Source organism: Streptomyces spongiicola, assembly GCF_003122365.1.
Classification (GTDB): domain Bacteria; phylum Actinomycetota; class Actinomycetes; order Streptomycetales; family Streptomycetaceae; genus Streptomyces; species Streptomyces spongiicola.
Window position 1 is genome coordinate 6,095,732 of record NZ_CP029254.1, and the last position, 230,686, is coordinate 6,326,417.

At 73.7% G+C, this 230,686-nt stretch carries 183 protein-coding genes and 9 pseudogenes (1 of these 192 only partly in view); 121 read left to right on the forward strand and 71 right to left on the reverse strand.

The features are described 5' to 3' along the window. From DDQ41_RS26570 to DDQ41_RS26590, 5 genes are all read left to right on the forward strand, one after another. Nucleotides 1-263: the end of an FAD binding domain-containing protein gene (locus DDQ41_RS26570; protein ID WP_109296730.1), read on the forward strand. The gene continues 628 nt to the left of window position 1, outside the view; only the last 263 of its 891 coding nucleotides appear in the window; its start codon lies off the left edge, out of view; it ends in the stop codon at nt 261-263. A gap of 2 nt (nt 264-265) precedes the next feature. Continuing rightward, nucleotides 266-856 carry a (2Fe-2S)-binding protein gene (locus DDQ41_RS26575; protein ID WP_109296731.1) on the forward strand — a complete coding sequence of 197 codons (591 nt, stop codon included), beginning with the start codon at nt 266-268 and terminating at the stop codon, nt 854-856. Nucleotides 857-860: 4 nt separating this feature from the next. Then, nucleotides 861-3,269 carry a xanthine dehydrogenase family protein molybdopterin-binding subunit gene (locus DDQ41_RS26580; RefSeq protein WP_109296732.1) on the forward strand — a complete coding sequence of 803 codons (2,409 nt, stop codon included), beginning with the start codon at nt 861-863 and terminating at the stop codon, nt 3,267-3,269. Nucleotides 3,270-3,559: 290 nt separating this feature from the next. Beyond that, nucleotides 3,560-5,023 carry an NCS2 family permease gene (locus DDQ41_RS26585; RefSeq protein ID WP_109296733.1) on the forward strand — a complete coding sequence of 488 codons (1,464 nt, stop codon included), beginning with the start codon at nt 3,560-3,562 and terminating at the stop codon, nt 5,021-5,023. A 45-nt stretch (nt 5,024-5,068) separates the two neighbouring features. Further along, nucleotides 5,069-6,220, forward strand: a complete 1,152-nt coding sequence (locus tag DDQ41_RS26590; RefSeq protein ID WP_109296734.1) for an XdhC family protein — start codon at nt 5,069-5,071, stop codon at nt 6,218-6,220. 551 nt (nt 6,221-6,771) lie between these two features. Here DDQ41_RS26590 and DDQ41_RS26600 read toward each other — a convergent pair. From DDQ41_RS26600 to DDQ41_RS26620, 4 genes are all read right to left on the reverse strand, one after another. Further along, nucleotides 6,772-8,037, reverse strand: a complete 1,266-nt coding sequence (locus tag DDQ41_RS26600) for a streptophobe family protein (RefSeq protein WP_109296736.1) — start codon at nt 8,035-8,037, stop codon at nt 6,772-6,774. A 631-nt stretch (nt 8,038-8,668) separates the two neighbouring features. Continuing rightward, complete coding sequence (locus DDQ41_RS26605) at nt 8,669-9,841, reverse strand: PP2C family protein-serine/threonine phosphatase (protein WP_262508579.1); 1,173 nt, start codon at nt 9,839-9,841, stop codon at nt 8,669-8,671. Nucleotides 9,842-9,848: 7 nt separating this feature from the next. Beyond that, nucleotides 9,849-12,170, reverse strand: a complete 2,322-nt coding sequence (locus tag DDQ41_RS32720) for an FUSC family protein (RefSeq protein WP_262508580.1) — start codon at nt 12,168-12,170, stop codon at nt 9,849-9,851. Continuing rightward, nucleotides 12,167-12,391, reverse strand: a complete 225-nt coding sequence (locus tag DDQ41_RS26620; protein ID WP_109296737.1) for a hypothetical protein — start codon at nt 12,389-12,391, stop codon at nt 12,167-12,169. The genes DDQ41_RS32720 and DDQ41_RS26620 overlap by 4 nt, the downstream gene beginning before the upstream one ends. 392 nt (nt 12,392-12,783) lie before the next feature. Here DDQ41_RS26620 and DDQ41_RS26625 point away from each other — a divergent pair, with 392 nt between their 5' ends. The 3 genes from DDQ41_RS26625 (at nt 12,784) to DDQ41_RS26635 (ending at nt 15,500) form a co-directional block, all read left to right on the forward strand. Then, entirely contained in the window at nt 12,784-13,701 is a 918-nt protein-coding gene (locus DDQ41_RS26625; protein ID WP_109296738.1) for a DMT family transporter, read from the forward strand. 269 nt (nt 13,702-13,970) lie between these two features. Then, nucleotides 13,971-14,450 (forward strand): SPW repeat protein, encoded by a 480-nt coding sequence (locus tag DDQ41_RS26630; protein WP_109296739.1) that lies wholly within the window; start codon nt 13,971-13,973, stop codon nt 14,448-14,450. A 129-nt stretch (nt 14,451-14,579) separates the two neighbouring features. Beyond that, complete coding sequence (locus DDQ41_RS26635) at nt 14,580-15,500, forward strand: MurR/RpiR family transcriptional regulator (RefSeq protein WP_109296740.1); 921 nt, start codon at nt 14,580-14,582, stop codon at nt 15,498-15,500. Between the two features lie 337 nt (nt 15,501-15,837). Here the strand turns inward: DDQ41_RS26635 and DDQ41_RS26640 are convergent, their stop codons facing one another. Both DDQ41_RS26640 and DDQ41_RS31950 read right to left on the reverse strand, forming a co-directional pair. Further along, a complete protein-coding gene (locus DDQ41_RS26640; protein WP_109296741.1) occupies nt 15,838-16,527 on the reverse strand; it encodes a class F sortase in 690 nt (229 codons plus the stop codon). A gap of 133 nt (nt 16,528-16,660) precedes the next feature. Continuing rightward, on the reverse strand, nt 16,661-17,710 hold the full coding sequence (locus DDQ41_RS31950; RefSeq protein WP_162602745.1) for a hypothetical protein: 1,050 nt from the start codon (nt 17,708-17,710) through the stop codon (nt 16,661-16,663). 434 nt (nt 17,711-18,144) lie between these two features. On the opposite strand from DDQ41_RS31950, the gene DDQ41_RS32725 reads away from it, so the two are divergent. From DDQ41_RS32725 to DDQ41_RS26665, 4 genes are all read left to right on the forward strand, one after another. Continuing rightward, nucleotides 18,145-18,426 (forward strand): hypothetical protein, encoded by a 282-nt coding sequence (locus tag DDQ41_RS32725; RefSeq protein ID WP_245990650.1) that lies wholly within the window; start codon nt 18,145-18,147, stop codon nt 18,424-18,426. A gap of 38 nt (nt 18,427-18,464) precedes the next feature. Beyond that, the gene (locus DDQ41_RS31480; RefSeq protein WP_162602746.1) at nt 18,465-18,638 is read left to right on the forward strand and encodes a hypothetical protein; all 174 of its coding nucleotides are present in this window, start codon (nt 18,465-18,467) and stop codon (nt 18,636-18,638) included. A gap of 151 nt (nt 18,639-18,789) precedes the next feature. Beyond that, nucleotides 18,790-19,389 carry a sigma-70 family RNA polymerase sigma factor gene (locus tag DDQ41_RS26660; RefSeq protein WP_109296744.1) on the forward strand — a complete coding sequence of 200 codons (600 nt, stop codon included), beginning with the start codon at nt 18,790-18,792 and terminating at the stop codon, nt 19,387-19,389. Further along, the gene (locus tag DDQ41_RS26665; protein ID WP_109296745.1) at nt 19,386-20,213 is read left to right on the forward strand and encodes an anti-sigma factor; all 828 of its coding nucleotides are present in this window, start codon (nt 19,386-19,388) and stop codon (nt 20,211-20,213) included. Before DDQ41_RS26660 ends, DDQ41_RS26665 begins: the two co-directional genes overlap by 4 nt. A gap of 358 nt (nt 20,214-20,571) precedes the next feature. Here the strand turns inward: DDQ41_RS26665 and DDQ41_RS26670 are convergent, their stop codons facing one another. Beyond that, the gene (locus tag DDQ41_RS26670) at nt 20,572-21,870 is read right to left on the reverse strand and encodes a cytochrome P450 family protein (protein WP_109296746.1); all 1,299 of its coding nucleotides are present in this window, start codon (nt 21,868-21,870) and stop codon (nt 20,572-20,574) included. Between the two features lie 247 nt (nt 21,871-22,117). Between DDQ41_RS26670 and DDQ41_RS26675 the strand changes: the two genes are divergently transcribed. Continuing rightward, complete coding sequence (locus DDQ41_RS26675) at nt 22,118-23,350, forward strand: FAD-dependent oxidoreductase (protein WP_109296747.1); 1,233 nt, start codon at nt 22,118-22,120, stop codon at nt 23,348-23,350. Nucleotides 23,351-23,753: 403 nt separating this feature from the next. On the opposite strand, the gene DDQ41_RS26680 is transcribed toward DDQ41_RS26675, so the two are convergent. Then, nucleotides 23,754-25,430: an acyl-CoA dehydrogenase family protein gene (locus DDQ41_RS26680; protein WP_109296748.1), complete on the reverse strand. Its 1,677-nt coding sequence runs from the start codon at nt 25,428-25,430 to the stop codon at nt 23,754-23,756. Continuing rightward, complete coding sequence (locus tag DDQ41_RS26685) at nt 25,427-26,116, reverse strand: TetR/AcrR family transcriptional regulator (RefSeq protein ID WP_262508581.1); 690 nt, start codon at nt 26,114-26,116, stop codon at nt 25,427-25,429. The genes DDQ41_RS26680 and DDQ41_RS26685 overlap by 4 nt, the downstream gene beginning before the upstream one ends. Nucleotides 26,117-27,015: 899 nt before the next feature. Between DDQ41_RS26685 and htpG the strand changes: the two genes are divergently transcribed. Beyond that, the gene (htpG, locus tag DDQ41_RS26690; protein ID WP_109296749.1) at nt 27,016-28,935 is read left to right on the forward strand and encodes a molecular chaperone HtpG; all 1,920 of its coding nucleotides are present in this window, start codon (nt 27,016-27,018) and stop codon (nt 28,933-28,935) included. Between the two features lie 300 nt (nt 28,936-29,235). Here htpG and DDQ41_RS26695 read toward each other — a convergent pair whose 3' ends face one another. The 3 genes from DDQ41_RS26695 to DDQ41_RS26705 are packed head-to-tail and all read right to left on the reverse strand — an operon-like array spanning nt 29,236 to nt 31,464. After that, nucleotides 29,236-30,291, reverse strand: a complete 1,056-nt coding sequence (locus tag DDQ41_RS26695) for an ArsO family NAD(P)H-dependent flavin-containing monooxygenase (RefSeq protein WP_109296750.1) — start codon at nt 30,289-30,291, stop codon at nt 29,236-29,238. Beyond that, entirely contained in the window at nt 30,288-31,109 is an 822-nt protein-coding gene (locus DDQ41_RS26700; RefSeq protein WP_109296751.1) for an aquaporin, read from the reverse strand. Before DDQ41_RS26700 ends, DDQ41_RS26695 begins: the two co-directional genes overlap by 4 nt. A 40-nt stretch (nt 31,110-31,149) precedes the next feature. Continuing rightward, nucleotides 31,150-31,464 carry an ArsR/SmtB family transcription factor gene (locus DDQ41_RS26705; RefSeq protein WP_109296752.1) on the reverse strand — a complete coding sequence of 105 codons (315 nt, stop codon included), beginning with the start codon at nt 31,462-31,464 and terminating at the stop codon, nt 31,150-31,152. 135 nt (nt 31,465-31,599) lie between these two features. Here DDQ41_RS26705 and DDQ41_RS26710 point away from each other — a divergent pair, with 135 nt between their 5' ends. Next, nucleotides 31,600-32,013 carry an arsenate reductase ArsC gene (locus DDQ41_RS26710; protein WP_109296753.1) on the forward strand — a complete coding sequence of 138 codons (414 nt, stop codon included), beginning with the start codon at nt 31,600-31,602 and terminating at the stop codon, nt 32,011-32,013. 332 nt (nt 32,014-32,345) lie between these two features. On the opposite strand, the gene DDQ41_RS26715 is transcribed toward DDQ41_RS26710, so the two are convergent. The 4 genes from DDQ41_RS26715 to DDQ41_RS26730 all read right to left on the reverse strand — a co-directional run bounded on the left by DDQ41_RS26715 (nt 32,346) and on the right by DDQ41_RS26730 (nt 36,612). Further along, a complete protein-coding gene (locus tag DDQ41_RS26715) occupies nt 32,346-34,067 on the reverse strand; it encodes a SulP family inorganic anion transporter (RefSeq protein ID WP_262508582.1) in 1,722 nt (573 codons plus the stop codon). Nucleotides 34,068-34,173: 106 nt separating this feature from the next. Next, entirely contained in the window at nt 34,174-34,782 is a 609-nt protein-coding gene (locus DDQ41_RS26720) for a carbonic anhydrase (RefSeq protein ID WP_109296754.1), read from the reverse strand. A 235-nt stretch (nt 34,783-35,017) separates the two neighbouring features. Further along, nucleotides 35,018-35,413, reverse strand: a complete 396-nt coding sequence (locus DDQ41_RS26725) for a hypothetical protein (protein WP_245990654.1) — start codon at nt 35,411-35,413, stop codon at nt 35,018-35,020. A gap of 743 nt (nt 35,414-36,156) precedes the next feature. Beyond that, nucleotides 36,157-36,612, reverse strand: coding sequence for an Lrp/AsnC family transcriptional regulator (locus DDQ41_RS26730; RefSeq protein WP_109296755.1), 456 nt, complete (start codon nt 36,610-36,612; stop codon nt 36,157-36,159). Nucleotides 36,613-36,826: 214 nt separating this feature from the next. On the opposite strand from DDQ41_RS26730, the gene DDQ41_RS26735 reads away from it, so the two are divergent. Together DDQ41_RS26735 and aspA are read left to right on the forward strand one after the other, a co-directional pair. Then, complete coding sequence (locus tag DDQ41_RS26735; RefSeq protein ID WP_109296756.1) at nt 36,827-37,849, forward strand: asparaginase; 1,023 nt, start codon at nt 36,827-36,829, stop codon at nt 37,847-37,849. 615 nt (nt 37,850-38,464) lie between these two features. Then, nucleotides 38,465-39,940: an aspartate ammonia-lyase gene (gene aspA / locus DDQ41_RS26740; protein ID WP_109296757.1), complete on the forward strand. Its 1,476-nt coding sequence runs from the start codon at nt 38,465-38,467 to the stop codon at nt 39,938-39,940. Nucleotides 39,941-40,262: 322 nt separating this feature from the next. Here aspA and DDQ41_RS33130 read toward each other — a convergent pair whose 3' ends face one another. From DDQ41_RS33130 to DDQ41_RS26760, 5 genes are all read right to left on the reverse strand, one after another. After that, nucleotides 40,263-41,150: a GOLPH3/VPS74 family protein gene (locus DDQ41_RS33130; RefSeq protein WP_109296758.1), complete on the reverse strand. Its 888-nt coding sequence runs from the start codon at nt 41,148-41,150 to the stop codon at nt 40,263-40,265. A gap of 119 nt (nt 41,151-41,269) precedes the next feature. Further along, the gene (locus DDQ41_RS26750; RefSeq protein ID WP_109296759.1) at nt 41,270-42,295 is read right to left on the reverse strand and encodes an alcohol dehydrogenase; all 1,026 of its coding nucleotides are present in this window, start codon (nt 42,293-42,295) and stop codon (nt 41,270-41,272) included. A 481-nt stretch (nt 42,296-42,776) separates the two neighbouring features. Next, entirely contained in the window at nt 42,777-43,238 is a 462-nt protein-coding gene (locus tag DDQ41_RS26755) for an ATP-binding protein (protein WP_245990709.1), read from the reverse strand. A gap of 452 nt (nt 43,239-43,690) precedes the next feature. Continuing rightward, nucleotides 43,691-43,816: a hypothetical protein gene (locus tag DDQ41_RS32740; RefSeq protein ID WP_262508583.1), complete on the reverse strand. Its 126-nt coding sequence runs from the start codon at nt 43,814-43,816 to the stop codon at nt 43,691-43,693. A gap of 33 nt (nt 43,817-43,849) precedes the next feature. Beyond that, nucleotides 43,850-44,389, reverse strand: coding sequence for a hypothetical protein (locus DDQ41_RS26760; protein WP_109296761.1), 540 nt, complete (start codon nt 44,387-44,389; stop codon nt 43,850-43,852). Nucleotides 44,390-44,923: 534 nt separating this feature from the next. Between DDQ41_RS26760 and DDQ41_RS26765 the strand changes: the two genes are divergently transcribed. The 8 genes from DDQ41_RS26765 (at nt 44,924) to DDQ41_RS26800 (ending at nt 57,428) form a co-directional block, all read left to right on the forward strand. Beyond that, nucleotides 44,924-46,489 carry an SDR family oxidoreductase gene (locus tag DDQ41_RS26765; RefSeq protein WP_109296762.1) on the forward strand — a complete coding sequence of 522 codons (1,566 nt, stop codon included), beginning with the start codon at nt 44,924-44,926 and terminating at the stop codon, nt 46,487-46,489. Nucleotides 46,490-46,982: 493 nt separating this feature from the next. Then, entirely contained in the window at nt 46,983-48,365 is a 1,383-nt protein-coding gene (locus tag DDQ41_RS26770) for a cryptochrome/photolyase family protein (RefSeq protein WP_109296763.1), read from the forward strand. A gap of 499 nt (nt 48,366-48,864) precedes the next feature. Continuing rightward, nucleotides 48,865-49,938 (forward strand): MerR family transcriptional regulator, encoded by a 1,074-nt coding sequence (locus DDQ41_RS26775; RefSeq protein WP_109296764.1) that lies wholly within the window; start codon nt 48,865-48,867, stop codon nt 49,936-49,938. An 11-nt stretch (nt 49,939-49,949) separates the two neighbouring features. Then, complete coding sequence (locus DDQ41_RS26780) at nt 49,950-51,464, forward strand: cryptochrome/photolyase family protein (RefSeq protein ID WP_109296765.1); 1,515 nt, start codon at nt 49,950-49,952, stop codon at nt 51,462-51,464. Nucleotides 51,465-51,986: 522 nt separating this feature from the next. Further along, nucleotides 51,987-53,582, forward strand: coding sequence for a polyprenyl synthetase family protein (locus tag DDQ41_RS26785; protein WP_109296766.1), 1,596 nt, complete (start codon nt 51,987-51,989; stop codon nt 53,580-53,582). Then, on the forward strand, nt 53,579-55,300 hold the full coding sequence (locus DDQ41_RS26790; RefSeq protein ID WP_109296767.1) for a phytoene desaturase: 1,722 nt from the start codon (nt 53,579-53,581) through the stop codon (nt 55,298-55,300). Before DDQ41_RS26785 ends, DDQ41_RS26790 begins: the two co-directional genes overlap by 4 nt. Next, the gene (locus DDQ41_RS26795) at nt 55,297-56,382 is read left to right on the forward strand and encodes a phytoene/squalene synthase family protein (protein ID WP_262508585.1); all 1,086 of its coding nucleotides are present in this window, start codon (nt 55,297-55,299) and stop codon (nt 56,380-56,382) included. The genes DDQ41_RS26790 and DDQ41_RS26795 overlap by 4 nt, the downstream gene beginning before the upstream one ends. Continuing rightward, nucleotides 56,379-57,428 (forward strand): DUF5914 domain-containing protein, encoded by a 1,050-nt coding sequence (locus tag DDQ41_RS26800; RefSeq protein ID WP_109296768.1) that lies wholly within the window; start codon nt 56,379-56,381, stop codon nt 57,426-57,428. Before DDQ41_RS26795 ends, DDQ41_RS26800 begins: the two co-directional genes overlap by 4 nt. Before the next feature lie 328 nt (nt 57,429-57,756). Here the strand turns inward: DDQ41_RS26800 and DDQ41_RS26805 are convergent, their stop codons facing one another. Next, nucleotides 57,757-58,629 carry a class I SAM-dependent methyltransferase gene (locus DDQ41_RS26805; protein WP_109296769.1) on the reverse strand — a complete coding sequence of 291 codons (873 nt, stop codon included), beginning with the start codon at nt 58,627-58,629 and terminating at the stop codon, nt 57,757-57,759. Between the two features lie 288 nt (nt 58,630-58,917). Continuing rightward, entirely contained in the window at nt 58,918-59,523 is a 606-nt protein-coding gene (locus DDQ41_RS26810; protein ID WP_109296770.1) for an XRE family transcriptional regulator, read from the reverse strand. Between the two features lie 160 nt (nt 59,524-59,683). Between DDQ41_RS26810 and DDQ41_RS26815 the strand changes: the two genes are divergently transcribed. Continuing rightward, a complete protein-coding gene (locus DDQ41_RS26815) occupies nt 59,684-61,393 on the forward strand; it encodes an MFS transporter (RefSeq protein WP_109296771.1) in 1,710 nt (569 codons plus the stop codon). A gap of 1 nt (nt 61,394) precedes the next feature. Further along, a pseudogene (locus DDQ41_RS26820) lies at nt 61,395-61,745 on the forward strand (transposase); the annotation flags it as partial. Between the two features lie 139 nt (nt 61,746-61,884). On the opposite strand, the gene DDQ41_RS26825 reads toward DDQ41_RS26820, so the two are convergent. From DDQ41_RS26825 to DDQ41_RS26845, 4 genes are all read right to left on the reverse strand, one after another. Further along, nucleotides 61,885-63,396: an FAD-dependent oxidoreductase gene (locus tag DDQ41_RS26825; protein WP_109297963.1), complete on the reverse strand. Its 1,512-nt coding sequence runs from the start codon at nt 63,394-63,396 to the stop codon at nt 61,885-61,887. Between the two features lie 143 nt (nt 63,397-63,539). Then, complete coding sequence (locus DDQ41_RS26830; RefSeq protein WP_262508586.1) at nt 63,540-64,484, reverse strand: class I SAM-dependent methyltransferase; 945 nt, start codon at nt 64,482-64,484, stop codon at nt 63,540-63,542. Between the two features lie 94 nt (nt 64,485-64,578). Next, on the reverse strand, nt 64,579-65,799 hold the full coding sequence (locus DDQ41_RS26840; protein ID WP_109296772.1) for a lycopene cyclase family protein: 1,221 nt from the start codon (nt 65,797-65,799) through the stop codon (nt 64,579-64,581). A 432-nt stretch (nt 65,800-66,231) separates the two neighbouring features. Then, nucleotides 66,232-66,873: an RNA polymerase sigma factor gene (locus DDQ41_RS26845; protein ID WP_109296773.1), complete on the reverse strand. Its 642-nt coding sequence runs from the start codon at nt 66,871-66,873 to the stop codon at nt 66,232-66,234. Nucleotides 66,874-68,503: 1,630 nt separating this feature from the next. Between DDQ41_RS26845 and DDQ41_RS26855 the strand changes: the two genes are divergently transcribed. The 4 genes from DDQ41_RS26855 to DDQ41_RS26870 all read left to right on the forward strand — a co-directional run bounded on the left by DDQ41_RS26855 (nt 68,504) and on the right by DDQ41_RS26870 (nt 72,668). Then, a complete protein-coding gene (locus tag DDQ41_RS26855) occupies nt 68,504-69,751 on the forward strand; it encodes a PP2C family protein-serine/threonine phosphatase (protein WP_109296775.1) in 1,248 nt (415 codons plus the stop codon). Continuing rightward, nucleotides 69,748-71,562, forward strand: coding sequence for a sensor histidine kinase (locus tag DDQ41_RS26860; protein ID WP_109296776.1), 1,815 nt, complete (start codon nt 69,748-69,750; stop codon nt 71,560-71,562). The genes DDQ41_RS26855 and DDQ41_RS26860 overlap by 4 nt, the downstream gene beginning before the upstream one ends. Further along, nucleotides 71,559-71,996 (forward strand): response regulator, encoded by a 438-nt coding sequence (locus tag DDQ41_RS26865; RefSeq protein ID WP_109296777.1) that lies wholly within the window; start codon nt 71,559-71,561, stop codon nt 71,994-71,996. The genes DDQ41_RS26860 and DDQ41_RS26865 overlap by 4 nt, the downstream gene beginning before the upstream one ends. A 234-nt stretch (nt 71,997-72,230) precedes the next feature. Further along, nucleotides 72,231-72,668, forward strand: a complete 438-nt coding sequence (locus DDQ41_RS26870) for an ATP-binding protein (protein WP_245990660.1) — start codon at nt 72,231-72,233, stop codon at nt 72,666-72,668. A 160-nt stretch (nt 72,669-72,828) separates the two neighbouring features. On the opposite strand, the gene DDQ41_RS26875 is transcribed toward DDQ41_RS26870, so the two are convergent. From DDQ41_RS26875 to DDQ41_RS26885, 3 genes are all read right to left on the reverse strand, one after another. Beyond that, nucleotides 72,829-73,203: an STAS domain-containing protein gene (locus DDQ41_RS26875; RefSeq protein WP_109296779.1), complete on the reverse strand. Its 375-nt coding sequence runs from the start codon at nt 73,201-73,203 to the stop codon at nt 72,829-72,831. A gap of 536 nt (nt 73,204-73,739) precedes the next feature. Beyond that, nucleotides 73,740-74,618, reverse strand: a complete 879-nt coding sequence (locus tag DDQ41_RS26880; RefSeq protein ID WP_109296780.1) for an RNA polymerase sigma factor SigF — start codon at nt 74,616-74,618, stop codon at nt 73,740-73,742. A gap of 224 nt (nt 74,619-74,842) precedes the next feature. Next, nucleotides 74,843-75,235, reverse strand: coding sequence for a DUF2267 domain-containing protein (locus DDQ41_RS26885; protein ID WP_109296781.1), 393 nt, complete (start codon nt 75,233-75,235; stop codon nt 74,843-74,845). A 324-nt stretch (nt 75,236-75,559) separates the two neighbouring features. On the opposite strand from DDQ41_RS26885, the gene DDQ41_RS26890 reads away from it, so the two are divergent. After that, nucleotides 75,560-76,336, forward strand: a complete 777-nt coding sequence (locus DDQ41_RS26890; RefSeq protein WP_109296782.1) for a GAF domain-containing protein — start codon at nt 75,560-75,562, stop codon at nt 76,334-76,336. A gap of 268 nt (nt 76,337-76,604) precedes the next feature. Here DDQ41_RS26890 and DDQ41_RS26895 read toward each other — a convergent pair whose 3' ends face one another. Beyond that, on the reverse strand, nt 76,605-78,731 hold the full coding sequence (locus tag DDQ41_RS26895; RefSeq protein WP_109296783.1) for an MMPL family transporter: 2,127 nt from the start codon (nt 78,729-78,731) through the stop codon (nt 76,605-76,607). 252 nt (nt 78,732-78,983) lie between these two features. Further along, nucleotides 78,984-79,484 carry a MarR family winged helix-turn-helix transcriptional regulator gene (locus DDQ41_RS26900; RefSeq protein WP_116426751.1) on the reverse strand — a complete coding sequence of 167 codons (501 nt, stop codon included), beginning with the start codon at nt 79,482-79,484 and terminating at the stop codon, nt 78,984-78,986. 542 nt (nt 79,485-80,026) lie between these two features. On the opposite strand from DDQ41_RS26900, the gene DDQ41_RS26905 reads away from it, so the two are divergent. Beyond that, nucleotides 80,027-80,602, forward strand: coding sequence for a DUF4383 domain-containing protein (locus DDQ41_RS26905; protein ID WP_109297965.1), 576 nt, complete (start codon nt 80,027-80,029; stop codon nt 80,600-80,602). 158 nt (nt 80,603-80,760) lie between these two features. On the opposite strand, the gene DDQ41_RS26910 is transcribed toward DDQ41_RS26905, so the two are convergent. Continuing rightward, nucleotides 80,761-81,129: an STAS domain-containing protein gene (locus tag DDQ41_RS26910; RefSeq protein ID WP_109296784.1), complete on the reverse strand. Its 369-nt coding sequence runs from the start codon at nt 81,127-81,129 to the stop codon at nt 80,761-80,763. 295 nt (nt 81,130-81,424) lie between these two features. Here DDQ41_RS26910 and DDQ41_RS26915 point away from each other — a divergent pair, with 295 nt between their 5' ends. Continuing rightward, nucleotides 81,425-82,681 carry a PP2C family protein-serine/threonine phosphatase gene (locus DDQ41_RS26915; RefSeq protein ID WP_262508588.1) on the forward strand — a complete coding sequence of 419 codons (1,257 nt, stop codon included), beginning with the start codon at nt 81,425-81,427 and terminating at the stop codon, nt 82,679-82,681. 130 nt (nt 82,682-82,811) lie between these two features. Here the strand turns inward: DDQ41_RS26915 and DDQ41_RS26920 are convergent, their stop codons facing one another. Then, entirely contained in the window at nt 82,812-83,309 is a 498-nt protein-coding gene (locus tag DDQ41_RS26920; protein WP_109296785.1) for a MarR family winged helix-turn-helix transcriptional regulator, read from the reverse strand. Nucleotides 83,310-83,677: 368 nt separating this feature from the next. Next, nucleotides 83,678-84,178, reverse strand: coding sequence for a MarR family transcriptional regulator (locus DDQ41_RS26925; protein ID WP_172607560.1), 501 nt, complete (start codon nt 84,176-84,178; stop codon nt 83,678-83,680). A 748-nt stretch (nt 84,179-84,926) separates the two neighbouring features. Here DDQ41_RS26925 and DDQ41_RS26930 point away from each other — a divergent pair. The 3 genes from DDQ41_RS26930 to DDQ41_RS26945 all read left to right on the forward strand — a co-directional run bounded on the left by DDQ41_RS26930 (nt 84,927) and on the right by DDQ41_RS26945 (nt 87,002). Then, nucleotides 84,927-85,232, forward strand: a complete 306-nt coding sequence (locus DDQ41_RS26930) for a DUF5133 domain-containing protein (RefSeq protein WP_262508589.1) — start codon at nt 84,927-84,929, stop codon at nt 85,230-85,232. Between the two features lie 416 nt (nt 85,233-85,648). Next, nucleotides 85,649-86,059: a BlaI/MecI/CopY family transcriptional regulator gene (locus DDQ41_RS26940; protein WP_109296788.1), complete on the forward strand. Its 411-nt coding sequence runs from the start codon at nt 85,649-85,651 to the stop codon at nt 86,057-86,059. 4 nt (nt 86,060-86,063) lie between these two features. Further along, nucleotides 86,064-87,002, forward strand: coding sequence for a M48 family metalloprotease (locus tag DDQ41_RS26945; protein WP_109296789.1), 939 nt, complete (start codon nt 86,064-86,066; stop codon nt 87,000-87,002). Nucleotides 87,003-87,120: 118 nt separating this feature from the next. On the opposite strand, the gene DDQ41_RS26950 is transcribed toward DDQ41_RS26945, so the two are convergent. Then, a complete protein-coding gene (locus DDQ41_RS26950; protein WP_109296790.1) occupies nt 87,121-88,146 on the reverse strand; it encodes a sporulation protein in 1,026 nt (341 codons plus the stop codon). A 416-nt stretch (nt 88,147-88,562) separates the two neighbouring features. On the opposite strand from DDQ41_RS26950, the gene DDQ41_RS26955 reads away from it, so the two are divergent. The 3 genes from DDQ41_RS26955 (at nt 88,563) to DDQ41_RS31485 (ending at nt 91,521) form a co-directional block, all read left to right on the forward strand. Next, the gene (locus DDQ41_RS26955; protein WP_109296791.1) at nt 88,563-89,894 is read left to right on the forward strand and encodes a hemolysin family protein; all 1,332 of its coding nucleotides are present in this window, start codon (nt 88,563-88,565) and stop codon (nt 89,892-89,894) included. Continuing rightward, nucleotides 89,891-90,916 (forward strand): hemolysin family protein, encoded by a 1,026-nt coding sequence (locus DDQ41_RS26960; protein WP_109296792.1) that lies wholly within the window; start codon nt 89,891-89,893, stop codon nt 90,914-90,916. Before DDQ41_RS26955 ends, DDQ41_RS26960 begins: the two co-directional genes overlap by 4 nt. A 431-nt stretch (nt 90,917-91,347) precedes the next feature. After that, nucleotides 91,348-91,521, forward strand: coding sequence for a hypothetical protein (locus DDQ41_RS31485; protein ID WP_162602597.1), 174 nt, complete (start codon nt 91,348-91,350; stop codon nt 91,519-91,521). A 62-nt stretch (nt 91,522-91,583) separates the two neighbouring features. On the opposite strand, the gene DDQ41_RS26965 is transcribed toward DDQ41_RS31485, so the two are convergent. Together DDQ41_RS26965 and DDQ41_RS26975 are read right to left on the reverse strand one after the other, a co-directional pair. Further along, nucleotides 91,584-93,038 carry a PepSY-associated TM helix domain-containing protein gene (locus tag DDQ41_RS26965; protein WP_109296793.1) on the reverse strand — a complete coding sequence of 485 codons (1,455 nt, stop codon included), beginning with the start codon at nt 93,036-93,038 and terminating at the stop codon, nt 91,584-91,586. 1,197 nt (nt 93,039-94,235) lie between these two features. Beyond that, nucleotides 94,236-94,451 carry a hypothetical protein gene (locus DDQ41_RS26975; RefSeq protein WP_109296794.1) on the reverse strand — a complete coding sequence of 72 codons (216 nt, stop codon included), beginning with the start codon at nt 94,449-94,451 and terminating at the stop codon, nt 94,236-94,238. Between the two features lie 425 nt (nt 94,452-94,876). Between DDQ41_RS26975 and DDQ41_RS26980 the strand changes: the two genes are divergently transcribed. From DDQ41_RS26980 to DDQ41_RS27015, 8 genes are all read left to right on the forward strand, one after another. Further along, entirely contained in the window at nt 94,877-95,113 is a 237-nt protein-coding gene (locus tag DDQ41_RS26980; protein WP_109296795.1) for a hypothetical protein, read from the forward strand. After that, nucleotides 95,113-97,377 carry a heavy metal translocating P-type ATPase gene (locus tag DDQ41_RS26985; RefSeq protein WP_109296796.1) on the forward strand — a complete coding sequence of 755 codons (2,265 nt, stop codon included), beginning with the start codon at nt 95,113-95,115 and terminating at the stop codon, nt 97,375-97,377. The genes DDQ41_RS26980 and DDQ41_RS26985 overlap by 1 nt, the downstream gene beginning before the upstream one ends. Then, on the forward strand, nt 97,374-98,030 hold the full coding sequence (locus DDQ41_RS26990; protein WP_109296797.1) for a copper chaperone PCu(A)C: 657 nt from the start codon (nt 97,374-97,376) through the stop codon (nt 98,028-98,030). Before DDQ41_RS26985 ends, DDQ41_RS26990 begins: the two co-directional genes overlap by 4 nt. 602 nt (nt 98,031-98,632) lie before the next feature. After that, on the forward strand, nt 98,633-99,403 hold the full coding sequence (locus DDQ41_RS26995) for a hypothetical protein (protein ID WP_174720327.1): 771 nt from the start codon (nt 98,633-98,635) through the stop codon (nt 99,401-99,403). Between the two features lie 171 nt (nt 99,404-99,574). Beyond that, nucleotides 99,575-100,195 (forward strand): sigma-70 family RNA polymerase sigma factor, encoded by a 621-nt coding sequence (locus tag DDQ41_RS27000; RefSeq protein ID WP_109296799.1) that lies wholly within the window; start codon nt 99,575-99,577, stop codon nt 100,193-100,195. 534 nt (nt 100,196-100,729) lie between these two features. Continuing rightward, complete coding sequence (locus DDQ41_RS27005; RefSeq protein ID WP_262508590.1) at nt 100,730-101,821, forward strand: ABC transporter substrate-binding protein; 1,092 nt, start codon at nt 100,730-100,732, stop codon at nt 101,819-101,821. 2 nt (nt 101,822-101,823) lie between these two features. Next, on the forward strand, nt 101,824-102,906 hold the full coding sequence (locus tag DDQ41_RS27010) for a FecCD family ABC transporter permease (protein WP_109296801.1): 1,083 nt from the start codon (nt 101,824-101,826) through the stop codon (nt 102,904-102,906). Then, nucleotides 102,903-103,718 carry an ABC transporter ATP-binding protein gene (locus tag DDQ41_RS27015; RefSeq protein WP_109296802.1) on the forward strand — a complete coding sequence of 272 codons (816 nt, stop codon included), beginning with the start codon at nt 102,903-102,905 and terminating at the stop codon, nt 103,716-103,718. Before DDQ41_RS27010 ends, DDQ41_RS27015 begins: the two co-directional genes overlap by 4 nt. Nucleotides 103,719-104,217: 499 nt before the next feature. Here the strand turns inward: DDQ41_RS27015 and DDQ41_RS27020 are convergent, their stop codons facing one another. Continuing rightward, nucleotides 104,218-104,433: a heavy-metal-associated domain-containing protein gene (locus DDQ41_RS27020; protein WP_109296803.1), complete on the reverse strand. Its 216-nt coding sequence runs from the start codon at nt 104,431-104,433 to the stop codon at nt 104,218-104,220. 381 nt (nt 104,434-104,814) lie between these two features. Here DDQ41_RS27020 and DDQ41_RS27025 point away from each other — a divergent pair, with 381 nt between their 5' ends. From DDQ41_RS27025 to cobF, 7 genes are all read left to right on the forward strand, one after another. Next, nucleotides 104,815-106,311, forward strand: a complete 1,497-nt coding sequence (locus tag DDQ41_RS27025; protein ID WP_262508591.1) for an MFS transporter — start codon at nt 104,815-104,817, stop codon at nt 106,309-106,311. A gap of 105 nt (nt 106,312-106,416) precedes the next feature. Next, the gene (gene asnB, locus DDQ41_RS27030) at nt 106,417-108,243 is read left to right on the forward strand and encodes an asparagine synthase (glutamine-hydrolyzing) (RefSeq protein WP_109296804.1); all 1,827 of its coding nucleotides are present in this window, start codon (nt 106,417-106,419) and stop codon (nt 108,241-108,243) included. A 10-nt stretch (nt 108,244-108,253) separates the two neighbouring features. Then, complete coding sequence (locus DDQ41_RS27035) at nt 108,254-109,519, forward strand: cytochrome P450 family protein (protein ID WP_109296805.1); 1,266 nt, start codon at nt 108,254-108,256, stop codon at nt 109,517-109,519. Nucleotides 109,520-109,754: 235 nt separating this feature from the next. Beyond that, complete coding sequence (locus tag DDQ41_RS27040; RefSeq protein WP_109296806.1) at nt 109,755-110,813, forward strand: L-tyrosine/L-tryptophan isonitrile synthase family protein; 1,059 nt, start codon at nt 109,755-109,757, stop codon at nt 110,811-110,813. A gap of 451 nt (nt 110,814-111,264) precedes the next feature. After that, the gene (locus DDQ41_RS27045) at nt 111,265-112,026 is read left to right on the forward strand and encodes a DUF1775 domain-containing protein (RefSeq protein WP_109296807.1); all 762 of its coding nucleotides are present in this window, start codon (nt 111,265-111,267) and stop codon (nt 112,024-112,026) included. Between the two features lie 219 nt (nt 112,027-112,245). Then, nucleotides 112,246-112,884, forward strand: coding sequence for a DUF5134 domain-containing protein (locus DDQ41_RS27050; RefSeq protein WP_109296808.1), 639 nt, complete (start codon nt 112,246-112,248; stop codon nt 112,882-112,884). Nucleotides 112,885-113,523: 639 nt separating this feature from the next. Continuing rightward, nucleotides 113,524-114,363: a precorrin-6A synthase (deacetylating) gene (gene cobF, locus DDQ41_RS27060; protein WP_109296810.1), complete on the forward strand. Its 840-nt coding sequence runs from the start codon at nt 113,524-113,526 to the stop codon at nt 114,361-114,363. Nucleotides 114,364-114,810: 447 nt separating this feature from the next. On the opposite strand, the gene DDQ41_RS27065 is transcribed toward cobF, so the two are convergent. Continuing rightward, entirely contained in the window at nt 114,811-115,608 is a 798-nt protein-coding gene (locus tag DDQ41_RS27065) for a hypothetical protein (protein WP_109296811.1), read from the reverse strand. Between the two features lie 489 nt (nt 115,609-116,097). On the opposite strand from DDQ41_RS27065, the gene DDQ41_RS27075 reads away from it, so the two are divergent. Next, nucleotides 116,098-117,111, forward strand: a complete 1,014-nt coding sequence (locus DDQ41_RS27075) for an NADP-dependent oxidoreductase (RefSeq protein WP_174720328.1) — start codon at nt 116,098-116,100, stop codon at nt 117,109-117,111. Nucleotides 117,112-117,319: 208 nt separating this feature from the next. Here the strand turns inward: DDQ41_RS27075 and DDQ41_RS27080 are convergent, their stop codons facing one another. Continuing rightward, nucleotides 117,320-118,564: a PucR family transcriptional regulator gene (locus tag DDQ41_RS27080; RefSeq protein WP_109296812.1), complete on the reverse strand. Its 1,245-nt coding sequence runs from the start codon at nt 118,562-118,564 to the stop codon at nt 117,320-117,322. Between the two features lie 359 nt (nt 118,565-118,923). Here DDQ41_RS27080 and DDQ41_RS27085 point away from each other — a divergent pair, with 359 nt between their 5' ends. The 4 genes from DDQ41_RS27085 to DDQ41_RS27100 all read left to right on the forward strand — a co-directional run bounded on the left by DDQ41_RS27085 (nt 118,924) and on the right by DDQ41_RS27100 (nt 123,251). Further along, on the forward strand, nt 118,924-119,808 hold the full coding sequence (locus tag DDQ41_RS27085; RefSeq protein ID WP_109296813.1) for a DUF4394 domain-containing protein: 885 nt from the start codon (nt 118,924-118,926) through the stop codon (nt 119,806-119,808). Between the two features lie 398 nt (nt 119,809-120,206). After that, nucleotides 120,207-121,298, forward strand: a complete 1,092-nt coding sequence (locus DDQ41_RS27090; protein WP_262508401.1) for an ISAs1 family transposase — start codon at nt 120,207-120,209, stop codon at nt 121,296-121,298. Between the two features lie 436 nt (nt 121,299-121,734). Next, complete coding sequence (locus DDQ41_RS27095) at nt 121,735-121,941, forward strand: hypothetical protein (protein ID WP_147317667.1); 207 nt, start codon at nt 121,735-121,737, stop codon at nt 121,939-121,941. A gap of 434 nt (nt 121,942-122,375) precedes the next feature. After that, nucleotides 122,376-123,251, forward strand: coding sequence for a DUF4394 domain-containing protein (locus DDQ41_RS27100; RefSeq protein WP_109296815.1), 876 nt, complete (start codon nt 122,376-122,378; stop codon nt 123,249-123,251). 287 nt (nt 123,252-123,538) lie between these two features. Here the strand turns inward: DDQ41_RS27100 and DDQ41_RS27105 are convergent, their stop codons facing one another. Further along, on the reverse strand, nt 123,539-124,192 hold the full coding sequence (locus DDQ41_RS27105) for a fasciclin domain-containing protein (protein ID WP_109296816.1): 654 nt from the start codon (nt 124,190-124,192) through the stop codon (nt 123,539-123,541). A 338-nt stretch (nt 124,193-124,530) separates the two neighbouring features. Next, nucleotides 124,531-126,189, reverse strand: a complete 1,659-nt coding sequence (locus DDQ41_RS27110; RefSeq protein ID WP_109296817.1) for a molybdopterin-dependent oxidoreductase — start codon at nt 126,187-126,189, stop codon at nt 124,531-124,533. A gap of 426 nt (nt 126,190-126,615) precedes the next feature. Here DDQ41_RS27110 and sigK point away from each other — a divergent pair, with 426 nt between their 5' ends. Both sigK and DDQ41_RS27120 read left to right on the forward strand, forming a co-directional pair. Continuing rightward, nucleotides 126,616-127,200: an ECF RNA polymerase sigma factor SigK gene (gene sigK, locus DDQ41_RS27115; protein WP_394342161.1), complete on the forward strand. Its 585-nt coding sequence runs from the start codon at nt 126,616-126,618 to the stop codon at nt 127,198-127,200. After that, the gene (locus DDQ41_RS27120; RefSeq protein WP_109296819.1) at nt 127,197-127,961 is read left to right on the forward strand and encodes an anti-sigma factor; all 765 of its coding nucleotides are present in this window, start codon (nt 127,197-127,199) and stop codon (nt 127,959-127,961) included. Before sigK ends, DDQ41_RS27120 begins: the two co-directional genes overlap by 4 nt. Before the next feature lie 322 nt (nt 127,962-128,283). Here DDQ41_RS27120 and DDQ41_RS27125 read toward each other — a convergent pair whose 3' ends face one another. Together DDQ41_RS27125 and DDQ41_RS32745 are read right to left on the reverse strand one after the other, a co-directional pair. Then, on the reverse strand, nt 128,284-129,156 hold the full coding sequence (locus tag DDQ41_RS27125) for a LacI family DNA-binding transcriptional regulator (RefSeq protein WP_262508690.1): 873 nt from the start codon (nt 129,154-129,156) through the stop codon (nt 128,284-128,286). Nucleotides 129,157-129,204: 48 nt separating this feature from the next. Then, nucleotides 129,205-129,300: pseudogene (locus tag DDQ41_RS32745) on the reverse strand (hypothetical protein); the annotation flags it as partial. 25 nt (nt 129,301-129,325) lie between these two features. Here DDQ41_RS32745 and DDQ41_RS27130 point away from each other — a divergent pair. Both DDQ41_RS27130 and DDQ41_RS27135 read left to right on the forward strand, forming a co-directional pair. After that, complete coding sequence (locus tag DDQ41_RS27130; RefSeq protein WP_245990671.1) at nt 129,326-129,652, forward strand: bifunctional 4-hydroxy-2-oxoglutarate aldolase/2-dehydro-3-deoxy-phosphogluconate aldolase; 327 nt, start codon at nt 129,326-129,328, stop codon at nt 129,650-129,652. Further along, nucleotides 129,649-130,629 carry a sugar kinase gene (locus DDQ41_RS27135; protein ID WP_109296821.1) on the forward strand — a complete coding sequence of 327 codons (981 nt, stop codon included), beginning with the start codon at nt 129,649-129,651 and terminating at the stop codon, nt 130,627-130,629. Before DDQ41_RS27130 ends, DDQ41_RS27135 begins: the two co-directional genes overlap by 4 nt. 128 nt (nt 130,630-130,757) lie before the next feature. On the opposite strand, the gene DDQ41_RS27140 is transcribed toward DDQ41_RS27135, so the two are convergent. Then, a complete protein-coding gene (locus DDQ41_RS27140; protein ID WP_109296822.1) occupies nt 130,758-131,918 on the reverse strand; it encodes a magnesium and cobalt transport protein CorA in 1,161 nt (386 codons plus the stop codon). 1,161 nt (nt 131,919-133,079) lie between these two features. On the opposite strand from DDQ41_RS27140, the gene DDQ41_RS27150 reads away from it, so the two are divergent. Further along, on the forward strand, nt 133,080-134,651 hold the full coding sequence (locus DDQ41_RS27150) for an AMP-binding protein (protein WP_109296824.1): 1,572 nt from the start codon (nt 133,080-133,082) through the stop codon (nt 134,649-134,651). Between the two features lie 265 nt (nt 134,652-134,916). Here the strand turns inward: DDQ41_RS27150 and DDQ41_RS27155 are convergent, their stop codons facing one another. Both DDQ41_RS27155 and DDQ41_RS27160 read right to left on the reverse strand, forming a co-directional pair. Further along, complete coding sequence (locus tag DDQ41_RS27155) at nt 134,917-135,423, reverse strand: GNAT family N-acetyltransferase (protein ID WP_109296825.1); 507 nt, start codon at nt 135,421-135,423, stop codon at nt 134,917-134,919. Between the two features lie 384 nt (nt 135,424-135,807). Beyond that, nucleotides 135,808-136,704: a hypothetical protein gene (locus DDQ41_RS27160; RefSeq protein ID WP_245990674.1), complete on the reverse strand. Its 897-nt coding sequence runs from the start codon at nt 136,702-136,704 to the stop codon at nt 135,808-135,810. Between the two features lie 270 nt (nt 136,705-136,974). Between DDQ41_RS27160 and gcl the strand changes: the two genes are divergently transcribed. From gcl to DDQ41_RS27175, 3 genes are all read left to right on the forward strand, one after another. Next, nucleotides 136,975-138,762, forward strand: coding sequence for a glyoxylate carboligase (gene gcl, locus DDQ41_RS27165; protein WP_109296827.1), 1,788 nt, complete (start codon nt 136,975-136,977; stop codon nt 138,760-138,762). 893 nt (nt 138,763-139,655) lie between these two features. After that, a complete protein-coding gene (locus DDQ41_RS27170) occupies nt 139,656-141,566 on the forward strand; it encodes an NAD-binding protein (RefSeq protein WP_172607572.1) in 1,911 nt (636 codons plus the stop codon). 226 nt (nt 141,567-141,792) lie between these two features. Next, the gene (locus DDQ41_RS27175; RefSeq protein ID WP_109296829.1) at nt 141,793-142,062 is read left to right on the forward strand and encodes a hypothetical protein; all 270 of its coding nucleotides are present in this window, start codon (nt 141,793-141,795) and stop codon (nt 142,060-142,062) included. Nucleotides 142,063-142,324: 262 nt separating this feature from the next. Here the strand turns inward: DDQ41_RS27175 and DDQ41_RS27185 are convergent, their stop codons facing one another. Beyond that, nucleotides 142,325-143,779 (reverse strand): flotillin family protein, encoded by a 1,455-nt coding sequence (locus DDQ41_RS27185; RefSeq protein ID WP_109296830.1) that lies wholly within the window; start codon nt 143,777-143,779, stop codon nt 142,325-142,327. 73 nt (nt 143,780-143,852) lie between these two features. After that, a complete protein-coding gene (locus DDQ41_RS27190) occupies nt 143,853-144,362 on the reverse strand; it encodes a hypothetical protein (RefSeq protein ID WP_109296831.1) in 510 nt (169 codons plus the stop codon). Between the two features lie 516 nt (nt 144,363-144,878). On the opposite strand from DDQ41_RS27190, the gene DDQ41_RS27195 reads away from it, so the two are divergent. Both DDQ41_RS27195 and DDQ41_RS27200 read left to right on the forward strand, forming a co-directional pair. Then, nucleotides 144,879-146,372, forward strand: coding sequence for an LCP family protein (locus DDQ41_RS27195; protein WP_394342196.1), 1,494 nt, complete (start codon nt 144,879-144,881; stop codon nt 146,370-146,372). Between the two features lie 575 nt (nt 146,373-146,947). Beyond that, on the forward strand, nt 146,948-149,227 hold the full coding sequence (locus tag DDQ41_RS27200) for a heavy metal translocating P-type ATPase (protein WP_109296833.1): 2,280 nt from the start codon (nt 146,948-146,950) through the stop codon (nt 149,225-149,227). A 760-nt stretch (nt 149,228-149,987) separates the two neighbouring features. Here the strand turns inward: DDQ41_RS27200 and DDQ41_RS27205 are convergent. The 3 genes from DDQ41_RS27205 to DDQ41_RS27215 all read right to left on the reverse strand — a co-directional run bounded on the left by DDQ41_RS27205 (nt 149,988) and on the right by DDQ41_RS27215 (nt 153,694). Continuing rightward, nucleotides 149,988-151,451, reverse strand: a complete 1,464-nt coding sequence (locus DDQ41_RS27205; protein WP_109296834.1) for a catalase — start codon at nt 151,449-151,451, stop codon at nt 149,988-149,990. A 427-nt stretch (nt 151,452-151,878) separates the two neighbouring features. After that, nucleotides 151,879-152,796: a 2-hydroxy-3-oxopropionate reductase gene (locus DDQ41_RS27210; RefSeq protein WP_109296835.1), complete on the reverse strand. Its 918-nt coding sequence runs from the start codon at nt 152,794-152,796 to the stop codon at nt 151,879-151,881. 58 nt (nt 152,797-152,854) lie between these two features. Continuing rightward, complete coding sequence (locus tag DDQ41_RS27215; protein WP_109296836.1) at nt 152,855-153,694, reverse strand: TIM barrel protein; 840 nt, start codon at nt 153,692-153,694, stop codon at nt 152,855-152,857. 746 nt (nt 153,695-154,440) lie between these two features. Here DDQ41_RS27215 and DDQ41_RS32950 point away from each other — a divergent pair. The 3 genes and pseudogenes from DDQ41_RS32950 to DDQ41_RS27230 form a co-directional block, all read left to right on the forward strand. Further along, nucleotides 154,441-154,680: pseudogene (locus DDQ41_RS32950) on the forward strand (hypothetical protein); the annotation flags it as partial. Nucleotides 154,681-154,880: 200 nt separating this feature from the next. After that, complete coding sequence (locus DDQ41_RS27225) at nt 154,881-155,225, forward strand: helix-turn-helix domain-containing protein (RefSeq protein ID WP_245990711.1); 345 nt, start codon at nt 154,881-154,883, stop codon at nt 155,223-155,225. A 10-nt stretch (nt 155,226-155,235) separates the two neighbouring features. Continuing rightward, nucleotides 155,236-155,367, forward strand: coding sequence for a DUF397 domain-containing protein (locus DDQ41_RS27230; RefSeq protein ID WP_262508593.1), 132 nt, complete (start codon nt 155,236-155,238; stop codon nt 155,365-155,367). 303 nt (nt 155,368-155,670) lie between these two features. Here DDQ41_RS27230 and DDQ41_RS27235 read toward each other — a convergent pair whose 3' ends face one another. Further along, entirely contained in the window at nt 155,671-155,961 is a 291-nt protein-coding gene (locus DDQ41_RS27235; RefSeq protein WP_109296839.1) for a hypothetical protein, read from the reverse strand. Nucleotides 155,962-156,249: 288 nt separating this feature from the next. On the opposite strand from DDQ41_RS27235, the gene uraD reads away from it, so the two are divergent. From uraD to DDQ41_RS27270, 6 genes and pseudogenes are all read left to right on the forward strand, one after another. Next, entirely contained in the window at nt 156,250-156,762 is a 513-nt protein-coding gene (uraD, locus tag DDQ41_RS27240; protein WP_109296840.1) for a 2-oxo-4-hydroxy-4-carboxy-5-ureidoimidazoline decarboxylase, read from the forward strand. Next, a complete protein-coding gene (gene uraH, locus DDQ41_RS27245) occupies nt 156,759-157,148 on the forward strand; it encodes a hydroxyisourate hydrolase (RefSeq protein WP_109296841.1) in 390 nt (129 codons plus the stop codon). Before uraD ends, uraH begins: the two co-directional genes overlap by 4 nt. Nucleotides 157,149-157,154: 6 nt before the next feature. Further along, a complete protein-coding gene (pucL, locus tag DDQ41_RS27250; RefSeq protein WP_109296842.1) occupies nt 157,155-158,102 on the forward strand; it encodes a factor-independent urate hydroxylase in 948 nt (315 codons plus the stop codon). 429 nt (nt 158,103-158,531) lie between these two features. After that, complete coding sequence (locus DDQ41_RS27255) at nt 158,532-159,950, forward strand: 8-oxoguanine deaminase (protein WP_109296843.1); 1,419 nt, start codon at nt 158,532-158,534, stop codon at nt 159,948-159,950. A gap of 316 nt (nt 159,951-160,266) precedes the next feature. Then, nucleotides 160,267-160,501, forward strand: a pseudogene (locus DDQ41_RS33135) (purine permease); the annotation flags it as partial. A gap of 530 nt (nt 160,502-161,031) precedes the next feature. Continuing rightward, entirely contained in the window at nt 161,032-163,188 is a 2,157-nt protein-coding gene (locus DDQ41_RS27270) for a hypothetical protein (RefSeq protein WP_109296846.1), read from the forward strand. Nucleotides 163,189-163,387: 199 nt separating this feature from the next. Here DDQ41_RS27270 and aceB read toward each other — a convergent pair whose 3' ends face one another. After that, complete coding sequence (gene aceB / locus DDQ41_RS27275) at nt 163,388-165,010, reverse strand: malate synthase A (protein WP_109296847.1); 1,623 nt, start codon at nt 165,008-165,010, stop codon at nt 163,388-163,390. 379 nt (nt 165,011-165,389) lie between these two features. Further along, nucleotides 165,390-166,001: a nucleotidyltransferase family protein gene (locus DDQ41_RS27280; protein ID WP_109296848.1), complete on the reverse strand. Its 612-nt coding sequence runs from the start codon at nt 165,999-166,001 to the stop codon at nt 165,390-165,392. Between the two features lie 808 nt (nt 166,002-166,809). Here DDQ41_RS27280 and DDQ41_RS27285 point away from each other — a divergent pair. Both DDQ41_RS27285 and DDQ41_RS27290 read left to right on the forward strand, forming a co-directional pair. After that, nucleotides 166,810-167,121 carry a DUF5955 family protein gene (locus DDQ41_RS27285; protein WP_172607565.1) on the forward strand — a complete coding sequence of 104 codons (312 nt, stop codon included), beginning with the start codon at nt 166,810-166,812 and terminating at the stop codon, nt 167,119-167,121. 106 nt (nt 167,122-167,227) lie between these two features. After that, complete coding sequence (locus DDQ41_RS27290; protein WP_109296850.1) at nt 167,228-167,941, forward strand: class I SAM-dependent DNA methyltransferase; 714 nt, start codon at nt 167,228-167,230, stop codon at nt 167,939-167,941. Between the two features lie 554 nt (nt 167,942-168,495). Here DDQ41_RS27290 and DDQ41_RS27295 read toward each other — a convergent pair. Next, a complete protein-coding gene (locus tag DDQ41_RS27295) occupies nt 168,496-169,302 on the reverse strand; it encodes an IclR family transcriptional regulator (RefSeq protein ID WP_109296851.1) in 807 nt (268 codons plus the stop codon). Nucleotides 169,303-169,638: 336 nt separating this feature from the next. On the opposite strand from DDQ41_RS27295, the gene allB reads away from it, so the two are divergent. The 3 genes and pseudogenes from allB to DDQ41_RS32755 all read left to right on the forward strand — a co-directional run. Then, complete coding sequence (allB, locus tag DDQ41_RS27300; RefSeq protein WP_109296852.1) at nt 169,639-170,991, forward strand: allantoinase AllB; 1,353 nt, start codon at nt 169,639-169,641, stop codon at nt 170,989-170,991. Between the two features lies 1 nt (nt 170,992). Further along, nucleotides 170,993-172,117: an allantoicase gene (gene alc, locus DDQ41_RS27305; RefSeq protein ID WP_109297967.1), complete on the forward strand. Its 1,125-nt coding sequence runs from the start codon at nt 170,993-170,995 to the stop codon at nt 172,115-172,117. A 193-nt stretch (nt 172,118-172,310) separates the two neighbouring features. Beyond that, nucleotides 172,311-172,493 (forward strand): annotated as a pseudogene (locus DDQ41_RS32755) (adenylyl cyclase); the annotation flags it as partial. A gap of 102 nt (nt 172,494-172,595) precedes the next feature. Here the strand turns inward: DDQ41_RS32755 and DDQ41_RS27320 are convergent. Then, the gene (locus tag DDQ41_RS27320; protein WP_109296853.1) at nt 172,596-173,867 is read right to left on the reverse strand and encodes a DUF418 domain-containing protein; all 1,272 of its coding nucleotides are present in this window, start codon (nt 173,865-173,867) and stop codon (nt 172,596-172,598) included. A 256-nt stretch (nt 173,868-174,123) separates the two neighbouring features. Between DDQ41_RS27320 and DDQ41_RS27325 the strand changes: the two genes are divergently transcribed. Next, nucleotides 174,124-174,663, forward strand: a complete 540-nt coding sequence (locus tag DDQ41_RS27325) for a DNA-binding protein (protein ID WP_262508594.1) — start codon at nt 174,124-174,126, stop codon at nt 174,661-174,663. Between the two features lie 92 nt (nt 174,664-174,755). Here the strand turns inward: DDQ41_RS27325 and DDQ41_RS27330 are convergent, their stop codons facing one another. The 3 genes from DDQ41_RS27330 to DDQ41_RS27340 form a co-directional block, all read right to left on the reverse strand. Continuing rightward, entirely contained in the window at nt 174,756-174,929 is a 174-nt protein-coding gene (locus tag DDQ41_RS27330; RefSeq protein WP_162602747.1) for a hypothetical protein, read from the reverse strand. A gap of 206 nt (nt 174,930-175,135) precedes the next feature. Further along, nucleotides 175,136-176,689: a glycerol-3-phosphate dehydrogenase/oxidase gene (locus tag DDQ41_RS27335; RefSeq protein ID WP_109296855.1), complete on the reverse strand. Its 1,554-nt coding sequence runs from the start codon at nt 176,687-176,689 to the stop codon at nt 175,136-175,138. Next, nucleotides 176,686-177,285, reverse strand: coding sequence for a TetR/AcrR family transcriptional regulator (locus tag DDQ41_RS27340; RefSeq protein WP_109296856.1), 600 nt, complete (start codon nt 177,283-177,285; stop codon nt 176,686-176,688). Before DDQ41_RS27340 ends, DDQ41_RS27335 begins: the two co-directional genes overlap by 4 nt. Before the next feature lie 70 nt (nt 177,286-177,355). On the opposite strand from DDQ41_RS27340, the gene DDQ41_RS27345 reads away from it, so the two are divergent. Then, nucleotides 177,356-178,948, forward strand: a complete 1,593-nt coding sequence (locus tag DDQ41_RS27345; RefSeq protein WP_109296857.1) for an FAD-binding oxidoreductase — start codon at nt 177,356-177,358, stop codon at nt 178,946-178,948. Between the two features lie 28 nt (nt 178,949-178,976). Beyond that, nucleotides 178,977-179,858 carry a diacylglycerol/lipid kinase family protein gene (locus DDQ41_RS27350; protein WP_109296858.1) on the forward strand — a complete coding sequence of 294 codons (882 nt, stop codon included), beginning with the start codon at nt 178,977-178,979 and terminating at the stop codon, nt 179,856-179,858. A gap of 204 nt (nt 179,859-180,062) precedes the next feature. Here the strand turns inward: DDQ41_RS27350 and DDQ41_RS27355 are convergent, their stop codons facing one another. After that, entirely contained in the window at nt 180,063-181,325 is a 1,263-nt protein-coding gene (locus tag DDQ41_RS27355; protein WP_109296859.1) for a saccharopine dehydrogenase family protein, read from the reverse strand. A gap of 139 nt (nt 181,326-181,464) precedes the next feature. On the opposite strand from DDQ41_RS27355, the gene DDQ41_RS27360 reads away from it, so the two are divergent. Then, nucleotides 181,465-182,169 (forward strand): TetR/AcrR family transcriptional regulator, encoded by a 705-nt coding sequence (locus DDQ41_RS27360; RefSeq protein ID WP_109296860.1) that lies wholly within the window; start codon nt 181,465-181,467, stop codon nt 182,167-182,169. Nucleotides 182,170-182,480: 311 nt separating this feature from the next. Here DDQ41_RS27360 and DDQ41_RS27365 read toward each other — a convergent pair whose 3' ends face one another. Next, nucleotides 182,481-183,485: a Gfo/Idh/MocA family protein gene (locus DDQ41_RS27365; RefSeq protein ID WP_109297968.1), complete on the reverse strand. Its 1,005-nt coding sequence runs from the start codon at nt 183,483-183,485 to the stop codon at nt 182,481-182,483. 155 nt (nt 183,486-183,640) lie between these two features. Here DDQ41_RS27365 and DDQ41_RS27370 point away from each other — a divergent pair, with 155 nt between their 5' ends. The 4 genes from DDQ41_RS27370 (at nt 183,641) to DDQ41_RS27385 (ending at nt 187,539) form a co-directional block, all read left to right on the forward strand. Continuing rightward, nucleotides 183,641-184,360, forward strand: a complete 720-nt coding sequence (locus DDQ41_RS27370) for a GntR family transcriptional regulator (protein WP_162602796.1) — start codon at nt 183,641-183,643, stop codon at nt 184,358-184,360. 304 nt (nt 184,361-184,664) lie between these two features. Then, on the forward strand, nt 184,665-185,678 hold the full coding sequence (locus tag DDQ41_RS27375; protein ID WP_172607567.1) for a sugar ABC transporter substrate-binding protein: 1,014 nt from the start codon (nt 184,665-184,667) through the stop codon (nt 185,676-185,678). Beyond that, nucleotides 185,675-186,730: an ABC transporter permease gene (locus DDQ41_RS27380; RefSeq protein WP_109296863.1), complete on the forward strand. Its 1,056-nt coding sequence runs from the start codon at nt 185,675-185,677 to the stop codon at nt 186,728-186,730. The genes DDQ41_RS27375 and DDQ41_RS27380 overlap by 4 nt, the downstream gene beginning before the upstream one ends. Further along, nucleotides 186,727-187,539 carry an ATP-binding cassette domain-containing protein gene (locus DDQ41_RS27385; protein WP_109297969.1) on the forward strand — a complete coding sequence of 271 codons (813 nt, stop codon included), beginning with the start codon at nt 186,727-186,729 and terminating at the stop codon, nt 187,537-187,539. Before DDQ41_RS27380 ends, DDQ41_RS27385 begins: the two co-directional genes overlap by 4 nt. A 258-nt stretch (nt 187,540-187,797) precedes the next feature. Here DDQ41_RS27385 and DDQ41_RS27390 read toward each other — a convergent pair whose 3' ends face one another. Continuing rightward, the gene (locus DDQ41_RS27390) at nt 187,798-188,736 is read right to left on the reverse strand and encodes a YhjD/YihY/BrkB family envelope integrity protein (RefSeq protein WP_109296864.1); all 939 of its coding nucleotides are present in this window, start codon (nt 188,734-188,736) and stop codon (nt 187,798-187,800) included. A 315-nt stretch (nt 188,737-189,051) separates the two neighbouring features. On the opposite strand from DDQ41_RS27390, the gene DDQ41_RS27395 reads away from it, so the two are divergent. The 10 genes from DDQ41_RS27395 (at nt 189,052) to DDQ41_RS27445 (ending at nt 200,352) form a co-directional block, all read left to right on the forward strand. After that, nucleotides 189,052-189,726 carry a GAP family protein gene (locus DDQ41_RS27395; RefSeq protein ID WP_109296865.1) on the forward strand — a complete coding sequence of 225 codons (675 nt, stop codon included), beginning with the start codon at nt 189,052-189,054 and terminating at the stop codon, nt 189,724-189,726. Nucleotides 189,727-189,907: 181 nt separating this feature from the next. Then, nucleotides 189,908-190,372, forward strand: coding sequence for a DUF6325 family protein (locus DDQ41_RS27400; protein WP_172607568.1), 465 nt, complete (start codon nt 189,908-189,910; stop codon nt 190,370-190,372). A 168-nt stretch (nt 190,373-190,540) separates the two neighbouring features. Further along, nucleotides 190,541-190,894 carry an SHOCT domain-containing protein gene (locus DDQ41_RS27405; RefSeq protein WP_109296867.1) on the forward strand — a complete coding sequence of 118 codons (354 nt, stop codon included), beginning with the start codon at nt 190,541-190,543 and terminating at the stop codon, nt 190,892-190,894. Between the two features lie 12 nt (nt 190,895-190,906). Next, the gene (locus DDQ41_RS27410) at nt 190,907-192,304 is read left to right on the forward strand and encodes a chloride channel protein (protein ID WP_109296868.1); all 1,398 of its coding nucleotides are present in this window, start codon (nt 190,907-190,909) and stop codon (nt 192,302-192,304) included. An 8-nt stretch (nt 192,305-192,312) separates the two neighbouring features. After that, entirely contained in the window at nt 192,313-193,227 is a 915-nt protein-coding gene (locus DDQ41_RS27415; protein ID WP_109297970.1) for a cyclase family protein, read from the forward strand. 184 nt (nt 193,228-193,411) lie between these two features. Further along, nucleotides 193,412-194,995: a GMC oxidoreductase gene (locus DDQ41_RS27425; protein ID WP_109296869.1), complete on the forward strand. Its 1,584-nt coding sequence runs from the start codon at nt 193,412-193,414 to the stop codon at nt 194,993-194,995. Nucleotides 194,996-195,187: 192 nt separating this feature from the next. Then, nucleotides 195,188-195,982, forward strand: coding sequence for an SDR family oxidoreductase (locus tag DDQ41_RS27430; protein ID WP_109296870.1), 795 nt, complete (start codon nt 195,188-195,190; stop codon nt 195,980-195,982). A gap of 42 nt (nt 195,983-196,024) precedes the next feature. Further along, nucleotides 196,025-197,536 (forward strand): cytochrome ubiquinol oxidase subunit I, encoded by a 1,512-nt coding sequence (locus DDQ41_RS27435; protein ID WP_109296871.1) that lies wholly within the window; start codon nt 196,025-196,027, stop codon nt 197,534-197,536. Beyond that, nucleotides 197,533-198,579: a cytochrome d ubiquinol oxidase subunit II gene (locus DDQ41_RS27440; protein WP_109296872.1), complete on the forward strand. Its 1,047-nt coding sequence runs from the start codon at nt 197,533-197,535 to the stop codon at nt 198,577-198,579. Before DDQ41_RS27435 ends, DDQ41_RS27440 begins: the two co-directional genes overlap by 4 nt. Nucleotides 198,580-198,588: 9 nt before the next feature. Beyond that, nucleotides 198,589-200,352 (forward strand): cation:proton antiporter, encoded by a 1,764-nt coding sequence (locus DDQ41_RS27445; RefSeq protein ID WP_109296873.1) that lies wholly within the window; start codon nt 198,589-198,591, stop codon nt 200,350-200,352. A 48-nt stretch (nt 200,353-200,400) separates the two neighbouring features. Here the strand turns inward: DDQ41_RS27445 and DDQ41_RS27450 are convergent, their stop codons facing one another. Then, nucleotides 200,401-202,278 (reverse strand): glycoside hydrolase family 15 protein, encoded by a 1,878-nt coding sequence (locus DDQ41_RS27450; RefSeq protein ID WP_109296874.1) that lies wholly within the window; start codon nt 202,276-202,278, stop codon nt 200,401-200,403. Nucleotides 202,279-202,438: 160 nt separating this feature from the next. Here DDQ41_RS27450 and DDQ41_RS27455 point away from each other — a divergent pair, with 160 nt between their 5' ends. Then, on the forward strand, nt 202,439-203,722 hold the full coding sequence (locus DDQ41_RS27455; protein WP_109296875.1) for a DUF2254 domain-containing protein: 1,284 nt from the start codon (nt 202,439-202,441) through the stop codon (nt 203,720-203,722). A gap of 753 nt (nt 203,723-204,475) precedes the next feature. Continuing rightward, nucleotides 204,476-205,171 (forward strand): hypothetical protein, encoded by a 696-nt coding sequence (locus DDQ41_RS27460; RefSeq protein ID WP_316683859.1) that lies wholly within the window; start codon nt 204,476-204,478, stop codon nt 205,169-205,171. Nucleotides 205,172-205,498: 327 nt separating this feature from the next. Here the strand turns inward: DDQ41_RS27460 and DDQ41_RS33260 are convergent. Continuing rightward, nucleotides 205,499-205,771: pseudogene (locus DDQ41_RS33260) on the reverse strand (helix-turn-helix domain-containing protein); the annotation flags it as partial. A gap of 161 nt (nt 205,772-205,932) precedes the next feature. On the opposite strand from DDQ41_RS33260, the gene DDQ41_RS27470 reads away from it, so the two are divergent. The 4 genes from DDQ41_RS27470 (at nt 205,933) to DDQ41_RS27485 (ending at nt 210,756) form a co-directional block, all read left to right on the forward strand. After that, entirely contained in the window at nt 205,933-206,775 is an 843-nt protein-coding gene (locus DDQ41_RS27470; RefSeq protein WP_109296876.1) for a nitrilase-related carbon-nitrogen hydrolase, read from the forward strand. Next, nucleotides 206,772-208,052 carry an aspartate aminotransferase family protein gene (locus DDQ41_RS27475; RefSeq protein ID WP_109296877.1) on the forward strand — a complete coding sequence of 427 codons (1,281 nt, stop codon included), beginning with the start codon at nt 206,772-206,774 and terminating at the stop codon, nt 208,050-208,052. Before DDQ41_RS27470 ends, DDQ41_RS27475 begins: the two co-directional genes overlap by 4 nt. 19 nt (nt 208,053-208,071) lie before the next feature. Then, nucleotides 208,072-209,475 carry a dihydropyrimidinase gene (gene hydA, locus DDQ41_RS27480; RefSeq protein WP_109297971.1) on the forward strand — a complete coding sequence of 468 codons (1,404 nt, stop codon included), beginning with the start codon at nt 208,072-208,074 and terminating at the stop codon, nt 209,473-209,475. A gap of 279 nt (nt 209,476-209,754) precedes the next feature. After that, the gene (locus DDQ41_RS27485) at nt 209,755-210,756 is read left to right on the forward strand and encodes a TIGR03842 family LLM class F420-dependent oxidoreductase (RefSeq protein ID WP_109296878.1); all 1,002 of its coding nucleotides are present in this window, start codon (nt 209,755-209,757) and stop codon (nt 210,754-210,756) included. Nucleotides 210,757-211,337: 581 nt separating this feature from the next. On the opposite strand, the gene DDQ41_RS27490 is transcribed toward DDQ41_RS27485, so the two are convergent. After that, a complete protein-coding gene (locus tag DDQ41_RS27490; protein WP_109296879.1) occupies nt 211,338-212,132 on the reverse strand; it encodes an SDR family NAD(P)-dependent oxidoreductase in 795 nt (264 codons plus the stop codon). A gap of 56 nt (nt 212,133-212,188) precedes the next feature. Between DDQ41_RS27490 and DDQ41_RS27495 the strand changes: the two genes are divergently transcribed. The 10 genes and pseudogenes from DDQ41_RS27495 to DDQ41_RS27540 all read left to right on the forward strand — a co-directional run bounded on the left by DDQ41_RS27495 (nt 212,189) and on the right by DDQ41_RS27540 (nt 224,098). After that, complete coding sequence (locus DDQ41_RS27495; protein WP_109296880.1) at nt 212,189-213,616, forward strand: amidase; 1,428 nt, start codon at nt 212,189-212,191, stop codon at nt 213,614-213,616. A 5-nt stretch (nt 213,617-213,621) separates the two neighbouring features. Then, nucleotides 213,622-214,242 (forward strand): TetR/AcrR family transcriptional regulator, encoded by a 621-nt coding sequence (locus DDQ41_RS27500; protein ID WP_109296881.1) that lies wholly within the window; start codon nt 213,622-213,624, stop codon nt 214,240-214,242. A 338-nt stretch (nt 214,243-214,580) separates the two neighbouring features. Further along, complete coding sequence (locus tag DDQ41_RS27505; protein WP_109296882.1) at nt 214,581-215,480, forward strand: inositol monophosphatase family protein; 900 nt, start codon at nt 214,581-214,583, stop codon at nt 215,478-215,480. Between the two features lie 60 nt (nt 215,481-215,540). Continuing rightward, nucleotides 215,541-216,257, forward strand: a pseudogene (locus DDQ41_RS27510) (Type 1 glutamine amidotransferase-like domain-containing protein). Nucleotides 216,258-216,346: 89 nt separating this feature from the next. Continuing rightward, nucleotides 216,347-217,765: a phytoene desaturase family protein gene (locus DDQ41_RS27515; protein ID WP_109296883.1), complete on the forward strand. Its 1,419-nt coding sequence runs from the start codon at nt 216,347-216,349 to the stop codon at nt 217,763-217,765. A gap of 120 nt (nt 217,766-217,885) precedes the next feature. Next, nucleotides 217,886-218,404, forward strand: a complete 519-nt coding sequence (locus DDQ41_RS27520) for an O-acetyl-ADP-ribose deacetylase (RefSeq protein WP_109296884.1) — start codon at nt 217,886-217,888, stop codon at nt 218,402-218,404. Between the two features lie 757 nt (nt 218,405-219,161). Beyond that, a complete protein-coding gene (locus DDQ41_RS27525) occupies nt 219,162-219,545 on the forward strand; it encodes a preprotein translocase subunit TatB (RefSeq protein WP_109296885.1) in 384 nt (127 codons plus the stop codon). A 737-nt stretch (nt 219,546-220,282) separates the two neighbouring features. Further along, nucleotides 220,283-221,614 carry an LCP family protein gene (locus DDQ41_RS27530; RefSeq protein WP_109296886.1) on the forward strand — a complete coding sequence of 444 codons (1,332 nt, stop codon included), beginning with the start codon at nt 220,283-220,285 and terminating at the stop codon, nt 221,612-221,614. A gap of 334 nt (nt 221,615-221,948) precedes the next feature. Continuing rightward, nucleotides 221,949-223,430: an AlkA N-terminal domain-containing protein gene (locus tag DDQ41_RS27535; protein WP_109297972.1), complete on the forward strand. Its 1,482-nt coding sequence runs from the start codon at nt 221,949-221,951 to the stop codon at nt 223,428-223,430. Between the two features lie 173 nt (nt 223,431-223,603). Further along, entirely contained in the window at nt 223,604-224,098 is a 495-nt protein-coding gene (locus DDQ41_RS27540) for a methylated-DNA--[protein]-cysteine S-methyltransferase (protein ID WP_109296887.1), read from the forward strand. 76 nt (nt 224,099-224,174) lie between these two features. On the opposite strand, the gene DDQ41_RS27545 is transcribed toward DDQ41_RS27540, so the two are convergent. Together DDQ41_RS27545 and DDQ41_RS27550 are read right to left on the reverse strand one after the other, a co-directional pair. Beyond that, a complete protein-coding gene (locus DDQ41_RS27545; RefSeq protein WP_109296888.1) occupies nt 224,175-224,891 on the reverse strand; it encodes an SIR2 family NAD-dependent protein deacylase in 717 nt (238 codons plus the stop codon). A 157-nt stretch (nt 224,892-225,048) separates the two neighbouring features. Continuing rightward, the gene (locus tag DDQ41_RS27550; RefSeq protein WP_109296889.1) at nt 225,049-225,540 is read right to left on the reverse strand and encodes an NUDIX domain-containing protein; all 492 of its coding nucleotides are present in this window, start codon (nt 225,538-225,540) and stop codon (nt 225,049-225,051) included. 146 nt (nt 225,541-225,686) lie between these two features. On the opposite strand from DDQ41_RS27550, the gene DDQ41_RS27555 reads away from it, so the two are divergent. Together DDQ41_RS27555 and DDQ41_RS27560 are read left to right on the forward strand one after the other, a co-directional pair. Then, the gene (locus tag DDQ41_RS27555; protein ID WP_174720330.1) at nt 225,687-226,820 is read left to right on the forward strand and encodes a glycerate kinase; all 1,134 of its coding nucleotides are present in this window, start codon (nt 225,687-225,689) and stop codon (nt 226,818-226,820) included. 391 nt (nt 226,821-227,211) lie between these two features. Next, the gene (locus tag DDQ41_RS27560; protein WP_109297973.1) at nt 227,212-228,024 is read left to right on the forward strand and encodes an SAM-dependent methyltransferase; all 813 of its coding nucleotides are present in this window, start codon (nt 227,212-227,214) and stop codon (nt 228,022-228,024) included. A 146-nt stretch (nt 228,025-228,170) separates the two neighbouring features. On the opposite strand, the pseudogene DDQ41_RS27565 reads toward DDQ41_RS27560, so the two are convergent. Continuing rightward, nucleotides 228,171-228,959: pseudogene (locus DDQ41_RS27565) on the reverse strand (helix-turn-helix domain-containing protein); the annotation flags it as partial. Between the two features lie 164 nt (nt 228,960-229,123). Here DDQ41_RS27565 and DDQ41_RS27570 point away from each other — a divergent pair. After that, nucleotides 229,124-230,449 carry an IS4 family transposase gene (locus tag DDQ41_RS27570; protein ID WP_109293153.1) on the forward strand — a complete coding sequence of 442 codons (1,326 nt, stop codon included), beginning with the start codon at nt 229,124-229,126 and terminating at the stop codon, nt 230,447-230,449. Between the two features lie 31 nt (nt 230,450-230,480). On the opposite strand, the pseudogene DDQ41_RS27575 reads toward DDQ41_RS27570, so the two are convergent. Further along, nucleotides 230,481-230,612: pseudogene (locus DDQ41_RS27575) on the reverse strand (XRE family transcriptional regulator); the annotation flags it as partial. Nucleotides 230,613-230,686: the final 74 nt, after the last annotated feature.

The window sequence follows — 230,686 nt, forward strand, 5'->3', positions numbered from 1 at the left end:
CCCCGGTGCGCGCCGAGGCCGCCGAGGAGTTCCTCAACGCCGCGCTCGAGGAGGGCGGCTTCTGGGACAGCGGCAGGATCATCACTCCCTCGGTCGCCAGGCAGTTCGCGGAGCTCGCCTCCGGCGCCTGCAACCCGATCGACGACGTCCGCGGCACCGCGCGATACCGCAGGCACGCGGTCGGCGTCATGGCCCGGCGCACGCTCGGCTGGACCTGGGAGCAGTACCGCGGAAGCGGCCGCACGCTTGAAGGAGCTGCATGACCATGCGGGTGAATTTCACGGTCAACGGCCGTCAGCAGGAAGCCGACGACGTGTGGGAGGGCGAGAGCCTCCTCTACGTGCTCCGCGAGCGCCTGGGGCTGCCCGGTTCCAAGAACGCCTGCGAGCAGGGCGAGTGCGGTTCCTGCACGGTCCGCCTCGACGGCGTCCCGGTGTGCGCCTGCCTGGTCGCGGCCGGGCAGGTCGAGGGCCGCGAGGTCGTCACCGTCGAGGGCCTGGCGGACTTCGCCCGGCAGCGCGCCGAGCACGGACACGGCGGATGCGCCACGGGCGCCTGCGGCACGCCGCTTCAGGAGGCCCGGCGGTGGAACGCCGGCGGAACGGACTCGCAGACCGGCGAGGGCGCCGAACTGTCCCCCGTCCAGCAGGCGTTCATCGACGCGGGCGCCGTGCAGTGCGGCTTCTGCACCCCGGGCCTGCTGGTCGCCGCCGACGAACTGCTGGAGCGCAACGGCTCCCCGTCCGACGCGGACATCCGCGAGGCGCTCTCCGGCAACCTGTGCCGCTGCACCGGCTACGAGAAGATCCTCGACGCGGTCCGCCTCGCGGCCGCCCGCCAGGGAGAGGCGGTCTGACACCATGGCACCCGACACACGGGCCGACGCCGCCCCGGCCGGCACCCCCACCAAGGTCACCCAGGGCTCGCAGACCAGGGGCGGCATCGGCGAGTCCACCCTGCGCCCCGACGGCACCCTCAAGGTCACCGGCGAGTTCGCCTACTCCTCGGACATGTGGCACGAGGACATGCTGTGGGGCCAGACACTGCGCTCCACCGTCGCGCACGCCGAGATCCGCTCCATCGACGTCTCCGAGGCGCTGGCCGTGCCCGGCGTCCACGCGGTCCTCACCTACGACGACCTGCCCACGGACACGAGGAACTACGGACTGGAGATCCAGGACACGCCCGTCCTCGCGCACCGGAAGGTACGCCACCACGGCGAGCCGGTGGCCCTGGTCGCCGCAGACCACCCCGAGACCGCCCGCCGCGCCGCCGCCAAGATCAGGATCGACTACGCCGAGCTGCCGCTGATCACCGACGAGGCGTCGGCGACGGCCCCCGGCGCCGTCCTCGTCCACGAGGGCCGCGACGACCACCACATCGGCCACGTCCCGCACCCGAACATCGTGCACCGCCAGCCCATCGTCCGCGGCGACGCGGCCCGGGCCCGCGAGCGCGCCGACGTCATCGTCGAGGGCGAGTACGTCTTCGGCATGCAGGACCAGGCCTTCCTCGGCCCGGAGTCCGGGCTCGCCGTGCCCGGCGAGGACGGCGGTGTCGACCTGTACGTCGCCACCCAGTGGCTGCACTCCGACCTCCGCCAGATCGCCCCGGTCCTCGGCCTGCCCGAGGAGAAGGTGCGGATGACGCTCTCCGGCGTCGGCGGGGCCTTCGGCGGCCGCGAGGACATCTCCATGCAGATCCACGCCTGCCTCCTCGCGCTGCGCACCGGCAGGCCCGTGAAGATGGTCTACAACCGCTTCGAGTCCTTCTTCGGCCATGTGCACCGGCACCCGGCGAAGCTGTACTACGAGCACGGCGCCACCAGGGACGGCAAGCTCACCCATCTGAAGTGCCGGATCGTCCTGGACGGCGGCGCCTACGCGTCGGCGTCCCCGGCGGTCGTCGGCAACGCCTCCTCGCTCTCGGTCGGCCCGTACGTCGTCGACGACGTCGACATCGAGGCCATCGCCCTCTACACCAACAACCCGCCCTGCGGCGCGATGCGCGGCTTCGGCGCGGTGCAGGCGTGCTTCGCCTACGAGGCCCAGATGGACCGGCTCGCGGCGGAGCTGGGCATGGATCCGGTGGAGTTCCGGCAGCTCAACGCCATGGAGCAGGGCACGATCATGCCCACCGGGCAGCCGGTGGACTCCCCGGCGCCGGTCGCGGAACTGCTGCGCCGCGTCAAGGCCCGCCCGCTGCCGCCGGAGCGCCAGTGGGAGATCGCGGGCGGCGAGGCCGATGTGCGCGCCCTGCCCGGCGGACTGTCCAACACCACCCACGGCGAGGGCGTCGTCCGCGGCGTCGGCTACGCCGTCGGCATCAAGAACGTCGGCTTCTCCGAGGGGTTCGACGACTACTCGACGGCCAGGGTCCGCATGGAGGTCGTCGGCGGCGAGCCGGTCGCCACCGTGCACACCGCGATGGCGGAGGTCGGCCAGGGCGGTGTCACCGTCCACGCCCAGATCGCCCGCACCGAGCTGGGCGTCACCCGGGTGACCATCCACCCGGCCGACACCCGGGTCGGCTCCGCCGGATCCACCTCCGCCTCCCGCCAGACGTACGTCACCGGCGGCGCGGTGAAGAACTCCTGCGAGCTGGTCCGCGACAAGGTCCTGGAGATCGGCCGCCGCAGGTTCGGCTCCCACCACCCGGCCTGGGCCACCGCCGAACTGCTGCTCGAAGACGGCAAGGTCGTCACCGACGCCGGCGAGGTCCTCTCCGACCTGGTGGACGTGCTTCAGGACGAGGCCGTCGAGGTGGAGGCCGAGTGGCGGCACCGCCCGACCGAGGCCTTCGACCTGCGCACCGGCCAGGGCAACGGCCACGTCCAGTACTCCTTCGCGGCGCACCGCGCCGTCGTGGAGGTGGACACCGAACTCGGCCTGGTGAAGGTGGTCGAGCTGGCCTGCGCCCAGGACGTCGGCAAGGCGCTCAACCCGCTGTCCGTCGTCGGGCAGATCCAGGGCGGCACCACCCAGGGACTGGGCGTGGCCGTCATGGAGGAGATCATCGTCGACCCGAAGACCGCGAAGGTGCGCAACCCCTCCTTCACGGACTACCTGATCCCGACCATCCTCGACACCCCGACCATCCCGGTCGACGTGCTCGAACTCGCCGACGAGCACGCCCCGTACGGGCTCCGCGGCATCGGCGAGGCGCCGACCCTGTCCTCCACCCCGGCCGTCCTCGCGGCGATCCGCGACGCGACGGGCCTGGAACTCAACCGGACGCCGGTACGCCCGGAGCACCTCACCGGCACCTGAGCCGCCGGGGTTCCGGGGCACCACCGTCCCCCGGAACCCCCGCCGCCGACGGGGGCACACAAGGACCTCCGGGGACCAGTCCCCGGGAAGCCGGGCGGCGCACAAGGCGCCCGGCACCAGCAGCACCCGAAGAACTGCGGACCGGACCCCGAGGGGTCCCGCTCCCGCAGACCGTTCGTCTCGGGCCGTCCCCCGGGTCGTGCAGCCAGCGCAAGATCCCAAATCCCGCGGCTCGAGCGAGGTCTCGACTGCCCCGCGGGTGCCCCTGTGAACCTTGGGAGTAGGCAACCATGACCCAGTCGTCAGTGGAGCCGAGAACCGCCGCTGAGGACGCCGGCTCCGGCTCGCGCGTCCCCGCCGGGCGGTCCTGGCTCGACCGGTACTTTCACATCTCCGAAAGAGGATCGACTCTCGCGCGCGAGGTGCGCGGCGGCATCACCACCTTCATGGCGATGGCGTACATCCTCCTGCTCAACCCCCTGATCCTCAACGGCGAGGACGTCGCGGGCAACGTCCTCAGCCAACCTGGGCTCATCACCGCGACCGCCTTCGCGGCCGCGGCGACCACCCTGCTGATGGGCTTCGTCGGCAAGGTCCCGCTCGCCCTCGCGGCCGGCCTGAGCGTCTCCGGCGTCCTCGCCTCGCAGGTCGTCCCCCAGATGACCTGGCCGCAGGCGATGGCCATGTGCGTGATGTACGGCCTGGTGATCTGCCTGCTGGCGGTCACCGGCATGCGCGAGCTGATCATGAACGCGATCCCGCTCGCACTCAAGCACGGCATCACCATGGGCATCGGCCTGTTCATCGCGCTGATCGGCCTGGTCAAGGCCGGATTCGTCGGCAAGGGCGCGGAGTTCGGCCCGCCCGTCACCCTCGGCGTCGGCGGCGAACTCGCCGGCTGGCCGGTACTGGTCTTCTGCTTCACCCTGCTGCTGATCTTCATGCTCCAGGCCCGTGCGATACCCGGCGCCATCCTCGTCGGCATCGCCGTCGGAACCGTCGTCGCGGTCGCCGTCCACAACATCGCCGGCCTCGACGCCAAGGCCTGGAACATGTCCCCGCCGGAACTCGCCGGCGGCGCCGTCTCCATGCCCGACTTCTCGCTCTTCGGGCACGTCGAGTTCGGCGGCTGGGGCGACATCGGCGTGATCACCGTCGGGTTCATCGTCTTCACCCTGGTGCTCGCCGGCTTCTTCGACGCGATGGCCACCATCATCGGCGTCGGCACGGAGGCCAGGCTGACCGACGAGCGCGGCCGGTTGCCGGGCCTGTCCAAGGCCCTCTTCATCGACGGCGCGGGCGGTGCGATCGGAGGTGTCTCCGGCGGCTCCGGGCAGACCGTGTTCGTCGAGTCCGCCACCGGCGTCGGCGAGGGCGCGCGGACCGGCCTCGCCTCGGTCGTCACCGGACTGTTCTTCGCCGCCTGCCTCTTCTTCACCCCGCTCACCGCGATCGTGCCGCCCCAGGTCGCCTCCGCGGCCCTGGTCGTCATCGGCGCGATGATGATGCAGAACGCCCGGCACGTGGACTGGGCAGACCGCGCCGTCGCCGTCCCGGTCTTCCTCACCGTCGTGCTGATGCCGTTCACGTACAGCATCACCCCCGGTGTCGCCGCGGGCGTCATCTCCTACGTCGCCATCAAGGTCGCCCAGGGCAGGTCCCGGGAGGTGGGCGGCTTCATGTGGGGCCTGACCGCGATCTTCGTCGTCTTCTTCGCCCTCAATCCGATCGAAGGCTGGCTGGGCGTCCACTGAGCCCGGCCGCGTCCTCCACGCATCCACCACCCCGAGGAGACCGACATGCTGGACATCGCCGACGAGCTGAGCCGGTGGGCCGGGCAGGGACGTGACTTCGCCGTCGCCACCGTCGTGGCCGTCGGCGGCAGCGCACCCCGCCAGCCCGGTGCCGCGCTCGCCGTCGACGGCGACGGCACGGCGATCGGCTCGGTCTCCGGAGGATGCGTGGAGGGCGCCGTCTACGACCTGTGCCGGCAGGCGCTCGCGGACGGCCGGTCCGTCCTGGAGCACTTCGGCTACAGCGACGACGACGCCTTCGCCGTCGGACTGACCTGCGGCGGCACCATCGACGTCCTCGTCACCCCGGTCCACGCGGACTCCCCCTCCCGCGACGTCCTCGCGGCGGCGCTGGCCGCCGCCGCACGAGGGGAGGCCGCGGCGGTCGCGCGGATCACCGACGGGCCCGGCGAACTGATGGGCCGCGCACTCCTGGTCCGCGCCGACGGCTCCTGCGAAGGCACCCTCGGCGGCCACCCCGAACTCGACCGCACCGCCGCCGCCGAGGCCCGCGCCCTGCTGGAGGCCGGGCGCACGGGCACCACCGGCATCGGCGCGGACGGCTCCCGCTGCGGCCGCCCGCTCACCCTGCTCGTCGAGTCCAGCGTCCCCGCCCCGCGGATGATCGTCTTCGGGGCCGTCGACTTCGCCTCCGCTCTCGTCCGCGTCGGCAAGTTCCTCGGCTACCACGTGACCGTGTGCGACGCCCGCCCCGTCTTCGCCACGCGGACCCGCTTCCCCGAGGCCGACGACATCGTCGTCGCATGGCCGCACCGCTACCTCGAGTCGACCGGGGTCGACGGCCGCACGGTGCTCTGCGTCCTCACCCACGACGCCAAGTTCGACGTACCCCTGCTGGAGCGGGCGCTGCGGCTGCCCGTCGCCTACGTCGGCGCGATGGGCTCGCGCCGCACCCACGAGGACCGCAACGCCCGGCTGCGCGAGGCGGGCGTCGGCGAACCCGAACTCGCCAGGCTGCGCTCGCCGATCGGGCTCGACCTCGGGGCCCGTACGCCCGAGGAGACCGCGGTGTCCATCGCGGCGGAGATCGTCGCGGGCCGCCGCGGCGGCAGCGGCGCCCCACTGGCGGGCGCACACACACCGATCCACCACGACGGCCCGCGCACACCCGCCCCGGCCGTCGGGTCCGTCGCCTGACACCGGGGCGCCGCCGCCGCCGGTGGGCCGGGCGTGGGTGACGGTTCATGGCCGTACGGCTTCCCGGGCCTTCGCCGGGACGCTCCGGCGCCAGCTTCGGCCCGCTCTGGCCGGCTCCGGCCCGACGTCGCACGAGCGCGAATCGGGTGAACGGGGCGGATTGGGTGATCCTGGTGGGGCGTGCGGGGCGTGCGCGGGGCGGACCGTCCCGCAGGTGCCCGCGGGTCGGCGGTGCCGGCCCGGCGGGAGGCGTCCGCAGGCTGGAGACGTCCGTAGTTTTGTGACGTCCGCAGGCTGGGGGCGTCCGTAGGTTTGTGACGTCCGTAGGTTGGAGATGCCCGTGGGTTGGGGGCGTCCGCCCGGCCGCCGCCCGGGCGGACGAGGGCGGCAAGAGATCAGTCGGTTCGGCCGTTTCCGTCTGTTCGTCTGTTCGGCCTGTTCGGCCTGTTCGGCCTGTTCGGCCTGTTCGGCCTGTTCGGCCTGTTCGGTCTGATCCCTCGGTTGGGCCGTTCCGGTCGGTTCCCTCGGTAGGGCCGGCACGGCTCAGCCCCTCACCTCGCCCGGCGCCGCCCCGATGTCGCCGTCAGGGCGCCCAGCAGTCCCGCGAGGATGCCCCAGCCGAGGCCGATGCCCACCGCCGCCCAGAGCCGGGGTTGCAGCGACACCTCTCCGTCGAGTCCCGCGAGGTCGCCGACGCCGAGGAGCGAGAGCCCGTAGTGCGCGGCGATGCGGCCGGTGAGGCACACGACGAGCATGGTGAGGGCCAGGGCCGCGCCCATGCGCAGGGCGTGTTCCCGGGGTCTCGTCCGGGCGGGCGAGCGAGCCGCCATGAGGAAGGCCGCCGCGGGCACCAGCACCGCCGCGACGACCACCAGCCACCATGCCCGCGCGTCCTGCTCGGCCAGGGTGGCCACGTTCAGCGTGGTGCGGTCCTCCCCGCGCAGCATCGTGTCGAGCACCTGCGGAACCGGCAGCCCGAACGGCCCTTCCACCCTGCCCTCCCAGGTCGCTCCCATGCCGAGGGTGAGCGCCGGCCAGGCGAGGTTGGGCAGGCCGAGCAGGACCACCGCGAAGGTCCGGCGCGGGTGCCCCTGGGTCGCCGCGTCCACGATGCCCGCGACCAGCCCGACCACGACATACGCCAGCAGCAGCCACACCATGGCGTATGCGGCGGGTCCCACCGTCTCCCGGACGCCCGCAAGCCGCGGGGGCAGTGCGGCCCTGCGGGACGCCAGCAGGGCCAGGGCTGCCACGCCGATCAGCCAGAGCAGTCCGTACAGCAGACTGGGCCCCGTCTCGGCACGGAAGCCGACCCGGGGAGCGATGTCCAGGAACTCGCCGATGCCGGTCAGCAGGGAGTCCCCGTCGAGCGGGATCCGGAACGTCGTGCGCGCCGCGGCGGTCAGCCCCGCCAGGGCCGCCAGCCACAGGACCGCCAGCCGGGCGAACCGGCCGAGCACCTCGCGGGTACCCGCCACGGCGCGGTGCCGCAGCGGCCGCAGGAACGCCGTCCCCGCCACCAGGGCTCCCACCAGGCTCACCGACAGCGGCATCACGGAGAGTTCGGCCTGCGACCGGGCCAGGAACCCCGCGTCCCCGGTGAGCGCCACCTCACCGCCGGCCGCCAGGACCACGACGGCCGCCACGACCCGGGGGAAGGCCCCGCCGGGAAGGTCCGCCGCACCCGCCGCCCACAGCCCGGCCGCGGCCACGGCGAGCATCGCGGCGAATCCCGCCACGACCGCCACCAGCGCGTCACGCCAGTCGCGCAGGCCGTTCGCGGCGCCGCGCCGGGGAGTGGTGGGCTGACGGCTCACGCTGCCACCGTAGGCAACGGGAAGCCCTGCCGCGCGCCCGGCTGGTCCGACCGGTTCGCCCCGCGGTCCCGGCGGCTCTCAGCCCTTCCGTCCTGCCGGTCCGGCGCGCGGGGCACACAGCGGCCCGGCACGCAACGGGTGGAAGAGCCCTCGGACTCCGGCATGGCCGGTGGGGCCCGGGACTTCCGGGACCTCCGGGGCTTCCGGATCTCGGGACCTCCGGGGCTTCCAGGGCTTCCGGATCTCGGGACCTCCGGGGCTTCCAGGGCTTCCCGGAGGGCATGTGCCGGGCCGGGAAGCAGGGCCCGTGAGTGTGCAACCGCCGTCGGGGGCCGGTACGTCCGCCGGCTCGGCGCGCCCGTCGGCGGTGCACACCGCGGGCGGTGGGTGCCCCGGCACTCGCGAAGGAGCCGAGCCCCCGCCTCGTGCCTTCCGGTTCCGCGCCGTGCTTTCCGTTCCGCGTCGCGCTCCCCGGTTTCGCGTCGCGCTCCCCGGTTTCGCGTCGCGCTCCCCGGTTTCGCGTCGCGCTCCCCGGTTTCGCGTCGCGCTCCCCGGTTTCGCGTCGCGCTCCCCGGTTTCGCGTCGCGCTCCCCGGTTTCGCGTCGCGCTCCCCGGTTCCGCGCCCGCGAGCCTACCCGCGCGGCCGTGTGCGGGCGGAGGCGCGCCCGGTGCGCCGGAGCCGCGGCTCCGCACCGGCCAGGGAGAGCGCGAGGGCCGCCCGGTCGTCGCCGTCGGACCGGGCCGACCAGCGTTCCGAGTCGGACCGTACGAACGACACGACCGCCTCGGGATCCGGTGCGGGGCCGCCGCCGAAGTGCTCACCGAGGCGCTCCAGTACGGGATAGAACACGCCGTCCTCGTTCCGGGCCTCGCTCACCCCGTCCGTGATGACGACGAGCACCTCGCCCGGCTCGAGCCGGTGCACGGTGGTGTCGTCGCCGTCCGGCGGCTGCGCCAGTCCGCCGAGGCCCAGGGGCAGTGCGGGCGTGGTGACCAGCCGCCGCGCGCCTCGCGGGCCGACCAGCAGCGGCGGCGGGTGGCCGCGGTCGACGATCCGCACCTCGCCGCCGCCCGGCGGGAACTCCAGCACCAGGGCCGTGACGAACAGCTCCGGGTCGCCCTCCCCGCCCGCCGGGCTGTTGCGGGCGATGCTGAGTTCCAGCCTCTCGGCCAGGCTGCTCGGGCTCTTCCACTCGTGGGCCGACACGCGGAAGCTGCCCAGCACGGCCGAGACCGTCTGGACCGCGTCCAGTCCCTTGCCCCGGACGTCACCGATGATCGCCCGTACCCCGAAGGGCGTCTCGCACACGTCGTACAGATCCCCGCCGACGAGCGTGCCGCCCTCACCGGCCTCGTAGAACCCGGCGGCGCGCACCGGGCCGAGCCGGGGCGGCACCGGCCGCAGCAGCGTCCGCTGCATCGCCTCGGCGACCGAGTGGGCCCGGATCAGATCGCGGCGGGTCCGCTCCCGCTGCCGGGCCAGCGCGATGCTGGCGACTCCGACGACGAGCGTGGTCGCGTAGAGGGCCACATGGTGGGACTCGCCGAAGTGCCCGGGGAGGCGGGCCGCCATCCACATCTGAAGTCCCAGGCACACCGCCGCCGAGAGCGCAGTGCCCCGCGGGCCGCGCGTCGCCGCGGCCAGCGGCGGTACGGCGACGAGCAGGAAGCTCACCGGCTCGCGTCTCCCGATGGTCAGGTTCGCGGCCACGTCGACGGCCACCGCGACCAGCGGCAGCCACCACACCCATCCGTGGCGTGGGGACGGGTGCCGCAGTGCGGTGCGTAGGCCCCGGCGGGACACGGGCGCCCTAGCCTTCGGGCCGCCGGCGGGGCCCGGACAGGCGGCCCGCGGTTCCGCCGGCGGCCGTACCGGGTGCCGCCCGGTCGGCCGTCCGGGGCAGCCCGGCCTCGATCCGCGCGAACTGGGCGTCGAGGCTGCGCAGCCACACATCGAGGTCGACCAGCGCGGGCAGCGGCGGCCCGACGGGAGGGGAGGGCGCCGAGCGGGTCGCCACGCCCGGCGGCGGCCGGTCCCCCGTGCACAGGCAGGCGAGCCGGACGGTGGTGTCGGCCACCGCGTGGGCACCGGTCAGCGCCCGGTCGGCGGCGTCCGGCGGAAGCGCGGTCGCGGGCATGTCGAACCTGGGCAGCCAGTGGGCGCCGAGCAGGACCTGGCCGGCCGCGATCAGCACGGCGTGCCAGTCGGCTTGGGCGGGTCTGCTGCCCGCCGGCTCGCTGCGGAACTGGTCGTAGGCCGCCTCGGCGAGGCGCAGCCGGTGCAGGGCGGGCTGCGTCGGCGGGGGAGAGGCCGAGCCCGGCGGCACGGCCGTAAGCACCGCGACGGTGCCCCTGATGAGGGGGGTGCACGCGTGCAGCAGCTCCGCCATGGTTCGCCGTACCTCGCGCCGGGCGCCGGCCGGCCAGGCGAGCATCGCGCACAGCAGACCGATGGCGCTTCCGGTCACCACGTCCACGATCCGCGCCTCGGCCAGCCGCCAGGTCGCCGGGGCGATCTGGGCGAACGCGATGGCCACCACGAGGGTGAACAGCCCCTGCGCCCAGGCGATGCCCAGCAGCGGTCCGAGTGCGAAGGCGAGCAGCATGCCCGGTGCGAGAAGCGCGGCGTACGCCTCGATGTGCTGTCCCAGGCCGATGAGCAGGGCACCCGCGGCGAGAGCGCCGACGAGATTGCCGGCGACGGCCGTGCGGATGACCGCCCAGGTCTGCCCGGCGGTGGTGCGGCTCAGCGTCAGCACCGCCAGCAGCACCCAGAACCCGTGCGTCAGGTCGAGTGAACCGGCGACGAGCCGCGCGGCGGCGAGGGCCAGCGCGATCCTCATGGCGTTCTGGAACTGCACCGAGCGGAGGGTGAGGTTGCCGGTGAACCGGTTGATCCACAGCTGTGCGGTGGGGGCGTGGGCGTACCAGAACAGCTCCCGCGGCTCGAACGGCGGGGTGCGCCGCCCGTCGAGTCCGACCCGTACCGCGATCTCCAGGATCCGCGCCGACTCGGCGACGGCCAGCACCGCCGCCTGCCGGTGCAGTACCGGCACCGGGGGCACGTCGGAGGAGGGCCCGGTCACCTGCCGTATGCGTGTCTGCTGGAAAGCGTGGATCGCCTCGTCCATCCGATCCGGGCCGGAAGGGGGGCGGCCCGCCCGCAGGGCGGCGCAGGTCTCCTCGCACAGGGAGGCCACCTGCGGCAGCAGCGACAGTGAGGCTGTGTCGGCACCTTCCGCGCTGCCGGCGCTGCTGTTCCCGTCGCCGGTTCCGGTTCCGGTTCCGGTGCCGCTGCCGGTGCTGTTCCCGCTGGTGTTCCCGGCGCTGCTGCCGTTGCCGTTCCCGGCGCTGTTCCCGCTGCTGCTGCCGGTGCTGCCCCCGACGCCGTCCCCCCGGACGAGCAGGCGGAGTTCGCCGGTCTCGGTCAGATGGGCCAGCTGTTCCAGCAGCCGGCGGGCCGCGGACCCGGCGTGGGAGAGCCCGCGGACGGCACGGCCGGGACCCGCCGGGCGCTCCGCCGGCGGGAACCGGGACAACCGCAGGTCCGCGCCCGCGGCCCTGAGGTCCTCGGGGGAGAGGTGGACGCGGTCCGCGAGGGTGTCGCCCGCCGTGGCCACGGCCTCCGCGAGGGCAGAGCGGTACGTCGGACCGGGTGCCTGCGGCAGCAGGAACAGCTCGCACAGCGCGAGCACCACCACCCCGAAGACGAGCCCGGCCAGCCGCAGCCACAGGCTCTCGGGCTGGTACGGCGGGAAGCAGGCCAGGATGTAGAAGAGCTGGAGCCCCGGCGCCGCCCCGGCCGGGCTCGGCCCCGCGACCGCGGCGAAGGCGAGCAGGAAACCCACGACGAGCATGCCGAGCACCGCGGCCCAGGTCTGCACCGCCAGCAGGGTCCCCAGGGCTACCAGCACCACGCCCACCGGCAGCGCCTTGAGCATCACCACGGCCCGCTGCCGTCCCGACCCGGGGATCGAGGACAGCAGACCGAGGGCGATCGGCGCGAACAGCGCGTACAGCGCCAGGACTGGCTCGTGAAGCCAGTACAGGAAGGGGTAGAAGCCCACGGACGCGGTGAGGGACACCCGCAGCGACCGGTGCAGGATCTCCGTGCGCTCCGGGCCGCTCCTCACGGCGCGTCCCCGCCGGGAGCCGTGCGGAGCGGCGCCCCGCGGAGCCCGTCGGGCAGCCGGGCGGTGCCGTACCGGGTGCTGTACCGGGTGCCGCAGAGCAGCGCTGCGGCACCCGTTACGGCACCGCCCGGTGTGGAGGGTCCGGGCCCGATGCACACGGGTGCGCCCGTGACCGCGATGACGGCCCCCGTCCGCGCGGCCGGCGAAGACTCAGCGCGCATGAGCACGTTCCTCTCGGGCCGACGCCGCCGCGGCGTCGTGGGCGGGCCGGACAGCGACCCGCTGCCCATTGTGGGACGACCCCGACGGAAGCGCAGCCCGGCTCGTCCCGTTCCGGCCGGGCCCGTGCCGGCATGGTCGGGCCCGTGCCGGCATGGTCGGGGCGGGCGGCGCCCACCCGGCCCGCGGTCGGGTGGTCCGCGCCCGGGCGCCGGTCCGGCCTTGCCCGCCCGGCCCGCGGCCCGGTACTCCCGATCGGCCCGCCGCCCGGGCGCCGGTCCGGTACTCCCCGATCGGCCCGCGGTCGGGCGTCCCCGATCGCGGTGGGCTCCACGCCGGTTCACGATGGCAGGAGCCACAGCGGCCACGGGGCGGGAGGCGGGAGGATCGTACGGTGCAGTCGCTCCTGCTGCCGGTGGTCTTCGCCCTCGCCTCGGCGCTCAGCAACGCCACCGCCACCGTGCTGCAGCGCCAGGAGGCCCTCAAGGTGCCCAGCTCCAGCGGTCTGCGCCCGGGGCTGATGCTCGATCTGCTGCGCCGTCCCCTCTGGCTGACCGGGATCGCCGCCGTCCTCGTGGCCGGGGTGTGCCAGGCCCTGGCGCTGAACACCGGGCCGCTGGCCATCGTCCAGCCGCTGTTCGTCCTCGAACTGCCGCTCGCCCTGATCATCGCCTCGATGGTGATGCGCCAGCGCCTGCCCCGGGCCGGCTGGGCGGCCGTCGGCCTCGTCGTGGTGGGCCTCGGCATCGCCCTGGCCGCACTGTCCCCGGTCGGAAACCGCACTCAGGTGCCCCTCGACCGCTGGGTGCCGGTGCTCGCCTTCTGCGGAGGGGCCGTCATCGTGCTCTCGGCCGTGGCCCTGCGGCGTCCCGTGGGGCGGACCCGCGCCGCCCTCCTCGGCACGGCCACCGCCATCAGCTACGCCCTCACGGCGGCGCTCATGAAGTCGGCTACCCACATCTTCGAGGACGAGGGAGCCGCGGCCTTCTTCACCTCCTGGGAGGTGTACGCCTTCGCGGTCACCGGCGGCACCGCGCTGTTCCTGCTGGAGAACGCCCTCCAGGCGGGCCCGCTGGTCGCCTCCCAGCCCGCGCTGACCCTCGGGGACGCCACCCTGAGCCTGCTGCTCGGCGTCACCCTCTACGAGGAGCATGTGCGCACCGGCTGGTGGCTGCTGCCGGAACTGCTGGGGCTCGCGCTGATCACCGTCGGCGTGTTCGCCCTCTCCCGCATCCCCCTCGCGGAGTCCCTCGTGGCGTCGGACAAGACCTCCGGGGCCGCACCTCCCCAGGCCGGGCAGACCCTGCCCTGAACCGGTCCGCCGGGAGAGGCGCCACCCGGCCGGAAAGCCGTGCGCCGGCCCCGGGGGGAACCGGACGGGCCCGCCGGAGCACCCCGGGGCGGGTCCGAGAAGAGGATTGCCGAGAGAGGGTTGCCGAAGAGGGGTTGCCGAACGGGGATGGCTCGAACGGGGATGGTTCGAAGGGGGATTACCCGAAGGGGGATTGAGAGATCCGGCCGAGAAGCGTTTCATTGCAGGTGAAAGGGCACGAACAGACGCTTCCGAAGGAGGCGGCCCGCATGACCACCCACCAACCCGGCATCGAGCAGCACCCCGACCTCGCCGAGATGCGTGCACGCTTCGAGCGCGCCACCACGTCGCCGCGCGGCCAGGTGACGGAAACGCTGGCCCTGCTCACGGGCCTCTACCTCGCGGCCTCGCCGTGGATCGTCGGTTTCAACGGCCTCACCACTCTTGCCGTCACCAACCTGATCTGCGGTGTCGCCTTCGCCCTGTGTCTGGGCGGGTTCGGTTCGGCCTACGAGCGGACCCACGCGATGGCCTGGTGCGCCATCGTGATCGGCACCTTCACGATCTTCTCCCCCTGGATCGTCGCCGGGAACGTCGCCGTCACCGGCAGTGTCGTCAGCAATGTCGTCACCGGCATCGTGGCGCTCTGTATCGGCGTGGCCATGGCCGGTATGACCGACCGCCCCGGAACCTCCCGTTCCGCCCGGTCCTCGGGAGGCCGGAGCGGTGACCTCGGCCCCCTGAGCTGACGGCACTCCGCACCGCGAGGGCCCCGGCCGCGTAGCGTGCCGGGGCCTTCCGGTCGCACGAAGAGCCCCCTGGGCGACCACGCATGGTGAGCTATGTTGAGCGGCAGTGGGACGAAAGGGAGGCACACGGTGCCATCAAGGCAGCGGGCGCGCGCACAGGCGTCTGCGATCACGCCGGGGAGGCAGGCCCCGGACGCGGAGCCGGCTCCCGTGGAGAGGGTCCGCGCGCTGTTCGGCGGACACCGGCTGTCGCCCGGCCAGCGGCGTATCGCGCAGTACATCACGGACAACCTCACCGAGGCCGCTTTTCTGTCGATCACCGATCTCGCGGACCGCGTGGGCGTCAGCCAGCCGTCGGTGACGCGCTTCGCCGCGTCGGTCGGCTTCAGCGGCTACCCCGCGCTGCGGGAGGCGCTTCAGCCCATCGCGCTCAGCGCGGTCGCCGGTTCACCGGAGACGGTCGAGAGCCGGCGCAACGAGCTGCAGACGGCGGTCGACGCCGAGATCGCGAACCTGGAGAGCCTCCGCCGCAGGTTCGCCGACACCGACCAGGTCCTCGGGGTCGGCCGTGAGCTGGCCCGGTCGGTGCCGCTGACGATCCTCGGGCTGCGGATCTCCACCTCGCTGGCGGAGTACTTCGCCTACGCGGCCCGCCGGATCCACCCCGACGTACGGCTGGTCTCACGCGGCGGGAGCGTGGCGTACGACGCGCTGCTGCAGTCGCGCGAGGCCGGCGGGACCTGGGTGCTGGCCTTCGCGATGCCCCGCCACGCCAAGGAGACGCTGGCGGCCATACGGGCCGCCCGCCGTACGGGCCTGCGGACCGCACTGATCACGGATCTCACCATGGGGCCGCTCGTCGACGAGGCCGACGTGGCCCTGACCGCGGGTACCGGCTCACGGCTCGTCTTCGACTCCTACTCCGCGCCCGGTGTGCTGTCGGCGGCGATCCTCCAGGCGATGGCGGACGCGGATCCCGAACGGACGCAGCAGCGGCTGGAGCAGTACGAGCACGCCGCCGAGCAGCACGACTTCTTCATCGAGGACTGAGGCCACCGTCGGCCACCCCCCTCCCCGGTGGGAGGAAAGGGGGACTTTCATGCCCAGAAGAGCATGAATTTTTTCATGCCCTTGCTTACTTGGCGGTAAATATATTTACTGCGAGTGGCACTGCGGACGACACTCCTCCTCGTCGGCCCCACGGTGTTCTGTTCGGGCAGTCCGCTCCCCTCGGACGCCCCCGGCGGCTCCGGTCAACCCCTGGGCCGGAGCCGCCGGTCGACAGCCTCACAGGAACAGCCGGCCGGCGGCCGTACCGTGGTCGTACCGCAGCCGTACCGTGCTCGTACCGCGGACCTGCGCGACCCGCCCCCGCCCACGGCCGGGCTCAGCCGTTCTTGACGGAGTCGAGGTGGGCGAACACCACCACGTTGTCCTTGTAGTCCTTGGTCGTCTTGTCGTACACACCACCGCAGGTGATCAGGCGCAGCTGGGCGTTCGGTGCGTCCTTGTAGACCCGCGCGCTGGGGAAGGCGGCCTTGCTGAAGGTCTCCACCGAGTCGACCTTGAACGTGGCCACCTTGCGGTCCTGCCGGGTGATGTCGATCTTGTTTCCGGGCTTGAGCGCACTGAGGGACTCGAACACCGCGGGTCCCGTCATGGTGTCCAGATGGCCCGCGAGGATCGAGGTGCCCTTCTCGCCCGGCGTGGCGCCCTTCCCGTACCAGCCCACCAGATTCTTGTCGTTGGGCGGCGGCGCGTTCAGCTGCCCGGTCTTGCTGAGCGCCAGCACCGTGAAGGGGGCGTTGACCGAGATGGCGGGGATGACGATGCGCGTCGGGTTGGAACGCGGCAGCGGAGGATGGACGGGAGCGGCCTTCGGCGGGCTCTTGGGAGCGGCGGCGGGCGACGCGGGGCGGGCCTGGGAGGAGTCCGCCGTCTGGCCGCCGAGCGAGTTGTAGCAGAGCAGCGTGCCCAACGCGGCCGCCAGGACCGGCCACAGCAGGGTCTGGCCGAGCGAGCGGGACGGTGCGGGCTCTGGGGGCGTCTGCGAGCCGAGCGGTTGCCTGGCGTTCATTCGAGAGGCCTTTCGTGTACCGGGACGCGGCCGGGGAGAAGCGGATCGGGGCTGGGAAACGCATCGCCGCGGCCGCCGTCCTGGAGGACGGCGGCCGCGACAGCGCAGCGAACTGCGGTTGATGCGGCCTCGATCAGGCCGAGGTGCCGGTCACACCACGACGGCGCAGCTTCCAGGCGCCGGCGCCGATGCCGCCGAGCATGAGAAGCGAACCGGCCGCCAGGCTGCCGTTGTTCATCGCGAGCCCGCCGCCGCCGGCGTCGACGCTGCCCTTGGGGTCGTCGTCATCGTCGTCGTCATCGTCGTAGTCGTCGTCATCGTCGTCGTGGTCGTAGTCGTCCTTGTCGTGGTGCTTGTGCTTCCACTTGTGGTCGTGGTCGTCCTTGCCGTAGTCCTTCTTGTCGTCGTCCTTCTTGCCGTAGTCGTCCTTCTTCGAGTCCTCCTCGTGCTTGGCGCCGTTCTCGTCCTTCTTCGAGCCCTCGTCCTGCTTGGCGCCGTTCTCGTCCTTCTTCGAGCCCTCGTCCTTCTTCGAGCCCTCGTCCTGCTTGGCGCCGTTCTCGTCCTTCGCCGAGCCCTCGTCCTGCTTGGCGCCCTGGCCCCACTCGTCGTTCATGACCGACGCGAGGAAGCCGCCGCCGGCGTCGACACTGCCCTTGGGCTCGTCGTCGTCATCGTCGTCATCGTCATCGTCATCGTCGTCGTGGTCGTCGTCGTCGTAGTCGTCGTGGTCGTCGTGGTCGTGGTGCTTGTGCTTCCACTTGTGGTCGCCGTGGTCGCCGTGGTCGTCCTTGCCGTGGTCGTCCTTGCCGTGGTCGCCGTGGTCGTCCTTCTTGTCGTCGTCCTCGGCCACGACGCGGCTCAGGAAGCCGCCGCCGGCGTCGACGCCGCCCTTGGGCTCGTCGTCGTCGTCATCGTCGTCGTCATCGTCATCGTCGTCGTGGTCGTCGTCGTCGTAGTCGTCGTGGTCGTCGTGGTCGTGGTGCTTGTGCTTCCACTTGTGGTCGCCGTGGTCGCCGTGGTCGTCCTTGCCGTGGTCGTCCTTCTTGTCGTCGTGGTTGCTCGACGAGGAGCCGTTGTCGCGGCCCCAGTCCTCGGCCAGGGTCATCGCGTAGGCGGTGGGTGCGGCAATCGTCAGAACCGCGGTAATGGCGGCTGAGGCGCACAGGGTGCGGGCAGAGCGCATGAGATCCCATTCCTTTCGCCGCGACTGCGAAGGCTGACACATCGTCGGCTCATCGGATCGCAGCAGCGACGAGTTCACCGTCAGGCGGATCGCGGCTTCGCACCAGCCGAGAACGTCGCATTCGAGGGACATCGTCCGCTCTTCGGGTGGCGACACGCCGACTATTCACTCTTTGGGCGGCGGCCCGGTCGATATGCGACCTCGCGGTGCTCTCCGCGGCCTCCGCGATCCCGCTCCCGGCATACCTCCGGAGGGTTCCCGGCAGCGCGAATCCCGTGCTCGCCGCCTTCGGCGCCCATCCGGACACGGGTCGGCTTCGAACAACTCGTGTCACGTGCGCACGGCGGCGACGACGTGCGAGTGCGGTGTCCGGCGGTCCGGACGGTCCCCGACGAGGAGATCCGGAAGGCCCCTCCAGGAGAAAGGCGGGTCAGATGGCCGTTTCCCTCCGGGCGCGGCGACTCGTGGCCGTCGCGGCCGCCGCGGGTCTGCTCGTCGGCTGGGCCTCCGCGGTGTCCGCGGGCTCTGCCGCGACCGCGTCCGCGCCTGCCTCCCCCGTGCGGGTCACCCACCTCGTGGGCGAATCCGGCGGCCCCGACTGGGACCGCTGCACATGGCGCAAGGGCCACTGGGAGCAGCAGCGCTCCAACGACCGCTGGGAGGACAAGTGGGTCCCGGGCCGCTGGGACTGCCGTGACGGCGGCGGGCACCGCTGACCGGCCGTGAGCGCGGGCCGGCGAAGGCGACGGCGGCCATGGTGGCGACGGCGATCACGGCGGCGACGGCGATCACGGCGGCGACGGCGATCACGGCGGCGACGGTGAGGACGGCGGCGACGGCGATCACGGCGGCGACGGTGAGGACGGCGAGGGAGGACGGCGAGAACGGGTGGCTGTGGGCAACTGCTGGAACAGGGCCCGGCTGCTGACGGACGAGAGACCACCGGCGGCCGGGAATCGCCACCGGACGCCCCTGGTCCCGGTGGCTCCAGGCGTGCGGGTCCTTCCGATCGGTGATGGCATGGTGACGAACGAGCCTGCACGGCACCCCTGGTGCCCAAGAGGAGCAAGGGGGCGCGAGTGTCGCCACCTGATGCGGATCCCGACGCCGCCGAACAACTGGCCAAGCTCGGACTGGACGAGCTCGTGGTCCTGGTGGGCCGCGGCGACCAGGACGCGTTCGAACCCGTCTACACGGCGGTCAGCGGCCCTGTGCTGGGCCTGGTCCGCAGGGTCCTGCGGGATCCGGCGCAGTCCGAGGAGGTGACCCAGGACGTGCTCGTGGAGGTGTGGCGTACGGCCGGCCGCTTCCGGCCCGAACAGGGCAGCGCCCTGACCTGGGTCCTGACCCTGGCCCATCGCCGTGCGGTGGACCGGGTCCGGTCGTCACAGGCCAGGACCGAACGGGAGCGGAGGGTCGCGCTGCTGGAGGTCGCCCCGCCGTTCGACGACGTGGTCGAGCAGGTCGAGACCGGACTCGAACAGCAGCAGGTCCGGCGCTGTCTGCAGTCGCTGACCGAGCTTCAGCGGGAGTCGGTCGTGCTGGCGTACTACCACGGCCTCACCTACCGGGAGGTCGCCGAGTTCCTGTCGCAGCCACTGGGCACGGTGAAGGCCAGGATGCGTGACGGACTGATGCGGTTGCGTGACTGTCTGTACGAGGGTGAGGTGCGGTCATGAGCGAGATCCGGGACGAGAACGGCGGCGAGCTGCACTCCGCCTGCGGCGCCTACGTGCTGCACGCGCTGCCCGAGGACGAGCGGCGGGCGTTCGAGGAGCACCTCGAGTCCTGCGCGGCCTGCGCCCACGAGGTCGCGGTGCTCACGGAATCGGCGGCACGACTCGCCCAGCCGGTCACGGCCGACCCCCCCGAGCACCTGCGGCGCCGGGTGCGGGACAGGATCGCCGTCACCCCCCAGACCCCCTACGCGACCCGCGTTCCGCGCGAGAGCCCCGAGCCGGAGCCCGCCCCACCCGCCCGGCCCGCTGCCGGGGAACCGGTCCCGTCCGGCGTCCGGCGCTCACCCGTCCCCCGGATCCTGCGGGTGGCGCTCGCCGCCTGCGCCGCGCTGGCCGTGGCCTTCGGCGGTGTCGCCGTGTCGCAGTACCAGGCCGCCGAGGAGGCGCGCTCCCAGCTGCACGCGGCCGAGGAGCAGTACGCGGGTGTGGCCGACGTGCTCGCCGCACCGGACGTGGAACTCCACACCCAGCGGCTCCCGGACGGCGGGACCGGCACCATCGCCGTGTCCCGGAGTCAGGACGCCGCGGTGTTCTGCGCGACGGGAGTACGACCGCTCCCGGTCGGCCAGACCTACGCCCTGTGGTTCAGCGAGGACGGCTCCTTCCGCCCGGCGGGCCTGGTCAGCGGGGGTGAGGCGCAGGACATGCAGATGCTCAACGGCCCGGTCTCGGGGGCGACGGCCGTCGGTATCACCATCGAACCCGCCGGTGGCTCGTCCGCGCCCACCGGCCGGCCGATGGGACTGATCGACATTCCGGCCTGAGCTGCCGCGCCGGACGTTCACCGTGACATGGCCCGCGGGTGGGTGGCCGAACCGTGGCGCCCCTGCGGGCGGTCGGCCGATCCGTGAGGCGCCCCTGCGGGCGGTCGGCCGATCCGTGAGGCGCCCCTGCGGGCGGGCGAGCCGTGGTGTGGCTGTGAGCGGTGTGCCGTCGGCCGGGGCCGCGAGGGGGCGCGCCGCCCACGGGCCTGTGACCGCCGCTGCCCCGGGTCAAGACCCGGGGCAGCGGCAGTCCAACGGGCTCTCACTGCCGTTGCCGTTGCCGTTGGCGTTGGCCGTTGCCGTTGCCGTTGCGGGCTGCGGGCTGCGGGCTGCGGGTTGCCGGGTGCGGGTCGGTGGGTCAGCCCGTGCCGAAGGGTGCGACCTCGCCAGGGGCGGAACGAGGGACCTCGCCTCCCTGGGTGGGGCCGCCGCCACGGCCGCCCGCGGGCGTGAACGTCACCGGCAGCCGGGTGGGGCCGCGCAGTCCGCCCGGCCGCCAGCCGAGTTCCTCCGGCGGCACGGTCAGCGCGAGATCCGGCAGGCGCCGCAGCACGGTGCCGATGGCGACCTGGCCTTCCAGCCTGGCCAGCGGGGCCCCCAGGCAGTAATGGATCCCGTGGCCGAAGGCGAGGTGGGCGTTGTCGCGCCGGGTGATGTCCAGCCGGTCCGGATCGGTGAACCGGTCCGGGTCGCGGTCGGCGACGGCGGAGGCGATCAGTACGGTCGCCCCACGCGGCACCGTCACACCGGCGATCTCGACGTCCTCTCGAGCGAACCTCGCGATTCCGGGACTGACGGGTCCGTCGTAGCGCAGGAACTCCTCGATCGCCCCGGGCAGCAGTTCCGGTTCGTCCCTCAGCAGCGCCAGCTGGCCGGGGTGGGCGAGCAGCGCCGCGACACCGCTGCCGATCAGGTTGACCGTCGTGATGTACCCGGCGACGAGCAGCAGGAAGGCCATGGCGATCAGCTCGTCCTCGTTCAGCCGCTGCTCCTCGTCACGGGCGGCGATGAGCGCGCTCAGCAGATCGTCCCCCGGCCGGGCCCGCTTGTCCGCGATGAGACCGGTCAGATAGCCGCGCATGCGCTGCCACGCCGCGTCCACCACGGCCGGGTCCGGCATCTCCGCCCGGCGCAGCAGAATGTCGTCGGCCCACCGCTGGAACTCGTGCCGGTCGTCCAGCGGGACGCCGAGGAGTTCGCTGATGACGGTGACCGGGAGCGGCAGCGCGAAGTCCGAGACGAGTTCCGCCCGGCCGGCGGGCAGCACACCGTCGATCAGCCGGTCGGCGATCTCCTGGATCCTCGGCCGCAGCTCCGCCACCCGGCGTGCGGTGAACGCCTTCGAGACCAGCCGGCGCAGCCGGGTGTGGTCGGGCGGGTCGGTGCGCAGCATGTTGCTCACCATCGACTCGCGCTCCGTCGAGGGCAGCTGCTGCATCAGCCGCGGGTCCGAGGCGTCGCGGACGTCGCTGCTCAGCCGGGAGTCCGACAAGGCCGCCAGGCCGTCCTCGTAGCGGGTCACCAGCCAGGCCTCCACCCCGCCGGCGATCACGGCCCGGCGCACCGGACCCTCCTCGCGCAGCCGGCGGTAGAGCGGGAACGGATCCGCGACGAAGGCGGGGTCGGTATAGGGCAGAAGGACCGGCTGCTCGCTCATGTTGCCTCCCGGGAAGCGGCACGGTTCTTTGTGCCGCAGACATCCTGCCTGAGGTTATATATCCAATTGTTACCGATATCGGGGCGCCGTCGGGCGCCGTCGGGCGCCGTCGGGTGTCATCGGGCGTGGTCGGGCGTGGTCGGGCGTGGTCGGGCGTGGTCGGGTGCCGTCGGGTGTCATCGGGTGTCATCGGGTGTCATCGGGTGTCATCGGGCGTGGTCGGGCGTGGTCGAAGGGAGCGGTTGCCATGGAGCGGACCACCTGCTGTGTGGTGGGCGGCGGACCTGCGGGGATGGTCCTCGGCCTGCTGCTGGCCAGGGCCGGGGTGGACGTCGTCGTGCTGGAGAAGCACGGCGACTTCCTGCGCGACTTCCGCGGCGACACCGTGCACCCCTCCACCCTGGCCCTGCTGGACGACCTGGGCCTGGCCGAGCGGTTCGCCCGGTTGCCGCAGCGCCGGGTGACCACGGTGCAGCTGCCCGTCGGACCGGACCGCTCCCTGATCACCGTGGGGGACATCGGCGCGCTCCGCGGCACGTACAACTACATCGCGATGGTGCCCCAATGGGACCTGCTCGATCTCCTCGCGGACGAGGCCGGCCGGGAACCGTCCTTCTCGCTCCGGATGAACACCGAGGCGACCTCCTTCCTGCTGGAGCGCGGACGGGTCAACGGCGTCCGCTACCGCACCTCCGACGGGCGCACCGGGGAACTGCGGGCCGCACTCACCGTCGCGTGCGACGGCAGGGGCTCGATCGCGCGGGCGCTGCCCGAACTCGGCCTGGAGCGCTTCGACTGCCCCATGGACGCCTGGTGGTTCAGGCTGCCCCGGCACGAGGGTGATCCGAGCGGGCTGGTGGGAGGGGTCGGCGACAGGTTCTTCAGCGCGCTGATCGACCGCGGCGACTACTGGCAGATCGCCGCACTTATCCCCAAGGGCACCGACGCCGTGCTGCGCGCGCAGGGTCTGGACCGGTTCATGGCGCGGTTCACCTCCGCGGTCCCGTGGCTCTCCGACCGCGCGCACACGCTCACCTCGTGGGACGAGGTGAAGCTGCTCGACGTAAGGCTCGACCGGTTGCGGCGCTGGCACCGCCCGGGGCTGCTGTGCATCGGCGACGCAGCCCACGCCATGTCGCCGGTCTTCGGCATCGGCATCAACCTCGCCGTCGAGGACGCGGTCGCCGCCGCCCGCCATCTCGTCCGTCCCCTGGGCGAGGGCCGGGTGGGCCTCCGCGACGTACGCCGCGTCCAGCGCCGCCGATGGCCCACCACCGCGGGGACCCAGGCGCTCCAGCGCCTCGCCCACGCCAGGGTGATCGGGCCCCTGCTGGCCGGGGAACCCGCCTTCGGCGGCCCCGAACCGGCCAGGCGCCTGGCCGAGTTCGTCACCACCTCCCGCCGGTTCCGGCGGCTCCCGGCCTACTTCCTCGCTTACGGCGCGCTGCGCGAGCGGCCGCCCGAGCAGTCGGTGCGGTGACCGACGCGGAACGGGCCATGGGGCGACGGCTGGTGGAGCCGGGCCGGTGGCGGCGGGGCGGAAGCCTTCCGGGCTGATCCGCCCGGAGCCGCCGCGGGGCGGGGCGGTTCGGTTCAGGCGCACTCCGCAACCCCGCACTCCGCAACCCCGCACTCCGCAACCCCGGACGTCGGGCCCCGCTCCGCCGGGCGGAGCCCCCGCACCCGGCGCCGGGGCAGCGGGGCGCGGACGCCCGCCGGGCGCCGCCCCGGGGCGCCGCCCGGTCATCCGGCCCCTCGTGCGCCCGGTCCGCTCCCGGCTCCTCGCGGTCCGCTCCTCGCTGTCCGCTGTCCGCGGCAGGGGTCCGCGGCAGGGGTCCGCGCTGCGCGTCCCGGTCCACGGACCAGGCGTACGGGCCCGGACGTCAGTGCGTCGAGCCACCCGGGACCCGGCCGAGGATCGCGTTCAGGTCGGCCGCCGGGGGGAGGGTGCCGAAGGCGAGCCCCGAGTCGCCGCCCAGGCGGGAGGCGCAGAAGGCGTCGGCCACGGCGGCTGGTGCGTAGCGGACGAGGAGGGAGCCCTGAAGCACCAGGGCGAGCCGCTCGACCAGCCGCCGGGCGCGCAGCTCGGCGTCGGCGGTGGACGCCAGCTCGCCGCGCAGCCTGCGCCATGCCCCGTCCAGCCGCCCGTCCGCGCCCGCGGCCGCCTCGACCTCCGACCGGAAGGCCTCCAGGCACTCCGGTTCGCGGGCGAGCGCACGGAGTACGTCGAGGGCGTTCACGTTGCCGGAGCCCTCCCAGATGCCGTTGAGCGGAGCCTCCCGGTAGAGCCGGGGCATGCCCGACGCCTCGTCATAGCCGTTGCCGCCCAGGCACTCCAGGGCCTCCGCGACCGCGGCGGGCTGCCGCTTGGGGACCCAGTACTTCCCGACTGCCGTGGCCAGCCGCAGGAAGGCCCGCTCCTGCGCGTCACCGCGCTGCGCCCGGTCCGCCGCGCCCGCGACCCGGAGTGCGAGCGTCGTCGCGGCCTCCGACTCCAGCCCCAGATCGGCGATGACGTTCCGCATCAGCGGCCGGTCGATCAGCCTGGCGCCGAACACGGCCCGGTGGCGCACATGGTGCGCCGCCTGCGCCAGCGCCGCCCGGATCCCCGACGCCGACCCCAGGATGCAGTCGAGCCGGGTCATGGTGACCATGTCGATGATGGTCCGGACCCCCTGCCCCTCCCGGCCGACCAGCCAGGCGACGGTGTCGTCGAACTCCGGCTCGCTGCTCGCGTTGCTGCGGTTGCCGAGCTTGTCCTTCAGCCGCTGGATGCGGAAGGTGTTGCGCAAGCCGTCCGGCAGCACCCGGGGCACCAGGAAGCAGGACAGCCCTCCCGGTGCCTGCGCCAGGACCAGGAACAGGTCGTTCATCGGGGCGCTGGTGAACCACTTGTGCCCGCGCAGCCGCCAGCTGCCGTCCGGCCGCACCGCGGCCGCCGTGGTGTTGGCGCGCACGTCCGTGCCGCCCTGCTTCTCGGTCATGCCCATACCGGCGAGGAGGCCCCGCTTGCTCCCGGGCTCCCGCAGGCCCGGGTCGTACACCCGGCTGGTCAGCAGCGGCTCGTAGGTCTCGGCGAGTTCCGGGGCCGACCGCAGTGCCGGTACGACGGCGTAGGTCATGGACACCGGGCAGCCGTGGCCCTGTTCGGCCGAACTCCACACCATGAAGCCCGCCGCACGGGCGACGTGCGCTCCCGGCCGGTCGTCCGCCCAGGGCGCCCCGCCCAGGCCCTCGCGGATGGCGACCTCCATCAGCGAATGGTAGGAGGGGTGGAAGCCGACCTCGTCGATCCGGTTGCCGTAGCGGTCGTGGGTGCGCAGTTCGGGCTCGTGGCGGTTGGCCTCCTCGGCCCAGCGCAGGACCTGCTCGGACCCGGCGAGCCGGCCGAGGCGGTGCAGGTCGTCCGCGTACCAGCCGGCGCCCTCGCGCCGCAGCCCCTCGAGCAGCACGGGGTCGTCGGCGACGTCGTGGCCGACGAGCGGCGGCGGCTGGTTGGTCACCTGGTGGGTACGGGCGGTGGGGTCGCTGCGCGGGGTCGCGTCCGCGGTGGCGGTCATCGGGAGTCCTCCGGGGCGATCGGGGTGGTCGGGACGATCGGGGCGGTCTGGGCGGTCTGGGCGGTCGGGGCGGTGCCGCGCGTGGCGCCCGCGCAGCGCAGGGACATCGCCACCAGTTCGTCCACCAGACGGCCCGCCTCGGGCCCCTCCGCCGGCGTGGCGAGCGGGTCCACCAGCACCTCGCCGATGGCACCGGTCAGGGCGGCCGCGGTGATCTCCGGGTCCTGGCGGGGGAGCACTCCGGTGTCGACGCCCTCTCTGACGATCTCGGCGAACACGGCGCGGTAGCGGCGCCGGAACTCCAGGCGCTCCCGGCCGACGGCCGGTTCGGCCGGCGCGGCGAGCAGCGCGTGGGCCAGCCCGCGCCGCTCCATGGCGCGGCGCGCGAAGACGCCGACCCCGAGGGCCAGCCGCTCCACCGGGTCGCCGCTGCCCTCCCTGAGCACCTCGCCGAGCACCTCGACCTCGTGGCCCGACGCCCGGCGGAACACCTCGACCGCCAGCGCCTGTTTCGAGGGGAAGTGCTGGTAGACGGAGCCGACGGACATACCGGCGGCGGCGGCGACCGCGGTGACGGACGCGTTCGCCCACCCGGCCTCGGCGACCACGGACGTGGCCTGCTCGACCAGGTGCTCCCGGGCGGCGGCTAGGCGGTCTTCGACGGCGGGCGGCCTGCGATAGGGCATGGAACCAGTGAACCACCGTTCAGAGCTTCGTGCCAGACCTGCCGGACGCGGCGGAGCGGCCCCTCCGTGGCTGCACCGCCGGGCCGTTCGAGCCTGCGGACCGCCTGGCCACCCGGCCGCCGGCCTCCCCGCTACAGCGCTCTTCACGGGCGGGCAGGGCGGCGAGCACCGGGCACGGGCCCCGCGGGAACTCCGCCGCGCCGCGCATGGCGCACGGACTCCCTCCGGACGCGGTGGCCGGGACGGCCCGGGTACGGAGCCCGGGCTCCGGACGGCGCCGCTCCGGTCCCGGGTGCCGGGCTCCGGACGGCGCCGCTCCGGTCCCGGGCACCAGGGCGCGAGGTCGTGCGCCCACGGCCCCGCACCGGCGGGAAGCGGGGACTTCGCCGTGCCCGCACGGCACGAAGGCGGCGCACGGCCCGGACGCACGCGATCCCAGGGGGGATCTTTCGGCGAATCCCGTCTCCGACGATCTCGGTGCGGCTACGGTCTGTTGGGGCCCGTGCCGCGTCAGGCGGGGTTTGCCCGGGCGAACGGCGTCTGATGCGACACTGGCGGGTGGGGCGCTTCACCGCGGCGGGGCCGCCATGCGCCCCGGGTGCGGGTGGAGCTTGCGTCCCGGGTGTGGGTGAAGAGGGCAGGGGAGACCTCGTCAAGGCCCGGACACCCTCGAAGACCGGCTCGCGACGACGGCGGACGGCGATGGCCGACCCACCGCGGAGCCGCGGAGTCGAGGAGCCGAGGAGCCGCGAAATCAGTGGAGCCGAGAAATCAGTGGAGCCGAGAAGTCGCGGGACGCGGCCACTGCCCGGCCCGCCCCGAACCACGCCGACGGCGGGCAACGCCCGTATCGGCCGGAAGCCAAACCGTTCATGACGTTCCCACAGAAAGAGACCCCCATGGGCAGCAGTGTCGAGACGCTGGAGTTCCAGGCCGAGACGCGCCAGTTGCTCCGGCTGGTGATTCACTCGATCTACTCGAACAAGGACATCTTCCTCCGCGAGCTGATCTCGAACGCCTCCGACGCACTGGACAGGCTGAGGCTGGAATCGCTGACCGACTCCAGCCTCGCCGGGACCGGCACCACCGACCCGCACATCGCGTTGGAGGCCGACAAGGACGCCCGCACGCTGACCGTCCGCGACAACGGGATCGGCATGACCCGGGACGATCTCGTGGAGCTGATCGGCACGATCGCCAAGTCCGGCACCGCCGGACTGCTGGAGAAGATCAGGGACTCCAAGGACGCCGCCGGCGCAGAGAGCCTCATCGGCCAGTTCGGCGTCGGCTTCTACTCGGCGTTCATGGTCGCCGACAAGGTCACCCTGTGCACCCGGCGGGCCGGCACCGACTCCGGCACCCGGTGGGAGTCCGACGGCGAGGGCACCTACGACCTCCAGGCCGTCGACGGACTGCCCGTGGGCACCTCGGTCACCCTGCACCTCAAGCCCGCGGACGGCGAGGACGGGCTCGCCGACTACCTGTCCGAGTCGAAGATCCGCCAGATCGTGAAACGGTACTCGGACTTCATCCGCTGGCCGATCCGGATGGCCGCCGAGCACACCGGCGCAGAGGGCGGGACCGCAGGCGACGTCGACACGCTCAACTCGATGAAGGCGCTGTGGGCCCGGCCGCGCACCGAGGTCACCGAGGACGAGTACAACGAGTTCTACCGGCAGATCAGCCATGACTGGCCGGCTCCGGCCGGGACGATCCATATGCGCGCCGAGGGCACCTTCGAGTACGAGGCACTGCTGTTCATCCCCGCGCAGGCGCCCTTCGACCTGTTCTCCCGCGAGAGCCGGCGCGGCGTCCAGCTGTACGTCAAGCGGGTGTTCATCATGGACGACTGCGAAGCGCTCATGCCCAACTACCTGCGCTTCGTCAAGGGCGTCGTGGACGCCCACGACCTGTCGCTGAACGTCTCCCGCGAGATCCTCCAGCACGACCGCCAGATCCGCGGCGTACGCCGGCGCCTGGTCAAGAAGGTCCTCGGTGCCATCAAGGACATGCAGTCCAAGGACGCCGAGCGCTACGCGAAGGTGTGGGCGCAGTTCGGCCGGGCGCTGAAGGAGGGCCTGGTCGAGGACACGGACAACACCGAGGCCCTGCTCGAGCTGGTGTCGGCCGCCTCCACGCACGACCCGGAGAAGACCACCACGCTGCGCGAGTACGTCGAGCGCATGAAGGACGGGCAGGACGCCGTCTACTACCTGACCGGCGAGAGCCGCGCGATGGTGGAGAACTCCCCGCACATGGAGGCCTTCGCCGCCAAGGGGTACGAGGTGCTGATCCTCACCGACCCCGTCGACGAGGTGTGGGTGGACCGGGTTCCGGCCTTCGACGGCCACCGGTTGCAGTCGATCGCCAAGGGCCGGATCGACCTCGACGCGTCCGCCGGAGACGACCAGGAGTCCGGCGCGGAGAAGGCCCGGCGCGAGGAGGACTTCGCCGCCCTGCTGACGTGGCTGGGCACCACCCTGTCCGAGCAGGTCAGGGAGGTCCGCCTGTCGTCACGCCTGACGACCTCGGCGGCATGCGTCGTCGGCGACGCCCACGACGTGACGCCGACCCTGGAGAAGATGTACCGGGCCATGGGGCAGCAACTGCCCACCGTCAAGCGGATCCTGGAAATCAATCCCGCGCACCCGCTGGTCACCGCACTGCGCACGGCACACGACGCCAACGCCGACGACCCCGCACTGGCGGAGATCGCCGAGCTGGTCTACGGCAGCGCGCTGCTCGCCGAGGGAGGCGACCTGCCCGACCCGGCCCGCTTCACCCGGCTGCTCACCGACCGCCTGACGCGCGCTCTGTGACCGAGGGTGCGGCCCGGCACGACCGGAGCGCGCGGGTCGCACCCACCCCGACTCCGCCGGGGCGGGTCGCGAACCGGACGCCGCAGGCTCCGCCCCGCGGGGGAGGGAGCCGCCCGCATCACCTCCCGGCCCACCCTCCAGGCGAACCCGGTCGCCCCGGCACCCCGGCGGAGCGCCGCGGCGGCCGGGGCGGCGCGGTTCGCCGGGGACCGCCCGTACCCAGGCCGTCCCCGACCCCGGTGGGAGGCGTCCGGCGTCCGGCTGCCCTTTCGGGGAGGACGAGGACGCCGAGGGGGTTCGTCACGCCGACAGGGCGGCGATCTCGCGTGCCGCGTCCCGGGCGGTGCGGCCGACCCCGACGAGGGTGGCGGAGGCGGGGCCGGTCCAGTCTCCGTAGCCGAGGAGATGCAGACGCGGCTCGCCGGCGGCCCGGGTACCCGACGTGGCGATACGGCCGCGCGGGCCCCTGAGCCCGAGGGGGGTGAGGTGGGAGAGCGCCGGCCGGAAGCCGGTGCACCAGATGACGGCGTCCGCCTCGGCCCGGGTGCCGTCGGGCCACTCCGCGCCGTGGGCCGTCAGCCGGGTGAACATCGTCGTGGACCGGAGCAGTCCTCGGTCCCGGGCGTATCGGACAGGCGGTACCGCGACGACGTCGCCCAGTGACGCCACACCCCCGGTATCGGTACGGCCCGCTTCAAGGGCCCTGCGGCGCGCGGTGGCGACGTCGAACAGCACGCGCCCGTCGACGTCGTCGGGAAGGAAGCGGGGCGGGCGCCGGGTGGCCCAGACGAGGTCGGCGTGCCCGGCGAGGTCGGCCGCGATCTGGGCGCCCGAGTTGCCGCCGCCGACGACGATGACGCGCTTCCCGGCGAAGTCCCGCGGCCGGCGGTAGCCGACCGCGTGGAGTTGTTCGCCCCGGAAGGAGGCGCGGCCGGGCACCGCCGGCAGGAACGGCCGTGACCAGGTGCCGGTCGCGCTGATCACGGCACCGGCCCGCCAGCCGCCGGTTTCGGTTTCGACCCGCAGCAGGGGGCCGTCGCGGTGTACGCCGTGGACCTGGGCTCCGTGCTGCACCGGCAGTTCGTAGCGCTTCTCGTAGTCGGCGAGATAGTCCACCACGTGCCGGGCGTCCGGGTACGGCTCGCCGGGCCGGGGCGGCATGAGCCGGCCGGGCAGCGAGGAGAAGGCCGCCGGGGAGAACAGGCGGAGGGAGTCCCAGGCGTGCTGCCAGGCCCCGCCCGGCGCGGCCTGGGCGTCGAGGACGGTGAAGTCGATGCCGAGGCGGCGCAGATGGTAGCCGGCGGCCAGTCCGGACTGGCCGCCGCCGATCACCACCACCCGTGTCCGCCGGGTCATGCCGCCGGGCGCTCCTCGGCGGGTCGGCCGGGCCCGAAGACGAGTGCCACCAGGGCCAGGCCGACGACGGCGCCGGCGAGTTGGGCGCCGACGAACCCGGGGACGGAGGACGGGGCGATGCCGGCGAAGGTGTCGGTGAAAGCCCGTCCGATCGTCACCGCCGGGTTGGCGAAGGACGTGGAGGAGGTGAACCAGTAGGCGGCGCCGATGTAGGAGGCGACCGCCGCGGGCGCGAACCGGAGCCGGTCGGTGCGTGCCAGGCCGAAGACCAGCAGGATCAGCCCGGCGGTGGCCACGACCTCGCCGAGCAGGAGGTTCCCGGCGGACCGCTCGTGCGTCGACCACTCCACCAGCGGCTCGCCGAACATGGCGCCGGCGAGGACCGCGCCCGTGATCCCACCCGTGATCTGGGCCGGGACGTACACCGCGGCCTCCCGGGCGGTGACGCCGCCGCCGCGCCGCGCGGTCCACACTTCCGCGAGTGTCACCGCGGGGTTGAAGTGGGCTCCGGAGACCGGGCCGAGCAGGACGATCAGCACGCCGAGCCCGAAGACCGTGGCCATCGAGTTGGCCAGGAGCTGGAGGCCGACGTCGCGGGTGAGACCGGTGGCCTGGATTCCGGAGCCGACGACGACGGCCACCAGGGCGGCGGTCCCCACCAGTTCGGCCGCCGCCCGGGCGGCGAGGGGGGCGCGGGGGGCGCGGGGCGGCGTGGCGCCCGGCGCGGGCTGCGGGTCGACGGCCGGAGACGCGGTGGGATCGGAGGGAGACGCGGTGGGATCGGCCGGGCGGGCGGAAGCGGCCTCGGTGGCGCTCAACGGAACTCCTTGATGCGTGCGGTCGCGCGGGGCGCGCTGATCAGGGGCAGGAACGCCTGAGGTCGGCCTCGGCGGTGGCGCGCGCGGTCCTCGCCAGTTCGGCGAACCGGCCGGCGAGTGACTCGATGACGTCGGGCTTGAGCCGGTAGTAGGTGAAGCGCCCGCACGGCTCGGTCTCGACCACGCCCGCTTCGCGCAGCACCTTCAGGTGGTTGGAGAGATTCGTCTGCCGGGCGCCGGTCTCCTCGACGAGGTGGCTGGTGCAGAGCGTCTCCCCGGCGAGGAGGGTCACGATCCGCAGCCTGAGCGGGTCGGCCAGGACCCGAATCAGATCAGTGTCGACTGACGTCATCATGGGCTGATACTCTCATATCAGTGGCCGCTGACGCCACCAGGTGCTGATGTCATTCGTGCCTGATGCCCCCGCGTGACAGGGGCAAGACGCCGTACGCGAGACAAGCCCGTACGCGAGACAAGAGAGAGACCCGCGATGGCCGAGAAGCCCTCCGTCCTGTTCGTCTGCGTCCACAACGCCGGCCGCTCCCAGATGGCCGCCGGCTGGCTGTCCCACCTGGCCGGCGGCCGAATCGAGGTCCGCTCCGCCGGCTCCGCTCCCGCCGGGCAGGTCAACCCGGCCGCGGTCGAGGCCATGCGGGAGGTCGGCATCGACATCTCCGCCGAGACGCCGAAGATCCTCACCGTGGACGCGGTCAGGGAGTCCGACGTCTGCATCACCATGGGCTGCGGCGACACCTGCCCGGTCTTCCCCGGCAAGCGCTACCTGGACTGGACGCTGGAGGACCCCGCCGGCCGGGGAGTGGAGGCCGTACGCCCGATCCGCGACGAGATCAGGAAGCTCGTCGAGGGGCTCATCGAGGAAGTCGCGCCGGAGCGGACCGCCTGACCGGCCCGGGAGGCGTCTGCGCGCGGCCTCGCCGGGACAGACCGGCTCTCGCCCGCCCCGGTCTCCGCCCGCCCCGGTCTCCGCCCGCCCCGGTCTCCGCCCGCCCCGGTCTCCGCCCGCCCCGGTCGCCACCGGGGCGGGCGGACGCCGGCGCGTCGCGGGCGGTGTGCCGTCAGCCGCCGGAGGGCTTCAGGAACGCCGCACGCGACCCACCTCAGGGCGATCCGGGTGGGGAGCGCTCCCGATGGAGGGCTCCGGGTGGGAGTGCTCCCGGTGAACGTGCTCCGGGTGGGGTCCGGTGTGTTCCCCACCGCGGGGACGGGGCCGAGCCCTCAGGCCGGGGGCCCCTTGGGGTGCGGAGCGGCCGGACTGTGAGCCGGCCCGCCCGCGCTGCCCGCGGCCCCGGCCGCCTCGGGGCCTCCGAGTGCGCCGGCCTCCGCGGCCGGCTGCGAGATGTGGGCGTTGCGCACCCCGGCAGTGTCGGGGTGTCCCGGGATGCTGCCCGCGGCCCCGGCAGTGTCGGGGTGTTCCGGGGTGCTGCCCGCCGCCTCGGCCGTCTCGGGGCCTCCGAGTGCGCCGGCCTCCGCCGCCGGCTGCGAGATGTGGGCGTTGCGCTCGTCCGCCCAGCCCTGCAACGCCGTCATGCACGCGTGGTCCAGGTGGCGCACCCCGGAGAGGTCGAGTTCCACATGACGCTGCGGGAGTGCCTCCAGAGTGTCCAGGATGCGGGGCAGCCGCAGGAACGTGGCATTGCCCGTGAGCCGGACCCGTACGCCCCCGCTCCCGCCCCCGGCCCCGGCCCCGGTGTCGGAGACCGAGATGTGGACGTGGGACATGGCCCATGCCGTCTTGACGACGGCGAGCAGCAGACCGATGAGCACGCCCTCGAACATGTTCGTCGTCACGATCGCCGCCGCCGTGACGAGGAGGACTACGGCCTCGCCGCGGTGGTCGCGCCACAGCGGCCTGATCTCCCGCACCGGGATCAGCTTCCACCCCGCGTGGATGAGGACGCCGGCGAGTGCCGCGGTCGGGACGTAGGACAGCGCCTGCGGCAGGAGGGCGACGAAGATCAGGAGCCATACGCCGTGCAGCACCCGTGAGAGCTTGGTACGCGCCCCGGCCCGGACGTTCGCGGAGCTGCGCACGATGACGGCGGTCATCGGCAGCGACCCCAGCAGGCCGCAGACGGTGTTGCCCGCGCCCTGCGCCACCAGTTCCTTGTCGTAGTCGGTGCGGCGGCCGGAATGGAGGCGGTCCACGGCGTTGGCGCTGAAGAGGCTCTCGGCCGAGGCGATCAGCGCGAACGCCACGACCGTGGCGGCGAGCCCGACGTCCGCGAGGCGCGCGGCGTCGGACAGCCCGGGCGGCTGGATCGCGTGCAGCAGTCCGCGGACCTCGACCCGGGAGATCGGCAGGTCGAGCAGGGCCGTCAGCGCGGTCGCGGCACCCACCGCGACGAGGGCCCCCGGCACCACCCCGGCCCGCCCCGAGACGCGCGGCCACACGGCGATGAGCCGGGCCGTGCCGACACCCACGGCGAGGGCCAGGAGGGCTTGCTGCGACGTGAGCGTGGCGAGCACCAGCCGGGGCAGGCCCGCGAGGTCGGCCAGACCGCCGCCCGGGGCCTTGGCGTCCGCCAGGGCGTAGAGCTGACCGGCGATCAGGACCAGTCCGATGCCGGCGAGCATGCCCTGGACGACGGCCAGCGAGATGGCGCGGAACCAGCGGCCGAGTCGCAGGGCGCCGAGCGCGACCTGGATCAGCCCGGCGCCGAGCACGATCACGCCCAGCGCGGGCAGCCCGTAGTCGGACACCGCCGTGAACACGAGGACGGTCAGCCCGGCCGCCGGGCCGCTGACCTGGAGGCTGCTGCCGGGCAGCAGCCCGGTGACCAGACCGCCGACGATGCCGGTGATGAGGCCGAGTTCGGCCGGTACGCCGGAGGCGACGGCCACGCCCACGCACAGCGGCAGGGCGACGAGGAAGACGACGAGGGAGGCGGTGACGTCGGCGCGCAGGGTGCGCCGGCGCTCTGCGGTGATCAGGGGCATGGCGTTCTCTCGGGAGATGAGGAAGGAACGTCGTGGGCGTCTGCGCCGGTGCGGCGGGCCCCTCGGGGCCCGCCGCCGGTGCCGGTGGCCGGGGTGCCGGCCCGGATCACAGGGGTCGGAAGGTGTCACCGTCCGGTTCGCGGGCGAGGACCTCGCCGGTCTCGACCGTGTAGTACCAGGCGTGCAGCCGCAGCCGGCCCGTCTCCAGCCGCCGGGTGACGCAGGGGTAGGTCCGCAGATGGTTCAGCTGGGTGAGTACGTGCCGCTGTACGGCGGTTGCCAGTTCCCCGTCGGTGGGCGACGTCTCCGCGGGTGTGTCCCGGCCGGTGCGGTGCCCGGCCCTGGTGAGCCAGTCCCGTACCAGCGGCATGCTCCGGACGTCCTGCTCCCGCAGCAGGCCCTGGACGGCGCCGCAGTGCGAGTGCCCGCACACGACGATGTCGGGCACCTCCAGGGCCTCAAGGGCGAACTCCAGGCTGCCTCCGACCGCGCAGGCCGCCTGCGGCTGCCAGGGGGGCACGATGTTCCCGGCGGTGCGCACCTCGAAGACGTCGCCGGGCTCGGCGCCGGTGATCAGGGAGGGGATCACCCGGGAGTCGGAGCAGGTGATGAACAGCGCCTGGGGGCGCTGCCCCCGCGCGAGCGCCGCGTAGGCGTCCTGCCGGCCGGCGATCCGTGCCGGGAACCGGCGGGCGTTCTCTACGAGTGACTGCATGACGGTCTTACCTCGGTCTCTTCGATGCGGAGGGTGTCTGCTCTGTCGAAGAGGGGTGCGCCGCCGCGATGTCGACGTCCTGTCACAGGGCGTCGACCGGCACCGGGCCTGCGCCCCTGGGGCTTCCCCGGGGTTTCCCCGGGGCTTGCCATGGGGCTTCCCTGGGCTTTCCATGGGTGTCCCCTGGGCTTGCCCGGGGACTCGGCAGGACGGTGCCCGGCGGCGCACCTGCCGGTCAGCAGCGGAACGACTGCAGGCCGCTCAGGGTCGGCGCCGGTGCGGCGCCCGGGTTCCGGCTGTGTCTCGCGGTGCCGGCCGAGGCGGCGGGCGGCGGGCCGGCGGTCTCGTCCGGGGCGCCGCCCTGGCCGGTGCTGCCCCCGCCGTGCCCGGCGGGGGCATGGGTGCTGAGCGGGGCGAGCCGCGAGGGGTGGTTGCGCGGTTCGTACTCGTCGTGATGGAGCCCGGCGCCGTCGGCGCTGGCGACGATGACCGCGGTGTGGGGGTTCCTGTTCTCGGCGGAGACGACGGCCGCCTCGGCCCGGGGTGTGCCGGGGTTGGCGCACAGCGGAGTCACCACGTGCAGCAGCACCGCGCAGATCAGCAGAATGCCCGCTGACACACGTGAGATCACTGCCCAACTCCTTGGATGTCAGTGCTGCGCCGGGCCGAACATTACCGTTCCTTTGCCACGGTTTTCGGTTGATTTCTGCGGATTTCGCATTATGTGGTGTAGTCAGCCTGGTTCGCGTCGCATTCCGCTGCCACCCGTGGGCGTCCGTTCGCGGTACGGCTAACGCCGTCCACGACGCCTGGTAACGGGGCGCACGGCGGCGCATCGGGACGGGCCGGGAGCGGAAGCGATCCGGTGCTGCCCGTGGGACTCCGCCTCGATGCCCGCCGTGCCGCCGTCGCCCGGTGCTGCGGCGCGTGGGAGCCGGGGAGCCGGGGAGTCGGGAGTCGGTGTGCGGCCCGTACCCGTACCCGGTCCCGCGGTCGGGGCGGCGGTCGGGGCGGCGGTCGGGGCGGCGGTCGGGGTCGGGGTGGTGGCGCACGGACCCGAGGGGGTGCCGTCACCCGGGCGCGGGTCGGTCCCGGTCGGGTGCGTACGGTGCGGGGGTTGGCTCCGTTCGGGTTCGTACGGTGCGCGGGTCGGTCCCGTTCGGGTGCGTACGGTACGCGGGGCGGGCTCCGGTCGGGCGCGGGTCGGGGCGGCGCTCCTCGGCGCGGGCGCCCGGCGTTCACGGGGAGTTCCGGTCGCGCGCGTGTCGGCGGCCCGGCTGCCCGTCGGCGGTCCGCGGGGGCGGTCCGGCTTCCCACCGCCGGTCCGTGTGTGTGAGGGGGCGGTTCAGTCCGTCGGTGGTTCGAGGGTGCGGTTCAGCCGTCCACCGGCAGTCCACGCGGTTCCTTGATCCGTTTCATGATGATCTGCGAGTTGACCTCGGTGACACCGGACAGCGCCGTCAACCGCTCGATCCACAGCCGTTCGTAGGCCCGGAGGTCGCTCACCGCGATACGCAGCAGACACCCCGGGCTGCCGAAGAGGCGGTACGCCTCGATCACGTCCGGAATGTCCTGGAGGGCCGCCTCGAAGGACTCGACCACCTCGCGGTCGCGCGCTACCTCGATGGAGACCAGCACCTCGAACCCCCGGTCGACGGCGTCAGGGTCGATGACCGCCCGGTAGCCCCGGATCACGCCGTCCTGCTCCAACTGCCGGACGCGGCGCATGCAGGGGGAGGGGGTGAGGCCGATGCGCTGGGCCAGTTCCTGGTTGCTCAGCCGGCCGTCGTTCTGGAGCTCGCGCAAGATTGCCCTGTCGATCTCGTCCATGACGCAATCATCCACCATGGCGACGCTGAAGGGGTGGCTGAAGTCGCGAACACATTGCGCACGAGAACTTCTATGATTGCGGCCGCCGCTCCGGCCGCCGCCGGAGTCAGCCATGGGGCGCTGCCCGGCCGGAGCCACGAGTGGGGCCGGGCCGCGCGTTTCGTGGGAACAGCCGCCCCGGGGCACGCCCCCGAACCGAGGAGGAACGCGCACTGTGGGACGGATCGTCGTCATCAGTACCGGAGGGACGATAGCCAGCCGCCGGCAGGGAGCCGGATTCGCCGCCGCGGCCGCCGGCGGCGAGGTCATGGCCACCGCCCCGCTGCCGGAGGGCGTCAGCGCCGAGGTCGTCGACCTCGGCAGCGTGAACAGCGCCCGGCTCACCACCCGCCACCAGCTGACCCTCCTCCGCACCGTCCACGAGGTGTTCGAGGACCCCGGGGTCGACGGCATCGTCGTCACCCACGGCACGGACACCCTCGAGGAGTCCGCCTTCCTGGTGGACCTCCACCACGACGACCCGCGCCCGGTGGTCTTCACCGGCGCCCAGCTGCCCCTCGGGGCGGTGGACGGCGACGGACCCGGCAACCTCCACGACGCCCTGCTGACCGCTGCGACGACCCGGGGCCTTGGCGTTGTGATCGTCTTCGACGGCAAGGTGCATCCGGCCCGAGGCACGGTCAAGACCCAGACCCTCGCCCCCGACGCCTTCGCCGACCCTTCCGGCACCCGTCTGGGGAACATCGGCTTCGGCAGGGTCTCCGTCCTGCGCCGACCGCTGCGCCCGGCGGCGCTTCCGCTGCCCGCCGTCCCGGAGGCCGCCGTTCCCCGTGTGGACATGGTCATGCACCACTGCGACGCCGACGCCCTGATGTTCAACGCCGCGCTCGACGCCGGGGCCCGGGGCATCGTCCTGGTGGCCACCGGGGCGGGGAACGCGACCCCGGAGATCGCCGAGGCCGTCGCCGCCGCCACCTCCCGCGGCGTGCTCGTCGCGCTGACCACCCGGGTGCAGGCCGGCCCGGTCACCGAGATCTACACCTATGGCGGCGCCGTGGACCTCGTGGCCGCGGGCGCCGTGCCGACCGGGACCCTCCGCGCCGGTCAGGCCCGGATCGCCGTGGTGAGCGCGCTGCTCGCCACCGCCGACCCCCGGGAAGGAGCGCGGCTGCTGCGCCATGCGCTCGGCGAACCGGCGGCCGCCGGCGCCATCCCGACGGACCTGGCCCGCGTCTGAGGGCTGACCCGAAGCCCCCGGTGGACCAGCGCTCGGCGCCGGATGCGACGCATCGCCAGACGGAGACGGAGCCGGAGCCGGAGCCGGAGGCGGAGGGATGTCCTCATACCGGGTGTATTCGGGCGATCCGGCAATGCGGTGAGGTGCCGCAGCCGTCGTCGCGCGCCCGCCGGGGTTGCGTACGGCGCGTACAGCCCCGCGGTACGTACAGCGCGTACAGCGCGTACAGCGCGTACAGCACGTACGGCGGGTACACACGTACGGCCCGTCGCGGAGGTCCTCCGTCCGTCCGAAGGCCGGGCGGGACTCCCCCCCATCCGCCCGCCCGAGCCGCCCATCCGCCCGCCCGAGCCGCCCGGGCCCGCTGCCGCAGGCGTCCGGCCCCCGCGCAGGCGTAGCCGCCACGTCGGTGTGTCCGTCCCCTCCGCCTACCCGTATCCGCCACCTCCGCCTACCCGTCATGTCCGTGTGTCCGTGCATCCGTGTGTCCGTGTGTCCGTCAAGTCCGTTTGTCCGTCGAGTCCGTTTGTCCGTCACCTCCCCTCCGCATACCCGCCGCGTCCCCGTATCCGCCCCCTCGCGTACCCGCCACCCGACACGAAAGCCCGCAGCGCCATGCCCACGTACGACCGACTCCCCTCCGACGACCCCCGCGACGAAGCCCCCGGCGGCACGTTCCGACGCGAGCACGACCTGCTCGGCGAGCGCGACGTCCCCGCGGACGCCTACTACGGCATCCACACCCTGCGGGCCGTCGAGAACTTCCCCATCACCGGCACCGCCGTCTCGGCCTATCCGGACCTCGTGACCGCCCTCGCCTCCGTCAAGCAGGCCGCGGCGCTCGCCAACCGCGAACTCGGCCTGCTCGACGGGGTCAAGGCGGCGGCGATCGTCGCCGCGTGCGAGGAGATACGGGCCGGGAAACTCCACCGCGAGTTCGTGGTCGACGTGATCCAGGGCGGTGCGGGCACGTCCACGAACATGAACGCCAACGAGGTCGTCGCCAACCGGGCCCTGGAACTCCTCGGCCATCGCAGGGGCGAGTACACGAGGCTGCACCCGCTGGAGGACGTCAACGCCGGCCAGAGCACCAACGACGTCTACCCCACTGCCGTGAAGATCGCCCTCGACCTCGCCGCCCAGCGGCTGCTGGACGCGATGGAGGTGCTGCGTGCGGCCTTCGACGCGAAGGCCGAGGAGTTCGCCGACGTCCTCAAGATGGGCCGTACGCAGCTTCAGGACGCGGTGCCCATGACCCTGGGCCAGGAGTTCGCGACGTACGCCGTGATGCTCGGCGAGGACCACAAGCGGCTCACCGAGGCCCGTGAACTCATCCGCGAGATCAACCTCGGCGGTACGGCCATCGGCACCGGGCTCAACGCCCATCCCCGGTACGCGGAGACGGCCGTCCGGAACCTCCGGGCCGTCACCGGCCTGCCGCTGACCGTCGCGGAGGACCTCGTCGAGGCCACCCAGGACGCCGGTGCCTTCGTCCAGCTGTCCGGTGTGCTCAAGCGGATCGCCGTCAAGCTCTCCAAGACCTGCAACGACCTGCGGCTGCTGTCCTGCGGGCCGCGCGCCGGTTTCGCCGAGATCAACCTGCCTCCGGTGCAGGCAGGTTCGAGCATCATGCCCGGCAAGGTCAACCCGGTCGTCCCCGAAGTCGTCAACCAGATAGCCTTCGAGGTCGTCGGCAACGACATGGCCGTGACCATGGCCGCCGAGGCCGGGCAGCTCCAGCTGAACGCCTTCGAACCGGTGATCGCCCACAGCCTGCTGAAGAGCCTGACCCATCTGCGGGCCGGCTGTCTGACCCTCGCCGAGCGGTGTGTCACCGGCATCACCGCCAACCGGGAGCACCTCGCGGACCTCGTCTCCCGCTCCATCGGCCTGGCGACGGCTCTCAACCCGCACATCGGCTACGAGCAGGCCACCGCCGTCGCCCAGGAGGCGCTGAGCACCGGCCGCAGCGTCCACGAACTCGTCCTCGACAAGGGCCTGCTGACGGAGGAGCAGCTCGGGCTCATCCTGCTGCCGGACAACCTCGCCCGCCCGCACGGCCGCCGACCGGCCCGGCCCACCGCCACCTGAGTCCCGGAGCTCCGCCGTCCCATGCCCCGGCGTCGGCCCCTGCCCCCGCGCCGGCTCGTGCCCACGTCGGCAGGGCGGCGGCGGAGGTCGGCAGCGGGGCGGCGGCGGGGCGGCGGCAGGGCGGCCGCCGGAAGCGCGTGCGGGGGCGCTGCCCGGCGGGTCCTAGTGCCGCGTCAGGCAGGGTTTGCCCTTCGGCGGCGTCCGGTGCGGTGCGGTGCCATGCGCCGGATCGGCCTCGCAGTGGGCCTACCCGGTTGGTTCGGCGACGCGGCGAGTCGCCGTGCCGGGCGTCGCGACGGGGCGAACGTCGCCCGACGCGGCACTAGCCTCGCCAGACGTTGTCGAACGCGGCCTGCTCGATGGCGCGTCGATGCCGGATCGCCTGCAACTCCGTCAGGGCGTCGAGCACGGCCGCCAGCACGGTGTCGACGTCGTCCGACACGCCGGTCGAGGTGCCGGAGGAGCCGCCGGAGGAGCCGCCGGAGCCGACATCCTCCCGGACCTCCCGCCTTCCGGTCTCCCGGCCGCTCCCGTCGCCTTCGGGCGTCCCGTCCAGGAGCCCCCGCCCGGTTCCGTCGTGTCCGTCCGGGGCATCGACTCCGTCCCTCCCGTTCCGGTCATCTCCGACTCGGTCGCTTCCGACCGGGTCCTGGTGTCCGTCCCGCCCGTCCCGCCCGTCCCGCCCGTCCCGCCCGTCCCGCCCGTCCCACCCGTGGGCTGTGCCGGGTACGACGGATACGCCGGGTACGCCGGCGTCGTAAAGCCCCAGGGCCGACGCCAGTGCCGCCAGGACCGGCTCGGCCGAGGCGAGCCGTTCCACCGCCGCGCGCCGGGCGGGCGTGTCGGCCGGCACATCCCGGCGCGCCCGGGAGAACAGCCCGCGGCGGCGCTGCCGCCCGAAGAGCCCCTCCGCCTCGAGCACGGCCAGATACTCCGCGGACAGGCCCCGGCCCCTGCGCCAGAGCCAGTCGCCGACCGGTTCGTACGGAGCCTGTCGGACCAGGGACGAAACGGCCCGGCTCAGCAGCGGATCGTCTGTGGCAGGGCCGAGGCCGGGCACGATGCGGTCGCCGTCCAGGGTGGCGGCCTCGACGGCGAGCAGGTCGATGACCTCAGCCGCCGCGAGCGCGAGTGACAGATCGCCCTGCTCGACGTGGCGGCCCGGTGCCGCGTCCATTGCGATGATCATCAGATCGCGTGAAGTGGTCATGGAGAACGTCCGCTCGTGAGACTGCCGGGGAAGGGGGCGCGCTCGGTGCCGCCACCATACGCGAACGACATGCGGCCGGTACCCCGATGGTGATCGGGCCGGTGGGGCCGAGGGGCCGGTCAGCCCGAGGTCAGTACCATCCGGAAACGGGCGCCGCCCGACAGCATCCTCTGGTACGCCTCGCCGACCGAGGCCAGCGGCAGGGTCTCGACCGTCGGACGGATCCCGCGCAGGGCGCTGAACTCCAACACGTCCTGTACGTCCTGTGCGGTGCCGGACGGGTGGCCGCGGACGACCCGGCCGCTCATCAGCAGTTGCAGCGGGTTGATGCCCAGCGCCTTGGGATCTGCGCCGATCACCACCAACTCGCCGCGAGGCGCCAGCCCGTCCACACTGGCCGTGATGGCCGCCGAGTTGGCCGCCGTCGCGAGGACGACCCTGGCACCGCCGAGGGTCCGCAGGGCCTCGGCGACGGACGTGCCGGCCGTGCTGTCGACGTAGTGGTGGGCGCCGAGCCGCCGGGCGAGGCCGGCCTTCTCCGCTCCGCGGGCGATCGCCACGGTCTCGAAGCCCATCGCGACCGCGTACTTCACCGCGAGGTGGCCGAGACCGCCGATACCGAGCACGGCGACGAGATCGCCCGGCCGGGCCGCACTGCGCCGCAGCCCGTTGTAGGTGGTCACTCCGGCGCAGGCCATCGGCCCCGCGTCGGCGGCCGTCAGCGCGTCGGGAATCCGTGCCAGGGCGTCGACCGGCGCGATGACGGACTCCGCGAAGCCTCCGTCGTACGCCCATCCCGGCACCTTGAGGTTCTCGCACACGATGAAGTCGCCCCGCCGGCAGGAGACGCAGTGACCGCAGCTGCCTCCGAACCAGCCGACGGCCACCCGGTCGCCGACCTCCCAGCCCCAGCCCTGGAGGCCGTCGCCCAGGGCGTCGATGCGTCCGGCGATCTCGTGGCCGGGGACCACCGGGAAGGTGACACCCGGCAGCGCGGCAGCCACGAAGAAGGCGTCGCTGTGGCAGATTCCGCAGGCCTCGACGGTGATCCGCACATGGCAGGGACCGGGTTGCGGCACCTCGCGCTCGACGACCTCGAACGGCCCTCGGGCGGTGGTGACCTGCGCGACTCGATAGGTACTCATCCGGATCTCTCCCAGGACAGCTCGGACGGCCCCCGCAGTCCAGCGAACCAGCCCAGGCCCGATCCCGCGCGCCGAGGGCGAGGAGGGGCGCGGGGCGGGCGCGGGGCGGGCGCGGAGAGGGCGGGGAGGGGCGCGGAGAGGGCGCGGATGGGCGGTGGGAACGGAGGTGAGGGGGGACGGGATCGGTGCCGAGCCATGCGCGCGGCTTCCGGTGACGGCGAGGCGTCTTCCGGGCCGGATGAGTCTCCGGGCCGGGGTGTCCGGAGCGGGGTGAGTCTCCGCCGGACCTGGGTGCCCGGGCCGGGTGAGTCTCCGGGCGGGGTGAGTCTCCGCCGGACCTGGGTGCCCGGAGCGGGGTGTCCGGGCCGGTCGAGGGGAGGTCTCTGCGCGGAGGTGCTCCTCCGGTCCCACCCGCGGGCAACGGGGTGCCCGGGCACCCCCTTCACGCGTGGGACGTCGGTGCGAACTTCATCCGCGGGGGTCAGCGTGAACGGGACGGGCCGGGTTCCGGCGAAGGGTCCGGGGTGAGGGGGAGAAGGACCCTTATGGTCTTCCCCTCGCGCACCGGCGCGATGTGGATGCGGGTGGCGAGCCGTTGGACGAGCGGCCAGCCGTAGCCGCCCATGGGAAACGCGTGTCCCTCGGTGCGGAGACGCACGGTAGGCGCCTCTGGGCTGCGGTCCCGCACCGTCAGCACCAGCCCTTCGCCGGTCACCCGGGCCGCGAAGCCGGTGACACCGCCCCCGTGCCGGATCGCGTTGGTCACCAACTCCGAGGCGACCAGCAGAGCGTCTGTCAGGGCCACCGTCGGCGCCCCGTGTCGAGGTGCCCCCCGGAAGTGCTCCTCCAGCAGCCGTTCGACCTGGTCGCGGGCGGCGGCCGCGCTCGCCGGCACCGGTGGCCGCGCAGGCCGGTGGTCCCCGGCCACGTCGCCTGACAGCATGGTCACCCCCGCGTGCTTCTCGTTGCCCCGGGCAATTCGCGTTCCGCGAAAGCCGCTTACCCAGAAGAATGCCTTCCTCACCCGGCGGCCGAGAGGTGTTCGCCTGGTGCCGTCCGATCCGGCCCTCCACGGGCCGGTGCGACCGAGGGCCGGGCGCAGGCAGGCACGCCGTCGCGCCGGCAGACCGGGAGGGTGCGTCCCCCGACCGGGGGACGCACCCTCCCGGTCTGCCGGACGCTCCGCCGGTGCCGGTGCCGGTGCCGGTGCCGATTGCGGTGCCCGTGCCCGTGCCGGCGGTCCGGGCTCCGGCCGAGGGCCGCCGACCACCCCCTACCGTCGTGCCGGGACGGCATGCCTCGGCCCGGCGGAACTCACGGCGGCCCGATCCCGCGGCCGCGTGGGCTTCGGGGCGCGAGGTGCCATGGAGTGCCTCTCGCGGGAGAGCGAGGGCCTCACGGACTCGTGGACCTGAGGACACCGGCGCCTCGGGCGGGCCCCAGCACCTTGGACAGCAGCGCCTCGGGTCCCACCTCCTCGGGTCCCACCACCTCAGGCGTCACCACCTCGGACAACAGCACATCGGGCATCCGTGCCGTACGGAGCAGCGGGCCTCAGGGATGGAGGGTCGCCGAGCGCGGTGGTGGGACCCGCCGGCCCGGCACGGTCCTGCGCTGCGAGACCGGTGCCACGTCGGGAACGCGGGGCGCGGCCGTCACCAGTTCCGCCAGCAGCGCACGGCCGGCCAGCATCGCCTGGCGCATGGTCTCCATGTCCCCCTTCCCCGCCGCCGCCAGTTCGGAGGCTTCGCGCAGCCTGCGGGCAGCCTCGGCGTGACCGGGGAACAGCGTGCCCAGGGCGCGCGTCCGCAGCTCCTGCGGGGCGGTGGGGAGTCCGCGCACCGTGGCCACCGTGTCCAGTAGTTGACGGGCCCTGGCCGTCGCCTCGCCGGGTGACTCCACGAACTGCTCCGAGATCACGGACCATTGGGCCAGGTACTGGTCTGCCTCGCTCCGGCTCATGGGCCTCAGCCGGGGCCGGTCGAGCCCGGGGCGGAGGCGTCCGGGGGGTGTGCGCCGCACGGGCCGTGCCATGACGAGTGCGAGGATCATGACGGCGGCCACCCCGAGGATGGCAAGCGCGCCGATCGACATGACGTCCTCCTCTACGGGGATCTGTGGGTGTGGAAGATCTGCGGACGGGGATTCTCGTCTCTCTTGGCGACTGTGTGCTACTGAGGGTTACCGGCGGGGTCCGGTGTAAACCCCGTTCCACGGGCGGTGTTCGGCCGGGATGCGCGACACGCCGGGTGGAAGGGCCGCGATCCGCACGCTGCGCCGGATCCGCACCCTGCGCCGGATCCGCTCGCCGCGGCGTAGCCGACGCGTGCCGTACGGGGGACGGCACTCAGCGCCGCCGGCCGCGTCGGCCGGGCGCTCCCTCGCGTGTGCCGTACCCATGCCCTCCGGCAGAGCCGGCGACCGACCGGAGGGAGGTGGGGCCGCAGGTGCCGGCGGCCCGGCCGGCCCGTACCGCTGCTCCGCGGCTCGACTGCTCCGCTGCTTCGCGGCTCGACTGCTCCGCTGTCGTTCCGCATCCGCCGCCCCTCCCCGAGCGGAAGCATCCTTCGCGAGGCAAGGTGACAGGAGAGCGGGCGGTCCGTGCATCCGCGGGAATCGGAGGTTCGCATGAGTGGACGGGGCGACGGCCGGGACTCCGCGGGGCCGCGCTGTCTCGTGACGGGCGCGACCGGGTACATCGGCGGTCGGCTGGTGCCCGCGCTGCTGGACGCCGGATACCGGGTCCGCTGCATGGCCCGCTCGCCCGGGAAACTGCGCGACCTCCCCTGGGCCGGGGATGTCGAGGTCATCCGCGGCGATGTCAGCGACCCCGGCTCGCTCGACGATCCGCTGCGGGACGTGGACGTGGCGTACTACCTCGTCCACGGGCTCCGCTCCGGGGCGTCGTTCGAGGAGGCCGACCGCGAGGCCGCCGCGGCGTTCGCCGAGCGGGCGAGTGCCGCGGGCGTGGGGCGGATCGTCTACCTGGGCGGTCTGACGCCCGCCGCGGTGCCCGGGCATGAACTCTCCCCCCATCTGCGCTCCCGCGCCGAGGTCGGCGAGATCTTCCTCCGCTCGCCCGTGCCCGCGACGGTACTGCGCGCGGCCGTGGTCATCGGCTCCGGCTCCGCGTCCTTCGAGATGCTGCGCTACCTGACCGAACGGCTGCCCGTCATGGTCACCCCGAGCTGGGTGAGCACCCGCGTCCAGCCCATCGCAGTCGGGGACGTGCTGCGCTACCTCGTCGGCAGCGCCGGGATGCCGGCGGACGTGAACCGCTCGTTCGACATCGGCGGGCCGGACGTGGTGACGTACGAGCTGATGATGCGGCGCTACGCCGAGGTGGCCCGGCTTCCCCGTCGCCTGATCCTGGGCGTGCCGATGCTGACACCGCGGCTGTCCAGCCTGTGGATAGGCCTCGTCACGCCCGTGCCGCCGTCCCTCGCCCGGCCCCTCGCCGAGTCGCTGCGCCACGAGGTCGTCTGCCGGGAGCACGACATCGCCCGCTACGTACCCGACCCGCCCGAAGGCCCGACCGGCCTGGACTCAGCCCTGAAGCTGGCGTTGCAGCGGGTGCGCGACGCGCAGGTCGCCACCCGCTGGTCCTCCGCCGCCCCGCCCGGGGCGCCGAGCGACCCGCTGCCCACGGACCCCGACTGGGCCGGGGGCAGCCTCTACACCGACCGTCGCGCGCTGGACGTCGACGCCTCACCGCAGGACCTGTGGCGGGTCATCGAGGGGATCGGCGGTGACAACGGCTGGTACTCCTTCCCGGTCGCCTGGGCGGTACGGGGCTGGCTCGACCGGCTCGTCGGCGGCGTCGGACTGCGCCGCGGACGCCGGGACGCCGCGCGGCTGAGGGTGGGCGACTCGCTGGACTTCTGGCGGGTCGAGGAGATCGAGCCGGGCCGCCTGCTGCGGCTGCGGGCCGAGATGCGGCTACCCGGTCTCGCCTGGCTGGAGATGTGCGCCGAGCGCGGCGAAGGCGGCCGCACCCGCTACCGCCAGCGGGCGCTGTTCCACCCGCGCGGGCTGCTCGGGCACGTGTACTGGTGGAGCGTCTCCCCCTTCCACGCGGTCGTCTTCGGAGGCATGGCGCGCAACATCGCGCGGGCCGCGGAGAAGGCCGCCGCGGCGGGCCCCGGCGCACCGGATCCGGTGCCGGAGGAGGCACCGTCCTCACGGGCCGGCTGACGGGTGCATCCGGCGGTCCGGCAGGGGACGGCCCCGGCCGCGGCCCCGGCTCCCCTGGCCGGTTCATCCGGCCGGTGTTCGTCGTGGGAAGGCCTCCGGTGGGACAGCCCGGGCGGAACGGCAGCGGGGCGGGCGCCGGGTGCGCCGGCCCGGGGGAAGGCCGTGGGCGGCAGGACGGGTCAGGGGCCAGACCGGGAGGAGCGGCTGCCGCGCGGTGCGGGGCCGCGACATCCTTCACCAAGCCGCGATCCTGTGACCTCCGGCTGTGTGACCTCCGGCTGTGTGACCTCCGAATTCTCCGGCCCCCCGATTCCCCCGGCCCCCCGATTCCCCCGGGCTCTGCGATCCCTCCGGGCCGTCCGGTTCGGCCGTCGTGCCGCCCACGTCCGCCTCCTGCTGCCGTCCGCCGCCGCCTGCCGTGAACCCTTCCGTCCGCTTCGATCCGTCCCCTCCCGCCCCCGTACCGAGGGGCCGTCCCGTCCTCAGGAGCATCATGAACACCGCGGTCGTCCTCTTCACCTCCGATCTGCGCCTGCACGACCACCCGCCGCTGCGCGCCGCGCTCGGGGCGGCGGACGACGTGGTGCCGCTCTTCGTGCGCGACGACGGCATCGAGGCCGCGGGCTTCTCGCCTCCCAACAGGACGGCGTTCCTCGCCGACTGCCTCACCGACCTCGACGAGGGCCTGCGGGACCGGGGCGGCCGCCTCGTCGTCCGCTCCGGCGACGTCGTCGAGGAGGTCCGCGCGGTGGCGCGGGAGGCCGGCGCAGGCGGGGTCCACATGGCTGCCGGCGTCAGCGCCTACGCCCACGCCCGAGAGGAGCGCCTGCGTCTCGCACTGGAGGAGGACGGCCGTACGCTTCGCGTCCACGACGCCGTCGTCACCGCCCTGGCGCCCGGGGCCGTCGTCCCGTCCGGCTCGGACCATTTCGCCGTGTTCACTCCGTACCACCGCCGCTGGTCACAGGAGGAGCTTCGCGGGGTGCTCGCGGCGCCGCGCACGATCCGGGTGCCCGACGGGCTCCGCTCCGAGCCGGTGCCCTCACGCGAGGACGTGGAGAAGGCCGGGGGAGTGTCGGACGGGCTCGCCCGCGGGGGCGAGCGCGAGGCCCGCAAACGGCTGAACGCCTGGGCGCGCGGTGGCCTCGCCCGCTATGACGAGCGGCATGACGACCTGGCGGGCGACGCGACCTCCCGGCTCTCGCCCCATCTGCACTTCGGCACCCTCTCCCCGGGCGAGGCCGTCCACCGGGCCCGCGCCGTGGGCGGTCCGGGCGCCGAGGGCTTCGTACGGCAGGTGTGCTGGCGCGACTTCCACCACCAGGTGCTCGCGGCCCGGCCCGCGTCCGCCACCGCCGACTACCGTGGGCGGCACGACCGATGGCGTTCGGGCGGGCGGGCCGACGCGGACGTCCGGGCGTGGAAGGCCGGCCGCACCGGCTATCCCGTCGTCGACGCCGCCATGCGCCAGCTCCGCCACGAGGGGTGGATGCACAACCGCGGGCGGCTGCTGGCGGCGAGCTTCCTCACGAAGACGCTGTACGTCGACTGGCGGGTCGGCGCACGGCACTTCCTGGAACTGCTGGTCGACGGCGATCTGGCCAACAACCAGCTGAACTGGCAGTGGGTGGCGGGCACCGGTACGGACACCCGGCCGAACCGGGTGCTCAACCCCGTGCGCCAGGCCCACCGCTACGACCCCGAGGGCAGCTATGTGCGCCGTTGGGTGCCCGAACTGGAGGATGTCGAAGGATCCGCCGTGCACGAGCCGTGGAAGCTCCCCGACGCCGTACGGGCCCGGCTCGACTACCCCGACCCGATCGTGGACCTCGCCGACGGGCTCGCACGGTTCAGACACGCCCGTGAGGCCGGTTGACGGAAACCGGTTGACGGAAACCGGTTGACGGAAACCGGTTGACGGAAACCGGCTCACGGAAGCCGGGTGACCGGGGCCGGCCGACCGGGGCCGGGTGACGGCCCCTGCGGGCATCCGCTCGAAGCGGGCGGCCGCCGGCCGGCACCGGCGGGAACGGGACGCGCGGAGGGAGGACGCTGACGGCGACGGGCGCACCCCGCGGAGGGCGCAACGGGGCTGTCGCGGGCGCCGGATCGGACCGCGTCGCCCGGGCCACGGCCCCGGCTGCGGGCCGTTCGGCTGCCCCTCCGGAAGGGGTGCGTGCGGTGCACCGCCGCTGGGCCGGGGCGTCGGGCGGCACGGCGGTGACGGGCGACGGGTAGGGGGCGGGCGGGCGTCGGCGGCACGGCGGTGGCGACGGGCAGGCGGCGGGCAGGCGGCGGGCAGGCGGCGGGCAGGCGGCGGGCACGGGGCGGGCACGGGTTGCGACGGGCGGTCCGTCTCGGCCGGGCGCCGTACCATGGGACGGGTGGAGGCCGACAGCCGCCCGGAGGGCCTGGCAGAGGACGGCGTGACCGCCGCGCTCAGCACCGGTGCGGTCGCCCGCAGGCTCGGTGTCGCGCCCACGACCCTGCGTTCCTGGGAGCGGCGCTACGCGATAGGCCCGGCCACCCGCGAGGACGGCCGGCACCGCCGCTGGACGCCCGAGGACATCGCCCTGCTCGAGGAGATGTGCCGGCTCACCGCGCAGGGCGTCCCGCCCGCTGAGGCCGCGCGCGCGGCGATGAGCGTTTCCGCGACGGTCCCGCGCCGCGGCCAGAGCGGGGAGACGGGCCGGACGGGCCGGACCGGGGAGACGGGCCGGCCCGGGCGGGAGGCCGCCTCCCCGACGCGGGCGCCCGGCGGACCGAACGCCCTGCCCCTCGGGGACGTGCGGCAGGAGTGCCGGGGGCTGGCACGCGCCGCCGTCCGTCTCGACGCCCCCGCCGTCGACGCCCTGCTGGACGCCGTGATCGCCGAGCACGGTCTCGTCACCGCCTGGGAGGACGTCATCGCCCCCACCCTGCACGCCGTGGGCCGCAAATGGGCGACGTCGGGTGAGCGTTACATCGAGGTCGAGCACCTGCTCTCCTGGCATGTCTCGTCGGCGTTGCGCCGGGTGCGGCCCGCACGGGTACGGCCCGCACGGGTACGGGAACGGGGAAGGGAGCGCGCGGACGTGCCACCGGTGGTGCTCGCCTGTGTGCCGGGCGAGCAGCACAGCCTTCCGATCGAGGCCCTGGCCGCGGCGCTCTGCGAACGCGGAGTGCCCGCCCGGATGTTCGGAGCGGCGCTGCCCGCCGACGCGCTTCACGAGGCGGTGCGCCGGCTCGGCCCGGCCGCCGTGGTGCTCTGGGCCCAGTCCCGGTCGACCGCCGACCGTTCGCTGGTGCGGATCGTCTCCGGCGTCCACTGGGGGGTGAAGGGCGCCCGGAAGCGCACCTCGCTTCTGCTCGCCGGGCCCGGCTGGGCGGGCGGAGCGTATCCGGGGACCGTGCGGCTGCACGGCCTCGGTTCCGCGGTTGACGTCATCATGGCCCTGCCCAGGGGCTGACAGGAGGGCAGATGTCCCGTCGCGCACCCCGTACGCACCTGGTCTTCGGGGACCAGCTCGGACCGCACTTCACCGAGCCGGGAGCCGACGGCCCCGACGAGGACGCCCCCATCCTCATGATCGAGTCCCGTGCCGTGTTCCGCCGGAGGAGCTTCCACCGGGCCAAGGCCCATCTGGTGCTCTCGGCCATGCGCCACCGCGCCGCCGAACTCGGCGACCGGGTGCGGTACGTGAAGGCCGGCACCTACCGGGAGGGCCTGGCACGAGCCGCGGGCGGCACCCGTACCACGGTCTGCCACCCGACCTCCCACGCGGCCGCGCGCCTCGTCGCCGCCTTGCCGGACGTCGACGCCGTCCCCGCGCGAGGGTTCCTCGTGCCGCACGAGGACTTCGCCGCCTGGGCCGCGGAACGCGGCGGGCCCCTGCGGCTGGAGGACTTCTACCGCTGGGTGCGCCGTCGCCACGAGTTGCTGATGGACGGCGGCGAACCGGCGGGCGGCCGCTGGAACTTCGACCGCGAGAACCGAGAACCCCCGCCGCGGGGCCGGTCGACCCTCGGCGTGCCGCCGCCGTGGACGGCACGGGAGGACGAGATCGACGAAGAGGTACGGCACGACCTGGACGCCTGGGAGCGCGCGGGCGACGTCTCCTTCACGGGCCGCGACGGGCCCCGGCTCTTCCCCGCCTCCCGCGCCGAGGCCCTGGCCGCCCTTGCCCGCTTCGCCGAGCACCGGCTGGCCTCCTTCGGCAGGTACGAGGACGCCGTGCTCGCCGACGACCCCTGGATGAGCCACAGCATGCTGTCCGCACCGCTCAACCTGGGGCTGCTCGACCCCGCCGAGTGCGTGGAGCGCGCCGAACGGGCCTGGCGCGAGGGCGGGGTACCGGTGGCGTCGGCAGAGGGCTTCGTCCGGCAGATCGCCGGCTGGCGGGAGTACGTCTGGCACCTCTACTGGCACTTCGGCGAGGACTACCGGCGCCGCAACGTGCTGCGCCACCGCCGCTCCCTGCCGGACTGGTTCGCGGACCTGGACGCGGACGCGGTCACCGCGCGCTGCCTGTCCACCGTGCTGGCCCAGGTCAGGGACACCGGATGGACCCACCACATCCCGCGGCTGATGGTCCTCGGCAGCCGCGCCCTGCAGGAAGGATGGGATCCGGCGCAGGTCACCGACTGGTTCCACCGCAACTTCGTCGACGGCTACGACTGGGTCATGCTTCCGAACGTCGTCGGGATGTCCCAGTACGCCGACGGCGGGCGGATGACCACCAAGCCGTACACCTCGGGCGGTGCCTACATCAACCGGATGAGCGACCTGTGCGGCGGCTGCGCCTATCGGCCCACCGAGCGGGTCGGCGACCGGGCCTGCCCGTACACCGCGGGCTACTGGGCGTTCCTCCACCGGCACCGGGAGCGGCTCTCCCGCAACCACCGCATGGCCCGGACCGTGGCCGGCCTCGACCGGCTCGCCGACCTCCCCGAACTGCTGGAGCAGGAGCGCCGGCGCGGGCGGTCGGCGCCCTGAACCCACGGCGGGCGGGCCCGTGTCCCTCGCTTGCTGCCGTCGGGACCCCCGGTCGTACCGGTCCGGGGCGGCAGTCGGCGTCCTCGGCCCGGTGTGGCCGTCCGGGATGCGGGAGCCGGGGTCCTCGCTACGGCGGCGGCACCGGTGCGCGGGCGCGCGGGTGCGCGGGTGTGAAGCGTGCCGTGCGGTGTGCGGTGTGCGGCGTGCGGTATGACGACGCGTAAGGCGGGTGTGCGGGACACACCGTGCGGGACATGCTGAGCCGTGAGCCGTGAGCCGTGAGCCGTGAGCCGTGAGCCGTGAGCCGTGAGCCGTGAGCCGTGAGCCGTGAGCCGTGAGCGGCACAATGAGGCAATCGGGCGGATGCGGGCGCCATCCGCACGTCTGCCTCTGTCGATCGCGCCGCGTCGTGGTCGACTGGTCGGCGCCGGCACCCGCCGTACGCGGCGTCACAGCAGGCGCATCCGAACGCCGCCTCTCCGCGGAAGGACGAAAGACGGCAGCCGACGACGCGGAGGACGCATGCAGCGACCCGGGGCAACCGCACCCACCCCGACCGTGCAGGAGCACGGTCCACCATCCTCCCTCTGCGAGGAGGTCGACGCCGACGTACCCGCGGCGGTGGGAGCCCGACTGGAGGTCCTGTTGCAGGACCGGGTGGCGGACGCCGCCGCACTCGACGGCGTCTTCACCGCGGACGTGGCCGGGCCGCTCGCACGGTTCACCCTGGACGGGGGCAGGCGGATGCGCTCCCAGTTCCTGTGGTGGGCGATGCGGGCCTGCGGTGGAGCCGAGGCGGAGGCACCCGCCGCGCTCCGCACGGCCGCGGCGCTGGAGTTGATCCAGAGCTGTGCCCTCGTCCACGACGACGTGATGGACGGCTCGCCGCGCCGCAGGGGCGGGCCGTCGTTCCATGCCCGGTTGGCCGCGCGCTATCCAGGCGCCGCGTTCCCGGGTACCGGGGCGGTGCCGTTCGCCTCCGCCGCCGCGGTCCTGGCCGGAGACCTCGCGCTCACCTGGGCCGACGACATCGTCGCCGGGACGGACTTCGACGACGCCGTGCGCCGCCGGGTACTGGCGGACTGGCGGGCCATGCGCACCGAGATGGTGGCGGGCCAGTACCTGGACCTCCACGGCCAGGCGACCGGTTCCCGTTCCGTCGCCCAGGCGATCCGCACCGCCTGTCTCAAGACGGCCCAGTACACGGTCGCGAGGCCGCTGTCACTGGGAGCGGCGCTCGCGGGCGCCGACGCGCGGGCGACGCGGGACCTGTGTGCGGCGGGCCGCTACGCCGGTACCGCCTTCCAGCTCCGTGACGACATCGAGGGCGTTTTCGGCGACCCGCTCGTCACCGGCAAGCCGTCGGGCGACGACATACGCTCGGGGAAGCTCACCTACCTCGTCGCCGTCGCCCGGGCGCGGGCCGAGTCCCGGGGCGACCGCGCCGCGCTGTCGGTGCTGGAAAGCTCCCTCGGGGATGTGGACCTGACGGAGGACCGGCTGCGGAGGGTGCGGGAGGCCCTCGTCGGTACCGGTGCCCTGGCCGTGGTGGAGGAACGTATCGGCCGGCTGCTCGCGGCCGGGGAACGGCGGCTGTCCGCGGCCGCCCTGTCCCCGGTCGCGGCGCACCATCTGCGCACGCTGCTCGCCAGGGTGACGGCACCCGCGGGTTCCCCCGCCCATGCGGACTCCGCGGGGCCGGCGGCTGCCGTGCCGGGCGGGCCCCGTGCTTCCGGCGCACAGGCCCCCGCCGGTTCCACGACTACCGCGCCGGGGGCCCCCGCCCCTGCCGCTGCCCCTTCTGCCGTACACCCGGCCACCTCTGCCGTCTCTGCCACCTCCGCCACCTCTGCGGTCTCCGCCGTCTCCGCCACCTCTGCGGTCTCTGCGGCCGCGGCGGTCTCCGCCACCTCTGACACCGCGGCGGCCGCGGCGGCAGAGGCGTCCGCGGTGTCAGAGGCCGTGGACACCACGAGGTCCGCTCCGCCTTCCGCTCCGTCGGCCGCCTCCGCATCGCCGGGGCACACCGGCCATATGACGCCCCGGCACGCCCGTCCACCGGGCGGGGCGCCCGGGCGGCGGCGGTCGGGTACCACCGTCGACGGGAGCCGCCGATGAGGACCGTCCAGGGCCGCACGGACAACGTCGTGGTGGTGGGAGCGGGGCTCGCCGGTCTGTCGGCCGCTCTGCACCTCCTGGGCGCCGGACGCAGCGTCACCGTCGTGGAGCGGGACCTCCAGCCCGGTGGCCGGGCCGGGCGGATCGAGCAGGGCGGCTACCGGTTCGACACCGGCCCGACCGTCGTCACCATGCCCGATCTCCTCGAGGACGCCTTCGCCGCGGTCGGCGACTCGATGGCCGAGAGGCTGGAACTCCTCCCGCTGCATCCCGCCTACCGCGCGGTGTTCGCCGACGGCACCGCGCTGGACGTGCACACCGGCGCCGGCGCCATGGAGGCGGAGGTCGAGCGCTTCGCCGGCGCGCGCGAGGCGCTCGGCTACCGGCGCCTGCGCGAGTGGCTGGAGAAGCTGTACCGGGCCCAGATCGGCCGCTTCATCGACGCCAACTTCGACTCGCCCCTGCAACTCCTCACCCCCGACCTCGCCCGGCTCGCCGCGCTCGGCGGCTTCGGCAGGCTCGACGCCCGGATCGGCGGCTTCCTCCGCGACGAACGACTGCGCCGGGTCTTCTCGTTCCAGTCGCTCTACGCCGGCGTCGCCCCGTCCCGCGCCCTCGCGGCCTACGCGGTCATCGCGTACATGGACACCGTCGCCGGGGTCCACTTCCCGAAGGGCGGTGTGCACGCCGTGCCGCGCGCCATGGCGGACGCGGCGGCCGACGCGGGAGCGGTCTTCCGCTACGGACGGACCGTCACCGGGCTGGAGCGCACCGGCGATCGCGTCACCGCCGTGGTCACCGACCGGGAGCGGCTGCCGTGCGACGCCGTCGTCCTCACCCCCGACCTGCCGGCCGTCTACCGGCTCCTCGGGCGCGGCCCGCGGCGGCCCCTGGCCCTTCGCCACTCGCCGTCCGCCGTCGTCCTGCACGCCGGGACCGACCGGACCTGGCCCGGACTCGCCCACCACACCATCTCGTTCGGCACCGCCTGGAAGAGCACCTTCCGAGAACTGACGCGCACCGGTGACCTGATGACGGACCCGTCCCTCCTCATCACCCGCCCCACCGCCACCGACCCCGCCCTCGCCCCGCCCGGGCGCCACGTCCACTACGTACTCGCACCCTGCCCCAACACCGACATCGGCCCCGACGCCGCCGGGTGGCGGGACCTGGCCCCCCGCTACCGGGAGAGCCTGCTCGCCGAACTCGACCGCCGAGGACTGTCCGGCGTGGAAGCGGCCATCGAGGAGGAGTGCCTGGTCACCCCCGCCGACTGGACCCGGCAGGGCCACGCCGCGGGCACCCCCTTCTCGGTGGCGCACACCTTCGCCCAGACCGGCCCGTTCCGCCCGCGCAACCTCGTCAACGGCACCGCGAACGCCGTCCTCGCGGGCTGCGGTACCACCCCCGGAGTCGGTGTGCCCACCGTCCTGATCTCGGGGAAGCTCGCCGCCGCCCGCATCACCGGAGCACACCGGCCCGCCGCCGCCCCGCGCCGCCCGGCTGCGGCCGGGGCGAACCCCGGCGAGGGCACGGCCGCGCGCCCGGTGGCGGCGAACCCGGGTGAGGGGGCCGGCGGGCACCCGGCCGCGGCGGACCCCGGCGCAGGAGCCGGCGTGCACCCGGCCGCGGCGCATCCCCGGGAGGGCGCCGGTGCGCCCCCGCCCGGCACGGCCCGTACCGACACCCTCCGCACACCGAAAGGCGGAACCGCATGACGCGCCGGGAACTCGACGCCGCCGGGATCACCGAGCCCGGACTGCGCGCCGCCTACGCCGACTGCCGCCGGCTCAACGCCCGCCACGGCAGGACCTACTTCCTCGCCACCCGGCTGCTCCCCGTCGAGCGGCGCCCCGCCGTCCACGCGCTGTACGGCTTCGCCCGCTGGGCCGACGACATCGTCGACGACCTCGACAGCGACGCCACCCCCGCGGAACGCGCGACGGCGCTGGACCGGCTGTCGGAGCGCCTCGACGCCGGGCTGCGCCTCGGCCGCAGCCCCGAACCCGTCGTCCACGCCCTCGCGCACACGGCCCGCCGCTACCGCATCGACCACCGCCACTTCACCGACTTCCTGGCGTCCATGCGCAGCGACCTGGAGGTGACGGACTACGCCGACTACGGTGAACTGCGCCGCTATATGCACGGTTCCGCCGCCGTCATCGGACTGCAGATGCTGCCCGTGCTCGGTACGGTCGTCCCCCGCGAGGAGGCCGCTCCGCACGCCGCCGCCCTCGGGGTCGCCTTCCAGCTGACCAACTTCCTGCGCGACGTGGGCGAGGACCTGGACCGCGGACGCGTCTACCTCCCCGCCGACCTGCTCGCCGCCCACGGCGTGGGCCGCGACCTGCTCCTCTGGAGCCGCGCCACGGGCCGGCGCGACCCCCGGATCACCGCCGCCCTGGAGGACGCCGCCGGTCTCACCCGCGGCGTGTACCGGCAGGCCGCGCCGGGGCTGCCCATGCTGGACCCGGTCTCCCGGCCGTGCATCCGCACCGCTTTCGTCCTGTACGGGGGCATCCTGAAGGCCATCGCCGACGACGGCTACGCCTGCCTGCACCGCCGCGCGGTCGTCCCGCCGGTGCGCCGGGCCGTGGTGGCGCTGGACGGACTGGCCAGGGTGGCCGCCGCCCGCGCCACCGCACCGCGCCGCAGGGCGGGAGGCCGCTCCCGGTGGGAGTCCCGGCACCCGTGGCCGGCCCCCGCCGGGCAGCAGCGGCCCGGTGGGGAGCGGCAGACGGTCGCGGAGGGGATGCCGGCCGCGAAGGACGGGAACAGTGTGGAGGGGAGGGCCCTGTGACGTTCCGTACCGGTCCCGGCGGCGGCCGGGAACGCGGCCGCACGCCCCTGCGGCTGCGCCGCTCCGCCACCGCCTGGGAACGCCAGACCCCCACCTGGCGCGACGCCCGCCCCGCCCTCGTCGACGGCGCCCTCAAGCGCGCGCTCGCCCGCCCGTCGGGCAACTGGTACGTCCTCGGCGACTCCCGCGCCGTCCGGCCGGGCGCGCCGTTCGGCCGGACCGTCGCAGGGGTGGAGGTGGTCGCCTGGCGGGACGGCGGGGGACGGCTCCTCGCGGGCCCCGGCGCCTGCCCGCATCTCGGCGCGCCCCTGCGCGACAGCCGCGTGCGCTGCGGAACGCTGATCTGCCACTGGCACGGACTGGCCCTGAACGGCGGGCCGTTCGCCGGGTGGGAGCCGTTCCCGGCGTACGACGACGGTGTACTGGCATGGGTCCGCCTCGACGAGGCCGGAGGCGAGGAGCCCCTGGACCGCCCGGTCCTTCCGGAGCGGCCGCGGCCGTCCTCGGCCGTGTCGTCCGTCTACACCGGCACCGGCGTCTGCGAGCCGGAGGACGTGGTGGCCAACCGGCTCGACCCCTGGCACGGTGGCTGGTTCCACCCGTACTCGTTCGTCGACCTCCGGGTGGTCGGCGCCCCCGGTGCAGGCCCGGACGCGGAGGCGGCGGAGGCGGCGGACGCCGACGACGCGTTCGCGGTGGAGGTGTCGTTCAAGGTGGCGGGCCGGGTCGTCGTCCCGGTCACCGCCGTCTTCACGGCGCCCGAGCCCCGAACGGTCGTCATGCACATCACCGAGGGCGAGGGGGAGGGCTCGGTCGTGGAGACCCATGCCACCCCGCTCGGGCCCGACCCGCTCGGCAGGCCTCGCACCGCGGTCGTCGAGGCGGTGGTGGCGTCGTCCGGCCGCCCGGGCTTCACCGCCGCGAGGGCCGCCGCGCCCTTGCTGCGCCCCCTGATGCGTGCCGCGGCGGCCCGCCTCTGGCGCGACGACCTGGCGTACGCGGAACGCCGCTGGCACCTGCGCAGTACGGGCCGCTTCCCGGGGTAACCGCGGGCCGGGGTGACCGCGGGCCGGGCTGACCGCTTCCCGGGCTGACCGCGGCCGCACGGGGCGGGACCCGGTCCGCCGGTACTCCGGTCCGGTTTCGCGATCCTGCCGCGGGCCAGGCTGGGAAGGGGTACGGCCACCGCGTGATCACCGTTTGGTGTGCGGACGGACGAAGATCGTGCGGTGGCCGCGGGCCATGGCCCGTCCCCTGCCCCCGGCGGGCGGTGTCCGACCAGGCCATGGCCCGGATCGCGGGACGATTCGGCCGAGTCGGGGTGCGCCCGGTAGACGGCCTACGGCTCGGGCTCGAGGCGGACGGCAGACGGGGTCAGGTCCGGCGCGCGGCCCAGACGGTGCGCTCGGTCCGTACGGCGAGGTCGTCGCGGTGCAGGATGCCGCGCGGGCTGCGATCGTCCAGGAGTTCGTCGAGTGCGGCGAGGTCCTCGGGCGGGAGCGCGGGGGCGGCGGCGCCGCGGAGGCCTTGCAGACCGCGGCGGGCGTAGCGGCCGACGGCCTGGCTGCGGCTGCCGTCGATGCTGACGGTGATGGTGCGCTCGGCTTCGACGGTGAACCCGGCGGCGGCCAGCATCCGCGCCCAGTCGGCGCCGCGGTGCGGGACGTGCGCGGCGTGGAGGCCTTCGGTCGCCCGGTGGGCGCGCTCCTCGAGTCCCGGCCGGCCCTCGGGAGCGCCGGGGGGCAGGAAGCGGGGGAAGCCGTCCAACTCGACGACGGCGAACAGCCCGCCCGGCGCCAGGAGTTCATGCACGCGGGCCAGCGCACGCACGGGATCGGCCAGATGATGCATCGACGCGGAGGCCCACACCAGGTCGGGTGTGCCGACCTCGGGCCAGCGGCTGATGTCCAGGTCGGCCCGCACGGTGCGCACCCGGTCCCGCAGGCCGCGGGCGGATGCCCTCTCGTCCAGCAGCCGCAGGTGGCCGGCGGAGGCGTCGACCGCGGTGACGTGCGCCCCGGGGAAGCGTTCGAGGAGCGCGAAGGTGCCCGCGCCGGTTCCGCAACCCAGGTCCACGATCCGGCGCGGAACGGCCTTCAGCGGCAGCCAGGCGGTGATGGACGCGATGTGCTCGGCCAGGACCTCCGCGTCCAGGTCGAGTATCTCCGCCTGGCCGCCGTCGCCGTGCTCCCCGTGGTGGTCGGGCGAGCCGCAGGGGTGAGGGGTGTGCCTGTGCGATGGGGTCATGGCGACACCGTAGGCATGCCATGCGTCTGCCGCACGACTGCTTGCCGGATACGCAAAACGGTCGCCTGTTGTGCTGCCCGCCGCGCAAGACCACCCGCACGGGGCCGGAACGCTCAGCCGGCCTGGCTGTCCGTCAGGCGGGGCGGCCCACGTACGCCCGATGGTGCCACCCGAACCGGTACCCCCTCCACGCCCGGGAGGACCCCGGCCCCCGTGCACCCGAGGGGGCTCACCACCAGGTGCCCAACGGCGCGCGGCGGGTGACGCGGCCCCGTACGCCCGAGAGGGCTACTCGCGAGGGCCCCGCGCGCCGGCGTGCTCGCCGTTCCCGTCCGGGTCGCGCTGGTGGCCGCGGCGGGCATCGCGGTCGAAGATGCCCATGATCTCGCACGGTCCGCCCTCGGCGCCGATCGCGTGCGGCGTCATGGTGGGGAACTCCGCGGCCTGGTTCGTCTCGATCCGGAAGCGCCGGTGGCCGAGCATGAGGACGGCGGTGCCGGACAGTACGACGAGCCACTCACGGCCGGGGTGGGCGCGCATGCGGGCCGGGTTGTCGGGTGGCGGCTGGGTCATCCGCTGACGCATCACGCTCATGCCGGGGTCGCTCTTGACGGGCCAGCGCATCAGGCCGTGGGTGCTGTCGACCACCGGGCTCACGATCACGTCGGCGGTGGCGTTCTCCACCAGCTGGTCCAAGGTGGTGTCCAGGGCGCGGGCGAGGGTGACGAGCTGGTCCAGGGCGAGGCGGCGCTGCCCGTTCTCGATCCGGCTCAGCGACGACTGGCTGAGGTTGGCGCGCGTGGCCAGTTCCTCCAGGGACCAGCCCTGCGCGACGCGCAGGGCGCGGATCCGTTTGCGTACGAGGCTGTCCAGCTGCTCATCTTCTTGCGTCATGGGCAAGAGCGTATGCCCCTTGTGCAACGCGGGTCTAACGTCGGTCGCGGTCGGTCCAGCACGGGACCACCTTCCGTGGTGAGCCGGGTCCCCGCCCACCCCCTCAGACGACCGGCCCCGCCCCGGTGCCGGTTCCGTACGTCCTCTTCAGAAGGAGACCATGAGAATGCAACAGCCTCCCCGGGCAGCGCTCGTACCGGACGGCGGCGTGGGCGCGCCTGATCCGCGTCAGCTGCGCGCGATCCTGATCACCGTGTCGATCGCGCTGATGGCCGTCATCGCCTCGGTGTCCGGTCTCAACGTCGCCCAGACCCATCTGGCGGTCGAGTGGGGTGCCTCGCAGACGACCGTCCTGTGGATCATCAATGCCTACACCCTTGCCCTGGCCGCGCTGCTGCTGCCGCTCGGGGCGATCGGCGATCGGCTGGGCCGCAGGCCCATGCTGATCACCGGACTGGTCGTCTTCGGTGCCGCCGGCGTCGTCGCGGGCCTCGCCCCGTCGGCCGCGGTGATGATCGGCGCGCGTGTGGCCGCGGGCATCGGTGCCGCGATCATCATGCCGATCACGCTGGCCGTCATCACGTCCACGTTCCCCGAGGAGGAGCGGGGGAAGGCGATCGGCGTCTGGACCGGCGTCGCCGGAGGCGGAGGCATCCTGGGCATGTTCCTGTCCGCGTTCCTCGTCGACGTCGCGGACTGGAGGTGGCTGTTCGCCCTCCCCGTGGTCCTGGCCGCCGTCGCGCTGGCGATGACGCCGAAGACGGTGCCCGACTCCCGCGAACGCCACACCCGTACCTTCGACTTCGTCGGCGCGCTGCTGTCCGCGATCGCCGTGATCGGGCTCATCCTCGTGCTCCAGGAAGGACCCGAGCGCGGCTGGACCGCCCCGGTCACCCTGATCAGCCTGGCCGTCGGCGCGACCGCCGCCGTCGCGTTCGCGGCCTGGGAGCTGCACCGGCGGGACGCCGCCCTGCTGGACGTACGCCTGTTCCGGGAACGCGGGCCGGCCGTCGGCTCCGTCACACTGCTCGTCGTCTTCGGCGTCCAGGCCGGCATCGCCGTCGTGCTCTTCCCGTTCTTCCAGGCCGTGCTCGGCTGGTCGGGCCTGCTGGCCACCGCGGCGATGATGCCGATGGCCGTCATGATGATGGCGGCGTCCGGTCTGGCCCCCAGGGCGGCCGCCAGGATCGGCGCCCGCTCCACCATGACCGCGGGCGTCGCCGTAGCCGCCCTCGGCCTCGCTCTGATGGCGCTGTTCGCGTCCGTCGAGGGCGGCTACCCGTCCATCCTCGCCGGCATGCTCGCCATGGGCGCCGGCATGGGCCTGTCGATGACCCCGTCCACCGAGGCCATCACCGGCGCCCTGCCCCGCGCCGAGCAGGGCGTCGCCTCCGCGCTCAACGACGTCACCCGCGAGTTCGGTACCGCCCTGGGCGTCGCGATGCTCGGCGCGCTCCTGGCCGGCGGCTACCGCGGCGCGATCGACGGCAGACTCGACGGGATCCCCGCCGGGGCGGCGGAGACCGCCCGGGCGGGCATCGCCAATGCCATCGAGGCCGCACCCGGGGCCGGAGGCCACGCCCAGGACCTGATCAACGCGGCCCAGCAGTCCTTCGTGGACGGCTGGCGGCAGGCGATGTGGATCGGCGCCGCCGTCATGGCCGCACTGCTCGTCCATGTCGCCCTACGCGGCCCGGACAACACCGCGCCCGTCGAGACGGGGGGCTTCGGGACCGCGCCCGTCGAGGCCGGGGGCTTCGGGACCGGGGGCTTTGGGACCGGGGGCTTCGAGGCCCGGGACTTCGAGAGGGGAGGCTTCGAGACCGGGGCGCCGAATGCGGGGTCCGCGTCGGATGCCGCCGCCCGCTGACATGCCGCGCCTCCTCGCGCCGACCGGTGCGGGGAGGCGCGGGGAGGTGCGGGGAGGTGCGGGCGACCGCATCGGACGACCGCCGCCGGTTCGCCCGCCCCGGTCCGGCATCCGGCAGAGGGTTACGGCCGGGAAGGGCCGGCGGGCACGACCGCACTCCCGGGCGTTCGCCCAGCTCGGCGCGTTCGTCGAGTACAAAGCCAAGCGGGCAGGTGTGCCCGTGGTCCAGGTGGACCCGCGCAACACCTCCCGCCAGTGCTCCGAGTGCCGGCACCCGCACCGGTCCAACCGGACCAGCCGATCCCGGTTCGCGTGCAAGTCCTGCGGGATCGTCCCGCACGCGGACCACAACGGCTCCCGCAACACCGCCCACCGGGCCGATGCCGTGTGGCAGCGGGGCGCGGTCAACCGCCCCGGTACCGCCAAGCGGTACCGGACGCAGGGAACCACGGTGGGGCATCACATCTCACTCTGCCCGCAGACCCGGCCCTTCAGGGCCGGGCAGTCGACTCCCCACCCAGCCTCGCCAGCGCCCGGAGCAGGGCCGAGCGACCGCGCGGCGGGACGGTGCGGAGCGGGTGGCCGAGGACGCCCCAGCGGGCCAGCAGGGCGTTCGCGGCCAGGAAACCGCTGGTCGCGGCGCGCTCCATGAGGGCCACCGGCAGGTCCGTGCGGACCAGGTCGCCGGCCACCATCAGGACCGGGTCGGGGGTGCGGACCGACGGCCGCGACCCGTGGCCGCCCACGGGGAACAGCGGGCAGTCGTCCCGCCATTCGTGGCGCTCGTCGACCACTCCCGCGTCGCGCGTCTCCGGGTACACCCGATGCAGCTGCTCCAGCAGCCGGTCACGTACCGCCGCCCGTCCGCCGTCGGTACGGGCGGCGTAGGCGTGCAGCTCCACCACGGAACCGCCCGTCCGCAGCGCCCAGCGGTGCGCCTCGCCCTCCCAGCGGTCCAGCACGCTGATGTTGTCCAGGTCGCCGTAGCCGCTGGTACCGAGGAAACCGGGCCGGTCCGGAGCCACCGGCCGGTCCAGCCAGAACCGGGACACCAGGAAGGGAGGTGCGGTGCGAAGCTCCGCGACGCCCGCCCGCCAGGCCGCGTCACCGATGCCGGGGGACGCGGCGACCACCTGCTTCAGCCCCGCCGTGTCCAGGGCGAGCACCACGGCGTCATGGACGGCCGTACCGCCCGCGGCGGTCACGGCGAGCCCCCCGCCGCGCACGGGCTCGACCGAGTCGACCGGCGTCGCCGTGCGGATGGTCGCCCCGTGGCCGTGCAGGTACTCCGCCAGCGGCTCCCACAGCGCCTGCGGGAACGGCTCCCGGGGCACGTCGAACAGCAGCCCCTCACTGGAGCCCAGGAAGTAGATGTGGAACATCAGCGCCAGTTCCGCCGCCGACAGCTCCCGCGGGTCGGCGAAGAAGCTGCGCGAGAAGACCTCGAAGGCGAGGTGCTGCGCGGCCTCGGGGAATCGGATCCGGGTGAGGAAGTCCGCCGCCCCGACCTCGTCCAGCCGCTCGTAGACCCCGGGTACGCGTACGTCCAGCAGCGGCAGCGCGGCCGCGGGGTTCATCCGCAGCAGGTCGCGCCAGCCGAACGACGGGCTCAGCGCGACGAACCCCAGGGCGCTGAGCGGCGGGGTCCGCGGCACGCGGGCGAAGCCGTCGAGCATGCCGTCGCTGTGCCGCAGCGGATAGTCGGGCAGCGGGGTCAGCGAGTGCAGCCCCGGGTCGGTGCGCCGCAGCAGCTCGCGGAGGTTGTAGTACTGCCGGAAGAAGGCGTGGAAGCCGCGGCTCATGGTGGCGACCGATCCGTCGGCCAGTTCCACGGGCCAGCCGGCCAGCCGCCCGCCCAGTCCGTACTCACGCTCGTACAGGGTCACGCGGACGCCCCGTTCCGCCAGGGCGGTGGCCGCCGCGAGACCGGCGATACCCGCGCCGATGACACCGACGTGCGGTGGGGGACCGTCCACCCGTGCGCGGCCCGGACGGGCGGGCAGGACGCGCGAGTGCCGGTCCCGGACGCCGAACGGCGCCTCGCGCCCGGTACCGGTACCGGCACCGGGCGGTCCCGAGCAGTCGGCGCCCGCGCGGTGGTGACCGCGCCCGCCCGTGCCCACGCCTGTTCCTCCGCCGCCCGCGCTCACGCCTGTTCCTCCGTCGTCGGCACCCACGCCTGTTCCTCCGTCGTCGGCGCCGACGCCTGCTCCTCCGCCGTCGGCACCCGAGCTACGAACGTGTGGGTGATGCCCGTGTGCCATCCGGGCAGCGGCAGGACCCGGACGTGCACGAACCCCGCCCGCTCCATGCGCCGTGCGAACTCCTCCGCCGTGTCGAACTCGACGACGCTGCGCCACAGGTGCCGGTACAGGTCGCCGTCCCCCGCGCGGCGGGCGACGGGCAGGACCAGCCCCCGGCACACCGCCGTCCAGACCGCGCGGTGGGCGGGACGGCCGCTGAGCGTGTACTCGTGGACGGCGATGCGCCCGCCCGGGGCGAGCAGTCCCCGTACCCGGGCCAGCACCTGGTCGGGGTCGGAGACGTTGCGGAACAGATAGGCGGCGAAGACGGCGTCGAAGGGCCCGGTCACCCCGGCCTCGGCGAGCCGCTCGGCGGGGGCGTGGACGAACGAGACCCTCTGCGGCCAGGACTTGCGCCGGGCCTGCTCCAGCATCCCCGCAGACGCGTCCACCGCCGTGACCTCCGCGCGCGGGGCGGCCGAGAGCAGCGCGGCGGTCGACGCACCAGTACCGCAGCCGAGGTCCAGCAGCCGCACGGCCGGCCCTCCACCCGGCGGCCCTCCAACCGGCGGTGGTGTGCCCGGCGGCCGTGTGCCCGGCAGTCCTCCACCCGGCGGCCGTGTGCCCGGCAGTCCTCCACCCGGCGGCCGTGTGCCCGGCAGTGGTGTGCCCGGCAGCCCTGCGCCTTGCGGCGTTGCGTCCGTCAGCTCCGAGCCCGGCAGCCCGAGGCGCCGTGCGGAGCGCCGGAGCTGCCGGTGGTAGCCGGGATTGGCGCTGACCATCCGGTCGTAGGACCTTGCGGCGCGGTCGAACGCAGCCGACAGATCGGCGTTGTGCAGCAGGGACATCAGCGGCTCCTCGGGCGACGGGGCTGGGGCGGACGGCAGCAGGCGGGGACGGCGGGCATGGGCGGCGGGGACACCGGGGGCGGGACACCGGGACTCAGGGGGCGGGGGCGCGTTGCTCCACGGACGGCGGCGGGCGGCGGCGGATCGCGGGCAGCTCGGCCGCGGTCCTGAGCATCGGGCCCACGGGCGTGCGAAATCCGATCAGAACGTCCTCCCACCAGCGGGTGCCGCCGTCCAGGAAACGCAGCAGGCGGTGCGGCGGCACATCGCGGAACAGGCCGCTGAAGAACGTGCCGCCGTCGATCCGCCCGGTGTCCAGGGCCCGCAGCAGCACCGCGTCCATCAGCCGGGCCCGCGTCGGATGCGGTCCCGCGACCAGCGGGGCGCGGCCGCGGGCCAGCGAGTCCGCGATGGCCCGGGTGTGGCGCTGCGCCGCTGCGAACGTGTAGCCGGTCGAGGGCCGGGTGGCTCCTCCCGCCGCGCCGATCGGGAACACCGCCCTTCCCGTACGGCGCGGGAAACGCGCGTCGGTCATGGGGATCACGCCCTGCTCGGCGGCGGTCACGCGGAACGGGCCGAGGCCCAGCACGTCCCCGGTGTAGTGCCGCAGGGCCCGCTCGTACGCGGCGGTGCCGAGGACGGCCGGGGAGAACTCCGTGTACTCCACCAGCGCCTCCCGCGGCCCCAGGGGCAGTACGTAGCCGAACGACAGCCCCCGGGCGGGCTGCGGCGTGCGGAAGTCCATGAGGTCGGCGACGCCGGGGTCGAAGCGCGGCTGCTCGGTGCGCACGAACCAGCCGCGGAAGTGCTGGAGCAGTGTCGTACGGGCGGGCCCCGGCCGCCGGGGCCGGGAGTCGAACGCCCAGCGCGCCCGCAGCCTGAACTCGGCCCCGGCGCCGTCCCGTCCGCGTACCTCCGCGCCGCCGCCCGGCAGGTCCGAGACCGTGTCGACGACCGCCTCGTACCGCCGGCAGCCGGCCTGGCGGAGCAGCGCTTCCGCGTGCTCCTCGAAGCGCGTGGAGCGGATCATCTTGTACCGGAGGGGTGCGGGGCGCGCGGTCACCGCCGTGCCGTCCGGGGCGGTGACGCGCAGCCGGTCCCAGCTCGCGGCGAGCAGGTCGTCGTACTCGCCGCCGGACTCCTCCCAGAAGCACCAGGTGCGCGCGGGCGGACGCAGCGGGCCGGGGGGCGCGTCGACCAGGGCGACCGACACGTCCCGGTCCCGGCCATCACCGGGGGCCGGTCCGGCGATCCGGCGGGCGAGGGAGAGCCCCGCCGCACCCGCACCGACGATGACCACGTCCACGACGTGCACGGCGACCCTCCCGCGGTTGGACGGCACGGCAGCCGCCGTCCCCGGGCGGGGAAGGCGGGCTGCTCTCCCCGGGCGGGAAGGCCGTGACGCCGATGCTTCCGCGAAAGGGGGCCGGGCGGATGCAGTGGCACGCGCGTGTTGCGCGGCTGGTCCCCTCGGCCGGGCCTCGCTCTTCGCGGTTCCCGCCCTCCGGGTTCCGGCTCTTCGCCGGTCCTTGCCCTCGGCCGGTCTCTGCCCTTGGCCGGTCCTTGCCCTCGGCCGGTCTCTGCCCTCGGCCGGTCCTTGCGCTTGGCCGGTTCTCGCTCTTCGCGGTTCCCGCCCTCCGGGTTCCGGCTCTTCGCCGGTCCTCGCCCTCGGCCGGTCTCTGCCCTCGGCCGGTTCCCGCACCTCCGCGGTTCCCGCCCTCGGCCGGTTCCCGCACCTCCGCGGACCTCACTCCTCCGTCGTGAGCGAGCGGCGGAGAGACAGCAGGGCGCGCCGCATATGGCTCTTGACCGTCCCGAGGGGCAGACCCGTCCGGTCGGCGATCTGGGTCTGCGTCAGGTCGGCGTAGAAGGCGAGGCGTATGACGTGCTGCTGGGCGCGTGGCAGGTCCTGCAGGGCGCGCAGCACGAGGACCCGGTCGACCGCCTGCTCCGGGCCGGGGCCGGTGGCGGGCCCGGGCGCGGGGGAGAGGAACGCCGCGGCCGCGGCGACGAGTTCGGCGCGCCGGCTGCGCGCGGCGAGGGCGTCCGCCACCTTGTGGCGGGTGATGCCGACCAGCCAGCCCGCGAGGCCGCCCCGCCCCGGCCGGTAGCCGCGGCGTCCCCGCCAGGCGGCGAGGAAGACCTGCTGGGTCACGTCCTCCGCCTCGCGCTCGTCGCCCAGGGTGCGCCTGGCGAGGGTGTAGACGAGGGAGCCCCAGCGGCGGTACGCCACCTCCAGCGACCCCTCGTCGCCTGCGGCGAACCCGGCCGCGACCGAGGCGTCGTCGAGGGCTTCGCCCGCTGCACGGGTCTCCGGCGACGGGTGGGGGGTGCCCGGACCGGGCCCGGCGGAGGACCGGTGGGGCTGTGCGGGTCGGACAAGGGCCATGATCTCGGCTCCTCGTGCCGGGCCGGGGCCCGGCGCTGGTTCCGGACACGCCGCCCGCTCCGTGCAACCGGTCGGGCGTGCCGTGCCTGCGCGCTTGCTTGCGCGGCAGCACCGTCAGGCTTGCCGCCGGGATTCCGGCGAACAACTTGCACCGTTTCTGCGTCGTAATCTCGCTCCCGCCGGTGCGGCGGCCGGATCGGTCCCCGCCGCGAGGCACCTGCCGGGGCGCGCCGAGGCGGCCGATCCCCGTGAGGGGCTGCCCGCATCCGGTCGCCGCCCAGGGCGTGAACGAGTTGGTGGGATCCGTGAGACCCGCCAGTTCCACCCTAAGACGGGACGTGCCATGACAAAACTCCACAAGCCAACCGCCGCGTCCGGGCGGGATTCCGCGGCCCTGCTCACGTTGGGCGCCTGCCCCGCCGTGCGAGGGCCGGCTGAGCACGCCGCCGTACCTGGGCAGGCGGATGCGGCCGCCGTACCGGTGGGCGGCGAGGGCGCCGCCGTCCCCGCTTCAGCCGCCCCCACCGCCCGCGCGCGAACAGGGACCCGAGGCGCCGCAACCGCTTCCCGGGTCCTCGCGGCGCTTGGGCGCGGTACGCGGTGAGGGAACATCTGGACCCGGCGGACCTGGCCGAACTCGCTCTGGAGGGCAGGGCGGTCGACGAGGCGCCGCCACCTGTCCGGGAGCATCTGCGCGCATGCGCCGGCTGCCGGAACGAACTCGACGAGCTGCGGCGCCTGGTCGGGGCGGTGCGTACGGCGACTTCCTCGGACCTGGTCGGGCCGCCTCCCCCGGGGGTGTGGGACCGCCTGGCGCGCCAGGCCGGACTGGGTCGTGCCGGGCGGAAGGGGCGTGCCCGGAAGAGTCGTGCCGGGAAGGGTCGTGCCGGGTGGAAGGGGCGTTCCGGGAGGGGTCGGAAGGTGCGGGCGGGGCGAAGGGGTTGGAAGGTGCGGGTCTTCGTGCCCGACTCGGACGGGGCGCCCGCGTCCGGCGGGCTGGCGCGACGCCGCAACCGGCTGACGGCCGCGGTGCTCCTCGCCGCCGGACTCGCGGTGGCCGCGGCGCGGTGTGCCGCGCGGTGGACTCGCCGCCGTCGGTCGGTGAGAGAAGACCCACTCCGCCGCCGTGCATGAGCATCGCACGCCGAGGCAACGCCCTGACCGTACGGAGTGACCTCCGCCACCTTTCCGGAATCCCCGGGTCCGGCCGCTGCGCGCGGATCCGCCGGGCGGTGGCCGCCCGCGACAAGGGCCGCGGGTGGTGCCGGAGCGCCCGGAGCCGCGGTGGGGGCCGGGCCCGCGCGGGTGTCGGGCCCCGGTGGAGGCCGGGTGCGCGGGCCGGGTGCGGGAGAGGCCGGGTGCGGTGGAGGTCGGGTGTGGGAGAGGCCGGGTGCGGTGGAGGCCGGGTGCCGGGGGGAGGCGGACCGTCGGTCCGGCACGGCCGTGCGAGGCTGAACGGACAAGATCCACGCGCTGTTTGACCTGATCGGGGCGGTACGGTCGGGCAGGAGCCGCGCGAGTGCAATTATTCGCTAACGGCAAGTATTCTGCTTGCGCCCCACGGCCCGCGTGCGGCTCGGGGAAGGGGAGGTCGGCTGTGAGGAGCCCTGTCGGTGGGCGAGATCCGGAGGTGACGGGTCCGGGCGTCCTGGTCCCGCAGGTGCCTCTGGCCCGCGTGGCACCGGCCGGTCTCGCGGCCGTCGGCGACTCCCGAGTGACGGTCCTGCTCGTCGAGGACGACGACGGCGACGCGCTGCTGGTGGAGGAGACCCTCCGGGACAGCGGCCTCGCGGTCCGGCTCACCCGCGCCCGCTCCCTGGCCGAGGCGCGCCGGGAGCTGAGCGGCGAGAACGGACCGCCGGCGGAGTGCGTCCTGCTCGATCTCCACCTGCCCGACGCCCAGGGGCTGGACGTCGTCGGCCAGGTGCTGGACGTGGCCCCCCGAGCGGCGGTCGTCGTGCTGACCGGGCTGGCCGAGGAGGGCGTGGGACTCTCGGCCGTCGCGGCGGGTGCCCAGGACTACCTCATCAAGGGCGTCTTCGAGCCGACCGTGCTGGCCCGCTCCGTCAGGTACGCGGTGCAGCGCCGCCAGATCGAGCAGGCGACGATGGCCCTGGAGGCCAGCCGGATGCGCGCCCAGGAGAACGCCCGGCTCGAACGCGGGCTGCTGCCCTCGCCGCTGCTGCACGGCGCCGGGGTGCAGGTCGTGTCCCGGTACGAGCCCAGCCGGGCGCTGGGCCTGCTCAGCGGGGACTTCTACGACGTCGTGGAGGCCCCGGACGGCACGGTCCACGCCGTCATCGGCGACGTCTCCGGCCACGGTCCGGACGAGGCCGCGCTCGGCGTCTGTCTCCGCGTGGCCTGGCGCTCCTTCACCCTCGCCGGTGTCACGGGCACCGCCGTGTGCGAACTCATGCAGAAGGTGCTGGTGGCCGAGCGCACCGGCTCCGAGATCTTCGCCACGGTCACGACCGTGGAACTCCCGCCCGGTATGGCGAGGGCCAAGGTCGTCCGCGCCGGTCACCCCCCGCTGCTGCTGCGCGATCCCGGGGGCGTGCGGCTCGTGGAGACCGCCGTCGGCCCGGCGCTCGGCCTGCTGCCCGAAGGCCACCGCCACTGGCGGGAGGACCACGTCGACCTGCCGGCCGCCGGCGGCCTCGCCCTGTTCACCGACGGACTCTTCGAAGGCCGGGTCAGCGCCGGCGGCAGGCGGCTCGGCGAGGAAGGCCTGCTCGCCCTCGCGCGACGCAACGCCGGCCGCTCCGCCGAGGAGTTCGTCACCGCCCTGATCTCGGAGACGCGCGCCCTCTCCGCCGACCACGGCGGGCACAGCGACGACGTCGCGCTTCTCCACCTCGAATGGAACGAGCAGAAGTGACCGGTCACGAAGACAGGCGGACCCCGGCCGGCGCGCCGCCCGCGCGCACCCGCCTGACCGTCCCCATCTGGCTCGGCATGGTCCTGGCCGCCATCCTGATCGTGGTGACGGGCATCGCGGTGGTCGGCGCCCGGCTCCTCTCCCAGACCGCGGCAGAGTCCGACGACCTCGTCGACCGCATCCAGCCCGCCCAGGTGGACGCGTACCGGTTGCAGAAGGCGCTGCTGGACCAGGAGACCGGTGTACGGGGCTTCGTCCTCAGCCGGGACGTCCGCTGGCTTGAGCCGTACACCCAGGGCCAGCGGGAGGAGGAGTCCGCCGAGAGGTCCCTGCGGCAGGCGCTGGCCGGCGACACCGCGCTGCTCGCGGCGGTGTCCCGGGCTGCGGAGTCGGCCGAGGCCTGGCGGAGCGGCCACGCCGCGCCACTCGTCGAACGGGCCCGCCGGGGCGCACTGCCCCCCTCCGCCGAGACGGAACTCCAGAGCAGCAAGGCCGCCTTCGACCGGCTGCGCGTGCGGTTCGACGAACTGAACGCCGAGCTGAACGACGAACGGGCCGCCGGCAAGGCGGAGATACACCGTGCCCGCACCGGACACAACTGGGCCCTGGCCGGCATGCTCGCCGCCTTCGTCGCCTTCGCCTCGGCACTGGTGATCGTCCTCCAGCGGGCCGTCGGACGCCCGCTGGACCGTCTGCGCACGGCCGCCCAGCGGGTCGCCGACGGCGACTTCGAGCACCGGATCGAACCGGCCGGCCCGGCCGAGACCCGGCACCTCGCCGCGGCGGTGGAGGCGATGCGGGCCCGTGTGCTCGACGCCCTGAGGGCTTCGCAGCAGCGCGAGGAACTCCTCGCCGCGCGCACGGCGGTCCTGGACGAGCAGGCGGTCGAACTGCGCCGGTCCAACGCAGAGCTGGAGCAGTTCGCCTACGTCGCCTCCCACGATCTCCAGGAGCCGCTGCGGAAGGTCGCCTCCTTCTGCCAACTGCTGGAGAAGCGGTACGGCGACCAGCTCGACGAACGGGCCGGGCAGTACATCGGATTCGCGGTGGACGGCGCCAAGCGCATGCAGGTGCTCATCAACGACCTGCTGACCTACTCCCGGGTGGGCCGTCTCAACGACTCCCGCGACACCGTCTCGCTGGACACCGCGCTCGACGGCGCACTGGCCAACCTCGGCTCGGCCGTGGAGGAGGCCGGAGCCGTCGTCGAGCGCCCCGGCGGCCCGCACGCCACCACCGGCGACCCGATGCTGCTGACGATGCTGTGGCAGAACCTGATCGGCAACGCGGTGAAGTTCCGGGCCCCCGACCGGCCGCCGGTCATCCGGATCACCGTCGATCGGGAGAACGACGGCGAGGCCTCCGTCTGGCACTACCGCGTCGAGGACAACGGCATCGGCATCCCCGAGCAGTTCGCGGAGAAGGTCTTCGTGATCTTCCAGCGGCTGCACAGCCGGGACGCCTACGGCGGTACCGGTATAGGCCTGGCGCTCTGCAAGAAGATCGTGGAGCACCACGGCGGCCACATCTGGATCGACACCGAGCAGCCGGAGGGGACGCGGATCCACTTCACCGTGCCCGCAGTCCCCGCAGTCCCCGCAGACTCTGCCGTGCCCGCAGTCCCCGCAGACTCCGCAGACTCTGCCGTGCCCGCAGTCCCCGCAGACCCCGCCGGAGAAGCCGCCGTGGACGGGGAGTCCTCGGGCCGGGAGTCCTCGGGCCCGAAGTCCCCGCCGGAGGAGCCCGGATACCCGGGAACCGGTCGGCCCGCTGCCGGCGGCACGTCCCTCACCACAGGAGATCCCGTATGAACGCCACCAAGCCCATCGAGGTGCTCCTCGTCGAGGACGATCCGGGCGACGAGCTGATGACGCGGGAGGCGTTCGCCGACAACAAGATCGGCAACAGCCTGCACGTCGTACGTGACGGGCAGGAGGCGCTGGACTTCCTCTACCGGCAGGGTGCGCACCGGGACGCCCCGCGCCCCGACCTGATCCTCCTCGACCTCAATCTGCCCAAGTACGACGGGCGCCAGGTGCTGGAGCGCATCAAGGCGGACGCGGACCTCACCCACATCCCCGTAGTGGTGCTGACGACGTCCGCGGCGGAGGAGGACATCCTGCGCAGCTACCGGCTCCACGCCAGCGCCTACGTCACCAAGCCGGTGGACCTGGAGCAGTTCATCGCCGCGATCCGGAAGATCGACGACTTCTTCGTCACCGTGGTGCGGCTGCCCCGCCCCTGACGGCTGCCCCGCCCCTGACGGGGGCGCCGCACGCGCGGCGGGCGGGCACTGCGGGAGACCGCAGTGCCCGCGGACTTCCGAGGTTCCGGCTCCGCCTTCCCGGCCTGCGGGTCCGGACCGAGTTCCGGACACCGGCCGCGTCGATTTTCCGTCGTCCGGGAGGTGCCGTCGCGCGGATTCGGGGTAGGAGAGCGCCGACCCAGGGACGGCAGGGACGAACGGGACGACCAGCAGATGACTTCGAGTGTGATCGGGACGAGCCACGACGCGGCCTCGGCGTGGCCGGGTGAAGCGTGGGCCGGCGCGGTGTACGACGGAGGCCCCGGAAGCATCGCCGAGGCCCGCGGCTTCGCCACGCGGTTCCTGGTGGACGGGCACGGTTTCGACCCGGCCTCGGAGACGGTGGGCGCGGTCCGGCTGATCGTGTCGGAGCTGGTGACCAACGCCTGCAAGTACGCCCACGGCCCCTGCGCCGTGGACGTCGAGCGGATCCCCTCGGGCGTGGTGGTCACGGTCTGGGACGGCGGCACGGCCCTGCCGCTGGCGCGGGCCGCGGACCCGGGACGCGTGGGCCGGCACGGGCTGGAGATCGTCCTGGCGCTCTGCGACGGCTTCACCGTCGAACGCGAGCCGGTCGGCAAACGCGTCGCGGTACGCGTCCGCTGCGACTGACCGTCGGTGAGCGGCGCCGGCACCGAGCGGCCGGCACCGGCAGGTCGGCACCGAGCGGCCCGGCCCGAGCGGCCGGCTCCCGGGCACTCGGCTGGTCCGGCCCCGGCCCCCGGCGCCGGCCGCGGCGGTGAGGCGTTCCCCGCCACCGGGCGCGCGGCGCTCAGGGGCGGGGTACGGCGTCCAGGTCGTGCCGCACGTCCAGCACCTTGTCGGCTCCGGTGATCTCCAGCAGACGGCGCAGCTGCGGCTGGGGCTTCGCCACGCGCAGGTCCGCCTTCTGATGGACACGCAGCAGCAGGTTCAGAAAGGCCGAGTCCCCGAAGGTCACGCCGGAGACGTCGAGGACGACCCTGGAATGCTCTGCGGACGCCGACGCCAGCGCGTCGTCCAGCGGCGGCAGGCTGGTCATGTCCAGATCGCCGCGCGCGGTGATCACCCACGCGCCGCCGGCCGCGTACTGGGCGCCGACCGGGCCCTCTCCGTCCTGCCGGGCCTCGCGGTCGGCACGGGACCGGTCTTCGCTGCTCGCGTCCATGGTGGGGAGTATGCCCGTACCCGCACCGCACCGGTAGTCACGGGCCCGGTGTCCCGGGGCGGAACAGGACCGGGCACGGCGGTTCAGGGCGGATCAGGATGTGTGCGGGGGCGTGGCGGACCGGGAGGGCGGCGCCCTACTCGTCGTCGATTCGCCGTTGACTCGTCGTCGATCCCGCGCCCTCGCCGGGTGCCGCCGGGCTGGGCAGGGGACGGGCGGGCCGCGGGACCCCGGGAGCCGTTCGGCGGTCCCGCACACGGACGGGGCTGGGACCGGGTCCGACCACGCGGAGAGCGGTGTCCGACGACGCGGAGAGCGGAGCCCCGGGCCGGGGTCGGGCCGCCGGCCCGACCATGCCTGCGGATCGCACCCCCGCCGCCGGCCCGACCACGCCGGCGGCGGTGGCCCCCTGCCCGTCGGGACGCCTCCCATGGCGTCCCGTCAGGGTGAGGGGACCACCGCCGATCGTCCCTCGTGCGGCGCCGGTGCGTCCGCGGGGCGCGGCTCGTGAGCTGCGCCGACGCACTCCTCGCCGCTCAGGCGGTGCCGACTTCCAGCAGCCCGGTGCGCAGCCGCTTGATGATCCGGTTCAGCAGACGTGAAACGTGCATCTGGGAGATGCCCAGCTGCTCGCCGATCTGCGCCTGGGTGAGTTCCTCCACGAAGCGCAGGTGCAGGATCCTGCGGTCGCGCTCCTCGAGTTCGGCGACCAGGGGAGCGAGGGAGTGGAAGTCCTCGATCAGCTCGAGCGCCGCCTCCTCCGCACCGATGAAGTCGGCGAGGGCCGCCTCGCCGTCCTGGGCGCTGTCACCCGTCAACGCGGCGTCCAGCGAGGCGGAGTTGTAGGCGTTGGAGGCCTTGCGGGCCTCGATCACGTCCGCCTCGGGAAGGGACATCAGCTCGGAGAGCTCCCTCACCGTGGGGGTCCGGCCGAGCCTGCTCCGCAGCTCCTCGGTGGCCTTGGCCAGCTCGACACGGGCCTCCTGGAGCCGGCGGGGGACGTGCACCGCCCAGCTGGTGTCCCGGAAGAAGCGCTTGATCTCACCCACGATGCAGGGCACGGCGAAGGTGGTGAACTCCACCTCGCGCGACAGGTCGAAGCGGTCGATGGCCTTGATCAGGCCGATCGTGCCCACCTGGACGATGTCCTCCATCTCGTCCGCGCCACGGCTGCGGAAGCGGCCAGCCGCATACCTGACCAGCGAGAGGTTCATCTCGATGAGGGTGTTCCGTACGTACTGGTACTCGTGGGTGCCCTCCTCGAGTCGCGCCAGCCGGGCGAAGAACTGACGGGACAGGCCGCGTGCATCCTGGGGAGCCACCTTGGACGGGTCCGCGACGGGCGCCAGTTCGATCCCGCCGATCGCCGAAGTCGTCTCCTGCGCCGCGGTTGTCACTGCGGTCACGGCTGCCATGCCATCCACCCCTGTCGTCCGAGTCTCCATCCCCCGTGCGCGGTCCGCATACCCCGGGAATCCGAGAGCATTCCCGTCTGTGCGCCGATCGGTCCGGCGTGTTCCGCGGACCGCTTCCGGCGGGGATCCGGCGGTCACTCCCGTACCGCCTGCACTGCCCGTACCGCCTGTACTGCCCGTACCGCCTGCACTGCGTGCACCGCCCGTACCGCCCGTACCGGCGCTCATGCGGGCTCCGTACGGCCGAACAGTCCCGCGTGACCCGGGGGAAGCTGGGTCAGGATCCGCCGCAGCAGGGCGTCGTCAGCCACGTCGGCCACGATGCCGAGCACGGCCGTGACGGCGCGTCGGGCCTCGCCGAAGTCGCCGTGGTCCCGGGCCGCGACGGCTTCGACGAAGGCCCGGGGAGTCAGGGGCGTGCTCGCCGGCGAGCCGTCCGTCAGCACCGGACCGCACTGCTGCGGCAGCAGCCGGGCGAGATCGCTGCGGTCGTCCCCGACCAGATGGGCGCCCAGCACGTCCAGGACGCTCTCGACGGCCCTGGCGGCTTCCCGCCTCCTGCCGTAGCGGCCCCGTTCCCGCACCTGGTCCAGCAACGCTTCCAATCCGCTCTTCATCGCGCACTCCTCGCCGTGGTCGTTCCGCCGGCCCGCGCCGGGACGGCTCGGCCACTGAAAGTGACCATTCGGTTACCCATCGCGGCGGACGGTAATCACCGCTGCCCCCGAGGCATGCCCCAACCGGCCCAACCGGTGCGGCCGGTGCGGCCGGGGCCGCGCCAACCCCACTCGGAGCGCGACGGAAGGGGCGGAACGCACATGAGCCCCGGGATGCGTGGTAGGCGAACGGAGGCCCCTCGGACGCCCGGCAGGCCTGTTCGGAACGGCCGGCCGCCGCGGGGCCGCTGCCCACGTGGCAGCCACGGCTGAAAGGGAAAGACCATGCTGGAGGAGTCACCTTCGATCGTTCATGACGTCTCGGTCGCCGCCGCCATGGGACGCAGGAGCCTGCCGCAGCGGCTGTGCGCCGCGTTCGCCCGGTCACTCGGCGCCCAGCGGGCGGCTCTGTCCTTCCTGCCCCGTCTGGAGCACTGGCGGCTGCTCCACGCCACCGACGAGCCGGCCCTGCGCGCCGAGGCCGCGCAGTTCACCCTCGGCGACGGGCCGTCGGTCAGCGCCGCCCTGCGCATGCGCCCCGTCCACGTGGCCGACCTGCGCCGCGCACCGTGCCGTCGGCGATCACCGCTCCGCGAGGGACTCGACGACGTGCGCCGGATGCTGGCCCTGCCGATGCACGTCCAGCGCACGCCGGTCGGGGTGATCTGCCTGTACTACACCGGGGAGACCGAGCTGACGGAGGCTCGTGTCGCCGAGGGGCAGCGGGCCGCCGGCGTCGCGCTCGACGCTCTGCTCCGCTGGCGGGCCGTGCACGGCAGCGACGACTGCGGCTGCCCGGTCTGGACGACGGACACACGGGCCGCGCGCTGGGACCGCATCCACCGGGCGGCCGGCTATCTCGCGGCCCGCGAGGAATGCCCCGCCGCCGAGGCGCTGGCCATGCTCCAGGCCGCCGGGACGAGGGACGGCCGCTCCCTGCTCGACGTGTCCGACGCGCTGCTCCAGCCCCGGGACGCCCACGGGCAGCACCTGCCCGGCCCCCGCCCCGGGGGTGCGGCGGCGGACCCGGCCGGGAGCAGGGCGTACGCGGCCGTCCCCTGAGCCCGGCAGGGCCTGCCCGCGCCCGTACCGGCCGACCGGATCCGCCGCGGACGCCCCGGTCCGCGTTCGCAAGGCCGGGACGCACCCATGCGCGGGGCCCAGGACTCCGCCGGACCGCCGGACCACCGGCCGAGCGCCGGACCACCGTCGGAGCGCCGCCGGAGCGCCGGGCCGAGGGGCCGAGGGGCCGGCGGAGTCCTGGGACCCGGCCTCGGCCCCGAGCGGGTCCGGAGCGGGTCCGGAGCGAGGCCGCGTCAGATCCTCGCCGTCAGCCGACGTTCGCCGGGACCGCCGCCGGCCGCTCCCGGTCCGCCGGCTGCTCCCGGCTCAGCCGACCGGGCCACCAGGCGGTGCGGCCGATGTCCCTGACGAGGGCGGGGACGAGCAGGGACCGGACGACGAGGGTGTCGAGCAGGACCCCGAAGGCGACGATGAAGGCGATCTGGACCAGGAACGCCAGCGGGATGACGGCGAGCGCGGCGAAGGTCGCGGCCAGTACCACGCCCGCCGAGGTGATGACCCCTCCGGTCGCGGTGAGGCCGCGCAGGACACCCTCCCGCGTACCGTGCAGGAGGGACTCCTCCCGGACCCGGGACATCAGGAAGATGTTGTAGTCCACGCCGAGGGCCACCAGGAAGACGAACCCGTACAGCGGCACCGAGGCGTCGGTGCCCGAGAACCCGAACACGCCCTGGAACACCAGCGCCGAGACACCCAGTGTCGCGACGAAGTTCAGGGCGACGGTCACGACGAGCAGCACGGGGACCAGCACCGACCGGAGCAGCGCGACCAGGATGAGCAGGATCACCACGAGTACGACGGGCACGATCAGCAGACGGTCCCGTTCGGCGGTCCGCTGGGTGTCGTACTGCTGCGCGGTGTAGCCGCCGACCAGGGCGTCCGCCCCGGGTACCGCGTGCACCGCGTCCCGCAGCCTCACCACCGTGTCCTTGGCGGCGTCGCTGTCCGCGGCGTCCTCCAGGGTGACGTCGATCCGGACCTTCCCGCCGGCCGTCAGCGGTTCCCCCGCGCCGGGGCGCCCTGCGGCGGTCGCCGGAACGGCGGAGTCCACTCCTTCGGTCGCGGCGGCCGCCGCCGTCACCTCCTTGACGCGGTCGGCGTCGGCGATGACGACCGCCGGGTTGCCCGAGCCGCCGGGGAAGTGCTCGCCGAGCACGGCCTGCGCGGTGACCGAGGACGCGTCGTTGACGAAGATCTCGTCCAGGGGGACCCCCTTCGACACGAGTCCCGGGGCGAACGCCGCACATGCCAGCAGCCCGGCGAGGGTGGCCGCCCAGACCTTGCGCGGCGCGCGGTCCACCAGCGCGGCCACGCGCGGCCAGATGCCCCGGTCCGCGGAGTCGCCGTCGGCCGCCTGCCCGGGCCGGGCGGGCCAGTAGGCGGCGCGCCCGAGCAGGACCAGCACGGCCGGCAGGAAGGTGAGGGCGCTGAGTACGGCGCAGACGATGCCGATGGCGCCGACCGGACCGAGGGCCCGGTTGTTGGTCAGGTCGCTGAACAGGAGCGCGAGGAGGCCCAGGGCGACGGTGGCCGCACTCGCCACGACGGGGCCGGTGGACCGGCGCAGCGCCGCCCTCATCGCCGCGAACCGGTCCGTCTGCCCGGCCAGTTCCTCGCGGTAGCGGGCCGTCAGCAGCAGCGCGTAGTCGGTCGCGGCGCCGATCACGAGGATCGAGAGGATGCCCTGGACCTGCCCGTCGACCCGCACCACGTCGCGGTCCGCGAGCGCGTAGACGACGGCGCAGGCCAGACCGAGGGCGAGGACCGCGCCGGCGATCACGACCAGCGGCAGCAGCACGCTGCGGTACACCAGCAGCAGGATCAGCAGCACGGTGGCGAGGGCGACGGCCAGCAGCAGTCCGTCGATCCCGGCGAAGGCGTCGGACAGATCCGCCTGCGTGGCGGCGGGACCGGCGAGGTAGGCCGTCGCGCCGGGCACCCCGTCCGCCGCCTCGCGCACCGCCGCCAGGACGTCGGGGAGTTCCTCGCCCAGGTCGGGCCGCAACTGTACGACGCCCTGGAGGGCACGTCCGTCCTCGGCGGGGAGGGCGGGGGACACCGCGCCCGCGGTGCCGGGCGCACCCTCGAGCGAGGCGAGGGCCTCGGTCGCGGACCGCCGCATCGCCGCGTCCGCGGTTCCGTCATCGGCGGTCCAGACGACGACCGCGGGGAGCGTCTCGTCCTGCCGGAAGGCCTCCTGGGCCTCCACGACCCGGGTGGACTCGGCGCTGCGCGGCAGGAAGGCCGCCTGGTCGTTGGTGGCGACCTCGCCGAGCTTCCCGGCATAGGGGCCGAGGGCTGCGCCGCAGACGAGCCAGACCGCCAGCAGGAGGAGCGGTACCAGCCGGCGGGCCGGACGCGAGGAGGGTGACATGGCACTCCCGGGTGTGTGCGATTGCTTCACGCGATGGTCGACGGTCAATTATCCCAGTCATCGACTATCTCAATGATTGAAACAGTTTGGCATGTGCCGGCTCCGTACATCGACTCGGGGTCCCGGCGGCCGGACCGTCCGGCGGGGGAGGCCGACCGTCGCGGGGGGGCATGGCGCCGCTCCCTCTTCCGGCGGCGGGCCGCAACCGGATGCTCTGCGGCCCGAGCGGTTTCCATGGCGGCCCCGGCGGGGTCAGCGGCGTCCGGAGAGGCGGTCCAGCTCCTCGTTCATCGCGGTCAGAAAGCGCAGTACGACGGCCAGTTCGTCGTCGCCGAAGCCCTCCTGGGCCCGGGCCGCAGCCTCGGCGAGCGGCAGGAAGTGCGCGCGGGCGGCGGACCTTCCGCGCGGGGCGTAGTGCAGATGGACGACGCGACGGTCCTTGCTGTCGCGCGATCTGCGGATGTGGCCGGCCCGCTCCAGCCGGTCGAGGCACGCCGTCACGGCTCCGGACGTCAGCCCCAGGTGCTCCCGCAGCCGCCCGGGAGTCAGCGGGGTGTCGGAGTCCAGGATCGCGGCCAGCGCCTGGACGTCGGTGGCGTGCAGTCCCTGGGTTGCGGCGAAGCCGTGCACCAGCCGGTTCATCTCGCCGTTCAGCCGGCGCAGCTCCACGGCGAAGGCTTGCAGGTCGCGACCTTCAGGCCCGGCCGGTCCCGCCACCGCGCCGGTCGCGTCGGCGGTGGTGGCGGTGTCCACCGGCCCCGTCTCGTTCGTCCTCGCCACGCCCCCACCCTATAGAGCGGTGGACGGTGACCTCCGCCGCCGTCCACCGCGGGGCAGGTGGTCGGGGGCCGGGCGCCGAACGGCACGGCGTCCAGGGGCAGTCGTCGAATCGTCTGCCGCCGTGCCGCCGTGCCGCCGTGCTGCCGTGCCGTGTGCGGACGAGACATGTGCCGCCGTGCCGTGTGCGGACGAGACACGTGCGGACGAGACATGTGCCGGCGGTCGTGTGCGGGCGAGACATGTGCCGGCGGTCGTGTGCGGGCGAGACATGTGTTGCCGGACCACGGTCCGCCGAGGCGCGCGAGCCGACGGCGTCCTGCGGAACGTCGCCCGTGCAACGTCGCCCCGTGGAACGACGCAGTACCGATGCGAGTCGCTCGGCGCGCCCGGGCGACGCAACCTGCTCTCGTAAGCGGCCCGCACCCTCGCCGCCGATCCGAACGGCCGGGGCCGAACGGGCCACGGCACACGGTTCCGGCCGGGCGGTCCCGGCGGTGAACGCGGAGGAGGACACCGTGAAACTCAGGGACGAACTGCCCGTCGACCACCGCCTCGCCACCGTCTACCGCGTGGGTGCCGCCCTCTGCGGTGTGATCCTGCTCGTCTTCGCGAGCCTCGGGTTCGCCGACGGCCTCGGCTGGTTCGAGACCGACGGCGCACGGGTGGCAGGAATGTCCAGCAACGGTCTGCTCAGCCTCGTCTCCCTGTGCGTGGGTCTGCTGCTGCTGGGCGGCGCTGTCGTGGGAGGGAACGTCGCCAGCACGCTCAACATGATCGTCGGCGCCGCGTTCGTGCTGAGCGGCTTCGTGCACCTGTTCCTGCTCGACCGCCCCGCCAACATCCTCGACTTCAGCATGTCCAACGTCGTCTTCAGCTTTGTGATGGGGCTGCTCATCGTCACGTTCGGCATGTACGGACGGGTCAGCGGCGGACTTCCGCACGACAATCCCTACTGGCGCAGCCGGCACCCCGAGCAGGCGCGCCGCGAGGCCGGCTCGACGGCGCAGGCGCTCGGGGCCGGGTCGTCCACCCGCCCGCGGCGGGCGGTCTCGGCGGGTCGGGACGCACGGTCGCCCGCCCGCCCGTCGTGACCGACCCGCGGTCGTCCGCCCGCCCGTCGGCAAGCCTGCCCCCGGACCCGAGCCGACGGCAGAGTGACCTTCGGGGTCGGGTGCCGGTCGGGCTCGAGTGTCCGGTCGGGCTCGAGTGTCCGGTCGGGCTCGAGTGTCCGGTCAGGAGGGAGTGCCGGTCAGGAGGGAGTGCCCGCTCCTCCGAGGGCGGTGAGCGCCGCCGGTACGTCCTCGTGAACGGCGGTCGTCAGGCTCAGCCCGGTGAGGTCGAAGAGCTTGGCGACCTGCGGTACCGGAGCCGCGAGGTGCAGATCCCCGCCCATGGCCCGGGTCTCCCTGGTGGCACGTATGAGCACGTTCAGCCCGGAGGAGTCCATGAACCCGACGGCGGACAGATCCAGTACGAGATGACGCCGGCCGTGCAGGGTCTGGTTCGCCAGGTGGTGGCGAAGCAGCGTCGCCGTGTCCACGTCCAGTTCGCCCCGGATCGTCACCACCGCCGTGCCGGGGTCGTGGATCTCGACCTCGACGTCCAGGTTCTGTCCCATGGGGAAGTGCCTCCGCTTTCCGGATGGTCGTTGCGCCGGTGTGCCCACGGCATGGGGCGCCACTCGGTGGGGTCGGCACACATGTGCTGACCGCAGCACGTCTGCCCAGGGCGGGTGTGCGCACACCTGCTCTTTCTGAGTTGCCGCCCGGATACCGTTGCCGCGTGACAAATATTGTTTCCGGCTCGTAGAATCGTGATCTCGTGCCCGGCGTTCGTGACCCCGGAGTCCGTGGATACGTGCACAATGACGGCATGCTGGGCGTATGGCTCCGGCACGACGAGAATCGGATGACGTGGACGAGTTCGCTGCTCTTGAGCAGGCCTTGCGCGGGGCCGCCCCCCACTCTCTGCTCGATGTGATGAGCGCCGCTCTCGACGAGCGGTACGGCACCACCGCGGTCGAGCTCCGGCTGGCCGACTACGGGACGCGGTCCTTGCAGGCCGTGGCCGCCGAGCCCGGAGCGGCCGAGCCCGTGCCGATCCACGGCAGCCCCCAGGGACGCGTCTTCGGCTCCCAGGAGCCGTACGTCACCGGGGAGAGCGGGGACCGGGTCTCCGTGCACCTGCCCGTCACCGTGCGCGGTGACCGACTGGGCGTGCTGACGGTGGGGATGGCCGCGGACGCCTTCACGGAGGCCGACCTCCCGGACCTCGGCCTGGCCTGTGAGGCGCTCGGCCACGAGATGCTCGTCGCGGAGCGCGACACGGACCTGTACCTGCTGGCCCGCCGTGCCGCACGGCTCACCCTCGCGGCCGAGATCCAGTGGCAGCTGCTCCCCGGCCGCGCCTGCGCCCGGGACGAGTTCGCGCTCGGCGCCCAGCTGGAACCCGCCTACGGGATCTTCGGCGACAACTACGACTGGTCCGTGTCCCGGGACCACCTGACCGTCGCCGTCACCAACGGCATGGGCGACGGCACCGAGGCCGCACTCCTCAGCAACCTCGCCGTGAACGCCCTGCGCAACGCCCGCCGCGCGGGCCTCTGCCTCGCCGACCAGGCAGCCCTCGCCGACCAGGCCGTCTACGCCCACTACCGGGGCCGGGCATATGTGTCGGTGCTCCTGCTGCGCTTCGACCTCGCCACCGGCGAGGTGGAGGCCGTCGACGCCGGCTCGCCCCGGCTGTGGCGACTGCGTGACCGCGAGGTGGAGCCGATCCCGTTCGACGCGCAGCTGCCACTCGGCATGTTCGAGGAAACGGTGTACGTGCCGGAGCGGTTCACCGTACGCCCCGGCGACCGGCTGGTGTTCGGCAGCGACGGCGTCTACGAGGCGTTGTCGCCGGCGGGCGAACCCTACGGCGAACGTTCCCTGCCCCGTGCGCTGCTGGCCGCCAGCCTTCTGCCGCCCACCCAGGTGCCCGGGGCGGTACTGCGGGAACTCGCGGGCCACCGTGGGGACAAGAGCCCCGACGACGACGCGCTGGTGCTCTGCCTCGACTGGTACGGACGCGGTGCGGGCACCGGCGGGCTGCCGCGTGCCGCTGCCCGGTCCGGGGGGCTGCAGCGTGCCGCTTCCCGGTCCGGCGGGCTGCCGCACGTGGCTTCCTGACCCCTGCCGGGTGCCGTTTCCCGGTCCGGGGGGGTTGCCGCGTGCCGCTGCCCGGTCCGGGGGCACGGCATCCCCGCGGCGGCCCGCACACCATCCCCGCCCCGGCAGGAGGCAGTTGCGGGCGGGCCGTTCACCTCGGGCGCGCGGAGCCGCCGTCCGGACCGGACTCCTGGGCGGCGTCCGCGACCACGGCCTGCCGGAATCCGTGGAGTCCCTCCAGCAGCGCGGCGCGGGAGGCCGGGTCCATGGCCTGGACGGCCGCCAGCAGGACCTCCTCGCGCTGGGAACGCAACTGGGAGAGGTACGCCGTGCCGTGACCGGTCAGGCGGATCGTCAGCTCCCTCCGGCTGACCGGGCTGGGGGTCCGTTCGACGAGACCCATGGCCTCCAGCCGGTCGCACAGCCTGCTGACCGACGACGGCGCCGAGCCCAGGACGTCGCCGAGCGTACGGAGGTTGATCCCGTCGGCGCGCTCCAGGCTGTACAGCACCCGGAGCTGCGAGGCCGACACGGCCGAGACGGTGTCCCGGCCCCGCTCCCACAGGATCTCGAGCATCTCGATCACGTCACAGGCCGCCCGCGCCGCACCGGTGGCCCGCCGCGACCGTGGAGCCGGACTCGTGCTCATGCCGTGACACTCCATATCGGCGATATCGGCGATATCGGCCATTCAGTCATATCAGCCCTGTCGGCTACATCGGACGTGCTCTGCCGACGCCCGGGGACCCGGTGCGTGCACCTGTCTCCGCACGCCGGTCCCGGGCCGGATCCGCGGGCGGACTTCCGGCGGGCCGCTCGTGGCGCGGGCCGCGGGCACAAGGCGCTTGCCGGGTCACCATATCCCTCCCCGCGTACCCGGCCGGCCGTCGATCCCCGTGCGACGGTGAAACCGTCCCGTGCGGCCGGGGCGAACAACACCCGGCCGCGGGAGGGGCGGCGGCGCGGGTGTCAGGCGGGACGGGCGTCATGTGGGACGGGCGTCACGTGAGACGCGCGTCAGGCGGAACGGGCGTCGTCGGCCGGACGCAGACCCGGTGCGCGGTCCGTCTCGCCGAGCGCGTCGCGGAAACCGGCCAGCCCCACCAGCAGCGCCCTTGCCGCCGTCGGCGTCATCCCCTCGATCACCTCGAGCAGCGATGCGTCGCGGCGGCTGCGCAACTCCTGCAGATAGGTCCGCCCGTGGCTGGTCAGATGCAACTCCAGCTCGCGTCTGCTGACCTGGCTGGGCAGCCGCCGGACGAAGCCGAGTGCCTCGAGCCGGTCGCAGAGCCGGCTGACGGACGAAGGGGCCGAGCCCAGCAGTTCGCCCAGGGTCCTGAGGTTGATCCCCTCGTCGCGGTCGAGGGTGTAGAGCACCCGGAGCTGCGAGGCCGAGACCGGCGCGTACGGCACCTCGCGACCCCGGGTCCACAGGGCCTCGAGAAGCCGGACGAACTCATGGCCCACCACCCGGTCCTCGTGCCGCCGAGGCCGGGAGGCAGACTGGTTCGCATCCATACCGTCCGACACTCCGAATCGGTCACCCTCGTCTCTCGGGGCCGTCACCACCGCGGGTCCGGAGGAAAGCCGTCCCCGCCACCGCAACCATATCTTTTTACCGGCATCGGGCACCGGGGACCACGGCGCACCCTCCCGGGGGCGGCCGCACCGGACGGATGACCGGCCCGGATGAGGGCAGAGTCCCACCGGGCGGGAGCCGCAGGGCCCGGCTGGTCGCAGCGATCGGCTTCCTCGGCTTCCTTGACTTCCTCGGCCCGCTCCGGGCCGCCTCCGGTCATCCGGCAGTCTCCCGCCGCGCCCGCGCCCGCGCCTGCACGCCATGTCCGGCGCCGGGGACCGCCGGTCCGCCCGACGGACGGTGCCCCGCGCGGCCGCCATGGCGTGAGTGCTGCTGGCCGCCCCCGGCGCAGCGCCCTGGTGCTCAACCTCGGCGGCGAGCCGGCCGCGGCTCTGGGCGGGGTGCCCGGTGCCGGGTGCCGACGGGGCGGCGGTCGTCAACCGGGGCGTCCTCACGTGGCCGCCGACTCGTGGGTGTCGTTCACGAAGGGCTCGGCCTTCCCGTGGGACGTCCGTTCGGGGGGTGGGCCCCGGCACTCCGACGCCGCCTGAACACGGTGCAGCCGACCGTACGGACATACGGGTGGCCTTGTGGCGTGGTGCGAGGGACGCCTGAAATGCCGTGCATGAGGTGGTGGATTCGGGGCACATGGTGAGCACATCAGAAGAAGGAGTGGACGCTGTGTTGATGCCGGACCCCAAGGCGCTTCGGAGCCTCCTGGCGCGTTACGCGGACCTGCGCATCGCCGTACCGGGGAACGACGAGAGCCGTCGTGCACTGGACGACGTGACCTACACGTTGTGCGTGATGACGGCCACGAGCACCATCGGGGACGCGCTCGAACGGGCCGACGCGCTGCTGGCGGGGGCGTCGATCCCGGCTCCGGTGCCCGCGCCCGCCACGGGCGGCGCCACCGGCAACCCGAAGCAGGGCACGGCACCGCGCCCGACCGCTACGCCCAGGGAGGGCAGCGGCACCACCCTGGTCGCCTGACCCGTCCCGCGATGCGCCGTCCCGGGGGCGAACGGCACCCGGCCGTTCGGTCCCGGGACGGCGCACTTCCGTGGTCCGGCACGGTCTTCCCGCCACGCCACCGGCGGTGCGCCTCCGTTCCGCACGGGTTCTCCCGCGGCCGCGCCACCGGGCGGCGCGGCCGCGTCCCCGCCGGTGTCCCGGTCGTTTCTCCCCGGTGCCCGGTGCCCGGTGCCCGGTGCCCGGTGCCCGGTGCCCGGTGCCCGGTGCCCGGCGCGGTCGGTGCGGTCCCGCCATCGGCCCGCCGCCGACGGTCCGCGGCGGCCGCCGACGCCGGCCTGCGCGCACCGATGCCGGCCTGCGGGCGTCGCGCCTCGGCTCACCGCAGTCAGTACGATGAGGCCGCGAAGGCGGGACGACGCCGGAGGGAGACGGGGTTGGGCAACCGGGGAACGGTCGGCGCGCTCCCCGCGGGCGGCGGGCGCCGTCGCGGACAGGGCGAACTCGAGGCACAGGTGCTTTCCGTGCTGAGGACCGCGCCGGGCCCGGTCACCGCCGCCTGGGTGCAGGAGCGCCTGCCCGGAGCACTCGCGTACACCACGGTCATGACGATCCTGTCCCGGCTGCGCGCCAAGAACGCCGTCACCCGGCAGCGGGAGGGCCGTTCGTTCGCCTGGGAGGCCACCGCGGACCAGGCGGGTCTCGCCGCCCTGCGCATGCGCCGCGTCCTCGACGGCGAACACGACCGGGAAGCGGTGCTCACCAGCTTCGTCACCTCCCTGTCCCCCGAGGACGAGCAGGTGCTGCGCGAGCTGCTCGACCATACGGACGACGATCCCGAGGAGTGACCGGGTGGGTCTCTTCGTCTTCCTGCCCCTGGTGCTGCCCCTGACGGCGTGGCCGATCGCACGCCTGGCCGAGCAGCATCTGCACCCCCGGACGGCCACCCGTGTCCTGGCCGGGGTCGGCGCCCTGCTGGCCCTGTGCAGCACGCTCTGCCTCGCGCTCATCATGGTGGTGGGCACGGCGCAGCTGCCGGGGAACCCGCTGCCGGACAGCTGGTCCGATCCCGAGGTGCGTGAGGCGGTCCCGTACGACGAGGTCGCGGGCAGGCTGGCGATCCCCGCGCTGGCCGCCGTCGCGGTGGCCGCCGTCCGCACGCTGTGGCGGCACCACCGGGTCCGGCGCCGGGCGGAGCGCGCCCTGGAGGGGCTCCCGCCGTCTTCGGTCGCGGTGCTGCCCGACGAGGCGCCGTACGCCTACGCGCTGCCCGGCGGCCGGGGCTCCTCGGGGGGCAGGGTCGTGGTGTCCGCCGGCATGCTGGCACGCCTCGACTCGCGGGAGCGCCGCGCGCTGTTCGCACACGAGCGCGCGCATCTGGCCGCGGGACACCACCGCCATCTCCTCGCGGCCCGGCTGGCCGCCCGCGCCAACCCCTTCCTGCGGCCCCTGCACACCGCCGTCGCCTACTGCGCGGAGCGCTGGGCGGACGAGGAGGCCGCCGGAGCGATCGGCAGCCGGCGCGTGATGGCGAGGGCGGTCGGAAAGGCGGCCATGGCCTCCCGGGGCAGGCCGTTCGACGTGCCGGCCGGTTTCGCCACGGGTCCGGTGCCCCGGCGCGTCGCCGCCCTGCTGGGGCCCGTGCCGCCCGCCCGGACCTGGCCGCCCGCCTTCACCGCGGCGGGCGTCGCCCTCTGGACGGCCGCCGCGGGGACCGCGGTGTCAGCGCTGTCGTCGGCGAACTCGGCCGTGGCGCTGTTCCTGGTCCTGAAGGCCGCGACGCCGCTGTAGGCCGCCCCCCGGCGGCCCGCCGGGCAGCTCTACAGGCCTACAGCGGTCTGCAGCGGCCCGGCGGGCCACGGCCTGCAGTGGCCCGGTGGTGGGCCTCTGCAGGCCTCCCCGGGACCTGTCAGTCCTCCTCGCCCCCGTCCCCGCCTTCTTCCTCTTCCTCCTCCTCGAAGGCGTCACCGATCTCGTCCACGATCTCCGCGCCGACGATGCCCGCGCCGACACCCACGGCGAGGCCCGCCGCACCGGCGGCGACAGCGGTGCCCACGCCGGGGCCGTGGTGGTGCCCGCCGTGGTGGTGGCCGCCGTGCCCGGTCCCGTCGACCAGGCCGTGGGAGGCATGGCCGCTGTGGGACCCGTGTCCGGCGTGGGAGGCACCGTGCTCCAGCAGCTGCCGCAGCCAGCCGTCGACCCTGGCGTTCCAGTCCGCGTGCCCGGCCTCCTCGTGGGCGACGGTGTGGCGGGTGAGCGCCTCGTGGCCGCCGCCGAGGAGTGTGCCGCGGCGGTCGGCCTCCAGGACCACCTCCACACCGCCGGGGCCCGCGATGAAGGTCACCTCGACCTCGTCGGCGGCGTGTGCGTGGTGCGGCGGCGGGGTGAGTTCGATCTCCTGGTAGAAGGGCAGCCGCTGCGCCGTGCCCCCGATGCGCCCGTACTCGACGTCGGCGGAGCGGAAGCCGAAGCCGAGCTGCCCGAACGCCTCCAGAACCGCTTCCTGGACCGGGAGCGGCCGTACCGCGAGCAGGTCCAGGTCGCCCTTGTCCCGGGCGCCGGCCACGCCGATCTCGGTACGCACGCCGAGGACGACGCCGAGGGCCTGCCCGTGCAGTTCGGTGACCGGCGTCTCCCAGGGCACGGCCACCGAGAAGGGGACCGTGTGCCGTACGCCCGCCTCGAGCCGGAAGCCGCCGCCGACCGTGAAGCGCTCGAAGGCGACCTCCCCCTCGTGCTCCCCGTCATCGGTCTCGGCCTCGACGCGGGCGACGAACTCCAGGGTGATGTGCTCGATGTCGAAGGCGGCGTCCCCGCCCTCGAGGCGGACCTCGCCGGTGAGGCTGCCGCCGGGCGGGACCGCTCCGGGGGCGAGGACCGTGTCCACGGCCGGGCCGCCGACGCCGATCGAGCCGAGCAGTCGCTTGAACACCATCGTGGCGTTCACTCCTTCATGTACGCGGGGGTTCTGCGGGAAGCGGCGGAGCCGCGCGGTCGGGCGGTCCGGGCCGGGGAGCACCCTCGCCGCCCGGGAACATCCCGTACCACCCTGGCGTTATCTACACGCATGTAGAAGCATAGAGCGGAGTCCCCGCCGCAGGTCGCGCTCGCGGGCGGGCGTACCGGATTGGCCGAAAAGGCCTCATGGATGGCCTGTGCCAGGGGAATGGTCAGGTGCTTTACCGGTCCTTTACCATGGTGCGACGGGTACCGTCCCGACCACGAGAAACCACCAGGGCCCACCCGGCCCGCCGAGTCACGAAGGAGCAGCAGACCCGCAATGGGTGAACCTCCCAGTCCCAGCCGTGCCCCGTCCCGCCCGCCGTACTGTGAGGGCCGGGAGGTGGCACGGTGACCGAAGCACTCCTGCTGCTCGTCGCCCTGGCGCTCACGCTCGCCTGCGCCGTCTTCGTCGCGGCCGAGTTCTCCCTCACCACCGTCGAACGCGGTGAGCTGGAGCGTGCCGCCCGGAGCGGCGACCGGGGCGCCGAGAGCGCCCTGAAGGCCGTGAAGCGCCTCACCCTCCAGTTGTCCGGCGCCCAGCTGGGCATCACCGTGACCTCGCTGCTGATCGGCATGCTCGCGGAGCCGTCCGTGTCCGCGCTGCTGCGCGGCCCGCTCCAGTCGGCCGGACTGCCCGCGGGCGCCGTGCCGACCGTGTCCACCCTCCTCGGCGTCGCCCTCTCGACCGTCGTCCTGATGGTGGTCGGCGAGCTCGTGCCGAAGAACTGGGCGATCTCCCGCCCGCTGGCCGTGGCGAGGGTCGTGGCCGGGCCGCAGCGCGGCTTCACCGCCGCGTTCGGACCGCTCATCCACCACCTGAACAACACGGCGAACCGCATGGTGCGCCGCTTCGGGCTGGAGCCCGCGGAGGAGCTGGCGTCGGCCCGCACCCCCGAGGAACTGATCGCCCTCGCCCGGCACTCGGCGCGCGAGGGCGCGATCGAGGCCGACTCGGCCGAGCTCTTCGTCCGCACCCTGCACCTGGGCGAACTGACCGCGGAGAACGTCATGACGCCACGCGTCGACGTGCGCGCCCTGGAGGTGCAGGCCACGGCCGCCGACGCGGCGAACCTCACCCTCGCCACCGGCCTTTCCCGCTTCCCCGTCTACCGGGACAGCCTCGACGAGGTCATCGGCACCGTGCACATCCGCGACGTCCTCGCCCTGGACGAGGACAAGCGTTCGCTCACGCCGATAGGCGACCTGGCCACCGCACCCCTGCTGGTGCCGCACTCCCTGCCCGTGGACAAGCTCCTCGGGCGGCTGCGCAGGGCCCGCACCATGGCAGTGATCATCGACGAGTACGGGGGCACCGCCGGTGTCGCCACCGTCGAGGACATCGTCGAGGAGGTCGTCGGCGAGGTCCGCGACGAGCACGACCCCCACGAGACGCCCGACCTGGAGCCCGCCGAGCCCGCGCTCGACGGCCGCCGGGTGTGGGACGCCGACGGGAGCGTGCGCATCGACCAGCTCCGGGAGATCGGCTTCACCGCGCCCGACGGCCCCTACGAGACCCTGGCCGGTCTGGTCGCCGCCCGCCTGGAGCGCATCCCGGCCGCCGCCGACCGCCTCGACATCGACGGCTGGCAGCTGGCCGTGCTGCACACCGAGCACCACCGCGCCGACCGCGTCCGCATCACCGCCCCCGCCGCGGCCCAGAGCGTGGAGGAGCTCCGATGACCACTCTCCAGTTGCTGATCGGCGCGCTCACCCTCGTCACCAACGCCTTCTTCGTCGGTGCCGAGTTCGCCCTGATCTCGGTACGCCGCAGCCAGATCGAGCCGGCCGCCATGCGGGGCAACCGCCGCGCCAGGACCACCCTGTGGGGCATCGAGCACCTGTCCGCGATGATGGCCACCGCCCAGCTCGGCATCACCGTGTCGTCGCTGGTGCTCGGCGCGGTCGCCGAACCGGCGATCGCGCATCTGCTGGAACCCCCGTTCCAGGCCATCGGCGTGCCCGACGCGCTGATCCACCCCATCGCCTTCGTCATCGCGCTGACCCTGGCGACGTATCTGCACATGCTCCTCGGCGAGATGGTCCCGAAGAACATCGCCCTCGCCGCCCCGGTGCCGACCGCGCTGCTCCTCGGCCCGCCGCTGGTGGCGCTGACCCGGGCACTGCGACCGGTCATCTTCGGTATCAACGCCTTTGCCAACACCCTGCTCCGTCTGCTGAGGGTCGAGCCGAAGGACGAGGTGGCCTCGGTCTTCACTGACGACGAGCTGGCCCGCCTGGTCAAGGACTCCAGCGAGGCCGGCCTCCTCGAGCCGGAGGACGGCCAGCGGCTGCAGGACGCGCTGGAGCTGGGCACCAGGCCGGTCGGCGAGGTGATGGTGCCGCTCAACAAGATGCTCACCGTCGACGCCGGCATCACCCCCCAGGGACTGGAGCGGGCTTCCGTCGCCAACCGGTTCTCCCGTCTCCCGGTGGTCGCGGAGGGCGGTGCGATCCTGGGCTACCTGCACATCAAGGACGCACTCGGCGCCGCCGACCGCACGAAGCCGTTCCCGCGCACGGCCCTCCACCCCATCATCAAGGTCGCCATCGACACCCCCCTCGACGACACCCTGACGGCCATGCGGGGCGCCGGCACCCATCTCGCCGCCGTCACCGGCACCAAGGGCACCGTCATCGGCTTCGTCACCATGGAGGACGTCCTGGAGGAGCTGGTGGGCCCGGCCCCCGACGCGCTCGTCTGATCGGCGAGCGCCGCTGCCGCACACCGGCCGCCGCCCCGCCCCGGCCGCCGCCCCGCCCTCCCGGGCGCGGCGGCGGCCGTGTTGGGCGTCCGTCTGGTCCGCTGCACCTCTCCTGCGTCGCCGCGCACGGCACGCTCGCCCACCGGAACGACGAGCCCGTCGAGTCGCCACGGTCGTGCCGGTCAGCACGGGCGCCGGGGCGACCAGGATGTACGGGGCAGCCGGCGCGGGGGCAGGTCTCGCGCGGCGGGCCGGTGCGAAGCGGGTGGTACGGCGGGGCGCGGTACGGGGTTCAGGGCGGGGGCGCGGGCGGGGGCGCGGGGCGCGGCGCGGTGTGGTGCGCCGCAGTGCGCTGCGGCGCGGTGTCAAGGAAGCGTCAGCGGCTCGCGCAGGCAGGTGACGGGGCATCCGATCCGCGGAATCCTGCTTGCGTGATGCCCACCCGGCCCCCGGACCGGGGGATGTGCACGGCCGTTCCCGTGCTCGGCGGCGTGGCGGTGCTCCTGGTTGCCGCGGGGGCCGCCGCCGGGGCCGTGTGGCTGGTCGGCGCCGGAGTCTGGGCGCTGATCGCGGCCGTGGCCACCAAGCTCGTCTACCGGCCCTGAGGAACTCCCGGGACAGCGGCCCGGTCGAGGGAGGACACAGCCGCTGTGCCCTCCCTCGGCGGTCACGTCGTCCGGCGCCTGTGGACGAGACCCACCGCGATGTCCACGACGACGAAGCCGAGCAGCGTCACACCCAGCAGGGGCAGGGCCCATCCGAGGGCCACGACGGCCGGGACGCCGACGATCAGCACCGGAAGGGGGAGCCGGCGCCAGGCGCCGCGGGCCGGTGCCTTCCCGAACGGTGCGCTGCGGTCCGACCGGGTGGGGCGCCGCTGCCACCACATGCGGTACCCCCAGAGGATCATCAGCATCAGGCCGACCGCGACGGCGGCGAGCACGATCTGGTTGACGACGCCGAAGAGGACGCCCATGTGACCCTGCACGCCCAGCTTGCTGAGCTTCGCGAGGAGCGGGTAGTCCGCCCACCGGGCCCGCGCTGTGGCCTCGCCCTTCTCGACGTCGACCGCGACCTGGTCGTAGTGGACGGGCCAGACGTCGTCCCCCTGGGCCACCACCCAGGCGCTGGACGCGTCCGCGGGCGGCGCGATGTCGACGGTGCCGCCGAGCCCCGCCTGACGCGCCACCCTGAGCGCCGCGTCGAAGCCCGCCGGGTCGGCGTCGGCTTCCCCGGCGCCGTCCGCGGCTCCCCCGTGGCCGCCGTGGCCGGCGTGCTCGTCCTCCGCGGGCGGAGTGGCGCCCGGCAGGAGGGTGTCGAGTTCCGGTGCGCGTCCCTTCGCCGCGTCGAGCAACTGACCGAAGCGCTCGCCCGCGTACTGGGACCAGGTCAGACCGGTGGCACTGAGGAAGAACAGGGCGATCGCCAGCCACACACCGGTCGCCGCGTGCCGGCCGCGGGTGCGCCGCACGCCCCGGGCCGTCCGGTCGGGCAGCAGCACACCGCGGACCGACCTCGCGCGCAGGCCCCGGCTGCGGCCCAGCCACAGGACCAGTCCGCCGGCGACGACCACCCAGAGCCAGCTGGCCGCGATCTCCGAGTACAGGCGGCCGGTCTCGCCGAGGTGGAGGTTGCGGTGGAGGTCGTCGAGCCAGGTCGTGAGCGGAGTCGAACCCCACCAGGTGGTCAGCTCGCCCTGCACCTCCGCGGTGTAGGGGTCCACGAAGACGGTGCGCTGCTTGTCGCCCAGCTCGGGCACCGACAGCACCACGCGGGTGGTGTCCTCCGGGCCGGACGGGGTGGTCACCGAGGCCAGCGCGCCCTCAGGGTGCGCGGACCGGGCGGCCGTGATCTGCTCGGCGAGCGGTCGCCGGGTCTCGCCGACCCGTTCGACGGTCAGCTTGTCGCCGTAGACGAGCTGGTCGAGCTGGGGGGCGAGGGTGTAGAGCAGGCCGGTCAGAGCGGCCACGAAGAGGAACGGGGCGACGAAGACCCCGGCGTAGAAGTGCATACGGACCAGCAGGGCGCGGACGCCTTGCCAGGAGCGTCCGGTGGCGGCCGGCTCCGGCGTGGCGGACTGCGGTTCGTCGCCCTGCGGCTGTCTGTGGACGGTTGACGTCATCGGTGGGATCCCCAAGTGCTGCGCGCCGGGTTACGGCGCGTCCGGTGGCGGACGGGGCGGGTCGCGAACCAGCCCCGGGGCGGTGTGCCGTGACCACCGAGGACGTCGGCGGTCGGGCCGGAGCGGGGAGGGGAGGGCCGCGCCGGGGATGGCAGCGGGTGAGCGCCCCCGGGCGGAGGCGGTGTTCGGCCGCCGCCGGCACCGGGGACGAGGGGTGTGCCGGCAGCGGGGAAGCCTCCGCGCAGTGGCGGCGGAGCCCGGACCGCAGCAGTGCCCGGAGCCGGCGGAGCAGGCGCTCCCCGAACACCAGGCACAGCGCCGTGCCGAGGGTCACCAGCGCGTGGCCCGCGGTCATCGCGGCGGTCATGGAATGACCGGCGGCGTCGGCGGACGCGACGGCGTCGCCGCCGAGCCCCCCGTGGTGCGAGCCCGCCCCGTACGCCGGACCGCCGCCGGGCGAACGGCCGTGCGTCGTTCCGTGCGCCCCGGGTCCCGTGCCTGCGTGCGGGGCGTGCCGGGCGTGCGGGGCGGGTGCGGAGGACAGCAGGTGGAGGGCGATGTGAAGGGTGAACTGGACGGCGCCGAGCGACAGTACGGCGACGTCGAACCTGCGCCGTGCTCCGCCCAGAGCGGTCCCGAGGACCGTCAGGACGCCGAGGACCGCCAGCAGAGCGCCCGCGTCCGGAAGCCGGCCGCCGGCGGCCGTGTGCGCCGAGGCGCCCAGCAGCAGGGAGGCACAGGCGCAGAGCAGACCGCTTCCGGTCCGCCTCAGCCAGCTTCCCGGTCCGCGCACCCGCACAAGCTATCGACACCGTACGCGTGTGCGGAACCGGGCGGTCCGATTTTCTGGCCGCCGTGATCGGGTTCATCTGCGCTACGCGCGAGGCCGGTTGCCGACGGTTTCCCGTGGTGCCTCCCGCGTCCGGCGGTCGCCCGCGGCCGAGTCGGTGTGGGCCGAATCACAGGGTGGGTGCCAGGAGGGGGCGGGTGAGGTGCCGCCGGGTCGGCGGGGCGTCGGGGTGGCTGGTCGCCTGGGTCCCGGGTCGGTCGGTCGGCCGGTCGCGGGCTCCCGACTGCGACCGGCGCGGTAGGCGCGGCCGGAGCCCGGGGCGGGCATATGCGCGCCCCGGGCTCCGGGCCGGTGGGACGGGGCTGTCAGGGCAGGGCTGTCAGGTCAGGGCTGTCAGTGCCGGGCTGTCAGGACAGGGCGATCCCGTCGAGTTTGCCGTTCTTGGCGTCGTCGACCAGTGACGAGAACTGGTCGGCGCTCATCTGCACGCGCTGGCCGAAGTCGTCGGTCAGCACGACGCGGCGCTCCACCGGGGCGCCCGGGTCGACGAACAGCTCGGGGCAGCCGCAGTCGCACTTCCCGCAGAACGTCGCCACGGGCTCCAGCCCGCTGATGTCGGTCATGCTTTCCACCTCCAGGGGGTGCGGTGCACCGGCCGGTCTCCCGCCGGCGGCCGCATGGACTGCCCCCGGGATACCCCTCGAGGCGCCCCGTGAAGCCTGTTCGCGCCGCCGGTCGGCGCACGCCGCACGCTTCGCGTGCCCCGCCGCTCCGGTCGCCGCCACCGCTGCTTCCGCCCCGTGGGCGGATCCGGGAACCGGGGTCGGCCGGAATACGACTGGTGGGAGGGGAGCGACCTGTGAGTCTCCGATCCGTGTCGATACGTCAGTACGCGGACCTCACGAACGGGCCGCTCGTGTGACGCATGTCACAGCGCATGTCCGGGAACCCTACCCCCCCTGGGTACGACACCTGGATCGTACGGCGGCCCGAACAGGCGTCGTACGCAACCGATCAGGCCGTTCGTACGCGACAGAGGGACCCGGTGATGGACGACTCCCGACAGGCGGCACCCGGAGTGGAGGCGGCGCTCCGGAAGGCGCTGCCGCCGCCCGCGCTGTGCGGCTTCCTGCTGCTGCTGGCCCTGGTCTTCGCGGGCTCCTACACGGTCGGGGGGCTCGTGGGCCCCGTGGCGCCGGGCATGCACACCACCCCGTCCGGCGGCGGCGCGGACGGAGACCGGGCACCCGGTGGCACGGGGCACGGCGACGGGGCGGGCCACTGATGGCTACCGCGGCCGAGACCCTGGTCACCACCGATCTGGCCGTGGGCGGAATGACCTGCGCGGCCTGTGTACGGCGCGTCGAGAAGCGCCTCGGCAGGCTGGACGGCGTCACCGCGACCGTCAACCTGGCCACGGGCACGGCCCGGGTGAGCCATCCGCGGGGGGTCGAGCCGGCCGAACTGGTGGCCGCGGTCGAGAGCGCCGGCTACACGGCCGCGCTGCCCAGCCCCCCCGAGCGGCAGGAGCGGGAAGGGAGTCGGGAACCGGACGAGGGGAGCGAGGCCTCGAGGCAGGAGCGCGACCGACTGGTGGTCACCGCGCTCCTCGCGGTACCGGTGCTCGTCCTGTCGATGGTGCCCGCCTGGCAGTTCCGCAACTGGCAGTGGCTGTGCTTCGCGCTCGCGGCGCCGGTGGCGCTGTGGGGCGCCTGGCCGTTCCACGTACGGGCGCTGCGCGGGCTGCGGCACTCAGCCGCCACCATGGACACCCTGGTGTCGCTGGGGGTGGTCGCGTCCTTCTCGTGGTCGGTGTACGCGCTCTTCCTCGGCGGGGCGGGGGAGCCGGGCATGACGATGCCGTTCACCCTGCTGCCCGCGGCCTCGGACGGTGCGGCGCACCTGTACCTCGAAGCGGCCGTCGGCGTGCCGCTCTTCGTCATGGCGGGCCGTTTCCTCGAGGCGCGGGCCCGGCACGGAACCGGAGCGGCGCTGCGGTCCCTGGCCGGACTCGCCGTCAAGGAGGTCTCGGTCCGGGACTCCGGTGGCGAACGACTCCTCCCGATCGAGGACCTGCGGGTCGGACAGGTCTTCGTGGTGCGTCCCGGGGAGCGCGTCGCCACCGACGGAGAGGTGGTCGAGGGCAGTTCGGCGGTGGACCTCGCGCTCGTCACTGGGGAGAGCGAGCCGGTCGAGATCGGACCGGGATCGCCCGTGGTGGGCGGTGCGGTCAACGCGGGCGGCCTGCTGCTGGTACGGGCCACGGCGGTCGGCGCCGGCACCCGGCTCGCCAGGATCACCCGCATGGTCGCCGACGCCCAGGCCGGGAAGGCCAGGGCGCAGCGGCTTGCCGACTCGGTGTCGGGTGTGTTCGTGCCGGTCGTCCTCTCCCTCGCCGTCACCGCCCTCGGTTTCTGGCTCGGCGCGGGCGCCGATCCGCAGGCCGCCGTCACCGCGAGCGTGGCCGTTCTCGTCGTGGCCTGCCCCTGCGCCCTCGGGCTCGCGACCCCGACCGCGCTGATGGCGGCGACCGGCCGCGGAGCACAACTGGGCGTCCTGGTCGGCGGCCCCCGGGCGCTGGAGGGTCTGCGGCACATCGACACCGTCGTCCTGGACAAGACCGGCACCCTCACCACCGGGCAGATGACCGTCGCCCGCGTGACGGCCACCGCGGACGGGCTGGGAAGGGAGGAAGTGCTGCGGCTGGCCGGCGCCGTCGAACAGGGCTCGGAGCATCCACTGGGCCGGGCGCTCGTCTCGTATGCCCGCAGGACGGCGCCCGACCGGGCGCTGCCCGAGGTGGGCGAGTTCACCACCCTGGCCGGCCGGGGAGTGCGGGGTGTGGCCGACGGCCGCCTGGTCGAAGTGGTCGCGCCCGACGGTGAACTGCCCGAGCCGCTGGCCGCGGCGCTGCTGACGGCCGAGGACACCCCGCACACCTCGGTCCTGGTCCGCGTGGACGGAGTGCCCGAGGCCCTCATCGAGGTCGGCGACGTGGTGCGGGCCGGGAGCTTCCGTGCCGTGGAGAGGCTGCGGCGGCTGGGCGTGGAACCGGTGCTCGCCACCGGCGACCGGGAGGCGCCGGCGCGCAGCGTCGCGGCCGAACTGGGTATCGAGACCGTGCACGCCCGGTGCTCCCCCGAGGACAAGGCCGCGCTGGTGCGACGGCTGCGGGAGGACGGCAGGCGGGTCGCGGTGGTCGGCGACGGGATCAACGACGCCGCCGCGCTGGCCGGTGCGGACCTGGGGATCGCCATGGGAAGCGGCACCGACGTGGCGATCGGGGCGGCCGATGTGACCCTGGTGCGCGGCGACATCGAGGCCCTGGCGGACGCCGTTCGGCTGGCCGGGCGCACCCTGGGAACGATCCGGGCGAACCTGGTGTGGGCCTTCGGGTACAACGCCGTGACCGTGCCGCTCGCCCTGGTGGGACTGCTCAATCCGATGCTCGCGGCGGTCGCGATGTCGGTGAGTTCGCTCCTCGTCGTCGGCAACAGCCTGCGCCTGCGCGCCTGGCAGCCGTCGACCGCGAAGAGCCGCCGGCGATGACGGGGACGGCGGACACGGTGAGCGAGACGGTCGACGGGACGGCGGACACGGTGAGCGAGACGGTGGACGGGACGGTGGACGAGACGATGAAGGCGAAGGCGAAGGCGGCGGGAGCGGTACAGGAGGCGGGAGCGGTACAGGAGGGACGGGCGGCGAAGAGGAACCGCCGGCTCGCCGACGTGCTGCCGGTCGTGCTGGCACCGCTCGCCGCGTCCGCCGTCGCCCTGGGCGGCCTGACCACCTGGGTCGGCACGGGCCACGCCGGCACACCGGCCCGGATCGACGTGGTGCCCGGCCGGGTGTACCTGCCGTACGGGGACGGCCGGGAGACCGCGGCGTTCTTCGACATCGCCAACTCGGGCGGTTCCGGCGACCGGTTGACCGGAGTCACCTCGCCCGCCGCCCTGGGGGAGGTCGCGCTGACCCGTCACCGCGTGACCGAGGCCGGTGGGGCGTACCGGGACGAGGTGGCGTCGACTTCCGTTCCGGCCGGCGGTGAACTGTCCATGTCGCCGCACGGTGTGAGCCTCACCCTGCTGCCGAAGGCGAACCTGGAGCCCGGCGACATCGTGCCGTTCACGCTGAGGTTCGAGCACGGCGGGCCGATCAGGACCGTCGCCGTGGTGGTGCGCCCGGGGTCCTCCTCCCTCTGACCCCTCTGACCCCTCTGACCTCTCTGGCTCCCTCTTCCTCGCTGAACTCTCTCTGCGCCCTCTCTGCCACGTTCCGGCCTGGCTCCCTCTTCCTCCCGCCTGGCTCCCCTGGCTCCCCTGGCACGTGCTGCTTCTTCTGGCCTCCGGGGCCCGTTCCCGGCCGGTGGCGCTCGCTCGGGCCGGACCTGCGGCGGCCCCTGTACGGGGACCGGTGGAGACGCGGCTCCGGTAGTGCCGTGCGCGCCGTCGTGGGCGCCGTGCGCGCCGTGGTGGGCGCCGTGGGGCTCCGCGCCGACCGGACCTCCGGTCGTTCGCTCCGGCTTCGGACCGCACCCGCAATCCCCGCCGCAGGCCGCACCCGCAATGCCCGAGCCGCAGGCCGGACCCGCGCTCGTGCGGTGGGCCGGACGGCGGGTGGGCTGAAGCGGTGAGCGCGGCGGTCTGCCCGGACGTCAACTCCCCGTGGTATTCGTCGATGTGGACGGCCGCCGCCCCCGTACGCGACTGTGGTGTGGATCACACGGTCCGGTTTGAGTCGGTGACCGGGGTCGGGTGCGTACCCATGCACGACGACGAGCGTCAGGATGCGAGGATGAAGCGCCATGACTGCCGGGTGGTGTTCTCGTACGGTACGGGCCGCGGTGTTCGCGGCCGTGTGCGTGCTGCTCGCCGCCCTCGGTCACGTCGTCATGTCCGGGCAGTCCGTGCCGTCGTCGGCACTGGTCGGCGGGCTCGCCGCAACCGGCGGGCTGGGCTGGTGCCTGGCCGGGCGTGAGCGGGGACTGCTGCCGGTGGTCGCCGTGGTGGTCGCCGTGCAGACGGCGCTGCACACCGCGTTCTCCCTTGCGCAGTCCGGGACGGCCGCCGCAGGCCATGCCGCACATGCGGCCGCGTCCGCGGCCCGAGGTCACCACCACACGGGTTCCGGCGGGCTGGGGCAGTCCCTTACGGGCGCCATGGACGGTATGGCGATGAGCCATGGGCACGGCGCATATGCCGAGTCCGCGGGACATATGGCGTCGCTCGGTACGCCCTCCGCGGGTGACCTGGCCGATGTGGGCCGTACCCTCCCCCTGCACCATCTGAACGTGCTGTCCGGAGACTCCTCTTCGCTGGGCATGTTCGCCGCCCATCTGCTGGCAGCTCTGCTCACCGGTCTGTGGCTCGCCCATGGCGAGCGAGCCGCGTTCCGCATCCTCCGCGCGGTCGCCGGCCGGCTCACCGCACCGCTGAGGCTTCTGCTCGCGCTGCCGGCGCCGCCGCACCGCCCGCGGCTGCGCGGCCGCCGGCAACCCTCCCGTATCTCGCGGCTCCTCGTCCTGGTCTACGCGATCGTCCTCCGAGGGCCGCCCGTGGGGACCGCTGCCGCCTGACGGCAGCCGGAATCCCGAGGCGGCCCGAGTCGCCCCTCGGGCACGGCCGTACACCGGCCCGAGCGGGGCACCTCCCGCCGGCACCGGACGGCCGGACCCCCACACACCGGGTGGTGGACCGTGCGCCACGGGCCCCGGTCCCGGTCCCGGACGACCCGAGAGGGACACCAGGTGATCTCTTCTGCCCTGCCCGCTACCGGTGACGCGACGCCGAAGACGCCGTCTGCCGACGAGTCGATCACTTCCTGGGCGCTTGCCGCCCGCTCCGGTGACACCGACGCCGTGGAGCGCTTCGTGCGCGCCCTGCACCGCGACGTCCTGCGCTATGTCGCCCATCTGTGCGGTGATCCCCAGTCGGCCGACGACCTCGCACAGGACACGTTCCTGCGCGCGCTCGGCAGTCTGCACCGCTTCGAGGGGCGGTCCTCGGCCCGCGCCTGGCTTCTGTCCATCGCCCGCCGCGCGGTGATCGACAGCTACCGGTACGCGGCGGCGCGGCCCAGACTGCACGACGCCCCCGACTGGCAACTGGCGGTCGAACTCGCCCAGCCGAGCGACCTGCCCGGCTTCGACGAGGGCGTCGCACTGCTCGAACTGCTGGCGCGCCTGCCGCGGGAGCGGCGGGAGGCGTTCGTACTCACCCAGATGCTCGGACTGCCCTACGCGGAGGCGGCCGAGCTGAGCGGCTGCCCGGTCGGGACGGTGCGCTCCCGTGTGGCCCGCGCACGGGCCACGCTCATGGAACTGCTGGCCGAGGCGGAGGAGCCGGCGGCGCCCGCACTGGCGGCATGACCCGACCGGGTGCCGGCCCGGACCCGGAGGGATGCGCCTTCCCCGAGGGATGCGCCTTCCCCGGAGGGGTGTGCCGGCACCCGTTCCGAGCCGGAACCGGCCGGAACTCTGGGACGGGAGGAAACCCGCTGAACGGGCTGGAGCGGGCTGGAACTCTGGGACGGGAGGAAACCCGCTGAACGGGCCGGAACCGGCTGGAACTCTGGAACGGGCCGGTTCCGGTTGGCGCCATCCGGCGTCGGCCGGCACCATCCGGAACCGGTCGGCGCCGGCCGGCATCGCACCCCGCCGGGGACCGCGAGCGAGCGGCCGCGAGTCGGCGCGAGTGGGACACGGCGCGCCCCGCGGTGCGCCCGCGTACGGGAGGCGATGCCGACCAGGCGTGCTCCGCAGGCAGCTCCGTCCGCCCGCAGGGCGGGAGGGACGTTTGCGACACGCCGCGGGGGCGCCGGGAACTCACCCGGCACCCGCCGCGACTAGTGGACCGGGTGACGGAGTCTCACCCCCTGTGTCAAGTGAACTCTGGAGACTTTCATGCGTTCTCGTGTGTGGTGTGGTACGGCGGCCGCGGTGCTCGGCCTGCTCGCGGCCGGTTGCGGTGGCGGGAAGGACACCGAGGACAAGGGCGGCAAGGGCGACACGGGCGACAAGGGCACGGAGAAGTCCGCGGCCTCCGGCGGCTTCCCGGTGACCGTCACCGACTGCATGGGCGCCGGAACCACCTTCACCGAGGCCCCGGAGAAGATCGTCACCAGCAACGCCTCCAGCCTGGAGATCCTGCTCCGACTGGGAGCGGGCGACAAGGTGATAGGCACCGGGTTCCCGCCGGCCAAGGGCGCGCTGCCCGGCGAGCTGGACGCCCGGGCGCAGCAGGTCGAGGTGCTCAGCAAGACGGTCATCCCGAAGGAGAAGCTCCTCGGCTCCGGCGCCGACCTGTACATCGACACCTTCGCCTCGATGGCCGGCATGGGCGGCGGAATGGGCGACGCGCCGACCGAGGAGGAGTTCAAGGCCGCCGGGATCAAGCACGTCTATCTCAAGTCCACGGCGTGCGCCCCGATGAGCAAGGGCCCGTCGGAGGACCTGTCCGCCGTCCAGGACGACATCACCTCCCTCGGAGCCGTCACCGGCACGAGCGCGAAGGCACGGGAACTCGTCGACGGGATGAAGGAGAAGGTCGACGGCGTGCGGAAGGCGGTCGGAGGAACCGCGCAGGACGCCCGGCCGACGTACTTCTTCTTCGACTTCGACGCGGGCACCAAGCAGCCGATCGCCGTGTGCAACCGCCAGGTCGCCAACGCGGTGATCACGCTGGCGGGCGCCCGCAACGTGTTCGCCGACTGCGACGGCGACTTCAAGCAGGTCAGCTGGGAGGACGTGGTCTCCAGGAACCCGGACTGGATCCAGCTCGGCGTGCGCGACCGGGGCAGCGAGGCCGCCGACGAGAAGGCGTTCGACGAGGCGCGGAAGTGGCTCGAGGGCAACCCCGCCACCAAGGGCCTGAAGGCCGTGAAGGAGGGCAACTTCCTGCGCATCGGCTCCGAGCGCACCACCATCGCGGGGGTGGAGAACGCCACGACGGTCCAGGACATCGCCAGGGCCGTCCACCCGGACAAGGTCAAGTAGCCGTGCTGGACACGCTGTCCGCGCCCCGCCGTGCGGCGGCGAAGGCGCCCGGCGAGGCGCGGACCGTGCCCGCCGGGCTGGTCGCGGTCGTCCTCGGCGCGGCCCTGCTGGCCGCCCTGACGGCCGCGGTCTCCTGGGGCTCCACGTCCATCCCGCCGGCGGAGGTGTGGAGTGTGGTGGGCAGACGGCTGACCGGCGAGCCGCCGAGGCCCGGCACGGACGACCTGATCGTCTGGCAGCTGCGGGTGCCCCGCGCGCTGCTCGCCGCGCTCGTCGGCGCCGGGCTCGGCCTCGTCGGGACGGCGGTGCAGGCGCTCGTCCGCAATCCGCTGGCCGACCCGTATCTGCTGGGCATCTCCAACGGGGCCTCGCTGGGCGCCGTCGCCGCGATCGTGCTGGGTCTCGGCGCCGGCGGGGCGCTGGGACTGGGGCTGTCCGGTGCCGCGTTCCTCGGCGCGCTGGGCACGTTCGCCCTGGTGTGGACGGTGGCCCGGCGGGGCGGCGGGTTCGCGCCGCTGCGGCTGGTGCTGGCCGGTGTGGCGATCGGGCAGTTCCTGTCCGGCTTCACCAGCTACCTGGTACTGCAGACCGGCGACGAACAGCAGACCCACAGCGTGCTGTTCTGGCTCATGGGCAGTCTCAGCGGTGCGAGCTGGCCGGTGCTCGCAGTACCCGCCGTCGCGGTGCCCGCCGCGCTGCTCTGGCTGCACGCCCGCGGCCGCGGACTCAACGCCCTGCTGATGGGCGACGAGACCGCGGCCGGGCTCGGCGTCGACGTCACGAGGCTGCGCCGGGAACTGTTCACGGTGACGAGCGTGCTCACCGGCGTGCTCGTCGCCGTGTCCGGCGCCATCGCGTTCGTCGCCCTGATGGTGCCGCACGCCTGCCGCCTGGTCGTCGGAGGCGACCACCGCCGGCTGCTGCCGGTCTCCGCCCTCTTCGGCGCACTGCTGATGGTGGTGGTGGACATCGTGTGCCGTACGGCGATGGACACCCAGGAGCTGCCCGTCGGTGTGGTGACCTCGCTGGTCGGGGCCCCCGCACTGCTGTATCTGCTGGACCGACGGCTGGGGAGCGGCAGTTGAGGATCGACATCGAGGACCTGCACGTCGCCTACGCGGGCCGTACGGTCGTCTCCGGCGCCCACCTGGTCGCGGCCGATGGGGAGATCACCGGCCTGGTCGGCCCGAACGGCAGCGGGAAGTCCACCCTGCTGCGGACCGTCTACCGGCACCTGCGTCCCGTCGCGGGCCGGGTGCTGCTGGCCGGGACCGACATCCGCGAGCTGTCCCCGGCCCGCTCGGCACGCCATGTGGCGGCGCTGCCGCAGGAGCGCGGCAGCGAGTTCGAGCTGACGGTACGGGAGGTGGTGGCGATGGGGCGTACGCCGTACAAACGGGCGTTCACCGGGGACAACGCCGCCGACCGGGACATCGTCGCCCGCGCCCTGTCGGACGTGGGCATGGCGGAGGCGGCCGGACGGCGATTCACCGCCCTGTCCGGGGGAGAGCGGCAACGGGTGCTGCTGGCACGTGCGTTCGCCCAGGACCCCGACGTCCTGGTGCTCGACGAGCCGACCAACCACCTCGACGTCCGGCACCAGGTGGAACTGCTCGCCCTGCTGCGGGCACAGCGCCGCACCACCCTGGTGTCGCTGCACGACCTCAACGCCGCGGCCTCCGTGTGCGACCGGCTGCACGTGCTGCACGGCGGGACCGTCGTCGCGTCGGGGCCGCCGCGTGAGGTGATCACACCCGGGCTGATGGCGGAGGTGTTCGGTGTCCGGGCGGCCGTGGTCGACCACCCCCTCACCGGTGACCCGCTCATCGCCTTCGACCACCGGGCACCCGCCGACGATCGCACGGCCCCCGCGCTGGAGGCCAACACGGCCGGATGACGGCGGGCCCGGCGGCGGGGAGGGGACCGGTTGCCCGGTTGCCCGGGTGCCGAGGCTTGGACGCGGTGCGCGGTGCGCGGTGCGCGGTGCGCGGTGCGCGGTGTGCGGTGCGGTGCGGTGCGTGGTGTGCGTGTGCGGCGGTACGCGGTGTGCGGTGCGTGGTGTGCGGACCCCGGGCCCCGGGTCCTGGGCCCCGGGTCCTGGGCCGCGGACCCCGGACCCCGGGGTGGGTGGGCTGTGCCGTGCCGGTGAGTCGGGTGGCGGGGGAGGGCTGACCGTACCGCCGGTGGGCACGGTGCCTCGGAGCCGGACCGTACGGTGCCTCGGAGCCGGGCCGCACGGGGAGGGGCGGGACCCCGGGCTGCTACGCCCGGTCGCCCCGCCCCTCCTCTGCCGGCCGTGTGCGGGATCAGTAGTCCGGAGGCCGAGCCCCACCCTGTTGGCCTGTAAATCGAAGGCGAACGGGGCTTCTCGACCTTGGACGCGTTCTATTTACGAATCAGGCGGGCACCGGATCACCGACCTCGTAGCCGGCCTCGACGATGGCGGCACGCAGCCGCTCGTCGTCGAGACCGGTGCCGTGCACGGTGACGGTGTTCGCGGCCAGATCGACCACGACCTCGCTCACACCGGCCACTTCACGGACCTCCTCGGTGATGCTCGCCACGCAGTGCCCGCAGCTCATGCCGGTGACGTTGTAGTGCTTCTGGGTCATGGGGCCACTCCTCGATGCCGGTGGACTCTCCCACCGGCGTACGGATACACGGAGGCGGATGTTCAGCGCCGCGGCGGGAGAGAGGGCCCTCACGCGGCACATGCGCACCGCCCGTCTTCAGCTGTCACCCCAGTCGTCGGCGGAGGGGGCCGCCGGGTTCCCGGCGCCGGGCGTGGCGCGCGGCGACGGGTATCCCCGGCCGGGCCGGCGTCGTGGACGGCGGTGATCAGGGTGCCGCGCGCAGGCCCGGGGATCCCGTGCCGCAACAACCTCCGGTCCGGGCACGGTTGCGGAAACGGCCGGGAACTCATCCACCGGTGGCACCGACATGTGGGACGAGGCCGCAGTCCGGCGGCCGTTCCACAGGGGAAGGGCGGAAGGGTGACGGACCACGGCGGGGGCTCTGCGGAGCCCGGACGCATACCCGGCGGCCATGGCGGCGCCGGTGGTCAGGACCGTGTCGGTGGTCAGGACTGTGTCGGTGGCCAGGAGCGTGTCGGTGGTCAGGACCGTGCCGGTGGTCAGGACCGCTGGCTCCTGGTGGCCGTGGCGGGACTGCTGTCGTTCGTGGCCATGCTCGACATGAGCATCGTCAACGTGGCGCTGGCGGAGATCTCGCGGGACCTTCGGGTGTCCGCCGCGACGGCCCAGTGGGTCGTGCTGGGCTACCAGCTTCCCGTCGTGGCGCTGCTGCTCCCCGTCGGCCGTTGGCTGGACGGCGCAGGCCCCCGCTCCGCGGTGCTCGCCGCCACCGCCGGGTTCGCCCTGTGCAGCGCCCTGGCGGCGGCCGCCCCCTGGGCCGGTGTCCTCGTCACGGCCCGGCTGGCCCAGGGTGTCTTCGGGGCGGTCCTGTTCGTGCTGATGCCCGTCCTCGCCCTCGGCTCGGTGCGGCCCGAACTGCGCGGCCGGGCGATGAGCGTGCCGGCCACGCTCGGTCCGCTCGGCGCGGTGACCGGACCCGCGGTCGGCGGACTGCTGCTGGACGGCCTGGGCTGGCGCTCGGTCTTCCTGGTCAAGATCCCCTTCTGCCTGCTGGCGCTGTTCGTCGCCTGGAGGGCGATGCCCGCCGACCGCGGGCTGCGGCTGCCCCGTACCCGATCACTGCTGGACGCGTCGCTCGTCGCCACCGGCGTAACGATCCTGCTCGTGGCGCTGACCCTGGCGGCCGGTGACTCCCGGTGGCTGGTGCTCACCGCGGCCGCGGCGCCCGTACTGTGGCTGTGGTTGCGCGGAGAGGGCGGGCGGCCGGTGGGCGGAGTGCTGCGGGTGCCCGGACTGCCGGGCGCGCACGGGGCGGTGCTGGCACTGGCGACCGGATTCGCCGCGATGGCCTATGTCATCGCCCTCCACCTCCAGCGTGACAACGGCGTCAGCGCCACCGCCACCGGCCTGACCGTGCTCGCCTTCCCGCTCGGCATGGGACTGGCCGGACCGCTCGGAGGGCGCCTCGCCGACCGCTACGGCGCCAGGCCGGTCGCGGTCGCCGGAGCCGCGGTCACCGCCTTCGGGCTGCTGCTGCTGGTCCCGGCCGGCGGAGGGTGGTCCCCGGTGGACGTGGCCTGGCGGCTGGCGCTCGCGGGCGCCGGCATGGGACTCAACGGCGGCCCCACACAGGCCATGGTGATGGGGGCGGCGCCACCGGAGCGGGTCGCGACCGTCGGCTCGACGGTCCAGCTCGCCCGCAGCCTCGGCTTCACGCTCGGCCCCGCCCTCGCGACCGCCGCGTGGGGCCTCGCCGGCCCCGGCCACGGCGCCCGGGCCGGCCTGGGCCTGGCCGCCGCTGCCGCCTGTCTCTCCGTACCCCTGCTCCTGCTGCCCGCACGCCGCCGCGCCGACGCGACGGCCACGACCAACGCGGCCGCCGCGGCCGGCAACTGACCGAGGACGCGGCCGCCGCCCGCAACCGACCGAGGACGCGGCCACCGTCCGCAACCGACCGAGGACGCGGCCACCGCCGCCCCCAACCGACCGAGGAGACTGCCCGTGTGCGGAATCACCGGCTGGGTGTCCTTCCACCAGGACGCCCGCAGCCACGCCCCCGTCATCGAGGCCATGACGGCCACTCTCACCCCCCGCGGCCCGGACGCGGGCGGCGTCTGGCTGGGCGAGCACGCGGCCATCGGACACCGCCGCCTCGCCGTCATCGACCCGGCCGGCGGAGTCCAGCCGATGACGGACCGGCCCGACGAGCCGGCCGTCGTCCTCAGCTACAGCGGAGAGGTCTACAACCACCACGAGCTGCGCGCCGAACTGAGGCGCCTCGGACACGACTTCCGCACCCGCAGCGACACCGAGGTGGTGCTGCGGGCCTGCCTCCAGTGGGGCGAGGACGTCGCGGAGCACCTCGACGGCATGTTCGCCTTCGCGGTATGGGACGAACGGGCCCGGCGGCTCCTCCTGGTCCGCGACCGCCTCGGCGTGAAGCCGCTCTACTGGGCCGCCGTCGACGGCGGTCTCGCCTTCGCCTCGGAGCCCAAGGCGCTGTTCGCGCACCCCGAGATCCGCCCCCGCGTGGACGCGGACGGACTGCGCGAGGCGTACAGCCTGCTGTTCAACACCGGCCCCACGGTGTGGTCTGGAGTGCGCGAGGTCGAGCCGGGCGGCGTGCTCGCCCTGGACCGCGCCGGCATCCGCGAACGCCGCTACTGGCAGCTGGAGGCCCGCCCCCACGGCGACGACCGCGACACCACCGTCGAACGCGTCCGCGATCTCGTCTCCACCGCCGCGCGCAGCCAGCTGGAGGCCGACGTCCCGCTGTGCAGCCTGCTGTCCGGCGGGATCGACTCCACGGTGCTCACCGCGCTGCTCGCCGGTGAACTCCGCAGGCGGGAGGGCCCGGACGCGCGGATCCGCTCGTACGCGGTGGACTACAGCGACCAGGCCGAGCAGTTCACCGGCGACGTACTGCGCACCGGCCACGACACGCCGTTCGCGACCGAGGCCGGGGCGTACATCGGCACCGACCACAGCACCGTCGTCCTCGACCCGCGCTCCCTGCTCGACCTCGACCACCGCAGGGCGGTCGTCGCGGCCCGGGACTCGCCCATCGGCGTCGGGGACATGGACACCTCGCTGTACCTGCTGTTCGGGAGGATCCGCGAGCACTCGACCGTCGCCCTGTCCGGCGAGGCGGCGGACGAGGTGTTCGGCGGATACCCCTGGTTCCACAACCCCAAGGCCCTGGCCGCCTCGACCTTCCCCTGGCTGCTCGTCACCGGCGACGAGGCCGCGATGCCGGTCAACCCCGAACTCGACCTGCGCATAGCCGAGTTCCGTGACGACACCTACGCCGACGCCCTGGCGGCGGTGCCGCACGCCGACGGCGAGACCGCGACCGAGCACCGGCAGCGCGAGATGCAGCACCTGTCCCTGACCCGCTGGCTGCGCCAGCTCCTGCACCGCAAGGACCGCCTCAGCATGGCGTGGGGGCTGGAGGTCCGCGTCCCGTACTGCGACCACCGCCTGGTCGAGTACGCCTTCGACACGACCTGGGCGCTGAAGAGCTTCGACGGCCGGGAGAAGAGCCTGCTGCGCGCCTCGGGAACCGGCCTCGCCCCTGACTCGGTGCTGCACCGCCCCAAGAACCACTACCCGGCCACCCACCACCCCGACTACAACCGCGGTCTCCAGGACCTGGCCCGGGACGCGCTGTCCGACCCGCGGGTCCGCGCCCTGGCGGACGAATCCGTCATCAAGCCCAGCCTGGACACCGCGCCCGACCGGCTTCAGTGGGGCCACCGGCTCCGTCTCGAACGCGTCGTGGACCTCGCCCTGTGGCTGGACCACCACCGCCCCGAACTCGCCCTCTGAGGAGCGCACCATGACCCTTCACGAGACGCCTCCCGCCATGGACGACGTCGACGCCCTCCCCGAACCGGTGCCGCTGACCGGCTGCCCGTACAAGAGCGACCCCTACCCGCTCTACGAGCGGATGCGCGAGGCCGGACCGGTCCACCGGGTGGTCTTCCCCAGCGGGGTGAACGCCTGGCTGGTCACCGGCTACGAGGCCGCCCACCGGGCCCTCAACGACGAACGCCTCGGCAAGAACCACGACCGGGGCAACGACCGCTGGCGGGCCCGAGCGTCGATCATGCCCGAGCCCCAGCACTCGCAGCTCCAGGTGCACCTGCTCCACCAGGACCCGCCCAAGCACACCCGCATGCGGCGCTACGTCACCGACGCCTTCACCCCGCGCCGTGTCGAGAGCCTGCTGCCGCGCTTCCGGGAACTCGCCGACGCCCTCGTCGACGCCCTGCCCGAGACCGGTCCCGCCGACCTCGTCGCCGGATTCGCCGCGCACTTCCCCTTCCAGGTCCTCGCCGAGGTCATCGGGCTGCCCGCCGAACTGGCCGCCCGCTTCGACCGCGACTGGGGGAAGGTCGTCCAGCCGGTCGGCCCCACCGACCCGGCCCGGCCCGCGTACGAGGCCCGGCTGCACGGCCTGCAGAGCTATATCGCCGAGGTCGTCGCCCACAAGCGCGCGCAACGGGACGACGACCTGCTCAGCCGGCTCGTCGCCGCCCGCGACGGCGGCGAACTGACCCAGGAGGAGCTGGACTCCATGATCTTCCAGCTCCTCGTCGCCGGACAGGAGCCGGTCACCAACCAGATCACCACCGCGCTCATCGCCCTCTTCCGCCACCCCGGCGCACTCGGCCGGCTGCGCGACGACCCCGGTCTGCTGCCCCAGGCCGTCGAGGAACTCCTGCGCTACGACAGCGCCTTCGAACTCACCACCTGGCGCTTCTTCGCCGAGGACAGCGATCTGCACGGCACCGCGGTCCCGGCCGGGGACTCCGTGATCATCTCCCTGTGCGCCGCCAACCGCGACCCCCGGCGTTTCGACAGGCCCGACGAACTCGACCTGGAGCGCAGCCCCAACCCGCATCTGGCCTTCGGGCACGGCATCCACTTCTGCCCCGGTGCCGCACTCGCCCGCGCCGAACTCCGGATCGCCCTGGGCACCCTCCTCACCCGGCTGCCGGGCCTGCATCTCGCCGTCCCGGACCAGGACATCCAGTGGATCCCGGCCGTCCTCGGCCGCGGCACCAACCACCTGCCCGTCGGCTACGACCGGCGCGCCTGACCCCAGACACCACCGACCGGGCCCGGCCGAACGGGCGGAGCCCGGTCCGCGGCGGAACCGATACGCCGCCGGTCGAACGTACGCGCCCGGTCCGCGGCGGAGGCGATTCGTCCCGGCCGAACGGCGGGGGCCCGTTCCGCGGCGGAGAACATGCCCCCGCCGAACGTCCGCGCCCGGCCGCCCGCCGAGGCGCTATGCCGCCATGCCGCCATGTCCGACCCCACGGAGGCCCCAGATGCCGCTGACGACAGCAGCCGACGCCCAGACCGCCCACGACTCCCATACCGTTGAGCGCGCCGCCCGTACCACTCAGACTGCCGGGACCACTGAGACCACTGAGACCACAGAGACCGCTGAGACTGCCGAGACTGCAGAGAGCGCCGAGACCACGGAGACTGCCAAGGCCGTCGGCACCGCCGTCCTGAGACTGCTGCTGCCCCACCACCGCACGGCCGACCACGGGGCAGCGCCCGCCGAGGCCTTCCCCCACCAGCTCCACCAGATCGGCGCGTTCGTGCGCCGCAACGAACCCATCGTCCTCACCCTGCCCGGCTTCCCCTGCAAGTCGCCGAACCCGGCCAAGGTCCTCGGCCACCTTCCTGACCAGGGAGAACGGCTCTCCCTGGCCTTCCTGAACTCCCTGTGCGCCCGCATCGAGGAGATCCACGCACCCGGGGCCCGCGTCGTCATCTGCTCCGACGGCCATGTCTTCGGCGACCTCATCCGCGTGCCCGACGAGCACATAGACGCCTACTCGGACGAACTCGGCCGGCTGATCGACGAACTCGGCCTGGAACACCTGTCCGTGTTCGACCTCAGGGACGTCCTCGGCGACCTGCCCCATTCGGCGAAACGCGCCTATGTGCACGACCGCTACGCACCCGGCCTCGATGAACTACGGGCCGAGGTCCGCGCCGACGAGCACACCCTGGCGCTCTACCGCGGTATCACCCGCTTCCTCGTGGACGACACCGCCGACTTCACCGGGACCCGCTCCGCCCTCCAGCGCGAATGCCGCCGCCGGGCGTACGGCGTCATCCAGCGCAGCCGCGCCTGGGGGGAGCTGATCGCCGAGCACCATCCGGGTTCGGTACGGCTGTCCATCCACCCCCAGGCCGTCGGGGCGCCCAAGTTCGGTATCCGCCTCCTGGACGCCCCCGACGTATGGGTCACTCCCTGGCACTCCGCGGCTCTGCACCGGCCAGACGGCACATGGAGTCTGATGCCCCGGGCCAGGGCCGAGCGACTCGGGCGGCTGGTGCACCACGAGGGCAGACCGAGCCACTTCGAGTGACGGGCGACCGGTCACCGGGCCCCGGCACCCCCCGCTGCCCCCGTCCGCGGGCCGCGGCTCGGGCTGCCCACTGCCGCCGCGCCGTTCACTGCGGTTGAATGCCGCTGCGGTCGACTGCGGTTGCTCGACTGCCGCTGCGGCCATCAACCGCCGAGTCCGATGGGCCACGGCGAGCCGGGCCCGGCCGTCATTCGCGCCACCCGGCAGGAGGACCCATTGGCAGGAGGACCCATTGGCAGGAGGACCGACCGGCCAGAGCACGACCGGCCAGAGCACGACCGGCCAGAGCACGACCGGCCAGAGCACGACCGGACAGAGCACGACCGGACAGAGCACGACCCCGCGGCAGCACGGTGCAGAGCACCGTCCCGCGGCACCACCACCCCGGCTAGAGCCCGACCCTGTGGGAGCACCAGCAGACATGAGCACCACCGGCCAGAGGAAGTCACCGATGCCCCGTTCGACCCCGGCGCGCACACCGCGCCGTATCGGCGTCCTCACCACCGCGGCGTTCGCGGCGGTCGTCGCCGGCGCGGGGCCCGCCACGGCCCATACGGAGGTCGAGGCGCCCGGAGCCCGAGCCCTCGATCAGAACGTCGCGCTCACCTTCACCGCCGCCTCGGAGTCCGACACCGCCGGGATCAGCAGACTGGAGGTGATCCTCCCCGAGGGCATGGCACCGCGGGACATCACCTACCGGGAAGGGCCCGAGGGCTGGAAGTTCGCCACCACCAGCCGTGGGTACACGGTGTCCGGGCCGAAGCTCCCGGTGGGGGAGGACGCCGAGTACGTCGTGACGGCACGGCAGTTGCCCGACGTCCCGGCCCTGCACTTCAAGACCCTCCAGACCTACGACGACGGGCAGGTCGACCGCTGGATCGAACTGGAGGAGGAGAAGAACGGCGAGGCGCACGGCCACAGCCACCCCGCACCCCGGCTGGCACTGGAGCCCGCCGCACCCGGCGCGAAGCCGGTGGGCTCCGCACCGGAGCAGACGCCGGCGGCGGCCCCGTCCACCACCGGACCCAGCCCGGCCGAGGCCGCGGGCGGACCGCAGCCCGAAGCCACGGCAGCGGCGGAAGCCGCCGCGGGGGACGGCGCGGGGGACGGCGGGGGCATCCCGGTCGCCGCGACGGCCGGAATCGCCGCGGCCGTGCTGGCACTCGGCGGCGGGGCGTGGTGGTTCAGGAACCGCCGGGGTGGAACCGCGTGAGAACCACCCGGTCGCGCCCCGGACCGAGCCACCGTCACGCGTGAGACGGCGGCCGGTACCTCCCGGCGCGGACGGGCACCGGCGGGAACGATCCCCCGTCACCGCGGCCACTGACCGGCCGGTCCGGGCACCGCGGGGGACCGCCGTACCCGAACGGCGGACCGCGCCGGCGACCACGAACCAGGGTGCCATGCGGCGGCACCCCGGAGGGACCGCCGCGTGATCGCCGGGAACGGACTGCGCTGGATCCTGACCGTGGTGTTCGCCGTGCCGGTGATGTACGGGACGTGGCGGGCCTGCGCCCCGGGTACCGAGGCCGGGGACCGGGTGGACCAGGCGTTCCACGTCGTGGCGGGATCGCTCATGATCGCTATGGTCTGGCCGTGGGGCACGGTGCTGCCGACCGGCCCCCAGCTCATCGCACTGGTGGCGGGCGCGGCGTGGTTCCTGGGCTCCGCGCCGCTTCGTGCCGCCACGGGCGCCCGGGTCGCGGCGTCGTACGCGGCCCTGCCGCATGCCGTGATGACGGCGGCCATGGCATGGATGGTCGCGGTGATGGGCACCGCGTCCCCGGGGCACGGAGGTGGGACACACGCCCATGCCGGGGCGCACGTGCCGGACGTCTCCGGTGCCACCCTCATGCGGTTGACGGGCGCCTGGCCGAGGCCGGCAGCGGTTGGGCTGGCCGTCCTGCTCGTGGCGATCGGGCTGCGCTGGCTCGCCCTTGCCTTCGACCGGACCCCGATCGTCCCGCGCGGCGCCCGCACCGCGGTGGGCGGCGCTGAGGGCGCGCCGGCCCATGCCTGCCACGCGGCCATGGCGCTGGGCATGGCGGAGATGTTCGTCCTTCTCGTCTGAGATGTCGGTGAAGGTCGGTGAAGGTTGCTGAAGGCCGCGACGGACGCCTGGGCAGGTCTCAGCAGGCATGAGCGGGTCTCAGCAGGCGCGAGCAGGCGCGAGCGTGCATGAGCGGGTCTGAGCAGGCCGGCGGGCTCCGGTGGACGCCGGGCGCACACTGCGTACCGCACACTGCGTACCGCGTACCGCGGGGCGGAGCGGGGTACGGCCGCCGAGGTCTGCCGCTCGTGGTGTGTCGGTACCCCGTACGGTCGGCGGGACGAACCCGGATCACGGCCGCGTCCCCCGGTGCGAAGGCGGAGCCGCACCGCCTTCGAGACCACTCTCCCCCAGGGCGTACGCTTCGAGCGCCGACTCTTCCGTGCCGTGCCCGCCACCGCCGACCAGGACGGCGCCGTCAGCACGGCGTCGACCACGAGGATGTCCAAGAGGAAGACCCAAGGAAGACCAAGAGGAAGACCCAAGGAAGACCAAGAGGGAGACGAGCGAGGGAAGGCACGACCGCGTGCACGGAGCAGCGGCCACCGAAGTTCACCCACCGCTGACCGAGTGCGTCGCGGCCGGGGCCCGCCGCCGTGGACGGCGAGGGCGGGCCCCGGCCGTCCGCATCCGGTCCCCCCGCCCAGAAGGCCACCCCGAATGAACCCCGACCCCCGCCGCCGCCTCCTCGTCATCGGCATCGGCGCCGGCGACCCGGACCATCTGACGCTCGCCGCGGTGAAGGCGATCGGCCGCGCCGACGTCTTCTTCGTCCTCGGCAAGGGCCCCGAGAAGTCCTCGCTCACGGACCTGCGGCGCCGCATGCTCGACGAGCACGCCCGCCCGCCCTTCCGCGTCGTCGAGGCCGAGGACCCCTGGCGCGACCGTGCGCAGGAAGGCCGCAGCGGCTACACGGCCGCGGTCCACGACTGGCGCAGCCGACGTGCCGACGTCTATGAGCGCCTGATCCGGGACGAGTTGGAGCCGGGACGGACCGGCGCGCTCCTGGTCTGGGGCGATCCGGCCCTGTACGACAGCACGTTGGGGATCCTGGCCGAGGTCGAGGAGCGGGGCACCGTCGCGTTCGACACCGAGGTCGTCCCGGGCGTCAGCAGTGTGTCCGCGCTGGCGGCACGGCACCGCATCACCCTGAACCAGGTCGGGCGTCCGGTCCGCATCACCCCTGCGCGCAGGCTCCGCGAGGAGGGCCTCGACGACGCCGACGTGGTCGTGATGCTGGACGCCGGGGAGTCCTTCACCGAGGTCGCGGGCGACGGTGTGTGGATCTACTGGGGTGCCTATGTCGGCACACCCGACGAGATCCTGGTCTCCGGCCGGCTGCCGGACGTCGCCGAGCGCATCAGCCGGCTGCGTGCCGAAGCCCGGGCCCGCCACGGCTGGATCATGGACACGTACCTGCTGCGCACCTTCGACGGGCCGGTGGGGGGCGGCGCCGACGGCAGTGCCGACGGTGCCTCCGGGCGGGCGCCGTCGGTGTAGCCCCGCCAGGACGCCTCCACGGCACGGCCCGGGCGGGGAGGTGGGGGACCCGGGAGACCCGGGCTCGGAGGCGTTCGCGTCCTCCGGGTCGCCGATGCCGCTGAGAGCACCGTCCATCGTTCGGATGGCGGGGACGGTCCATCGGAGGCGTTCGCCGCGCCGGGCCGCATCCTTGGACGGGGTCGCCGAGATGCCCGACAGCCGGCGGCAACTGAGGACCGCCCGCGCGATCACCCGGCGCAGGGGCGGCTCGGGGGGTTGCGGCCGTGCGGCCGGCGGTTGCGCCGCGCCGGGTCGCCGGACGGCCGCCGCGGTGCCGATCCCGCCGGTTCCCACTGGTTCCCGTAGCGATCTCCCGACAGATCTCCCGACGGTTGTGCCGACGGACGTGCCGACGGACCTGCCGAAGGAAGTCCCGACGGACCACCGGGCGCGTCACGGGGCGCGTCACCTGTGTGCGGGAGTTCGCCGGCCCCGAGCCCGAACCGCCGCCACGGCCACGACGGCGAGGCCCGCGGCGGCGATGCCGGCCAGCGCGGGCTGCCCGGCACCGAGCGCCCCCAGCGAGGCGGTCAGCAGACCCCACCCCGCTGCGAGGGCGTAAGGGAGCAGCCCACGTGTCCAGCGCACGACGGCGACCGCCGTGGCCGTGGCGCCGGCGAGCACCGCGCACTGACCCGCGATTCCCGCAGCTCCGTCGACGGGGGCGCCCGATCCGGCCAAGGCGGTGGTGAGGTTCACCCAGACCGCGATGCTCGACCATCCCGCGTACACGCCCAGCATCCACCACAGAAGGCCCCGCGGCACGGGCCCCCAGCCCGCGATCTCGCTCCGGTGTGCCAGCGCGACGGACACGGCCCGGAGCAGGCCGGCGATCATGACGGCGAACACCACCACCGTTCCCCACACCGGGGCGACCTCCGCCGCGACGAGCCAGCAGCTGAACCCGGCGAAGACCACCGACAGCGGCACAGCCAGCCGATTCCGTACGACCGGGTCCGGGCGGCGATCGGGCAGTGCCCAGACGGCGTAGGCGATACACAGCAACTCCACCAGGGTCCAGATCGAGAACGCCCAGCCGACGGGGACGATGGGCGGCTCACCGGGACGGTCGGCAGTCGTGAACTCGCCGCCGTAGAGCCGGCTGAGGAGGGAACTCACCACCTGTCCGATCGCCAGCACCAGCATCACCGCCCGCCACGGGACCGCTCGGCGGGCGGAACGGGTCAGGGGCGTTGCTTGCACTGGCGATCATCCTCCCGCCGCCACGCGGCGTCTTCCTCGGTCTCTCCGGTCTCTCCGGTCTCTCCGGTCCTCCCGGTCCTCCCGGTCCTCCCGGTCCTCCCGGTCCTCAAGGGTTTTCCCGGTCCTGCCGGTCCTCCCTCGATGTTCCCGCGAAACGCGGACCACGGATGCGGCGGCGCGTGCCCGGTGGCGCCACGGTGCCGGCTGGGAGGATGCCCGCGGCCGTCCCTGACCGGATGGACCGCATGGACCGCATGGACCGCATGGACCGGATGGACCGGATGGACCGGCGGTCCGTCCGGCGGCCGGATCGCACCGTCCCATCGCCCCGGCACTTGCCCTCCTGCCCGGCGGGCTCCTACTCTCGCAAGAGTCCTACCGACCAGTTGGTATGACCTGGGTCGCCGACGGGCACCGGCGACGACCACCGTCCGGTCACCACCGTCCGGTCACCACCGTCCGGCCACGACCATCCGAGGAGCCGCGGAAATGAGCCGCATCAACCGTCAAGTGCGCCTTGCCGCGCGTCCCGTCGGACAGCCCCGCCCCGGCGACTGGGAGCACACCGAGGAGCCGGTCGGCGAGCCCGGCGAGGGCGAGTTCCTGGTCCGGGTGGAGTACCTGTCGATCGACCCGGCGATGCGCGGCTGGATGAACGACGCCAGGTCGTACATCAAGCCGGTCGCCATCGGCGAGGTCATGCGCGCGGGCGCGGTCGGAGAGGTCATCGCCTCCCGGCACCCCCGGTTCGCGGTCGGCGACCACGTTTCCGGGGCCTTCGGCGTCCAGGAGTACTGCCTGTCCGACGGGCGCGGTGTCACGCCCGCCGACCCGGACCTCGCGCCACTGCCGGTACACCTCGGCACCCTCGGCATGTCCGGGATGACGGCGTACTTCGGCCTGCTCGACATCGGCCGTCCCGAGGCCGGGCAGACCGTCGTGGTCTCCGGTGCGGCGGGCGCGGTCGGCAGCGTGGTCGGCCAGATCGCCGGAATCATGGGCTGCCGGGTCGTCGGTATCGCCGGCGGTGAGCGCAAGTGCCGTGCGCTGGTCGACGAGCTCGGCTTCGACGCGGCGATCGACTACCGGTCCGAGGACGTGCGCAAGGCCGTGCGCGAGCACGCCCCCGACGGGGTGGACGTCTACTTCGACAACGTCGGAGGCGACATCCTCGACGCGGTGCTGACCCGTCTCGCCCGCGGTGCCCGGGTCGTCGTCTGCGGCGCGATCTCGCAGTACAACAGCACCGAGCCGGTCAAGGGCCCGAGCAACTACCTTTCGCTGCTCGTGAACCGCGCGACCATGACCGGCATGGTGGTCTTCGACTACGCCGACCGCTACGCCGAGGCCGTCGCGCAGCTGGCCGAGTGGCGCGCCGAGGGCAGGCTCATCTCCGTGGAGGACGTGGTGGAGGGCGGGGTCGGCGCCTTCCCCGACACGCTGCTCAGGCTCTTCCGCGGCGAGAACCACGGGAAGCTCGTGCTCACCGTCGCGGGCGGGTGAGCCCGACGGCGGCCATCGGGCTCAGGGACGCGGGTGTCGTGGCCACCGGGTAGGGGTCGGGTACCGGAGCGGCGCTCGCCCGCCGCTCCGGCGCCGAGGGGCGCCCGGCTCGTGAGCGACGCCCCGTACGTCGGCGGCGCGGCCCGGATCGACGGCGAGGTCGGAGGGGCCGCCGGGAGCCGCCACCGTTTCGGTGCGCCGGACTCGATCAGCGCCAGGCTCCCGACCCGCGCCGGGTGACGGCGGCGCTGAGCGTGCGCACGCCCCGCGTCGAGCCGGGGTCGATGCCCGTGAGTTCGCGGACCCGGCGCAGACGGTAGTCCAGGGTGCGGGTGTGGACGTTGAGCGCGCTCGCCGTGGCACCGCGGTGCATGTCGTGGCGGTAGTACGCGTCGAGGGTGCCGAGGAGGTCGGGACCGGTCTCCAGGCGGCGGGCCACCGTGCGGATCCAGTCGTCCACGAACGGCACGTCCGCGACGGCGAGTTCGACGAACACGTCCGCCAGGGTGTGCGGGCGCAGCCGGGAGGGCGCCCGGTGCAGCGGGGCCGCCCGGCTGACGCGCCGGGCGCGGTCCAGAGCGCCGGACAGTTCCGGCAGCGGTGCGGTGGCCGTGCCGACGGCGCAGGGGCGGCCGAGGGCGCGGGCGAAGTCCCCTACGAGATCCGGCAGTTTGTCTGCGGCGGGATCGGACGGAAGGCCGGGGGCCGGCTGCGGCGGTGTGTTCTCCGCCGCCGCGGCGCCGGAGAACACCGGAAACAGGGCGATCAGCTCGCCGCTCCCGTCACCGCCCTCCGGCCCCCATGCGACCGGCACCCGGTGGCTCCTCACCAGCGCCCCGATCTCGCTCTCCGGGAAACGATCCGCGGTGGGCCGGTCCGGAAGGCGGAACACCGTCACCGCGCAGCGTTCCGGCACCTCCATACCGACGGCCGCGGCGAGTTCCGCCGAAACCGGGTCTCCGTTCAAGAGCGACCGGGTCAGCAGGGCGACCTGCTCGGTATACGGAAGCCGGTGGCGCAGTGCGCGCAGGAATCCCCGGCGGTAGGCGCCGATACCGCGTTCGCTCTGCGGGACGAACCAGGCCATCATGCGTATGAGTTCCTCGACACCGCCGCCGCGCTCGGCCTCGCTCGCCTCGGCGATCTCACGCAGCATGAGAGCGGTGTGCAGGTGCAGCACCTTCTGGCGTGTGTCGAGCGACATCCCGGCACCTGCCCGCAGCTCCCCCATCGATGCGATGCGGCGGAGATCGTCGTCGCTCAACTCCCCGTCACGCGGGGACAGTTCGATCGTACGACGGCGAAGCCACACCGCGTGCTCCAGCGTTCTGGCCCGCGCCCGGGGGTCGTTGTCCAGGTACCGGAACTCCGGTATCTCCCGTGTGTACGTCTCGACCTCACGGCGGGCGTTGGCCGGCACCTGCCGGGCCAGATGGGCGAAGAGGCTCCCCATGGGCGCAAGCATGTCATGCGGTGCCAGGCCCCGACAGGTGGGATCCGGACGGTGTTCATCACTCCGCGCAAAGTGGCGGAGAGTGTTCGGCGGGTTTCTTGTGACAGTGCGCAGAGTTTCCGGGGGCGGGCGTTCCCGACAGTTGTCCTGCTTGTGGAGGAGACGTGTAGCGCCCTTAATGGGAACCGCGTGAATGGCTTCGGCAGGCAACACCCTTCGAGCCATTCCGGATGACTCCCGGAATGGCCGACGGCGATCAGTACACGCAGTGGACACGGGATTGTCAGTGAGGCGCCTCGAAGGGCGCTCTCCTCGACGGGAGGGAAACTCCGATGAGAACAGGCGCGGGAAAGCGCGTCATGGTGCCGGTCGCGGTCGTGGTCACGTCGGCGGCGCTCGTCCTCGGCACGGCGGGCGCCGGCTCGGCCGTCCCCGCCCCCGCCCCCGGTTCCACCGCGGGGCCCGGCTCCACCGCGGGGCCCGGCCTGCGCGCGTTCGGGATCAGCGGCGACGGCACCCTGATGGCCACGTTCACGACCGACCGGCCGCAGGTGCTGGACTGGGTCCGGGTCGTCACCGGTCTCAGCGGTGACACCAGCCTGATCGGGATCGACTTCCGGGTGCAGAACGGCCTGATGTACGGAGTCGGCAACAAGGGCGGCATCTACACGATCAAGACCCCGCCGGCCACCGCGGACGTCGTGGTCACCAAGGTGTCCCAGCTCCAGTACGCGCTGCACGGCGCCAACTTCGGCGTCGACTTCAACCCGGCGGCCGACCGCCTGCGCGTGATCAGCGACAGCGGCCAGAACCTGCGGCACAACCTCAACGACCACAGCACCATCCAGGACGTGAACCTCACCACCCCGCCCGTCGAGGGCACGACCAAGGGCGTCTCGGCCGCCGCCTACACCAACAACGACCTCGACGCGGACACCGGTACCACACTGGTCGACATCAACACGAGCAGCGACCAGGTCGTCCTCCAGTCCCCGGCGAACAACGGCACGCTCGCCCCCACCGGCAGCCTCGGCATCGACGCCGGGACCAACGCCGGCATGGACATCTACAGCACCCCGCCCGGCGGGAAGACGGTCGACAACGCCGCCTTCGCCACCCTCACCCCCTACGGCGCGGGCACCCCCTCGCTGTACAGCATCAACGTCCTCACCGGCCAGGCCACCTCCATCGGCCAGTTCCCGCTGAACATCACGGACCTGGCGATCTCCCTCACCGGGTCCTGAGCCCGGGCCCCCTCGCCGCCCGGCGAACTCGGCGGACTCCGGCCCTCGCCCTGCCCCGCCGCCCCGCCCGCCGCCCCGGCCCCCGCCTGCCCCGCCGTCCCCGCCGTCCCCGGCGAACCGGCGGCGGGCGGGGCTTCCGGGGCGGTGGCGTCCCGCTCGATGGTGTCCCGCTCGATGGTGTCCCGCACCCTGCACCGGCGCTCCCGTCGGTCCGCTCCGGTGCGGATGCAGGGCTCCGGCAAAGTCGCCCTGTAGGGCTGTGACGTGGTGTTTCTGCGTGAGATGAGGGTGCGCGGGCGTGTTCAGGTCGGGTTGGATGGAGGTTCCTACGCCGTCCGTCCGTCCGAGAGAACAACGCCCGCGCCATGTCATCGTCTCGCATCTCCGCGCCTGTCCGCATGCTCGTTCCGGATCATGAGCTTCTCGTCGACCTGCTCGGTCGGATACCCGATCCGCGCCGTCGGCGCGGGGTCCGTCATTCGGTGGGCGCTCTGATCGCGGTCGCGGTGTGCGCGGTGATCGCCGGGGCACGGGGGTTCACGGCGATCGGGGAGTGGGCCCGGGACGCGGGGGCCGACGCCTTGGGCCGGCTGGGTCTGGAGCGGGGGTCGGTGGACGAGTCGACGCTGCGCCGTCTGTTCGCGAGGCTGGACGCGGACCGTCTCGACGCGGTGCTGGGGGCCTGGGCCGTGACGCGGGCCGCGTTGGTCGCGGGCCGGCGGGTGATCGCCGTCGACGGCAAGACGGTCCGCGGCGCCCGCGGCGACAGCTCTTCCGCGCCGCACCTGGTCGCCGCCCTCGCTCACGGATCCGGGGCGGTGCTCGGCCAGGTCGCGGTGGGGGAGAAGAGCAACGAGATCCCCGCCGCCCGCCGCCTGCTCCAACTCCTGGACCTGGACGGCGTGGTCGTCACGATGGACGCACTGCACACCCAGCACGACACCGCAGCGCTGGTGACAGAGGCCGGCGCCGATTACGTCCTGACCGTGAAGGCCAACCAGAAGTCCTTGTACAACCAGCTCAAGGCCCTGCCCTGGGCCCGGATGCCCGCCCTCACCAGGACCGAGCGCGGACACGGACGCCGCGTCACCCGCACGATCAAGGTCGCCGACGTGCCCGCCTGGATCGGCTTCACCGCAGCCACGCAAGTCGCCCGACTACGGCGCACCGTCACCAGGAAGGGCAGGCGGACGGTCGAGATCGTCTACCTGATCACCAGCGCGGACGCCCACACCGCGCCGCCGGCACTCCTGGCCGCATGGGTGCAGTCGCACTGGCAGATCGAGAACCGCCTGCACTGGATCCGCGACGTCACCTTCGACGAAGACCGCTCCCAGGTCCGCACCGGCAACGCACCCCGCGTCATGGCCGCCCTGCGCAACACCGTCATCACCCTGCTCCGCCTGCACGGCCACCACAACATCGCCGCCGCCCTACGACATCACGCCCGCGACACCGACCGCCCCATCAACCTGATCCTGACCGCATGATCAACGACTTTGCCGGGACCCTGGGTGCGGATGGCGGAGCGTCGAGCGTGGCCGTCCGAGTCCTGTTCGCGCGCATTCCCCCGCCCTCGGCCCGTGTCCTGGGAAAGGCGCCCGCACCCTTTCGCCCCGGTGTGCCTCAGCGCGTCGGAAAGGGTGTGCTGACGGCTGCTCCGGAAAGGTGAAAGCGGTTTTCGACTCGTCCCTTCCGGTCTGGGTGTTTGTTTCGAAAAGCCGCAGAGGTTCGGAAAGTCGCCAATCCGGGGTCTCGTGGCCGCCGAATCACGACTGCGGGCCCGGTCGGGTCCGCACGGGCAGAAAGAGGATTGGAGAACGCTCTATGCGTAGGTTTCTGCGCGGTGCGGCCGTTTCGGTGGCAGTCGCTCCGGTGGTCCTGCTCACGGCCGGTTCGGCCGGCGCCGACTCGTATGATCAGCGCATGACGAGTGTGGGTCCGGGTGGCGCCTCCACCGCCTACGTCTCCACCGGAACGACGGTCGGCGGTGGGAGCTACTACTCCGCCGGCGAGTCCATGGCAGGCCCTGACGGTGCCATGAGCTCCCGCACACAGAGCAGCGCGGGTGGCGTCCGGGGGGCTTCCGGCTATCAGGGCGGCCTGCTCGGCCTCGGCCGGCTCCTGGGCTGACGGTCCTCGGGCACTCGGTGCGAGCCTCGCAGGCGGAGTCCGGCAGGACCGAACGAGTGTGAATTCCGGAGACCCGTCCGCACCCGCTACGCGTGTCATGACGACACGTCACCGGAATGCGGAGAATGGCATGTGAATCAAGGCCGGACGACCGTCCGAACCGAACGCCCACGGGGTGCCCTACCGCGCTCCGGTGCCTTTGGCCGGACGGTCCGCCCGTCCTGACCTGTCTCGCCGCACCGTCGGTCCCGACCGGCGGTGCGGCGGGGCTCAACGCGGATGGAGCGGCGCAGGTCCCGGATCGCCCGGCTGGGTCGCCCGGCCAGGCCGCCCGGGGCGACCCAGCCCGCCGGTCCCGCTCGTTACGCGGCGTCCTCCCCGCTTCTCCCGTCCTCCGTGCGGGGAGTCGCCTCAACCCCTCTGAAAGGTGCGGAATGCGTACGCGTACGTCGCTCGTCTTCACCGTGGTTCTCGCTGCTTCATGCGCCGCTTCGGCGGCTGTCGCGGATCCCGTGGTCCCTGACGTCCTCGGCAACGACGGTCGGCACGGTCTGACCGCGGTCGGTCTGACGTCCGATCAGCGCCTGGTCCGGTTCGACGTCGACCGGCCGTCGACGGTCCGGTCGCTCGGGTGGGTCTCCGGCCTGTCCGGAGACACCGAACTGGTCGGCATCGACTACCGGGTCCAGGACAGCCGGCTCTACGGCGTCGGCGACCAGGGCGGCATCTACACCCTGAACACCCGGACCGCCATGGCCACGAAGGTCTCCCAGCTCACCGCCGCCCTGTCCGGCACCTCGTTCGGCGTCGACTTCAATCCCGCGGCCAACCGGTTGCGGGTGATCTCCGACACCGGGCAGAACCTCCGGCACAACGTCGACGACCCCGCCGCACCGTTCACCACGACGGTGGACGGCACCCTGACCAACCCGACGGCACCGCCCTCGACGGCCATGGGCGTGACCGGAGCCGCGTACACCAACAACGATCTGGACGCGGCGACCGCCACCACGCTGTTCGACATCGACACGATGGCCGACCGAGTCTCTCTGCAGTCACCAGCCAATTCCGGCACCCTGGCGCCCACGGGTACCCTCGGCGTCGACGCCGGCCCCGAGGCGGGCTTCGACATCTACTACGACGCCAGGCGCGGCAGCAACCACGGCTTCGCCGTTCTCGCGCACAACGGCCTGTTCCGCCTGTACGGGGTGGACCCGTTGACCGGCAAGGCGACCCACAAGGGGGCGTTCCCCATGGGTCACCAGGTCGAGGATCTGGCCCTGCCGGTCAACCAGCGACAGGCGGGCTGACGAGAGCGCACGGCACGAACGGCGGCTTTCGGGGACAGGGCCTCTCCTGCCTTCTTCCCGGAAGCCGTTGCCCGCAGTGGTGTCCCGCCGCTCGGGACGGCCGATCGTGCCCGGGGGTTCCGAGCGCACGCTCGGCCGCCGCGAGTTCGGGACGGGACTGCTGCCGATGCGGCCGGTCGGCGGATCGCCGGGGCGTGGGCCGCTTCGGCGCGGCCTTTCAGGACCTGGGTATCAGGACCTGGGCTTCAGGGCCTGGGCTTCAGGGCCTGGGCTTCAGGACCTGGGCTTCAGGACGTGGGCATCAGGACCGTGTCGACGATGTAGACGGTGGCGTTGGCCGTGGGGACGTTGCCGCAGACGACCTTCGAGCTGTCGTTGACGGTGTAGTCCTCGCCCGAACCCCTGGTGGTGAGCTTCGACTTCCGCAGCGTCTCGTAGCTGCCGTTCTCGAGCTGCTGCGGGGTGAGCTTCCGGCCGACCACGTGGTACGTGAGGATGTCGGTCAGCATGGCCTTGTCGGCGAGGACCTTGTCCAGGTCCGCCTTCGGGAGCTTGGCGAAGGCGTCGTTGGTGGGCGCGAACACGGTGATGTTCTGGGCGCTGTTGAGGGTGTCGGCCAGGCCGGCCTTCTTGACCGCGGTGACCAGCGTGGACAGGGCGGGGTTGTTGGAGGCGGCGGTGGCTACCGGGTCCTTGGCCATGCCGTCGAAGGAGCCGGCGCCTTCCGCCGGGACCGACGCGCAGGCCGGCCCGAACGGCCCGGTGACGCCCGGGGCGGCGTCGTCCACGGCCGGGTTCGACTGCTCCCCGGCCGGCTCCGCCGTGCTCTCGCCCGCCGCCGACGTCGAGGAGTCGCTCTCCCCGCACGCGGTCAGCACCAGCGGCAGCACGGCCGCCGCGGCGACGGCCACGGCGGTACGGCGGAAGCGGAAACTGTTCATCGTGTTCTCCATGGTGATCGAAGGACCACGTTGTGCAGTGGTCTGGGGTTGTCGGGAGGCCTCGCGGGAGGGCGGGGCCGGGTCTACCCGCGGGTGCCGGTCTCGCCGGGGGTTCCGGCGTGTCCGTGCAGGGGGTTCATCCGCGGCGGGCGGTGTCCCGGCGGCCGGCGCCCCGGGAGGTCGCCCGTTTGATCGTCACACCTGGGATTCGGGGTGCGGCCCGGAGCGGATTGGCGGATGCCCGGGACCGCTGAGAAGTCACCCTTTGGTGCAAGCTCCGACGGTCGTTCGAAGGCCTGCCTTGCTCGGGTGGCGGTCAGGTGGCGGTCAGGTGGCGGTCAGGTGACGGTCACGACGACGCTGTGCCAGCCGGTCGCGCCGTCGGGCATGGTGCGGGCGCGCCGCTCTGTCTGGGTCTCGCCCGTGCGGTCGGTGGCACGCACGGTGAGGGTGTGGGTGCCGGGGACGGCCTTCCAGGCGAGGGACCACTGGCGCCAGGTGTCGCTGGTGTGTTCGGCCGCCAGGTCCGCCGGCCGCCACGGGCCGTCGTCGACTCGTACCTCGACACGGTCGATGCCCCGGTGCTGGGCCCAGGCGACTCCGGCGACCATGACGGTGCCGGGTGCCGGGCGTGCGAAGGGCTTGGGGGTGTCGATCCGGGACTGCGTCTTGACGGGTGCCCTGCGGGCCCACTTCCGCCGCACCCAGTAGGGGTCGTACGCGTCGAAGGTGGTGAGTTCGATGTCCTCGACCCACTTGCAGGCGGAGACGTACCCGTAGAGGCCGGGGACGACCATGCGGACCGGGAAGCCGTGGTCGAAGGGCAGCGGTTCGCCGTTCATCCCGACGGCGAGCATGGCGTCCCGGCCGTCCATCACATCCTCTACGGGGGTGCCGAGGGTCATGCCGTCCACGGACCGGGCCACCAACTGGTCGGCGGGGCCCCCGCGCGATGGCGGCCTGACCCCTGCCCGCCGGAGCAGGTCTGCCAGGCGTACCCCGATCCAGCGCGCGGTGCCGACATAGGGGCCGCCGACCTCGTTGGACACGCAGGCCAAGGTGATGTCGCGCTCGATGAGTTCGCCTTCCAGCAGGTCCTGGAAGGTGAGGGTGAGCGGGCGGGTGACGCCCGTGCCGTGGATCTCCAGGCGCCATGCCGTGGCGTCGACCTCGGGTACGACGAGTGCGGTGTCGACGCGGTAGAAGTCCTTGTTCGGGGTGGTGAACGGGAGCATTCCGGGAAGGCGCAGTGCGGTACGGGTGGCGATCGCCGGGGCTGGTGACCCGGGGGCAGGCAGGGTGACAGCCGCGCGTGCCCCGGTGGCGTCACCGGTACGGGCCGCGGTCAGCCCCCGACTCAGAGTCCCGGCCCCGGCGGAGGCGACGGCCGCCGCGGACGCGGCGATCAGGAAGCCTCGGCGGTCCCGGCCGTCCGGTTCGTGCGGTGCCATCCCGGCACCGGCACCGGGACCGGCACCGGCACCGGGACCGGCACCGGCACCGGGACCGGCACCGGCACCGGTCCCGGCGCTGGTGCCGGTGCCCGTGCCGGTCAGACGCCCGGTCAGGACGTAAAGCACCGCGGCACCGGCAAGTGCCCCCGCGGCCGAGGGCAGGGCGTCGGTCCACGACACCGAGTCCGGGCGCCCGAGCGCGGCGAGCGCTCCGACCGCACCGAAGGCCAGGACTCCGAGAGCACCGGCCCGCCGATGGCGCAGGGCCAGCAGGCCGAGGGCCGCGGCGGACAGCGCCAGCACGGTGAGGATGCCCGCCCGCAGCACGAGTTTGTCGTCGGTGCCGAAGCTGCGGACCGCCCAGTCCTTCACCGCCGCCGGGGTGAGGTCGATGGACGCGCCCCCGACCGCGACCAGGGGACCGGCCTCCGGTCGTGTGAGCGCCGCCCCGAGTTCGGCCACTGCCAGCGAGGAGAACACGGCCAGGAGGGCGCCGGCGCCCGCCAGCGCCCTTCGGATGAGTAGTGCTCGGTTGGTGGTCACACCGGTTCTTCGCGACGAGGCGTCCACCGGCTTGGACCCGGCGGCCCCGGCGACCTCGGCGGCCCCGGCGACCTCGGCGGGTTCGGCTGCCCTGTGGAGGTATGAGCCCGCCGCCTGGGAGAGGTGGTGGTCAGCCCCCCTCTCCGGATGTGCCGGCAGGCGGGGGCGGCCGGGCCCGCCGGCCCGCCGAGGACCTGCTGCCCGGACCGCGCGGGCACGGCCGGGCCCCCGGGACGCGGGTGACCCATCCGCTGAACCGACCGTTGCGAAGTAGGGACGGGAGGCGAAGCGCCGCCCGGCACATGACGCGGAGAACAACCCGACTGTCTTCATGGGCCACCGCAGGGCCGGCACGCGAGGGAAGCGTTCCGCCGGACAGGACAGCTGCCCGTATGCGGCAGCCCAGCAGCGATGAGAGGGACCCCGTTGAGTCAACCCGCTTCTTCCGGCCCGTCGCACCCGGCTGAACCGAGACTGGACGAGACCATGCGGCGAGTCGCGTGCGGCGACAAGGAAGCCTTCACGGCCCTCTACGACGCCGTCGCCGACACCGTGTTCGGGATCGTCCTGAAGGTGGTGCGCGATCGAGCCCAGTCCGAGGAGGTCGCGCAGGAGGTCATGATCGACCTGTGGCGGCGTGCTCCGCGCTACGACCCGGGCAAGGGCAGTGTCCACGCCTGGGCCGCGATGCTCGCCCACCGCCGTGCTGTCGACCGGGTCCGCTCGGCCGAGGCCGCCGCCCATCGCGACCACGATCACGCCGTGCGCGACCACCAGCGCCCTTACGACGACGTCGCCGAGCGGGTCGAGAGCAGGCTGCAGAGCCAGCAGGTGCGCCGCTGCATGAAGCAGCTCACCGACATCCAGCGGCAGGCCGTCACGCTCGCCTACTACCAGGGGTTGACCTACCGGGAGGTCGCCCAGACCCTCGGCACACCGCTTCCGACGGTCAAGACGCGTATGCGCGACGGGCTCATCCGGCTTCGCGACTGCATGGGGGTGACCGCATGAGAGTCCACGAGGAACTCCACAGCCTCACCGGCGCCTACGCCCTCGACGCGCTGCCACGCGACGAACGCGGTGCGGTCGAGGCCCACCTCGGGCACTGCGCGCCGTGCCGGGACGAGGTGGCGGGGTTCTCCGCCACCGCCGGCCGCCTCGCCGCAGCGGTGAGCATCCCTGCCCCGCGTGGCATGAGGGAGTCGGTGCTGCACGGCATCGACTCCGTGCGCCAGATGCCGCCACGGATGTCCCCGACGGACCGGACCGTCACATCGTTCCTGTCCGGATCGCGCAGGAGCGGCCCCCTCCTCGCCGCCGCGAGCCTCGTCGCCGCGAGTCTCGTCGCCACCGTGACCCTCGCCGGCGTCGCGGCCTGGCAGCACCGGCAGAGCACCGAGTCACAACGACAGGCGCAGCAGGCCGCCCGGCAGCTCGGAGACCTGACCTCGGTCATGTCCGCGCCCGACGCCCGCACCGTCCGGGGCCGCACGACGAACGGTGCGACCACCGCGGTCGTCACGTCCAGGCAGCTCGGCAAGGCGGTGTTCGTCGGTACCGACCTCCCGAGGCCCGCCCCGGGCAGGACCTACCAGCTCTGGTACGACGACCAGGGCACCATGCACCCGGCCGGACTGCTCGAGCACGACGGCGCCGTGGCCATCGAGGGCGACCTCGCCACGGCGACCGCCATCGGACTCACCGTCGAACCCGACGGCGGATCACCCCAGCCCACCGGCACACCGTTGATGCTGCTCACACTTCCCGCATGACCGGACGCCCCGGCGGCAACCCGTGCCACCGGATCGCCGTCGTGGTCGCCCGGGCCGCGGGCTCCGCCAGGGGACCCGGGCGCCGAACGGACGCGTGTACGACCGCCGTCCCGACTCGTGGACGAAGCCGGCGCGCCGGCTCCGGCGCCACCGGGGGCGCCGACGGCCCGCCTCCGAACGCCGACGGCAACCGGCCGGGTCCGCCCGTATGCGTTCGCGGGACGGCTTCGTCCGTGCCCCGTCGTGCGGGGGACCGGGCGCGTACGCGGGTCCGGCGGTGCGGAGCCGCAGCTCCGGTCGTGGGGAGAAGACCGCGGTCCGGCTATGTGACCGGGGACACCGCGGGCGCCGAGGTCGAGTCGCGGACCACCAGGGCCGGCCGGTGCAGGATGGACCGGCCGGTCTCCCCCTCGTCACCGTCCATCACCTGACGCAGCCTGGTGAACGCGGTGGCCGCCATCTCCTCCACCGGCTGCCGCACCGTGGTGAGCGCGGGCATGGCCATGCCCGCGAGCATGATGTCGTCGTAGCCGGTCACGGAGACGTCGCGGCCGGCCACCAGGCCCGCCTCCCTGGCACCGGCGATGACGCCGAGCGCGCACATGTCGTTGATGGCGACGATCGCGGTCGGCGGCCGGGGGGCGGAAAGGATCTCCAGCGCGGCGACACGTCCGAGTTCGGCGGCGTCCCGGTCGTCGAAGTCCGCCGTGTCGGCTCCCGACCACACGATGCCGGCCGACCCGGGGAGCCCGGCGGCGTCGAGGGCCTGCCGGAACCCGCTGTAGCGCTCCGCCCGGTTGACGCTCCCGATCGAGCCGGACACGAAGGCCAGTCGCGTGTGCCCCAGGGCCAGCAGGTGCTCCGTCGCCAGGCGCATGCCGAGCACGTTGTCCGTCCCGATGTTCACCGCGCGGTGCGGATCACCGGGCTGGGCGGTGCGGTCGAAGGCCACGAGGCCCAGCCCGGCCTCGACGGTGGGCTTCACATGGTCGAGTGAGGGAAGGGACGAGCACAGGACGACCCCGCCGATGCCGTCGCCCCAGAGCTCCTCCACGTAGCGGCGCTCCCGCTCCGGGTCCCGCTCGCTGTTGCACAGCAGCATGTAGAAGCCCTCGGCCAGCGCCGCCGCCTCAAGATGCCGTGCGAACGTGCCCCAGAACGGATTGGCCACCGACGGCACGATGAGGCCGAGCATCTGGATCCGTCCGGTGCGCAGCTGCTGTGCGGCGCGGTTGGGACGGTAGCCGAGGCGCCGGATCGCCGACTCCACCCGGGAGCGGGTCTCGGGCAGCATCTTGCCGGTCCGGCCGTTGAGCAGGTTGGAGACCGTACTCGGGGAGACCCCCGCCTCCTGAAGTTCCCCCGTGGCCGCCTACCCCGGCGCGCTCACACCCACCGAGATCCACGCCGCGGGCCGTGCCGGTGTACCCGCCGTGAAACTCTTCCCCGCCTCGGCAGTGTCGCCCCGGTACGTCTCGGACCTGAGCGGTCCGCTTCCGGGCATCCCCCTCATCCCCACCGGCGGCATCTCCCTGACCGACATCCCGGCATGGATCGCGGCCGGAGCCGCCGCCGTGGGCCTCGGCACGCCCCTGATCGGCACGGCGGCGACGGAGGGCGCCGACGACCGCCTCACCACCCGCTGCCGCCGGGCCCTCGCGGCCGTCTCCGAGAGCAGGGCCGCCCGGTGACCCGCTCCCCGGCCACGCCCGCGCAGCGGGCCGACGGCGGTCTGCTCACCTTCGGCGAGACGATGGGCCTGATCACCGCCACCACGATCGGCACCCTGGAGTACGCACGCGAAGTCACCTTCGGCATCGGCGGCGCCGAGAGCAACGTGGCCATCGGCGCCGCGCGCCTCGGGGTCCCGGTCACCTGGATCGGCCGGGTGGGGAGCGACGCGGCGGGAGATCTCGTCGGACGCCGCCTGAGGGCGGAAGGCATCCGGACCGAGGCGGTCCGGGACACCTCCTTCACCGGCCTCATGGTCCGCCACCACCGCGCCGCCACGGTGGTCCACGTGGACTACCACCGCGCCGGATCGGCCGGCTCCCGCCTCACCTCACGCGACATCCCGGTCGACGCGGTCCGGCGGGCCGCGATTCTGCATCTCACCGGCATCACCCCGGCCCTCAGCGCCTCCGCCCGCCAGGCCACCTGGGACGCGGTCGCCGCGGCGAAGGCCAACGACGTGATCGTCAGCCTCGACGTGAACCACCGCGGCAAGCTCTGGGACCGAGCCACGGCCCGCCGCGAGCTGCGACGACTCGTCGCCGAGGCGGACATCGTCTTCGCCGGGATCGAGGAAGCCCGGCTCGTCCTCGATTCAGCGGCGGACGATCCCAGGCACCTGGCCGCGGCACTGGCGGCGACGGGGCCGGGCGAGGCCGTCGTGAAGACCGGAGCCCGGGGATGCACCGCCCACATCGACGGCGCGATCCACGAGCAACCGGCCCTGCCCGTCCCCGCCGTCGACACCGTCGGGGCGGGCGACGCCTTCGTGGCCGGGTACCTGGCGGAACACCTGCGAGGAGCCGACCCCGTCCAAAGGCTCCGGACAGCCTGCGCCATGGGCGCCTACGCCGTGTCCGTCCCCGGCGACTGCGAACTGCTTCCGACCCGCGGTGAACTGGAGGCCTTTCTGACCACCGGGGACGTCCTGCGATGAGCCGGCGCCCGGGAAACCGCGCACCCGCTCGGCTCCCGCTGAGATGACCAGCCCGCGAGCCGGCGCCCGGTGACTCTGCACGGGATCGCGCTCTCCGTGTCCGAGAGCCGGCACGTCCGGCCCGACTCCTACAGCCAGTCCCGCCGCTTGAAGACGAAGTAGAGGGTCAGGCACACCCCTGCCATCAGCAGGATCGCGAACGGGTAGCCGAACCCCCAGTGCAGCTCCGGCATGTTCACGAAGTTCATGCCGTAGATGGTTCCCACCAGTGTGGGCGCGAAGAGGATCGCCGCCCACGCCGAGATCTTCTTGATCTCCTCGTTCTGCTCGAAGCCCGCCTCCGCCAGCGCCCGCATCTCCGCGTTCTGCTGCTGGGTGACCAGGGTCGCGTTCACCGTCAGGATGTCCGCCAGGGCCTGCCGGAAGCCGTCGACCCGCTCGCTGATGTGGGTGACATGGTCGGCGACGTCGCGAAGGTACCGCTGGAGCTCCTCGTCCGTGCCGTACTTGGCGAAGCCCGCCATCAGGCCGTGCAGCATGCCGACCAGCGGCCGGGTCGCGCGCTGGAACTCGACCATCTCGCGGGAGAGCTCGTAGATACGGCGGGACACCGCGGGATCGCCGCCGAAGACCTCCGTCTCGATCTCGTCGATGTCGTTCTGCACACCGGCGACGACGGGCGCGTACCCGTCCACGACCGCGTCGAGGATGGCGTAGAGCACCGCCTCGGGGCCCAGGGCGAGCAGCCCGGGATCGGTCTCCATGCGGCGGCGCACGGCCGAGAGGTCCGGGGCCGCTCCATGGCGGACCGTGATCACGAAGTCGCGGCCGACGAAGACGTGCAGCTCGCCGAAGTCGACCTCCTCCACGGCGTCGAGGTAGCGGGCGGCGCGGAGCACGACGAAGAGGGTCTCCCCGTACCGCTCCAGCTTGGACCGCTGATGCGCCTCCATGGCGTCCTCGACTGCCAGCTCATGCAGGTCGAACTCCTCGGCCAGAGCCCGCAGTTCCGCCTCGGTCGGCCGGTGGAGACCGATCCACGCCATACCGGCCGGGTCCTCCCGGAGCAGGCGGAAGGTCTCCGCGAGCGACGCGGGCGACGAGACCCGGCGGCCGTCGCGGTAGAGCGCCGCCTGGACGATACTGCGCTGGTCCTGCCCCGTAGGGGTCTGCTCGGGCGGGGCGGGCGCAGCGGGCTCCCCGGACCTGGGCGGGGCGGTGGCGGGGGAGACGCGACGGCGCCAGGAGCTCCCTTTCGAGGCCGGGGTGGAACGGCTTCGTCGGGGCATCCCGGGTCACCTCCCGTTCGAGCGAGGCGCGCGCTGCGCCTCCGCGTGCACATCCCCGTACCCGCGTTCACGCCGTCTACATGCGCTCCTGATCGGCACGGGCAGGATATCCGGGCTCACCGGCGGCGGCATGGTGGGCGGCGAGGCTGCCGGTGCCCCGCAGGCGGTGCGCGCCCTCTCGGCTGGGGGAGGGGCGCCGCGGCGCCGTCCGGGGTCCCGCACGGCCGCCGCACGGTCACGATCCGTTACGCCAGCCACACCCGTGGTGGTCGGCCGTGGTGGTCGGCCGCGGTGCGCACGGCGGACCCGCCCCGCGGCCTGCGCCCGGCCGGGCCGCCCCGGGGGGAACCGCGGCTGCTTGCGACGCGGCCCGGCGGGTTCGCGCCGCGTCCGCGACAGGCGGACGAGGCGTCGCCTGGCGCGGTGTCGCCGGGCGCGCGGGAGGAGCCGCGGTTCCGGACCCTCCCGATCACACGCCCCCTGGCGGGAGGAGCACCCCATGCGGGGGTACCAAGAGGTGGGCCGCTGATTGCACGATGCCCGTGAGCGGTTCCGCGGCGAGGGAGGACGGATGGCGTGTGGTGACGAGACGGCGCGCTTCCGGGCGCCACCGTGCCGCCTGCCCCGGCACCGGGAGGACCGCGAGGCGGTCTACGGGGGCTTCGCCCGTTCCCGCCCCGCCCGTTCCCGCCCCGCCCGGTCCGACCCGGTGTCGGGCCGGGCCGGGCCGGGCCGGGCCGCTTGGATCACCGGCGGCGGAGACCGCTCGGTGCCGTACACCGCCGGGGAGGAGCGGGCCGCCACCGTGCGCCGCGCGGAAGCGACGAGGACCCGTTCGGACCGGCCCGTGGACCATCGCGAGCCGGATTGCGAGCCGGATCGCGGACCGGATCGCGGACCGGTCTGTGAACCGGCCCGTGCACCCGTCTGTGAACCGGAACGTGTACCGGCCCGTGTACCGGTCTGTGAACCGGATCGTGTACCGGGCCGTGGACCGGCCCGGGTGGCAGGGCGCCGGCGCCGGGGGCGGCGACCCCGGCGATGCCCCTTCGGACCGGGCCCGGGAGCGCGGGCTGACAGGGGACGGGCCCCGAACGGCCCGTCGGCTCGGGCAGCCGCAGTCAGCCACCACGATGTCCTACAGAGGAGCAGGGGAGAGCGATGCGCGTTCCGATGACGATTGCCGACTTCCTGGACCGGGCGACGCTGGGTTTCGCCGCCAGTCCCGCGGTGGTCGACGAGCCGAGCCAGCCCGCGCCGCCGGTACCGGTGTCGACGTACGGGCGACTGGGCGAGCGGGTGCGGGCCTGGCAGGCGGGCCTGGACGCACTGGGGGTTGGGGAGGGTGAGCGGGTGGCGGTGGTCAGCCACAACTCGGCCCGTCTTCTGGAGCTGCTGTTCGCGGTGCCGATGAGCGGGCGGATCTGCGTGCCCGTCAACTTCCGTCTGAAGGCCGAGGAGATCGCGTACGTGGTGCGGCAGAGCGGTGCCTCCGTGCTGCTGGCCGATCCCGAGGTCCGGGAGTCGGTGGAACACATCGAGGCGGACCACCGGTTCGTGCTGGGGGATCAGACGGAGAGCGAACTGATGCGGTTCGGCGTGGAACCGCGCCCCTGGTCGCAGCCGGACGAGGACGCCACCGCGACGATCAACTACACCTCCGGAACGACGGCCCGTCCCAAGGGAGTCCAGCTCACGCACCGCAACATCTGGGTGAACGGCCTGACCTTCGGCCTGCACACCCGGGCGTGGGAGGGGGACGTGTACATGCACACGCTGCCGATGTTCCACTGCAACGGCTGGGGCATGCCGTTCGTGATGGCCGGGCTCGGCGTGAAGCAGGTGGTGCTGCGCAAGGTCGACGGGGCGGAGATCCTGCGGCGGGTGGACGAGCACGGGGTGACGCTGATGTGCGGTGCCCCGGCGGTGTGGAACGCGGTGCTGGACGCGGCGAAGGGCCGGCGCGGCGGAGTCCCGGGGCGGGACCGTGTGCGGATCGTGTGCGCGGGTGCGCCCCCGCCCAGCCGGATGGTCCAGCGGGTCGAGGAGGAACTGGGCTGGGAGTTCACGCAGATCTACGGTCTGACGGAGACCTCGCCGCTGCTGACGTTCAACCGCGCACGGCCCGGGGACGCGGAGCTGCCGGCCGGTGAACGGGCACGCAGACTGTCGCGGGCGGGGGTGCCCGCGCTCGGTGTGAAGCTTCGGGTCGCGGACTCGGGCGAGGTGCTGGCCCGGTCCAACGTGGTCCTGGACGGCTACTGGGAGAAGCCGGAGGAGACGGCGGCGGCACTGGAGGACGGCTGGTTCCGCACCGGGGACGGCGGCTCGATCGACGATGAGGACGGGCATCTGACGATCTCCGACAGGAAGAAGGACGTGATCATCACCGGCGGTGAGAACGTGTCGTCGATCGAGGTGGAGGACACCGTCTTCGGCCATCCGGCGGTGGCGGAGGTCGCGGTCATCGGGGTGCCGGATGCGAAGTGGGGTGAGACGGTCAAGGCACTGGTGGTGCCGGCCGAGGGGGCGGCGGTGAGCGAGGCGGAGATCATCGCGTACTGCAAGGAGCGGATGGCGGGGTACAAGGCGCCGACGAGTGTGGAGTTCCGGGAGGCGATCCCGCGGACGGCGACGGGCAAGATCCAGAAGTTCAGGCTGAGGGAGCCGTACTGGGCCGGCAGCGATCATGGGGTCGACCGTGGGGTCGACCGAGGGAACGTCCGCCCCTGACGGTTGCCGGCCCGTGCCGCCCCGGACGCCCCCGCCGCCGGGATGCGGTGCCCCGGCCCTCATCCGGCCGGGCCCCACCGGACCGCCTCCGGCCCGAACGGTCGGCGCCCGGCCCGCCGGGGCCCGCCGTACCGCATCCCGGTGTCGTGCTCGCGGAGGGCACGGCACCGGTCGCAGGCTCGGTACCGGTCGCAGGCACGGCGCACCCGCCTCCCGTTCGAAGGCAGGCAGGCCGGCCGGTCACCCGGGGGCCGTCGTGACCGGGTCAGAGCGGGTGGCGCATGCAGGTACGGGGCCAGCGGTCGAGCCCGTGTGCGGCCTCCGCCTTCAGGATGTTCCGCAGTCCCTCGGTGAGTTCGTCCTCGCCGAGGGCGCGGAAGCCGAGTCGGGCGTAGTAGGGCGCGTTCCAGGGCACGTCGATGAACGTGGTCAGGGTCAGCGCGCTCAGGCCCCTGGACCTGGCCGCGGACGCCAGATGGCCGATCAGTTCCCGGCCGAGTCCGCGCCGCGCGAAGTCCGGATGGACGGAGAGCTGCTCGATGTGGGCGGCACCGTCCACGGGCTCGGTGAGCAGATACGCCACGAGCCGGCCGTCACCCGCATCCGTCACCCACAGTCCGCCGGACCTCCGGTACCGCTCCAGTTCGTCGAGCGGCGGGGGATCGTCGTCCGCGACCGCGGCCATGCCGAGGGAGCGGAAGGGCTCACCGGCGGCTCGCTCGATGTCCTGGACGAACGGTAGCTCGCATGCTTCGGCCGACCGTATGCGCATACGGGGGAGTATGGCGCACGGCCCGGCCGGACGGCCGCCTTCCGGTACTTCCCGTGCCTTTGGTACTCCCCGTGTTCGGGCTTCCCGTGCCTCCGGTACTTCCCGCGCTATCCGCCCTTCCCGCCCTTCCCGCGCCTCCTGCCCTTCCCGCGCTGCCCGCGCCATTCCGTCCTGTCCGTGCCTCCCGCGGGGCCCGGGGCCACTCCGTGCCGCGGGCCGCACCGCCGCGGCGTACCAAAAAGCCGCACGAGGCCCTTACGGCCGCAGAGCGCCCTCGGGGTACGCGGCCGGGAGCGGGCCCCTCGGAGGTGCCCGGCCGGAGGCCACCCCTGAGCCTCCCCGCCGGGTGGGGACCCCGGCGCCGCCGGACGAGGGCCGGGCCGGTCAGGCGCCGCTGGAGGCCAGGTCCTTCGCCGGGCCGTTCACCGGCTCGGCGGCGCCCGTGAGGTCCATGACGAACAACGGGACCCCGAGGCCGTCCGCCCGGGCGCGGGCGTCGGCCGAGTAGCCGGCGAGTGAGAAGAGCACGCTGCCGGCGGAGGCGCTCAGTCCGCTCAGCCAGAGGCACTCCACGGCGCGCAGGGTGACGGGCCGGGTGGTCGGGTCCACCTGGGCGACCAGGCCCAGGGCGCGCAGATCGACGCCGGACGCGGTCCGTTCCTCGGGCTGGACGACCTCCTGGAAGCCCAGCCAGCGCAGATACCGTGCCGCGGCGGTCACCGCGTCGCCTGCCGCGCGGATCGGGACGGGGCGGAAGGCGGGACGGGAGACCGCGGGCGGTGGCGCGGGGAAGGGGGAGTCCTCCGCCGGCCCGTCGGAGCCGTACGGCAGCAGGGCCTCCTCCGGTGCGGCGACCGAATCGGCCGGACCGGCTTCCTGTTGACCGAACGCGGCCGAGCCGGTGGTGCCCGGCCCGCCTGCCGAGCCGGACCCGGAGGCGGCGAGGGAGCCGTCGGCGCCCGAGGCGGTGGCGGTGGTCCGGTGCGCCGCCGCGCCGGCCGACGTCTCCGGCATCGCGGTCACCGGCCGCACCGGGATCCGCAGCACCGTCCCGCAGGGGCAGCCGAGTTCCGGCTGCGGCCACTGGTCCTGCCGTCCGCACGCCGTGCAGCGCACGGTGACCCAGTCGTCGGTCCAGGTGCGGTGGCGGATCGGTTCGGCGGGAGCCCCCTGCAGCAGGGGCGGGGCGAGTGGTGCGCCGCAGGCACAGGGATAGACGGGTGACGCGAAGGTGTGCGCGCGGCGGCACACCGGACAGCGCACCGGTACGTGATCTGCCATGTCCGTCCCCCTCCGGCGCTTCCGGGCACGCCTGACGTCCATCGTCCACCAACCGCGACAGCAGGGGGAGGGAGTTCGGCCATCGGCGGCCTGTCCCTCCCTTGACGCCTTCCGGCACGCCGCCTACATTACTTCCGAATAGTAGAAAACAACTTCCACGATACGGAAGGTTGATGGGATCGTGGAAGGCGATCAGGGAACCAGCACGGAATCGACGCTCTCAGGTGGTGCGACAGAGCCCGATCCGCCAGGCCGAAGCAGGAGCACTCCATGCCCCGTATGACCGCCGCCCGAGCGGCTGTTGAGATCCTCAAGCGTGAAGGCGTCAGCCATGCGTTCGGTGTGCCGGGCGCGGCGATCAACCCCTTCTACAAGGCCCTCAAGGAGGGCGGCGGCATCGGCCACACCCTGGCCCGCCACGTCGAGGGCGCCTCGCACATGGCCGAGGGCTACACCCGCGCCGCCCCGGGCAACATCGGCGTCTGCATCGGCACGTCGGGTCCCGCGGGCACCGACATGATCACCGGGCTGTACTCCGCCATCGGTGACTCGATTCCGATCCTGTGCATCACCGGCCAGGCGCCGACGAACGTGATCCACAAGGAGGACTTCCAGGCCGTCGACATCGCGTCGATCGCCAAGCCGGTCACCAAGGCGGCCACCACCGTCCTGGAGGCCGCACAGGTTCCCGGCGTCTTCCAGCAGGCGTTCCATCTGATGCGCTCCGGCCGCCCCGGCCCGGTCCTGATCGACCTGCCGATCGACGTCCAGCTCACCGAGATCGAGTTCGACCCCGAGACCTACGAGCCGCTGCGGGTCTACAAGCCCGCCGCGACCCGCGCCCAGATCGAGAAGGCGCTCTCCTTCCTCCTGGAGGCCGAACGCCCGCTGATCGTCTCCGGCGGGGGCGTCATCAACGCCGACGCCTCCGACCTGCTCGTCGAGTTCGCCGAGATCACCGGCACGCCGGTCGTCCCGACCCTGATGGGCTGGGGCACCATCCCGGACGACCACGAGCTCAACGCGGGCATGGTCGGCCTCCAGACCTCCCACCGCTACGGCAACGCCAACTTCCTGGAGTCCGACTTCGTCCTCGGCATCGGCAACCGCTGGGCCAACCGCCACACCGGCTACAGGCTCGACGTCTACACCCGGGGCCGGAAGTTCGTCCACGTCGACATCGAGCCCACCCAGATCGGCAGGATCTTCGCCCCCGACTACGGCATCACCTCGGACGCCGGGGCCGCGCTGGAGCTCTTCGTCGAGGCCGCCAAGGAGCTGAAGGCGGCCGGCAGGCTGCCCGACCGCTCCGCCTGGGCCGCCTCCACACAGGAGCGCAGGGCCACCCTCCAGCGCCGTACGCACTTCGACGACATCCCCATCAAGCCGCAGCGCGTCTACGAGGAGATGAACAGGTCCTTCGGTCCCGAGACGCGCTACGTCACCACCATCGGCCTCTCCCAGATCGCCGGCGCGCAGATGCTGCACGTCTACCGGCCACGCCACTGGATCAACTGCGGTCAGGCGGGCCCGCTCGGCTGGACCATCCCGGCGGCGCTGGGCGCGGCCACGGCCGACCCGGAGACGCCGGTGGTCGCCCTCTCCGGCGACTACGACTTCCAGTTCCTGATCGAGGAACTCGCGGTCGGCGCGCAGCACCGGATCCCGTACGTCCACGTCCTCGTGAACAACTCCTATCTGGGCCTGATCCGCCAGGCGCAGCTCGGCCTCGACATCGACTACCAGGTCAACCTGGAGTTCGAGAACGTCAACTCGCCGGAGCTGGGCGTCTACGGAGTCGACCACGTCAAGGTCGCCGAGGGCCTGGGGTGCAAGGCGATCCGCGTCACCGACCCGAGCGAACTGGGTGCCGCCTTCGACCAGGCCCGCAAGCTCGCCGCCGAGCACCGGGTTCCGGTCGTCGTCGAGGCGATCCTGGAGCGGATCACCGACATCGCGATGAGCCGTACCGCGGACATCGGCGACGTCACCGAGTTCGAGGAGGTCGCGACCGAGCCGGGCCACGCGCCGACCGCGATCGTGCCGCTCAGGGGCTGACGCGGCTCCCCGGCACCCCGCTGCGCGAGGGGCGGTCCGCCGTGGCGGTGGACCACCGGCCCGGCGACAGCCCCCGCCGGGCCGGTTCACCCGGCGCACCGCACCGGGTGCGCGACCGACCGCGTGCGCACCGGCTCCGAGCGCACCGTGGCGTGGCGCGTGCGCGGGGTGCGTCGCCGCTTGGCGTCGCTGACGCCCTGGCGCTCCCGTGCGCGGGCGCGGGCGCGCACCCGTACGGCCCGTGACCGGTACCGGAGCGCGGTGCTCCCGTACGCGGGCGCGGGGTGTGCGCGAACTCGCCGAACGGGACACGGCGGCGGCGGTGCTCCCGTACGCGGGCGCGGGGTGCTCCGCAGCGCCCACGCACTGGAGCTGCGCGTCAGGTGCTCCCGTGCGCGGGCGCGGGGTGCTCCGCAGCGCCCACGCACTGGAGCTGCGCGTCAGGTGCTCCCGTGCGCGGGGCGCGGGGCGCGGGGTGCGTGCGCGGGCGCGGTGATCGGCGCCGGCGCCGGGAGGCCGTGGCGGGCGGGGCGTGCGCGGGCGCGGTGCGCGGCGTGGAAGCGCCGAGTGGTGGAGCGGGTGCGCCGAGTTCTGGTGCGGGGACCGCGTGCGCGGCATGGGTGCGCCAGGGTGGCGGTGTGGAACCGCCGGGCCGTGGCACGGGTGCGTCGGCGGTCGGCGGCCGGCGGACGCTCGCCGGGGCCGGGCCGCACCATGGGCCGCCGAGCGGCCTCGCCGGGGGCTCCGCCGGGTGGCCGCAGCAGCACCGGGGCTCCGTCGGAAGCCGACTGGCCCTTCCCGGGGCCGTGTTGGGGTGCGTCCCGGGCGCGGCACACGGCAATGTATGGCATGTGCATCCCATTCCTCGGCAAGTGCGGCCCTCCACCGGCCACATGCTCGTCAGCGGCGACGACGCCCTCGCCCATCGGCTCGCCGCCGAACTCCGCGACGTCTACCGGCAGCAGGTCACACTCCTCGTACCGCCGAGCCGCTCCTCCCCGGGCCTCCCCGCCGACTCGGGCGCTCCCTCGGGCGGCCGGGCCCTCGCCCTCCTCGGCAGGGTGTCGGCCGGCATCGTCCGTACGGGAGGGAACCGCGCGGCCGCCGACGGCGAGGGCGGACGGCCGAACGAGATGCCCGTCCTGGAGACCCACGACCCCGACGACGACGCGCTCCGGGAAGCCGGGGTGGAGACCGCCCAGGCGCTCGCGCTGGTGCACGAGAACGACGAGACCAACATCCGCGCCGCACTCACCGCACGCCGGCTGAACCCCCGGCTGCGCCTGGTCATCCGCCTCTACAACCGCAAGCTCGGCCAGCACCTCGAGGAACTGCTCGACCAGGCCGCCGTACTCGCCGTACCCGGCATGGCGGCGGACGACATCGACTCCTCCACGACCGTGCTGTCGGACGCCGACACCGCCGCTCCCGCGCTCGCCGCCACCGCGGTCACCGGCACCAGCAAGATCGTCCAGGCCGACGGGCTGCTTCTGCGCGCTGCCGAGCGGCCCCCGCCGGGATCCGGCGGCCTCGCCGAACCGGGCCTGTGCACCCTGGCGCTGCTGTCCTCGACCAGCAGCGACCCCGGCGGCGTGGAGGGCTCCGAGGACAGCGGCTCCGCGGGACCGCTCCTGCTGCCGGACGACCGCGCGGTCGCCGCCGCACCCCGCCGGGGACGGATCGTGCTCGAAGCCGTCACCGGACCGGAAGCGGGGCCCGGCAGCCGGCTGAGCGGTCCCGCGCTGCCCTTCCGGGAGCTCTTCTCCCGCCGTGTGCGCTGGTCGTTCGCGGGGGTGGCCACGGCCGTGGCGGCCCTGGCCGTCGCGAGCTGGCTCACCGGCGGCGGCCACCCGCTCCACGCCGCCTACATCACGCTGCTCGACCTGTTCGCCATCAACGACCCCGCGGTCGACGGGGAGACCGACCGCCAGATCCTTCAGCTGCTGACCGGCCTCGTGGGACTCCTTCTGCTGCCGCTGCTCGTCGCCGCCGTGCTGGAGGCGCTCAGCTCCTTCCGCTCCGCGACCGCCCTGCGCCGGCCGCCACGGGGTCTGGCCGGCCATGTCGTCCTGCTGGGCCTGGGCAAGATCGGAACCCGTGTCCTCGGCCGACTGCGCGAGATCGGCATCCCCGTCGTCTGCGTCGAGAACGACCCCGAGGCACGGGGAGTGGCACTCGCCCGCCGACTGCGCGTGCCCGTGATCATCGGGGACGTCACACAGGAGGGGGTGCTCGACGCGGCCAGAATCCACCGGGCCCACGCCCTGCTCGCCCTCACCAGCTCCGACACCACCAACCTGGAAGCCGCCCTGTACGCCCGCTCGATCGCCTCCGACCTCCGGGTGGCGCTCCGGCTCTACGACGACGACTTCGCCACCGCCGTCTACCGGACGCTGCGCGCCGCGCACCCCGGGGCGCTCACCCGCAGCAGGAGCGTGACCTCACTCTCCGCACCCGCCTTCGCCGGTGCCATGATGGGCCGCCAGGTGCTCGGAGCCATCTCCGTCGAGCGGAGGGTGCTGCTCTTCGCCGCGCTCGAAGTGGCCGAACTGCCGCGGCTGGAGGGCCACACCATCGCCGAAGCCCGCCGTCCGGGCATGTGGCGGGTGCTCGCCCTCGACATGGCGGCACCGGGCGACCGGCGTCCGGACCTGTCCGCCGCCCCGCCCGACGACGGGGCGGAGCACACCAGCGGTCTGCTCTTCGACCTCCATCCCGGACATCTGCTGCGCCCCGGAGACCGCGTGGTCGTCGCCGCCACCCGCCGCGGCCTGGCCGAACTGCTGGGGCACCGGACGCGGTAGTACGCGTCCGGCGGGTGACCGAGACCGCCGGTGGCGGCGGGCCGGGGCCGGATACGGGAACCGGCGGCGCCGGGTCGCACGTTGCCCCTCCACCAGGCCGACGGACCTGTGTCGGACCTGTGTCGGACCTGTGTCGGACCTGTGTCGGACGTACGGCGGACCTGAGTCGGACGTACGGCGGACCTGAGTCGGACGTACGGCGGACGTACTGCGAGGGAGGAACCGCGTGGACGGCACCGCCTCGCTCCTGACCGTCGCCATCGTGGCCGCGGCACTCGTGGTCAGGGCCGCGCTGGCGGAACTGCGGGACCCGGGAAGCACCCGTGCCCGGTGGGCGTTCGCCTCCGGCACCCGGGCCGTCACCGCGGGGGCGGTGACGGCGGTCGTGCTCGGCTTCGTCGGCTGGCAGCACGCCGGTCCGGGCGCGGTGGCCTGGGCGGTCCTCGCGGGCGCCCTCGTCGCGGTCGTCGCGGACCGCAACCCCCCGGAGGGATGAACTCCGCGCTCGGGGGCGGGTGACGCGCCCCGTACCGGTGGACCTGGTGGACCTGGTGGACCTGGTGGACCTGATGGACCTGGTAGACCTGGTGGACCTGGTGGGCTCGGTGGACCCGTACCGGCGTGACCGGGACCGCCGACAGGCAGGGCCGGAGAGCGTGGTGCTCCCCGGCCCTGCGCCGGTCCTGCCGGTACTCCCAGGGCCCCCTTCCTCCGGCCCCCTTCCCCCGGCCCCCGTGTTGAGTGAGCCCCGCGAGCCCTCAGCCGGTGATCTCGACCGCCCCGTTCTCCGCGGTGCTGCCGGACTCCGGCCCGGTGCCCTTCTGGGCGGAGCCCCTGTGGGTGGTGCCCTTCTGCGTGATGCCCCGCAGTACCTCGGCGAGGTCGACACCCGTCGTGGAACCCAGCAGCTCCAGTCCCTGGGCGACGTTGTCCGCGACGGCCCGCGGCAGCTTTCCGGCACCGTCGGTGGAGATGACGGTCATCTTGTCGATCGCGCTGAGCGGCTCGGCGGCCTTGCCGACCACCTGCGGCAGTACCTCGACCAGCATCTGCAGGACCGCCGCGTCGCCGTACCGCTCGAAGGCGTCCGCCTTCTTGTGCATGGCGTCGGCCTCGGCCGCTCCCTTGGCGGCGATGGCGGCGGCGTCCGCCTCGCCCTCGATGCGGACCGCGTCGGCGAGCGCCGCACGGTGCGCCTTCTCGCCCTCACCGGTCAGGCGGGCCCGCTGGGCGTCGGCCTCGGCCTGCTTCACCAGCGCGACGCGGCGTGCCTCGGCCTCCTGCTCGGCCTGGTAGCGGGCCGCGTCGGCGGGCTTGCGGACCTGGGTGTCGAGTTCCCTGTCCGTGAGGGCCGCCCGGCGCTCCGCGACCTTCTCCTGCTGGCTGAGGATCTCCTGCTGCCGGTCGGCCTCGGCGAGCGGCCCCGCGGCGGCGGCCCTTGCTGCGGCCTCGTCCGTCTCCGCCTTGATCTCGGCCTGCTTGAGGGCGAACGTCCGCTGCGCGACGGCGATCTCCTCCTCGGCCTTCAGCCGCGCCTGCTCCGAGGCCCGTCTGGCCACCGCCTCCGCGATGTCCGCCTCCTGCTTCGCCCGTGCCGCCTCCGGTCGCCCCAGGTCCTCGAGGTAGGAACCCTCGGTGGTGATGTCCTGGATCTGGAAGGCGTCCAGCACGAGGCCCTGTCCGGAGAGGCTGGCCTCGGCCTCCTCGGCGACCTGGCCGGCGAAGGCGGCCCGGTCCCGGATGATGTCCTCGACCGACATCCGTCCGACGATGGAGCGCAGCGCGCCGGAGAGCACCTCCTGGGTGAAGCCGACGATCCCGTCCTGCTGGACGAGGAAGCGCTGGGCGGCGGCCCGGATCGAGTCCTCGGTCCCGCCCACCTTGACGATCGCGACGCCCTCGAGGTGGGCCTTGATGCCGCGCAGCGTGACCGCTCCCCGCACGGCGACGGGGATGTGCCGGCTGGAGAGGTCCAGCGTGAACCTCTGCTGTACGAACGGCACGACGAACACGCCGCCGCCGACGACGACCTTCTGGCCGCTGTTGTCGGTGAAGATCCGCCCGGTTTCGGGGTCGGTCGCCTTCTTTCCGCGCCGGCCGGTGATGATGAACGCCTCACTGGGGCCTGCGACCTTGTATCGCGTGACGACGACGAGGGCCAGCAGGACGAGGAGTACGACGACTCCCACCACGGCGATGACAACTGGGTTCATGGTGCTCCCCCCTGCCTCCCTGGGGGCGGCAGATCAAGTGGATCGAAATGGAACGGCGCCGAGGTGAATCGTTTCAGCGCTCGACGGGGCGGACGAGGACGGAGGTGGCCGACAGGGCGGCCTCCACCCAGATCTCCGCGCCCCGCTCGACGGGCGTGGCGGACTTGGCGGCGAACTTCACGGGCTGGCCGCCCACCCGCAGCATCACTTCGCCGTAGCCGTCGGCCGGGATGGCCGTCACCACGGACCCTCCGGTACCGAGGAGGTCTCCCTGCCGCGGGGCGGCCGCGGTCCGGTCCCGCAGCAGGCTGCGGCTCAGCGACCAGGTCAGCCGGGCGGCGAGCAGGCCGGCGAGTACGCCCGCCACCGTCGCGGCGGTCGTTCCCAGGCCCGTCGTCCCCAGCACGATCGCGCCGGTGAAGCCCAGCATCGAGACGAACCCCGCGATCACCGGAAGTGACAGCCAGCCGTCGAACAGGCCGTCCAGCACGCCGTCGAGGACGCCTTCCAGTACCCCGTCGAAGACCAGCGACAGCGCCAGCAGGACGATGCCCGCGATGCCGAGACCGAGAAACAGACCCATACCAGCACGCCCCCTGAGCTCCGAATCACCCCGAGGGCCCTATGGTCCCCTTCACGCGGTGCGTCTGTCATTGCCGTGTTGCGGCAATCTTGACGACTCCTTGATGCCAGCGCCGCCCCGCTGCCGAGCCCGGCCTGCCGGGCCGCCCCCGGGCGGGGGCGCGGCAGGAGCACCGACCCGTAGCGCCGCCGGTCCCGCGCAGGTCACAGGCGTGCGGCGGAGGCCGGGGGTGAACCGCGCGGCGGGCGGCGCAGGGGGCGGCAGACGGCGGGATCCGGGCTCCATCCCGGCACGCGAGGCCCGGGTGTCGCCGCGGCTCGATGGCTCCGACCCGGAAGTAGAGTGCTGGGACCTTGCCGTCCCGCCGAGAGCGATCGCCGACGGCGGGCGGGCGCCGACCCACCCGGGCAGTGGAGGAACCTCGACGTGAGTGATGCGCCCGGGCGGCACCCGGCGAAGAAGCGGCAGCGCCCGGCGGGGACCCGGCCGGGCTCGGCGGCGGACCGGCGGACCCCGATGACGGGCCGGCGGACCCCGGTGGCGGGCCGGCGGACCCCGGTGGCGGGCCCTGCCCGCGGCGGTAGCGGAAGCCCGGAGCGAGGCGGTACCGGAGGCCACGAGCGAGGGGGTACCGGAAGCCCCGAGCGGCCGCCCCGGAGCGGCCGGAGGGTGCCGGGGGCCGTGTCGGCGCTCGCGGCGCTCCTGGCCGTGATCACCGCCGCGGGGGTCTGGGCCTACCGGGACCTGGAGGGGAACCTCCACTCCGCGGACGTGGACGCGAAGATCGGCGACGAGCGGCCTCCCAGGACGAGCCCCGGCTCGAAGAACATCCTCGTGGTGGGATCCGACTCCCGGGCCGGGGCCGACGCCGGTTACGGCAGGGGCCACACCACCATGCACTCCGACACTCTGCTGGTCCTCCACCTCGCCGCGAACCGGGAGTGGGCGACCGTGGTCTCCTTCCCCCGGGACTCGTGGGTCGAGGTGCCCGCGTGCGACCGCGGCGACGGCACCACCTCGGGTCCCCACCACGCCAAGATCAACGAAGCGTTCGCGATCGGCGGTGCCGGCGGTGAGGTGTCGAGGGCCGCCGCCTGCGCGGTCAAGGCGGTCGAGCGGAACACCGGGCTGCGCATCGACCACTTCATGTCGGTCGACTTCCAGGGCTTCAAGGGCATGGTCGACGCACTCGACGGGGTGCGGGTGTGCCCCACGGCCGCCATCCGCGACCAGAAGGCGCGCCTCGACATCCCCGCCGGGTGCCAGACCGTGCGGGGCGAGGACGCCCTGGGCTACGTGCGCGCCCGCTACGGGGTCGGCGACGGTTCCGACCTCGGCCGCGTCGGCCGGCAGCAGGAGTTCATGCGCGCTCTCGCCGCCCGGGCCAAGGAGAAGCTGACCAGCCCCGGCGCGCTGTACGGACTGCTGGAGTCCGCCACCGGATCCCTCACCACGGACGAGGCGCTCGCCGGGATCCGGCCCCTGTACGGTCTCGTGTCCCGGCTCAGGGCGATCCCGTCCGACCGGCTGGCGTTCGTGACCGTGCCCAACTACCCCCGCGGCATGGACGTGCCGTCCGACACGGCGAACGTGGTCTGGCAGTACCCGGAGGCCGCCGAGCTGTTCCTGTCGCTCACCCGGGACCGGGAGGTCCGAGCGGAGGCCGTCGCCGCCGCCGGCCGCAACCCCCTGTACGCGGGCACCGTGCGGGTACGGGTGCTCGACGGCACCGGCACGCCGGGCCTGGCCGAAGAGGTCGCCGGGTCGCTGCGCGGATACGGATTCACCGTCGCCGGTACCGGCAGCGCCGACGAGGCGGGGACGGGCGCGGGGACGGTCGCTGGGGCTGATGCTGGGGCGGCGACGTCGGTCGTCCACCCGGCCGGGCTCGCCCGGCAGGCCCGGGCCCTCGCCTCCCGGCTGCCCGGGAGCACCGTCACCGAGAGCGCCGACGCGCCGGAGGGCCTGGTCACCCTGACCGTGGGGGAGGACTTCGGCGGCACACGGTGAGCCGTGGTGCGCCCGCCCGGGGCCCGCTGAACCCGTCTCGTCCTGTCGCGTCCCCTCCCGCTCCGTTCCGCCCCGTGCCGTCCGGTCCCGCTTCGTTCCGCCCCGTGCCGTCCGGTCCCGCTCCGTGCCGCTCCGTGCCGTCCGGTCCCGCTCCGTGCCGCTCCGTGCCGCCCCGTTCCGCCCCGTGCCGTGCCGTGCCGTGCCGTCCCGTCCCGTCCCGGGCCTCCCGGTGCCGCGTCGGCGACGGTGGGTGCCGCCGGAGGCACCGGCCGCGGTGCTTTGTCGCGCGGTGCCTTCTCCCGTCGTGCTTTGTCGCGCGGTGCGCTGTCGCGGGCTGCGGTGCCCGCCGCGGCAGCCGGACCGGCCGGACCGGGTGGGCGGCTGCGCCCTCCTCGGAACGGCCCGCCCAGGGGGAGGCCGGCGGCGCGGTGGCGAAATGGCGGCTGCGCCCCCTCGGAACAGCCGCACCGGCTGCTTACCCCCAGGGGGTATACACTCGAGGAGTAGGCCCGGGCGCCGGACCGGGGGAGCCCGCCGGCATCCGGCACCGCACGTCGACGAACTCAGGAGCAGGGATGACTGCCACGGTCAACGGCACCGCCGAGGTCGAACTCTCGATCGGCGGGATGACCTGTGCCTCGTGCGCCGCCCGTGTCGAGCGGAAGCTCAACCGCATGGACGGGGTGGTGGCCACGGTGAACTACGCCACCGAGAAGGCGAGGATCTCCTACCCCGGCGAGGACGTCTCCGTCCGCGACCTCATCGCCACCGTCGAGGCGACCGGCTACACCGCGGCCGAACCCGCGCCGCCCCGTACCCGGACCGAACCGGACGGCGACGGCGGCGACGACGGCGGCGGGAGCGGGAGCGGTCCCGAGGGAGGGCTGCGGGCGCTGCGCCGGCGACTGGTCACCGCCCTGGTGCTGTCGGTGCCCGTCGTCGCCATGGCGATGGTCCCGGCCCTGCAGTTCGAGTACTGGCAGTGGCTCTCGCTGACGCTGGCCGCGCCGGTGGTGACGTACGCGGCCTGGCCGTTCCACCGGGCGGCTTTCACCAACGCCAGGCACGGCGCCGCCACCATGGACACCCTGGTGTCGGCCGGCGTCTCGGCGGCGTTCCTCTGGTCGCTCTGGGCCCTGTTCCTGGGCTCCGCAGGGGAGCCGGGCATGACCCACGGCTTCGAGCTGACCATCACCCGCACCGACGGAGCGGGGAACATCTACCTCGAGGTCGCGGCAGGGGTGACGGCGTTCATCCTGGCGGGCCGCTACTTCGAGGCCCGCTCCAAGCGCAGGGCCGGTGCCGCGCTCAAGACCCTCATGGAACTCGGTGCCAAGGACGTGACCGTGCTGCGCGCCGGAGGGGAGCGACTGGTGCCCGTCGCGGAACTGGCCGTGGGCGACCGCTTCCTGGTGCGCCCCGGTGAGAAGATCGCCACCGACGGCATCGTCGTCGAAGGCTCCTCCGCGGTGGATGTGTCCATGCTCACCGGTGAATCCGTGCCCGTGGAGGTGTCCGCCGGGGACGCCGTCACCGGAGCCACGCTCAACGCCGGCGGACGGCTCGTCGTCGAGGCCCGCCGGGTCGGCGGGGACACCCAGCTGGCGCGCATGGCGAAGCTGGTAGAGGACGCACAGAACGGCAAGGCCGCGGTGCAGCGGCTGGCGGACCGGATCGCCGCCGTCTTCGTGCCCGCCGTCATCGTCCTGGCACTCGGCACGCTCGGGTTCTGGCTCGGCAGCGGGGCGGGCTGGACCGCCGCCTTCACGGCCGCCGTCGCGGTCCTGATCATCGCCTGCCCCTGCGCCCTCGGACTGGCCACCCCCACCGCGCTCATGGTGGGTACGGGGCGCGGCGCCCAACTCGGCATCCTGATCAAGGGGCCCGAGGTCCTGGAGAACACCCGCAGGGCCGACACGATCGTCCTCGACAAGACCGGCACGGTGACCACCGGGAAGATGACCCTCCTGGGGATCCACACGGCCGAAGGCACCGGCGAGACCGAGACGCTGCGGCTGGCCGGGGCCCTGGAGAGCGCCTCCGAGCACCCCCTCGCCCGCGCCGTGGCGAGCGGAGCGGCCGAGCGGGCCGGCAAGCTCCCCGCGCCCGACGACTTCGCGAACGTCCCCGGTCTCGGGGTGCGGGGCGTCGTCGCCGGCCATACCGTCCTCGTCGGCCGCGAGCGGCTGCTCACCGACGGGGGCGTCACGCTCCCGGCCGAACTCGAGCAGGCCGCGGCACGGGCGGAGGCGGCCGGCCGGACCGCGATCACGGTGGCGTGGGACGGGCGGGCGCGGGCCGTCCTGGAGGTCGCCGACGCGGTCAAGCCCACGAGCCCCGAGGCGGTACGGCGGCTGCGCGCCCTCGGACTGACACCGATCCTGCTCACCGGCGACAACAAGGCCGTGGCCGAGGCGGTCGCGGCGGAGGTCGGGATAGACCGCGTCATCGCCGGGGTCATGCCCGAGGACAAGGTCGACGTGGTGCGGCGGTTGCAGGAGGAGGGCCGGACGGTGGCGATGGTCGGTGACGGCGTCAACGACGCGGCCGCGCTGGCCCAGGCCGATCTGGGCCTGGCCATGGGCACCGGAACCGACGCCGCGATCGAGGCCGGAGACCTGACCCTGGTGCGCGGGGACCTGACGGTGGCGGCGGACGCGATCCGGCTGTCGCGCAGGACGCTCGGCACGATCAAGGGCAACCTCTTCTGGGCCTTCGCCTACAACGTCGCCGCTCTTCCGCTCGCCGCGGCGGGACTGCTGAACCCGATGATCGCGGGCGCGGCCATGGCGTTCTCCTCCGTCTTCGTCGTCGGCAACAGCCTGCGCCTGAGGCGCTTCCGCCCGGCGGGCTGAGACCGCGCGGGGGAGGTGCCGCAGGGCGCGAAGGCGGCGCCGAACCCCCTGCCGGGGGACCTCTCCGGGCCCGGGCCGTGTCCCCGGCGCCCATGCGCCGGAAGGCACCGTTGAACGCCTTCCGGTTCGCCTGCGATCCATCAGGGTTCGGCGGCATCCATCCGGGCTCGCCGCATCCGGTCGGTTCCGGTCGTATCCGGCTGTATCCGGTTGAGTCCGGTCGTATCAGACAAGGTCCGGCCGTACCAGACCGGAACCGGTTGCATCCACCGGTTCCGGTCTGATCTGGTCGGTTCCGGTTGGTTCCGGTCAGGTCTGGTTGGTTCCGGTCAGATCCGGTCGGCTTCCGCCGGGACCGCGGCGGGGCGATGGGCTCTCCGGCAGCCCCTCCCTCAGGTCCGGAGGGGGCCGGTCGGCCTGTACCACCGCACTGGCTCGCACACCGCCGCGGTCCTCGGGCGTGCGCCGGCCGCACGGCCGGCGCCGTGTCCTCCCCGCCGGCCACCCCTCATCCGGGCCGGCGGTTCGGACGGCGTACGCGGGCTGGACCTCCCAGTCTGCGCGCGTACGCGGTCTCGGTCCCCCTGGGTGCTCCCGGGCCGGGGCCCACGAACGGGACGGACCGCGTGTTCGGTGCGGTTCGGCGTCCCGTGCGGTTCGGCGTTCGGCTCGGTCCGGCGTTCGGCTCGGTCCGGGGTGGCCGGGCCGGAGCGGCCCGCGCTGGGAGCAGCCGGCGAACGGGGAGCGGGGGAGGCGGGGCTCAGTCCTCCCGCAGGGCGCGCACCGCCTCCTCCACGCGCTTGCCGTAGTCCGGGTCGGCGGCGTGGAAGTGGGCGAGGTTCCTGTCGACCACGTCGTCGCGGGAGACCTGGGCCAGTCCGCCGGCGATGTTCGCGACCAGGCGCGACTTCTCCTCGTCGGACATCAGGCGGTAGAGCTCACCGGCCTGGTGGAAGTCGTCGTCCTTGGTGTGCGGCGGTGCGGGGTGCGTGCCGGTGTGGCCGTACAGGGCCAGCGGTGCGGACAGGGCCGCATCCGTCTGCACGGGGCCCGCGTACGAGTTCGGCTCGTAGTTCTTGTCGTGGCGGGAGCCGTTGCGGGTGGCCATGAGGCCGTCGCGGCCGTGGTTGTCGGCGCCGCCGGGAACGGCCTTCGGCGCGTTCACCGCGAGCTGGGTGTGGTTGACGCCGAGACGGTACCGGTGGGCGTCCGCGTAGGCGAACAGACGGCCCTGGAGCATCTTGTCCGGCGAGGGCCCGATGCCCGGCACGAAGTTGTTCGGCGAGAACGCCGCCTGCTCGACCTCGGCGAAGACGTTGTCGGGGTTGCGGTCGAGGACCAGCCGCCCGACGCGCTGGAGCGGGTGGTCGGCGTGCGGCCACACCTTGGTGAGGTCGAACGGGTTGAAGCGGTAGTCCGCCGCCTCGGCCGCGGGCATGATCTGCACGTACAGCGTCCAGGACGGGTTGACGCCCCGCTCGATGGCCTGCAACAGGTCCGTCTGGTGCGAGTCGGGTTCGCTGCCCGCGACCTCCGCGGCCTGTTCGCTGCTCATGCAGCGGATGCCCTGGTTGGTCTTGAAGTGGTACTTGACGAAGAAGGCCTCGCCCTCGGCGTTCGTCCACTGGTAGGTGTGGGACCCGTAGCCGTTCATGTGGCGGTACGAGGCCGGGATGCCCCGGTCGCCCATCAGCCAGGTGATCTGGTGTGTGGCCTCCGGCGCGTGGGCCCAGAAGTCCCAGACGTTGTCGGGCTCCTGCCTGCCGGTGAACGGGTCGCGCTTCTGGGAGTGGATGAAGTCGGGGAACTTGACCGGGTCCTTGACGAAGAACACCGGGGTGTTGTTGCCGACGAGGTCGTAGTTGCCCTCCTCGGTGTAGAACTTCACCGCGAAGCCCCGCGGGTCGCGGACGGCGTCCGCGCCGCCGAGCGAGTCCGCGACGGTGGAGAAGCGCAGGAACACCTCGGTGCGCTTGCCCACCGTGTCCAGGAAGGCGGCCCGGGTGAAGCCCGTGACGTCGTCGGTCACCTCGAAGTAGCCGTACGCGCCGGAGCCGCGCGCGTGGACGACCCGCTCCGGGATGCGCTCGCGGTTGAAGCGGGCGAGCTTCTCCAGCAGGTGCTGGTCCTGGAGCAGGAGCGGGCCGCCGACGCCGGCGGTGGCGGAGTTCTGGTTGTCGGCGACCGGGGCGCCGGACTCGGTTGTAAGCACGCGCTGCGTCATGGGTGGGAGGGCGGCCTTCCGTGCGGGAGCTGCTGAGGTGTCAGGAGCGTAGGTACGCGCCCGAGAAAACGTCAACAGTTTGTTGAAGTCTGGGTGTGGATCCGGGCCGCGGCCGCGCCTGGGCGCGACAGGACAGGTGTCGGCGCAGCCGCGGCCCGGACGTGCGAGGGGCCGATGGCGACCCGGGACGGGACCTGCTGCCCCTGGTCCGGGTATGGCGGAGCGGTCGTCCGCCGCGGTATCCGCGGCGGACGCCTGCGGGTGCCCGCTGCGGAAACCCGCTCGGGTGCGGGTGGGGGCGCGGGTGCCGTTGGGGGTGGGCGGGCCGCCGGGCCCCGCGAGTCCGGTGGGGCCCCGGTGCGGCCCCGATGGGGCCGGCCCGGCCGGCCCGGCCGGCCCGGCCCGCCGGACGGGCGGCGGAACCGGGTCAGGCGGCCGGCGAGCCGGACAGGCGCTCGACCGCGCGGAGCAGTGCCGAGTGGTCCAGGCCCCCGTCGCCCTGCGCACGCAGGGAGGACACCAGCTGGGCGACGACGGCCCCGACCGGCAGGGCGGCGCCGACGCTGCGGGCGGCGTCGGTGACGATGCCCATGTCCTTGTGGTGGAGGTCGATCCGGAAACCCGGCCTGAAGTCCCGGTCGAGGAAGTTGTCCTTCTTGCGGCTCAGGACGGTGGAGCCGGCCAGCCCGCCGTTGAGGACGTCCAGGGCCGCCCGCAGGTCCACACCGGACTTCTCGAGGAAGACGACGGCCTCGGCGCAGGCCTGGATGTTGACGGCGACGATCAGCTGGTTCGCGGCCTTCACCGTCTGGCCGGAGCCGTGCGGGCCGCACAGCACGATCGTCCTGCCCAGGGCCTCCAGGATGGGGAGGGCCTCGTCGAAGGCGTCCTGCTCGCCGCCGACCATGATCGACAGTACCGCCTCGACAGCGCCGGCCTCGCCGCCGGAGACGGGGGCGTCCAGCACGCGGATCCCCTTGCCGGCGGCGGCCTTCGCCAGCTCGACGGAGGTCCCCGGGGTGATCGAGGACATGTCGATCAGCAGGGCGCCCCGCCTGGCGTTCTCCAGGATGCCGCCGGGGCCGTACGCGACGGCCTCCACCTGGGGCGAGGCGGGGACCATGGTGATCACGACATCCGCGCCCGCGACGGCCTCGGCGATCGACGCGGCGGCGGTGCCGCCGGCGGCCGTGAGGCGCTCCAGCTTCTCCTGCTCCAGGGTGTGGCCGGTCACCCGGTAGCCCGCCTTGATCAGGTTCTCGGACATGGGCGAGCCCATGATGCCGAGGCCGATCCACGCGATCGCGGGCAGGTCGCTGCGGGAGGAGTCTGCGAGGGTGCTCATCGGGATGCCTCTCTTGAAGCGGTGGTACGGAGGGTGTCGGCGGGCGGCGGGCCCGGCCTCAGTGCGCGGGCCGGGCGCTGCGGGGAAGCCAGTCGAAGGACCGCGCGCTCGGACGGTCGCCGGCCTTGTACTCCAGGCCGACCCAGCCGTCGTAACCGGCCTTCCCCAGCCGGTCGAGCAGTTCCTCGAGCGGCAGGGAACCGGTGCCCGGCGCGCCGCGCCCGGGGCTGTCCGCGATCTGCACATGGCCGGTCTTCGCCACGTAGGCGTCGATCGCGGCGGCGACGTCCTCGCCGTTCATCGACAGGTGGTAGACGTCGAGCAGGAACTTGGCGTTGCCGAGGCCCGTGGCGGCGTTGACCCTGTCCACGACCTCGATCGCGGCGGCTGCGCTCACCAGCGGGTACAGCGGCGACTCCGGCTTGTTCAGGGCCTCGACCAGCAGGATCGCGCCCACCCGGTCGGCCGCGCGGGCCGCCGCCGCCAGGTTCTCCAGGGCGAGTTCGTCCTGGGCGGCAGGGTCCACGCCCTCGGCACGGTTGCCGTAGAGGGCGTTGAGGGCCTTGCAGCCGACCGAGGCGGCGAAGTCCGCGGCCACGTCGACGTTGGCGCGGAAGCGCTCCGACTCCTCGCCGGGCAGGGAGAGGGCGCCGCGGTCCGGGCCCGGCAGCCGCCCGGCGTAGAAGTTCAGGCCCACCAGCCGGGTGCCGGAGTCCTGGAGCGCTTTGCGCAGGGCGTCCAGCTCGCTCCGCCCCGGCGTGGGGGTGTCGGTCCAGGGCCACCACAGCTCGACCGCGGTGAAGCCCGCCGCGGCGGCGGCCGCCGGGCGCTCCAGCAGCGGGAGTTCCGTGAAGAGGATCGAGAGGTTCACATCGAAGCGCTGGTCCGCGTATCCCATGAGGGGCTGCGCTCCTTCCGTATTGCGGAAACTTCTTTCTGCTTAACGGAAGATTGCCTGTCGTGGGGGAGGGCTGTCAAGACCGGGCCGGGATCCGGACCCAGTCCGGGGCCCGTCCGGAGCCTGCTCTGAGCCCGTCCGGCCGGGATGTGACCGCGGCCCCGCCGTGACCCGGCCTCGCCCCGCCTCGCACCCACCCCGCCTCGCCCCACCGCGTCGCGTCGCGCCCCACCGCGCACCCACCCCGTCCCCATCGCGATTCGGCCGCGATTCGGCCCGGGCACGGGCCGGGGCACGGGCCGGGGCACGCGCCGGGGTGCGCGCCGGGGTGCGGGCCGCTCCCCGGCCCGGCGGCGCGGACCCGACGTGGAAAGGTCGACGACGACGCCCCCACGCACGGCGGGGGCGTCTCGGGAGGGCTCATGGTCCAGGGGTTCATGGCTCATGGCTCAGGGCATGCAGCGGGCTTATGCGCGCGTACGAAGAAGCACGCGGGCGCATATGGGCGGCGTGTGCGGGCATGCGGAGCGGGGTGGCGCGGGCGGATGCGCACGGAGCGGCCTCCGGACCCCGAGCGGCCGGGTGGCGTTCCGCTCCCGGGTCGGGGGCAGCAGCTCCGTCCCGGGGGCGTGCGGCTCCCGTCGTCCGGCTCTACGCGGGAGGCGCGCGGTTCCGTCGCGCACGGGTACCGGATCCTTCGGGTACCTTCCGGCGGGCGGTCGTGCGGGCGGCCTTAACGTGGGGTCATGCGATTGCGAGTGGAGTTCACGACAGAACCCTTCGACCTCGACGAGGCCCCGGCCCATGCGCTGGTCGCCCGCGAGGTCATCCAGGCCGCCGACCTGGACGCCGTGGACGTGGGCCCCTTCGGCAACACCGCCGAGGGCGACGCGGAGGCCGTGCTGACCGCGCTCGACTCGCTGCTGCGCCGATCCCTCGGTGCGGGCGCCACCAGGGTGTCGGTGCAGGTCAACGTGATCGGGGAACCCGGCCCCGGGACGGCCCTCGGCGAAGCCGCGGCGGACGGCGGGGCCGTGGCCGGTGGCGGCGCGGCTGCGTACGGGAGCGAGAACGGGCACGGGCATGACCGCGGGCGCGGGCATGGGCGCGAGCGCCAGGAGGGGGAGCGGTGACCCGGCCCGACGAGCATCCCCTGGTCGGCGCCGTGAGACCGCTCGCGGACGCGATGGGGGCGGAGATCCTCCGCCCCGACCAGGCCCGGTCGGACGACGTCGTACTGTCCTGGGAGGGCGCCGAGGTGCTGGCCGTGCGGCTGCCGCAACTCTCGGACTCGCTGGGCCACATCCTGGCCGCCATGGAGCGGAGTCACGGCATGCCGCTGGCGTCACTCGACCGCAGGGCGAAGCAGTCGGTCGTACGGACGCTGGAGGCGCGCGGGGCCTTCTCCGTGCGGCACGGAGTCGAGACCGTGGCCAATGCGCTCGGGGTCAGCCGGTTCACCGTCTACAACTACCTGAACCGGGAAAGTGAGGCTCGGTCGGCAAAGCCCCAGGTCAAAGACGCGCAGTAGCTGCGTCGAGGTGGCCGACGACGACCCGACGACGGTCTTGGTTCGGGACACGAAGGACCGCGACGGCAGAACCCTGGCCTTTCCGCGTTCGTCCTGGTCTGCCTTTGTGCAGTTCGCGGCCGAGGGCGGGCTGGGGTGGTGAAGCCTTTGCTCCACACATGCCCGTCATCGGCCCCGGTCAGAGCTTCCTGAAGATCTCCCGAACGGGAGAGGCGGGGTGAAGCCTCGCTCGCTGATGGACTGCAGTGATCGATACTTTCTGTAGCGGGACAGGCGCGTCTGGTGCGGTCGACGATGTCGCGGTCGAGCTGCGGTATAGCCCCGCTGCGGCATGCGGCAGCAAGACTTCCCGTTGCCGTTGCCGTTGCCGTTGCCGTTCACCGTTCACAGCGGAGCGCCCGCCCCTGTGTCGTTCCTGACCGGGGTGGGCGCTCCGTTTCGCAGGTCACATGGCCTCCTTCTCCTTCGTGGACGACTGCGCCTTGCGGATGTCGTGGACGCCGGCGACGAGGGTGCCGTCCTGCTGCTCGTAGTGGGAGAGGGCGAGGCCGAGGCCGAAGAACGTGGGTGCCCATTCGCCGACGAAGATGCCCCAACGGTCCGCGCGGTCGAGGCCCGCGCCCGGCTCGACCTTGTGTGATGCGGTCCAGGCCAGGATGGACAGGCCGATGGACACGAACGCCGCGGTGTAGGCGTGCTCGCTGCGCATGCCCTTCTCGTGCAACATCTGGATCATCGTGTTCTCCCTGGTTTCTGATGCCTGGGCTTCCCTCAGGTTCACCCGCCCGGCGGAGCGGCGCATCCGGAATGGAGGGCCCGTGCCGCCCTCGGCGTGGCCGGCCGGGTCAGGGCCGTCCGCTCCCCGCCGTCCGCTCCCCGCCGTCCGCTCCCCGCCGTCCGCATACCGGGACGGCGGCCCTTCCGCCCACGAATATTCAACAAACTGTTGACGTGTTGTCGTGGGAAGGCGTTAGCTATCCGCAGCCCGCCCGACGCACCACGCAGAACAGCCGCGGAGGATCCCGTGTCTTCGACTTCCGTACCGGGCCTCACCCGGTTCAACACCTCGTCGGACGGCGAGGCCCGGTACGTGCTGCACGAGGTGTGCGCCAGCACGGCATGGGGAAGCGCACTGCTGGCCCGGCGCCCCTACGCCACCGTCGAGGCCCTCCTCGCCGCCTGCGACTCCGCCATGGCGGAGCTGACCGCCGAGGACCTGGCCGAAGCGCTGGCGGGGCACCCGCCGATCGGCCGGCCGAGGCCCGGGGACCCGGTCTCCTCCCGCGAGCAGAGCGGGATGGCCGGTGCCTCCGAGGGGCTCAGGGCCGAGATGCTCGAACTCAACCTGGCCTACCAGGAGAAGTTCGGCCATGTGTTCCTGATCTGTGCCACCGGCCGCACCGGTGAGCAGATGAGGGACGCCGTCCGGGAGCGGGTCGACCACTCGCCCGAGCAGGAGCGGGAGACCGTCCGCGCCGAACTGGGGAAGATCAACCGGATCCGGCTGACCCGTCTCCTGGAGGAGGAGAGCGCATGAGCACCGAGACCACGGCGTCCGTGTCCACCCACATCCTGGACACCAGCGCCGGCCGCCCCGCCGAGGGCGTCGCCGTGTCCCTTTCGGCCCGCGAGGGCTCCGGGGGCGGGTGGACGGCACTCGGCGGATCCGAGACCGACGCGGACGGCCGGTGCAGGGACCTGCCGGCGCTGCCGGAGGGCACCACCCAGGTACGGCTCGACTTCGAGACCGGGCCGTACTTCGCGAAGAAGCAAGCCGAGGCCCAGCAGGACGCCCCCGCGAAACGGGACAGCGGTGCGTTCTTCCCGGAGGTGGCGATCACGTTCGCCGTCGTGCCGGGCGAGCACTTCCACGTACCGCTGCTGCTCAACCCGTTCGGCTACTCCGTTTACCGAGGGAGCTAGCAGACAATGACAGCCACATCCCGACCCGGCCGCCCCGTACTCCTGGGACAGAACCAGTACGGCAAGGCCGAGAACCGCGTCGTGAGGATCACGCGGGACGGCGACACCCACCGCATCAAGGACCTCAACGTCTCGGTCGCGCTCTCCGGCGACATGGACGACGTCCACTACTCCGGTTCGAACGCCAACGTCCTCCCGACCGACACCACCAAGAACACGGTGTACGCGTTCGCCAAGGAGTACGGGATCGAGTCCGCCGAGCAGTTCGGCATCCACCTCGCCCGCCACTTCGTGACCTCGCAGGAGCCGATCCACCGCGCGCGCATCCGCATCGAGGAGTACGCCTGGGAGCGCATCGCCGCCTCCGACGCCAACTCCAGGTTCATCGGCGCCGACGAGGTCAGGCACTCCTTCGTCCGCAAGGGCCAGGAGACCCGCCTCACCCAGATCACCTACGACGGGGAGTCGTGGGAAGTCGTCTCCGGCCTGAAGGACCTGGTCGTGATGAACTCGACCAACTCCGAGTTCTGGGGCTACGTCAAGGACCGGTACACCACCCTGCGGGAGGCGTACGACCGCATCCTGGCCACGGAGGTCTCCGGCCGCTGGCGGTTCAACTGGACCGGCGACGAGCAGAAGGCGCCGAACTGGGAGAAGTCCTACGAGCAGGCCAGAAAGCACATGCTCCAGGCCTTCGCCGAGACCTACTCCCTCTCGTTGCAGCAGACGCTCTACCAGATGGGTGCGCGGATCATCAACCACCGCGCCGAGATCGACGAGGTGCGCTTCTCCCTGCCCAACAAGCACCACTTCCTCGTCGACCTCGAGCCCTTCGGGCTCAAGAACGACAACGAGGTCTACTTCGCCGCCGACCGGCCGTACGGCCTCATCGAGGCGACTGTCCTGAGGGACGGTGCCGAGGCGCGGATCCCGGCCGACCTGACCAACCTCTGACCAGCCTCTGTCCAGCCTCTGGGCCAATCTCTGTCCAGTCTCTGGCCAACCTCCGATCAGCTCTCGATTGACTTCTGATCGACTGCTGATCGACCTCTGACCGTCCTCGGGGCGACACCCGGCCGCCCACCCGGCCGCGGTGGCCGCCGGCCCCCACCCCGGGCCGCCGGCCCCCACCCCGGGCAGCCGGCCGCCGCAGGGACCGCCGGCAGCCCGGTCCGGACTTGGCGCAGGACGCACGGGGCCACGGGGGGCACAAGGCAGACAGGTGGTTTCCTTGACACGTGCACATGCGGCGGACACGCCCGCGGCGGTCCCGCCCACCCCGTCCGTCCACCTTCTCGGCACCCACGGCCCCCGGGCCGTGGCACTCAAATCCTCCAGGGTCATGCCGTGCCCGTACCGCCACTGAGAGACGAAGGACGCACCATGGCAGCATCGGCAGCATCGGCAGCATCGGCAGCATCGGCAGCAGCCCCGCGCACCGTCATCGAGAACTGCGCGATCGCGACCGTGGACGCCGGCGACACCGAGTACGCCTCCGGGCACATCGTCGTCGCCGGCAACCGCATCGAGTCGGTCGGCCCCGGCAAGGCGCCCGGGAACCTGGAGAACGTGGTCCGTCGCGTCGACGCCTCCGGCCACCTCGCCACCCCCGGCCTGGTCAACACGCACCACCACTTCTACCAGTGGATCACCCGCGGCCTCGCCACGGACCACAATCTGTTCGACTGGCTGGTCGCGCTCTACCCGACCTGGGCCCGCATCGACGAGCAGATGGCGTACTCCGCGGCGCAGGGCTCCCTGGCGATGATGGCGCGCGGCGGAGTCACCACTGCGATGGACCACCACTACGTCTTCCCGAAGGGCTCCGGCGACCTCTCCGGCGCCATCATCCGGGCCGCGTCCGAGATGGGCGTCCGATTCACCCTGGCCCGCGGCTCGATGGACCGCAGCGAGAAGGACGGCGGCCTGCCGCCGGACTTCGCCGTCGAGACCCTCGAAGGCGCGCTGGCCGCCACCGAGGAGACCATCGACAAGCATCACGACGCCTCCTTCGACGCGATGACGCAGATCGCCGTCGCGCCCTGCTCCCCCTTCTCGGTCTCCACCGAACTGCTCAGGCAGGGCGCCGAACTGGCCCGCCGCCGGGGCGTGCGCCTCCACACCCACGGCAGCGAGACCGTCGAGGAGGAGAAGTTCTGCCATGAACTCTTCGGCATGGGCCCCACCCGGTACTTCGAGTCCACCGGCTGGCTCGGCGAAGACGTCTGGATGGCGCACTGCGTCCATATGAACGACTCCGACATCGAGGCGTTCGCACGGACGAAGACCGGTGTCGCCCACTGCCCCTCGTCCAACGCCCGCCTCGCCGCCGGGATCGCCCGCGTTCCCGACATGCTGAGCGCCGGTGTCCCGGTCGGCCTCGGCGTCGACGGCACGGCCTCCAACGAGTCCGGTGAACTGCACACCGAACTGCGCAACGCACTGCTGGTCAACCGCCTCAACCCGGCGCACCGGGAAGCCGCGCTGACCGCGCGCCAGGCGCTGCGGCTGGGTACCTACGGCGGCGCCCGGGTGCTCGGCCGCGCCTCGCAGATCGGCTCCCTGGAGCCGGGCAAGCTCGCCGACCTGGTGCTCTGGAAGCTGGACACCCTCGCCCACGCATCCATCGCCGACCCGGTGGCCGCCCTCGTCCTCGGTGCGGCGGCCCCGGTCACGCTCTCCCTCGTGGGCGGTGAGCCGGTCGTCGAGGACGGACGGCTCCTCAAGGCCGACGAGGACGCCATCGCCCGCTCCACGCGGAGCGAGGCCCAGCGCCTCGCGCGGATCGCCGCGCAGGCCTGACACCCCGGTAGTCCGGTCGAGGGGGACGGCCCTCGGCCGGCGGCCGTGGACCCGAGCGGGGTCCACGGCAGCCGCCACCGGGAGGTGCGCGCCGACACGTCGCGCGCCTCCCGGGGCGGTGACCCTCCCCCGCGCCGGCGACCCCACGGCTTCTCTCGGGGCACGCATCTCAGCAGAACGTACGACATCCGCACTGCGTACGAGATCCGCACTGCGTACAACGCCCGCACCACGCGCAGCATCCGCACCACGCACCACTTCCGACTCCCTGACACCCACGTCGGAGCCGACGTGTGAACCGACCGGAGGAGTCGCCGTGGCAGCCAAGCCGAGGTTCCGCAATGACGCAGGCGCAAACGCAGGCGCAGACGCCGCGCCCGACGACCCGCGGCACCCATCCCCCGGCGACCGGGCGCATCCGGGGGGGCGGAGACCGCGGGCACCCGGTCGACGAGACCCCGCCGCCCTTCAGGACGTTCACCAGCGGCCTCCAGCACGTCACCGCCATGTACGCCGGGGTCGTCGCCCCGCGCATGATCGTCGGGTGTGCACGGCAGTTGTGGCGAAGCGGGGCGGAGTCACACGCCCCTGCACCCGCATAGTGGTACTGGACGGAGGAGATCACCCAGCAGCCAGTTGGGCTCTACCTCCAAGCCCGGCCCTGAAGCTTCAGGGCCGGGTAGTTGACCCACCCGGGCACCGGGACGCGATCCGCCCGGACGGCACCGGGCGGGCCGGGGCGGGATCCGGCCCCGGCTCCGGTGCCTGTGCCGGTGCACTGAGGCACCCGGCCATGCCCCGAGGGGCGGCGACCCCGGCACGGCGGATGGCCGACGCACGACCGCCGGCCGCGCGTCCTGCCGCCGCCGCACGACCGCCGGCCGCGCATCGTGTCTCCGCCGGACGGGGGACGAGCCCCGTCGGCCGGGCGTCCTGCCTCCGTCGAACGGGGGACGAGCCCCGCCGGCTGTGCGGCGCCGGCCCGCTCCGCCCCTCGGCCCACCGGTGGTCCATCACCCGATCGGGCGAGTGGCCGCTCGAACGGGCCCGCTGCTCCGGTGAACACCCATACGCTCCCCAGGTGACCCGTACCACTGCCCTGAACACCGGCCTCGACGCATTCCTCGCCTGGGCGCAGAGAGAGCGGCGGACCGTTCTCCCGCCCCGCCCCGCGGACGCGGTGCTGACCCTGCTGGCACTGCGCGGCGCGGACCGCCGTGCGGGCGTACCCGAGCCGACGCCCGGGCTCGTGCGCCGGGTGCTCGCCGAGGACCTGCCCCTGCTGCTGTGGGCGAGCCCGGACGAGGCCGCCGCCGTCCCGTCCGTGCTCACGGCCCTGGCCGACCGCGTGCGCGCGGCGGGCCGGCTGAACGCCAAGCGCCATGCGCGCGTCCTCGCCGCGGTGGAGGAGGCCGTACCGGTCTTCATGGGCAACCACGGCGATCTCTTCCATCTGACCTGGGCCCGCTGGTACGCGTCGCTGATGCGGGCGGACGGTGTCGACGTGGACGACCCCGGGGCGGTGAGCGCCTGGCTCGCCGCGTTCGACGCCACCCCCCGTGCGCAACGGCCGCGCCTCCCCGGCCCCCTGCACCGCGCGGACCTCGCGGCCGCCACCTTCACGGCCCGCGCGCGGCTCGCCGACACGATGCTGGCGGCCTTCGCCCGCGACGTCGAAGGCCCCTCGCCCGCGGGGCCGCTGCTGTCCGCGGCGTCCGTCCTGGGTGCCGACCGCCCCGAGGACGCACTGCCGTCCGAGCTGGACGCGCTGGGGGCGGGCCTGTCCGACCGCTGGACGGCGGCGGGCCTCGCCGAAGCGCTGTCCGGCCCGTATGCCGCTCTCGCCCCCGGACCCGAGGCGCTACCGCATCTCCTCCTCGCCGACCGCCTGCTCGACGAGCACCTCAACCACTACGGCTGCGCCTCGGCGGCGCTGCCCCCGCCCGCTGCGCTGCCCGGCCCCGACGGGATCCGGGCGCTGCTGTGGGCGGCCCCGCTGCCCGCGGCGCTCGCGGCCGGGAACGACGACGTCCGCGGCCTCGCCGCACTGTGCGGCTTCCCCGGGCCCGCCGAGGCCGTCTGGAGTGACGGCACCCCGCAGGAACTCGTCGAGCTCGCCGCCGATGTGCTGGCCGCCGCCGTGGAGGACGCCGCCTCGGACACCTACCCGGCCGGCCCCGTGGACGAGGAGTACGGCCTCGACGCCGCGCACGTGCTCTACGGGCTGTACGCGCGCGGCGGCACCCCCGATTCCGTGGCCCGCAGGGCGTCCGGCCATACCGATCTGGTCGTCCCCCGCGACCTGGAGGACGCCCCGGTGAGCGTCCCCGCATCGGCCCCACCCGAGTACCGGACGCCCGCGCTCGCCGAACTGTCCGCGGTGCTCGGCATCCCCGGCCTCACCGAGGAGGACCGGTCGGCGGTCGACGGCCCGGCGCACGCGCTCGCCGCGGTCGTCGACGAGCTGACCGGGACCGGCTGCGTCTTCCGCACCGGCGACGCGTACGGGCTCACCCCGCTCGGCAACGCCGCCGTCCGCCACGTCTTCGCATCGAGCCGTGTCGCCGCCCCCGACGAGCACGAGTTCGTCTCGTGGGACGCGGTACGGATGGTCGGGGCCGTCCAGTGCTGGCCGACGGCGGTCGCCGCCACGGCGCTCACCCGGTGGACGACGGCCAGGGGCGCCACCGACGCGGTGTGGAGCGAGCTGCTGGAGGCCGTCTCCGCGGCCAAGTCCGGCGACTTCTACCACACGTTGACGGCGGAACTCTTCTCCCGTCTGGACCGCGCGGACATCCCCGTCGGGCCGCTGCGCTCCGCCCTGGAGGATCCCGTCACCGGAGCGTACGTGCATCGTCTCCTCCACTCCCGGGGCGAACCCGCGCAGCTGGACCTGGTGCCCCTCTCCGCCCGCGCCCTGCTCCTGCTGGAGGAACTCGACATCTGCTGGGCGGCCGACATGCAGTCCTCCGTGGCCGCCCGGGACCGCGCCCCGGAGCCGGCTCCCACCGCCCTGATCGACGCCTTCGACGAGGCCGCCGCCGGCTGGCCCGGCGGCGCGGCCTCGCTGCTGCCGGCGCTGACGGACACCGACCCGGCGACCGCGGTCCGCATCCTGGAGGACCTGCGCGAGCGCCATCCCGACGGCAGGGTGGCGGACTTGTCGGCGCATGCCCTCAAGACGGCGAAGGCGACGGTGAAACGGTCCGCGGCGCACCACCACGGCTCGGGATGGTGAGAGGTACGACAGGTGCCGCAGCAGCCGACCAGGCGCCCGCAGTAAACGACCAGGTGCCCGCAGCAGACGACATGGCCGAATGCGCGGCGGAGCCGGAAGCGGCCGCCCACCGGCTACCCGCTGTGGTCGTCGTCGGCGCTGACGGTCCGCCGCCCCGGCGCTGTGCGGTGCCGGGGAGACGGGCCGTGGCGAGCGGTGGTCAGCCGACCAGCTGCTCGTACGCGGGCAGGGTCAGGAAGTCCGCGTAGTCGGCGTCGAGCGAGACGTGCAGCAGCAGGTCGTGTGCCTGCTGCCACCTGCCCGCGGCGAACGCCTCCTCGCCGATCTCCTCGCGGATCGCCGCCAGTTCCTCGGCGGCGACCCTGCGGGCCAGCTCGGGAGTGGCGGTCTCGCCGTTCTCGAAGACGACGCCCGCGTTGATCCACTGCCAGATCTGGGAGCGGGAGATCTCGGCCGTCGCCGCGTCCTCCATCAGGTTGAAGATCGCGACGGCGCCGAGACCCCGCAGCCAGGCCTCGATGTAGCGGATGCCGACCTGCACGGCGTTGCGCAGGCCCTCGTACGTGGGGTGCGCGTCGAGCGATGCGACGTCGATGAGTTCGGCGGCCGTGACGTGCACGTCCTCGCGCAGGCGGTCCTTCTGGTGGGGCTTGTCGCCCAGCACCGCGTCGAAGGAGGCCATGGCGACGGGGACGAGGTCGGGATGGGCGACCCAGGAGCCGTCGAAGCCGTCCCCGGCCTCGCGGTCCTTGTCGGCCTTGACCTTCTCGAAGGCGACCTTGTTGACCTCGGCGTCCCTGCGGGACGGGATGAAGGCCGCCATGCCGCCGATGGCGTGCGCTCCACGACGGTGGCACGTACGCACCAGCAGTTCGGTGTACGCGCGCATGAACGGCGCGGTCATCGTCACCGCGTTGCGGTCCGGGAGGACGAACTCGGCCCCGCCGTCACGGAAGTTCTTGACGATGGAGAAGAGGTAGTCCCAGCGGCCGGCGTTGAGGCCCGCCGCGTGGTCGCGGAGTTCGTAGAGGATCTCCTCCATCTCGTACGCGGCCGTGATCGTCTCGATCAGGACGGTGGCGCGGACGGTGCCCTGCGGGATGCCGACGTGGTCCTGGGCGAAGACGAAGACGTCGTTCCAGAGCCGGGCCTCCAGGTGCGACTCCGTCTTCGGGAGGTAGAAGTACGGGCCCTTGCCGAGGTCGATGAGCCGCTGGGCGTTGTGGAAGAAGTACAGCCCGAAGTCGACCAGGGCACCGGGGACCGGGCGGCCGTCGACCAGCAGATGCCGCTCGTCCAGGTGCCAGCCACGGGGCCGCATCACGACGGTGGCGAGTTCCTCCGCGGGCCGCAGCGCGTACGACTTGCCCGTGCGCGGGTCCGTGAAGTCGATGCGGCGCTCATACGCGTCGATGAGGTTGAGCTGGCCGAGGACCACGTTCTCCCAGGTGGGTGCGGACGCGTCCTCGAAGTCGGCGAGCCAGACCCTCGCGCCGGAGTTCAGGGCGTTGACGGTCATCTTGCGGTCCGTCGGGCCGGTGATCTCGACGCGGCGGTCGTCGAGCGCGGCCGGGGCCGGGCCGACCCTCCAGTCCTCGTCCTCGCGGATGTGCGAGGTCTCCGGGAGGAAGTCGAGGGTGCCGATACGGGCGATCTCGGCGCGGCGTTCGGTGCGCCGGGCCAGGAGTTCGTCACGTCGGGGGGTGAACCTCCGGTGCAGCTCCGCCACGAAGGCGAGTGCGGCGTCGGTCAGCACCTCCTCCTGCCGGGGCAGTGGTTCGGCGTCGACGATGGCCAGCGGTGACGGCGCTGGTGCGGACATGAGCTGTCACTTCCTTCAGCGAGCTGCACGGGCGGTAGGGGCGGCTGTCGGCGCACGGTGAAACGGCACTCGGTGCCAGGCCTCCGGGGTGCGGCCGAGGACGCCGATGGTCGGTCGGGTTCTTCTGATCTGTGGATACTAGTTATCGCATGGTGGAACTACAAGGTTTGTTGATGTCGAGATTCTCCCTCTCGACATATCGTGGCGCTCAGTGCCAGCGACCTCACATCACGCGACGCCACGCGACTCGGTGCGGCGCCACGCCACGCCACGCGACTCTGAGTGGGTGCGGGTGCGGGTGCGGGTGCGGGTACGGGCGCGGGTACGGGTTACGGGTACGGGTTACGGGTACGGGTCGCGGAGCATGGGCCCGTCCGGCTCACTCGAGGTGTGCCAGGTCCCCGGGTGTGTCGATGTCGTACGCCTCCGCCACGTCCCCGCACTCGACGAGCGTGATCTCCTTCTCGTGTTCGGCCAGGTAGTCCCGTGCGCCGCGGTCGCCCGAGGCGCTCTCCGCCACGGCCTCCCAGCGCCGGGCGCCGATCAGCACGGGATGCCCCCGGCGGCCGTCGTACGCCGCCGACACCAGCGCGGACGGCGAGTCGCAGGCCGCCACGATCCTGGCCACGGCCGCGGCCCCGATGCCGGGCTGGTCCACCAGTGACACCAGGGCCGCGTCCTGGGTGCCGCCCGCGGTGGCCAGCGACGCCAGCCCGGCGCGCAGGGAGGAGCCCATGCCCTCCTCCCAGTCCGGGTTCACGGAGACGACACAGCCCGCCAGATCGGCCCGCCGCAGCACCTCGTCAGCCGCGGCCCCCAGGACGACATGCACGGACCGGCAGCCGCCCGCCCGCAGGACCCGTACCGCGTTCTCCACCAGGGGGCGTCCGCGGTGCTCGAGCAGCGCCTTCGGGCGGCCGCCCAGTCGGCGCCCGCCGCCCGCTGCCAGTACCAGCCCCGCGACCTGCGGCTTGTCTGAAGTGTGAGCCATGCTCCCTGCTTACCCCATCGAGTGGCGGTGCGGCGCGGTGAACCGTCCGCGCGCCGCTCCGGTGTGCCGGGACGTACCCCCACCGGGTGTCCCGGCTCCGGCACGGGAAGCGGTTCGAGGACCGGGTCGGCGGCCTTCCGGTGCCGCACGCGACGCGGCCGCCGCCCGTCCTGCCCGCCCCGCCTGTGCGTTCGCGCGCGTTCGCGCCCGTTCCGCCTGCCCCTCCCATCCCTGTCCCTCCCTCCCGCCCCGCCTGTGCTGCCCGTCCCGCCCGTGCGTTCGCGCCCGCCCCGCCCGCACGCGAAGCGGCCGCCGCCCGTCCTGCCCGGCCCGCCCGTGCGTTCGCGCCCGTGGTCGAGGCGCTCCGCGCGGCCGGCACCCCGCCTGACTGCGCCTGACCCCGCCTGACTGCGCCGTGACTCCGCCTGATTCGTAAATAGACGCGTCCAAGGTCGAGAAGCCCCGTTCGCCTTCGATTTACAGGCCAACAGGGTGGGGCTCGGCCTCCGGACTACTGATCCCGCCGGCCCCAGCCGTGCCGCTCCGCCGGCCCGGCCCGTGCCGATCCCGCCGTCACGACGGGTCCGCCGTCCCGGGCAGCGGACCCCGCCGGGCAGGTCGGCGCGGTGCCGTGGCCGTGCACCGTGCCGTACGAGGCGGCGTAGGCAGACACGTCGAGCTGAATTTCGTACCACGGAGTGGCGGAACGCCTACGGAATGGCGTTAACTGACCCGTAACCCCAGGCGTTCGACCACCGGCCGTGTGTCGTTCACCGGGCAGCACAACGACGTGCGAGGGGGGAGACCTTTGTTGCGGAGCGTGGGGCAGACGCGGGAGACGCGGAGCGGCGAGGACCCGAGAGTGGCGGAGCTGCGTGCGTCCGTCTCCCGGCTCCGACGCGAGCTCGCGGGCTACCCGGCCGAGTTCGCCGACCGCGGGATAGCGGAGGACGAGCTGGCGGCGATGGACGCGATGGCGGTCAGCGGCGTGCCGGAGGTTCGGCGGCTCCGCCGGTCGCTGCTGCTGATGGCCGGAGCGGTGGGCTCGGTCAGCGCACTGGCGGCCGGACTGGCGAACGTGCGGCACGCGGTGGAGCTGTTCGGCGAGCCGCAGGGCTGAGGAGGTGCCGTCCGGGCGCCCGCCCCGGCCCTCCTCCCGGCAGCCCCTTCCGGCAGCCCCTTCCGGGCCCGCGCCGGCCGAGAGCCGTCCCGTACGCTTGGAGCCGATGTTCACCTCCCGGGGTCCCACCCTCCGCGAACTCGCCGTGCAGGCGCTGTCGTCGGTCGAGCGCGGGTACGACCTGCTCGCGCCCAAGTTCGACCTGACCCCGTTCCGCACCCCGGACCGCATCCTCGACGAGACGGCGGAAGCGTTGCGACCGCTGGGGCCCTTCCGGGACGGGCTGGACGTCTGCTGCGGCACGGGTGCCGGCGGGCGAGTGCTGCGCGCACTCTGCCGGGAGCGGGCCGTCGGCGTCGACTTCAGCGCCGGGATGCTGCACGAGGCCCGCCGCGCCCACCCCGGGGCCGTCCTCGTCCGCGCCGACGCCCGCGCCCTGCCCTTCCGCCCGGTGTTCGATCTGGCGGTGAGCTTCGGCGCCTTCGGGCACTTCCTGCCGCGGGAGCGCCCCGGACTCTTCGCCCAGGTGCACTCCGCACTCCTCCCCGGCGGGGTCTTCGCGTTCCCCGTCGGCGCGCCGCCCCACTTCGGCACCCTGCCGTACTGGGCGATGCTCGGCTTCGACACGGTGATGCGCGTCCGCAACCGGGTGTGGCGGCCCGGCTTCGTCATGTACTACCGCACGTTTCCCCTCGTCGAGGTGCTCGCCGAGCTTCGACGGACCGGATTCGACGTGGAGTTGACGCCGCTCGAAGGCCTCGGGCGGCGTCCCGACGGCACCCCGCGCTGCGCGGTGGTGGTGGCGCGGCGCAGGGCGTGACCCGGTCCGCCGGCGGACCCGGTGGAGCGTGCCCCGCCCGGTGCGCGAGGTTCCAGCCGGCGCGGTAGCGGCCCACGCCGAGCCGCCGGCCGGTGCAAGGGGCGCCGCAGGCCCCGCCGCGCCGTTGCCGGGCGGGCCGTGTGCGGCGCCTGCACGGACGGGCCGTCTGCCGGCGGGAAGCCCCTCCGCGGACGGGCCGTCTGCCGCCGCGAAGCCCCTCCGGAGCACCAACGGAAGGCTGCCGGAGCGTCAACGGATCGCCTCGGAGCGTCAACGGGAAGCCGCCGGAGGTCAAGTGGACCGCGGCGGCGCCCGTGCCGGACCCGGAGCGGCACCGGGGCTTCGGCTTCGGCCGCGGGAGGTCTCCGGTGCGGCGGGTGCCGGGGGTTTCGTCCGCCTGCGCGTCCCGTGCCTGCGGGTCCCGTGCCTGCGGGTCCCGGGCCGTCGACACGCGGCCGCGGACGATCGCGGAACCGTGCGTCCCGGGCCTGCGGGTCACGGCCCTGCGGGTCACGGCCCTGCGTGTCCCGGGGCGGTCCGGCCCGGGATCGCGGCTACTCCCGGGGTGCCGACGTGTTCGCCAGTGCCTCCGAGAGTTCGTTCGCCACCGTCCGCAGGACGGGCACGATCTTCTCCGTCGCGGCCTCCGTCACCCGGCCCGCCGGTCCCGAGATGGAGATCGCGGCGGCGGTGGGGGAGTCGGGCACCGGGACGGCGAGGCAGCGCACCCCGATCTCCTGCTCGTTGTCGTCGACGGCGTAGCCCGCGCGGCGGACCTGCTCCAGCGCCTCCAGGAAGCCGTCGGGCGTGGTGATGGTCTTCTCCGTCGCGGCCGGCATGCCGGTGCGGGCCAGCAGCGCCCGTACCTCGTCCGGCGGGAAATGGGCGAGGAGCGCCTTGCCCACGCCGGTCGAGTGCGGCAGCACCCGGCGCCCGACCTCGGTGAACATGCGCATCGAGTGCTTGGACGGGACCTGTGCCACATAGACGATCTCGTCGCCGTCGAGCAGCGCCATGTTCGCCGTCTCGCCGGTCTCCTCGACCAGGCGGGCGAGGTACGGGCGGGCCCAGGTGCCGAGCAGTCGGGAGGCGCTCTCGCCGAGGCGGATCAGCCGGGGGCCGAGGGCGTAGCGGCGGTTGGGCTGCTGGCGGACGTAGCCGCAGGCGACCAGGGTGCGCATGAGCCGGTGGATCGTGGGCAGGGGGAGCCCGCTGCTCGCGGAGAGTTCGCTGAGCCCGACCTCGCCCCCGGCGTCGGCCATCCGCTCGAGCAGGTCGAAGGCCCGCTCGAGGGACTGCACTCCGCCGCTGCCGGCGGCGGGCTTGGCGGCGTCGGTGGTGCTGGCGCTGGACGGCGGCACGTCAACGGTCCTTTCTGGCGGGCGGGCAAGGCAGCAGCCTACCGGGCCGGGCCGTGGCGCACACCGCCGATGTGCGGGCGTAGCGGCCGGTCAGGGCGTTCTCGCCGGTGTGCGGCCGGTCGTCTCCGATGGGTGCCGCGACAGCGTCTTGCTGCACCGTCGCGTTCTGCTTGGCGGAAGTATAGTTCCATTTTGCGAAAGGCGTCGGTGACCGCCGGTCCGGCCCGGAGGGTGCCCGCGAGGTCTTGACGGGGCGGGGGTGGAGGGGAAGACTCCTTCAACAGTTCGTTGAATTTCGCTGTGCGGAAGTGCAGCGGTACGGAAGTGAGGGGCAGGGTGTCCGATACGCACGTCGCCGACGTGAATCTGGTGCTGCGCTCGACTCGTGTCGTCACCCCCGGGGGCACGCGCCCCGCGTCGATCGCCGTCGCCGCCGGGAGGATCGCGGCCGTGCTGCCGTACGACGCCGCGGTGCCCGCCGGAGCCCTGCTGGAGGACGCCGGCGACCATGCCGTCCTACCCGGCCTCGTCGACACTCATGTGCACGTCAACGACCCCGGCCGCACCGAGTGGGAGGGCTTCTGGACCGCCACCCGGGCGGCCGCCGCCGGCGGCATCACCACACTGCTGGACATGCCGCTGAACTCCCTCCCGCCCACGACCACGGTCGACGACCTGCGCGTCAAGCAGGACGTGGCACGGCCCAAGGCGCATGTGGACACCGGCTTCTGGGGCGGCGCCGTCCCGGGCAACACCAAGGACCTGCGCCCGCTGCACGAGGCCGGCGTCTTCGGCTTCAAGTGCTTCCTGTCGCCCTCGGGCGTCGAGGAGTTCCCGGAACTCGACCAGGAGCAGCTCGCCGGCGCCCTCGCGGAGATCACCGGCTTCGGCGGCCTGCTGATCGTCCACGCCGAGGACCCGCACCACCTGTCCGCCGCCCCGCAGCGGCCGGGTCCCCGCTACGCCGACTTCCTCGCCTCCCGCCCCCGGGACGCCGAGAACACCGCGATCGCCAACCTCGTCGCGCAGGCCCGGCGCCTGGACGCACGGGTGCACGTGCTGCACCTGTCCTCGGCCGACGCGCTGCCGCTGATCGCCCGAGCCAGGGCCGAGGGCGTGCGCATCACCGTCGAGTCCTGCCCGCACTTCCTCACCCTCACCGCCGAGGAAGTCCCCGACGGCGCAACCGAGTTCAAGTGCTGCCCGCCGATACGCGAGGCGGCCAACCGGGACCTGCTCTGGCAGGGTCTCGCCGACGGCACCATCGACTGCGTCGTCTCCGACCACTCGCCCTGCACCGGCGATCTGAAGACCCCCGACTTCGCCTCGGCCTGGGGCGGGATCTCCTCCCTCCAACTCGGCCTGCCGGCCGTCTGGACGGAGGCCCGCAGGCGCGGCCACACCCTGGAGGACGTCGTCCGCTGGATGTCCTCCGCCCCGGCGGAACTCGCCGGCCTCACCAGGAAGGGGGCGATCGAGGCCGGACGCGACGCCGACTTCGCCGTCCTCGCCCCCGACGAGACCTTCACCGTCGACCCCGCCGAACTCCACCACCGCAACCGGGTCACCGCCTACGCGGGCAGGACCCTGCACGGTGTCGTCAGGTCGACATGGCTGCGCGGCACGCGGATCGTGGAGAACGGCACCGTCGCCGAGCCCACCGGCCGGCTGCTCGAAAGGAACGACTGACATCGTGGCGACACCGTCCTTCACCGGCAACGCGAACCCGTACGGGGGCGGCGACCCCTACGCCGACTACCGCACCGCGGACCTCCCGTTCACCGGTCTCGCGAACCTCGCCGACCGCCGGCTCGGCGCGGGTGTGATCGCCGCGAACGACGAGTTCTTCGCCCAGCGGGAGAACCTGCTGGTGCCCGAGCCCGCCGAGTTCGACCCCGAGCACTTCGGCCACAAGGGCAAGATCATGGACGGCTGGGAGACGCGGCGTCGCCGCGGTGCCTCGGCCGAGCGGCCCTGGCCCACGGCCGACGACCACGACTGGGCGCTGGTCCGGCTCGGCGCTCCCGGCGTGATCCGCGGCATCGTCGTCGACACCGCGCACTTCCGCGGCAACATGCCGCAGGCCGTGTCCGTCGAGGCAACCGCCTGGGAAGGGGCCCACGGCGCCCCCACCCCGGAGGAACTGCTCTCCGGGAGCGTGAAGTGGACGACGCTCGTACCGCGCACCCCGGTGGCCGGCCACGCCGCCAACGGCTTCGAGGTCACCGCCGAGCAGCGCTTCACCCATCTGCGCGTCAACCAGCACCCCGACGGCGGCATCGCACGGCTGCGCGTGTACGGGGAGGTCGTCCCCGATCCGAAGTGGCTCGCCGCGCTCGGTACCGTCGACGTCGTGGCGCTGGAGAACGGCGGCGCCGTGGAGGACGCCTCCGACCGCTTCTACTCGCCGCCGGCCAACACCATCAACCCCGGCCGCTCCCGGAAGATGGACGACGGCTGGGAGACCGCGCGCCGCCGCGACCGGGGCAACGACTGGATCCGGTACCGGCTGGTGGCCGACTCCCAGATCCGCGCCGTCGAGATCGACACCGCGTACCTCAAGGGCAACGCCGCGGGCTGGGCCTCCCTCTCGGTCAGGTCGGGCGAGGACGGCGAGTGGGCCGAGTTCCTGCCGCGCACCCGCCTGCAGCCGGACACCAACCACCGCTTCGTGCTGGACACCCCGGCGGTCGGCACGCACGTCCGCATCGACGTCTTCCCGGACGGGGGCTTCTCCCGGCTGCGTCTCTTCGGCTCGCTCACCGAGCGCGGCGCTGCGTCGCTGGCGGCGCGCCACCGCGAACTCGGCGGCTGACCGCGCCCCCGCGCCCGGTGGCCACCCGGCCCGCGGCGGACGGCCCGCGGCGGACGGACCCCGCGCCCGGCGGCCACCCGGCTTGCGGCGGACGGCCCCACGTCGGCCAACTGCACGACCACACCCACCGCATGGGCCTGCTCATGGGGGCCCGGACGTCCACCCTCACCGACCACTTCTGAGAGAAGGCCCCATGAAGCACGAGTACGAGGCGAAGTTCCTGGCCGTCGACGCCGCCGGCCTCCAGGCCAAGCTGACCGCCCTCGGCGCCGTCCAGGCGTTCCCCCGCACGCTCCTCACCCGCAAGATCTTCGAGAACGACTCCCTGGATGGCGGGGCCTGGATTCGGCTGCGTGACGAGGGCACCCGCGCGACGGACGGCCCGCGACGGACGGCCCGCGACGCGCGGCCCGCGGCGCACCGGACCCCTGCGGCAGCGGCACCGGTGCGCCCCGCGCCGCCTCGGCGGTGCGCGCGCTCAGCGCCGCAGCACCCGGTGCTCTACGGACTCCAGCGGGCCCCTGGCGAACCGCCGCAGCCACAGTGCGGAGCCCCCCATCAGCACGGCGCAGACCGCCGCCCACAGCGCCATGACCCACCACGGCCGCCCGGAATCGCCGAGCCGTTCCGCGAGGCCGAGGCCGATGCCGTAGGAGACGAGCACACACAGCACGTTCTGCAGCACATAGGCGGACAGGGCCGTCCGCCCGACCGAGGTGAGCCCCTTCACGAACCATCCCTCGCGGCGGACCCGGTCCAGGGCGGCGCCGATCAGGCCGATGTAGCCGACGGCCACCAGCGGGGCGGCGCAGTAGCGTCCGAGCAGGAAGCCGCCGGGCCCGGCGAGGACGGACAGTGCGGTCAGCGGTACGCCCAGGCCCAGCCCCCAGCGGAGCATCCGGCCACGGATGCGGCGGCCGGCGGTGCCCGCGCCGAACGCCCCCGCCCGGTACAGGCGCACCCCGAGCAGGAACAGGAAGACCAGGAGCCCGAACGACAGCACCGGCTCCAGCCGCAGCGCAACGGCGTTCTCCAGGCGGTACGCGATCTGGTCCGGGTAGCCGCCGTGCGCGTACAGCTCGACGACCCGGCGGGGGACGTTCCCCCCGGTCCCCGCGCCGCCTTGCTCCCCGGACGCCACCAGCGCCGCGGTCAGCCCGCCCATCAGCAGCAGGTGCAGACCGCCCGCCCACCACATCACCCGGCGGCGGACCCGGTCGGATCGGGTCAGCAGCCGGGCGACGAGCAGGGCCGTGACCGCGTACCCCATGAGGACGTCCCAGGCGAACACCAGGACGAAATGGACGGTGCCCTCGGCGAGGAGGAACAGTGCCCGGCCCCGGTACATGCCCGGCCAGGGCAGCCCGCGCCGGGCGGCGGAGTCGAACTGGATGGCGAGGCCGACGCCGAAGAGGATCGTCAGCATGGACAGGAACTTGCCGTCCGCGAGGAGCCGGAACAGGGTCTCGGCGCCGTCCGACGGGGACGTGAACCCCGGTGCGCCGCCAGCGCCCCGGAGGATCGCCCCTTCGGCGCCCGGGGTGGTGAAGACCCACACGTTCGTCATCAGCGTGCCGAGGACGGCGGTGCCGCGGAGCACGTCGAGCAGGGCCAGCCGGCCGCTCGGGGCGCCGGACGCACCGGGCGCACCGGACGAGCCGGCCTGGGTGGAGAGGGTCTCGGTCATGTCCCCATCGTCCGGGCCGTTGCCGCCGCGATCGTCGTGGCGGATGATGAACGCGTCCTGCACCGAAGGATGTAGGGACGCCGGCGCGGTCTACGACTCCGGGACGCCGGCGCCGCCCGCGTGCCACCGGCGGATCGCGCGACTCCCCACACCTCTTGCCGGGGGGCGCCACTCTGGCTCCCATCCGCTTCAGGCCGGCCATCGCCGCCTGAGCGCACGGACGGCCACGGGAGCGCACCAGGACGCCGAGAAATCCGCCCCATTACCAGCGGGGGCGTCTCCGTGTCCAGGGAGAGCCACGGAGATCCCACGACGCCCTATGCAGCCATGGGCGGCTCCCCGTCACGCCGAGACCACCTTGCACGGTCGTGGCCGCGCGTTCGGTCTGGGCATCCTGCACCTGCGTGGGCTGACGCTGGCCGGACGCATCAAGGACAAGCGCACGGCGCAGCAGCACATCGACGCCGCATGGCGGGTAGCCGGCGAGTTCGCCGAGGACATTGCTGAGCACGGCATCCACTTCGGGCCGGAGAACACCGCCGTTCACGTCATCTCAACGGCCTCGGATATGGAGGACCACCGCCGCGCGCTGGACACCGCTGACGACTTGATCCGGAGCGGCCTGACGCTTCCGGCCACGCGTGTCGGCCCCCTGCACATGAACCTCAGCCGGTCGCGGCTCGCTCTGGGCGACCGGGACGGTGCTCTTGAATCGCTCGAAGAGGCTTGGAATGTCGCACCCGAGATGGCCCGGGTCCACCCCACGTCTCAGGAACTGATGCGCGTCTTGACCTCGCTGCACCGCCGGAGCAACCCGCGCCTGACCCGGCTGGCCAAGCGCGCGGGTGTGCCCTTCTGACCTCCTGGGGGAGCCGCCTGTTCAGCGGGTCCACTCGGTTGACAACGGTTCGATGAGCTGCCCCGAGTTTCGTAGAGTCCGGTGACCTTGTTTCAGGCGGACTGCGGGCTCTGCTCCTGGTTCTGCCAGAAGGCTTCCGCGTACTCGGCGGGCGGTAGGAGGTCCAAGGCCCCGCCCAGAGCCCGGTCGGGAGCCCGGACCGCCGGGGGATACCGCCCTTGCAGCGACGACGCGTCGCCGAACGACAGCTGCCTGCGCAACGCCATGATCCCCCTCGGGTCGTCCGCCTCGCCGGGCTCCACTCTGGCACGACCGGGGCGGTGGCGGGGCGTTGCCCGGACATGCGTGGGCGAACCGGGGGAGTGAGCCTGCCCGCCTGGGACCGCCGCGTGCCGGCCGCCGACGGTCCCACCGCGCCGCCCGTCCTGCCCGCGCCGCCTGCCCGCGCCGCCTGCCCGCGCCGCCCGCCCCGTCAGCCGGTCCGGGCGGCCAGTGCCTCGCGCGCCGCGTCCAGCGCGGTCTCCCGGTCGTGCGGTACCAGGCCGATCCGGGTGCGGCGGTCGAGGAGGTCGGACTCGTCCAGCGCTCCCTCGTGCCGTACGGCCCACAGCAGTTCGGCCCCCGTGACCGGATGGCCGGGGACGACGGGGCGGGCCAGCGCGGGGTCGGCGAGGCCGAGGGCGTGCACGGCCGGTGCCTCGGAGCCGTAGCGGCCGACCAGCCGGGCCGGCGCGTCGAGCGCTGCGAGGGCGTCCGGACCGACCGCGCCGACCAGCGGCAGTGCGGCCGTACGGCAGCGCCCGGCACGCAGCCCGCGTGCGGCGACCGCCGCGTCCACCGCGTCCTGCGCCATCCGCCGGTACGTGGTGAGCTTGCCGCCGACGACCGTGACGACGCCGTCGGGCGAGGTGAGGACGGCGTGCCTGCGTGAGATGTCCGCGGTGCGCCCCTGACCGCCGCCGGCGGTGTCGAGCAGCGGGCGCAGCCCGGCGAAGGCGCCGACCACGTCGCCGCGGGCCACGGGCACGTCGAGCGCGGAGCCGAGGACGTCGAGGAGGAAGCCGATGTCCGTCTCCGGTACCTCCGGGACATCGGGCACGTCGCCGTCGACCGGTTCGTCGGTCAGGCCCACGTACACCCGGCCGTCGCCCTGCGGCAGGACGAGGACGAAGCGGTTGGCCTCGCCGGGGACCGGGATGTGCAGGCCGGCCGCGGGACCGCCGAGGGCTTCGGAGCGGAGCACCAGATGGGTGCCCCGCGAGGGCCGCAGCCGTACGTCGCCGACGAGTCCGCCCGCCCAGACGCCGGCGGCGTTGATCACCGCGCGGGCCCGGATCCGCAGTTCCCCACCGGTCCGTTCGTCGCGTACGGCCGCTCCCCGGCCGCCGACGGAGAGCGCGCGCACCCGGGTGAGGATCCGGGCGCCGTGGGCGGCGGCCGTCCGGGCGACGGCGGTCACCAGCCGGGCGTCGTCGGTGAGCCGGCCGTCCCAGGACAGCAGTCCGCCGCGCAGCCCGGCGGGCCGCAGCGCGGGCGCCAGGTGGCGGGTCTCCACCGCGGACAGGGTGCGCGGCGCGGGCAGGGCGGTCCGGGAGGTGCGGGCCGACACCCGCAGCAGGTCGCCGGCGCGGAAGCCCGCCCAGGCCAGTGCGGCCTGGGCGCGCGGGACCAGCGGGGTCAGCGGGAGGACGAACGGCTGGGCGCGCACCAGGTGCGGGGCGGTGCGCTCCATGAGGATGCCGCGTTCGACGGCGCTCTCGCGGGCGACGTCCAGTTGGGCGCTGGCGAGGTAGCGCAGTCCGCCGTGGACGAGCTTGGAACTCCACCGTGAGGTGCCGAAGGCGAGGTCGTGGGCGTCGATCGCGGCGACCGACAGCCCCCGCGAGGCGGCGTCGAGGGCCGCTCCCGCGCCCGTCGCGCCGAGGCCGACGACGAGCACGTCGACCTCGGACCCGTCGGCGAGTGCGGCCAGTTCCCGTGCGCGGCGCGCCGCGTGGAGGGAGGAGGCGGGGTGCGGAGTGCTCATGGCGAGAGGGTCCTCTCCAGAAGGGTCCGCAGCTCTTCGAGGAAGGCCGCGTCGGTGAGCCGGGGGTCGTCCGGTTCGGTCATCGTGCGCAGCGACATGGCGAACGACTGGACGACGAGCAGCAGCGCCCTGGCCTGCAGATCGGGATGGAGCCGGCGGACGGAGCCGTCGGCGTGGCCTTCCTCCAGGGCGCCGGTGATCAGCCCGAGTAGCGCGTCCTGGCTGGTGCCGCGGCGGTCGAGCAGGTAGGGCAGCAGCAGTTCGGGGTCGACGTCGACGATCTTGCGGAAGAGGGGGTGGGCGCGGAAGGCGGCGACCCCGCCGGCGAGTCCGTCGACCAGCCGCGCCCGGGTCGTGGCGTCCGGCCGGGCCGGGGGGATGGCGCTCACGGCGACCGCGATCCACTCCCGTGTCATCAGATCGCCGACGAGGGTCCGCACGTCCGGCCAGCGCCGGTACAGGGTCATGCGTGACACGCCGGCCCGCCGGGCCACGTCGGTCAGGGTGGTCCGGCGTACGCCGACGGCCAGGACGCAGTCTCGTGCCGCGTCGAGCACGGCGTCTCCGTCCCCGTGGTTGTGACGAATAGGCGTCATCTGTCACAGTGTAATGCAGGGCGGGCCGCGCGGCACCGCGCCCCACGAGCAGAGGTGAAGGACGGACGACGTGGACATGTTGTGGAGCGGCTGGGGCGACCCCGCCAAGGCGGCACCGCTGCCCGGCTCGGTGATCGCCCTGCTGCGCGATCTGCTCGGAGTCACCCCCCGCGAGAGCGGCCCCGCCGCCCTCGGCGACATCGCCGTACCCGCGTCCGCACTGACCGGCTCGGCCCGCCGGGCGCTCACCGCCGCCGTCGGGGACCCCGTTCACCTGCGCACCGACGCGGAGTCCCGGATCCGCCACACCCGCGGCAAGTCCACCCCGGACCTGCTGCGGATCCGCGCCGGGGAGGTCGACGACATCCCCGCCGCCGTCGTCCTGCCCGCGAACCACGACGAGGTGCTGGCCGTGCTGCGGGCCTGCGCCGAACACGGTTTGGCCGTCGTGCCGTTCGGCGGCGGCACCTCCGTCGTCGGCGGTCTCGCCCCCGAGACCGGGCACGCCTTCGTCGCCCTGGACCTGCGCCGCCTCGACGGACTCCTCTCCCTCGACGAGGTCTCCCGCACCGCCGTGCTCCAGCCCGGGCTGCGCGCGCCCGACGCCGAGGCGCTGCTGGGCGAACGGGGCTTCACCCTGGGCCACTTCCCCCAGTCCTACGAGTGGGCTTCGATCGGCGGGTTCGCCGCCGCCCGGTCCAGCGGCCAGGCCTCCGCCGGCTACGGCCGCTTCGACGAGATGGTCCTCGGCGTCACCCTCGCCACCCCCGAGGGGACCCTGGAGGCCGGGCGCGCGCCCCGCTCGGCCGCCGGACCGGACCTGCGCCAGCTGGTGCTCGGCTCCGAGGGTGCCCTCGGCGTGATCACCTCGGTCACCGTCCGCATCCGGCCCGTGCCGCGGGCCCGCGTCTACGAGGGCTGGCGCTTCGCCTCCTTCGAGGCCGGAACCGCCGCCCTCCGCAGGCTCGCCCAGGACGGCCCGCGCCCCACCGTGCTCCGGCTGTCCGACGAGACCGAGTCCCTCATCGGCCTCGCCCAGCCCGACCGGATCGGCGGCGAGGACGCGCGGTCCGCCGGGTGCATGGCGATCGCCGGGTACGAGGGCACCGCCGAGGACACCGCCGACCGGCGGGCCCGGGCCCGCGAGGCCCTCCTGGCCTGCGGCGGCGAGTACGTGGGCGAGGAGCCCGGCGAGCGCTGGGCCCGCGGCCGCTACGACGCCCCCTATCTGCGCGACGCCCTCCTCGACGCCGGCGCGTTCGCCGAGACCCTGGAGACCGCGGCCTTCTGGTCCGCGCTGCCCGGCCTGTACCGGGCGGTGCGCGGCGCCCTCACCGCCGCCCTCACCGAGGCGGGCACCCCGCCGCTGGTCATGTGCCACATCTCGCACGTGTACGAGAACGGCGCCTCGCTCTACTTCACCGTCGTCTCCGCCAGGGGCGACGACCCCGTGGCGCACTGGGCCCCGGCGAAGCGGGCCGCGTGCGACGCCATCCTGGCCTCCGGCGGCACCATCAGCCACCATCACGGCGTCGGTACCGACCACCGCGACTGGTTCACCCGGGAGATCGGGCCCGTCGGCGTCCGCGTGCTGCGGGCCGTCAAGGCCGAACTCGACCCCGCCGGGATCCTCAACCCCGGCGTGCTCGTCCCCGTCCGCTGACCGGCTCTGCCTTCCGAAAGGCGCATCCATGCGACAGTTCACCGCCGTCGTCAACCCCGCCGCGGGCGGCTCCAGCGGTACGGCGGCCCTGCTCCCGCTGGCCCGCCTCCTGAGGGAGGCCGGGGCCGGGCTCGACACCCGGTACAGCCGCAACCTCGAGCACGCCCGGGAGCTGGCGCGGGAGGCCGGGCGCAAGGGGCACGTCGTGCTCGCCGTCGGCGGCGACGGGATGGCCGGATGCGTAGGCGGCTCCCTCAGCGGCACCGGCGCGGTCCTCGGCCTGGTACCCGCCGGACGCGGCAACGACTTCGCCCGGGCGCTGGGCCTGCCCACCGACGCCACCGCCCTCGCCGCCGTACTGCTCGACGGCACGCCCCGCGCGGTCGACACCATCCGGGTCGAGTCGTCCACCCACGCCGGGGTGTCCGTCCTGGGCAGCGTCTACGCCGGTGTCGACGCCGTCGCCAACCGGTACGCCAACACCTCGCGGCTGCTGCGCGGCGCGGCCTCGTACTACGCGGGCGGGCTGAGGGCCGTGGCGGCCTGGCGGCCGGCCGAGTACCGCGTCACCGTGGACGGCGTGCTCCACGAGCGGCGCGGCTACACCGTGGTCGCCGCCAACTCGGGCTACTACGGCTTCGGCCGCAACATCGCCCCCGGGGCCCGCCTCGACGACGGCGTGCTCGACGTCGTCGTCATCCGGCACGCGCCCAGGCGCCTCTTCTTCACGATGATGAACGAGCTCAGGACCGGTGCGCATCTGCGGCGCCCCGAGGTCGAGGTCCTGCGCGGCGAGGAGATCCGGATCGAGGCCGGGCGCTCCCTCCCGTACGGGGCGGACGGCGAGGTCGACGCGACCCTGCCGGTGACGGTGCGGGTGCAGCCGGGCTCGCTGAGCGTGCTGGCCTGACGGTCGTGCTGGCCTGACGGTCGTGCCGGTCTGACGGTCGTGCCGGTCTGACGGTCGTGCCCGTCTGACGGCGAGGATGCGCGGTGGCTTCTGCGCCGGGTCCGACTCGCGGACCGACCGTGCGGCGGCGCTGCGGGCCGCTTCCCCCGCCCGCCGCGCCCGCCGCGCCCGCCGCGCCCCCGCACCCCCGCGCGCACAGCGCGCTCACTGCTCGCGCATGCCCCAGGGCGTGCCGTACTCCGTCAGCAGATCCAGGAAGGGGCGCGCCTCGAAGGCCTCCGGGCCGAGGATGCCGGTCCCGGACCACGCGCCCGTCGCCAGCAGTTCCAGGGCGACGACCGGGTTGACCGCGGTCTGCCACACCACGGCCTGGCTGCCGTACTCCCTCATCGACCACTCGTTGTCGACGACGTGGTAGAGGTACACCTCGCGCGGCCGGCCGTCCCTGACGCCCTTCACCCACGTCCCCGCGCACGTCTTGCCCCGCATCCGGTCGCCGAGCGTGGCCGGGTCCGGCAGGCAGGCGGCGACGACGTCACGCGGCGACACCCGCACCGGGCCGTCGGCTCCGCGCACCGTCACCGGTTCCGTGCGGTCCAGCCCGATCTGGTGCAGCACGCGCAGGGTGTTGACGAAGTCGGAGCCGAGGCCGTACTTGAAGGTGACGCGGTCCGCGTCCACCCAGCGCGGGATGAGCAGCACCTCCTCGTGCTCCACGTTCACGCACTCCACCGGGCCGATCCCCTCGGGGAAGTCGAACACCTCCGGCTCGCTGAACGGCGGGGTGGTGAACCACCCGCGGCCCGTCTCGAAGACCACCGGAGGGTTCAGGCACTCCTCGATCGTGGTCCAGATGCTGAACGAGGGCGCGAAGTCGTGGCCCTCCACGGTGAGGTTCGCGCCGTCCCGGACCCCGACCTCCTCGATGGAGTCGAAGAGCTCGTCCGCCGCGTGCCGCGCGAAGACGTCCGACAGACCGGGCTCCACGCCCATGCCGACGAGCGCGACCCGGCCGGACTCGGACCAGTCCTCCGCCAGCGCGAACTGCTCGTCGCCGAGTTTGACCCCGCACTCCTCGTACGGGCGCCGCGGATGCGGCCGTGACAGGGACATCGCCATGTCCAGGTAGTGGGCGCCCGCGGCGAGCGACGCCCGGAACAGCGGCATGACGAACCGGGGGTCCGTCGCGTTGAGCAGGACGTCGCAGCGCTCCCGCGCCAGCAGCTCCCTGACGGCCGCCTCGTCCGAGGCGTCGACCCGGGCGGCGGAGAACCGGCCGCCCCCCGCCGTGCCGCCGTCCGTCCCGGCGGGATCTGGGCCGCCGGCCCGCGGGACACCGGCCACGGCGGCCCGGGCCCGGTCCTCGTCGTAGTCCGCGACGACCATGTGCTCGAAGAAGTCGCGGCGAGCGGCGATCCGGGTGACTGCCGTCCCCACTCCGCCGGCGCCGACCAGCAAGACGCGCATGACCTGTTCCCTTCCCTCGTCCTCAGGACTCTTCCGGGAGCCGATGAAACCCATCGCCCGCTGATAGCGTCAATGGCGTTGGCATAAGCGCACCGGTGCCGGTGCCGGCGGGTGCCAACCGCGAGGAGAGGAGGGGGCGTTGCCCAAGAAGGTGGTTCCGGAGGGCGCGCGACGCCGCCGTCGCCCCACGAAGAGCGGTGTGGTCCTTTCGGAGCAGCTGATCGTCACGACGGCGCTGCGGATGCTCCGGGAGCACGGCGGCGAAGGCCTCACCGCCCGCCGCCTCGGCACGGCCCTCGGGGCGGACCCGAGCACCCTGTACCGCTACTTCCGCGGCATGGACGAGCTGATCCTCGCCGTCGGCGACGAGCTGATCGGCCGGGCGCTGCGGGGATGGGGCGCGACCGACGACTGGCGCGCGGACCTGCGCGGACTGGGGCTGCGCATCCACGCCGCCTACCTGGCCCACCCGCAGGCCGCGGTGCTCACCGCCAGCCGCGTCTCGGGGCGGGCCAACGAGATCGCCGCGGACGAGGCCGTCCTGGGCGTGCTGCACCGCGCGGGCTTCCCGGTGCGCGATGCCGTGCGCGTCTACCACTGCTTCATCGACCAGACGCTCGCCTTCGCGGCGCTGGACGCGGCGGCGCTCGCCCTTCCCGAGGCGGCGCGCCGCGCGGACGAGGCGGTGTGGCAGGCGACGTACGCGCGACTGCCGGCGGCGACGCACCCGCACATCGCTCCGGCGGCGCGGTATCTCGTCGCCGAGATGAACGTGAGCGCGTACCCGGCGGCGCTGGACATGCTGATCGCGAGCGCCGCCTCGGAGCTGGCGCGGCCCGGGTGAGCGGGAGCCGGCGCCGGAGCGGGGCGGCCCCGGCGGTGCGGCCGACCCGCGGCGCGGTGGCCGTTCGGGCGGTGGCCGCGGCCCAGGGGCGGTGTGGGCAGGGGCGGTGTGGGCAGGAGCGGCGTGGGCAGGAGCGGCGTGGGCAGGAGCGGCGTGGGCAGGACGCCCGGGTGCGGCGCGCTGTGAGCCGATCGGGCGAAGGCGGGCCGCCCGCAGTCCGGTGACCGCCGCGTCGGGTGACGGGCGCGCCGGGTGACCGCCACGTCGGGTGACGGCCACGTTCGGTGACGGGCGGCCGCGGGCCGGCCGGATCAGAGCCCCGGGACCTCCGCCAGGCGCACCGGGCGGCGCTCCCGCCGGGACAGCTCGCACGCCTCGGCGACGCGCAGTGCCTCCAGGGCCTCCCGGCCGTCGCAGGGGTTGTCCAGTTCGCCCATCGCGACGCGGACGAAGGCGTCCAGCTCGGCCTCGTAGGCGGGGGCGAAGCGCTCCAGGAAGCCCGGCCACGGCTTGTCGGCGGGAGGCGGGCCCTGCGGTTCGGTGGAGGTGATGGGCGTACGGTCGTCCAGGCCGACGGCGACCGTGTCGGCCTCGCCGCACAGCTCCATGCGGACGTCGTAGCCCGCGCCGTTGCAGCGGGTGGCCGTGGCGGTCGCCAGCGTGCCGTCGTCGAGGGTCAGCACGGCCGCCGCCGTGTCGACGTCGCCCGCCTCGCGGAACATGGCGTGCCCGGCGTCGGAGCCGGTGGCGTACACCTCCACCACCTCCCGTCCGGTGATCCAGCGCACGATGTCGAAGTCGTGCACCAGGCAGTCGCGGTAGAGCCCGCCGGACAGCGGGAGGTACGCGGCGGGCGGTGGGACCGGGTCCGCGGTGACGGCCCGTACGGTGTGCAGTCTGCCGAGGCGGCCCGAGCGCACCAGTTCGCGGGCCCTGCCGTACCCGGCGTCGAAACGCCGCATGAAGCCGAGCTGGAGTTCGGTCCCCGCGCGGTCGACCTCGCGCAGTGCCTCCAGGGTTCCCGGCAGGTCCGGCGCTATCGGCTTCTCGCAGAAGGCGGGGAGCCCGGTGCGTGCGGCCCGGCCGATCAGTTCGGCGTGGGCGGCGGTGGCCGAGGAGATGACGACGGCGTCCACGCCCCAGGTGAACACCTCGTCGACGGAAGGGGCGGCGGTGGCGTCGATCCGGGCCGCGACCTCGCGGGCCCGCCGGGCGTCCGTGTCCGCGACCACCAGGGCGCCGACGTCGCGATGGCGGCTGAGGACGCCCGCGTGGAAGGCTCCGATACGTCCGGTGCCGATGAGTCCGATGCGCATGGCCCAAAGGTGGAGGTCGGCGAAGCGCCCTGTCAAGCATTTGTCCTGACAATCGAACGACACAACTTCCCGTCAACAGGCCCTGCGACTACCCTCGCAGCGTGCCCAAGCAGCCCAGAGACACGACGGACGCCACCGTGCCGCTCCGGCTCAGCGTGGACCGCGCCAGCCCGGTCCCGCTGTACTTCCAGCTGTCCCAGCAGCTGGAGGCGGCCATCGAGCAGGGCACGCTCACGCCCGGCAGCCTCCTCGGCAACGAGATCGAACTGGCGGGCCGGCTCGGGCTGTCCCGGCCCACCGTCCGCCAGGCCATCCAGTCCCTCGTCGACAAGGGGCTGCTGGTGCGCCGCCGGGGGGTGGGTACCCAGGTCGTGCACAGCCGGGTGAGACGCCCGCTGGAACTGAGCAGTCTCTACGACGACCTGGAGGCGGCGGGGCGGCGGCCCGCCACCCGCGTCCTGCGCAATCTCGTCGAACCGGCGACCGCCGAGGTCGCGACCGCCCTCGGGGTGCCGGAGGGCAGCGACGTCCACCTGGTGGAGCGGCTGCGCTCGGCGCACGGCGAGCCCATGGCGCATCTGTGCAACCGCCTGCCGGCCGGGCTGCTGCCGCTGGAGACCGGGCAGCTGGAGTCCACCGGGCTCTACCGGCTGATGCGCGGCGCGGGCATCACCCTGCACAGCGCCCGGCAGTCGGTCGGGGCGCGGGCGGCCACCGGTGACGAGGCGCGGCTGCTCGGCGAGGAGGCGGGCACCCCGCTGCTGACGATGGAGCGGACCACCTTCGACGACACCGGGCGCGCCGTCGAGTTCGGCTCGCACGTCTACCGGGCGTCGCGGTACGCCTTCGAGTTCCAGCTCCTGGTGCGTCCGTAGGGGGCGCCCTCGAGGGTCCGCGAAGGCCGGGCCGGGTGTGCTGCGGGGTCCGCTCCCACCGCACGACCCGGCGTAAGGATGTTCGGACAAAGTGTCGACGGGTTGGCGCCGTCCCCGTAGAAACCCACCCGGCCGCAACCGCGCGGCCGCGAGAGAAGGCGGACCCACCATGCGCAGACCCCGCACGGCAGCCCGACGGCACTCGACGGCCCCGGCCACCACCCACCCGCCGGCCGCCCCCGCGTCCGGCCTCGGGGATACTTGCCCGGGAGTACGGCAGGCACGGCAAGAGGGGCACGACAGCGTGGCAAGGGTTCGGACCGGGGTACGTGCGATCGGCGCGGTGCTGGCGGTGGTGCTCGGGGCGTCCCTCGCGGGGTGCAGCGCCACCGGCGGCAAGCGCGCGGAGGACGCCCGCAGGGCCGCCGAGGCGCAGGGGCGGGCCGCGGTCGACACACCGCGCTGGACGTTCGCCATGGTCACCCACTCCGGAGACGGCGACACCTTCTGGGACATCGTCCAGAACGGCGCCCGGCAGGCGGCGGCCAAGGACAACATCGACTTCCTGTACGCCCACAGCGACGAGGCCCAGCAGCAGTCCCAGCTCGTCCAGACGTACATCGACCAGAAGGTCGACGGCCTGATCGTCACGCTCGCCAAGCCCGAGGCGATGAAGGACGTCGTCGCCAGGGCCACCCGGGCCGGTATCCCGGTGATCACCGTCAACTCCGGCTCGGCCGAGTCGAAGGCGTACGGCGCGCTGACCCACATCGGCCAGGACGAGACCGTCGCAGGCGAGGCCGTCGGCGACGAGCTCGACCGGCGCGGGCGGAAGAAGGCCCTGTGCGTCCTGCACGAGCAGGGCAACGTGGGCCATGAGCAGCGCTGCTCCGGGGCGGCGAAGACCTTCGGCGGCGATCTGCGGAACCTGTACGTCGACGGCACCAACATGCCCGACGTCCGGGCGTCGATCGAGGCCAAGCTCCAGACCGACCCGTCCATCGACGCGGTCGTCACCCTGGGCGCCCCGTTCGCCGACGCCGCCGTGCAGGCCAAGCGGACCGCGGGCAGCGGGGCCGAGATCGACACCTTCGACCTCAACGCGAAGGTCGCCGCCGGGCTCAGGGCCGGTGATCTCGGCTTCGCCGTCGACCAGCAGCCGTACCTCCAGGGCTACGAGGCGGTGGACCTGCTGTGGCTCTACCGCTACAACGCCGATGTGCTGGGCGGCGGGCGGCCCGTCCTCACCGGCCCGCAGATCATCACCGGGAAGGACGCCGCCGAACTGCAGGAGTACACCGAGCGGGGGACCCGATGACCGCGACCGCACCACCGGCCGGCGGCCGGACCGGCCCCCCGGACGAGCGGCTGCTGCACACCTCGTCGTGGAGGAAGCTGCTCGGGCGCCCCGAACTGGGCTCGGTCGTCGGCGCGGTGGCCGTGTTCCTCTTCTTCTCGGTCGTCGCCGACACCTTCCTGCGCGCGTCCAGCATGAGCACCGTGCTGTACGCGGCCTCCACCATCGGCATCATGGCCGTGCCCGTCGCCCTGCTGATGATCGGCGGGGAGTTCGACCTGTCGGCCGGTGTGCTGGTGACCAGTTCCGCGCTGGTCTCCTCGATGTTCAGCTACCAGATGACGGCGAACGTGTGGGTCGGCGCGCTGGTGTCGCTCCTGGTCACGCTCGCGATCGGCGCCTTCAACGGCGTGATGCTGGTCCGCACCGGGCTGCCGAGCTTCATCATCACCCTGGGCACGTTCCTGATGCTCACCGGCGTGAACCTCGGCCTCACCAAGCTGATCAGCGGCACGGTGTCGACGAAGACCATCGCCGACATGGAGGGCTTCCCGGCGGCCAAGAACGTCTTCGCGTCGTTCACCGTCGGCGGCGTCGACGTCAGGACGACCGTCCTCTGGTGGATCGGCCTGGTCGCCGTCGCCACCTGGATCCTGCTGCGCACCCGGTTCGGCAACTGGATCTTCGCGGTGGGCGGCGGCGCGGGCGCCGCACGGGCGGTGGGCGTCCCGGTGGCCCGGACCAAGGTCCTGCTCTACACGGGAGTGGCCTTCTGCGCCTGGATCTCGGGCCAGCACCTGCTGTTCTCGTTCGACGTCGTGCAGTCCGGCGAGGGCGTCGGCAACGAGCTGATCTACATCATCGCGGCCGTCATCGGAGGCTGCCTGATCACCGGCGGCTACGGCTCCGCGATCGGCTCCGCGGTCGGTGCCTTCATCTTCGGCATGACCGGCAAGGGCATCGTGTACGCGGAGTGGGACCCGGACTGGTTCAAGTTCTTCCTCGGAGCGATGCTGCTCCTGGCGACCCTGCTGAACGCATGGGTCCGCAGGCGTGCGGAGGCGACGGCATGACGGCCCTCGTGGAACTCGACGACGTCAGCAAGTACTACGGGAGCGTACGCGCGCTGGAAGGCGTGTCACTGGAGGTCCACGCGGGCCGGATCACCTGCGTCCTCGGCGACAACGGCGCCGGCAAGTCCACCCTGATCAAGATCATCGCGGGTCTGCACCGGCACGACTCCGGCACCTTCTCCGTCGAGGGGGAGGAGACCTCGCTCGGCTCCCCCCGCGAGGCCCTCGACCGCGGCATCGCCACGGTCTACCAGGACCTCGCCGTCGTCCCGCTGATGCCGGTCTGGCGCAACTTCTTCCTCGGCTCGGAGCCGACCAGGGGCAGGGGCCCCTTCCGGCGGCTCGACGTGCGCGCGATGCGCGAGACCACCCGGGCCGAGCTGCTGCGCATGGGTATCGACCTGCGCGACGTGGACCAGCCCATCGGCACCCTGTCCGGTGGTGAGCGGCAGTGCGTGGCGATCGCCCGGGCGGTCTACTTCGGCGCCAGGGTCCTCGTCCTCGACGAGCCCACCGCCGCGCTGGGCGTCAAGCAGTCCGGGGTGGTGCTGAAGTACGTGGCAGCGGCGCGCGACGCGGGGCTCGGGGTGGTCCTGATCACCCACAACCCGCACCACGCCTATCTCGTCGGCGACCGGTTCGTCCTGCTCAAGCGGGGTGTGATGGCGGGGAGCCACCGGAAGCAGGAGATCACCCTGGACGAGCTGACCCGGCAGATGGCGGGCGGCAGCGAACTCGACGACCTGCGCCACGAGCTGGAGCGCGCTCCCGCACCGCGCCATCTCGGCGGGCACGACCTGGGGCACTGACCGGTCGGGCCGGCGGCGGGGCGATGGGGCGACGGCGGGGCGCCGGCGGGGCGGTGGGGCGATGGCCGGCCCGGGAAAGGCCCGGCGTCCGTACGCGGGGCCCGTGCGCGGGGCGGCGGGCGCCGCGGGCCGTGGGCGGCGCCCGCGGCGCCCGCCGCCCCGCGCACGGGCGCCGCGGGCCGTGGGCGGCGCAGGCGGCGGGCGGCGCGGCCGACGGACGCACCCCCGCCCCTCCGGCGACGGAGGCGCCCCGGCGCGTCAGCCGCCGTCCGCCCCTCCGCGCGCCCCGGTGCCGTCCGCGGCCCACCGCGGACCGCCGTCGCCGAGCCTTCCCGTCAGCCACGGCTCGCGGGCCAGCACGGCACCGGCCGTGACGCCCAGCGCGATCGCGGCACAGAGCACGATCAGCCAGGACAGCAGGGTGAAGACCGTGCCGACGGAACCGTACTCGGCCAGGCTCCGGTCGATGGCGCGGGGCATGTAGTACCGGCTGCCGATGAACAGCGCCGTCACGGCGAAGCCCGTCAGCAGCGCGCCCGGCAGCAGCGGCCGCCATCCGACGAGCCCGCCCAGCAGCAGATGCTGCGACCACCACCACAGCAGTACCTGCGACAGCATGGTGACCGGGACGGCGAGCCACAGACCGGCGCCGAACCCTTCGCGTACGGGTCCCTGGACCATCAGTACGGCCAGCCACACGCCGATCCACGCCAGCCAGCGCCAGGGCGCGATGCGCACGCCCGACCTCGGGACGAGCCAGGCCCGCTTGCACAGCCGCTGCATCGCCCGGCTGCAGGCCGTGGCGGACAGCAGCACCATCACCGCGCCGATCACGCCGGTGGCCTCGCGCAGGTTGTCGTCCGTGGACCGGTACACCTGTTCGAGCAGATCCTTCGAGGCCCCGGTGAGCCCGAAGATCGCCGACACGGAGTCGACCAGCTGGTCCCGCACCGCCTCGGGGGCGAAGGACCCGATCACGAACAGCAGCGGCACGGCGGTGAGGAAGCACTGGGCGGCCAGCCGGGTGGCGGAGTCGAGGATGCTGACCGAGATCATACGGGCCGTCAGATGGGTGACGACGGGGAAGCGGGTCTCGGCGCGCTCGGCCGCCGACCGCGCGGAGGCACCCCACGACGCGAAGCGTCCCGACCACCACGACGGGCGGAGGACGACCGGAGCCCGGCGCCGCGTGGTCATGCGCGCTCCTTTCCTGGACCAAGAGTGCGGGAGCCGGTTCGCACCGGCATCCCGGGACGCCGTGCACGCCCACCGCCCGGGGAGCCCGCCGCACTCCGTCCTCGGGAGCCCGCCGCCCGGGGACCATCGGGACCCTGTACTCGGGAGCCCGCCGCCCGGGGACCACCCGGACCCTGATTGCGGGAGCCCGCCGCCGGAGGCGACCATGGGCGGTGGGCGGGTCGGCCACGGCCCGCGTCCGAGGGGGGCGGCCGTCGGTCCCGGGCCCTCTCGCGAGCGGCCCGCACGGCGCGGAACCCGCCGGAGGGGAGCGACATGGTCCTCGACTTGCTGCTCATCGCCGTCGCCATCACCCTCGACCCGCTGCCCATCATGGCCTTCGTGCTGGTGCTGTCCTCCTACCGGGGCGTCTGGCGGGGCCTGGCGTTCATCCTCGCCTGGCTGGCCTGCCTGGTCGCAGTGATCGCCCTGGTGCTGCTGTTCACCGGCGGCCAGCCGCCACCCCCCAGGTCGCCCCCCTCCACGGCCGCCCTCGCGGCCAAACTGGCGATCGGCCTCGGGCTCGTCCTGTACGGCGCGCACCGCCGTCGCAGCCACCGGGCGCCCGCAGCGGCCTCCGAGGCGAAGGGCCGGGCCAGGCACGCGTCCGACCCGCACGGCGGTTCGGGCCGGGTGTCGCTCTGGTCGGCGGCCGCGCTCGCGGTCTTCCTCCAGCCCTGGGGCCTCGTCGCGGCCGCCGCCACCGTGGTGGTCCGAGCGGACCTCTCCCATGTCGCCTCGTTCGCCGCCCTGTTCGGGTTCGTCCTGCTCGCCACCGCCAGCCTGCTCGCGGCCGAGCTGTACACGGTGTTCGCGCCCGAGGCGGCGGGCGTACGGCTCGCGCGGCTGCGGAACTGGCTCCAGGAGCACCAGGAGCCGGCCATCGTCGTCGGCTGCCTGGTGCTGGGGCTGTGGCTGACGGGGAACAGCATCTACCAGCTCACCGGCTGACCGGGCCGTCCTGCCGCCGCCGGCGCCTCGCGCGGGTCCCGGGCCCAGGGGGCATCGCCGCCGGAGGTGCGAAGCATTCGGGCGGGTGCTCCAATGGCTTACGGGCCGCCCCCCGAGGGGCTGCCGGACGTTCGGCGGGGAAAGCCGCCCCGGACCGCTGATGCGCTCGCAGGGAGTGGTCATGAGCGATGACCTCGAAGAAATGGGACCGGTCGACTACCTGGTGGTGGAGTTCCCCGGCAACCAGATGACGGGCGAGGGCCTACCGCTGCTCGTCGACCTCGTCGAACGGCGGATCATCCGCGTTCTCGACCTGCTGTTCGTCCGCAAGGACACCGACGGCACCGTCACCGCCCTGGAGTTCTCCGACATGGACGGCGACGGGACGCTCGACCTGGCCGTCTTCGAAGGTGCGTCCTCCGGCCTGCTCGGCCAGGACGACCTCGAAGAGGCCGCCGCGGCCGTCGAACCGGGCAGCTCCGCCGCCGTCCTGGTGTACGAGAACACCTGGGCCGCGCCGCTCGCCCGCGCCCTGCGCCGCGGCGGGGCCCAACTGGTCGCGGGTGGACGCATCCCCGTCCAGCAGCTGCTGGCCGCCCTGGACGAGGTCGAAGGCGTGTCCGGGCAGGGGGCGTCCGCGGCCTGAAGCGCCCGGACGGCCCCCGTCGGCGCACCGGCGCACCGGCGGTCGGGCGCACCGGCGGTCCGGCGGACGGACCCGCCCCCGTCGCAGACACCCCGGACGTCCCCGCACCCCGCCGTCACGCGCCGTCGCCGGCACGGAGGCGTCCCTTCACCCGTACGGGAGGACGACATGCCCCGCCTCATCCGCAGAGTGGTCCGCACGGCCGCCGTCGCGGGCACCGCCACGGCGGTCTCCCATCGCGTGTCGCGCCGGCAGTCGGGCCGGTGGGCCCAGCAGCAGGGCCAGCAGGGCCAGCAGGAGCAGGGGCGGGACCGGCCGCAGCAGGAGCGGTCGCCGCAGCAGGCCCAGGCTCCGGCAGGGGCGGACCCGGCCGCGTCCCGGGGGGCGGAGCCCCCTCCGATGCCGCCCGACGACGAGATGGGCCGGAAGATCGACAGGCTCAAGGAACTCGGCGAGCTGAAGGCCCAGGGCCTGCTCACCGAGCAGGAGTTCACGGCCGAGAAGCAGAAGGTCCTCGGCTGAGGGCCGCCGCCGATGACGCAGCCGCAGGCCGGGCCGGAGCAGGGGGACAGCGCGCCCGGGAGCCCCCGTCCGGAGCCCGACGAGCTACGCTCACTCCTGCTCAGCACCTCATACCGCCGGATTCTGCTGTTCTCCGCGCTCATCGGGGTCCCGATCTCGCTGATCGCCTTCTGGTTCCTCGTCGCGCTGCACCAGCTCGAGCACCTGATGTGGGACCACCTGCCGAGGACGCTGCTCGGCGGCCCGGACCCGCCGTGGTGGTGGCCGCTGGTGCTGCTGCCCCTCGCGGGCCTGATCGTCGGCCTGGTCGTGGTCCGGCTGCCGGGCGCGGGCGGCCATGTCCCCGCGTACGGGCTCCAGCCCGGCGGCGCGTCCCCCAGGGCCCTGCCCGGCGTGGTCGTCGCGGCGGCGGCGAGCCTGCCGCTCGGCGCCGCGCTCGGCCCCGAGGCGCCGCTCATCGCCCTGGGCGGCGGTCTCGCGCTGCTGTTCCGCGACCTCGCCCGGAGCGGTACGACGCCCCAGAACACCGCCCTGCTGGGCGCCGCCGGAGCCGGCGCCGCGATCGCCGTGGTCCTCGGCAACCCGGTGATCGCCGCCGTACTGCTGATGGAGATCATCGGCGTGGGCGGCCCCCGGCTGGTCGCGGTGATGCTCCCGGCGCTGCTGTCGAGCGGTGTCGGATCGCTGGTGTTCACGGGCTTCGGCCGGTGGACCGGGCTCCAGACGGGCAGCCTCCGGCTGCCGGTGTCCGGGCCGTTTCCGCACCTCGACGCCGGGGACGTGGGCTGGACCCTGCTCGTCGGCGCGGTCGTCGGCGTGCTGGTCCACACGATCCAGGTCGGCGGGCGGCTGGCGGCCGGACTCGTCCGCACCCGGCCAGTCCCCTTCACCGTGCTGTGCGCCCTGGGGGCGGGAGCCTGCGCGGCCCTCTACACGGGTGTCACCGGCCGGACACCGGCGGACGTCGCCTCGTCCGGAGAGGGCACCATGGCGCGGCTGGCGTCCGACCCGGCCTCCTGGGGGGTGGGCGCGCTCCTCGCCGTCCTCGTCTTCAAGGGCATCGCGTACGCGCTGTGCCTGGGCAGCCTGCGCGGTGGCCCGATCTTCCCGGCGCTGTTCCTGGGCGCCGCGACGGGCGTGCTGCTGGCGCCGCTGCCCGGATTCGGCGTCATCCCCGGCATGGCGGCCGGGATGGCCGCCTCGGCCGGCGCCGCACTGCGGCTGCCCGTCAGCAGCGTGGTGCTGGTGGCCCTGCTGCTGGGCAGCATCGACATGACGCCCGTGGTGATCCTCGCGGCGGTGGTCGCGATCGTCACCACCGAACTGCTGCCGGGCGCACACGGGGCGCCGCCGCCGGAGTCCGCCCCGGCGGCCCCGGCCGGAGCGGGCGCGGCCCGGGGAGCACCATGACCACGATGATGAGCACCGAGGAGTTCCGGGCCCTCCACGAGCGGGTCCGCGAGCGGACGCGGCGCGGCCCGGGCGACCGCCGGGGCACACTGGGCAACCTCACACCCGACCGGGTGGCGGCGGCGGCCCGCGAGGTCACGACGGGACGGACCGTGTCGCTCGCCGCGCCCGTGGAGACCCGTGCCGGGCCGGACAACCCGGAGCCCGCCCGGCACCGGATGAAGGCGCCCGACCCCGGCCGGCAGCCGTCCCCCGGGCTCCGGTTCGCCCTGGACCGCTTCGGGATGAACGTGCACGGCGACGTCGACAGCCATCTCGACGCCCTGTGCCACGTCCTGTACGACGGCACGCTGTACAACGGCGTGCCGGCCGGCAGCGTGACCGCGGACGGAGCCACCGAACTCGCCGTCGACGTCGCGCGGGACGGCGTCGTGGGCCGGGGCGTGCTGCTGGACATCCCCCGCCTCAGGGGGGTGCCCTGGCTGGAACCGGGGGAGCAGGTCACCGCCGCCGATCTGACCGCGGCCGAGGCCGCCCAGGGGGTGCGCACCGGACCGGGGGACGTGCTGCTGGTCCGGGTGGGCCACCGGCGCAGGCGCCGGGAGCACGGTGCGTGGAACACCGCGGAGGCGCGCGCCGGACTCCGCCCGGAGGCCGTCGAGTTCCTCGTCGACCGGCGCGTGGCGATGCTCGGCTGCGACGGCAACAGCGACACCGCGCCGAGCACCGTGGAGGGCGTCGCCTTCCCCGTCCACGTCCTGACCATCCACGCCATGGGCATGCAGCTCATGGACTATCTGCAGTTCGAGGAGCTGGCACCGGTCTGCGAGGAGGAGGGCCGCTGGAGCTTCCTCTGCGCGGTCGCGCCGCTGCGGCTGCCCGGGGCCACCGGCTCACCCGTCAACCCGATCGCCGTGCTGTGACTCCCCGTCCGGCCCCCGCGGCCCCCGCCCTTGCCCCTGCCCCTGCCCCCGCCTCCGCCCTTGCCCCGGCTCCTGCCCCTGCCCCGGCTCCTGCCCCGGGGCCCGGCCCCCTCACCGATCCCGAACCCGACATCCGGGCCAGGACGCGGATCCCGCGCCCGGAACCGCGAGAACGGTGGCTGCCATGACCGAATCCCCGCACTACGACGTCATCGTCATCGGTACCGGAGCGGGCGGTGGGACCCTCGCCCACCGCCTCGCCCCCACCGGCTGCCGCGTCCTCCTCCTGGAACGGGGCGGCTACCTCCCCCGGGAACGCGACAACTGGGACTCCACGGCCGTCTTCGTCAAGGGCAGGTACCGCGCCCCCGAGTTCTGGTACGACAAACACGGCAACTCCTTCCCGCCCGAGGTCAACTACTACGTCGGCGGCAACACCAAGTTCTACGGCGCCGCGCTCTTCCGGCTGCGCCCCGAGGACTTCGGGGTGGTGCACCACCACGACGGGGTGTCCCCGGCGTGGCCGCTGGGCTACGCGGACCTGGAGCCCTACTACACCCAGGCGGAGCACCTCTACCTCGTGCACGGCAGCCACGGCGAGGACCCCACGGAGGGCGCGGTGAGCGGCCAGTACCGCCACCCGCCCGTCGCGCACGAGCCGCGCATCCAGCAGTTGAGCGACGACCTGGAGAAGCAGGGCCTGCACCCCTTCCACCTGCCCATCGGCGTCAACCTGACGCAGGACGGCGAGGGCCGCGCCACCCGCTCCAGCGTCTGCATCCGCTGCGACCGGGTCGACGGCTTCCCCTGCCCGGTGCGCGGCAAGTCCGACGCACAGGTCATCTGCGTCGAACCCGCCCTGGAGCACCCCAACGTGGACCTGGTCACCCACGCCCGGGTGACCAGGCTGGAGACCGACCCCGGGGGCCGCACCGTCACCGCCGTCGTCGCGGAACTCGCCGACGGCACCGAGGCCCGGTTCTCCTCCCACCTCGTCGCCGTGGCCTGCGGCGCCGTCAACACCGCGGCCCTGCTGCTGGCGTCGGCCGGCGACCGGCACCCGGACGGGCTCGCCAACAGCTCGGGCGTGGTGGGGCGCCACTACATGCGGCACAACAACCTCGCGCTGATGGCGGTGTCGAAGGAACCCAACGACACCCGCTTCCAGAAGACCCTCGCCCTGCACGACTGGTACCTGGGCGCGGACGACTGGGAGTACCCCCTGGGCGGGATCCAGATGCTCGGCAAGTCCGACGCCGAGCAGATCCACGGCGAGGCGCCGCGCTGGGCGGGGGCGGTGACACCCCAGATGCCGTTCGAGGTACTGGCCCGCCACGCCGTCGACTTCTGGCTGTGCGGGGAGGACCTCCCGGACCCCGGCAACCGGGTCACCCTGGACCGGGACGGCGGCATCCGACTCGCCCTCGACGAGAAGAACAACATCACCGCACTGAACCGGCTGCGCCGCAAACTGCAGGGCATGCTGGGCCGGCTGGGGATGCACGAGCACCATCTGCTGCCGCACAGCCTCTATCTGCACAAGGGCATGCCCATCGGGGCGACCGCCCACCAGGCCGGCACCGTGCGCTTCGGCCACGACTCCGCGACCTCCGCGCTGGACGTCAACTGCAAGGCCCACGACCTCGACAACCTCTATGCCGTGGACACGAGCTTCTTCCCGAGCATCGGCGCCGTCAACCCGTCGCTGACCGCCATCGCCAACGCCCTGCGCGTCGGCGACCACCTGGCCGAGCGGCTCCGCGGCTGAGCCGACCGGGCGAACATCGGGCACCCAACGGCCCACACGGCCGTGCGCTGTCCGCCTGACGCCGCACGCCGGTGGTTCCGTTGCGCGCGGGTTCCGTCCAGCGCCGCCCGCGGCCCCCGGGCCGAAGGCGGGGCGTTCGAAGGAGGCAGCGTGAGTTCCCAGGCCGGAGCGGCACCATACCCGGTTCCGCAGTTGCTCAAGGGCCAGAAGGCACTGGTCACCGGCGCCAACTCGGGCATCGGGAAGGCGACGGCGATCGCCCTCGGCCGGGCCGGCGCGGACGTCGTGGTCAACTTCGTGGCGGGCCGGGAAGCCGCCGACGCGGTCGTCAGGGAGATCGCCGCCACCGGTGTCCGCGCCTACGCGCACGAGGCCGACGTCTCCGACGAGGAGCAGGTCGTCGCGATGACGCGGCGGATGGTCGAGGAGTTCGGCACCATCGACATCCTCGTCGCCAACGCCGGCCTCCAGCGGGACGCCGCGCTCACCGACATGACCCTCGCCCAGTGGCAGAAGGTCATCGACGTCAACCTCACCGGCCAGTTCCTGTGCGCGCGCGAGGCCGCCAGGGAGTTCCAGCGGCGCGGCGTCGTCCCCGAGGTGTCCCGCTCCGCCGGGAAGATCGTCTGCATGAGCTCGGTCCACCAGGCCATCCCCTGGGCCGGCCACGCCAACTACGCCTCCTCCAAGGGCGGCGTGCGGATGCTGATGGAGACCCTCGCCCAGGAGCTGGCGCCGAAGAAGATCCGGGTCAACGCGGTGGCGCCCGGTGCCGTCAGGACCCCGATCAACAAGGACGCCTGGGACACCCCGGACGCCGAACGGGACCTGCTCACCCTCATCCCGTACGCCCGCGTCGGAGAGCCCGAGGACATCGCCCGCGCCGTCGTCGCCCTCAGCTCCGACCTCCTGGACTACGTGGTGGGCACCACGCTCTTCGTCGACGGAGGCATGACCCTCTACCCCGGGTTCGCCACCGGCGGCTGACTCCGCGCGCGATCCGAAGGGTTCCGACGACCGAAGGCACACATGCACAATCCGGTATCCCTGCCGCCCGGGGCGCAACTGCTGCTCGCGGAGGCGCCCGCCCAACTGCTGCCGGCCCGGGAGCTGATGGCGTTCACGCTCGCCTCCCATATCATCCTGGTGCCGATGGGGGTGGCACTGCCGCTGATCACCCTGATCATGCACTACCGGGGGCTGCGCCGGAACGACCCCACGTCCCTGCTGCTCGCCCGCCGCTGGTCGGCCGTGATGGCCCTCCAGTTCGCCGTCGGCGTCGTCACCGGCACCGTGCTGTCCTTCGAGTTCGGGCTGCTCTGGCCGGGACTGATGGGCCGCTGGGGCGACGTCTTCGGTATCGGTTTCGGCGTCGAGGCGTGGGCGTTCTTCCTGGAGGCCGTCCTCATCGCCGTCTACCTCTACGGCTGGCGGCGGCTGCCGGCCCGCACCCACTTCCTCCTCGGTCTGCCGCTGCCGGCCACCGCGCTGCTCGGCACCTTCGGCATCCTCGCGGCCAACTCCTGGATGAACACCCCCCAGGGATTCCGGCTCGACTCCACGGGCAATCCCGTGGACGTCGACGTCTGGAAGGCCATCTTCACCCCGATGTTCGGGCCGCAGTTCTGGCACTTCGTGGTGGCGATGTTCATGACCGCGGGGTTCGTCGTCGCGGGCGTCTACGCCGTCGGCATCCTGAGGGGCCGCTGGGACCACTACCACCGGATCGGCTTCGCCGTCCCGTTCACCGTCGCGGCGGTCCTCACACCCGTCCAGTTCGTACTCGGCGACACCATCGCCCGCTCCGTGTTCCACAAGCAGCCGATCAAGTTCGCCGCCATGGAACTCGTGTGGGAGACCGACACCCATGTGCCGGAGTACATCTTCGGCCGACTGCACCCCGACGGCACCGTCACCGGCGGCATCAGGATCCCCCAACTCGACTCCATCCTGGCCGGTTTCCGGCCCGACACCCGGGTCACCGGCCTCACCTCGGTACCCGCCGCCGACCGGCCCGACCCCACCGAGGCCACGATCGTCCACTGGGCCTTCGACATCATGGTCGTCATCGGTTCGCTGCTGGGGCTGCTCGTGCTCTGCTACGCGTGGGCCGTGTGGCGCAGGCGGAAGCGGCCCGCGGCCGAACGACTGCCCCGGTCGCGGTGGTTCTACCGCGGCGCGGCCTGCGCCGGGGTCGCCTCCGTCGTCGCCGTCGAGTGCGGCTGGATCGCCACCGAGGTGGGGCGGCAGCCCTGGATCGTCTACCAGAACATGCGGGTCGCCGAGGCGGTCACCTCGACCCGGTCCGCCACCCTCTGGACCATGTTCGGTGTGGTCGTCGTCGTGTACGTCTTCATCTTCGGCTCGCTCCTCGCGGTGCTGCTCAAGATGCGCACCCGCTGGCGAATCGAGGACGCGGCGGCCGGGACGGCCATCCCCGCCGAGGGCCCGGAGACCGAGACGCCCTACGGCCCGCGCGCCGCCGTACCGGCCGCGGCCGCCGGCCAGGGGGCCCGCGAGGAGGAGGACGGGACACCATGACGACCGCAGGCATCGTCGCCCTGGTGCTGCTGCTCGCCGTCGCCGCCTACGCCTGCGCCGGCGGCACCGACTACGGCGCCGGGTTCTGGGACCTCACCGCGGGCGGCGCCGAGCGCGGAAAGCGGCCCCGGTGGCTGATCGACCACGCCATGGCACCCGTGTGGGAGGTGAACAACGTCTGGCTGATCTTCGTCCTCGTCATCATGTGGACCGGGTTCCCGGTGCTCTTCCAGACGGTGTTCTCGTCCATGTGGCTCCCGCTGGCCCTCGCCGTCGTCGGCCTGGTCCTGCGCGGCGCCGGCTTCGCGCTGCGCAAGCCGATCAAACGGGTGGCCGGCCGTCGGCTGTACGGGGCGCTGTTCGCCGTCTCCTCACTGCTCACCCCGTACTTCCTCGGCGCCGCCGTCGGCGGCATCGCCTCCGGCCGGGTCGCGCCCGGCACCACCGCGTCGGCGGACGCCTGGGCCAACCCGACGTCCTTCTTCTTCGGTCTGCTCACGGTGACCGGGACCGCCTTCCTCGGCGCGGTGTTCCTCTCCTGCGACGCCGAACGCTGGAACGCCCCCGATCTCGTCGGCTACTTCCGGCGCCGGGCCCTGGGCGCCCTCGCCGCCGCCGCCCTGCTCGGGGTGGCCGCGCTCTTCGTCGTACCCACCGACTCCCCGCACCTGTGGAACGGGCTCACCCAGGGCGCCGGGCTGGTGCTCGCCCTCGTGGCCGTGGCCTGCACGGTGGCGACGGCGGTGATGCTGCTGCGGGGGCACACCCGCTGGTCCCGGTTCACCGCCACGGGCATCGTCGGCGCCGCCGTCGTCGCCTGGGGCGTCGCCCAGCGCCCGTACCTCATCCCGACCTCCCTGAGCATCGAGCAGGCCGCGGGCGCCCCGTCGACGCTGGTGTGGCTGCTGGTCGTCACCGTCGTCGCGGTGCTCCTCGTCGGGCCCGCGCTCGTCCTGCTCTACTGGCTCGACACCCATGCGGAGCTGGAGTCCCTCTCCGAGTCCGATCTGCGCCAGGGCGGCGGCACCACCGGGAGCGGGTGACGTCCACGCGTGCTGCCCCCCGACCGGTTCCTCCTGGGCATCGCCCTGATCATGCTGCTCGCGGTCGGGTGCCAGATCGCGGCGAGCAGGCTGCGCATCCCGGCGCTGATCCTGCTGCTGCCCGCCGGGTTCACGGCGGGCGCCCTCACCGACGTCGTGCATCCGGACAGACTGGCGCCGGGCAACTTCTCCTCGATCGTCTCGCTGTCCGTCGCGGTGATCCTCTACGACGCCGGCCTCGGGCTCCGGCCGGCCCATCTGCGGGGCGCCACCCGCTCGGTGGTGCTCCGGCTGCTGTTCCTCGGCGTCCTGGCCGGCTGGGCCTCCGTCACGGGGCTCGCCCCCGCGCTGTTCGCCGTCCCCTTCCCGGTGGCCCTGCTGCTGGGCGCCGTACTGGTCGTCTCCGGGCCGACGGTGGTCGGACCGCTGCTCGACCACGTACGCCCCCCGGACCGGGTGCGGCGCATCCTGATCTGGGAGGGGACGCTGGTCGACCCGGTCGGGGCCATCCTCGGCGCCCTCGTCCTGCACTCCCTGCTCGTCGGCGACTTCCGCGTCGGCCGCGGCTTCCACCCGGGCGAGTTCACGCTGAGCTGGCTGGTCGGGCTGGCCGGCGGCGCGGTGGGAACCGCGGTGCTGTGGTTCCTCCTCCGCAGGCTCCGGCTCGGGGAGACGCTGGGGACGCTCGCCCAGCTCGCGACGGTGGTCGCGGTGTCGGCGGGCTGCGACATCGTGCGCGACGACACGGGACTGATCGCGGCGGTGGTGGCGGGACTCGCCGTGGCCAATCTCCCGGGCCTGGGCATGCCGGCCCGGCGGCCCTTCTTCGAGACCCTGGTGCAGCTCGTCATCGGACTGCTGTTCGTGACCATCTCGGCCGGAGTGGCCCCGTCGTCCGTGCTGCCCGTGCTGCTGCCCGCCCTCGTCCTGGTCGGCGCCCTCGTGCTGGTGGTCCGGCCGCTGGTCGCCTGGATCTCCACCCACGGGCACGGACTTCCACGCGGGGAGCGGCTGTTCGTCGCCTGGATGGCGCCGCGCGGCATCGTCGCCGCGTCCACCGCGTCCGCCTTCGCCTCGACCCTGGACGGCGAGGGGCTGCCCGGTTCGGAGGCGATCCTGCCGGTCACGTTCCTGGTGATCGTGGGGACCGTCCTCGTCTACGGCCTGACCGCGGCACCGGTCGCCGCCCGGCTGGGCATCACCCTCCCGGCCCGCGCGCGGCAGCTGGTGGTGGGCGGGCGGCCCTGGTCGGTCGACCTGGCCCGGTGCCTGAAGTCCGCGGGGGTGGAGGTCACGGTGTGGACCGCCACGGAGGAGCAGCGGCAGCGGGTCCGGCGCGCCGGGATCGAACCGGCCCCGGGGGAGCTCCTCGCCGCGGCCACCGACCCGTCCGGGCGGCTCGAAGGGGTCGACTCCGTCCTTCTGCTCACCGACGACGACGACTTCAACGCGCTGGTCTCCGTCGTCGCTCAGGACAGCGTCGACGGACCGGTCCACCGTGTCGCACCGCCCCCGCACGGCCCCGGCGCCGTCGCCACCCGCACGGGCCCGGACGTGCTCTTCGGCCCGGGCCTGGGCCGGGACGTGCTGGCGGACCGCCACGGCCGGGGGGCGAGCTTCACGGTGGGCGCGCCGGGCGAGCGCCCGCCGCCCGGTCACGACGCCCTGTTCGTGCTGGGCGCCGGCGGCCGTCTGGAGCCGGTCACCGAGTCCCGGCCCGCACGGCCGGGCCCGGAGGACCGGCTCGTCCTGCTGGGCCCGGCACCGGGCTGACCGCCCGTGCGGGGCCCGCCCGCCGGGGACACGCGCCGCGGGACGTCTTCAGAGGTTGGACTCCGCCGGGGCCCGGGGCGGGCGGCCGTCCCCCTGCGCGCGGTTGAGCTGCGCGTCCAGGGTGAGCGCCGTGTCGATGAACGCCAGATGGGTGAACGCCTGCGGGAAGTTGCCCAGCTGGCGTCCGGTCAGGGCGATCTCCTCGGAGTACAGGCCGAGATGGTTGGCGTAGGTGAGCATCTTCTCCAGCACCAGCCTCGACTGGTTCAGCCGGCCGGCCCGCGCCAGCGCGTCGACGTACATGAACGTGCACAGCGAGAAGGTGCCCTCGGAGCCTCGCAGACCGTCGGGGGACGCTTCGGGGTTGTACCGGTAGACGAGGCTGTCGTTCACAAGCTCGCGGTCCATGGCGTCCAGCGTGGCGGTCCACATCGGGTCGTCGGGGGTGATGAAGCCGACCGTGGACATCCGTACCAGCGACGAGTCGAGCACATCGGTGTCGTAGTGCTGTACGAACGCCTGCCGCCGCTCGTTCCAGCCCCTGGCGAGGACCTGCTCGTACAGCCTGTCCCGCTCACGGGCCCAGCGTTCGAGGGAGGCCGGCCGGCCGCTCGCCGCCGCCAGCCGCAGCGCCCGGTCGAAGGCGACCCACGACATCACCCGTCCGTAGGTGAAGTCCCGGCGCCCGCCCCGCGTCTCCCAGAGCCCCTCGTCGGGCTGGTCCCAGTGGTCGCTGAGCCAGTCCAGGAGCGTGCGCAGCGAGGTCCAGCCGCGGTGGTCGAGCCGGATGCCCCGCTGGTGTGCGAAGAAGATGCTGTCCAGCGCCTCGCCGTAGATGTCGAGCTGGAGCTGGGAGGCGGCGCCGTTCCCGATCCGGACGGGGCTGGAGCCCTCGTAGCCCTTCCAGTTCCGGAGGACCTCCTCCTCGAGGTCGGAGGAGCCGTCGACCCGGTACATGATGTTCAGCGGCCCCGAGCCGCCGCCGCGGCCGGCCTTCTCGTGGACGCGGTCGCGCAGCCAGCCGATGAAGGCCTGGGCCTCGTCGGTGAAGCCGAGTCCCAGCAGCGCGTACACGGAGAAGGAGGCGTCGCGGATCCAGGTGAACCGGTAGTCCCAGTTCCGCTCGCCGCCGAGCTGCTCGGGCAGCCCGGCCGTGGGGGCCGCCACGATCGCGCCGCTCGGCGCGTACGTCATCAGCTTCAGTGTGATCGCCGACCGCTCCACCGCCTCCCGCCAGCGGCCCGAGTAGCGGGACTGGCCGAGCCAGCCCCGCCAGAACCGCACGGTCTCGTCGAAGAGCCGGAGGAACTCGGCGTGGTGGACGTGGCGCGGCGGGCCGTCCGCGAAGGTCTCCAGCACCACCCCGCGCTCCTGGCCGGCCTCCAGGGTGATGCCGAAGTGCATGTCGTGGTCGCCGAGGTCGAGGGGAACCAGCCGGTCGTCCCCCCTCTCGCGGACCGCGTGGACCGTCAGCTCCAGGCCGTCGGCGGCGAACACCGCCCCGCGCTCGGTGTAGTGCAGCTTGTGCGGGGAGCGGCCGTAGTCGAATCGGGGAGCGATGTCCACCTTGAAGGTGAGGCTGCCGCGGACACAGCGCAGCAGCCGCACCAGCCGGTGCCGCCGGGTGGCCGTCGATCCCGTGACCGGCATGAAGTCGACGACCTCGCCCGCGCCCGCCTCGGTCATGAAACGGGTGACCAGGACCGCGGTGTCGGGAAGGTACAACTGCCTGGTGGCGTACGTCCGGTCCACGGGCGCGACCTTGAAGTGCCCGCCGTTCTCGCAGTCCAGCAGCGAGCCGAAGACGCTCGGTGAGTCGAACCGCGGCGTGCAGTACCAGTCGATCGTCCCCTGAGTGCTCACCAGCGCCGCGGTCTGCAGGTCACCGATCAGCCCGTGGTTCTCGATGAGGGGGTAGTCGCCCATCCTGAACCCCTTTCGCCCCGGGTCGCGAGCGGACGCCGCCCCATCAGCTTAGGTAATTCCTGCATTCCGGGCTTTTCGGGGCGAATTCTCCGGTACGGGGAAGGGCTCCGACGTGGAGGCGAGAACCGCACGACGGAAGACCGGCCGGGTCCCCGCGCCCATGTCCTGGGCGACGGCCTTCGCGCTGCGCCAGTACACCATCGCCTGCCTCTGGATCGTCCCGCTGCTCGGGATCGCCCTCGGCTCGCTCCTGGCGGAGGCCGCCGTGGCACTCGACGGCGCCGTCCGGGTGCCGGCGGAGTGGCGGTACTCCCCGTCCACCGCGAGCAGCGTCCTCAGCTCCATCGTCGGAGCGATGGTCGCCCTGCTCGGCTTCGTCGTGACCATCGGCATCCTCGTCGTCCAGCAGGCCACCGGGACGCTCTCGCCGCGCTACATGCGGCTGTGGTACCGGGACCGGCTCCAGAAGGCCGTGCTGGCGACCTTCACCGGGACCTTCTCCTTCGCCTTCTCGCTGCTGCGCAGCATCGAGACGGACTTCGTGCCCGATCTGGGTGTCACCCTCGCGGGAGCGGCGGTCGCCGTCAGCCTGGTGCTGCTGCTCATGTACCTCAACCGCTTCATCCACAACCTGCGGCCCGTGGCCATCGCCGCCCTGGTCGCACGGGCCGGACGGCGGGTGATCCACCAGGGGGCGCTGCTGGCCGCGAGCGGCGCACTCGACCGCGCGGACGCACCCCGGGCGCCCGAGGGGCCCGTGACCCGGGTGCCCTCCGCGGCGGGCGGCGCGCTCCAGGGGTTCGCCCCGGAACGGCTCGCCGCGCTCGCCGAGCGGTACGACTGCCTCGTGGTGCTCGCCCACCCCGTCGGCGACTTCGTGCCGCCCGGGGTGACGCTGTTCGAGGTGCACGGCTCCACACCGCCGCCGGCGCGGGAGCTGACCGGACTCGTCGCCCTCGGTGTCGAACGGACGATCGAGCAGGATCCCGCCTTCGGACTGCGCGTACTCGTCGACATCGCCATCAGGGCTCTCTCCCCGGCGGTGAACGACCCCACGACGGCGGTACAGGTCCTCAACCACATCGAGGCGTTCCTGCACACCCTCGGCCGGCTGGAGCTGAGCGGCCGCTACACCCTCCGCGACGCCCGCGGTGTGCCGCGGCTCCGGGTCCCCGGCCGCTCCTGGGAGGACTTCCTCCAGCTCGCCGTCACCGAGATCCGCGAGTACGGCGCCGGCTCCCTGCAGGTCTGCCGGCGGCTGAGGGCGCTCTTCGACGGACTCCTGGCCGCCGGGCTGCCCGAGCGGCACCTGGCGGCGGTGCGGACCGAGCTGCGCCTGCTCGACGCGTCGGTCGAGGCCCGCTACCCCGACCCGGCCCGCCGGGCCGCCGCCCTGACCCCGGACCGCCAGGGCATCGGGGGAGGCGCGGGGACGCGGGCCTGACGGGGCGCGCAACCGGCACGGGCCCGGCCGGCCGTGCCGGTTGCGCGCCCCGTCCGATGCCCGTCCGATGCCCGTCCGATGCCCGTCCGATGCCCGTCCGATGCCCGCGCGGTGTCCTCCCGGTTCCGGCCGGTACCCGCGGCGGCGCCCGTGGGGCCGAACCGGCCCTCCGCGCCCGCCCCGCAGCCCGACTCACGCCCCACCCTCCCGGTTCCCGCCCGGCGCCCCGGTCTTCCTCCGCTGCCTTTGCCTTGGCTGTCGCCCTGCACCCCGAGCGCGCCTGGTGCGCTGGTCGCCGCGCGTGGCCTTGGCTGTCGCCCGGCGCCCCGATTGCGCCTGGCGCGCTGGTTGCCGCCCGTGGCCCTCGGTTTCCGCCCGGCGCGCTGTTGGCCGCCCGCTGCCTTGGCTGTCGCCCGGCGCCCCGATTGCACCTGTCGCCCTGGTCTCCGCTCGGCGCCCCGATTGCGCCTGGCGCGCTGGTTGCCGCCCGTGGCTCTCGGTTTCCGTCCGGTGTCCCGGTTTCGGCCCGGTGCCTTGGCTGTCGCCCGGGGCCCCGATTGCGCCTGTCGCCCTGGTCTCCGCCTGGCGCCCCGATTGCGCCTGGCGCGCTGGTTGCCGCCCGTGGCTCTCGGTTTCCGTCCGGTGTCCCGGTTTCGGCCCGGTGCCTTGGCTGTCGCCCGGGGCCCCGATTGCGCCTGTCGCCCTGGTCTCCGCCTGGCGCCCCGATTGCGCCTGGCGCGCTGGTTGCCGCCCGTGGCTCTCGGTTTCCGCGGCGAGACCCAGGTCGAACCGACCGGTCTGCTCGCCGACGCGCTCGGACTGCGCACCCCCGGCCTCAGGGCCACCCGGGCATGCCGCAGCAAGTACCTCCAGCGCTGGTACCTCCCCGAGTTCAGCCCGGTGTCGCTGACCGTGCCGCCCGAGGGCCGGGCGGCCCTGGCGACCGTCGCCGCGCTCGGCCTGCTGCGTGCGGAGGGCCGCGGCGGAGAGGCGCACGTCCTGCTCTGCGAGGCCGCGTCGGGGCCCGCGGCCCGGCTGCCGGTGCTCGCCGCCGAACTGCACCGCTCGGGGCTGGCCGCCGACTGGCCGACCCTCCTGTGGGAGGTGGCCTCGCTGCCGCCGGAGCGGCTCGCCGAGGCCGCCGGCGCCCTCGCCTCGGCGGGCCGCGAGGACGACTGCGGCCGGCTGCTCCGCCAGGGCGTGTCCCGGCCCGCCGGCGAGATCGCGGACGCCGCCCTCGCCCTCGCCGACGCGGGCGGCGGCCGCGAGGCGGACGCGCTGCTCGCGGCCTTCCTCCGGGTCCGCACACCGGAGGAGGGCGCACTGATCGCCGCTGCCGACCCCCGCCGCCTCGTTCCGCAACTGCTCTCCGCGGCCCGCGCGGTGTCGCCCGGGAGCGAGCGCGATCTGGTGCATGCGCTGCGCGTCGCAGGTCTCATCGGAGCCTGAGAGAACGCGGTATACGCCGTATGCCGACCGCTCGGGTGCGAAACATGATCGACACCGCGGGTTGACGACGATGGTCTTGCCCCCGTGTGTGACGGGGCTTACCGTCTCCTCCTACGCATCACGTCTACGGGCGTAGAGGCTCTGACGTGTCGAAGGAGCGGCTCTCGGCGTCCTCCCCCGCCTGATGTGATGGCGGGGGATTCCGGCGGTCACCCGCCGGGCTTCCTGCTTCACCGACGACCGCCCCGTCCGGGAGGATTCCGGTTGAGGTCCTACACCGTCTCCACAGGCAGCGGCCGCCGGCCCGGCGGCCAGAGTGTTGCGTGCGCGGGACACGGTCACCGTCGCCGGTACCGCGCCCTCAGGGAGCGGACGCGACCGGCGGATGTCCAGCGGCTGGGCCCTCTTCCACACCGTCAGCGCGGCGGACGGCCGTGCGTAGGAGACACGGCGCTGCTCGCCGTAGCCCGCCGGGGTGCGCCCCTCCGGTGCCCTGTTGCGGACGAGGCGGACGCAGCCGAACGTGCGCGACAGCTCAGCCGCCTGCTCGCCGGTGGGGGAGGAGCGGTACTCGAAAGCCCGCCTGAACTGCCGTGCCACGCCTCACATCGCATCAGCTCCCTTGTGCGGAGCGGCTGTTGGCCGGTGGCCGATGGACGCCGGTCCGCCCCGGCGGCGAACCGGCTCCCCCCGCCCCGCTCCGCAGGAGCTTCGTTCCCTCCCCCGGCCGAAGCCGGGGGTATCCACGAAGGAAGGCCCCGATGACCAACGTCGTTCGCGCCGCGCTCGTCCAGGCCACCTGGACCGGCGACACCGAATCCATGATCGCCAAGCATGAGGAGCACGCCCGTGCGGCGGCCCGGCAGGGCGCCGGGGTCATCGGATTCCAGGAGGTCTTCAACGCCCCCTACTTCTGCCAGGTGCAGGATCCGGAGCACTACCGCTGGGCCGAACCCGTCCCGGAGGGCCCCACGGTGCTCCGCATGCGGGACCTGGCCCGGGAGACCGGGATGGTGATCGTCGTCCCCGTCTTCGAGGTCGAGGACTCCGGCTTCTACTACAACACCGCCGCCGTGATCGACGCCGACGGCGGCTATCTCGGCAAGTACCGCAAGCACCACATCCCCCAGGTCAGGGGATTCTGGGAGAAGTACTACTTCAGGCCCGGCAACGCCGGCTGGCCCGTCTTCGACACCTCCGTCGGCAAGGTCGGCGTCTATATCTGCTACGACCGGCACTTCCCGGAGGGCTGGCGCCAACTCGGACTCAGCGGAGCCCAGTTGGTCTACAACCCGTCGGCCACCTCCCGGGGCCTGTCCGCCTACCTCTGGCAGCTGGAGCAGCCGGCCGCGGCCGTCGCCAACGAGTACTTCATCGCCGCCATCAACCGGGTCGGCCAGGAGGAGTACGGCGACAACGACTTCTACGGCACCAGCTACTTCGTCGACCCGCGCGGGCAGTTCGTCGGCGACGTCGCCAGCGACAGGGAAGAGGAACTGGTCGTCAGGGACCTCGACTTCGGCCTCATCGACGAGGTGCGCCGGCAGTGGGCCTTCTACCGCGACCGGCGGCCCGACGCCTACGAGGGGCTGGTCAGGCCGTGAACGACCTGTACGGGCGGCACCGCGCCGTCATCCCCGACTGGGTCGCGCTCTACTACCGGCAGCCCGTCGAGATCACCCACGGGGAGGGCCGGCACGTCTGGGACGCGGACGGCAACCGCTACCTCGACTTCTTCGGCGGCATCCTCACCACCATGACCGCCCACGCCCTGCCCGAGGTCACCAAGGCGGTGAGCGAGCAGGCCGGCCGGATCATCCACTCCTCGACCCTCTACCTCAACCGCCCCATGGTGGAGCTGGCCGAGCGGATCGCCGCACTGTCCCACATCCCCGACGCCCGGGTCTTCTTCACCACCTCCGGCACCGAGGCCAACGACACCGCCCTGCTGCTGGCCACCGCCTACCGCAGGTCCGGCCAGATCCTGGCGATGCGCAACAGCTACCACGGACGCTCCTTCTCGGCCGTGGCCGTCACCGGCAACCGCTCCTGGTCACCGACGGCCCTCTCCCCGGTGCAGACCCTGTACGTGCACGGGGGCATCCGCACCCGCGGCCCCTACGCGGGCCTCTCCGACGCGCAGTTCACCGAGGCGTGCGTCGCCGACCTGGAGGACCTGCTCGGCCACACCCGGGACGTGGCCGCGCTGATCGCCGAACCCGTCCAGGGCGTCGGCGGCTTCACCTCCCCGCCGGACGGGCTGTACGCGGCCTTCCGCGAAGTCCTGGACCGGCACGGGATCCTGTGGATCGCCGACGAGGTGCAGACCGGCTGGGGCCGGACGGGGGAGCACTTCTGGGGCTGGCAGGCGCACGCGCAGAACGGCCCCCCGGACATCTTCACCTTCGCCAAGGGCATCGGCAACGGGATGTCCCTCGGCGGCGTCGTCGCCCGCGCCGAGGTGATGAACTGCATCGACGCCAACTCCATCTCCACGTTCGGAGGTTCGCCCGTCACCGCGGCGGCGGGGCTCGCGAACCTCTCGTACCTGCTGGAGCACGACCTCCAGGGCAACGCGCGGAGGGTCGGCGGACTGCTCATCGAGCGGCTCCGGGGCATCGCCGCCGGGGTCCCCGCCGTGCGCGAAGTACGGGGACGGGGACTGATGATCGGCGTCGAACTGGTCCGGCCGGGCACGGACGAGGCGTTCCCCGAGGCGGCCGCCGCCGCGCTCGAGACCGCCCGCGAAGGCGGACTGCTCATCGGCAAGGGCGGCGGCCACGACACCAGCGTCCTGCGGATCGCGCCGCCGATGTCCCTCACCGTCGCCGAGGCGGAGGAGGGCGCCTCGATCCTCGAACGCACCCTGCGCAGCATCTAGTCCACGCGAGGGGATGACCATGAGCAACCGCACCCTGATCCGAGGCGGACTCGTCCTGACGGCCGCCGACGAGACCCGTGCCGACGTCCTGGTCGAGGACGGCCGCGTCGCCGCCCTCGCCGCCCACGGCTCGGCCGCCGCCGGGAGCTGGACCGCCGACCGCACCATCGACGCCACCGGGAAGTACGTCATCCCGGGCGGGGTCGACGCGCACACCCACATGGAGCTGCCCTTCGGCGGCACCTTCGCGTCCGACACCTTCGAGACGGGCACCCGGGCCGCCGCCTGGGGCGGTACCACCACCATCGTGGACTTCGCCGTCCAGACCAAGGGCCGGACCCTGCGCGAGGGACTCGACGCCTGGTACGCCAAGGCCGACGGCAACTGCGCCATCGACTACGGCTTCCACATGATCCTCTCCGACGTCGACGCGTCCTCGCTGAAGGAGATGGACCTGCTCGTCGAGGAGGGCGTCACCTCCTTCAAGCTGTTCATGGCCTACCCCGGCGTCTTCTACAGCGACGACGGCCGGATCCTGCGCGCCATGCAGCGCGGCACCGCCAACGGCGGGCTGATCATGATGCACGCGGAGAACGGCATCGCGATCGACGTCCTCGTCGAACAGGCCCTGGCGCGCGGCGAGACCGACCCCCGGTACCACGGCGAGGTCCGCAGAGTGCTGCTGGAAGCCGAGGCCACGCACCGGGCCGTCCAGCTCGCCCGCGTCGCCGGGGCGCCGCTGTACGTCGTGCACGTCTCGGCCGAGGAGGCCGTCGCCGAACTGGCCGCCGCCCGGGACAAGGGACTGCCGGTGTTCGGCGAGACCTGTCCGCAGTACCTGTTCCTGTCCACCGACAACCTCGCCGAACCGGGCTTCGAGGGCGCCAAGTACGTGTGCAGCACACCGCTGCGGCCCAGGGAGCACCAGGCCGCGTTGTGGCGCGGGCTGCGGACCGACGACCTCCAGGTGGTCTCCACCGACCACTGCCCGTTCTGCTTCTCCGGCCAGAAGGACCTCGGCCGCGGTGACTTCTCCAGGATCCCCAACGGGCTGCCCGGCGTGGAGAACCGGATGGACCTGCTGCACCAGGCGGTCCTCGACGGCCGCATCTCCCGCCGCCGCTGGATCGAGATCGCCTGCGCCGCGCCCGCCCGGATGTTCGGCCTCTACCCGAAGAAGGGCACCATCGCGCCGGGCGCCGACGCCGACATCGTCGTGTACGACCCGCACGCGGAGCAGGTCCTCTCCGCGAAGACCCACCACATGAACGTCGACTACTCGGCCTACGAGGGCAAGCGGGTCACCGGGCGGGTCGAGACCGTGCTCTCCCGCGGTGAAGTCGTCATCGACCAGCGGGAGTTCACCGGCCGGGCCGGCCACGGCGTCTTCACCCCCCGCTCGACCTGCCAGTACCTGAACTAGTGTCGCGCCGGGCGACGCCTGCCCCGTCGCGCCGCCCGGCACGGCGACTCGCCGCGTTGCCGAACCAACCGGGTGGGCCCACCACGAGGCCGATCCGGCGCCCTGCGATCCACCGCACCGGACGCCGCTCCGCTCCGCGCCGGGTGCTGACGGGCAGACCCCGCCCGAAGCGGAACCGGTGCCGCGCCGGGCGGCGCTTGCCCCGTCGCGCCGCCGCTGACGGGCGAACCCCGCCTGACGCGGCACTCGAACCAGCGGAACCCGACCCAGGAGGTACACATGGACTTCGGACTCGTCCTCCAGACGGACCCGCCGGCCTCGGCGGTCGTCGGCCTGATGCGCCGCGCGGAACGAAACGGCTTCCGCTACGGCTGGACGTTCGACTCGGCGGTGCTGTGGCAGGAGCCGTTCGTCGTCTACAGCCAGATCCTCGAGCACACCAGGGAAATGCACGTCGGTCCCATGGTCACCAACCCGGGCACCCGGGCGTGGGAGGTGACGGCCTCGGCCTTCGCCACCCTGAACGACATGTTCGGCAACCGCACCGTCTGCGGTATCGGCCGCGGTGACTCGGCGATGCGGGTGGCCGGCCGCAGGCCCGACACCCTGGCCCGGCTGGGCGAGGCCATCGATGTCATCCGCGATCTCGCCGAGGGCCGCGAGGCCGTCGTCGACGGCAACCCGATCCGCATTCCCTGGGTGCGGGACGGCAGACTGCCCGTGTGGATGGCGGCGTACGGGCCGAAGGCCCTGGCCCTCGCCGGGCAGAAGGCCGACGGGTTCATCCTCCAGCTCGCCGACCCCTACCTGACCGAGTGGATGGTCAGGGCGGTCCGCGAGGCAGCGGCCGACGCGGGCCGCGACCCGGAGGCGATCACGATCTGCGTGGCCGCGCCCGCGTACGTGGGCGACGACCTCGGGCACGCCCGCGACCAGTGCCGCTGGTTCGGGGGGATGGTAGGCAACCACGTCGCCGACCTGGTCTCGCGCTACGGGGAGCACTCGGCCATGGTGCCGGAGGCCCTGACCGCGTACATCAAGGAGCGGCAGGGGTACGACTACAGCCACCACGGCCGCGCCGGAAACCCGTCGACGGACTTCGTGCCCGACGAGATCGTCGACCGCTTCTGCCTGCTGGGCCCGCCCTCCGCGCACATCGAGAGGCTGCGGGCGCTGCGCGAGCTGGGAGTGGACCAGTTCGCCGTCTACAACATGCACGACGCGCAGGAGGCGACGATCGACGCCTACGGCGAGGAGGTCATCCCGGCACTCGGCCGCTGACGCACGACGGACCGTCACCGTATGCCCTGTATGTCCCAAGCGCCGCTGCGTGTACGTTCGTTGGTCTATCGGTCTATTCGGTCTATTCGGTCTATTCGGTCTATCGGCCCACCGACTGCCCGACCGGACGGGTCGGACGGGCCGACGATGGGGCCCGCCCCGACTGCCCGCCGGCGGCGTCCCGGCGCCGGGCGGCTCGCCTTCGGTTCCCGGTCGATGCCCGTCCCCCGGCGAGGCCCCGGTCCCGACGTCCTGCCGGGAGGGACCGCTCGCGGACTGCGGACTGCGGACTGCGGACTGCGGACTGCGGACTACGGAGGGGCGGAGGGGCAGAGGGGCGGAGGAGTGGAGGGGCGGCCCCGCCGCCGTGCAAGGATCCGACGCCGTCGCGGCACGACCGGCACCGCGGCACGACCGGCACCGCCGGGCGGCCGACCCCGCTGCGGAGGGCCGGCGGCCGGGTGGGACACGTCCGCGGCGGGGACCCGGGGTCCGGACCGCTCCCCAGTGGTCCGGACCCCGGGCGCCGACGGGGCCCGCCCCGCACGGGGGTGGAACACGGGGTGGGCCCGGCAGCGGCCTCAGCGTCTGCCGCGCTGGGCCGCCACGACCGTGCGGACCGTGCGGTCCGCGCCTGCCGAGCGGCGCTGGACGCGCTCGGAGAAGCCGGGGAACTGGCCGCCGATCGCGCTGAGGAGCCTCATCTCCGGCGGCGCGACGTTCACTTCGGCCCGGTTGCGCTCGACGGCGCGCACCACCCCCGTGACCACCTGGCGGGGTGAGACGGTGCGCATCCCCGCGGGCGGCTCGGCGCCGGTCGCCGCGAACATCCCCGCGTCCCGCACGAAACCGGGCTGCACCAGCGACACCCCGACCCCGTGCTCGTGGAGGTCCTGCCTCAGGCCGAGCGCGAGGCCCCGAAGCCCGAACTTGGTCGCGTTGTACAGCGCGGAGTGCCTGGTGGCCGTCTTGCCCGAGATGGAGCCCACGAACACCAGATGGCCCCGGCGCGCCTCCACCATGGCCGGGGCGAGCAGCCGGGCCAGCACGGCCGGGGCGCGGAGGTTGACGGCCAACGCGCGGTCGATCTGCTCGGGGGTGTAGTCGAGCAGTTCACCGCTGGACGGCAGCGCCGCGTTGGCCAGCAGGATGTCGGTACCGGCCGCTTCCGCGGCGAGGCGCTCCACGTCGTCGGGGTCGGCCAGATCGGCGACGACCGCGCGGGCGCCGTACTTCGCCGCCAGCGGCTCGACGGCGTCGCGCCTGCGTCCCGTCAGGATCAACCGTGCTCCGCGCCGGTGGAGTTCGGCCGCCAGGGCGGTGCCGATGCCACCGGTGACACCGGTGAGGAGAACGGTTGATCCGTTGACGCGCATCTGGTTACCCTCCAGTTCTGTTCGTTCGAACGAACGATAGGGAGCGCAGGGTGGTCATGTCCACAGGGGATTTCTCCGGCCTCGCCGAGCAGGCCCGGAAACTGAGGGAGGGCCGGACCACCTCGGTGGAGCTGGTGCGGGCCGCGCTCGGCCGCATCGAGGCCGTTCGGCACACCCTCAACGCCTTCCGCCACATCCGCGCCGAAGCCGCCCTCGCCGAGGCCGAGCGCGCCGACCGGCGGCTTGCCGAGGGTGAAACCGCACCGCTGCTCGGCGTACCGCTGGCCGTCAAGGACGACACGGACGTGGCCGGGCTGCCCACCCACTTCGGCTGCCGCGGGGAGCGCGCCCCGGCGGTCGCGGACGGCGAGGCGGTACGGCGGCTGCGGGCCGCCGGCGCCGTCATCGTCGGCAAGACCAACTCCTGCGAGTTCGGGCAGTGGCCGTTCACCGAGGGCCCCGCCTTCGGCGCCACCCGCAACCCCTGGTCCGCCGACCACACCCCCGGCGGTTCCTCGGGCGGCTCCGCGGCCGCCGTCGCGGCGGGGCTGGTGCCCGCGGCCCTCGGCTCGGACGGCGGCGGCTCCATCCGCATCCCCGCCGCCTGGACCCATCTGGTGGGCATCAAACCGCAGCGCGGCCGCGTCTCGACGCACCCCCACAGCGACGCCTTCCACGGCCTCACGGTCAACGGGCCCCTGGCCCGTACCGTCGCCGACGCCGCACTGCTGCTCGACGCCGTCCAGGGCTCCCACCCGCAGGACCCGCACCGGCCCGGCGCCGTCGACGCCTCGGCCGCAGCCCGCCGCGAACCCGGCAGGCTGCGCGTCGCCCTCGCCTGGCGGCCGCCGTTCACCCTCAGCCGAGCCCGGCCCCACCCCGAGGTGCGGCGGGCCGTCACCGGCCTCGCGGAGGCGCTCGCCGGGCTGGGCCACGACGTCGAGGAGGCCCGGCCCCGCTACGGCCTGATCGGCCTCGGTTTCGTCTCCCGGGGCACGGCGGGAGTGGCCGAGTTCGCCGCCCGCCACCCCGAACCGGAGCTGCTCGACCCGCGCACCCTCGCCGCCCTGCGCAACGGCCGACTGCTCGGCGGGCCGATCGTGCGGGCCGCACGCGCCCGCGAGACGCACCAGCACCGCCGCGTCGGCGCGCTGTTCGAGACCTACGACGTGCTGCTGACCCCGACCACCGCCGCGCCCCCGCCGCGCATCGGCACCTTCGACGGCCTCGGTGCCTGGCGCACCAACGCGGCCATGGCCGCCGCCTGCCCCTACGCCTGGCCCTGGAACGTGCTGGGCTGGCCGGGCGTCAACGTTCCCGCCGGCCTCACCTCCGCCGGCCTCCCCGTGGGGGCGCAGCTGCTCGGCCCGGAGGGCGCCGAGGAACTCCTGATCTCGCTCGCCGCCCAACTGGAGGCCGACCGGCGGTGGTACGAGCACCGCCCCGACCCGCTGAGGACGTGGAGCGCCCCGGTGGAACAATGACGCGCATGCCCAGCCAGACCAGCGCCTCCCCGGAGCCCGCCGCACCCGCCATAGCCCCGACCCGGCAGCGCATCGTCCGGGCCGTCCTGCGCATCATCGGCCGGGACGGCATCGCCGCGGTCACCAACCGGCGGATCGCCAGGGAGGCCGGGGTCTCCCTCGGCTCGGTCACCTACCACTTCTCCAGCCAGCACGAACTGCTGCGCGAGTCACTGCTGCACTTCGTCCGGGAGGAGACCCGGCGCTTCACCGAACTCGCCGACGCGGGCGAGGCGGAGGACGTCGACATCGACGGCGCCGCCGCGCTGGCCGCCCGGGTCGCGGACGGCACGGCCTTCGACAGCGAGCACATCGCGCCCTTCGAGCTCTACATCCAGGCGGGCCGCGACGAGCGGCTGCGCGAGGCGGCGGCCGAGTGCTTCGGCGCATACGAGCGCCTCGCCGTCCGGATCCTCACGGCCCTCGGCGTCCCGGAGCCCGGCCGTCTCGCCGCCCACACCGTCGCCCTGGTCACCGGTCTCCAGCTCCGCCGCCTGGCCACCGGTTCGCCTGCCGAGGAACTCACCGACGCGCTGCTCCTGCTCGTCCGGGGCGCGCTGAGCGAGGAGGCGGAGCGGGCCGGCTGACCCGGTGCGGGCGGTAGCGCCGTGACGCGGCCGGCCCGGAACCGCGGCCCGCCCGGCCCGGAACCGAGACCGGCCCGGAACCGAGACCGGCCCGGAACCGAGACCGGCCCGGAACCGAGACCGGCCCGGAACCGAGACCGGCCCGGAACCGCGGCCCGCCCGGAACCGAGACCGGGCCGGAACCGCGGCCGACCCGGCCCGGCCCGGCCGCGGATCGCCCGCCCGCCCCGGACCGGCACTCCGCGTTCGCCTCGACGTCGACGAGAGTCGGCCAGGTGTGCGCCGACCGGTCACCGGGCGGCGGCGGGAATGTCGGTACGGCGTGCTTAGCTGGACGCATGACCGAAGAGTTTCTGTCCGGGACGACGGGAAACCCCTGGGAGTCCGCACATCTCGCGCTGGTCGAGGAGGCGGTGCGCAAGGCGGCCGCCTCCGAGATCATGCCGCGCTTCCGCCAACTCGCCGTCCACGAGATCGCCGAGAAGAACGGCCCGCACGACCTGGTGACCGTCGCCGACCGCAGCGCCGAGGAGCATCTGACGGCATCCCTGACGGCCCTGCTGCCCGGCTCGGTGGTCGTGGGCGAGGAAGCCGTCCACGCCGACCCGACGGTGTGCGAGGCGCTCCGGGGCGACGCACCGGTGTGGATCGTCGACCCCGTCGACGGCACCCGCCAGTTCGTCCACGGCGACCCCGGCTTCTGCACGCTCGTCGCACTGGCCCGGCACGGCGAGGTGCTCGCGTCGTGGACGTACGCGCCGGCGCTCGACGAGATGGCGGTCGCGGTCCGCGGCCACGGTGCCCGCCTCGACGGCACGGAGATACGGTCCGGCGCACCGGAGCCCGGCCAGGTCCTCCAGGTGGCCATGTCGCACCCGGACTTCACGACGCGCCAGGAGAAGGCCGCCCTCCTCGCGCTCCGCACCGAGGGCGTCCACTCCCGGCCGTGCGGCTCCGCCGGCCTGGAGTACCTCGCGGTGGCCCGCGGCGAACTCGAGGCGGTCGCATTCTCCTGGGAGAGTCCCTGGGACCACGCGGCGGGGCTGCTGCTCGTGGAGGAGGCCGGCGGCACCGACCTGACGCTGACCGGCGAGCGCTTCCGCGTCACCGGCGGCAACGCGCTGCCGTTCACGGCGGCACGGGACACGGCGACGGCACGGTTGGTCCGCGGACTCCTCGCCTCCGGCGCGGACCGGGAGACGGGGGAGCGGCGGAGCGGGAGGGGGGAGCGCCCGTGAGGGCCGCCGTGCGCACGGGCCGGTAGGCTCGGCGGCACGACCGCCGCCGAGCCTACCGTTCTGGCCACATCGGGCGGACACCGTGTCGGCGACCGCACGAGAGTGTCCTTCGGCTCGCTGGTGCACCACGCCGTCGAACTGTCCGGAGTCCATGGACGCCGACCCCGGATCATGTACGTCGGTACCGCCGTCGGCGACGCCGAGCCGTTCGCCTTCCGCATGAGCTAGGCCGCGCGTGCGGCCGGCTTCGATCTGACGCCCCTTCACCTCTTCCCGATGCCCGATCTCGACGACATCGAGGGCGCCGTCCTCGAACACGACGTCGTCTGGGTCATGGGAGGCTCGGTGGCGAACCTGCTGGCGGTGTGGCGGGTGCACGGACTCGACGCCGTGCTGCGCCGCGCATGGCAGGCCGGCGTCGTGCTCAGCGGAGTCAGCGCGGGGTCGATCTGCTGGTTCCAGGGCGGCACCACCGACTCCTTCGGACCCGGACTGCGGCCGCTCACCGACGCCCTCGGATTCCTTCCCCACGGCAACGGCGTGCACTACGACAGCGACCTCGGCCGCCGCCCGCTGGTGCACCGGCTGGTCGCGGACGGCACCTTGCCGGTCACCCACTGCACCGACGACGGGGTCCGGCTCGTCTACCGGGGCACCGACCTGGTCGAGGCCGTCAGCGAGCGGCCCGGCAAGGGCGCTTACCTCGTCGTCCGCGAGGGCGACCGGGCGGTCGAGGAGCGCATTTCCCCGCGCCTGCTGCCCGCACCCCGCTCCTGAAACCGGTCCATCCCGGAAACGGCCGGCGCGGGTGTCGGTGCGGCCGAATATCCTGGACCCCCTGGCCCGGCTGACGAAGGAGTCCCAAGGTGCCGTCGATGCTCGATGCCGTCGTCGTGGGGGCGGGGCCCAACGGACTGACCGCAGCCGCCGAACTGGCGCGCCGCGGGTTCTCGGTCGCCGTCTTCGAGGCCCTGGACACCGTCGGCGGTGGCGCCAGGACCGAGGAGCTCACGCTCCCGGGCTTCCGGCACGACCCCTGCTCGGCGGTGCACCCCCTGGGTGCGGGCTCGCCCGCCTTCAACGCGATGCCGCTGGACCGGTTCGGGCTTCAGTGGCTCCAGCCGCCGCTGCCCATGGCCCACCCGTTCGACGACGGCACCGCCGCCGTGCTCTCCCGCTCGGTCGCGGAGACCGCCGCGTCCTTCGGGCCCCGCGACGCGGGCGCCTACCGCCGACTGGTCGCGCCGTACCTCAGCCGATGGGACACCCTCGTAAGGGACTTCATGTCCCTGCCGCTCAGTGCCCTGCCGCGCGATCCGCTCACCCTGGCCCGCTTCGGCCTCGACGGACTCCCTCCCTCCACATGGCTGATGCGCCGGTTCCGCGACGACCGGGCCCGTGCCCTGTTCGCCGGACTCGTCGCCCATGTGATCGGCCCGTTGACCGGCATCGGCACCGGCGCCGTCGGCCTGGTCTTCGCCCTCGCCGCCCATGCCGTCGGCTGGCCGCTGCCCCGCGGCGGCTCGCAGTCGATCTCCGACGCCCTCGCCGCGTACGTACGCGAATGCGGCGGCACGATCCACACCGGGACCGAGATCAGGCGCCTCGACGATCTGCCCCCCGCCCGCGCCTACGTCTTCGACACCTCTCCCACGGCACTCGCCCGGATCGCGGGCCTGGGGAGAGCCTACGAGGGCTACCGGTACGGCGCGAGCGTCTTCAAGATCGATTACGCCCTGGACGGGCCGGTACCGTGGACCGCCGAGGAACCCCGCCGGGCCGGGACGGTCCAGATCGGCCCCGGCAGCCGGGAGATCGGCACCGCGCTCCGCCGGGCATCCGGCGGACGCGTCCCCGGGACACCGTTCCTGATCACCGCGCAGCCCACCCTGGTCGACCCCTCCCGGGCCCCCGAGGGCAAGCACGTCTTCTGGGCCTACGGCCATGTCCCGCACGGCTGGGAGGGCGACCTCACGGACGCGATGGAGCGGCAGATCGAGCGCTTCGCCCCCGGCTTCCGCGACCTGGTGCTCGCCCGCGCCGTCGCCGGGCCCCCGCAACTGGCCGCGCGCAACGCCAACTACGTCGGCGGCGACATCGCGTGCGGCGCTGCGACCGGCCTCCAACTGCTGCTCCGCCCCAGGGCGACGCTGTTCCCGTACCGGACCCCGCACCCCGCGGTGTTCCTGTGCTCGTCCGCCACCCCGCCCGGCCCGGGTGTGCACGGGATGTCCGGGCACAACGCCGCCAAGGCGGTGTGGCGCCGGCTGCGCGGCGGACACTGAACCGTCGCCCGTCGCCCGTCGCCCGTCGCCCGTCGCCCGTCGCCCGTCGCCCGTCGCCCGTCGCCCGTCGCGCCGGTCGTTGGCCGGCAGCGGGCAGCGGGCAGCGGCATCATGGGGACCATGACCGGGCAGCCCGCGATCACCCTCGTCCGCGGTGACATCACCGAGCAGGACGCCGACGCCGTCGTGAACGCCGCGAACTCCTCCCTCCTCGGCGGCGGAGGCGTGGACGGGGCGATCCACCGGCGCGGCGGGCCGGAGATCCTTCAGGACTGCCGGAGGCTGCGGGCCTCCCGCCACGGCGCCGGTCTGCCGACCGGCCAGGCGGTCGCGACCACCGCCGGGAGGCTGCCGGCCCGATGGGTCATCCACACCGTCGGCCCGGTCCACAGCACCACGGAGGACCGCGGCGCCCTGCTCGCCTCCTGCTACCGGGAATCCCTGCGCGTCGCCGACGAACTGGGCGCCTGCACGGTCGCGTTCCCGGCGATCTCCACCGGCGTGTACCGGTGGCCGATGGACGACGCGGCTCGCATCGCGGTGGAGACGGTGCGTGGCACCCGGGCCGCCGTCGAGGAGGTGCGGTTCGTCCTGTTCGACGACCGGGCGTACCAGGCGTTCGCCCGGCAGCTCGAATGACGGAGACCGCGGTGGGATCGGCCCGTCGCGACCGAGCCCGGTCAGTGGGCTTCCGGAGCAGCGGGACCGCCGGTGGCACCGGTGCGCGCTCCTGGCCGGACGGGGGAGGCCCCGTCCGCGATGCGCGTGGCGTGGCGTCGACCGAGGTGCGGTGTCCCACGGCGGCCCACGGCTTCCGGGCCGGCGATGGTCGCCTTACGGGCGAGGCGAGCCGGCGGTGCACCCGGTCCGCCCGTACCCCGCATTCTCAACTGCCACCCAGAGTTATTTCAGGACGCTGAACCCTCGGTCGTCCTCCGGGTTTCCGCCGGATGGCTCGATGTCGATTCCGGTGTGGTGTCGAATTCAACGAGGGCGTTCTCGACAGCCCGCCCCCGCGCGCGGCCGCCGGTCCGCGCGGACTGGGCTTCTGACCGGACGCCGACCCTGCCCGTGCGTGCGCGGCCGCCGGAGTACCGCAAGGCATGTGCACGACATTGCCTGGTCCGAGGCTGGAGCCGTCCGCCGGGAGCCGGAGGGTCCACTGTCAGCTCGCGTCCGCAATCGTGTTTGGAGCCGGTCGTCTTTCACGGCGTTTTGTTCGAAAATCTAGCCACATGAATATCAAAGCTTATTACCTGCGAGAAGGTGCCGGACGTGTGCTGAATTCCGTCCGCGGCTCTGCCAGAGTTTTCCCCGGGCCCGCCGGATTGCGCAGGCGGCGCCCGTTCCCATCGGTCCCTTCGCCGGCAACACGGCGAAGACGAAAGGAGTGCTTGTGCCGAAGATCGCTCGCGTCGCCGCAGCCGCCGCAGCCGCCTTCCTGGCCGGCGGACTGTTCGCTCCGGCCGCGTCCGCATCCTCATCGCACCCGTACACCTGCGCCAACCAGAGCATCGGCGTGAACTGCTCCGGCGTCATCACCGTCAACGACGTGCTCAACGGCACCACCGTCAACATCGGTGGCATCAGCGCCCTCAACGGCACCCAGATCAACGGCCTCCAGACGGCGCTGGCCAACGTCGCGAACAACAACGTCAACGCGCCCGTCACCGTCCAGATCGGCGCGTTGGAGACCACGGCCATCACGACCCTCGCGGGCTACGGCAAGACCGTACTGCCCACGAACGTCAACGTCTGCGCCGGCAGCATCTGCGTCTGACGCCGGCCGTACGCGGGGGACGGGCTGCTCGGGGACGCTGCCCGGAGCAGCCCGCCGCACACCCGCCGCACAAGGGGGGCCGGGACCCACCCGGCGACGCGTGCACCATCCGCTCCCCGTGGCACACGCTGACGGCCCCGGCCGCATCCGGATGCTGTCGCCAGATCCGGGGCCCCGTGTGACGCCGGCCTCCAGGACCCGGTCGTGGTCCTGGAGGCCGGCTCTGCTTGAGGCGGGCGGTCGCCGTCGCGGCCGCCGGGGTCGTGCGAGCGGATCCCGGCCGCGTCCCGCCGCGTACGGTGACCGGGCCTCCCCGGTCCTGCCGTCTGCCGCAGGCCGACCGGGTACCGCCCGCTGCGTGTCCCCGCCGGAGGACGGGAACCCGGTCCGTGCGCCGTCGGCTCCCGTTCGCATGCCGTCGGCTCCCGTTCGTGTCCCGTCCGCTCCGGTCCGTGTCCGGTCCGTGTCCGGTCCGCGCTGATCGGTACCCGGTCCGCGTACCGGAGGCCCGGTGCCCTGCTCCTTGGGTTGTGCTGCCGGCCGCCCTTCCTCCGTCAGCCGTCGGCCCTCCGCTGCCGGCCGTCCACGGAGCCCGTCCGCCGGACGGCCCGTGCCGTTGGCCAACGCGGGTGACCGCGGTCCACCGGGACGGCGCGCCCCCGCCGCCCGGCGGCGCCCCCGACGATCGTCCGGCTAACGTCACGCGCGTTCAGCGATCTTCCCACCGGGGGTGCCTGATGCGCCGTCTGACCGCAGGGCTGGCCGTGCTGGCCGGCCTCGCCGCCTGGCCCTGGCTCGGGGCCCGGACCGCCCCCGCCGCGGGTGAGCCCGCCGCGCGGGACACCGGCCGCGGCACCAACATCCTGATCGTCGGCATCGACAGCCGCGCCGGTCTCTCGGCCGCGGAGAAGCGCCGCCTGCACGTGGGCGGCGAAGGCTGCGACTGCACCGACGTGATGATGCTCGTCCACCTCTCCGAGGACCGGCGGCGCGCGAGTGTGGTCTCCATCCCCCGTGACAGCTACGTCGAGTACGCCGCGCCCGAGGGAACGACCGGCGCGGGCCCGCGCGGGAAGATCAACGGAGCCTTCAAGCTCGGACGCGGTCCGCTGGCCGTGCGTACCGTCGAGCAGGCCACGGGTCTGAGCGTCGACCACTACCTGGAGACCGACTTCACCGGATTCGAGCGGGCAGTCGACGACCTGGGCGGCGCCACCGTGTGCACGGACAAGCCGCTGAAGGACCGGAAGTCGGGCCTCGACATCTCCACGGGCACACATCACCTCGACGGGAACAGGGCCCTCGGCTACGCCCGGGCGCGGCACCTCGACCCTCCGGGGGACCTCGGCCGGGTCCGCCGCCAGCAGCGCATGCTCGCCGGGATGCTCGAAGCACTGACCGTCCGCGGGGCGCTGGCCGACCCCGTGAAGGCCGCGGACACCGCACACCGGCTGCTCAGGTCCGTTCGCACCGACGATCGCACCGGTTTGAACGACCTCATCGGCATCGGCTGGACGCTGGGGCGGCTACCGGCCGACCGGATGGAGTTCGCCACCGTGCCGATCTCCCACTTCGACCACCGCGTGCCGGGCGTGGGCTCCACGCTGCTCTGGCACGAGTCGCGCTCCCGTGCCCTCTGGGACGCCCTGCGCGCCGACCGCCCGATCACCGGCGATACCCGCATCCTCCCAGTGCCGGAAACCCGCGCCGAGACCGACCCCGCCCGGATCGAGGTGCGCGCCGACGACGCGAGGGTCGCCACCGCGTTGCGGAGCAGCGGGTTCGCGGTGACGGACACCTCGGCGTCCGCTCCGGCCCAGCGGCCCGCGGGCCCGCCGGTGATCACCTTCCCGGAGGGGCGGGAGGCCGACGCCGCGACCCTGGCCGCGGCCCTCCCCGGTGCCCGTCTCCGGTCCGAGATCCGCCCCGACGCCGTCCTCGACGTCGCCGTCGGCTCCGATCCCGTCGTGGTCAAGACGGTCACCTACGACCGCAACCTCGCCGAGGGCGCCCCGGTGACCGCGGACCGGTTCCGCTGCCCCGGTCACCCGGCGCCGGCAGGCGACTGACGCACCCGGCGCCGGCGCCGGCCCTTCACCGCCCCGGCCCTTCACCGCCCCGGCTCCTCACCGGCCGCGGCCCGTACCCCGGCCCCTCACCGGCCGCGGCCCGTACCCCGGCCCCTCACCGGCCCCGGCCCGCACCCCGGCGCGGGCGGGCGGCGGGGCGGGCGGCGGGGCGGGTCCCGGGGCCGCCGGTCTCCGGCCCCGTACCCGGCGCGTCTGCCCGGGGCCCGGTTCGCAGGGGCGCCGCACCCCTGACGGCCGTGATGTCGTTTTCTCGCCAGCGTACGGCCTCACCATGGCCGATGCTGGAGCCATGCCTTCCGACGTGCACCCTTCCATGCACACCGACACCGAGCGCTGTGTACGGGCCGTACGGTCCAGGGACGCGCGGTTCGACGGGTGGTTCTTCACCGCCGTGCTGACGACCCGCATCTACTGCCGGCCCAGCTGCCCCGCCGTTTCGCCGCGGGCCGAGAACATGGCCTTCTACCCCACCGCGGCCGCCTGCCAGCAGGCCGGGTTCCGGGCCTGCAAGCGGTGCCGCCCGGACACCAGCCCGGGTTCACCGGAGTGGAACGCCCGCGCCGACGCCGTAGCCCGTGCGATGCGCCTGATCCAGGACGGGGTCGTCGACCGGGAGGGCGTGACCGGCCTCGCGGCCCGGCTCGGGTACTCGACCCGGCAGATCGAGCGGCAGCTCCTCGCCGAGGTCGGCGCGGGACCGCTGGCACTGGCCCGGGCCCAACGGGCGCAGACCGCACGGATCCTCGCGGAGACGACCTCGCTGCCCCTGGCCGACGTGGCGTTCGCCGCGGGCTTCTCCTCCATCCGCACCTTCAACGAGACCGTTCGCGAGGTGTTCGCGCTGGCCCCGGGCGAGCTGCGGAACCGCGCCGCGACCCGGCGCGGAGGAGCGCCGCTGCCGACGGCACCGGGTGTCATCACGCTGCGCCTTCCGTTCCGCGCGCCGCTCAACCCCGACAACCTCTTCGGGCATCTGGCCGCGACCGCCGTACCCGGGGTGGAGGAGTGGCGGGACGGCGCCTACCGCCGCACGCTCACCCTGCCGAACGGCCACGGAATCGTGTCCCTGGCCCCCCGGCCGGACCACATCGCGTGCCGGCTGTCCCTCACCGACCACCGCGACCTCACCCTCGCCATCAGCGTCTGCCGCCGGATGCTCGACCTCGACGCCGACCCGGTCGCCGTGGACGACCAGCTCCGCACCGACCCGCTGCTCGCCCCACTCGTGGACAAGGCGCCGGGGCGGCGCGTGCCGCGCACCGCCGACGCCGCGGAGTTCGCGGTACGGGCCGTCCTCGGCCAGCAGGTCTCCACCGCGGCCGCCCGCACCCACGCCGCCCGGCTGGTCACCGCCCACGGCACCCCCGTACAGGACCCCGAGGGCGGCCTCACCCACCTCTTCCCCGGACCGGGGGCCCTGGCCGCCGCCGACCCGGAGCGCCTCGCGTTCCCGCGCAGCCGGCGTACCGCGCTCACCACACTCTTCGGGGCACTCGCCGACGGCAGGATCCGGCTCGGACCCGGCAGCGACTGGGCCGAGGCCCGCGCCCGGCTCTCCGCGCTGCCCGGCCTCGGGCCCTGGACCGTGGAGGCCATCGCCATGCGGGCACTCGGTGACCCGGACGCCTTCCTGCCCACCGACCTCGGGGTCCGGCACGCCGCCGCCGGCCTCGGACTTCCGCCGACGCCCGCCGCGCTCACCGCCCGCGCCGCTGCCTGGCGGCCCTGGCGCGCCTACGCCGTCCAGTACCTCTGGGCCACCGGCGACCACCCGATCAACCGTCTCCCTGTCTGAGCAGCCCGGCAGGCCGGCAGGTCCGGCAGGTCCGGCAGGTCCGGCAAGTAGAGGAGTCCCGGTCAGCAGAGCGGACCCAGCACCCGAGCGAGCCGAGCAAGCCCACCACCCAAGCAAGCCGAGCAAGCCCACCACCCGAGAAGCCCACCACCCGAGCAACCCGAGGAATCCCCGTGAGCCGCACCCACACCGTCATCGACAGCCCGTACGGCCCGCTCACCCTCGTCGCCACCGACGACGTCCTCAGCGGCCTGTACATGACCCGGCAGCGTCACCGCCCCGGCGAGGAGACCTTCGGCGACCCCGATCCCCGGCCCTTCCGTGAGGTGATCCGCCAGCTCGACGCCTACTTCTCCGGCGAGCTGAGGAGCTTCGACCTGCCGCTGCATCTCGCGGGCACGCCCTTCCAGCGCACCGTCTGGGAGCAGCTGCTGCTGATCCCCTACGGTGAGACCCGCAGCTACGGCGAACTCGCCGGGGCGCTCGGCAAACCCGGTGCCTCACGTGCCGTCGGCCTCGCCAACGGCAGGAACCCCGTCGGGATCATCGTCCCCTGCCACCGGGTGGTCGGAGCCTCCGGCAGTCTGACGGGTTACGGCGGCGGGCTCGACCGCAAGCAGCGGCTGCTTGCCTTCGAGCGGGGCGTGCCCGGCGACGGCCTGTTCTGAGGGGCCGCGGCGGCGGTACCACCCCGGTACCGCCGCCCGTGCCGTGGCGGGATCCCGCGCAGCCCGCGGCGGGCGGTCAGCGCAGCCGCCGCAGCAACTCCGGCAGCGCAGAGCCGATCGGCTCCCGGACGATCTCGTCGGCGAGCGCGTCGTACGGCGTCGGCTCCGCGTTCATGACGATCAGCCGCGCTCCGTGCTCGGCCGCGATCCCGGCCAGCGAGGCGGCGGGCTGCACCTGGAGGCTGGAGCCCACCGCGACGAACACCTCGGAGGCCTTGGCGATGCCCATCGCCTCCCCCAGCACCACCGGGTCCAGGCTCTGGCCGAACATGACGGTCGCCGACTTCAGGATTCCGCCACAGGATCCGCAGGGGGGATCGGCCTCACCGGCCCTCACGCGTTCCAGGGCGTCCGCCATGGGCGAGCGGGCCCGGCAGCCGGTGCACACCACCGTCCGCGCGGTGCCGTGGAGTTCGAGCACCTTGCGGTCGGGAACGCCCGCCCTCTGGTGCAGTCCGTCCACGTTCTGAGTGATCACCCGGAGTGCGTGCCCGCTCCGCTCGAACTCGGCGACGGCGAGGTGTGCCGCGTTCGGCTCGGCGCGCAGGACGGGGCCGTCGAGGCGCATGCGCCACGCGCGCACGCGGATCTCCGGGTCGGACATGTAGTGCTCGTAGGTGACCAGCTTCTCGGCCTCCGGATCGCGCCGCCAGAGGCCGTTGGGTCCGCGGTAGTCGGGGATGCCGGAGTCCGTGGAGATACCGGCTCCGCTGAGAAGCGCGACCATGGTCATGCCGCGAGCCTACGCAGCGGACCGCGGGACGGGCGACCCGGTTTCGACCCGCCCGCGCGGCTGTGCCCGCCGCCGCGGAGTCGCGGTGCGGCGCCCGGCCCGGCCCGGGCCCGGTTCGGGCAGCCCGGCCTGCTGCGGCCCGCCGGATCGGTGCGGTTCAGCTCACCGGGCTGCCGTCGACCCGTTCCGCCGGAGCGGTTCCCGCCGTCAGGACGTCCGGCGCGGCCGGTACGCGCGGGCCGAGCGAACCGAGGAGACACCGGGTGAGCTCCTCCCGCGGCACCAGCTTCCACGCGACCGGTTCCTCCTCCTGGAGCCGGATCGCCGAGAACCGCTCCTCGTCGAGCACCCCGCCGTCGTAGACGTACGCGACGATCGGCGGCCGCCCGGGGCCACGGGCCCAGTCGACGGCGAGCAGCCGCCCAGGCCCGACGTCCAGGCCGATCTCCTCCAGCGTCTCCCGCCGTGCGGCCTCCCGGGGCGTCTCCCCGGCGTCGGACTCGATCGTCCCGCCCGGCGGCCCCCACCCGGCACGGTAGTCGGGCTCCAGGAGCAGAACCCGCCCGCCGGCGTCCCGGAAGAGGGTCGCTGCCCCCGAGAGGACACGGGGCAGGGCGGCGACGTAGGCAGCGTATGCGTCGGTGGTCACCCGGGGTGCTCCACGGCTTCCCGGCGGGCTTCCCCGCCGTGCCGTGGACCGGGAGTGGAATAGGTCCAATACTGTCTGCTTTCCAAAGATGTCCGCTGCGGATAGGGTCGGGTCGGCGCGACTGCCTGTTCGAAAGCAAGGGACTGATGGTGGCGGACGGAGCGGTTAGGACCCCACGGGTGCTCGTGGCGGCGGACAAGTTCAAGGGCTCGCTCACGGCCGGGCAGGTCGCGGAGCGGGTGACCGCGGGGCTGCGGCGGGCCGTCCCGGGGCTCGAGGTGGAGACCCTGCCGGTCGCCGACGGCGGTGACGGCACCGTCGCCGCGGCCGTGGCCGCCGGGTTCGAACGCCGTCGGGCCGAGGTGACCGGCCCGCTCGGCGAGCCTGTGACGGCTGCGTACGCCCTGCGCGGCACCACGGCCGTGGTGGAGATGGCCGAGGCGTCCGGTCTCCGCCATCTGCCCGACGGCGTGTTCGCACCCCTCACGGCGACCACCTACGGCACGGGCGAGCTGCTGCGCGCCGCCCTCGACGCGGGTGCGCGGACGATCGTCTTCGGCGTCGGCGGCAGTGCCACCACCGACGGCGGTGCGGGGATGCTGGCGGCCCTGGGGGCACGCTTCCTGGACGCGGACGGGGAGCCCGCCGGCCCCGGCGGTGGCGCGCTGATCGGCGTGGCGACGGCGGACCTCTCCGGCCTGGACCCCCGCTTCGAGGACGTGGAGCTGATTCTCGCCAGCGACGTCGACAACCCGCTGACCGGGCCGAAGGGCGCGCCCGCCGTCTTCGGGCCGCAGAAGGGCGCCTCCCCCGAGGACGTGGCCGCGCTGGACGACGCACTCGCCCACTACGCCTCGGTTCTCGGCCCCGAGCAGGCCGGGCTGCCGGGCGCGGGCGCGGCCGGCGGCATCGGCTACGGCGCGCTGGTCGCCCTCGGCGCGGTCTTCCGGCCGGGTATCGAGGTGATGCTCGACATCCTGGGCTTCGCCGGCGCGCTGTCCCGGGCGACCCTGGTCATCACCGGTGAGGGCTCCCTCGACGAGCAGACCCTGCACGGCAAGGCGCCGGCCGGTGTCGCCGCGGCGGCCCGCGCGGAGGGCGTCGACACCGTCGCGGTCTGCGGGCGGCTGGCGCTCACCGATGAGATGCTCGGGGACGCCGGAATCCGCCGTGCCTACGCGCTGCTGGAGCTGGAGCCCGACCCGGCCGTCTGCATGGCCCAGGCGGGCCCGCTGCTGGAGCGGGTCGCGGAGTCGATCGCGGGGGACTTCCTCTCCTGACCTCGTCCCGGCGGCCCGTCCGGAGTCCCGGCGGCCCGTCCGGAGTCCCGGCGGCCCGTCCGGAGTCCCGGCGGCCCGTCCGGAGTCCCGGCGGCCGGTCCGGCGGCCAGGGCCTTGGGGCTTCCGCTCCTCCTGGGAGCGGTCAGCCGCCGGGGTTCCGGGCCCCGTCGGTGGGCAGGGGCGGACGGGGCCCGGGGGACTGCACGGCGAATGGCCGAAAGGCGGCTTTCGCGGTTCCGGTCCGCCCGAACGCCCTGTACCCGCCCCCCACCGCTCCCTAGCATGTGCGTCCTACCCGACCCGATTTCCCGATCACCTGACTGACGGCGTGATCGACGGCGTGATCGACGGTGTGGTCGACGACGTGAATGACGACGTGAATGAGGACTGGATGCACGGCAAGTCGTGGAGCCCCGAAGCCATCGACACCAAGGTGCCCAGCGTGGCGCGTATGTACGACTTCCTCCTGGGGGGCGACGACAACTACCAGTCCGACCGCGATGCCTGCGAGCAGCTGCTGAAGCAGGTGCCGAGCAGCAAGGTGCTCGCCGTCAACAACCGTCGCTTCCTGCAGCGCGTCGTGCGCACGCTCGCCGAGGACTACGGCATACGGCAGTTCGTCGACCATGGTTCGGGTCTCCCGACCCAGAACAACGTCCACCAGATCGCCCAGGCCGTCGACCCGGACTCGCGGGTGGTGTACGTCGACAACGACCCCATCGTGCTGGCACACGGCCGGGCACTGCTGGAGGAGAACGACCGCACCGCGGTCATCCAGGCCGACATGCGGGACACCGACGGCATCCTCGGCCACGAGGAGACCACCCGGCTCGTCGACTTCGGACGGCCGGTCGCCGCCCTGTTCGTCTCGGTGCTGCACTGCATCCCGGACGAGGACGATCCGGCCGGTCTCGTCCGGCGGGTCGCGGAGCGCCTGGCGCCGGGAAGTTTCCTGGTGGTCTGCCAACTGGTGAGCGACCGTCCCGAGATCCGGAGGTTCGTCACGGACTTCATGGCGGAGGCCACCGGCGGGCACTGGGGCCGGGTCCGTGAGGAGCACGAGGTGACGGAGTTCTTCCACGGCCTCCAGATCCTCGAACCCGGTCTGGTGGAGGTCTCCACCTGGCGGCCGGACACCGAACTCGCCCCGGTGCAGCAGACCGACGAGTGGATCGAGTGGGGCGGCGTCGGCCGGCTGGTCTGACGCGCGGCCCCGTCTCGGCCGGGTGGCGGCCGAGACCGGGGCGCGGGGGTCGAGGTCCGGGGGGTCTCGCCCGTGGCCCGCGGTCGGGGATGCCTCAGAGCCCGCCCCGGGAGTGCGGAATCAGAGCGCGCCCTCGGAGCGCGCCCTCAGAGTGCGGACATCCGCTCCTCGATGAGAGCCAGCGATCTCCTCGGGGTCAGCGCGCAGGCGCCGAGGCGGTCCAGCATGTCCCGGTACTGCTCCACGACGTGGGGCTTCTGGCTGAAGGTGCTGTCGGTCAGGTGCTCGATGTAGACGGCGTCCTTCAGATCGCTGAGCGCGAAGCGCAGATAGGTCACTCCCGTGCCGACGCCCACGGAGGCGGTCACGTCCAGGGGCGCGATCTGCAGCGTGATCCGGGGCTCCCGCATCATGGCGACCAGATGCTCGAGTTGCTCGCGCATCACCCCGGGGCCGCCGACCGTGCGCAGCAGCACGGACTCGTCGATCACCGCCCACAGCCGCGGCGCGTCGGGCTGGTCGAGCTGGCGCTGCCGTGCCTGGCGCAGCTCGACCCGGCGGTGCACATCGTGGTCGTAGAGCCGCGCGGGCCCCGACTCGACGACCGCGCGTGCGTAGGCGGGGGTCTGCAGCAGCCCGGGCACGTAGAACGGCTCGTAGGTGCGGATGGTCGCCGCCGCGCCCTCCAGGGCGACCAGCGGGGCGAAGAAGTCCGACAGGACGTCGCTGAAGCTGCGCCACCAGTCACTGCGCCGCGACTGCTCCACGAGCCGCAGGAACTCGGCGACGCGGTCCTCCCCGTCCACCCCGTAGAGCTTCAGCAGGGCGACGGCGTCGGCCGGCTTGCAGCCGTGGCGGCCCAGTTCGATGCGGCTGGTCTTGGAGCGGGAGAAACCCAGGCGGTCGTCGACGGCGGACGGGTCTAGCCCCAAGGCCGTTCAGTTTGCGGATGGGTGGGGTTGTCCAGGGTCCGTAAGCTGCGGTTTCGCGGACATGAGGAGCGGAGCCCCGGTAGAACTGGCAGTCGACCAAGACAAGCCGTTCACAAGGACCGGAGGCTCCGCTGTCCGGACAGTGTGCCATCACTCGTGTCGTCACGGTGGCCGGAGGCCGGTTCGCACCCGGTCATCTCGGTGAACTCACCCAGTGCATCCCCTTCGAAATGGTCGACGAGGCATTGAAGGCCACGGGCAGGGTCCAGGAGCGGCTGCGGGACCTGCCATCCCGGGTGGTCGTCTACCTGCTGCTGGCCGGGTGCCTGTTCCCGGAGGTCGGATACCTCGGGGTCTGGCGCAAGCTCACCGGCGCTCTGGCCGGTCTGCCACTGGCCGCGCCGTCGGCAAGCGCGCTGGCCCAGGCCCGCCGCCGTATCGGCGCCACACCGCTGAAATGGCTGTTCGACCTGCTGAAAGGCCCGGTGGCCGGGCCACGGACACCGGGAGCATGGTGGCACGGTCTGCTGGTGATCGCGCTCGACGGCACCACCCTGACGGTCCCCGACACCCCTGCCGTCCTGACCCGGTTCACCAAGCAGGCGGGCAACCACGGCGGGACCGGCTACCCGCAGGTCCGCCTGCTGACCCTGGTCGCCTGCGGCACCCGCACCCTCATCGACGCGGTCTTCGGACCCACCACATCGGGTGAGACCACCCACGCCCCGCGCCTGCTGCCCAGCCTGCGGCCGGGGATGATCCTGCTGGCCGACCGCAACTTCGCCGCCCAGGGGCTGATCAACGACATCGCGGCCACCGGGGCCGAGGTCCTGGTCCGGCTCAAGAACGGCCGCCGGATGCCGATCCTGGCCCGCTACCGGGACGGCTCCTACCTCTCCGCCCTCGGCCCGGTACCCGTGCGCGTCGTCGACTGCGAGATCACCATCACCACCACCGCCGGGAAACACACCGGCCTCTACCGGCTCGCCACCACTCTGCTCGACCACCACCGCCACCCCGCCGGTGAACTGGCCATGCTCTACCACCAGCGCTGGGAGATCGAAACCGCCTACCTGGAACTGAAATCGACCATCCTCGGCGGCCGGGTCCTGCGCGCCCGCACCCCCGAGGGCATCGACCAGGAGATCTACGCCCTGCTGGTGGTCCACCAACTGCTGCGGACCGCCATGGCGGACGCCACCAGCACCCAGCCCGGCACCGACCCGGACCGGGCCGGCTTCTCCATCGCCTGGCAGGCCGCCCGCGACCAGCTCGTCCTGGCCGCGGGCATCATCGCCGACCCGGTCGTCGACCTCGTCGGCATCATCGGTCGGCACGTCCTGGCCGGCCTGCTGCCCCAGCGGCGGCTACGGGTCAGCCCCCGCATCGTCAAACGCGCCATCTCGAAGTACCAGGCACGAGGGCCCTGTATCGACCGGACCAGCTACAAGGCCACCACCGGCATCGAGATCCTCGCAGCCGCAGGCCCTTGACGACACGGCCCAGCCGCAAACTTCACGGCCTTGGGTCTAGCCCGGCGGCCGTGCGCAGTTCGCGCAGCTTGCCACCCAGGATCACCCTGAGGGCGGTCGGGTTGCTCTCGACCGCTCCCAACGGCCCGGCGAACAACGACGGGCTCGATTCTGCTGCAGCCATCGTGCGCTCCTGCGGACTCTTGAGAAGACGTCGAGACTATCCCGTACATCCGTGTGTGAGCCATCGGCAACTGG

What these genes read in the sequence shown, in the direction of transcription:
- DDQ41_RS26575 (WP_109296731.1), top strand. Translation starts at nt 266, where the DNA reads ATGCGGGTGAATTTCACGGTCAACGGCCGTCAGCAGGAAGCCGACGAC.
- DDQ41_RS26580 (WP_109296732.1), top strand. Translation starts at nt 861, where the DNA reads ATGGCACCCGACACACGGGCCGACGCCGCCCCGGCCGGCACCCCCACC.
- DDQ41_RS26585 (WP_109296733.1), top strand. Translation starts at nt 3,560, where the DNA reads ATGACCCAGTCGTCAGTGGAGCCGAGAACCGCCGCTGAGGACGCCGGC.
- DDQ41_RS26590 (WP_109296734.1), top strand. Translation starts at nt 5,069, where the DNA reads ATGCTGGACATCGCCGACGAGCTGAGCCGGTGGGCCGGGCAGGGACGT.
- DDQ41_RS26620 (WP_109296737.1), bottom strand. Translation starts at nt 12,391, where the DNA reads ATGCGCGCTGAGTCTTCGCCGGCCGCGCGGACGGGGGCCGTCATCGCG.
- DDQ41_RS26630 (WP_109296739.1), top strand. Translation starts at nt 13,971, where the DNA reads ATGACCACCCACCAACCCGGCATCGAGCAGCACCCCGACCTCGCCGAG.
- DDQ41_RS26640 (WP_109296741.1), bottom strand. Translation starts at nt 16,527, where the DNA reads ATGAACGCCAGGCAACCGCTCGGCTCGCAGACGCCCCCAGAGCCCGCA.
- DDQ41_RS31950 (WP_162602745.1), bottom strand. Translation starts at nt 17,710, where the DNA reads ATGCGCTCTGCCCGCACCCTGTGCGCCTCAGCCGCCATTACCGCGGTT.
- DDQ41_RS32725 (WP_245990650.1), top strand. Translation starts at nt 18,145, where the DNA reads ATGGCCGTTTCCCTCCGGGCGCGGCGACTCGTGGCCGTCGCGGCCGCC.
- DDQ41_RS31480 (WP_162602746.1), top strand. Translation starts at nt 18,465, where the DNA reads ATGGTGGCGACGGCGATCACGGCGGCGACGGCGATCACGGCGGCGACG.
- DDQ41_RS26665 (WP_109296745.1), top strand. Translation starts at nt 19,386, where the DNA reads ATGAGCGAGATCCGGGACGAGAACGGCGGCGAGCTGCACTCCGCCTGC.
- DDQ41_RS26670 (WP_109296746.1), bottom strand. Translation starts at nt 21,870, where the DNA reads ATGAGCGAGCAGCCGGTCCTTCTGCCCTATACCGACCCCGCCTTCGTC.
- DDQ41_RS26675 (WP_109296747.1), top strand. Translation starts at nt 22,118, where the DNA reads ATGGAGCGGACCACCTGCTGTGTGGTGGGCGGCGGACCTGCGGGGATG.
- DDQ41_RS26680 (WP_109296748.1), bottom strand. Translation starts at nt 25,430, where the DNA reads ATGACCGCCACCGCGGACGCGACCCCGCGCAGCGACCCCACCGCCCGT.
- DDQ41_RS26685 (WP_262508581.1), bottom strand. Translation starts at nt 26,116, where the DNA reads ATGCCCTATCGCAGGCCGCCCGCCGTCGAAGACCGCCTAGCCGCCGCC.
- htpG (WP_109296749.1), top strand. Translation starts at nt 27,016, where the DNA reads ATGGGCAGCAGTGTCGAGACGCTGGAGTTCCAGGCCGAGACGCGCCAG.
- DDQ41_RS26695 (WP_109296750.1), bottom strand. Translation starts at nt 30,291, where the DNA reads ATGACCCGGCGGACACGGGTGGTGGTGATCGGCGGCGGCCAGTCCGGA.
- DDQ41_RS26705 (WP_109296752.1), bottom strand. Translation starts at nt 31,464, where the DNA reads ATGATGACGTCAGTCGACACTGATCTGATTCGGGTCCTGGCCGACCCG.
- DDQ41_RS26710 (WP_109296753.1), top strand. Translation starts at nt 31,600, where the DNA reads ATGGCCGAGAAGCCCTCCGTCCTGTTCGTCTGCGTCCACAACGCCGGC.
- DDQ41_RS26715 (WP_262508582.1), bottom strand. Translation starts at nt 34,067, where the DNA reads ATGCCCCTGATCACCGCAGAGCGCCGGCGCACCCTGCGCGCCGACGTC.
- DDQ41_RS26720 (WP_109296754.1), bottom strand. Translation starts at nt 34,782, where the DNA reads ATGCAGTCACTCGTAGAGAACGCCCGCCGGTTCCCGGCACGGATCGCC.
- DDQ41_RS26730 (WP_109296755.1), bottom strand. Translation starts at nt 36,612, where the DNA reads ATGGACGAGATCGACAGGGCAATCTTGCGCGAGCTCCAGAACGACGGC.
- aspA (WP_109296757.1), top strand. Translation starts at nt 38,465, where the DNA reads ATGCCCACGTACGACCGACTCCCCTCCGACGACCCCCGCGACGAAGCC.
- DDQ41_RS33130 (WP_109296758.1), bottom strand. Translation starts at nt 41,150, where the DNA reads ATGACCACTTCACGCGATCTGATGATCATCGCAATGGACGCGGCACCG.
- DDQ41_RS26750 (WP_109296759.1), bottom strand. Translation starts at nt 42,295, where the DNA reads ATGAGTACCTATCGAGTCGCGCAGGTCACCACCGCCCGAGGGCCGTTC.
- DDQ41_RS26755 (WP_245990709.1), bottom strand. Translation starts at nt 43,238, where the DNA reads ATGCTGTCAGGCGACGTGGCCGGGGACCACCGGCCTGCGCGGCCACCG.
- DDQ41_RS26760 (WP_109296761.1), bottom strand. Translation starts at nt 44,389, where the DNA reads ATGTCGATCGGCGCGCTTGCCATCCTCGGGGTGGCCGCCGTCATGATC.
- DDQ41_RS26765 (WP_109296762.1), top strand. Translation starts at nt 44,924, where the DNA reads ATGAGTGGACGGGGCGACGGCCGGGACTCCGCGGGGCCGCGCTGTCTC.
- DDQ41_RS26770 (WP_109296763.1), top strand. Translation starts at nt 46,983, where the DNA reads ATGAACACCGCGGTCGTCCTCTTCACCTCCGATCTGCGCCTGCACGAC.
- DDQ41_RS26775 (WP_109296764.1), top strand. Translation starts at nt 48,865, where the DNA reads ATGGGACGGGTGGAGGCCGACAGCCGCCCGGAGGGCCTGGCAGAGGAC.
- DDQ41_RS26780 (WP_109296765.1), top strand. Translation starts at nt 49,950, where the DNA reads ATGTCCCGTCGCGCACCCCGTACGCACCTGGTCTTCGGGGACCAGCTC.
- DDQ41_RS26785 (WP_109296766.1), top strand. Translation starts at nt 51,987, where the DNA reads ATGCAGCGACCCGGGGCAACCGCACCCACCCCGACCGTGCAGGAGCAC.
- DDQ41_RS26790 (WP_109296767.1), top strand. Translation starts at nt 53,579, where the DNA reads ATGAGGACCGTCCAGGGCCGCACGGACAACGTCGTGGTGGTGGGAGCG.
- DDQ41_RS26795 (WP_262508585.1), top strand. Translation starts at nt 55,297, where the DNA reads ATGACGCGCCGGGAACTCGACGCCGCCGGGATCACCGAGCCCGGACTG.
- DDQ41_RS26805 (WP_109296769.1), bottom strand. Translation starts at nt 58,629, where the DNA reads ATGACCCCATCGCACAGGCACACCCCTCACCCCTGCGGCTCGCCCGAC.
- DDQ41_RS26810 (WP_109296770.1), bottom strand. Translation starts at nt 59,523, where the DNA reads ATGACGCAAGAAGATGAGCAGCTGGACAGCCTCGTACGCAAACGGATC.
- DDQ41_RS26815 (WP_109296771.1), top strand. Translation starts at nt 59,684, where the DNA reads ATGAGAATGCAACAGCCTCCCCGGGCAGCGCTCGTACCGGACGGCGGC.
- DDQ41_RS26830 (WP_262508586.1), bottom strand. Translation starts at nt 64,484, where the DNA reads ATGTCCCTGCTGCACAACGCCGATCTGTCGGCTGCGTTCGACCGCGCC.
- DDQ41_RS26845 (WP_109296773.1), bottom strand. Translation starts at nt 66,873, where the DNA reads ATGGCCCTTGTCCGACCCGCACAGCCCCACCGGTCCTCCGCCGGGCCC.
- DDQ41_RS26865 (WP_109296777.1), top strand. Translation starts at nt 71,559, where the DNA reads ATGAACGCCACCAAGCCCATCGAGGTGCTCCTCGTCGAGGACGATCCG.
- DDQ41_RS26870 (WP_245990660.1), top strand. Translation starts at nt 72,231, where the DNA reads ATGACTTCGAGTGTGATCGGGACGAGCCACGACGCGGCCTCGGCGTGG.
- DDQ41_RS26875 (WP_109296779.1), bottom strand. Translation starts at nt 73,203, where the DNA reads ATGGACGCGAGCAGCGAAGACCGGTCCCGTGCCGACCGCGAGGCCCGG.
- DDQ41_RS26880 (WP_109296780.1), bottom strand. Translation starts at nt 74,618, where the DNA reads ATGGCAGCCGTGACCGCAGTGACAACCGCGGCGCAGGAGACGACTTCG.
- DDQ41_RS26885 (WP_109296781.1), bottom strand. Translation starts at nt 75,235, where the DNA reads ATGAAGAGCGGATTGGAAGCGTTGCTGGACCAGGTGCGGGAACGGGGC.
- DDQ41_RS26890 (WP_109296782.1), top strand. Translation starts at nt 75,560, where the DNA reads ATGCTGGAGGAGTCACCTTCGATCGTTCATGACGTCTCGGTCGCCGCC.
- DDQ41_RS26895 (WP_109296783.1), bottom strand. Translation starts at nt 78,731, where the DNA reads ATGTCACCCTCCTCGCGTCCGGCCCGCCGGCTGGTACCGCTCCTCCTG.
- DDQ41_RS26910 (WP_109296784.1), bottom strand. Translation starts at nt 81,129, where the DNA reads ATGGGACAGAACCTGGACGTCGAGGTCGAGATCCACGACCCCGGCACG.
- DDQ41_RS26920 (WP_109296785.1), bottom strand. Translation starts at nt 83,309, where the DNA reads ATGAGCACGAGTCCGGCTCCACGGTCGCGGCGGGCCACCGGTGCGGCG.
- DDQ41_RS26925 (WP_172607560.1), bottom strand. Translation starts at nt 84,178, where the DNA reads ATGGATGCGAACCAGTCTGCCTCCCGGCCTCGGCGGCACGAGGACCGG.
- DDQ41_RS26930 (WP_262508589.1), top strand. Translation starts at nt 84,927, where the DNA reads ATGCCGGACCCCAAGGCGCTTCGGAGCCTCCTGGCGCGTTACGCGGAC.
- DDQ41_RS26950 (WP_109296790.1), bottom strand. Translation starts at nt 88,146, where the DNA reads ATGGTGTTCAAGCGACTGCTCGGCTCGATCGGCGTCGGCGGCCCGGCC.
- DDQ41_RS26960 (WP_109296792.1), top strand. Translation starts at nt 89,891, where the DNA reads ATGACCACTCTCCAGTTGCTGATCGGCGCGCTCACCCTCGTCACCAAC.
- DDQ41_RS26965 (WP_109296793.1), bottom strand. Translation starts at nt 93,038, where the DNA reads ATGACGTCAACCGTCCACAGACAGCCGCAGGGCGACGAACCGCAGTCC.
- DDQ41_RS26975 (WP_109296794.1), bottom strand. Translation starts at nt 94,451, where the DNA reads ATGACCGACATCAGCGGGCTGGAGCCCGTGGCGACGTTCTGCGGGAAG.
- DDQ41_RS26980 (WP_109296795.1), top strand. Translation starts at nt 94,877, where the DNA reads ATGGACGACTCCCGACAGGCGGCACCCGGAGTGGAGGCGGCGCTCCGG.
- DDQ41_RS26985 (WP_109296796.1), top strand. Translation starts at nt 95,113, where the DNA reads ATGGCTACCGCGGCCGAGACCCTGGTCACCACCGATCTGGCCGTGGGC.
- DDQ41_RS26990 (WP_109296797.1), top strand. Translation starts at nt 97,374, where the DNA reads ATGACGGGGACGGCGGACACGGTGAGCGAGACGGTCGACGGGACGGCG.
- DDQ41_RS26995 (WP_174720327.1), top strand. Translation starts at nt 98,633, where the DNA reads ATGACTGCCGGGTGGTGTTCTCGTACGGTACGGGCCGCGGTGTTCGCG.
- DDQ41_RS27005 (WP_262508590.1), top strand. Translation starts at nt 100,730, where the DNA reads ATGCGTTCTCGTGTGTGGTGTGGTACGGCGGCCGCGGTGCTCGGCCTG.
- DDQ41_RS27020 (WP_109296803.1), bottom strand. Translation starts at nt 104,433, where the DNA reads ATGACCCAGAAGCACTACAACGTCACCGGCATGAGCTGCGGGCACTGC.
- DDQ41_RS27035 (WP_109296805.1), top strand. Translation starts at nt 108,254, where the DNA reads ATGACCCTTCACGAGACGCCTCCCGCCATGGACGACGTCGACGCCCTC.
- DDQ41_RS27040 (WP_109296806.1), top strand. Translation starts at nt 109,755, where the DNA reads ATGCCGCTGACGACAGCAGCCGACGCCCAGACCGCCCACGACTCCCAT.
- DDQ41_RS27045 (WP_109296807.1), top strand. Translation starts at nt 111,265, where the DNA reads ATGCCCCGTTCGACCCCGGCGCGCACACCGCGCCGTATCGGCGTCCTC.
- cobF (WP_109296810.1), top strand. Translation starts at nt 113,524, where the DNA reads ATGAACCCCGACCCCCGCCGCCGCCTCCTCGTCATCGGCATCGGCGCC.
- DDQ41_RS27075 (WP_174720328.1), top strand. Translation starts at nt 116,098, where the DNA reads ATGAGCCGCATCAACCGTCAAGTGCGCCTTGCCGCGCGTCCCGTCGGA.
- DDQ41_RS27080 (WP_109296812.1), bottom strand. Translation starts at nt 118,564, where the DNA reads ATGGGGAGCCTCTTCGCCCATCTGGCCCGGCAGGTGCCGGCCAACGCC.
- DDQ41_RS27085 (WP_109296813.1), top strand. Translation starts at nt 118,924, where the DNA reads ATGGTGCCGGTCGCGGTCGTGGTCACGTCGGCGGCGCTCGTCCTCGGC.
- DDQ41_RS27090 (WP_262508401.1), top strand. Translation starts at nt 120,207, where the DNA reads ATGCTCGTTCCGGATCATGAGCTTCTCGTCGACCTGCTCGGTCGGATA.
- DDQ41_RS27095 (WP_147317667.1), top strand. Translation starts at nt 121,735, where the DNA reads ATGACGAGTGTGGGTCCGGGTGGCGCCTCCACCGCCTACGTCTCCACC.
- DDQ41_RS27100 (WP_109296815.1), top strand. Translation starts at nt 122,376, where the DNA reads ATGCGTACGCGTACGTCGCTCGTCTTCACCGTGGTTCTCGCTGCTTCA.
- DDQ41_RS27105 (WP_109296816.1), bottom strand. Translation starts at nt 124,192, where the DNA reads ATGAACAGTTTCCGCTTCCGCCGTACCGCCGTGGCCGTCGCCGCGGCG.
- DDQ41_RS27120 (WP_109296819.1), top strand. Translation starts at nt 127,197, where the DNA reads ATGAGAGTCCACGAGGAACTCCACAGCCTCACCGGCGCCTACGCCCTC.
- DDQ41_RS27125 (WP_262508690.1), bottom strand. Translation starts at nt 129,156, where the DNA reads ATGCTCGGCCTCATCGTGCCGTCGGTGGCCAATCCGTTCTGGGGCACG.
- DDQ41_RS27140 (WP_109296822.1), bottom strand. Translation starts at nt 131,918, where the DNA reads ATGCCCCGACGAAGCCGTTCCACCCCGGCCTCGAAAGGGAGCTCCTGG.
- DDQ41_RS27150 (WP_109296824.1), top strand. Translation starts at nt 133,080, where the DNA reads ATGCGCGTTCCGATGACGATTGCCGACTTCCTGGACCGGGCGACGCTG.
- DDQ41_RS27155 (WP_109296825.1), bottom strand. Translation starts at nt 135,423, where the DNA reads ATGCGCATACGGTCGGCCGAAGCATGCGAGCTACCGTTCGTCCAGGAC.
- DDQ41_RS27160 (WP_245990674.1), bottom strand. Translation starts at nt 136,704, where the DNA reads ATGGCAGATCACGTACCGGTGCGCTGTCCGGTGTGCCGCCGCGCGCAC.
- gcl (WP_109296827.1), top strand. Translation starts at nt 136,975, where the DNA reads ATGCCCCGTATGACCGCCGCCCGAGCGGCTGTTGAGATCCTCAAGCGT.
- DDQ41_RS27170 (WP_172607572.1), top strand. Translation starts at nt 139,656, where the DNA reads ATGCTCGTCAGCGGCGACGACGCCCTCGCCCATCGGCTCGCCGCCGAA.
- DDQ41_RS27185 (WP_109296830.1), bottom strand. Translation starts at nt 143,779, where the DNA reads ATGAACCCAGTTGTCATCGCCGTGGTGGGAGTCGTCGTACTCCTCGTC.
- DDQ41_RS27190 (WP_109296831.1), bottom strand. Translation starts at nt 144,362, where the DNA reads ATGGGTCTGTTTCTCGGTCTCGGCATCGCGGGCATCGTCCTGCTGGCG.
- DDQ41_RS27195 (WP_394342196.1), top strand. Translation starts at nt 144,879, where the DNA reads ATGACGGGCCGGCGGACCCCGGTGGCGGGCCGGCGGACCCCGGTGGCG.
- DDQ41_RS27200 (WP_109296833.1), top strand. Translation starts at nt 146,948, where the DNA reads ATGACTGCCACGGTCAACGGCACCGCCGAGGTCGAACTCTCGATCGGC.
- DDQ41_RS27205 (WP_109296834.1), bottom strand. Translation starts at nt 151,451, where the DNA reads ATGACGCAGCGCGTGCTTACAACCGAGTCCGGCGCCCCGGTCGCCGAC.
- DDQ41_RS27210 (WP_109296835.1), bottom strand. Translation starts at nt 152,796, where the DNA reads ATGAGCACCCTCGCAGACTCCTCCCGCAGCGACCTGCCCGCGATCGCG.
- DDQ41_RS27215 (WP_109296836.1), bottom strand. Translation starts at nt 153,694, where the DNA reads ATGGGATACGCGGACCAGCGCTTCGATGTGAACCTCTCGATCCTCTTC.
- DDQ41_RS27225 (WP_245990711.1), top strand. Translation starts at nt 154,881, where the DNA reads ATGGGGGCGGAGATCCTCCGCCCCGACCAGGCCCGGTCGGACGACGTC.
- DDQ41_RS27235 (WP_109296839.1), bottom strand. Translation starts at nt 155,961, where the DNA reads ATGATCCAGATGTTGCACGAGAAGGGCATGCGCAGCGAGCACGCCTAC.
- uraH (WP_109296841.1), top strand. Translation starts at nt 156,759, where the DNA reads ATGAGCACCGAGACCACGGCGTCCGTGTCCACCCACATCCTGGACACC.
- pucL (WP_109296842.1), top strand. Translation starts at nt 157,155, where the DNA reads ATGACAGCCACATCCCGACCCGGCCGCCCCGTACTCCTGGGACAGAAC.
- DDQ41_RS27255 (WP_109296843.1), top strand. Translation starts at nt 158,532, where the DNA reads ATGGCAGCATCGGCAGCATCGGCAGCATCGGCAGCATCGGCAGCAGCC.
- aceB (WP_109296847.1), bottom strand. Translation starts at nt 165,010, where the DNA reads ATGTCCGCACCAGCGCCGTCACCGCTGGCCATCGTCGACGCCGAACCA.
- DDQ41_RS27280 (WP_109296848.1), bottom strand. Translation starts at nt 166,001, where the DNA reads ATGGCTCACACTTCAGACAAGCCGCAGGTCGCGGGGCTGGTACTGGCA.
- DDQ41_RS27290 (WP_109296850.1), top strand. Translation starts at nt 167,228, where the DNA reads ATGTTCACCTCCCGGGGTCCCACCCTCCGCGAACTCGCCGTGCAGGCG.
- DDQ41_RS27325 (WP_262508594.1), top strand. Translation starts at nt 174,124, where the DNA reads ATGCAGCCATGGGCGGCTCCCCGTCACGCCGAGACCACCTTGCACGGT.
- DDQ41_RS27330 (WP_162602747.1), bottom strand. Translation starts at nt 174,929, where the DNA reads ATGGCGTTGCGCAGGCAGCTGTCGTTCGGCGACGCGTCGTCGCTGCAA.
- DDQ41_RS27335 (WP_109296855.1), bottom strand. Translation starts at nt 176,689, where the DNA reads ATGAGCACTCCGCACCCCGCCTCCTCCCTCCACGCGGCGCGCCGCGCA.
- DDQ41_RS27340 (WP_109296856.1), bottom strand. Translation starts at nt 177,285, where the DNA reads ATGACGCCTATTCGTCACAACCACGGGGACGGAGACGCCGTGCTCGAC.
- DDQ41_RS27350 (WP_109296858.1), top strand. Translation starts at nt 178,977, where the DNA reads ATGCGACAGTTCACCGCCGTCGTCAACCCCGCCGCGGGCGGCTCCAGC.
- DDQ41_RS27355 (WP_109296859.1), bottom strand. Translation starts at nt 181,325, where the DNA reads ATGCGCGTCTTGCTGGTCGGCGCCGGCGGAGTGGGGACGGCAGTCACC.
- DDQ41_RS27365 (WP_109297968.1), bottom strand. Translation starts at nt 183,485, where the DNA reads ATGCGCATCGGACTCATCGGCACCGGACGTATCGGAGCCTTCCACGCG.
- DDQ41_RS27380 (WP_109296863.1), top strand. Translation starts at nt 185,675, where the DNA reads ATGACCGCGACCGCACCACCGGCCGGCGGCCGGACCGGCCCCCCGGAC.
- DDQ41_RS27385 (WP_109297969.1), top strand. Translation starts at nt 186,727, where the DNA reads ATGACGGCCCTCGTGGAACTCGACGACGTCAGCAAGTACTACGGGAGC.
- DDQ41_RS27390 (WP_109296864.1), bottom strand. Translation starts at nt 188,736, where the DNA reads ATGACCACGCGGCGCCGGGCTCCGGTCGTCCTCCGCCCGTCGTGGTGG.
- DDQ41_RS27395 (WP_109296865.1), top strand. Translation starts at nt 189,052, where the DNA reads ATGGTCCTCGACTTGCTGCTCATCGCCGTCGCCATCACCCTCGACCCG.
- DDQ41_RS27400 (WP_172607568.1), top strand. Translation starts at nt 189,908, where the DNA reads ATGAGCGATGACCTCGAAGAAATGGGACCGGTCGACTACCTGGTGGTG.
- DDQ41_RS27405 (WP_109296867.1), top strand. Translation starts at nt 190,541, where the DNA reads ATGCCCCGCCTCATCCGCAGAGTGGTCCGCACGGCCGCCGTCGCGGGC.
- DDQ41_RS27410 (WP_109296868.1), top strand. Translation starts at nt 190,907, where the DNA reads ATGACGCAGCCGCAGGCCGGGCCGGAGCAGGGGGACAGCGCGCCCGGG.
- DDQ41_RS27415 (WP_109297970.1), top strand. Translation starts at nt 192,313, where the DNA reads ATGAGCACCGAGGAGTTCCGGGCCCTCCACGAGCGGGTCCGCGAGCGG.
- DDQ41_RS27425 (WP_109296869.1), top strand. Translation starts at nt 193,412, where the DNA reads ATGACCGAATCCCCGCACTACGACGTCATCGTCATCGGTACCGGAGCG.
- DDQ41_RS27435 (WP_109296871.1), top strand. Translation starts at nt 196,025, where the DNA reads ATGCACAATCCGGTATCCCTGCCGCCCGGGGCGCAACTGCTGCTCGCG.
- DDQ41_RS27440 (WP_109296872.1), top strand. Translation starts at nt 197,533, where the DNA reads ATGACGACCGCAGGCATCGTCGCCCTGGTGCTGCTGCTCGCCGTCGCC.
- DDQ41_RS27450 (WP_109296874.1), bottom strand. Translation starts at nt 202,278, where the DNA reads ATGGGCGACTACCCCCTCATCGAGAACCACGGGCTGATCGGTGACCTG.
- DDQ41_RS27455 (WP_109296875.1), top strand. Translation starts at nt 202,439, where the DNA reads ATGTCCTGGGCGACGGCCTTCGCGCTGCGCCAGTACACCATCGCCTGC.
- DDQ41_RS27470 (WP_109296876.1), top strand. Translation starts at nt 205,933, where the DNA reads ATGACCAACGTCGTTCGCGCCGCGCTCGTCCAGGCCACCTGGACCGGC.
- hydA (WP_109297971.1), top strand. Translation starts at nt 208,072, where the DNA reads ATGAGCAACCGCACCCTGATCCGAGGCGGACTCGTCCTGACGGCCGCC.
- DDQ41_RS27485 (WP_109296878.1), top strand. Translation starts at nt 209,755, where the DNA reads ATGGACTTCGGACTCGTCCTCCAGACGGACCCGCCGGCCTCGGCGGTC.
- DDQ41_RS27490 (WP_109296879.1), bottom strand. Translation starts at nt 212,132, where the DNA reads ATGCGCGTCAACGGATCAACCGTTCTCCTCACCGGTGTCACCGGTGGC.
- DDQ41_RS27495 (WP_109296880.1), top strand. Translation starts at nt 212,189, where the DNA reads ATGTCCACAGGGGATTTCTCCGGCCTCGCCGAGCAGGCCCGGAAACTG.
- DDQ41_RS27500 (WP_109296881.1), top strand. Translation starts at nt 213,622, where the DNA reads ATGCCCAGCCAGACCAGCGCCTCCCCGGAGCCCGCCGCACCCGCCATA.
- DDQ41_RS27505 (WP_109296882.1), top strand. Translation starts at nt 214,581, where the DNA reads ATGACCGAAGAGTTTCTGTCCGGGACGACGGGAAACCCCTGGGAGTCC.
- DDQ41_RS27520 (WP_109296884.1), top strand. Translation starts at nt 217,886, where the DNA reads ATGACCGGGCAGCCCGCGATCACCCTCGTCCGCGGTGACATCACCGAG.
- DDQ41_RS27530 (WP_109296886.1), top strand. Translation starts at nt 220,283, where the DNA reads ATGCGCCGTCTGACCGCAGGGCTGGCCGTGCTGGCCGGCCTCGCCGCC.
- DDQ41_RS27535 (WP_109297972.1), top strand. Translation starts at nt 221,949, where the DNA reads ATGCACACCGACACCGAGCGCTGTGTACGGGCCGTACGGTCCAGGGAC.
- DDQ41_RS27545 (WP_109296888.1), bottom strand. Translation starts at nt 224,891, where the DNA reads ATGACCATGGTCGCGCTTCTCAGCGGAGCCGGTATCTCCACGGACTCC.
- DDQ41_RS27555 (WP_174720330.1), top strand. Translation starts at nt 225,687, where the DNA reads ATGGTGGCGGACGGAGCGGTTAGGACCCCACGGGTGCTCGTGGCGGCG.
- DDQ41_RS27560 (WP_109297973.1), top strand. Translation starts at nt 227,212, where the DNA reads ATGCACGGCAAGTCGTGGAGCCCCGAAGCCATCGACACCAAGGTGCCC.